The organism is Weissella viridescens (assembly GCF_003862435.1).
GTDB classification, from domain to species: domain Bacteria; phylum Bacillota; class Bacilli; order Lactobacillales; family Lactobacillaceae; genus Weissella; species Weissella viridescens_A.
In genome coordinates, this window is record NZ_RHGY01000001.1 from 172,669 (window position 1) to 403,354 (window position 230,686).

Annotated in this window: 239 protein-coding genes, 3 tRNA genes, 1 other RNA gene and 4 other annotated features (2 of these 247 running past the window's edge); of the genes, 202 read left to right on the top strand and 41 right to left on the bottom strand. The window is 41.2% G+C overall.

Going from position 1 to position 230,686, the window contains the following annotated elements; translation table 11 throughout:
* The 7 genes from rpoC to D3P96_RS08295 all read left to right on the top strand — a co-directional run.
* Nucleotides 1–1,188, top strand: partial view of a DNA-directed RNA polymerase subunit beta' gene (rpoC, locus tag D3P96_RS00855; protein WP_185696040.1) — the 3' end only. It extends 2,484 nt beyond the left edge of the window; 1,188 of the gene's 3,672 nt are visible here — the last part of the coding sequence; the start codon falls outside the window, past its left edge; it ends in the stop codon at nt 1,186–1,188.
* 120 nt (nt 1,189–1,308) lie between these two features.
* Nucleotides 1,309–2,499, top strand: a complete 1,191-nt coding sequence (locus D3P96_RS00860; RefSeq protein WP_124942541.1) for an iron-containing alcohol dehydrogenase — start codon at nt 1,309–1,311, stop codon at nt 2,497–2,499.
* 101 nt (nt 2,500–2,600) lie between these two features.
* Nucleotides 2,601–3,455 (top strand): methyltransferase domain-containing protein, encoded by an 855-nt coding sequence (locus D3P96_RS00865; protein ID WP_124942542.1) that lies wholly within the window; start codon nt 2,601–2,603, stop codon nt 3,453–3,455.
* A gap of 108 nt (nt 3,456–3,563) precedes the next feature.
* On the top strand, nt 3,564–3,965 hold the full coding sequence (locus D3P96_RS00870) for a helix-turn-helix domain-containing protein (protein ID WP_124942543.1): 402 nt from the start codon (nt 3,564–3,566) through the stop codon (nt 3,963–3,965).
* A gap of 11 nt (nt 3,966–3,976) precedes the next feature.
* Nucleotides 3,977–4,807, top strand: coding sequence for an SAM-dependent methyltransferase (locus D3P96_RS00875; RefSeq protein WP_124942544.1), 831 nt, complete (start codon nt 3,977–3,979; stop codon nt 4,805–4,807).
* Nucleotides 4,808–5,118: 311 nt separating this feature from the next.
* Complete coding sequence (locus tag D3P96_RS00880; RefSeq protein WP_124942545.1) at nt 5,119–5,835, top strand: hypothetical protein; 717 nt, start codon at nt 5,119–5,121, stop codon at nt 5,833–5,835.
* A 140-nt stretch (nt 5,836–5,975) separates the two neighbouring features.
* On the top strand, nt 5,976–6,140 hold the full coding sequence (locus D3P96_RS08295; protein WP_185696041.1) for a hypothetical protein: 165 nt from the start codon (nt 5,976–5,978) through the stop codon (nt 6,138–6,140).
* 54 nt (nt 6,141–6,194) lie between these two features.
* Here the strand turns inward: D3P96_RS08295 and D3P96_RS00885 are convergent, their stop codons facing one another.
* Entirely contained in the window at nt 6,195–6,707 is a 513-nt protein-coding gene (locus D3P96_RS00885) for a MarR family winged helix-turn-helix transcriptional regulator (protein WP_124942546.1), read from the bottom strand.
* 177 nt (nt 6,708–6,884) lie between these two features.
* Here D3P96_RS00885 and D3P96_RS00890 point away from each other — a divergent pair, with 177 nt between their 5' ends.
* Nucleotides 6,885–7,820 (top strand): ATP-binding cassette domain-containing protein, encoded by a 936-nt coding sequence (locus D3P96_RS00890; protein WP_124942547.1) that lies wholly within the window; start codon nt 6,885–6,887, stop codon nt 7,818–7,820.
* 16 nt (nt 7,821–7,836) lie between these two features.
* Nucleotides 7,837–8,613 carry an ABC transporter permease gene (locus tag D3P96_RS00895; protein ID WP_124942548.1) on the top strand — a complete coding sequence of 259 codons (777 nt, stop codon included), beginning with the start codon at nt 7,837–7,839 and terminating at the stop codon, nt 8,611–8,613.
* A gap of 40 nt (nt 8,614–8,653) precedes the next feature.
* Here D3P96_RS00895 and D3P96_RS00900 read toward each other — a convergent pair whose 3' ends face one another.
* Nucleotides 8,654–10,462, bottom strand: coding sequence for a M3 family oligoendopeptidase (locus tag D3P96_RS00900; protein WP_124942549.1), 1,809 nt, complete (start codon nt 10,460–10,462; stop codon nt 8,654–8,656).
* A 203-nt stretch (nt 10,463–10,665) separates the two neighbouring features.
* On the opposite strand from D3P96_RS00900, the gene D3P96_RS00905 reads away from it, so the two are divergent.
* From D3P96_RS00905 to D3P96_RS00995, 19 genes are all read left to right on the top strand, one after another.
* Entirely contained in the window at nt 10,666–11,601 is a 936-nt protein-coding gene (locus tag D3P96_RS00905; RefSeq protein WP_124942550.1) for an alpha/beta hydrolase, read from the top strand.
* Between the two features lie 98 nt (nt 11,602–11,699).
* Nucleotides 11,700–12,308 carry a class I SAM-dependent methyltransferase gene (locus D3P96_RS00910; RefSeq protein WP_124942551.1) on the top strand — a complete coding sequence of 203 codons (609 nt, stop codon included), beginning with the start codon at nt 11,700–11,702 and terminating at the stop codon, nt 12,306–12,308.
* Nucleotides 12,298–12,822 (top strand): tRNA adenosine(34) deaminase TadA, encoded by a 525-nt coding sequence (gene tadA / locus D3P96_RS00915; RefSeq protein ID WP_124942552.1) that lies wholly within the window; start codon nt 12,298–12,300, stop codon nt 12,820–12,822. Before D3P96_RS00910 ends, tadA begins: the two co-directional genes overlap by 11 nt.
* Before the next feature lie 23 nt (nt 12,823–12,845).
* Nucleotides 12,846–12,931: signal recognition particle sRNA small type (gene ffs, locus D3P96_RS00920), an RNA gene on the top strand.
* Between the two features lie 103 nt (nt 12,932–13,034).
* Nucleotides 13,035–14,849 (top strand): DNA polymerase III subunit gamma/tau, encoded by a 1,815-nt coding sequence (gene dnaX / locus D3P96_RS00925; RefSeq protein WP_124942553.1) that lies wholly within the window; start codon nt 13,035–13,037, stop codon nt 14,847–14,849.
* Nucleotides 14,850–14,872: 23 nt separating this feature from the next.
* Entirely contained in the window at nt 14,873–15,187 is a 315-nt protein-coding gene (locus tag D3P96_RS00930) for a YbaB/EbfC family nucleoid-associated protein (protein WP_124942554.1), read from the top strand.
* A 24-nt stretch (nt 15,188–15,211) separates the two neighbouring features.
* Complete coding sequence (gene recR / locus D3P96_RS00935; RefSeq protein WP_124942555.1) at nt 15,212–15,811, top strand: recombination mediator RecR; 600 nt, start codon at nt 15,212–15,214, stop codon at nt 15,809–15,811.
* Nucleotides 15,812–15,813: 2 nt separating this feature from the next.
* Complete coding sequence (locus D3P96_RS00940; RefSeq protein WP_124942556.1) at nt 15,814–16,074, top strand: YaaL family protein; 261 nt, start codon at nt 15,814–15,816, stop codon at nt 16,072–16,074.
* A 92-nt stretch (nt 16,075–16,166) separates the two neighbouring features.
* A complete protein-coding gene (tmk, locus tag D3P96_RS00945) occupies nt 16,167–16,817 on the top strand; it encodes a dTMP kinase (protein WP_124942557.1) in 651 nt (216 codons plus the stop codon).
* Between the two features lie 16 nt (nt 16,818–16,833).
* The gene (locus D3P96_RS00950) at nt 16,834–17,160 is read left to right on the top strand and encodes a cyclic-di-AMP receptor (protein WP_124942558.1); all 327 of its coding nucleotides are present in this window, start codon (nt 16,834–16,836) and stop codon (nt 17,158–17,160) included.
* A gap of 18 nt (nt 17,161–17,178) precedes the next feature.
* Complete coding sequence (holB, locus tag D3P96_RS00955) at nt 17,179–18,195, top strand: DNA polymerase III subunit delta' (protein WP_124942559.1); 1,017 nt, start codon at nt 17,179–17,181, stop codon at nt 18,193–18,195.
* 2 nt (nt 18,196–18,197) lie between these two features.
* The gene (rsmI, locus tag D3P96_RS00960; protein ID WP_124942560.1) at nt 18,198–19,076 is read left to right on the top strand and encodes a 16S rRNA (cytidine(1402)-2'-O)-methyltransferase; all 879 of its coding nucleotides are present in this window, start codon (nt 18,198–18,200) and stop codon (nt 19,074–19,076) included.
* Nucleotides 19,076–19,819, top strand: a complete 744-nt coding sequence (locus tag D3P96_RS00965) for an acyl-[acyl-carrier-protein] thioesterase (protein WP_124942561.1) — start codon at nt 19,076–19,078, stop codon at nt 19,817–19,819. Before rsmI ends, D3P96_RS00965 begins: the two co-directional genes overlap by 1 nt.
* A gap of 27 nt (nt 19,820–19,846) precedes the next feature.
* The gene (gene galE, locus D3P96_RS00970) at nt 19,847–20,839 is read left to right on the top strand and encodes a UDP-glucose 4-epimerase GalE (RefSeq protein WP_124942562.1); all 993 of its coding nucleotides are present in this window, start codon (nt 19,847–19,849) and stop codon (nt 20,837–20,839) included.
* A gap of 109 nt (nt 20,840–20,948) precedes the next feature.
* Nucleotides 20,949–21,674 carry a tRNA (adenosine(37)-N6)-threonylcarbamoyltransferase complex dimerization subunit type 1 TsaB gene (gene tsaB / locus D3P96_RS00975; RefSeq protein WP_124942563.1) on the top strand — a complete coding sequence of 242 codons (726 nt, stop codon included), beginning with the start codon at nt 20,949–20,951 and terminating at the stop codon, nt 21,672–21,674.
* Entirely contained in the window at nt 21,658–22,221 is a 564-nt protein-coding gene (gene rimI, locus D3P96_RS00980) for a ribosomal protein S18-alanine N-acetyltransferase (RefSeq protein WP_124942564.1), read from the top strand. Before tsaB ends, rimI (D3P96_RS00980) begins: the two co-directional genes overlap by 17 nt.
* An 11-nt stretch (nt 22,222–22,232) precedes the next feature.
* Complete coding sequence (rimI, locus tag D3P96_RS00985) at nt 22,233–22,667, top strand: ribosomal protein S18-alanine N-acetyltransferase (protein ID WP_124942565.1); 435 nt, start codon at nt 22,233–22,235, stop codon at nt 22,665–22,667.
* 12 nt (nt 22,668–22,679) lie between these two features.
* Nucleotides 22,680–23,705, top strand: coding sequence for a tRNA (adenosine(37)-N6)-threonylcarbamoyltransferase complex transferase subunit TsaD (tsaD, locus tag D3P96_RS00990; protein ID WP_124942566.1), 1,026 nt, complete (start codon nt 22,680–22,682; stop codon nt 23,703–23,705).
* Between the two features lie 31 nt (nt 23,706–23,736).
* Nucleotides 23,737–25,560 carry a DUF2207 domain-containing protein gene (locus D3P96_RS00995; protein ID WP_124942567.1) on the top strand — a complete coding sequence of 608 codons (1,824 nt, stop codon included), beginning with the start codon at nt 23,737–23,739 and terminating at the stop codon, nt 25,558–25,560.
* Between the two features lie 48 nt (nt 25,561–25,608).
* On the opposite strand, the gene D3P96_RS01000 is transcribed toward D3P96_RS00995, so the two are convergent.
* Nucleotides 25,609–26,604, bottom strand: coding sequence for a polyprenyl synthetase family protein (locus tag D3P96_RS01000; protein ID WP_124942568.1), 996 nt, complete (start codon nt 26,602–26,604; stop codon nt 25,609–25,611).
* Between the two features lie 442 nt (nt 26,605–27,046).
* Here D3P96_RS01000 and rpsJ point away from each other — a divergent pair, with 442 nt between their 5' ends.
* The 28 genes from rpsJ (at nt 27,047) to rplQ (ending at nt 40,690) form a co-directional block, all read left to right on the top strand.
* A complete protein-coding gene (gene rpsJ / locus D3P96_RS01005) occupies nt 27,047–27,355 on the top strand; it encodes a 30S ribosomal protein S10 (RefSeq protein WP_057745157.1) in 309 nt (102 codons plus the stop codon).
* Between the two features lie 82 nt (nt 27,356–27,437).
* Nucleotides 27,438–28,064: a 50S ribosomal protein L3 gene (gene rplC / locus D3P96_RS01010; protein WP_057745159.1), complete on the top strand. Its 627-nt coding sequence runs from the start codon at nt 27,438–27,440 to the stop codon at nt 28,062–28,064.
* 24 nt (nt 28,065–28,088) lie between these two features.
* The gene (rplD, locus tag D3P96_RS01015; RefSeq protein WP_124942569.1) at nt 28,089–28,712 is read left to right on the top strand and encodes a 50S ribosomal protein L4; all 624 of its coding nucleotides are present in this window, start codon (nt 28,089–28,091) and stop codon (nt 28,710–28,712) included.
* The gene (gene rplW / locus D3P96_RS01020) at nt 28,712–28,999 is read left to right on the top strand and encodes a 50S ribosomal protein L23 (protein WP_124942570.1); all 288 of its coding nucleotides are present in this window, start codon (nt 28,712–28,714) and stop codon (nt 28,997–28,999) included. Before rplD ends, rplW begins: the two co-directional genes overlap by 1 nt.
* A gap of 16 nt (nt 29,000–29,015) precedes the next feature.
* Nucleotides 29,016–29,849 (top strand): 50S ribosomal protein L2, encoded by an 834-nt coding sequence (gene rplB / locus D3P96_RS01025; protein WP_057745169.1) that lies wholly within the window; start codon nt 29,016–29,018, stop codon nt 29,847–29,849.
* Between the two features lie 56 nt (nt 29,850–29,905).
* Complete coding sequence (gene rpsS, locus D3P96_RS01030; protein ID WP_057745172.1) at nt 29,906–30,187, top strand: 30S ribosomal protein S19; 282 nt, start codon at nt 29,906–29,908, stop codon at nt 30,185–30,187.
* A 16-nt stretch (nt 30,188–30,203) separates the two neighbouring features.
* Nucleotides 30,204–30,551 carry a 50S ribosomal protein L22 gene (gene rplV / locus D3P96_RS01035; RefSeq protein ID WP_057745174.1) on the top strand — a complete coding sequence of 116 codons (348 nt, stop codon included), beginning with the start codon at nt 30,204–30,206 and terminating at the stop codon, nt 30,549–30,551.
* A 13-nt stretch (nt 30,552–30,564) separates the two neighbouring features.
* Complete coding sequence (gene rpsC, locus D3P96_RS01040; RefSeq protein ID WP_057745176.1) at nt 30,565–31,230, top strand: 30S ribosomal protein S3; 666 nt, start codon at nt 30,565–30,567, stop codon at nt 31,228–31,230.
* Nucleotides 31,231–31,233: 3 nt separating this feature from the next.
* The gene (rplP, locus tag D3P96_RS01045; RefSeq protein WP_057745179.1) at nt 31,234–31,653 is read left to right on the top strand and encodes a 50S ribosomal protein L16; all 420 of its coding nucleotides are present in this window, start codon (nt 31,234–31,236) and stop codon (nt 31,651–31,653) included.
* Nucleotides 31,653–31,859 (top strand): 50S ribosomal protein L29, encoded by a 207-nt coding sequence (gene rpmC, locus D3P96_RS01050; protein WP_057745181.1) that lies wholly within the window; start codon nt 31,653–31,655, stop codon nt 31,857–31,859. Before rplP ends, rpmC begins: the two co-directional genes overlap by 1 nt.
* A gap of 19 nt (nt 31,860–31,878) precedes the next feature.
* Nucleotides 31,879–32,145 carry a 30S ribosomal protein S17 gene (gene rpsQ / locus D3P96_RS01055; RefSeq protein ID WP_057745184.1) on the top strand — a complete coding sequence of 89 codons (267 nt, stop codon included), beginning with the start codon at nt 31,879–31,881 and terminating at the stop codon, nt 32,143–32,145.
* A gap of 44 nt (nt 32,146–32,189) precedes the next feature.
* Nucleotides 32,190–32,558: a 50S ribosomal protein L14 gene (rplN, locus tag D3P96_RS01060; protein WP_057745187.1), complete on the top strand. Its 369-nt coding sequence runs from the start codon at nt 32,190–32,192 to the stop codon at nt 32,556–32,558.
* 32 nt (nt 32,559–32,590) lie between these two features.
* Nucleotides 32,591–32,899, top strand: a complete 309-nt coding sequence (gene rplX / locus D3P96_RS01065) for a 50S ribosomal protein L24 (RefSeq protein ID WP_057745190.1) — start codon at nt 32,591–32,593, stop codon at nt 32,897–32,899.
* 27 nt (nt 32,900–32,926) lie between these two features.
* A complete protein-coding gene (rplE, locus tag D3P96_RS01070) occupies nt 32,927–33,469 on the top strand; it encodes a 50S ribosomal protein L5 (protein ID WP_057745193.1) in 543 nt (180 codons plus the stop codon).
* Between the two features lie 43 nt (nt 33,470–33,512).
* The gene (gene rpsH / locus D3P96_RS01075) at nt 33,513–33,911 is read left to right on the top strand and encodes a 30S ribosomal protein S8 (protein ID WP_057745195.1); all 399 of its coding nucleotides are present in this window, start codon (nt 33,513–33,515) and stop codon (nt 33,909–33,911) included.
* A 31-nt stretch (nt 33,912–33,942) separates the two neighbouring features.
* Complete coding sequence (gene rplF / locus D3P96_RS01080; RefSeq protein WP_124942571.1) at nt 33,943–34,479, top strand: 50S ribosomal protein L6; 537 nt, start codon at nt 33,943–33,945, stop codon at nt 34,477–34,479.
* A gap of 90 nt (nt 34,480–34,569) precedes the next feature.
* Nucleotides 34,570–34,926, top strand: a complete 357-nt coding sequence (gene rplR, locus D3P96_RS01085; RefSeq protein ID WP_057745201.1) for a 50S ribosomal protein L18 — start codon at nt 34,570–34,572, stop codon at nt 34,924–34,926.
* A gap of 17 nt (nt 34,927–34,943) precedes the next feature.
* Nucleotides 34,944–35,447, top strand: coding sequence for a 30S ribosomal protein S5 (gene rpsE, locus D3P96_RS01090; protein ID WP_057745204.1), 504 nt, complete (start codon nt 34,944–34,946; stop codon nt 35,445–35,447).
* 11 nt (nt 35,448–35,458) lie between these two features.
* On the top strand, nt 35,459–35,644 hold the full coding sequence (gene rpmD / locus D3P96_RS01095; RefSeq protein ID WP_022791519.1) for a 50S ribosomal protein L30: 186 nt from the start codon (nt 35,459–35,461) through the stop codon (nt 35,642–35,644).
* A 33-nt stretch (nt 35,645–35,677) separates the two neighbouring features.
* Nucleotides 35,678–36,112: a 50S ribosomal protein L15 gene (rplO, locus tag D3P96_RS01100; protein WP_057745208.1), complete on the top strand. Its 435-nt coding sequence runs from the start codon at nt 35,678–35,680 to the stop codon at nt 36,110–36,112.
* Complete coding sequence (gene secY, locus D3P96_RS01105) at nt 36,112–37,419, top strand: preprotein translocase subunit SecY (protein ID WP_124942572.1); 1,308 nt, start codon at nt 36,112–36,114, stop codon at nt 37,417–37,419. The genes rplO and secY overlap by 1 nt, the downstream gene beginning before the upstream one ends.
* Nucleotides 37,416–37,979: an adenylate kinase gene (locus D3P96_RS01110; RefSeq protein WP_124942573.1), complete on the top strand. Its 564-nt coding sequence runs from the start codon at nt 37,416–37,418 to the stop codon at nt 37,977–37,979. The genes secY and D3P96_RS01110 overlap by 4 nt, the downstream gene beginning before the upstream one ends.
* 89 nt (nt 37,980–38,068) lie before the next feature.
* The gene (infA, locus tag D3P96_RS01115) at nt 38,069–38,287 is read left to right on the top strand and encodes a translation initiation factor IF-1 (RefSeq protein WP_057745217.1); all 219 of its coding nucleotides are present in this window, start codon (nt 38,069–38,071) and stop codon (nt 38,285–38,287) included.
* Between the two features lie 35 nt (nt 38,288–38,322).
* Nucleotides 38,323–38,442, top strand: coding sequence for a 50S ribosomal protein L36 (rpmJ, locus tag D3P96_RS01120; RefSeq protein WP_057745219.1), 120 nt, complete (start codon nt 38,323–38,325; stop codon nt 38,440–38,442).
* Nucleotides 38,443–38,483: 41 nt separating this feature from the next.
* Nucleotides 38,484–38,849, top strand: a complete 366-nt coding sequence (rpsM, locus tag D3P96_RS01125) for a 30S ribosomal protein S13 (RefSeq protein WP_057745223.1) — start codon at nt 38,484–38,486, stop codon at nt 38,847–38,849.
* A 31-nt stretch (nt 38,850–38,880) separates the two neighbouring features.
* Nucleotides 38,881–39,267, top strand: coding sequence for a 30S ribosomal protein S11 (gene rpsK, locus D3P96_RS01130; protein WP_057745226.1), 387 nt, complete (start codon nt 38,881–38,883; stop codon nt 39,265–39,267).
* 52 nt (nt 39,268–39,319) lie between these two features.
* Nucleotides 39,320–40,264 (top strand): DNA-directed RNA polymerase subunit alpha, encoded by a 945-nt coding sequence (locus tag D3P96_RS01135; protein ID WP_124942574.1) that lies wholly within the window; start codon nt 39,320–39,322, stop codon nt 40,262–40,264.
* Between the two features lie 39 nt (nt 40,265–40,303).
* Nucleotides 40,304–40,690 carry a 50S ribosomal protein L17 gene (rplQ, locus tag D3P96_RS01140; RefSeq protein ID WP_057745232.1) on the top strand — a complete coding sequence of 129 codons (387 nt, stop codon included), beginning with the start codon at nt 40,304–40,306 and terminating at the stop codon, nt 40,688–40,690.
* Nucleotides 40,691–41,034: 344 nt separating this feature from the next.
* Here rplQ and D3P96_RS01145 read toward each other — a convergent pair whose 3' ends face one another.
* The 3 genes from D3P96_RS01145 to D3P96_RS01155 form a co-directional block, all read right to left on the bottom strand.
* Nucleotides 41,035–41,730 carry a methionine ABC transporter permease gene (locus D3P96_RS01145; protein WP_057745235.1) on the bottom strand — a complete coding sequence of 232 codons (696 nt, stop codon included), beginning with the start codon at nt 41,728–41,730 and terminating at the stop codon, nt 41,035–41,037.
* A 1-nt stretch (nt 41,731) separates the two neighbouring features.
* Nucleotides 41,732–42,784: a methionine ABC transporter ATP-binding protein gene (locus D3P96_RS01150; protein ID WP_124942575.1), complete on the bottom strand. Its 1,053-nt coding sequence runs from the start codon at nt 42,782–42,784 to the stop codon at nt 41,732–41,734.
* A gap of 69 nt (nt 42,785–42,853) precedes the next feature.
* The gene (locus D3P96_RS01155) at nt 42,854–43,699 is read right to left on the bottom strand and encodes a MetQ/NlpA family ABC transporter substrate-binding protein (protein WP_124942576.1); all 846 of its coding nucleotides are present in this window, start codon (nt 43,697–43,699) and stop codon (nt 42,854–42,856) included.
* A 125-nt stretch (nt 43,700–43,824) separates the two neighbouring features.
* Nucleotides 43,825–44,095 (bottom strand) — a binding site (T-box leader).
* 169 nt (nt 44,096–44,264) lie between these two features.
* Between D3P96_RS01155 and D3P96_RS01160 the strand changes: the two genes are divergently transcribed.
* From D3P96_RS01160 to D3P96_RS01250, 19 genes are all read left to right on the top strand, one after another.
* Nucleotides 44,265–45,758, top strand: coding sequence for a nicotinate phosphoribosyltransferase (locus D3P96_RS01160; RefSeq protein WP_124942577.1), 1,494 nt, complete (start codon nt 44,265–44,267; stop codon nt 45,756–45,758).
* Nucleotides 45,759–45,775: 17 nt separating this feature from the next.
* Entirely contained in the window at nt 45,776–46,600 is an 825-nt protein-coding gene (gene nadE / locus D3P96_RS01165; RefSeq protein ID WP_124942578.1) for an ammonia-dependent NAD(+) synthetase, read from the top strand.
* Between the two features lie 77 nt (nt 46,601–46,677).
* A complete protein-coding gene (locus tag D3P96_RS01170) occupies nt 46,678–49,107 on the top strand; it encodes a tetratricopeptide repeat protein (RefSeq protein ID WP_124942579.1) in 2,430 nt (809 codons plus the stop codon).
* Between the two features lie 164 nt (nt 49,108–49,271).
* The gene (locus D3P96_RS01175; RefSeq protein WP_124942580.1) at nt 49,272–51,038 is read left to right on the top strand and encodes a hypothetical protein; all 1,767 of its coding nucleotides are present in this window, start codon (nt 49,272–49,274) and stop codon (nt 51,036–51,038) included.
* 83 nt (nt 51,039–51,121) lie between these two features.
* Entirely contained in the window at nt 51,122–52,537 is a 1,416-nt protein-coding gene (cysS, locus tag D3P96_RS01180; protein WP_124942581.1) for a cysteine--tRNA ligase, read from the top strand.
* Nucleotides 52,538–52,558: 21 nt separating this feature from the next.
* Entirely contained in the window at nt 52,559–52,990 is a 432-nt protein-coding gene (locus D3P96_RS01185) for a Mini-ribonuclease 3 (RefSeq protein ID WP_057745257.1), read from the top strand.
* Entirely contained in the window at nt 52,971–53,831 is an 861-nt protein-coding gene (gene rlmB, locus D3P96_RS01190) for a 23S rRNA (guanosine(2251)-2'-O)-methyltransferase RlmB (RefSeq protein ID WP_124942582.1), read from the top strand. The genes D3P96_RS01185 and rlmB overlap by 20 nt, the downstream gene beginning before the upstream one ends.
* Before the next feature lie 260 nt (nt 53,832–54,091).
* A complete protein-coding gene (locus tag D3P96_RS01195; protein WP_124942583.1) occupies nt 54,092–54,655 on the top strand; it encodes a hypothetical protein in 564 nt (187 codons plus the stop codon).
* Between the two features lie 81 nt (nt 54,656–54,736).
* Nucleotides 54,737–54,886 (top strand): 50S ribosomal protein L33, encoded by a 150-nt coding sequence (gene rpmG / locus D3P96_RS01200; protein ID WP_124942584.1) that lies wholly within the window; start codon nt 54,737–54,739, stop codon nt 54,884–54,886.
* Nucleotides 54,887–54,908: 22 nt separating this feature from the next.
* Nucleotides 54,909–55,079 (top strand): preprotein translocase subunit SecE, encoded by a 171-nt coding sequence (gene secE, locus D3P96_RS01205; RefSeq protein WP_124942585.1) that lies wholly within the window; start codon nt 54,909–54,911, stop codon nt 55,077–55,079.
* Between the two features lie 93 nt (nt 55,080–55,172).
* Nucleotides 55,173–55,730 carry a transcription termination/antitermination protein NusG gene (gene nusG / locus D3P96_RS01210; protein WP_072152316.1) on the top strand — a complete coding sequence of 186 codons (558 nt, stop codon included), beginning with the start codon at nt 55,173–55,175 and terminating at the stop codon, nt 55,728–55,730.
* A 137-nt stretch (nt 55,731–55,867) separates the two neighbouring features.
* On the top strand, nt 55,868–56,293 hold the full coding sequence (rplK, locus tag D3P96_RS01215) for a 50S ribosomal protein L11 (protein ID WP_057745270.1): 426 nt from the start codon (nt 55,868–55,870) through the stop codon (nt 56,291–56,293).
* Nucleotides 56,294–56,392: 99 nt separating this feature from the next.
* Entirely contained in the window at nt 56,393–57,085 is a 693-nt protein-coding gene (rplA, locus tag D3P96_RS01220; protein WP_057745273.1) for a 50S ribosomal protein L1, read from the top strand.
* Nucleotides 57,086–57,157: 72 nt separating this feature from the next.
* Nucleotides 57,158–57,285, top strand: a sequence feature (ribosomal protein L10 leader region).
* A gap of 24 nt (nt 57,286–57,309) precedes the next feature.
* Nucleotides 57,310–57,816, top strand: a complete 507-nt coding sequence (gene rplJ, locus D3P96_RS01225; protein WP_124942586.1) for a 50S ribosomal protein L10 — start codon at nt 57,310–57,312, stop codon at nt 57,814–57,816.
* A 94-nt stretch (nt 57,817–57,910) separates the two neighbouring features.
* Entirely contained in the window at nt 57,911–58,279 is a 369-nt protein-coding gene (rplL, locus tag D3P96_RS01230; RefSeq protein ID WP_124942587.1) for a 50S ribosomal protein L7/L12, read from the top strand.
* 244 nt (nt 58,280–58,523) lie between these two features.
* Nucleotides 58,524–59,261 (top strand): metal ABC transporter ATP-binding protein, encoded by a 738-nt coding sequence (locus D3P96_RS01235; RefSeq protein ID WP_124942588.1) that lies wholly within the window; start codon nt 58,524–58,526, stop codon nt 59,259–59,261.
* A 1-nt stretch (nt 59,262) separates the two neighbouring features.
* A complete protein-coding gene (locus tag D3P96_RS01240; RefSeq protein WP_124942589.1) occupies nt 59,263–60,117 on the top strand; it encodes a metal ABC transporter permease in 855 nt (284 codons plus the stop codon).
* Nucleotides 60,110–61,069 carry a metal ABC transporter solute-binding protein, Zn/Mn family gene (locus tag D3P96_RS01245; RefSeq protein ID WP_124942590.1) on the top strand — a complete coding sequence of 320 codons (960 nt, stop codon included), beginning with the start codon at nt 60,110–60,112 and terminating at the stop codon, nt 61,067–61,069. Before D3P96_RS01240 ends, D3P96_RS01245 begins: the two co-directional genes overlap by 8 nt.
* 239 nt (nt 61,070–61,308) lie before the next feature.
* Entirely contained in the window at nt 61,309–62,997 is a 1,689-nt protein-coding gene (locus D3P96_RS01250; protein WP_124942591.1) for an NAD(P)/FAD-dependent oxidoreductase, read from the top strand.
* Between the two features lie 134 nt (nt 62,998–63,131).
* Here the strand turns inward: D3P96_RS01250 and D3P96_RS01255 are convergent, their stop codons facing one another.
* Complete coding sequence (locus tag D3P96_RS01255) at nt 63,132–63,734, bottom strand: TrmH family RNA methyltransferase (protein WP_057745294.1); 603 nt, start codon at nt 63,732–63,734, stop codon at nt 63,132–63,134.
* A 249-nt stretch (nt 63,735–63,983) separates the two neighbouring features.
* Between D3P96_RS01255 and D3P96_RS01260 the strand changes: the two genes are divergently transcribed.
* The 16 genes from D3P96_RS01260 to D3P96_RS01335 all read left to right on the top strand — a co-directional run bounded on the left by D3P96_RS01260 (nt 63,984) and on the right by D3P96_RS01335 (nt 80,490).
* Nucleotides 63,984–64,826 carry an energy-coupling factor ABC transporter ATP-binding protein gene (locus tag D3P96_RS01260; RefSeq protein WP_124942592.1) on the top strand — a complete coding sequence of 281 codons (843 nt, stop codon included), beginning with the start codon at nt 63,984–63,986 and terminating at the stop codon, nt 64,824–64,826.
* Complete coding sequence (locus D3P96_RS01265) at nt 64,802–65,665, top strand: energy-coupling factor transporter ATPase (RefSeq protein WP_124942593.1); 864 nt, start codon at nt 64,802–64,804, stop codon at nt 65,663–65,665. Before D3P96_RS01260 ends, D3P96_RS01265 begins: the two co-directional genes overlap by 25 nt.
* Nucleotides 65,658–66,455, top strand: coding sequence for an energy-coupling factor transporter transmembrane component T family protein (locus D3P96_RS01270; protein WP_348542174.1), 798 nt, complete (start codon nt 65,658–65,660; stop codon nt 66,453–66,455). The genes D3P96_RS01265 and D3P96_RS01270 overlap by 8 nt, the downstream gene beginning before the upstream one ends.
* A 26-nt stretch (nt 66,456–66,481) precedes the next feature.
* Nucleotides 66,482–67,231, top strand: a complete 750-nt coding sequence (truA, locus tag D3P96_RS01275) for a tRNA pseudouridine(38-40) synthase TruA (RefSeq protein ID WP_057745305.1) — start codon at nt 66,482–66,484, stop codon at nt 67,229–67,231.
* A 166-nt stretch (nt 67,232–67,397) separates the two neighbouring features.
* Entirely contained in the window at nt 67,398–67,841 is a 444-nt protein-coding gene (gene rplM / locus D3P96_RS01280) for a 50S ribosomal protein L13 (RefSeq protein WP_057745308.1), read from the top strand.
* A gap of 24 nt (nt 67,842–67,865) precedes the next feature.
* Nucleotides 67,866–68,258 carry a 30S ribosomal protein S9 gene (gene rpsI, locus D3P96_RS01285; protein ID WP_057745311.1) on the top strand — a complete coding sequence of 131 codons (393 nt, stop codon included), beginning with the start codon at nt 67,866–67,868 and terminating at the stop codon, nt 68,256–68,258.
* A gap of 151 nt (nt 68,259–68,409) precedes the next feature.
* Nucleotides 68,410–70,503 (top strand): PHP domain-containing protein, encoded by a 2,094-nt coding sequence (locus D3P96_RS01290; RefSeq protein ID WP_124942594.1) that lies wholly within the window; start codon nt 68,410–68,412, stop codon nt 70,501–70,503.
* On the top strand, nt 70,475–70,801 hold the full coding sequence (locus D3P96_RS01295; protein ID WP_124942595.1) for a hypothetical protein: 327 nt from the start codon (nt 70,475–70,477) through the stop codon (nt 70,799–70,801). The genes D3P96_RS01290 and D3P96_RS01295 overlap by 29 nt, the downstream gene beginning before the upstream one ends.
* Nucleotides 70,776–72,041, top strand: a complete 1,266-nt coding sequence (locus D3P96_RS01300) for a S41 family peptidase (RefSeq protein WP_124942596.1) — start codon at nt 70,776–70,778, stop codon at nt 72,039–72,041. Before D3P96_RS01295 ends, D3P96_RS01300 begins: the two co-directional genes overlap by 26 nt.
* A 105-nt stretch (nt 72,042–72,146) precedes the next feature.
* Nucleotides 72,147–73,580, top strand: a complete 1,434-nt coding sequence (locus tag D3P96_RS01305) for a PTS transporter subunit EIIC (protein ID WP_124942597.1) — start codon at nt 72,147–72,149, stop codon at nt 73,578–73,580.
* 133 nt (nt 73,581–73,713) lie between these two features.
* Nucleotides 73,714–75,459: a DNA/RNA helicase domain-containing protein gene (locus tag D3P96_RS01310; RefSeq protein ID WP_124942598.1), complete on the top strand. Its 1,746-nt coding sequence runs from the start codon at nt 73,714–73,716 to the stop codon at nt 75,457–75,459.
* 67 nt (nt 75,460–75,526) lie between these two features.
* The gene (locus tag D3P96_RS01315; protein WP_124942599.1) at nt 75,527–76,438 is read left to right on the top strand and encodes an aldo/keto reductase; all 912 of its coding nucleotides are present in this window, start codon (nt 75,527–75,529) and stop codon (nt 76,436–76,438) included.
* A gap of 110 nt (nt 76,439–76,548) precedes the next feature.
* Complete coding sequence (locus D3P96_RS01320; RefSeq protein ID WP_124942600.1) at nt 76,549–77,547, top strand: DUF3883 domain-containing protein; 999 nt, start codon at nt 76,549–76,551, stop codon at nt 77,545–77,547.
* Between the two features lie 263 nt (nt 77,548–77,810).
* Nucleotides 77,811–77,999, top strand: a complete 189-nt coding sequence (locus D3P96_RS01325) for a KxYKxGKxW signal peptide domain-containing protein (RefSeq protein WP_124942601.1) — start codon at nt 77,811–77,813, stop codon at nt 77,997–77,999.
* A gap of 53 nt (nt 78,000–78,052) precedes the next feature.
* Nucleotides 78,053–78,265, top strand: coding sequence for a hypothetical protein (locus D3P96_RS01330; RefSeq protein WP_124942602.1), 213 nt, complete (start codon nt 78,053–78,055; stop codon nt 78,263–78,265).
* 251 nt (nt 78,266–78,516) lie between these two features.
* The gene (locus tag D3P96_RS01335; RefSeq protein WP_124942603.1) at nt 78,517–80,490 is read left to right on the top strand and encodes a hypothetical protein; all 1,974 of its coding nucleotides are present in this window, start codon (nt 78,517–78,519) and stop codon (nt 80,488–80,490) included.
* Nucleotides 80,491–80,543: 53 nt separating this feature from the next.
* Here the strand turns inward: D3P96_RS01335 and D3P96_RS01340 are convergent, their stop codons facing one another.
* Nucleotides 80,544–81,935: an MFS transporter gene (locus D3P96_RS01340; RefSeq protein ID WP_244919044.1), complete on the bottom strand. Its 1,392-nt coding sequence runs from the start codon at nt 81,933–81,935 to the stop codon at nt 80,544–80,546.
* A gap of 181 nt (nt 81,936–82,116) precedes the next feature.
* Here D3P96_RS01340 and D3P96_RS01345 point away from each other — a divergent pair, with 181 nt between their 5' ends.
* Both D3P96_RS01345 and D3P96_RS01350 read left to right on the top strand, forming a co-directional pair.
* Nucleotides 82,117–82,830, top strand: coding sequence for an ABC transporter ATP-binding protein (locus D3P96_RS01345; RefSeq protein WP_124942604.1), 714 nt, complete (start codon nt 82,117–82,119; stop codon nt 82,828–82,830).
* Between the two features lie 3 nt (nt 82,831–82,833).
* Nucleotides 82,834–85,434: an ABC transporter permease gene (locus D3P96_RS01350; protein WP_124942605.1), complete on the top strand. Its 2,601-nt coding sequence runs from the start codon at nt 82,834–82,836 to the stop codon at nt 85,432–85,434.
* 255 nt (nt 85,435–85,689) lie between these two features.
* Here the strand turns inward: D3P96_RS01350 and D3P96_RS01355 are convergent, their stop codons facing one another.
* Nucleotides 85,690–86,511, bottom strand: coding sequence for a LysR family transcriptional regulator (locus D3P96_RS01355; RefSeq protein WP_185696043.1), 822 nt, complete (start codon nt 86,509–86,511; stop codon nt 85,690–85,692).
* A 134-nt stretch (nt 86,512–86,645) separates the two neighbouring features.
* On the opposite strand from D3P96_RS01355, the gene D3P96_RS01360 reads away from it, so the two are divergent.
* Nucleotides 86,646–87,647, top strand: coding sequence for a YeiH family protein (locus D3P96_RS01360; RefSeq protein WP_124942607.1), 1,002 nt, complete (start codon nt 86,646–86,648; stop codon nt 87,645–87,647).
* 718 nt (nt 87,648–88,365) lie between these two features.
* On the opposite strand, the gene D3P96_RS01370 is transcribed toward D3P96_RS01360, so the two are convergent.
* The 4 genes from D3P96_RS01370 to D3P96_RS01385 all read right to left on the bottom strand — a co-directional run bounded on the left by D3P96_RS01370 (nt 88,366) and on the right by D3P96_RS01385 (nt 95,428).
* Nucleotides 88,366–89,745: a gluconate:H+ symporter gene (locus D3P96_RS01370; protein WP_124942608.1), complete on the bottom strand. Its 1,380-nt coding sequence runs from the start codon at nt 89,743–89,745 to the stop codon at nt 88,366–88,368.
* Between the two features lie 139 nt (nt 89,746–89,884).
* A complete protein-coding gene (locus D3P96_RS01375; RefSeq protein ID WP_124942609.1) occupies nt 89,885–92,260 on the bottom strand; it encodes a peptidoglycan amidohydrolase family protein in 2,376 nt (791 codons plus the stop codon).
* 155 nt (nt 92,261–92,415) lie between these two features.
* The gene (locus D3P96_RS01380) at nt 92,416–94,872 is read right to left on the bottom strand and encodes a CHAP domain-containing protein (protein WP_124942610.1); all 2,457 of its coding nucleotides are present in this window, start codon (nt 94,870–94,872) and stop codon (nt 92,416–92,418) included.
* Nucleotides 94,873–95,131: 259 nt separating this feature from the next.
* Nucleotides 95,132–95,428: a hypothetical protein gene (locus D3P96_RS01385; protein ID WP_124942611.1), complete on the bottom strand. Its 297-nt coding sequence runs from the start codon at nt 95,426–95,428 to the stop codon at nt 95,132–95,134.
* A 186-nt stretch (nt 95,429–95,614) separates the two neighbouring features.
* Here D3P96_RS01385 and uvrA point away from each other — a divergent pair, with 186 nt between their 5' ends.
* The 16 genes from uvrA (at nt 95,615) to D3P96_RS01455 (ending at nt 110,647) form a co-directional block, all read left to right on the top strand.
* Nucleotides 95,615–98,470, top strand: a complete 2,856-nt coding sequence (uvrA, locus tag D3P96_RS01390) for an excinuclease ABC subunit UvrA (RefSeq protein ID WP_124942612.1) — start codon at nt 95,615–95,617, stop codon at nt 98,468–98,470.
* Between the two features lie 41 nt (nt 98,471–98,511).
* Nucleotides 98,512–98,631: a putative metal homeostasis protein gene (locus tag D3P96_RS08300; RefSeq protein WP_158002686.1), complete on the top strand. Its 120-nt coding sequence runs from the start codon at nt 98,512–98,514 to the stop codon at nt 98,629–98,631.
* 116 nt (nt 98,632–98,747) lie between these two features.
* Nucleotides 98,748–99,638, top strand: coding sequence for an RNase adapter RapZ (gene rapZ / locus D3P96_RS01395; protein ID WP_124942613.1), 891 nt, complete (start codon nt 98,748–98,750; stop codon nt 99,636–99,638).
* On the top strand, nt 99,635–100,642 hold the full coding sequence (locus D3P96_RS01400; protein WP_124942614.1) for a gluconeogenesis factor YvcK family protein: 1,008 nt from the start codon (nt 99,635–99,637) through the stop codon (nt 100,640–100,642). Before rapZ ends, D3P96_RS01400 begins: the two co-directional genes overlap by 4 nt.
* 18 nt (nt 100,643–100,660) lie before the next feature.
* Nucleotides 100,661–101,623, top strand: coding sequence for a DNA-binding protein WhiA (whiA, locus tag D3P96_RS01405; RefSeq protein WP_124942615.1), 963 nt, complete (start codon nt 100,661–100,663; stop codon nt 101,621–101,623).
* A gap of 73 nt (nt 101,624–101,696) precedes the next feature.
* Entirely contained in the window at nt 101,697–102,302 is a 606-nt protein-coding gene (locus tag D3P96_RS01410; protein ID WP_124942616.1) for an ATP-dependent Clp protease proteolytic subunit, read from the top strand.
* 383 nt (nt 102,303–102,685) lie between these two features.
* Entirely contained in the window at nt 102,686–102,868 is a 183-nt protein-coding gene (locus D3P96_RS01415; protein ID WP_124942617.1) for a hypothetical protein, read from the top strand.
* Nucleotides 102,868–103,071 (top strand): hypothetical protein, encoded by a 204-nt coding sequence (locus tag D3P96_RS01420; protein ID WP_124942618.1) that lies wholly within the window; start codon nt 102,868–102,870, stop codon nt 103,069–103,071. Before D3P96_RS01415 ends, D3P96_RS01420 begins: the two co-directional genes overlap by 1 nt.
* On the top strand, nt 103,044–103,211 hold the full coding sequence (locus tag D3P96_RS08305) for a hypothetical protein (protein ID WP_185696044.1): 168 nt from the start codon (nt 103,044–103,046) through the stop codon (nt 103,209–103,211). Before D3P96_RS01420 ends, D3P96_RS08305 begins: the two co-directional genes overlap by 28 nt.
* A 54-nt stretch (nt 103,212–103,265) precedes the next feature.
* Complete coding sequence (locus D3P96_RS01425) at nt 103,266–104,717, top strand: glycosyltransferase (RefSeq protein ID WP_124942619.1); 1,452 nt, start codon at nt 103,266–103,268, stop codon at nt 104,715–104,717.
* Nucleotides 104,707–105,558 carry a hypothetical protein gene (locus D3P96_RS01430; RefSeq protein WP_124942620.1) on the top strand — a complete coding sequence of 284 codons (852 nt, stop codon included), beginning with the start codon at nt 104,707–104,709 and terminating at the stop codon, nt 105,556–105,558. Before D3P96_RS01425 ends, D3P96_RS01430 begins: the two co-directional genes overlap by 11 nt.
* A gap of 347 nt (nt 105,559–105,905) precedes the next feature.
* Nucleotides 105,906–106,238, top strand: coding sequence for a GA module-containing protein (locus tag D3P96_RS01435; RefSeq protein WP_185696045.1), 333 nt, complete (start codon nt 105,906–105,908; stop codon nt 106,236–106,238).
* 318 nt (nt 106,239–106,556) lie between these two features.
* The gene (locus tag D3P96_RS01440) at nt 106,557–107,552 is read left to right on the top strand and encodes a D-2-hydroxyacid dehydrogenase (protein WP_124942622.1); all 996 of its coding nucleotides are present in this window, start codon (nt 106,557–106,559) and stop codon (nt 107,550–107,552) included.
* A 25-nt stretch (nt 107,553–107,577) separates the two neighbouring features.
* Nucleotides 107,578–108,726, top strand: a complete 1,149-nt coding sequence (locus D3P96_RS01445) for a PTS sugar transporter subunit IIC (RefSeq protein WP_124942623.1) — start codon at nt 107,578–107,580, stop codon at nt 108,724–108,726.
* 180 nt (nt 108,727–108,906) lie between these two features.
* On the top strand, nt 108,907–110,055 hold the full coding sequence (locus D3P96_RS01450) for a PTS sugar transporter subunit IIC (RefSeq protein ID WP_124942624.1): 1,149 nt from the start codon (nt 108,907–108,909) through the stop codon (nt 110,053–110,055).
* Between the two features lie 76 nt (nt 110,056–110,131).
* Entirely contained in the window at nt 110,132–110,647 is a 516-nt protein-coding gene (locus tag D3P96_RS01455) for a YbhB/YbcL family Raf kinase inhibitor-like protein (protein ID WP_124942826.1), read from the top strand.
* Nucleotides 110,648–110,701: 54 nt separating this feature from the next.
* Here the strand turns inward: D3P96_RS01455 and rpmF are convergent, their stop codons facing one another.
* Entirely contained in the window at nt 110,702–110,872 is a 171-nt protein-coding gene (gene rpmF, locus D3P96_RS01460; RefSeq protein WP_057745386.1) for a 50S ribosomal protein L32, read from the bottom strand.
* 214 nt (nt 110,873–111,086) lie between these two features.
* On the opposite strand from rpmF, the gene D3P96_RS01465 reads away from it, so the two are divergent.
* From D3P96_RS01465 to D3P96_RS01480, 4 genes are all read left to right on the top strand, one after another.
* Nucleotides 111,087–111,524 (top strand): universal stress protein, encoded by a 438-nt coding sequence (locus D3P96_RS01465; protein ID WP_124942625.1) that lies wholly within the window; start codon nt 111,087–111,089, stop codon nt 111,522–111,524.
* 64 nt (nt 111,525–111,588) lie between these two features.
* Nucleotides 111,589–112,053, top strand: a complete 465-nt coding sequence (locus D3P96_RS01470) for a MarR family winged helix-turn-helix transcriptional regulator (RefSeq protein ID WP_124942626.1) — start codon at nt 111,589–111,591, stop codon at nt 112,051–112,053.
* A gap of 32 nt (nt 112,054–112,085) precedes the next feature.
* Nucleotides 112,086–112,157, top strand: a tRNA-Gln gene (locus D3P96_RS01475).
* Between the two features lie 121 nt (nt 112,158–112,278).
* Nucleotides 112,279–113,232 carry an L-lactate dehydrogenase gene (locus D3P96_RS01480; protein WP_124942627.1) on the top strand — a complete coding sequence of 318 codons (954 nt, stop codon included), beginning with the start codon at nt 112,279–112,281 and terminating at the stop codon, nt 113,230–113,232.
* Nucleotides 113,233–113,278: 46 nt separating this feature from the next.
* On the opposite strand, the gene budA is transcribed toward D3P96_RS01480, so the two are convergent.
* Together budA and alsS are read right to left on the bottom strand one after the other, a co-directional pair.
* Nucleotides 113,279–113,992 (bottom strand): acetolactate decarboxylase, encoded by a 714-nt coding sequence (gene budA / locus D3P96_RS01485; protein WP_124942628.1) that lies wholly within the window; start codon nt 113,990–113,992, stop codon nt 113,279–113,281.
* Nucleotides 113,993–114,036: 44 nt separating this feature from the next.
* Nucleotides 114,037–115,722, bottom strand: a complete 1,686-nt coding sequence (alsS, locus tag D3P96_RS01490) for an acetolactate synthase AlsS (RefSeq protein ID WP_124942629.1) — start codon at nt 115,720–115,722, stop codon at nt 114,037–114,039.
* A 358-nt stretch (nt 115,723–116,080) separates the two neighbouring features.
* On the opposite strand from alsS, the gene D3P96_RS01495 reads away from it, so the two are divergent.
* The 10 genes from D3P96_RS01495 (at nt 116,081) to prfB (ending at nt 128,536) form a co-directional block, all read left to right on the top strand.
* Nucleotides 116,081–118,225 carry an ATP-dependent Clp protease ATP-binding subunit gene (locus tag D3P96_RS01495; protein ID WP_124942630.1) on the top strand — a complete coding sequence of 715 codons (2,145 nt, stop codon included), beginning with the start codon at nt 116,081–116,083 and terminating at the stop codon, nt 118,223–118,225.
* Nucleotides 118,226–118,512: 287 nt separating this feature from the next.
* Nucleotides 118,513–119,157 (top strand): COG3942 and LysM peptidoglycan-binding domain-containing protein, encoded by a 645-nt coding sequence (locus D3P96_RS08465; RefSeq protein ID WP_124942631.1) that lies wholly within the window; start codon nt 118,513–118,515, stop codon nt 119,155–119,157.
* Nucleotides 119,158–119,230: 73 nt separating this feature from the next.
* A complete protein-coding gene (locus D3P96_RS01505; protein WP_124942632.1) occupies nt 119,231–119,773 on the top strand; it encodes a C40 family peptidase in 543 nt (180 codons plus the stop codon).
* A gap of 10 nt (nt 119,774–119,783) precedes the next feature.
* Nucleotides 119,784–120,077: a GNAT family N-acetyltransferase gene (locus D3P96_RS01510; protein ID WP_124942633.1), complete on the top strand. Its 294-nt coding sequence runs from the start codon at nt 119,784–119,786 to the stop codon at nt 120,075–120,077.
* Nucleotides 120,078–120,142: 65 nt separating this feature from the next.
* Nucleotides 120,143–120,685, top strand: a complete 543-nt coding sequence (locus D3P96_RS01515; RefSeq protein ID WP_124942634.1) for a dUTP diphosphatase — start codon at nt 120,143–120,145, stop codon at nt 120,683–120,685.
* Between the two features lie 9 nt (nt 120,686–120,694).
* Nucleotides 120,695–122,071, top strand: a complete 1,377-nt coding sequence (radA, locus tag D3P96_RS01520) for a DNA repair protein RadA (protein WP_124942635.1) — start codon at nt 120,695–120,697, stop codon at nt 122,069–122,071.
* A 16-nt stretch (nt 122,072–122,087) separates the two neighbouring features.
* Complete coding sequence (locus tag D3P96_RS01525; protein ID WP_124942827.1) at nt 122,088–123,188, top strand: PIN/TRAM domain-containing protein; 1,101 nt, start codon at nt 122,088–122,090, stop codon at nt 123,186–123,188.
* Nucleotides 123,189–123,262: 74 nt separating this feature from the next.
* Complete coding sequence (gene gltX / locus D3P96_RS01530) at nt 123,263–124,759, top strand: glutamate--tRNA ligase (RefSeq protein WP_124942636.1); 1,497 nt, start codon at nt 123,263–123,265, stop codon at nt 124,757–124,759.
* Between the two features lie 228 nt (nt 124,760–124,987).
* Nucleotides 124,988–127,360 (top strand): preprotein translocase subunit SecA, encoded by a 2,373-nt coding sequence (secA, locus tag D3P96_RS01535; RefSeq protein ID WP_124942637.1) that lies wholly within the window; start codon nt 124,988–124,990, stop codon nt 127,358–127,360.
* Nucleotides 127,361–127,417: 57 nt separating this feature from the next.
* Complete coding sequence (gene prfB, locus D3P96_RS01540) at nt 127,418–128,536, top strand: peptide chain release factor 2 (protein WP_124942638.1); 1,119 nt, start codon at nt 127,418–127,420, stop codon at nt 128,534–128,536.
* Nucleotides 128,537–128,588: 52 nt separating this feature from the next.
* Here the strand turns inward: prfB and D3P96_RS01545 are convergent, their stop codons facing one another.
* Nucleotides 128,589–128,807 (bottom strand): hypothetical protein, encoded by a 219-nt coding sequence (locus tag D3P96_RS01545; RefSeq protein ID WP_124942639.1) that lies wholly within the window; start codon nt 128,805–128,807, stop codon nt 128,589–128,591.
* Nucleotides 128,808–128,943: 136 nt separating this feature from the next.
* Here D3P96_RS01545 and D3P96_RS01550 point away from each other — a divergent pair.
* A tRNA-Lys gene (locus D3P96_RS01550) sits at nt 128,944–129,016 on the top strand.
* Between the two features lie 89 nt (nt 129,017–129,105).
* Here the strand turns inward: D3P96_RS01550 and D3P96_RS01555 are convergent.
* From D3P96_RS01555 to D3P96_RS01565, 3 genes are all read right to left on the bottom strand, one after another.
* A complete protein-coding gene (locus tag D3P96_RS01555) occupies nt 129,106–129,864 on the bottom strand; it encodes a glycerophosphodiester phosphodiesterase family protein (RefSeq protein ID WP_124942640.1) in 759 nt (252 codons plus the stop codon).
* 243 nt (nt 129,865–130,107) lie between these two features.
* Nucleotides 130,108–130,599 (bottom strand): HD domain-containing protein, encoded by a 492-nt coding sequence (locus tag D3P96_RS01560; protein ID WP_124942641.1) that lies wholly within the window; start codon nt 130,597–130,599, stop codon nt 130,108–130,110.
* A gap of 42 nt (nt 130,600–130,641) precedes the next feature.
* Nucleotides 130,642–131,412 (bottom strand): TrmH family RNA methyltransferase, encoded by a 771-nt coding sequence (locus tag D3P96_RS01565; RefSeq protein WP_124942642.1) that lies wholly within the window; start codon nt 131,410–131,412, stop codon nt 130,642–130,644.
* Between the two features lie 87 nt (nt 131,413–131,499).
* On the opposite strand from D3P96_RS01565, the gene femX reads away from it, so the two are divergent.
* The 6 genes from femX (at nt 131,500) to mltG (ending at nt 139,078) form a co-directional block, all read left to right on the top strand.
* Entirely contained in the window at nt 131,500–132,510 is a 1,011-nt protein-coding gene (femX, locus tag D3P96_RS01570; protein ID WP_124942643.1) for a UDP-N-acetylmuramoylpentapeptide-lysine N(6)-alanyltransferase, read from the top strand.
* 64 nt (nt 132,511–132,574) lie between these two features.
* Nucleotides 132,575–133,546: an amidohydrolase family protein gene (locus D3P96_RS01575; protein ID WP_124942644.1), complete on the top strand. Its 972-nt coding sequence runs from the start codon at nt 132,575–132,577 to the stop codon at nt 133,544–133,546.
* A 133-nt stretch (nt 133,547–133,679) separates the two neighbouring features.
* Nucleotides 133,680–134,042, top strand: coding sequence for a winged helix-turn-helix transcriptional regulator (locus D3P96_RS01580; RefSeq protein WP_124942645.1), 363 nt, complete (start codon nt 133,680–133,682; stop codon nt 134,040–134,042).
* Between the two features lie 37 nt (nt 134,043–134,079).
* Nucleotides 134,080–134,283: a binding site (T-box leader), on the top strand.
* A gap of 54 nt (nt 134,284–134,337) precedes the next feature.
* Entirely contained in the window at nt 134,338–135,378 is a 1,041-nt protein-coding gene (pheS, locus tag D3P96_RS01585) for a phenylalanine--tRNA ligase subunit alpha (RefSeq protein ID WP_124942646.1), read from the top strand.
* 6 nt (nt 135,379–135,384) lie between these two features.
* Complete coding sequence (gene pheT / locus D3P96_RS01590) at nt 135,385–137,808, top strand: phenylalanine--tRNA ligase subunit beta (protein ID WP_124942647.1); 2,424 nt, start codon at nt 135,385–135,387, stop codon at nt 137,806–137,808.
* Between the two features lie 88 nt (nt 137,809–137,896).
* Nucleotides 137,897–139,078: an endolytic transglycosylase MltG gene (gene mltG / locus D3P96_RS01595; protein WP_124942648.1), complete on the top strand. Its 1,182-nt coding sequence runs from the start codon at nt 137,897–137,899 to the stop codon at nt 139,076–139,078.
* A 101-nt stretch (nt 139,079–139,179) separates the two neighbouring features.
* Here mltG and greA read toward each other — a convergent pair whose 3' ends face one another.
* Both greA and D3P96_RS01605 read right to left on the bottom strand, forming a co-directional pair.
* Nucleotides 139,180–139,671 carry a transcription elongation factor GreA gene (gene greA, locus D3P96_RS01600; RefSeq protein WP_124942649.1) on the bottom strand — a complete coding sequence of 164 codons (492 nt, stop codon included), beginning with the start codon at nt 139,669–139,671 and terminating at the stop codon, nt 139,180–139,182.
* A gap of 108 nt (nt 139,672–139,779) precedes the next feature.
* Nucleotides 139,780–142,437, bottom strand: coding sequence for a YfhO family protein (locus tag D3P96_RS01605; protein WP_124942650.1), 2,658 nt, complete (start codon nt 142,435–142,437; stop codon nt 139,780–139,782).
* Nucleotides 142,438–142,564: 127 nt separating this feature from the next.
* Between D3P96_RS01605 and D3P96_RS01610 the strand changes: the two genes are divergently transcribed.
* From D3P96_RS01610 to D3P96_RS01635, 6 genes are all read left to right on the top strand, one after another.
* Nucleotides 142,565–144,622 carry a peptidoglycan D,D-transpeptidase FtsI family protein gene (locus D3P96_RS01610; RefSeq protein WP_124942651.1) on the top strand — a complete coding sequence of 686 codons (2,058 nt, stop codon included), beginning with the start codon at nt 142,565–142,567 and terminating at the stop codon, nt 144,620–144,622.
* 56 nt (nt 144,623–144,678) lie between these two features.
* Complete coding sequence (locus D3P96_RS01615) at nt 144,679–145,239, top strand: 5-formyltetrahydrofolate cyclo-ligase (RefSeq protein ID WP_124942652.1); 561 nt, start codon at nt 144,679–144,681, stop codon at nt 145,237–145,239.
* Entirely contained in the window at nt 145,229–145,939 is a 711-nt protein-coding gene (locus D3P96_RS01620; protein WP_185696046.1) for a rhomboid family intramembrane serine protease, read from the top strand. Before D3P96_RS01615 ends, D3P96_RS01620 begins: the two co-directional genes overlap by 11 nt.
* 1 nt (nt 145,940) lies before the next feature.
* The gene (locus tag D3P96_RS01625; RefSeq protein ID WP_124942654.1) at nt 145,941–146,159 is read left to right on the top strand and encodes a YqgQ family protein; all 219 of its coding nucleotides are present in this window, start codon (nt 145,941–145,943) and stop codon (nt 146,157–146,159) included.
* Nucleotides 146,160–146,290: 131 nt separating this feature from the next.
* Nucleotides 146,291–147,268, top strand: a complete 978-nt coding sequence (locus tag D3P96_RS01630; protein WP_124942655.1) for an ROK family glucokinase — start codon at nt 146,291–146,293, stop codon at nt 147,266–147,268.
* Nucleotides 147,269–147,417: 149 nt separating this feature from the next.
* Nucleotides 147,418–147,822 (top strand): rhodanese-like domain-containing protein, encoded by a 405-nt coding sequence (locus D3P96_RS01635; RefSeq protein WP_124942656.1) that lies wholly within the window; start codon nt 147,418–147,420, stop codon nt 147,820–147,822.
* Between the two features lie 56 nt (nt 147,823–147,878).
* On the opposite strand, the gene D3P96_RS01640 is transcribed toward D3P96_RS01635, so the two are convergent.
* Nucleotides 147,879–148,061 (bottom strand): DUF3042 family protein, encoded by a 183-nt coding sequence (locus D3P96_RS01640; protein ID WP_057745480.1) that lies wholly within the window; start codon nt 148,059–148,061, stop codon nt 147,879–147,881.
* Nucleotides 148,062–148,146: 85 nt separating this feature from the next.
* Here D3P96_RS01640 and miaA point away from each other — a divergent pair, with 85 nt between their 5' ends.
* The 9 genes from miaA to D3P96_RS01685 all read left to right on the top strand — a co-directional run bounded on the left by miaA (nt 148,147) and on the right by D3P96_RS01685 (nt 155,569).
* Nucleotides 148,147–149,070, top strand: coding sequence for a tRNA (adenosine(37)-N6)-dimethylallyltransferase MiaA (gene miaA, locus D3P96_RS01645; RefSeq protein WP_124942657.1), 924 nt, complete (start codon nt 148,147–148,149; stop codon nt 149,068–149,070).
* Nucleotides 149,071–149,133: 63 nt separating this feature from the next.
* Nucleotides 149,134–149,475 (top strand): MerR family transcriptional regulator, encoded by a 342-nt coding sequence (locus D3P96_RS01650; RefSeq protein WP_124942658.1) that lies wholly within the window; start codon nt 149,134–149,136, stop codon nt 149,473–149,475.
* 24 nt (nt 149,476–149,499) lie between these two features.
* Nucleotides 149,500–150,843: a type I glutamate--ammonia ligase gene (gene glnA / locus D3P96_RS01655; protein WP_124942659.1), complete on the top strand. Its 1,344-nt coding sequence runs from the start codon at nt 149,500–149,502 to the stop codon at nt 150,841–150,843.
* Between the two features lie 136 nt (nt 150,844–150,979).
* On the top strand, nt 150,980–151,861 hold the full coding sequence (locus D3P96_RS01660) for a hypothetical protein (RefSeq protein ID WP_124942660.1): 882 nt from the start codon (nt 150,980–150,982) through the stop codon (nt 151,859–151,861).
* On the top strand, nt 151,854–153,233 hold the full coding sequence (locus D3P96_RS01665) for a hypothetical protein (protein WP_124942661.1): 1,380 nt from the start codon (nt 151,854–151,856) through the stop codon (nt 153,231–153,233). The genes D3P96_RS01660 and D3P96_RS01665 overlap by 8 nt, the downstream gene beginning before the upstream one ends.
* A gap of 6 nt (nt 153,234–153,239) precedes the next feature.
* Entirely contained in the window at nt 153,240–153,749 is a 510-nt protein-coding gene (locus D3P96_RS01670; RefSeq protein WP_124942662.1) for a dUTPase, read from the top strand.
* 64 nt (nt 153,750–153,813) lie between these two features.
* Nucleotides 153,814–153,887 (top strand) — tRNA-Arg (locus tag D3P96_RS01675).
* A gap of 562 nt (nt 153,888–154,449) precedes the next feature.
* Nucleotides 154,450–154,881, top strand: coding sequence for a hypothetical protein (locus D3P96_RS01680; RefSeq protein ID WP_124942663.1), 432 nt, complete (start codon nt 154,450–154,452; stop codon nt 154,879–154,881).
* Between the two features lie 103 nt (nt 154,882–154,984).
* Nucleotides 154,985–155,569 carry a hypothetical protein gene (locus D3P96_RS01685; protein WP_124942664.1) on the top strand — a complete coding sequence of 195 codons (585 nt, stop codon included), beginning with the start codon at nt 154,985–154,987 and terminating at the stop codon, nt 155,567–155,569.
* Between the two features lie 572 nt (nt 155,570–156,141).
* Here D3P96_RS01685 and D3P96_RS01695 read toward each other — a convergent pair.
* Entirely contained in the window at nt 156,142–156,675 is a 534-nt protein-coding gene (locus D3P96_RS01695) for a TM2 domain-containing protein (protein ID WP_124942666.1), read from the bottom strand.
* 131 nt (nt 156,676–156,806) lie between these two features.
* On the opposite strand from D3P96_RS01695, the gene D3P96_RS01700 reads away from it, so the two are divergent.
* The 7 genes from D3P96_RS01700 to D3P96_RS01725 all read left to right on the top strand — a co-directional run bounded on the left by D3P96_RS01700 (nt 156,807) and on the right by D3P96_RS01725 (nt 162,375).
* Complete coding sequence (locus D3P96_RS01700; protein WP_185696047.1) at nt 156,807–157,433, top strand: GyrI-like domain-containing protein; 627 nt, start codon at nt 156,807–156,809, stop codon at nt 157,431–157,433.
* 1 nt (nt 157,434) lies between these two features.
* Entirely contained in the window at nt 157,435–157,596 is a 162-nt protein-coding gene (locus tag D3P96_RS08310) for a hypothetical protein (protein WP_185696048.1), read from the top strand.
* Between the two features lie 11 nt (nt 157,597–157,607).
* A complete protein-coding gene (locus D3P96_RS01705) occupies nt 157,608–158,075 on the top strand; it encodes an NUDIX hydrolase (RefSeq protein WP_348542176.1) in 468 nt (155 codons plus the stop codon).
* A 20-nt stretch (nt 158,076–158,095) separates the two neighbouring features.
* Nucleotides 158,096–158,506, top strand: coding sequence for a DUF1761 domain-containing protein (locus tag D3P96_RS01710; RefSeq protein WP_124942668.1), 411 nt, complete (start codon nt 158,096–158,098; stop codon nt 158,504–158,506).
* 14 nt (nt 158,507–158,520) lie between these two features.
* The gene (locus D3P96_RS01715; protein WP_348542177.1) at nt 158,521–158,880 is read left to right on the top strand and encodes a glyoxalase; all 360 of its coding nucleotides are present in this window, start codon (nt 158,521–158,523) and stop codon (nt 158,878–158,880) included.
* Between the two features lie 219 nt (nt 158,881–159,099).
* The gene (locus D3P96_RS01720) at nt 159,100–160,077 is read left to right on the top strand and encodes an alpha/beta hydrolase (RefSeq protein ID WP_124942669.1); all 978 of its coding nucleotides are present in this window, start codon (nt 159,100–159,102) and stop codon (nt 160,075–160,077) included.
* Nucleotides 160,078–160,131: 54 nt separating this feature from the next.
* Complete coding sequence (locus D3P96_RS01725) at nt 160,132–162,375, top strand: ATP-binding cassette domain-containing protein (protein WP_124942670.1); 2,244 nt, start codon at nt 160,132–160,134, stop codon at nt 162,373–162,375.
* A gap of 48 nt (nt 162,376–162,423) precedes the next feature.
* Here D3P96_RS01725 and D3P96_RS01730 read toward each other — a convergent pair whose 3' ends face one another.
* Both D3P96_RS01730 and D3P96_RS01735 read right to left on the bottom strand, forming a co-directional pair.
* Nucleotides 162,424–163,365, bottom strand: coding sequence for a hypothetical protein (locus tag D3P96_RS01730; RefSeq protein ID WP_124942671.1), 942 nt, complete (start codon nt 163,363–163,365; stop codon nt 162,424–162,426).
* Nucleotides 163,366–163,394: 29 nt separating this feature from the next.
* Nucleotides 163,395–165,368 carry a CDP-glycerol glycerophosphotransferase family protein gene (locus tag D3P96_RS01735; protein WP_124942672.1) on the bottom strand — a complete coding sequence of 658 codons (1,974 nt, stop codon included), beginning with the start codon at nt 165,366–165,368 and terminating at the stop codon, nt 163,395–163,397.
* Nucleotides 165,369–165,566: 198 nt separating this feature from the next.
* On the opposite strand from D3P96_RS01735, the gene D3P96_RS01740 reads away from it, so the two are divergent.
* From D3P96_RS01740 to D3P96_RS01755, 4 genes are all read left to right on the top strand, one after another.
* Nucleotides 165,567–165,773 carry a hypothetical protein gene (locus tag D3P96_RS01740; protein WP_124942673.1) on the top strand — a complete coding sequence of 69 codons (207 nt, stop codon included), beginning with the start codon at nt 165,567–165,569 and terminating at the stop codon, nt 165,771–165,773.
* A 97-nt stretch (nt 165,774–165,870) separates the two neighbouring features.
* Nucleotides 165,871–165,941, top strand: a sequence feature (ribosomal protein L21 leader region).
* 39 nt (nt 165,942–165,980) lie between these two features.
* Complete coding sequence (gene rplU / locus D3P96_RS01745) at nt 165,981–166,283, top strand: 50S ribosomal protein L21 (RefSeq protein WP_124942674.1); 303 nt, start codon at nt 165,981–165,983, stop codon at nt 166,281–166,283.
* A 27-nt stretch (nt 166,284–166,310) separates the two neighbouring features.
* Nucleotides 166,311–166,622 carry a 50S ribosomal protein L27 gene (gene rpmA / locus D3P96_RS01750; RefSeq protein WP_057745530.1) on the top strand — a complete coding sequence of 104 codons (312 nt, stop codon included), beginning with the start codon at nt 166,311–166,313 and terminating at the stop codon, nt 166,620–166,622.
* A 205-nt stretch (nt 166,623–166,827) separates the two neighbouring features.
* Nucleotides 166,828–167,619 (top strand): DUF2971 domain-containing protein, encoded by a 792-nt coding sequence (locus D3P96_RS01755; protein WP_124942675.1) that lies wholly within the window; start codon nt 166,828–166,830, stop codon nt 167,617–167,619.
* Nucleotides 167,620–167,759: 140 nt separating this feature from the next.
* Here the strand turns inward: D3P96_RS01755 and D3P96_RS01760 are convergent, their stop codons facing one another.
* On the bottom strand, nt 167,760–168,710 hold the full coding sequence (locus tag D3P96_RS01760) for a LacI family DNA-binding transcriptional regulator (RefSeq protein ID WP_185696050.1): 951 nt from the start codon (nt 168,708–168,710) through the stop codon (nt 167,760–167,762).
* 161 nt (nt 168,711–168,871) lie between these two features.
* Here D3P96_RS01760 and D3P96_RS01765 point away from each other — a divergent pair, with 161 nt between their 5' ends.
* The 7 genes from D3P96_RS01765 (at nt 168,872) to D3P96_RS01795 (ending at nt 177,874) form a co-directional block, all read left to right on the top strand.
* Nucleotides 168,872–170,197 carry an SLC45 family MFS transporter gene (locus D3P96_RS01765; protein WP_124942677.1) on the top strand — a complete coding sequence of 442 codons (1,326 nt, stop codon included), beginning with the start codon at nt 168,872–168,874 and terminating at the stop codon, nt 170,195–170,197.
* Between the two features lie 26 nt (nt 170,198–170,223).
* Nucleotides 170,224–171,909 (top strand): alpha-glucosidase, encoded by a 1,686-nt coding sequence (locus tag D3P96_RS01770; protein ID WP_124942678.1) that lies wholly within the window; start codon nt 170,224–170,226, stop codon nt 171,907–171,909.
* Nucleotides 171,910–172,141: 232 nt separating this feature from the next.
* A complete protein-coding gene (locus tag D3P96_RS01775) occupies nt 172,142–173,338 on the top strand; it encodes an MFS transporter (protein ID WP_124942679.1) in 1,197 nt (398 codons plus the stop codon).
* A gap of 194 nt (nt 173,339–173,532) precedes the next feature.
* Complete coding sequence (locus tag D3P96_RS01780; protein WP_124942680.1) at nt 173,533–174,366, top strand: helix-turn-helix domain-containing protein; 834 nt, start codon at nt 173,533–173,535, stop codon at nt 174,364–174,366.
* Between the two features lie 328 nt (nt 174,367–174,694).
* Nucleotides 174,695–175,564, top strand: a complete 870-nt coding sequence (locus D3P96_RS01785; protein ID WP_124942681.1) for a glycosyltransferase family 8 protein — start codon at nt 174,695–174,697, stop codon at nt 175,562–175,564.
* Nucleotides 175,565–176,121: 557 nt separating this feature from the next.
* On the top strand, nt 176,122–176,535 hold the full coding sequence (locus tag D3P96_RS01790) for a hypothetical protein (protein ID WP_148091214.1): 414 nt from the start codon (nt 176,122–176,124) through the stop codon (nt 176,533–176,535).
* 331 nt (nt 176,536–176,866) lie between these two features.
* The gene (locus D3P96_RS01795; RefSeq protein WP_185696062.1) at nt 176,867–177,874 is read left to right on the top strand and encodes a D-2-hydroxyacid dehydrogenase; all 1,008 of its coding nucleotides are present in this window, start codon (nt 176,867–176,869) and stop codon (nt 177,872–177,874) included.
* 55 nt (nt 177,875–177,929) lie between these two features.
* On the opposite strand, the gene D3P96_RS01800 is transcribed toward D3P96_RS01795, so the two are convergent.
* Nucleotides 177,930–178,766, bottom strand: coding sequence for a metallophosphoesterase family protein (locus D3P96_RS01800; RefSeq protein ID WP_124942684.1), 837 nt, complete (start codon nt 178,764–178,766; stop codon nt 177,930–177,932).
* A 173-nt stretch (nt 178,767–178,939) separates the two neighbouring features.
* Between D3P96_RS01800 and D3P96_RS01805 the strand changes: the two genes are divergently transcribed.
* The 8 genes from D3P96_RS01805 (at nt 178,940) to D3P96_RS01840 (ending at nt 187,691) form a co-directional block, all read left to right on the top strand.
* Complete coding sequence (locus D3P96_RS01805) at nt 178,940–179,245, top strand: hypothetical protein (RefSeq protein WP_124942685.1); 306 nt, start codon at nt 178,940–178,942, stop codon at nt 179,243–179,245.
* A 61-nt stretch (nt 179,246–179,306) separates the two neighbouring features.
* The gene (locus tag D3P96_RS01810; RefSeq protein ID WP_124942686.1) at nt 179,307–180,089 is read left to right on the top strand and encodes an ATP-binding cassette domain-containing protein; all 783 of its coding nucleotides are present in this window, start codon (nt 179,307–179,309) and stop codon (nt 180,087–180,089) included.
* Nucleotides 180,079–180,894, top strand: coding sequence for an ABC transporter permease (locus D3P96_RS01815; protein ID WP_124942687.1), 816 nt, complete (start codon nt 180,079–180,081; stop codon nt 180,892–180,894). Before D3P96_RS01810 ends, D3P96_RS01815 begins: the two co-directional genes overlap by 11 nt.
* A gap of 443 nt (nt 180,895–181,337) precedes the next feature.
* Nucleotides 181,338–182,060: a class I SAM-dependent methyltransferase gene (locus tag D3P96_RS01820; RefSeq protein WP_124942688.1), complete on the top strand. Its 723-nt coding sequence runs from the start codon at nt 181,338–181,340 to the stop codon at nt 182,058–182,060.
* A gap of 774 nt (nt 182,061–182,834) precedes the next feature.
* On the top strand, nt 182,835–184,211 hold the full coding sequence (locus tag D3P96_RS01825; RefSeq protein WP_124942689.1) for an FAD-dependent oxidoreductase: 1,377 nt from the start codon (nt 182,835–182,837) through the stop codon (nt 184,209–184,211).
* A gap of 239 nt (nt 184,212–184,450) precedes the next feature.
* On the top strand, nt 184,451–185,308 hold the full coding sequence (locus D3P96_RS01830) for a glycosyltransferase family 8 protein (protein ID WP_124942690.1): 858 nt from the start codon (nt 184,451–184,453) through the stop codon (nt 185,306–185,308).
* Between the two features lie 119 nt (nt 185,309–185,427).
* Nucleotides 185,428–186,804 carry an MFS transporter gene (locus tag D3P96_RS01835; RefSeq protein WP_185696051.1) on the top strand — a complete coding sequence of 459 codons (1,377 nt, stop codon included), beginning with the start codon at nt 185,428–185,430 and terminating at the stop codon, nt 186,802–186,804.
* Between the two features lie 290 nt (nt 186,805–187,094).
* A complete protein-coding gene (locus tag D3P96_RS01840) occupies nt 187,095–187,691 on the top strand; it encodes an NAD(P)H-dependent oxidoreductase (protein ID WP_124942691.1) in 597 nt (198 codons plus the stop codon).
* Nucleotides 187,692–187,737: 46 nt separating this feature from the next.
* On the opposite strand, the gene D3P96_RS01845 is transcribed toward D3P96_RS01840, so the two are convergent.
* Complete coding sequence (locus tag D3P96_RS01845; RefSeq protein ID WP_124942692.1) at nt 187,738–188,178, bottom strand: hypothetical protein; 441 nt, start codon at nt 188,176–188,178, stop codon at nt 187,738–187,740.
* 183 nt (nt 188,179–188,361) lie between these two features.
* Between D3P96_RS01845 and D3P96_RS01850 the strand changes: the two genes are divergently transcribed.
* Nucleotides 188,362–188,784, top strand: a complete 423-nt coding sequence (locus tag D3P96_RS01850) for a MarR family winged helix-turn-helix transcriptional regulator (protein WP_124942693.1) — start codon at nt 188,362–188,364, stop codon at nt 188,782–188,784.
* 45 nt (nt 188,785–188,829) lie between these two features.
* Here the strand turns inward: D3P96_RS01850 and pnuC are convergent, their stop codons facing one another.
* Nucleotides 188,830–189,591: a nicotinamide riboside transporter PnuC gene (gene pnuC, locus D3P96_RS01855; RefSeq protein ID WP_124942694.1), complete on the bottom strand. Its 762-nt coding sequence runs from the start codon at nt 189,589–189,591 to the stop codon at nt 188,830–188,832.
* A 219-nt stretch (nt 189,592–189,810) separates the two neighbouring features.
* On the bottom strand, nt 189,811–190,278 hold the full coding sequence (locus tag D3P96_RS01860) for a hypothetical protein (protein ID WP_124942695.1): 468 nt from the start codon (nt 190,276–190,278) through the stop codon (nt 189,811–189,813).
* Between the two features lie 629 nt (nt 190,279–190,907).
* On the opposite strand from D3P96_RS01860, the gene D3P96_RS01865 reads away from it, so the two are divergent.
* The 7 genes from D3P96_RS01865 (at nt 190,908) to pgmB (ending at nt 199,180) form a co-directional block, all read left to right on the top strand.
* Nucleotides 190,908–191,567, top strand: coding sequence for a VTT domain-containing protein (locus D3P96_RS01865; RefSeq protein WP_124942696.1), 660 nt, complete (start codon nt 190,908–190,910; stop codon nt 191,565–191,567).
* 303 nt (nt 191,568–191,870) lie between these two features.
* Nucleotides 191,871–193,208 (top strand): FAD-dependent oxidoreductase, encoded by a 1,338-nt coding sequence (locus tag D3P96_RS01870; protein WP_124942697.1) that lies wholly within the window; start codon nt 191,871–191,873, stop codon nt 193,206–193,208.
* A gap of 198 nt (nt 193,209–193,406) precedes the next feature.
* Nucleotides 193,407–194,102, top strand: coding sequence for a trehalose operon repressor (gene treR / locus D3P96_RS01875; protein WP_124942698.1), 696 nt, complete (start codon nt 193,407–193,409; stop codon nt 194,100–194,102).
* A 19-nt stretch (nt 194,103–194,121) separates the two neighbouring features.
* A complete protein-coding gene (locus D3P96_RS01880; RefSeq protein ID WP_124942699.1) occupies nt 194,122–194,613 on the top strand; it encodes a PTS sugar transporter subunit IIA in 492 nt (163 codons plus the stop codon).
* Nucleotides 194,614–194,635: 22 nt separating this feature from the next.
* On the top strand, nt 194,636–196,141 hold the full coding sequence (locus D3P96_RS01885; protein WP_124942700.1) for a PTS transporter subunit EIIC: 1,506 nt from the start codon (nt 194,636–194,638) through the stop codon (nt 196,139–196,141).
* 11 nt (nt 196,142–196,152) lie between these two features.
* Nucleotides 196,153–198,513, top strand: a complete 2,361-nt coding sequence (locus tag D3P96_RS01890; RefSeq protein ID WP_124942701.1) for a glycoside hydrolase family 65 protein — start codon at nt 196,153–196,155, stop codon at nt 198,511–198,513.
* 1 nt (nt 198,514) lies between these two features.
* A complete protein-coding gene (gene pgmB, locus D3P96_RS01895; protein ID WP_124942702.1) occupies nt 198,515–199,180 on the top strand; it encodes a beta-phosphoglucomutase in 666 nt (221 codons plus the stop codon).
* A 72-nt stretch (nt 199,181–199,252) separates the two neighbouring features.
* Here pgmB and D3P96_RS01900 read toward each other — a convergent pair whose 3' ends face one another.
* A complete protein-coding gene (locus D3P96_RS01900; protein ID WP_185696052.1) occupies nt 199,253–200,362 on the bottom strand; it encodes a GGDEF domain-containing protein in 1,110 nt (369 codons plus the stop codon).
* A gap of 282 nt (nt 200,363–200,644) precedes the next feature.
* Here D3P96_RS01900 and D3P96_RS01905 point away from each other — a divergent pair, with 282 nt between their 5' ends.
* From D3P96_RS01905 to D3P96_RS01920, 4 genes are all read left to right on the top strand, one after another.
* The gene (locus D3P96_RS01905) at nt 200,645–201,709 is read left to right on the top strand and encodes a bifunctional glycosyltransferase family 2/GtrA family protein (RefSeq protein WP_124942704.1); all 1,065 of its coding nucleotides are present in this window, start codon (nt 200,645–200,647) and stop codon (nt 201,707–201,709) included.
* Nucleotides 201,706–203,709 carry a glycosyltransferase gene (locus D3P96_RS01910; protein WP_244919045.1) on the top strand — a complete coding sequence of 668 codons (2,004 nt, stop codon included), beginning with the start codon at nt 201,706–201,708 and terminating at the stop codon, nt 203,707–203,709. The genes D3P96_RS01905 and D3P96_RS01910 overlap by 4 nt, the downstream gene beginning before the upstream one ends.
* Nucleotides 203,706–205,580, top strand: coding sequence for an ABC transporter permease (locus D3P96_RS01915; protein ID WP_124942705.1), 1,875 nt, complete (start codon nt 203,706–203,708; stop codon nt 205,578–205,580). The genes D3P96_RS01910 and D3P96_RS01915 overlap by 4 nt, the downstream gene beginning before the upstream one ends.
* 122 nt (nt 205,581–205,702) lie before the next feature.
* On the top strand, nt 205,703–206,566 hold the full coding sequence (locus D3P96_RS01920; RefSeq protein ID WP_124942706.1) for an NAD(P)H-binding protein: 864 nt from the start codon (nt 205,703–205,705) through the stop codon (nt 206,564–206,566).
* 49 nt (nt 206,567–206,615) lie between these two features.
* On the opposite strand, the gene D3P96_RS01925 is transcribed toward D3P96_RS01920, so the two are convergent.
* The gene (locus D3P96_RS01925) at nt 206,616–207,137 is read right to left on the bottom strand and encodes a helix-turn-helix domain-containing protein (RefSeq protein ID WP_124942707.1); all 522 of its coding nucleotides are present in this window, start codon (nt 207,135–207,137) and stop codon (nt 206,616–206,618) included.
* A gap of 339 nt (nt 207,138–207,476) precedes the next feature.
* Between D3P96_RS01925 and D3P96_RS01930 the strand changes: the two genes are divergently transcribed.
* On the top strand, nt 207,477–207,677 hold the full coding sequence (locus D3P96_RS01930) for a hypothetical protein (RefSeq protein WP_148091215.1): 201 nt from the start codon (nt 207,477–207,479) through the stop codon (nt 207,675–207,677).
* Nucleotides 207,677–207,823: a hypothetical protein gene (locus tag D3P96_RS08315; RefSeq protein WP_185696053.1), complete on the top strand. Its 147-nt coding sequence runs from the start codon at nt 207,677–207,679 to the stop codon at nt 207,821–207,823. The genes D3P96_RS01930 and D3P96_RS08315 overlap by 1 nt, the downstream gene beginning before the upstream one ends.
* Nucleotides 207,824–207,928: 105 nt before the next feature.
* Here D3P96_RS08315 and D3P96_RS01935 read toward each other — a convergent pair whose 3' ends face one another.
* On the bottom strand, nt 207,929–209,245 hold the full coding sequence (locus tag D3P96_RS01935) for a DUF1254 domain-containing protein (RefSeq protein WP_185696054.1): 1,317 nt from the start codon (nt 209,243–209,245) through the stop codon (nt 207,929–207,931).
* 311 nt (nt 209,246–209,556) lie between these two features.
* Between D3P96_RS01935 and D3P96_RS01940 the strand changes: the two genes are divergently transcribed.
* The 6 genes from D3P96_RS01940 (at nt 209,557) to D3P96_RS01965 (ending at nt 213,315) form a co-directional block, all read left to right on the top strand.
* A complete protein-coding gene (locus D3P96_RS01940; protein WP_124942710.1) occupies nt 209,557–209,832 on the top strand; it encodes a hypothetical protein in 276 nt (91 codons plus the stop codon).
* Between the two features lie 43 nt (nt 209,833–209,875).
* Entirely contained in the window at nt 209,876–210,763 is an 888-nt protein-coding gene (locus tag D3P96_RS01945) for a 3-hydroxyacyl-CoA dehydrogenase (protein WP_221621566.1), read from the top strand.
* A gap of 307 nt (nt 210,764–211,070) precedes the next feature.
* Nucleotides 211,071–211,583 (top strand): phosphatase PAP2 family protein, encoded by a 513-nt coding sequence (locus D3P96_RS01950; protein ID WP_185696055.1) that lies wholly within the window; start codon nt 211,071–211,073, stop codon nt 211,581–211,583.
* Nucleotides 211,584–211,623: 40 nt separating this feature from the next.
* Nucleotides 211,624–212,286, top strand: a complete 663-nt coding sequence (locus D3P96_RS01955) for a VTT domain-containing protein (RefSeq protein ID WP_124942712.1) — start codon at nt 211,624–211,626, stop codon at nt 212,284–212,286.
* Between the two features lie 169 nt (nt 212,287–212,455).
* Nucleotides 212,456–212,911, top strand: a complete 456-nt coding sequence (locus D3P96_RS01960) for a GNAT family N-acetyltransferase (RefSeq protein ID WP_124942713.1) — start codon at nt 212,456–212,458, stop codon at nt 212,909–212,911.
* 2 nt (nt 212,912–212,913) lie between these two features.
* On the top strand, nt 212,914–213,315 hold the full coding sequence (locus tag D3P96_RS01965) for a VOC family protein (protein WP_124942714.1): 402 nt from the start codon (nt 212,914–212,916) through the stop codon (nt 213,313–213,315).
* A 42-nt stretch (nt 213,316–213,357) separates the two neighbouring features.
* On the opposite strand, the gene trhA is transcribed toward D3P96_RS01965, so the two are convergent.
* Nucleotides 213,358–214,011, bottom strand: coding sequence for a PAQR family membrane homeostasis protein TrhA (trhA, locus tag D3P96_RS01970; protein WP_124942715.1), 654 nt, complete (start codon nt 214,009–214,011; stop codon nt 213,358–213,360).
* 176 nt (nt 214,012–214,187) lie between these two features.
* Between trhA and D3P96_RS01975 the strand changes: the two genes are divergently transcribed.
* The gene (locus D3P96_RS01975; RefSeq protein WP_124942716.1) at nt 214,188–215,090 is read left to right on the top strand and encodes a quinone oxidoreductase family protein; all 903 of its coding nucleotides are present in this window, start codon (nt 214,188–214,190) and stop codon (nt 215,088–215,090) included.
* A gap of 21 nt (nt 215,091–215,111) precedes the next feature.
* Complete coding sequence (locus tag D3P96_RS01980) at nt 215,112–215,723, top strand: TetR/AcrR family transcriptional regulator (protein ID WP_124942717.1); 612 nt, start codon at nt 215,112–215,114, stop codon at nt 215,721–215,723.
* A gap of 31 nt (nt 215,724–215,754) precedes the next feature.
* On the opposite strand, the gene D3P96_RS01985 is transcribed toward D3P96_RS01980, so the two are convergent.
* The 3 genes from D3P96_RS01985 to D3P96_RS01995 form a co-directional block, all read right to left on the bottom strand.
* Entirely contained in the window at nt 215,755–216,573 is an 819-nt protein-coding gene (locus D3P96_RS01985; protein ID WP_124942718.1) for a TraX family protein, read from the bottom strand.
* A 110-nt stretch (nt 216,574–216,683) separates the two neighbouring features.
* Nucleotides 216,684–218,009 (bottom strand): hypothetical protein, encoded by a 1,326-nt coding sequence (locus D3P96_RS01990; protein WP_124942719.1) that lies wholly within the window; start codon nt 218,007–218,009, stop codon nt 216,684–216,686.
* A gap of 139 nt (nt 218,010–218,148) precedes the next feature.
* Nucleotides 218,149–219,459, bottom strand: coding sequence for a DUF1254 domain-containing protein (locus D3P96_RS01995; RefSeq protein ID WP_124942720.1), 1,311 nt, complete (start codon nt 219,457–219,459; stop codon nt 218,149–218,151).
* Nucleotides 219,460–219,765: 306 nt separating this feature from the next.
* On the opposite strand from D3P96_RS01995, the gene D3P96_RS02000 reads away from it, so the two are divergent.
* From D3P96_RS02000 to D3P96_RS02015, 4 genes are all read left to right on the top strand, one after another.
* Nucleotides 219,766–220,104: a hypothetical protein gene (locus tag D3P96_RS02000; RefSeq protein ID WP_124942721.1), complete on the top strand. Its 339-nt coding sequence runs from the start codon at nt 219,766–219,768 to the stop codon at nt 220,102–220,104.
* Between the two features lie 24 nt (nt 220,105–220,128).
* Nucleotides 220,129–220,914 (top strand): glucose 1-dehydrogenase, encoded by a 786-nt coding sequence (locus D3P96_RS02005; protein WP_124942722.1) that lies wholly within the window; start codon nt 220,129–220,131, stop codon nt 220,912–220,914.
* Between the two features lie 259 nt (nt 220,915–221,173).
* Nucleotides 221,174–221,758, top strand: a complete 585-nt coding sequence (locus D3P96_RS02010) for a hypothetical protein (RefSeq protein WP_124942723.1) — start codon at nt 221,174–221,176, stop codon at nt 221,756–221,758.
* Between the two features lie 35 nt (nt 221,759–221,793).
* Nucleotides 221,794–222,336, top strand: a complete 543-nt coding sequence (locus D3P96_RS02015) for an SA1002 family membrane protein (protein WP_124942724.1) — start codon at nt 221,794–221,796, stop codon at nt 222,334–222,336.
* A 46-nt stretch (nt 222,337–222,382) separates the two neighbouring features.
* Here D3P96_RS02015 and D3P96_RS02020 read toward each other — a convergent pair whose 3' ends face one another.
* Nucleotides 222,383–222,964: a YczE/YyaS/YitT family protein gene (locus tag D3P96_RS02020; protein ID WP_185696056.1), complete on the bottom strand. Its 582-nt coding sequence runs from the start codon at nt 222,962–222,964 to the stop codon at nt 222,383–222,385.
* 245 nt (nt 222,965–223,209) lie between these two features.
* On the opposite strand from D3P96_RS02020, the gene D3P96_RS02025 reads away from it, so the two are divergent.
* A complete protein-coding gene (locus D3P96_RS02025; RefSeq protein ID WP_124942726.1) occupies nt 223,210–223,554 on the top strand; it encodes a YisL family protein in 345 nt (114 codons plus the stop codon).
* Nucleotides 223,555–223,608: 54 nt separating this feature from the next.
* Here D3P96_RS02025 and D3P96_RS02030 read toward each other — a convergent pair whose 3' ends face one another.
* Together D3P96_RS02030 and D3P96_RS02035 are read right to left on the bottom strand one after the other, a co-directional pair.
* Nucleotides 223,609–224,394: a sulfite exporter TauE/SafE family protein gene (locus D3P96_RS02030; RefSeq protein ID WP_124942727.1), complete on the bottom strand. Its 786-nt coding sequence runs from the start codon at nt 224,392–224,394 to the stop codon at nt 223,609–223,611.
* A 73-nt stretch (nt 224,395–224,467) separates the two neighbouring features.
* Nucleotides 224,468–225,721 carry a peptidoglycan bridge formation glycyltransferase FemA/FemB family protein gene (locus D3P96_RS02035; protein ID WP_124942728.1) on the bottom strand — a complete coding sequence of 418 codons (1,254 nt, stop codon included), beginning with the start codon at nt 225,719–225,721 and terminating at the stop codon, nt 224,468–224,470.
* Between the two features lie 314 nt (nt 225,722–226,035).
* On the opposite strand from D3P96_RS02035, the gene D3P96_RS02040 reads away from it, so the two are divergent.
* From D3P96_RS02040 to D3P96_RS02050, 3 genes are all read left to right on the top strand, one after another.
* A complete protein-coding gene (locus D3P96_RS02040; RefSeq protein WP_124942729.1) occupies nt 226,036–227,286 on the top strand; it encodes a peptidoglycan bridge formation glycyltransferase FemA/FemB family protein in 1,251 nt (416 codons plus the stop codon).
* Between the two features lie 250 nt (nt 227,287–227,536).
* Nucleotides 227,537–228,736, top strand: coding sequence for a cation:proton antiporter (locus D3P96_RS02045; RefSeq protein WP_124942730.1), 1,200 nt, complete (start codon nt 227,537–227,539; stop codon nt 228,734–228,736).
* Nucleotides 228,737–229,103: 367 nt separating this feature from the next.
* Nucleotides 229,104–230,686 carry the 5' portion of a phage tail tip lysozyme gene (locus D3P96_RS02050; RefSeq protein WP_124942731.1) on the top strand. Its footprint extends 1,096 nt past the window's final position, so 1,583 of the gene's 2,679 nt are visible here — the first part of the coding sequence; it begins with the start codon at nt 229,104–229,106; the stop codon falls past the right edge of the window.

Consider the following 230,686-nt stretch of genomic DNA (forward strand, 5'->3'; position numbering starts at 1 on the left):
GGATTGGATGTTTCAGCTATCATGAACGGTAACGAAGTGGTTGAACCACTTTATGATCGTATCTTGGGTCGTTTCGCACAAAAGTCTGTTATTGATCCAGAGACTGGTGAAACAATCGTTGCGCACAACGAAATGATTGATGAAGCGAAGGCACAACAAATTCTAAATGCTGGTATCACAACTGTTAATATCCGTTCAGCCTTTACTTGTAATACTGAACACGGAGTCTGTGTTAAGGACTACGGTCGTAACATGGCTACCGGTGATATTGTCGAAGTTGGTGAAGCCGCTGGAACTGTTGCCGCTCAATCAATCGGTGAACCTGGTACACAATTGACAATGCGTACATTCCACACCGGTGGTGTTGCCGGAAACGATATTACGCAAGGACTTCCTCGTGTGCAAGAAATCTTTGAAGCACGTAACCCTAAGGGTCGTGCCGTGATTTCTGAAGTGACTGGAGAAATCAAGTCAATCGAAGAAAATCCTGCCGATCGTACAAAGGAAATTACCGTTGAAGGTGATACTGATACGCGTACGTACACATTGCCAATGGCAGCCCGCATGCGTGTTGCCGAAGGTGATCACATTCACCGTGGTCAAACATTGAACGAAGGATCTGCGGATCCTAAGGAAATGATTGAAGTGCGTGATACACTTGCTACAGAAAACTACCTTGTGGACGAAGTTCAAAAGGTTTACCGTATGCAAGGTGTTGAAATCGGCGATAAGCACGTCGAAGTAATGGCTCGTCAAATGCTCCGTAAGGTGCGTGTCATGGATCCAGGTGATACAGAACTATTGCCTGGAACATTGATGGACATTGCTGAATTCCGTGAAGCTAACACAAAGCCTTTGTTCGAAGGTAAGTTGCCAGCAACTGGTCGTCCAGTATTGCTTGGTATTACTAAGGCTTCATTGGAAACAAACTCATTCTTGTCTGCCGCATCATTCCAAGAAACTACTCGTGTCTTGACCGATGCTGCGATCCGCGGTAAGAATGATCCATTGATTGGGTTGAAGGAAAACGTTATTATCGGAAAGTTGATTCCAGCTGGTACTGGTATGAAGGAATATCAAGCTGTACAACCTGAAGTAATTGGCGAACCTGTTGTATCTAATGATGATGGTTCAAATATTCCATCAACCTCAGACATTGCAAACGCAATGGGTGAGACTGTGGAATAATGCTGAAAAGTCACTGACAATTTGTCAGTGACTTTTTTGTTTGCTCTTTTAATTTGTAAGAAAGTGTGACATAATTGTACTTACAAATTGTTAATGAATATCAATGCTTGGAGGCACAATATGCAAGATTTTACTTATGTGAATAAAACAGAAATCCATTTTGGCCATGATCGAATTCAGTCAGAATTACGACCAACGTTGGAACGCTTTGGTAAGCGCGTTCTTTTGACTTATGGTGGTGGCTCAATTAAGAAAAACGGTCTTTATGATCAAGTGAAAGACTTGCTTGGTGGATTTGATATCTTCGAATTAAGTGGCATTGCGCCAAATCCAAAGATTGATTCAGTTCGCGAAGGACAAAAGATCGCCAAGGCTGAAAACGTCGATGTTATTTTGGCTGTTGGTGGTGGTTCAGTGATTGATGCCAGCAAGGTCATTGGGTCAGCTAAATTCTACGAAGGTGATCCTTGGGATCTCGTGCTTAACCCAAGTCTTCGTCAAAATATTGACCAAGTCCCTGTTGTGGACATCCTAACCTTGGCCGCAACTGGAACAGAAATGAATTACGGTTCTGTTATTTCAAACCCTGAAACGAACCAAAAGTTGGGAACGTACGGTCCTAAGTCACCGGCTGTGTCATTTGAAGATCCTGAGTTAACTTACTCAGTGTCAAAGTGGCAAACTGCGGCTGGTGCTATTGACATCATGTCCCACTTGTTTGAGCAATACTTTGATAATGCAGCTAACAAGGATGTTCAAGATGGTTTGAAGGAAGGGATTATGCGTGCCGACATTAAGTGGGCAAGCGCGGCCTTGGCTGAACCTGAAAACTATGATGCCCGTGCTAACTTGATGTGGGCCTCAACGATGGCTTTGAATGGCATCGTTGGACTTGGTAATGAAAATGGTTGGACAGTGCATCCAATTGAGCACGAAGTTTCAGCTTACTATGACATTACCCACGGGGTTGGTCTTGGTATTTTGACACCACGTTGGATGCAATATGTCTTAAGTGCCGATACTGCACCAAAGTTCGCCCAATATGGTCGTAATGTATGGCACCTAACTGGCGATGATGATATGGCTGTGGCTAAGGAAGCAATCCAAAAGACATACGATTGGATTAAGAGCTTAGATGTACCAATGACTTTGCCAGAAGTTGGTGTAGATTCAGACGAACACTTCCAAGCTATGGCTGAATCAGCCGTTAAGGTTGGTCAATTAGATAAGCATGCTTATGTTGATTTGCAACCAAGCGACGTCGTAAAGATTTTCGAAGCATCAATGACGACTGATGGCTTTGAAGCCTAAATCCTTTAAAAGCATCCAGTTGACTGGGTGCTTTTTTTTGCGTGCTTCTAAAAATGCGGTATACTTAACACTATTAAATTGAATGATAGGGATTAAAATAAATGAAAAAAATAGATTTGGGAACTGCATTTGTGCGGGAACATGCCCAACTGTTTCAGTGCCCAACTTGTAGCCAACCATATGCACGGGTTGAAGGGCACACCATGATTTGTCCGAATGGGCATACCATTGATGTCAATAAGAAGGGCAGTCTAAACTTCCTCAACCATGCTGTGGATACAGAATATGATGATGCTATGTTGGAAGCACGCCGCCGTGTGCTCTCTGCTGGGCTCTTTGACGGCATTATTCAAGCTGTCGCGGATCAACTCCCCACTGAACCACAAACGCTCTTAGACGTCGGTACAGGAGAGGGAACTCCCTTAGCAAAGTTAATGGACTTACGTGACAATCAAGATGTCGGGATTGGATTCGATATTTCAAAGGCTGGAGTAAATCTAGCGACCCAATTAGATTCACCCGCTTTCTTTATGGTGGCGGATTTAGCTCACTTGCCATTCAATAACCAAAGCTTGGATGCCATCGTCGAATTCTTTTCACCGAGTGCCTATGAAGAGTTCAATCGGGTCTTGAAACCTGGTGGTCGTTTGGTTAAAGTCATCCCTAATTCAGGGTATTTGCATGAATTACGAGAAATGCTTTATCCTGCAGATTCAAATAACCATACGTATAGTAATGAAAAGGTACTAACCCGGTTCATGGAACGCTATCCGCAAGCAAGCCAACAGACTGTTACATATGTTTGGGATATTCCATCTGATCGCTATGTTGATCTGTTACACATGACGCCATTACATTGGGGCGCCCGCCCTGAAGCCCAAGCTCTTGCCGAAAGCAAACCCTTACAGCGTGTGACAGTTGATGTAACGGTCTTAACCGTACCCCAAGTTGATTAAAATGCCTGACTTTTTCCACAGAAAACTGTGGAAAAATAGCGGAGAGTTAGGTAAAATGGTCCTAGTTATGATTACTAAATTTAAGTAAAGGGAAATCGAGGGCACATCATGTTTCCAGATCGTTTGCGTGAATTACGAAAAGGCCGTGGTATCACATTGGAAAATTTAGCTGATGCCATGAACCAACAGCTAGATCCAGGTCAAAAACCAAATACGGCAGCGCAAATCGGTAACTGGGAACGTGGTGATCGATCTCCTTCGTATTTGGAAGTCTGCAAATTGGCTGATTTTTTTGAAGTATCATTAGACTTCTTAGTCGGCCGTACCATGGCCGAAAAAACAGATCTTTCACTGCTGTTTTTATCAGGTAAGGAAATTGACTTTAACGGGAAGCCGCTAACGGATCAACAACGTTTTGATATTTTCCAGTATGTGAATGCCTACTTAAATCCAGCCGTAGATATGAGTGATGGTGATGTTATGATCAACCATCAAGAAAACCTCTTTTAGGAGCCAAAGCGATGTCAGAACAAACATTATCCTTTGGTGCGGGACGTCAGTTAGAGTACATCGATTATCTCGATGCTCTAGCTGATTTTTTATTAATCTTTCAAAAAGTCCCCACCGTTAAACAAAAAATTACTTTAGCGCAACACAGTGTTGAAGCGATTAACAAAGGGCAGTATCCACAAACGCTCCATGATATGGAAATCAGTGCGAACGATATCTTAGCTGTTCAACAAACAATTTTGAACCAATTTCCCGACCAACCTGAACGTGGGAATAAAATCTGGGCGGAACAGCGTGAAGCCTTGGAGCAAGTCGATTATTGTTTACGCAATATTCGTGATGAATTTATTGAAGACTTCAATATGTATGCCTATCTCACACCTGACTTTTTAACGGACTTGAGTCAGCATTTAAATGGTCGGCCGACTTTAGAAGTGATGGCGGGGCAAGGATATTTGAGTGCCGGACTACAAGCCCTGCAACCAGAGCAAACCATCCACGTCACGGATAACCGGGATTGGGTGAATCAGCCAGTAACGGCTGTAGCACCAGTTGTGCCGGTGGTCGCAATGGATGCATGCCAAGCCATTAAGCAGTATGGAACAGACGTAGAAGTAGTGTTAATGAGTTGGGCGCCTGACACGAGCGAAATCGATTGGGAAGTTTTGCAATTGCTACGCGCAAATTATCCCGATGTTGAGTTCTTAGTGATTGGTGAAAAAGATGGTGCAACTGATTCGGCCATCTTCTGGCAGAACGCACATCTGACCGATTTAACGCAAATCAATGCAACCCGACCACAATTCGACTTGATTGATGAGAAAATTTATCGGGTCCGATAATTAGTTAATACACGTTACAAATCAAAGCGTTTGAAATCATTGAAGATGATTTTGAACGCGTTTTTTTTATGTAGGGGGTAAACGAAAAAAGACACCTGAAATAGTAGGTTACCAGTACGCAACCTTAGCCATGCAAAAGCAACGTGACTGTTATGGTGTCGTGGTCCAGAATTAGATAATTTATTTAAGTCAAATTGTACAAAAAACAAGTGCAAGTGCGTCTATATTGTGTCACCAAAAAGGTGGTAATTTAAAAAAAGGAGGGGGAATCACAACTGCAGGGCACAGACACAATCTAGGGGGGAACGACTATGCAATTGATGCGACAAATGACACTCACAACTGCAGCAACCGTTTTGTTAGCGGCAACCGTACCAAGTTTGGTACCACCGACGGATATTGGTGCGGCTGTATTGACCCAGAAGACAACCGCCATCGCACCGTCAGAACCACAACCTGATTTAAATATCGCGGGGAAGCTGGATGTTCAAATGATGACAGCAGATGAATTGGCAAAGTTTGATGCCGGTCTACAAAGTCGCATTAAGCAACTGCACTTGCCAAGTTCAAGTGATGAAACTGCGGCATTGAAGATTATGCGCGGATTGTTTGATTCAAAACAGGCTTACTATGGGGATGTTGAGCAGGCAACAAGTTTATTGATTCAAGCAATTAATGCAAACCACCAAGGCTTAGTATCTGGTGAACAGGTACTTGCTGCGCGCCACGGTCGCGTCTCGACACGTGTACTCGGCATTGCCTTGGATGTTGTCATTGCCGCGAGTGTTGGTGGTGGTGTTGGCGCAGCGGCAGCTTTGGTGCGACGTAAGGGCAAAGCTGCAGCAAAACGGTTTATTCAACAGCGCGTGAGTCGTAAACTTAAAGCAATGGGGCTTGGGCGTGCAGCCGGGTATGCCAACTTAGCAACGGACTTTGCCCTGGCGTATAGCGCACCTGGTTCGGCTTTGGCACGGTTGATTGACTCACGTGATCGACAACGGAACAATGGATGGATTGAATTATGGTAATTTCACGTTATTTAAATTGGATATATTTATTTTTAGGGCTTAGTTTGGTCTTCAGTCTGATGCTCTGGCAAGACACGACACACTTTTATCGTTTTGAATGCGCTTGTTTCACCGGAACCTGCTTGTTTGCATCGAAAGAGATGACACCGCGTGGGTGGCATATTGCTGCTGCTAGCGTTGCGGTTGTGAATCTTGTGTATGCTGTACAGCTGGGTTATCCGGTTGGGCCAGCAGAAGTGCATACTATGATTGCTGGAGTGTGTTTCCTCTTGGTGGGACTCATTTCAATCAAACTTGTAAAGTAGCCAAACAAAAAAGCCGACCTTGTTCGTTAAAACAGGGTCGGCTTTTATTGTCACTTAGGCTTTAGTATCATCAGATGGTTCAGTTTTACGATCCAGATGGTTGAGCATAACTCGCGTTCCAAGGTTTTGGATGCCATCCAAATTTAGGTGTTCACGAATGCCAGCGTTCATTTTATCAAGGAGATGTGCTAACTGTTCACGTTCATCGGCATCAAGGTAGTTAATATATTCAGGAATGTAAAAAATACTTTTTTCAGCTTCACGACGTCCTTTATCAGTCAGCTGAATGAGTTGTACTCGGCCATCTTTTGGCGAAGGGTTTTTAACCACAAGACCTTTCTTAACGAGCTTCGTAATAAATTCAGCTGTTGACTGCGTACTCATGTTGAGTCGTTCAGCTAGTTCTTTTTGCGAAATATTATCTGACTCACTTAAAGCAACGAGAATTTTATTTTGTCCTCGAAAAACAGGTGAATGACGTTCATCTTGTTCATCGGATAGATCTTGCAATGAGGTGAACTCAAATAACTTTGCTGCCAGTTGATGCTTTTCAATCAAATCGTCCATAAATAAAATCCTCTTTTTAAAATGCGGTTAATACTAGTATAACAGGATTTATGTTGGGATGATGTTCAATTTAATCAGCGTCCCTGACTAAAAAGGTTGACATTATAATCGGGGGCCCTTACAATAAATTAAGTCAGGGAACCTGATTAAATTTATCGTGATAAGGAGCCCAGTAAAATGAGTGAAATGAATGCAGTTGAAATAAATGATGTAACAAAAGTTTTTGGAAAGCAAGCAGCGGTGAATGATGTTTCATTCACGATTAAATCTGGAGAAATCTTTGGGTTGTTGGGACCGAATGGTGCAGGGAAAACGACACTTTTACGCATGATGACAACATTGTTAAAACCGACGAATGGGAGCATTTTAATTTTCGGGCATGATGTGACAAAAGAGCCTCAAGTTGTGCGGTCTCTGTTTGGCCTAACGGGTCAGTATGCTTCAGTTGATGAGGACTTAACCGCACGCGAAAACTTAATGATCTTTGCACGGTTAAATGATTTGTCACGCTCTGACGCCAAAAAGCGATCGGCAGAACTTTTACAAGAGTTTTCATTAACGGATTCAGCTGATAAACCAATCGCTGATTTTTCCGGTGGTATGCGACGGCGTCTAGATTTGGCGGTGAGTTTAATTACACGGCCACGACTCATTTTTTTGGATGAACCGACGACTGGTTTAGATCCAAGAACCCGCGAACAAATGTGGACGACCATTCGCCAATTAGTGGCAGATGGGTCGACGATTGTCTTAACAACACAATATTTAGAGGAAGCTGATGCATTAGCCGATCGAATTGCTTTAATTGATCATGGCAAGATGGTTAGTCTAGGGACCCCCAGCGAGTTGAAAGAACAAGTTGGTGGAGATGCCTTACATTTGGATTTTGCAAATGCAACACAAGCTCAATTAGCAGTACCCATTGTAGAAAAGCAGCTAAAGGTTACAGTTAAACAATCTGGCTCAAGTCTGGAAGCTGCTCTTAGTGATACGGCATTGGTCGCACCAGTTTTAGATGCACTTCAATTAGCGCAATTGAAAGTCGTAACGATGTCCGTTGCACAACCAACACTGGATGACGTGTTTTTTGCGATGACAGTTGGGAAGAATTAGAAAGGAAGTTTTAACAATGGAAATGCGTACACATCAATCACATTTAATCATGAATACAGGGACGATGGCTTATCGTAATCTACTTAAGACGATGCATAATCCAGATAAAGTTCTGGATGTAGTGGTACAGCCAATTCTCTTTATGCTGATGTTTAGTTTCTTGTTCGGAAGTGCTATCGCGGGAAACGTACATGCTTATTTGCCAATTATTGTCCCGGGAATTTTGATGCAATCATTGCTTTCGGCGGCGTCTGGATCTGGCTCGCAAATTAATGAAGATTTGCATTCAGGTATCTATGACCGTTTTAAATCATTGCCGATTGCGCATATTGCGCCATTAGCTGGTCAGCTCTTTGCTGATATTCTACGTTTGTTCATTGCCGCAGTCGCATCGCTTGGAACCGGATTTTTGTTGGGATGGCGCCCTGCTGGAGGATTTGGCTGGGTTGTTGCTGTAGTGCTTTTAGATGTTTTCTTAGGTTGGGCAATGAGTTGGATTTTTGCATTCTATGGTATCTTGGCGAAAAGCGCGACAATGGTTGAAAGTGTTTCTTTGATGACAATGCTAGTGCTTTCGTTCCTTTCAACGGCATTTGTACCGATGAATCAGTTGCCACAGGCCATGCAAGTGATTGTTCATTTGAATCCAGTGACTTATGTGATTCAAGCATCTCGCATGATGTTGAATCATGGTGTGTGGACTAATCAAGCATGGATTGTATTGGGGGCAGGGATCGTTGTTGTATTCATTTTTGCACCATTGACGGTCTGGGCATACAATCGCAAAAGCTAAATAAAAAGGCCATCACTGCAGTGATGGCTTTTTTATTAGTTTATTTAACAAATTGGTCAGATAGACTGATGAATTCATCAATATCTTGCTTGATTAAGTCAGCACCGGCTTGCCAGAAGTCTGGTTCAGTCAAATCAACACCAAGGTGCTTCTTTGCCAGCTCTTCAGAAGACATATTAGCGGTGTCACGAAGTAAGCTAATGTATGCGGCTTCAAAGTCAGTTTGGCTTTGGGCCCAGGCGTAGATACCTGAACTAAAGAGGTAACCGAATGTGTAAGGGAAGTTATAGAATGGAATGTCATCGATGTAGAAGTGCAACTTAGATGACCAGAAGTGGGGATGACGCTTATCCAAGATATCATCAAACGCTTCGGCTTGAGCTTCGTCCATGATTTCATTCAAACGTTCCGCAGGGACATAACCATTTTCACGTTCTTGATAGAACTTGTTCTCAAACAAGAAACGCGCCCGAATGTTCATAAACATGGCGACGGGGTTCGTCATCTTGGCATCAAGCAAGACAACCTTTTCAGCATCTGACTGTGCCTGTTGTACATTGGCGTCGGCAATCAACATTTCAGCGAAAGTTGAAGCAGTTTCAGCTACGTTCATGGCATAGTCATCACGCCAAACTGGTAAATCAGTTAAGAGACTTGAGTGGAAGGCGTGGCCTAATTCGTGCGCAATCGTTGCAGCATCATTAACAGAACCCGTAAAGGTTAAGAAAATCCGTGATTCATGAATATCAGGTAAGGTATCCATCCAGCCACCAGGTTGCTTACCGGGACGATCTTCCGCTTCAATCCAATGGTTATCGAAAGCAGATTGTGCAAAGTCAGCCATTTTCTTTGAGTACTGCCCAAAGTTCTTCACGATGAAGTTAGCGGCATCATCATAACTCAATGAATGGGGGTGATAGTCACCGACATGAGTTAAAGGCGCCACTTGATCTTGCCAACCAATACCATCTAAGCCAAGTAGCTCAGCTTTGCGGGCAAAGTAGGCTTTAAACATGTCCTTATTGGCATCAACGACTTGCCACATGGCATCAAGTGTTTCATGAGACATCCGGTTTAATTCAAGGGGTTGCTCGAGATAATTATCATAGTGGTGCGCTTTTTGTTCCGTTAAACGGGCCCCAGCTAGGTGGTTCAGCGTGTCAGCGGTGATGGTTTGCGCATCGCCCCACATCTTTTCATAACCATCCATCAAACCAGCACGGGCTTTATTATCAGGGTAACCATCTAACATGTTAAGCGCTTGACCAGCAGAAATAGTCTTAGTCTCACCATGTTCATCAGTGAATGGCATGCTTAACGTTGAGGCAACCACGTCATAATGACTTGACCACGCTTTAATCCCGTCCAAACGGAGTTGGTCGAGCAAAGCTTCAGTCGCTGCATCGCCGAGGCGTTGGGCACCATGACGCATTTCATTCAACGTAAAGGCAACATCAGTCAAAGCAGGGTCAGCCAAAACCTTAGCAAATGTTGCATCATCAAACTCAGCCAATAAAGCTTTATAGGCATTTAAGGGTTGGTTGTAAGCGGCTGCTAATGCTTGAACTTTGTTATCATAAGGGCGATAAGTTGGATTTGTATAGTCGGCTGAGATGAGACCGTTAATATAAGTATTAACGGTTTTAAGACCACTCTCAAGGGTTTGTACCAAAGACGTTAGTTTAATGAGTGCCTTAAAGTCACTGTCTTGCGCTGGCTGATAAGTGGCAACGGTATGCGTCAAATCCTCAATTTGAGATTGAATAGTTGCTAATTTAGTTTGGAATGCCTCTCCAGTTACCCCACCAGGGTAAATCTCTTCAAGATTCCAATTTTCAGAATATGCCATGAAACACCTCTCATTTTTTTCTAATATTGTATCATAGTTATCAAGTTAAACGCGACATAAATTAAAAGACGCGAATTAGTTAACGCCCTATACATTTTATTTTGATGATGAATTGGTTATAATGGGTTGTTATTGCAATAATTAAATTTTTTTCGCAGATTGGAGGATAATCAGTTCAACGTGATTGAGCTGATTAAGAATGAATGGGGAAAACAGTTAAGATTCTAGGCATGGCGGTATTAGGAGTCGTCGTCTTGATAATGGTTGCTGCAGCTGGCTTCTTTTACGTAGCGGAGGTGCGCGCTGATAAGAGTTTTGTGACTGAAAAGCAAACACCAAAATCTGATCCGCTTTCTAAACAAAAGCAACAGTGGGCCAAAGTACCTAATAAGCAAGATGTTTCAATGCAAACCAAAGACGGGTTGACCTTGAAAGGGCAATATATCCCAGCTGCCCGCAAAACAAATAAAACGGCCATTGTGATTCACGGCTTTTCCGTTGATCATCATGAAGTGATTCCATATGCCAATTTGATGCATAATCAAGGGTATAATGTTTTGCTAACCGATAATCGTGCTGCTGGTGCATCACAAGGAAGCTTTATTGGCTACGGCTATCTTGAAGCTAAGGACTATATGAAGTGGATTGATCGCATCGTTGCGAAGAACCCCAAGAGTGAGATTGTGGTCTATGGTACTTCACTAGGTGGAGCCACGACGATGATTCTCTCAGGGATGAACCCACCTAATCAGGTAAAGGCCTTTATTGAAGATTGTGGTTATACAAGTGTCCGTGATGAACTTGTATATGAAGCCAACTCGCTTTATCACATTCCAAAATGGATTGCGCAACCGATTATTAGTGTCATGTCTCTTTATTCAAGAATTATTGCCGGATACTGGTACAATCAAGCCGATGCCGTGAAAGCGGTCGAACGTAATAAACGCCCCATGCTCTTTATTCATGGTGCTAAAGATGATTTTGTCCCATCAAAGATGTTAGACCAAGTTTACAACGCTGCAAACGGACCCAAAGAAAAGCTTGTGGTACCAAATGCAGATCATATGGAGGCATACCGTAAGGATGTCCCTCAATATGAACAGACTGTTGATGGTTTCTTGAATAAGTACGTCCATTAAAAATAAACGGATGCTTGCCTGCGGGCAATCATCCTTTTTTTGTGGGGTGGTTAAATGAAGCATGCTACAATAGAGAAGACAAAAACGAGGTAAACAAAATGACAGATCATTATTATACAGCTGAGCCAACCACGGCTCATGATGAACATACATTCGACTTTAATCTTTTAGACCATGATTTACGTTTCACAACAGATGCCGGTGTTTTTTCTAAAAGTACCGTTGATTATGGGACCCGTACGATGCTTGAAGCCTTTGATTCTGAGGATATTCCAGATGGGAAGATTTTAGATTTGGGAGCTGGGTATGGACCCGTTGCGATTAGTTTGGCTAAGGCATTACCAAACCGCCAATTTGTCGCCGCTGAAATTAATCATCGCGCCGCTGACTTAATTCAACGTAACGCACAAGCCAACCATGTGGCTGATCAAATTGAGGTTGTGCAATCTGACCGCTATGAAAATGTGCCTGACCGTTTTGCAGCCATCTTAGTGAATCCACCCGTTCGTGCTGGAAAAGACATTGTACAGACGATGATTTCACAAGCCAAGGCGCATCTTTTGCCAGAAGGGACGTTGACCGTTGTCCTACAAAAGAAGCAAGGAGCACCGTCAGCTAAGAAGTTGATGGAAGAAACGTTTGGCAATGCGCAAACGATTGCCAAGGATAAGGGCTATTACATTATGGAGAGCGTCAATGTCGACTAAGCTAACGCCAACCCAGATTGAATACTTCATGGGACAGGCCATTTATGAAGCTAAAAAAGCGGGGGCATTAGGTGAGGTGCCAATTGGTGCTGTATTAGTTATTGACGGTCAAATAGTTAGCCGTGGCTTCAACTTACGTGAACGGATGCAAGATGCAACCCAACATGCTGAATTGATTGCGATTAGTGAAGCGAATCGATTTGAGCGTTCTTGGCGGTTACCGGAAGCGCAACTCTTTGTCACCTTGGAGCCTTGTTTAATGTGTGCCGGATTGATTCAACAAACACGGATTACCGATGTGTACTATGGCGCAGCTGATCCAAAGGGAGGCGCGGTCGATTTACTCTACCACGTCCTCGAAGATGATCGCTTAAACCACCAAGTAAATGTTGTGGCAGGCGTCCGTGAAGCTGAATGTAGTGCACTTTTAAAAACTTTCTTTAAAGCCGTTCGTCAAAAGCGTAAAGCTGAGAAGCGGGCGCGAAAAGAAGCTGAAAATAAACTGGTCAAATAATTCTGTGCATGTTATAATTATTTTCGGTGAGGCAAGTATGCACTTCGAACCGTGTCAGGGTCGGAAGGCAGCAGCACTAAGGAGACCGTGTATTGTGCTTCACTTCCTTTAGTAAATAAAGTCGCTAGCTGATAATTTTATCGGCTGGCGTTTTTTTATCGGATTTTCTGGTAAAATAGAATGAATAGATTTCAAATAGGAGGACGTTGAAAATGGCATATCAAGCGTTATATCGGACCTGGCGTCCACAAAAGTTTAGCGACATGATTGGTCAAGAAGTTGTGACTCGAACACTTCGAAATACAATTATCAGTAACCAAATCACCCATGCCTATCTTTTCAGCGGTCCTCGCGGAACTGGGAAAACGTCAGCAGCTAAAATCTTTGCCAAAGCAGTGAACTGTTTACACCCAGTTGATGGGGAACCAGATGATACCTGTGAGATTTGTTTGGCAATTAATGATGGCTCTTTTGCAGATGTGATTGAAATGGATGCCGCGTCAAACAATGGGGTCGATGAAATTCGGCAAATTCGTGAAGATGTTAATTATGCGCCAACCCAAGGGAAATATAAGGTGTACATCATTGATGAGGTGCATATGCTTTCAACGGGAGCTTTTAATGCCCTCTTGAAGACTTTGGAAGAACCACCAGCCAATGTGATTTTTATTTTAGCGACGACGGAACCACAAAAAATCCCGGCAACGATTATTTCACGTACGCAACGCTTTGACTTTAAGCGAATCAGTGCACAAGATGCCATGAATCGCATGGCGTATATCTTAGATCAAGTTGGCGATAGCTATGATGAAGATGCATTACGGGTGATTGCTAATGCGGCTGATGGTGGGATGCGGGATGCGCTAAGCATTCTGGATCAAGTCTTATCATTTGGTGATGATACGGTGACCCTAGAAAATGCGCTTCTCGTGACTGGTTCTGTGACGCAGAGTCTGTTAGGGAAGTACGTACAAGCCGTGCAAGCGCAAGATACAAAATTAGCCCTAGCGAAGGTCGAAGAAATCCTTGATGCCGGAAAAGATGTGAATCGTTTCGTTGAGGATTTGATTAGCTATGCGCGTGATTTACTCTTGTATACAGAAGCACCAGATTTGATTACGTTAGTGCCTGATGACAATTTTAAACAGTTAGCCCAAAATACGCCGGCGCAAACGTGGTATCGTATGATTGATATCCTAAGCGATACGCAACAACAATTACGCTACACGAACCGGCCAAGTGTTTATTTAGAAGTATTGACGGTTAAATTGAGTGCTGATGCGGGTGCAAGTATCAGCGCCGCACCGGTACAAGCTACGCCAGCCCCTGCGCCAGCACAAACGACGCCAACTGCTGCAGCACCTAAGTCACAGACGGAGGTACCAACGCAACCAACGTCAGAATCAGTAACGCCTGCTAGTGTGACAGCGACAGCTGCAACGCCTGATACGCCAGCACAACAACCAGCAAAAAAGCCGGTTGAAAAACCTGCTGAAACAAAAATCACGGTTTTGGATGAGCAGTCAGCGGTCTTTAACGTTTTGCGTGAAGCCACACGGGGTGATTTGAGTCGGGTGCAAACAGTTTGGTCTGATTTGGTCAACAGTTTGCCAGTACCACAACAAGCGATGCTGAATGTGGCACGTCCCATTGCAGCATCACCGGATGGTCTCGTGATTGCGTTTGATTTTGATATTATCCGAATCAATGCCAGTCGTAATAATGATTTGTTAACGACGATGACTAAGCAACTTCGGGTCCTAACAGAATCAAATAAAGATCGCCAATTGGTCTTTATTACCAATGAACAGTGGCCTGAGATGCGAGCAGCGTTTGTGCAGGAAACACGTGGTGAACAAGCAACGCCACAAGCGCAGACAAGTCCGCAACCGGTTGCCGATGATCCGGGGATGCAAGGCTTGATGGATGAAGTTGAACAGGCGGATCAGGCAGAGCCTGATAATCCAGCAGTCAATGAAGCCCAAGCCATTTTTGGACAAGATTTCGTTGAAACACAAGATGATTAATTAAAAGAAAAGAGGAAGATAAGATGTTTGGTGGACAAAATATGCAAGGTATGATGAAGCAAATGAAGAAGATGCAATCACAAGTACAATCAGAACAAGCAGCGATTGCTGAAACTGAGTACGTTGGGAAAGCACCTGAAGATATGGTTGTTGTAACATTTAACGGTGACCGTCAAATGTTGGATATGCAAGTAAAACCTGAAGTGATTGATCCTGAAGATCCAGAAGGACTATCAGATATGGTTTTGGTTGCCGTAAATGATGCCCTAAAACAAATTGAAGATGACACTGAGAAGCGTTTGGGACAATTTGCCCCTAAGGGAATGGGCGGATTCTAATTAGATAGAAAGCAGGTAAGCGTTGTGCAATATCCAGAACCAGTAGCAAAATTAATTGATAGTTTTACCAAACTACCTGGTATTGGGGTCAAGACGGCAACTCGATTAGCTTTTTATGTGATTGATATGCCTGAAGAAGATGTGACCAGTTTTGCCCAAGCGCTTATTTCGGCCAAGCGTGATTTAACCTTCTGTAGTATTTGTGGGAATTTAACTGAAACTGACCCATGTAGTATTTGTACAGATCCAACCCGTGATCAAACGACAGTGTTGGTAGTTGAAGAAGTTAAAGACTTAATGGCGATTGAAAATGCTGGTGAATATCATGGACTCTATCATGTGTTGCATGGGGTGTTGTCACCCTTGGCAGGTAAAGGACCAGATGACATTAACATTGATTCGCTGGTAACACGTCTACAAAAGAACGATGCTATTCAAGAGGTCATTGTTGCTACCAATGCAAATGCTGAAGGAGAAGCCACGGCGATGTATTTGTCACGACTATTGAAACCAGCCGGCATCAAAGTCTCGCGTTTAGCGACTGGGTTATCTGTTGGTAGTGATATTGACTACGCGGACGAAATTACCTTAATTAAGGCAGTTGAAGGAAGGACAGAACTTTAACCATGTTTGGGATTAACAAGAAAAAACGTTTGGATCCAGCCGTGTTTGATAATTATCTAACGGATGGAATCGCAAATGCCAAGTATAACTTTGAAAAAGCCAAGCTATCGGAAGCAGCGATGTTTGAAAGTGATGCAGATCCACGAATGATCAAAGCACAAACAGCGATTGAAAAGCAAAAATACTTCTTTTTGTTACGGGCTGCCCGTAAGCGCAATATCACTGCAAGTTGGCATACTGCGTTTATTCATCCAGAAATGTAATAATACGCTAAAAAGGACGAGCCTGAGCTTTAGGTTAAGTCCTTTTTTTGCTATGGTATAATAGAAAGTAATAAAGGATGAGGGTGTAGAATATGACGGGAAAATTCATTTCATTTGAAGGACCTGATGGAGCTGGGAAAACATCAGTGTTGCACGCGATTTTAGATCGGCTCACGCCGGTACTGGGAGAGCAATTAGTGATTACGCGTGAACCAGGTGGGCGCGACAATCAAGTTGCGGAGGCCATTCGTGATTTGGTATTAAGCCCAGATTATCCTGCAATGGATCCGTGGACCGAGGCAATGTTGTATGCGGCAGCACGCCGGCAACACGTTGTTGAAACCATTCGTCCAGCATTAGCCGATGACAAGGTTATTATTTCAGACCGTTATCTGGATAGCTCAATTGCGTACCAAGGTGGCGGACGTGAATTAGGCGCCAAAAAAGTAGCAGATTTAAATCAATATGCAACCAACGGACTACAACCACAAGCAACCATTTATCTGGATTTAGCACCAGAAGTTGGTTTAGCCCGCATTCAAGCGACCCGTCAAGACGAGATTAATCGTTTGGATGTTGAAGCGCTGGCTTTTCATCAACGCGTGAATGCGGCATACCACGATTTAATTGCAGCGGATCCAGACCGGTTCTGGGTGATTGATGCCAGTCAACCGTTAGAACAAGTGGTGGCAGATGCTTGGGATGCAATGCAACACATTTTGACACTACCAACTGAAGCATAACGAGAGGGGCATGACCATGAAGATGATTACAGCAGTCGTACAAGATCAAGATGCAGCGAAATTAGGGAAGGCGTTAGTGCAAGCTGATATTCGCGCAACCCGTTTAGCTTCAACCGGCGGGTTTCTAAAGGCTGGAAGCACAACATTTATGATTGGAATTGATGATGATCGGGTCGATGAAGCATTGGCCATTATTAAAGATTCAGCGCAAAAGCGGGATCGTTTGATGACACCAGCATACAGCATGGACACAGTTGAATCAGCTGTAGTCACACCAATGGAAGTTGAAATTGGTGGTGCAACCGTCTTCGTTCAAGATGTCGCGCAGTTTCATCAATTTTAAAGAAGGCGAGGAAGCAACATGCCAGAGGCAACGCAGGCCGCAACAGTGATTGCAACAGCACACCATGATCAACCGCAAATAATTGCGAATTTTGAAAGTGCAATTGCTCAAAATCAGTTGGGGCACGCCTTTATGTTTGTCGGCCCGAATGGACGTGGTCAAGCTGAGGTAGCGGATTGGTTAGCGATGCGGTTGCTATGCTTACACCCAACTGAAACGGGTGACCCCGACGGTACCTGTAATCAGTGCGTGCGAATTGCACAACACGAACATCCAGACGTTGTCGAAGTCGCACCTGAAGGAAACAGCCTTAAGGTCGATCAAATTCGTTTTTTGCAGGGAGAATTATCAAAAACGGCGGTTGAAGGTCAACGCAAAGTTTTAATTATTCACGCAGCGGAAACGATGACTTCAAGTGCAGCGAACGGATTGTTGAAGTCCATGGAAGAACCACAAGGGCAACAAACGATCATTCTGATTGCTAAGAGTCGTCAACAAATGTTACCCACCATCATTTCACGTTCACAAGTAATTGAATTTAACGCCCTGCCCGCGGAACAAGTTCAAGCACAATTACAGAACATGGGCTACTCGCCAGCCAATGCGCAGTTAGCGCAACATCTGACAGATGATATGACGCAGGCACAAGAATGGCTGGTTGATGATTGGTTTGATCGGGCACGCCAAGGTGTTGAACACTTTATGACCGCTCTATTATGTAAGGACCTCCAAACGTTTACTTTAGTACAAACGGAACTCATGCCCTTGGCTAAAGAACAATCCATTAAAGTGTTAGTAGATATGATCATTCAAGCAACTCGCGATACACTTTTGGCCCGACAAGGTCGAACAGTGGTGTCAGGCTTTACGGCGTTGCCACAATGGCAACAAGTTGCCCAAACCCTAACGGATGCACAATGGCTCCAAATTGTTGACTTAGCCTTAATGATGCCCCGTGCCCTAGACATGAATTTAAACCCCCAAACGACCCTAGAGAGTTTTGTCTTAAAGAGTCAGAAAGCAATGGCAAGTTAGAGATGCAGCAACAAAGAAGTTTTACCAAAGAAACTACCGGAAGTCTGTACTTGGTCCCAACCCCAATTGGGAATTTAGAGGATATGACTTACCGGGCAGTGAATACCTTGAAAGCAGTTGATTTAATTGCAGCCGAAGATACGCGTCATACGCAACAGTTGCTCAATCAATTTGAAATTGAGACAAAACAAATTTCCTTTCATGAACATAATAAAGAAAATCGTATCCCCGAATTAGTGGAGCGTCTACAGGCCGGAACAAATATTGCACAAGTATCGGATGCTGGAATGCCATCTATTTCAGACCCAGGACATGAGTTAGTGTTGGCAGCCTTGGCAGCTGACATTCAAGTAGTGCCGTTACCTGGCGCTAGTGCTGGAATTACTGCATTGGTGGCTTCAGGATTGAGCCCACAACCATTCACGTTTTATGGATTCTTGCCCCGTAAACAATCAGAACAAGTGAAGACGTTGACTGACCTGGCACAAAAGCCGGAAACCATTTTGTTCTATGAAGCGCCCCACCGTTTAGCAAAGACGTTGGCGAATATTCAAACGGTGTATGGGGATGACCGAAAAGTGAGTCTAGCACGCGAATTGACGAAGAAGTATGAAGAGTTCATTCGTGGAACGGCAGCTGAAGTGGCCGCGTGGGCACAACAAAATGAAGTCCGTGGTGAGTTTGTCGTGATGGTTGCTGGGAATGAGCATCCCGTAGAATCAGCTGAAGCAGCGGATCCATTAGCGGAGCTCAGTCCAGTTGATGCCATTAAAGCATTGGTTGCATCTGGTGTGAAGACAACTGCTGCCGTCAAGCAGGTCTCAAAGTTACGCCAACTCGACCGGCAAGCGCTATATCAAACATATGAGGAGCAGAAATAATGAGTCAAGTTTACGATACAACCCACGTCATTAAATATTATGAATGTGATATGACGACGAAATTGAGCATTCCGATGATTTTAAATCTCGCTATCTTAGCTTCAAACCGGCATGCAGATTCATTGTCAATTGGTGATGATTTTGTCCATGGACATGGTCTTGGCTGGATTGTTCTCCAGTATGATATTCAGATTATGCGTCGTCCTGTGGTTGGTGAAGAGGTTAAGATTCAAACCATCGCCAAGGAATTTACTTCATACTTTGCTAATCGTGATTTTATCTTTTACGATGAGCAGGGTGAAAAGTTGATTGAAATTCATTCATTGTTTGCCATGATGGATATGACGAAACGTAAGATGATTCGCATTCCCGATGAAATGGCTTCGGGATATGAACCTGATGTCGTTAAGCGTATTAAGCGTGGACCTGGTCCAGAAAGTATTGATACAGATGACGAGATTCTACATGACCAAATGTATGCAGTGCGTTATACTGATATTGACTTTAACCATCACGTTAATAATTCACGTTATTTTGAATGGATGATTGATGGTTTAGGGGCCGACTTCTTAAATGCCCATGAGGCAACGCATATTCAAATTCGCTTTGAAAAGGAAGTTGGTCAAGATGATATTGTGACATCACAAATTGTCTTGGATTCAGAGAATTTGCAGACCAAGCATCGCATTATGGTTGATGATCAATTGTCAGCTGAAGCGACAATCGATTGGGTTGATGCTTAAGTTCAAGAGATAATAGAGGAGAAAACTATGGCTACATTAGTATTGGGTGGTGCTGGTTATATCGGTTCCCACATGGTTGATCGGTTGCTTGCGGATGATCGTGACGTTGTTGTCGTTGATAACTTGCTTACGGGACACCGTAAGGCAGTTCCTGAAAATGTCCCATTTTATGAAGTAGATATTCGCGACAAGGATGCCTTAGATAAGGTATTTGAAGCTGAGGATATTGACCAAGTCGTGCACTTTGCAGCATCATCAATTGTGCCAGAATCAATGGAAAATCCATTGAAGTATTTTGATAATAATACTGGTGGTATGATTGCTTTGCTTGAAGTGATGCTTAAGCACCAAGTGAAGAACATTGTCTTCTCATCAACGGCAGCTACTTATGGTGAGCCAGAAGAGAACCCAATTACTGAGACAGCGCCACAACGTCCAATTAATCCGTATGGTGAATCAAAGCTCCAAATGGAACACATTATGCGTTGGGCCGATGAAGCTTACGGTTTGAAGTGGGTTGCGTTGCGTTATTTCAATGTTGCTGGGGCTAAAGCCGATGGTTCAATCGGAGAAGATCACCCAACAGAGACGCACCTTGTGCCAATTATTTTACAAGTTGCCTTGGGTCAACGTGAAAAGATTATGATGTTTGGTGATGATTACAACACTCCAGATGGCTTCAATGTTCGTGATTATGTGCATGTGATGGATTTGGCGGATGCCCACATCCTAGCGTTGGATTATTTGGCTGAAGGAAACCCTTCAAACCAATTCAATCTTGGATCTGCTACAGGTTACTCAGTTAAGCAAATGGTTGAAGCAGCCCGTAACGCAACTGGTAAGGAAATTCCAGCTGAAGTTGGCCCTCGTCGTGCCGGCGATCCAGATTCACTTGTGGCTTCATCTGATAAAGCCCGCAAGGTGTTGAACTGGAATCCACAATATGATGATGTGGAAACTATCATTAAGACGGCCTGGACTTGGGAGCAAAAGCACCCCCATGGCTATGAAGATCGTTAAAAATAAATGAAACCGGCTTGTTTTGACAGATAAAGTGGCAAGCTGGTTTTTTTTTATGCAGAACTGCATTAAAATAGTTATTAAATAGACTTACTGGGAGGTGAGGATTGTGGGAAAAACACTTGCATTTGATACAAGTAATCAGGCTTTAAGTGTCGCCATTTTTGAAGATGGGGCTTTGTTGGCTCAGCGTGAGGCAAATGTCGCACGCAATCACTCTGGGCAACTCTTGCCATTTATTGATGAACTCACCAAAGCGGCCGGTTGGCAACCAGCCGATCTTGACCGAGTGGTGGTCAGCCAGGGGCCAGGTTCATACACTGGCTTACGAATTGGGGTGACCACAGCGAAGACGCTTGCGTTTACTTTGAATTTGGAATTGGCAGGGATCTCAAGTTTAGCTTTATTGGCCGCAAATGTGACCGATCCTAAAAAGGTTATCGTGCCAATCATGGATGCCCGCAACCAAAATCTATATGCGGGGGCTTACCAATGGCAAAATGGGGAACTTGTACCCATTATTACCGATGAACATAGTAATCTGGATGTCTTAACAGAACAACTGGCACAGCTCCATGAGAACTTGACCTTTACTGGAGAATACGCAAATTTTCAAGATGAATTGGAATTTGATTTCCCAACGGCTGAGTTTGCCGAAGATGTTTTGCCACATGCGAGCCATCTCCCTGAACTCGTTCAAGCAGCTGATGTTTTGACAGATATGGACGACATCCATCGCTTTGTCCCTAAATATCATCGTTTGTCACAAGCGGAAGCTGATTGGGCCCGCGCACATCCTGATGCAGGGGATGCTGATTATGTGGAAAAACTTTAGTGCCTGGCTCTATTGGCACACGCACCCAATTCCTAAGGAGCTCAAAGCATTTCGTCAATCGGTAGCGGTTAACGGGACTGACTTTATGATGACCCGTGCAACGATGGCTGACCTCGATGATATGTTAGCAGCGGAGCGTGAAGCCTATGGCGGCATTGATCCTTGGCCACGCCGAATCTTTGAGCAAGAATTGAACCGAACCCGGGAACGACTTTATGTGGTGTTACGTAACCCGGAAACACATTCGTTAGTAGGGTTTATGGGGGCTTCATTCCGACCTGGAATTCGTGAAGTTCACCTAACAAACATAACAGTCACGCCACATTGGCAAGGTCGTGAAGTTGGGACGTTTTTCATGAGTTATTTGATGACACTCGCTAAACAAAGTCGCTTTAGTCGGGTGTCACTTGAAGTCGCCGTGTCAAATGAACGCGCCATTCAATTTTACGAACGTTTTGGTTTTCAAATTATTCGGGAACGCCGCAACTACTACGGCAAGCAGCAACACGCCTACGATATGGCGTTGATCTTGAAGAACAACAAATAGGAAGTAACCGCATGTCAAACTTAAACTTTCGCCCAGCAACCGGGGCCGATGAATTATTTGCGATTGCACAAGATGCCTATGGTGGTTCGCCTTGGACAAGCGCAGCGTTTGAAAGAGACCTAAATAGTCGCTTAACGCATTACTTGGTGCTGACCCGCGATGATGAACCGATTGGTTTTGTTGGGGGCACGTTGGTGATTGACGAACTCTCAGTTAGCAATGTTGCCATTAAAACGGCCTTCCAAAAGCAAGGCCTTGGGCAAAAGTTGTTGCTCGAATGGTTTACTCGGTTTGACCCTAAGACACGCGTACTCCTCGAAGTGCGAGCGTCGAATGGGGCCGCGAAACATGTTTATGAAAAGTTAGGCTTTAATGTCTATCATGAACGTAAAGATTATTATCAAAATCCACGAGAAGATGCTTTTTTGATGGATTATTACATATAAAAGGAGGTTAGCATGGCAGAAGATCGTTTAATAATGGCATTTGAATCAAGTGCAGATGAGACGAGTGTTGCGATTGTGCGCAATGGATCAGAAATCGTTAGTCTTGAAACAGCCACACAAATTAAATCCCACCAACGTTTCGGTGGAATCGTACCAGAAGTGGCCAGTCGACATCATATTGAACAAGTGACGATTTTGGCACAAGCAGCGTTAGAAGATGCGCATGTGACCTATGATGATTTGGACGCAGTGGCTGTGACGCAAGGGCCTGGTTTGGTTGGGGCACTTTTGATTGGGGTAACCGCAGCGAAGACGATTGCTTGGGCACATGATTTACCAATCGTGCCTGTCATTCACTTAGCGGGACATATTAGTGCCGCAAATTTTGTCGAGCCAATTCAATATCCAGCCTTAGCTTTAATGGTCTCTGGTGGACACACTGAACTTGTTTTAATGCGTGAAGAATATGATTACTTGGTCATTGGTGATACGCGGGATGATGCTGCCGGAGAGGCCTACGATAAAGTGGGTCGAACAATGGGGTTGAAGTATCCTTCAGGGAAAATCATTGATGAAATGGCGCATCAAGGTCAGGACACATATAACTTACCGCGAGCAATGTTGAATGAAGATAATTTTGATTTCTCTTTCTCTGGTATCAAGAGTGCGGTGATTAATCTCATGCATAATGCTGAACAGCGTGGTGAAACAGTTGATTTGGATAACTTAGCAACGTCATTCCAAGCAGCTGTTGTTGAAATTCTTGTGGGTAAGGCTGAGCGAGCTTTGGAAGCTTATCCAGTGAAGTCCTTTATTGTAGCTGGTGGGGTCGCCGCGAACCGTGGTTTGCGGGACGGCCTTGCCCAGATGATGCAACGTTTCCCAGACACAGAATATATTCCCGTGCCAATTGCCCTAGCTGGTGATAATGCCGCGATGATTGGGGCTGCTGGTGATATTGCATACCGTCATGGTGCTCGTGCTGGCTTAGATTTGAATGCGAATTCGGCATTGGAATTTGACTACTTAGAAGACTAGTCATTGCCACTGCGTCAATAAGGAGGACGGCATGAAGAATAAGCTACGAATGTGGCTGGGTGTATTAGTGGCATTTGTGATGTTTGGCGTAGGTGGGGCAACTGCTTTTGCCGATAGCGCTGATCAATATGACATCACCAAGTATGACGAGCACGTCCAATTTCAAAAAGATGGGACGGCCCATGTTACCGTCAAGATGACCTATGCTTTTAATAAATCCATGCATGGGGTATATTTCCAACAAGGATTAGGCGAGCATGTGAAACAAGTCGGTCCTGTTCAAGCATCGGTGAATGGGGTGGCGGCGCAACCATATAATGGTGGCGATACTGGGTTAGAACTGCAATCCTATCAAGCGTCTAGTGACCAAGAAAAAGGCGTACGATTTAAGTTGTATCATCCAGTAGCTGCGGGTGATACCATTCAGGTGACATGGCAATATACGTTGAGCAATTTAATTAATTCCTATAATGATGTTGATGAATTGAATTGGCGCATCATTGGAAATAACTGGGATGTCCCCTTTGATCAGATGCAACTCACCGTGGCCTTTCCCCAGCAACCATTAAACGATACGCGAACATGGCAACATGGTAAGACTGCAACCAAAGGGAAGTGGGATGGCACGCATAGTCGTTGGACGTTTAGTCAAAAAGATTATCCAAGCCAAAGTCCGCTTGAATTGCACATGATGTTGCCAAAGACTACTTTTAATCCGAATGCGCAAGTGCATCGCGTGAATGACGAAGGGCGTCAAAAGATTTTGAAACAAGAGGCGCAACTCCAACGGCAAGCAGCCCAGCGGAAACGAACAGTCCAAATCATTGAATGGGTGCTCATTGCGGGAACAGCGGTCTGCTTACTAAGTGCAGTGTGGTTCTGGAAACGTACCCGCCCATTTGTGGCGTTTGTGCGTAATGATCGTCGGCTATACGATGTTCCGGATGACCACCTCGCACCTGCGGTTGTTGGTGAACGTTTATCCGAGGAGTGGATGCCCACTGAGCGGAGCTTGTCGGCAACATACATGGATATGATTGCGCGCCACTATGTGGCAGTAGAAGAGGACCCTCAGGGAAGACGCAAAGATAAGCGATTTAAGTTGGTAAAGGATCCAAGTGATTTAGCGCTCTTTGAACAACAGGCCCTGCAAATTCTGTTCCGTGAAGAATTGGTGGTGGGGGCGACCCGACGCAGTCGAAAGTTGAAGTTATCGGAGCAAGAATCAAGAACATACCGGAAGCAAGTTCGGACGTATCGCAAACAGGTCCAGCAGGCTAGTCAAACAACTTGGCTAAATCTAAAAGAAATTTCGGCTTTAAAAAAAGGCATCAAGTTTGGTTGGTACCTCTTAATTGCGATTTTCCTCGGACAGATTGTTTTGCTTGCGATTGATGAAAGTGTGTTAACGCCGACGCAAGTGTACGGTACATTGATTGGTGTAGTCCTCGCTGCGGTGATTGTTTTTTGGCGACAACGCTATCTCGAATACGATTACACCGGTGTTGGGCTACCACACGCCTTGGCATGGCATCAATATGCCAACATGTTGGGGCAGATTGGGCGTATGCCAGAACGTGAAATCGAAGAAGTCGTGTTATGGGACCGCCTCATGGCATATGCCGTTATCTTAGATGAAGGCAAGACGGTTGCCAAAGAATTAAAGAAGTTAGATCTACAGGCAGTTGAAGCAGCGCCGCTGAATGATTTGCTCATTGCGTTTGCGTTGATTGGACCATATCAAATTCGGACGAATACCGCTGTGGCTACGCCTAGCTCGGGCTCAGGCTTGAGCTTTGGGGCCGGTGGAACTTCCGGTGGATTTGGTGGATCTAGCGGTGGTGGTGCATTTTAGTTTAAAAAAATCCCGATTAGCAAAGTGCTAATCGGGATTTTGTTTATATTAAAACATACGATGAAGTAATTGATCACTTAAATCAATCAACATATCCTTTGAATCACTATCTGGTAATGTATCCAAAGCATCAAGCGCGCGGTCGGTATACGTCAATGCGAGTTCAGAGGCCTGGTCAAAGGCACCAGAGCTATGAACAAGGTCAGCAATTTCGACACTTTGGGCATCGGTGATGGCGTCGCCGGTCCTGAGTAATTCGCGGACCTGGTCACTTTGTTGAATGGCGAAGATTAGCGGCGCGGAATAGACACCTTCACGCATATCATTCAAAGTTGGCTTACCAAGGGTAGCACTATCGTTTTGATAGTCGAGCAAGTCATCCAGAATTTGGAAAGCCATCCCGAGGTTATAAGTGAATGTATAAAGGTTAGCCTTGGTTTCATCATCAACTGGTTCAGTTGCGGCAGAAAGTCCAAGTTCAGTCGCCATTTCAAAGAGGGCGGCAGTCTTACCCGCGATTTGTTCAAGATACTCGTCAATGGTCATATCCAATTTATAGTAATGTGATCGTTGCATGAGTTCGCCGTTTAGAATTGCTTCTAAGAATGACGTCGCCTTACGCGCCACTGACATTTCATGGGTATGGTTGGCGAGAATGTGAAAGGTTGTTGCAAAAAGATAGTCCCCAGCATAAACTGCGACATCCTGGCCTAGTTGGGCTTGTATAGAAGCGTGGTGGCGGCGGGTTGAAGAACTATCAATAATATCATCGTGGATTAGGGTAGCTGAGTGCAGCATTTCAACTGACGCAGCTAAGTGAATGAGATCGTCGTGGTTATTGGGTGCCATTTGACCAATAAGAATGGTTAATGCGGGGCGCAAAAGCTTACCCCCAGTTGTCATCATTTCGAGTAACGCAGCTTGAACATCGGCATTCTTAGCTTGAAGGTCGGTTTGAATCACCGTAATGACTTCAGCTAGGTCAGATTGAATAGATGGGAAATCATTCCAAATGGCGTTTAATTGAATAGAATTATCTTGCATTGATAATCGAACTCCTTTGGTTCTTAAATAGTTGTTTGCTTATTCGCCATGAGTACTAGTTTAATCCATTACCTATAAAAAGTCAGGTCAATTTTAGAAATGTTTCGATATTTGATTGTTTTCTTCCTATATAATATAAATTAAAGACATTAGCAAAAAGTGGAATATTACAGAATTAAAACGTTTCAGAGAAATCCAGAATTAATTTGCGAAAATGCTTGTTATTTCCAGGAATATTGTGTATTATATTCAAGTACGCTAATTGAGAGAGGGTATTACCCACTCCAATAGTGTCTAAACACACACAGCGATGATGTGGGAGGTTGCGACACACCCGGCAGCATTGCCACGAGATCCATGCCATGGAGTCTTGCGTGGTGGGTCGGTAGTTTCCACGGAGTTAGTTTCATATTCCAATATGGACGAAGGGAGAATTTATATCATGGCAAGTAAGAAGATTCGTATCCGTTTGAAGGCATACGAGCACGAAATCTTGGATGCATCTGCAGAAAAGATTGTTGAGACGGCAAACCGCACAGGTGCTGAAATTTCAGGACCTATTCCATTGCCTACAGAACGCACACTTTACACGGTGCTACGTTCACCTCACAAGAACAAGGATTCACGTGAACAATTCGAAATGCGCACACACAAGCGTTTGATCGATATCATGAATCCAACCGCTAAGACAGTTGATGCTTTATCAAAGCTTGAATTGCCAAGTGGTGTTGACATCGAAATTAAGTTGTAATTTTTAATTACAACATTAACTTGCCTAGTCAAGCATCTAACTGACTGAAAATAAAGATATTACATTTATAAAGGAGATAGTCATGACTACTAAGGGTATCTTAGGCCGCAAAGTCGGCATGACTCAGGTATTCACTGAGAATGGTGAGCTTATCCCAGTTACTGTGGTTGAAGCAACGCCAAACGTCGTACTCCAAGTTAAGACTTTGGAAAATGATGGTTACAGCGCAATTCAACTTGGTTTGGGTGACAAGCGTGCCGTTTTGAGTAACAAACCTGAGCAAGGTCACGCCGAAAAGGCAAACACGACCCCTAAGCGCTACATTCGTGAAATCCGCGACGCTGAGGGTGAATACAATGTTGGGGATGAAGTTAAGGTTGACGTTTTCGCCGAAGGTGAAGTTGTTGACGTAACTGGAATCACAAAGGGTCATGGTTACCAAGGTAACATCAAGAAGGACGGACAATCTCGTGGACCTATGGCTCACGGATCTCGTTACCACCGTCGCCCAGGTTCAATGGGTGCTGTTATCAATCGTGTGTTCAAGGGTAAGAAGTTGCCTGGACGCATGGGTAACCGTAAGCGTACCGTACAAAACTTGAAGATCGTTCGTGTTGACGTTGAAAACAACGTTATCTTGATCAAGGGTAATGTACCAGGTGCCAACAAGTCACTTGTTACTGTTAAGAATTCAATCAAGGCAAAGTAATAAGGACGAAAGGAGGAATATAATATGACTAAGATTGCTTTACTTAAGCAAGACGGTTCAAACGCCGGAGAAGTTGAATTGAATGATTCAATCTTTGCCATTGAGCCAAACAACAATGTCATCACTGACGCTGTTTTGATGCAACGCGCATCGATGCGTCAAGGTACTCACGCTGTTAAGAATCGCTCAGCCGTTTCTGGTGGTGGTAAGAAGCCTTGGCGTCAAAAGGGTACTGGACGTGCCCGTCAAGGATCAATCCGTTCACCACAATGGCGTGGTGGTGGAATTGTCTTCGGACCTACTCCACGTTCATATGCTTACAAGATGCCTAAGAAGGCATACCGTTTGGCATTGAAGTCAGTGTTGTCACAAAAGGTTTTGGATTCTTCATTGGTAGTTGTTGATGCATTGACATTCGACGCACCAAAGACTAAGGAATTCAAGAGCGTTTTGGATAACTTGAATGTAGATGGTAAGACGTTGGTAGTCTTGGACGATGACAACACAAACGCAACATTGGCAGCACGTAACCTACAAAACGTGACTGTTATGACTGCTAAGGGTGTTAACGTTCTTGACGTAATCAACAATGATAAGTTGGTTGTTGTACAATCAGCTTTGGCACAAGTTGAGGAGGTTTTGGCATAATGGACGCACGCGATATCATTTTGCGCCCGGTCATCACTGAACAAACTATGAGCGTTTTGGATGAAAAACGTTACAGTTTCGATGTTGATGTTCGCGCCACAAAGCCACAAATCAAGCGCGCTATTGAAGAAATTTTCGACGTAAAGGTTGAAAAGATCAATACAGCTAACGTACGTGGTAAGCTTAAGCGTCAAGGACGCTATACTGGTTACACTAAGAAGCGTAAGAAGGCAACTGTTAAGTTGTCAGCAGCTTCTAAGGACATTCAATTGTTCAACGAAAACTAATTAGGAGGAACTTAGCGTGGCTATTAAGAAGTATAAGCCAACCTCTAATGGTCGTCGTAATATGACTTCTTCTGATTTTTCAGAAATCACAAAGACGACGCCAGAAAAGAGCTTGTTGGAATCAAAGTCAAACACAGGTGCCCGTAATTCTTATGGACACATGACTGTTCGCCATCGTGGTGGTGGACACAAGCGCCAATACCGTGTTGTGGACTTCAAGCGTACAAAGGATGAAGTACCTGCTAAGGTTGTTGCGATCGAATACGATCCAAACCGTACAGCTAACATTGCTTTGTTGCAATACACAGACGGTGTTAAGTCATATATCTTGGCACCAAAGGGTCTAGAAGTGGGCATGACTGTTCAATCTGGTCCTGATGCTGATTTTAAGGTCGGAAATGCATTGCCTTTGTCAATCATTCCTGATGGAACACAAATCCACAATATTGAAATGAAGCCTGGTAAGGGTGGACAACTTGTCCGTTCTGCTGGAACTTCTGCTCAAGTTTTGGGTCGTGAAGGAAAGTACGTTCTTGTTCGCCTACAATCAGGTGAAGTTCGTATGATCTTGGCTACTAACCGTGCCACAATTGGTGTTGTCGGAAACGAACAACACTCATTGATTAATTGGGGTAAGGCTGGTCGTCGTCGTTGGAAGGGTCAACGTCCACACGTTCGTGGATCTGTAATGAACCCTAACGATCACCCACACGGTGGTGGTGAAGGAAAGGCCCCAGTTGGTCGTCCTTCTCCATTGTCACCATGGGGTAAGAAGACTGCTGGTAAGAAGACTCGTAACAAGAACGCTCAATCATCTAAGTTCATTGTTCGTGGTCGTAAGAGCAAGTAGTCTAATTTCCTGAGTATTTCAAAACTTATTATAAGCAAACGAGAGGAGGACTCAGAATGGGTCGTAGCCTGAAAAAAGGACCATTTGCTGATGCCAGTTTGTTGAAGAAGGTTGAACAAGCCAATGCTTCAGATAAGCAAACAGTCATCAAGACATGGTCACGTCGTTCAACAATTTTCCCTAGCTTTATCGGATTGACTTTCGCCGTTTATGACGGACGAAAGCACGTACCAGTTTTGGTTCAAGAAGATATGGTCGGTCACAAGTTAGGTGAATTCGTCCCAACGCGTACGTTCCGCGGACACGCTGCAGACGACAAAAAGACGCAACGTAAGTAATTAGGAGGACAGTACAATGGCTGAACAAATTACGTCAGCACGCGCCACAGCGAATATCGTTCGTGTGGCTCCACGTAAGGTCCGCTTAGTGCTTGACCAAGTGCGTGGGAAGTCAGTCGCAGAAGCTTTTGCAATCTTAGAATTTTTGCCAAATCATTCTGCAACTGATGTTTACAAAGTATTGAACTCAGCAGTAGCAAACGCTGAGAACAATTTCTCACTAGATCGTGAAGATTTGGTTGTCTCAGAAGCCTTCGCCAACGAAGGACCAACGCTTAAGCGTTTCCGTCCACGTGCCAAGGGTTCTGCTTCACCAATCAATAAGCGAACAAGCCACATCACGATTGTGGTAACAGAAAAGTAAGGAGGATTGAGTCATGGGTCAAAAGATTAACCCAACCGGTTTCCGTGTCGGCGTCATTCGCGACTGGGATGCTAAATGGTACGCAGATAAGAAAGACTATGCAAACAACTTGCATGAAGACTTAGCTTTGCGTAATTATATCGAGACTAAGTTGGCAGATGCATCAGTTTCTCGTATCGAAATCGAACGTACTGCTAACCGTGTTAATATCTCAATCCACACTGCTAAGCCAGGTATGGTTATTGGTAAAGGTGGATCAGAAGTTGATGCATTGCGTAACGAATTGTCAAAGATTGTGGCAAAGGGTGAACGCGTACACATCAACATCATTGAGATTAAGAAGCCAGATTTGGATGCTCACTTGGTAGGATCACAAATTGCAGCTGACTTGGAACGCCGTGTGGCTTTCCGTCGCTCAATGCGTGGAGCTATCCAACGTGCAATGCGTTCTGGTGCCAAGGGAATCAAGGTACAAGTTTCTGGACGTTTGAACGGTGCAGATATTGCTCGTGTCGAACAATATACTGAGGGTACAGTGCCTTTGCACACATTGCGTGCAGACATTGATTACTCATGGGATGAAGCAACAACAACATACGGTCAACTAGGTGTTAAGACTTGGATTTACCGTGGTGATGTTTTGCCAGAGAAGAAGTCAAAGAAGCAAGGAGGCGAGTAACAAATGCTAGTTCCAAAGCGTGTTAAGTATCGTCGTCCACATCGTGGCCACATGCGTGGTGAAGCTAAGGGTGGTAAGACAGTAACATTTGGTGAGTTTGGACTACAAGCCCTTGACTCACATTGGATTACAAATCGTCAAATCGAGGCGGCTCGTATTGCTATGACACGTTACATGAAGCGTGGTGGTAAGGTTTGGATTAAGATTTATCCACACTTGTCATACACTTCTAAGGGTGTCGGTGTTCGTATGGGTAACGGAAAGGGTACTCCCGAAGGTTGGGTTGCCCCAGTAAAGCGCGGCACAGTTATGTTTGAAGTTGGCGGCGTGTCTGAGGAAGTTGCCCGCGAAGCCTTGCGTCTCGCATCTAACAAGTTGCCTGTCAGAACTAAGATTTTGACTCGCCAAACGGAGGGTGAATAATGAAGATCAAGGACTTACAAGAAGAAATCAAGGGTCTCAGCCAAGCAGAGTTGGTTGCCAAGGAAAAGAGCTACAAGGAAGAGTTGTTTAACTTGCGTTTCCAATTAGCTACTGGTCAACTTGAGAACACGGCTCGATTGTCTGAAGTACGTAAGCAAATTGCACGTATCAAGACTGCGATTCGTCAAGAAGAATTAAACAAGTAGACTAAGAGAGGAGACCGGTATGACTGAAGATCGTAACGCACGTAAAGTTTATCAAGGACGCGTGGTTTCAGATAAGATGGATAAGACAATTACTGTTGCCATTGAAACCTACAAGAACCACCCCGTTTATGGTAAGCGTGTTAAGTACACGAAGAAGTTTAAGGCTCACGATGAGAACAACGAAGCTAAAGAAGGTGACATCGTACGCATCATGGAGACGCGTCCAACGTCAGCTACAAAGCGCTTCCGTTTGGTAGAAATCGTCGAGAAGGCCGTTATTATCTAATCGTTAATCTCGAATCTAACCAATAACGGAAGGAGGATATAATCGTGATTCAACAAGAGAGTCGTTTGAAGGTTGCTGATAATTCTGGGGCACGCGAAATTTTGACAATCAAAGTTTTGGGTGGTTCAGGTCGTAAGTTCGCCGGTGTCGGTGACATGATCGTCGCAACTGTTAAGCAAGCAATTCCTGGTGGTACTGTAAAGAAGGGTGACGTCGTTAAGGCCGTTATCGTTCGTACTGTATCAGGAATTCACCGTACTGATGGTTCATACATCAAGTTTGATGAGAACGCTGCTGTTATCGTAAAGGATGACAAGAGCCCTGTCGGTACACGTATTTTTGGCCCCGTTGCGCGTGAATTGCGTGACAATGATTACATGCGTATTGTGTCATTGGCACCTGAAGTATTGTAATTACCATCATTAAATCAAGGAGGAAGCCTCGCATGTTTGTAAAGACTGGTGACAAGGTTAAGGTTATCGCCGGCAAGGACAAGGGCAAGGAAGGTTCAGTTGTTAAGACTATTACCGGACAAGACCGTGTTGTTGTTGAAGGTGTAAACATGGTTAAGAAGCATCAAAAGCCAAATAACCAATATCCACAAGGTGGAATTATTGAGCAAGAAGCTCCTATCCACGTTTCAAACGTACAATTGCTTGACCCTTCTACTAACGAACCAACAAAAATTGGTTACAAGGTTGAAGATGGTAAGAAGGTACGTTTTGCTAAGAAGTCTGGAAAGACTTTAGCTTAATTTAGGTGAAAGGAGGAAATCATAATCATGGCAAATCGTTTAAAAGAAAAGTACACCAGTGAAGTTACACCTTCATTGATGGAAAAGTTTGATTACTCATCAATCATGCAAACTCCAAAGATCGAAAAGATCGTTTTGAATATGGGTGTTGGTGACGCTGTCTCAAACTCAAAGAACTTAGATGAAGCTGTTGCTGAATTAGAATTGATTGCTGGTCAAAAGCCAGTTATCACTCGCGCCAAGAAGTCAATCGCTGGCTTCCGTTTGCGTGAGGGTATGGCAATCGGTACTAAGGTTACTTTGCGTGGTGAGCGTATGTATGACTTTTTGGATAAGTTAATCAACGTTTCATTGCCACGTGTTCGTGACTTCCGTGGAGTTTCACCAAAGGCCTTTGATGGTCGAGGAAACTACACGTTGGGAATTCGTGAACAACTTATTTTCCCAGAAATTGATTACGATGCTGTTAACCGCGTCCGTGGTTTGGATATTGTTGTTGTTACAACTGCCAACACTGACGAAGAAGCGCGTGAATTGCTTACTCAATTGGGTATGCCTTTCTCAAAGTAATCTTTAACTGATTTACAGAAATATATAATAGGAGGCAACATCAATGTCAATGACTGACCCAATTGCAGACTTTTTGACTCGCATTCGTAATGCGAACATGGTTCGTCACGATTCAGTAGAAGTACCTGCATCTAAGATCAAGATGGACATCGCCGAGATTTTGAAGAACGAAGGCTTTGTTCGTGACGTTGAATACATTGAAGATGACAAGCAAGGTGTCATTCGTGTCTTCCTTAAGTATGGACCTGACAAGACTCGCGTAATTTCTGGTTTGAAGCGTATTTCAAAGCCAGGGCTACGTTCATATGTTAAGTCAGATGATGTACCTAAGGTATTGAACGGATTAGGTATCGCTATCATCTCAACTTCTGAAGGTGTCATCACCGATAAGGAAGCTCGCGCCAAGGGTATTGGTGGAGAAGTATTAGCTTACGTCTGGTAATAAATAAAATCTAACAAGGAGGTGTCTACTCATGAGTCGTATTGGTAATAAACCAGTTACTTTGCCAGCAGGTGTTGAAATTACACGTGATGGTAACGTTGTAACTGTTAAGGGACCAAAGGGTGAGCTTTCACGCGAAATCGCTCCCGAAATCCAATTCACAGTAGAAGGTGACGTTGTTACTTTCACTCGTCCTTCAGATGAAGGTCGAATCAAGGCCCTTCACGGAACAACTCGCGCCAATGTTGCTAACATGGTCGAGGGTGTAACAGATGGTTTCAAGAAAACTTTGAAGCTTGTCGGTGTTGGATACCGTGCCGCAAAGCAAGGAAACAACCTTGTATTGAACGTCGGTTATTCACACCCTGTTGAATTTGCAGATCGTGAAGAGTTACAAGTTGAAGTACCAGATACTTTGACAATTATTATTAGTGGAATCGACAAGCAACGCGTTGGAGATTTTGCTGCTGAAATTCGTGCCGTACGTTCACCTGAACCTTATAAGGGTAAGGGTATTCGCTACGAAAACGAACACGTTGCACGTAAGGAAGGTAAGACTGGTAAGTAATCTAAACATTCTGTTTAGCCGGATCCGCAACGTTTCCGGATTTACTTATTGGTATATCTTCTAAAATTTTGAAAAAAGAGGTTACGAACAATGATTACGAAGTCAGACAAGAACAAAGTGCGTCAACACCGACACACACGTGTTCGTGGAAAGATTTCTGGTACTGCTGAGCGCCCACGCTTGAACGTTTACCGTTCTAACAAGAACATCTACGCGCAATTAATTGATGACGTAGCGGGTGTGACGCTTGCTAGTGCCTCAACTTTGGACAGTGCTGTTGAAACTGCACCAAAGACAGAGCAAGCTGCTAAGGTAGGAGCTTTGATCGCAGAACGCGCTAAGGCTGCTAACATTGAAGACGTTGTATTTGATCGTGGTGGTTACTTGTACCATGGTCGTGTGCAAGCGTTGGCAGAAGCAGCTCGTGAAGCTGGTTTGAAGTTCTAAGGGAAGGAGGAAATAAAATGGCTTATATCGATCCAAAAACGCTCGGAGAGCTTGAAGAAAATGTTGTAGCCATCAACCGTGTTACAAAGGTTGTTAAGGGTGGACGTCGTCTACGCTTCGCAGCACTTGTAGTCGTTGGTGATCACAACGGACATGTTGGTTTCGGAACTGGTAAGGCACAAGAAGTGCCAGAAGCTATCCGTAAGGCTGTTGAAGATGCAAAGCGTAATATCGTTGCTATCCCAATGGTTGGTACGACCCTTCCTCACTCTACTTTGGGTGTCTACAGTGGTGGCCGTGTTTTGCTTAAGCCCGCTGCTGAAGGTTCTGGAGTAGCTGCCGGTGGAGCTTCTCGTGCTATTATGGATTTGGGTGGCGTAGCCGACGTGACTGCAAAGTCTCTAGGTTCTGCTACACCAATTAACGTTGTTCGCGCAACTTTTGAAGCAATCAAGTCTTTGAAGAACGCTGAAGAAGTTGCTGAAATGCGTCAGGTCTCACTTGAGCACTTGGCAGATTAAGGAGGCAGAAAATGACCGATCAAGTAAAGGTTACACTTGTTAAGAGTGCTGCTCACCGTAAGCCAAATCAGCGCGCGATTGTTAAGTCACTTGGTTTGAACAAGGTGAACTCTTCAGTCGTATTGCCTGACAACGCAGCAACGCGTGGTGCACTATTTAAGATTGCTCACTTAATTACTGTTGAAGTAGTTAAGTAGTTATTAGATTGCTTTGAAGGAGGTACAACCCTAATGAAGCTTAATGAACTCCAAACAGCCGAGGGTTCACGCTCAGTCCGCAACCGTGTTGGACGTGGTGAATCATCAGGTAATGGAAAGACCGCTGGACGTGGTCAAAAAGGTCAAAAGGCTCGTAGTAAGGTACGCATGGGCTTCGAAGGTGGACAAATGCCTTTGTTCCGTCGTAAGCCAAAGCGTGGATTTACGAACATCAACCGCAAGGATTACGCAGTCGTAAACCTTGATGCGTTGAACAAGTTTGACAATGGTACTGAAGTTACACCAGCATTGTTGGTAGAATCAGGTATCGTTAAGAACGAACTTAGTGGCATTAAGATCTTAGCAAACGGTCAATTGGAAAAGTCATTGACTGTTAAAGCTAATAAGTTCTCAGCTTCAGCCGTTTCAGCAATTGAAGCAGCTGGTGGTAAGACTGAGGTGATTTAATGCTAAAAACCGTGTTCCAATCTCTAAAAGTTAAAGACATTCGTAATAAATTGTTCTTCACTTTAGCGATTTTGGTTGTATACAGAATCGGTGCTCAAATTACCATTCCTGGTATTAATCCATTGGCACTACAGGACGTTGCATCTTCTGGACTCGGCAGCATTTTGAATATGTTTAGCGGTGGTGGTCTTACAAATTATTCATTGTTCGCAATGGGAGTTTCACCATACGTTACTGCACAAATCGTGGTACAGCTCCTTCAAATGGATATTGTGCCACGATTTGTTGAATGGTCAAAACAAGGTGAAGTTGGTCGACGTAAGTTAAACCAAGTGACCCGCTATTTGACTATTTTCCTAGCGTTCGTCCAATCTATTGGAATTACTGCTGGGTTTAATCAACTAAGCCAAGTGAACTTGGTTAGCACGCCTAATGCGCAAACATACATTCTGATCGGGTTTATTTTAACCGCCGGAACTATGTTTGCTGTTTGGCTTGGAGACATGATTACAAGTCATGGTCTTGGCCAAGGTGTCTCAATGTTGATTTTCGCAGGAATTATTGCACGAGTTCCTTCGTCTGTATACAAGTTGTTCAGAGAACATGTCATTGTTAGTGCCGACCAAGCGCGAGGTTGGGCTTTCATGGTTGGAATCTTAATCATCTTTTTGATTGTTGTCGGATTCATCACTTGGTTCAACCAAGCAATCCGTAAGATTCCAATGCAATATACACGACAAGCAAAGGGGTCAGGAAGTACGTCTTACTTACCTTTGAAGGTCAATGTTGCTGGTGTGATCCCTGTTATCTTCGCGTCATCAATTATGGTGACGCCTCAAACGATTTTGCAATTATTTGCAACTAAGTTTGGAGATGCTCCTTGGTACACGACAATCATGCAATACCTAAACATGCAAACTGTACAAGGTGGTATTTTATATACCTCATTAATTGTCTTGTTTACGTTCTTCTATGCCTTTGTCCAGGTTAATCCTGAAAAGGTTGCTGAGAATTTGCAAAAGCAAGGTAGTTACATCGTGGGCGTTCGACCTGGACGCGCAACAGAAAACTGGTTATCTGGTCTTTTGATGCGTTTGTCAGTTGTCGGAGCATTCTTCCTAGGATTTGTTGCATTGACACCGGTCCTAGCTACCCACGCCTTTGGCTTAGATGGTCAATTGGCAATGTCTGGTACATCAATTTTGATCGTTATCGGTGTTGCACTTGACTTAATTCGCCAACTGGAAGGATTGTTAATGAAGCGTCAGTATGTTGGTTTTATTCAAGAAGGAGTCAAAGCAAAATGAGCAAGAATATCGTATTGCTAGGTTTACCTGGCGTAGGAAAGGGTACTCAAGCTGCAAAGATTGTTGAAACTTACAACTTGCCACATATTAGTACCGGTGATATGTTCCGTGAGGCTATGGCTAACGAAACTGAACTTGGTTTGAAAGCAAAGTCTTATATGGATGCCGGTAACCTTGTCCCTGACGAAGTTACTAACGGTATCGTAGAAGAACGGTTAGCTCAAGATGATACAAAAAATGGATTCATCCTTGATGGTTATCCACGTAACATTGAACAAGCTGAAGCTTTAGAACAAATGTTAGCAAAGCAAGGCCGCGATATTAACGCTGTGCTTTACTTTACTGCTGATAATGATGTTCTAGTTCAACGAATGATGGCTCGTGGTCGAGCTGATGACACTCCTGAAGTCATTCAAAATCGTTTGAACGTCAATGGTGAGTTGACAGAACCTATTGCTAAGTTTTATGCGGATAAGGGTGTCCTACACAAAATTGATGGTGCAAAAGACCTAGATGATGTGTTCACTGATGTTGAAACAGTATTGGATAACTTGGGGTAGTAATTCGTAAATATCATATTGGATATTCAAATTCAGTATGGTATAATTACGTGTTACGTTCTCCAATGTCACACTAAGGAGGCAGCAACGTGGCCAAAGATGTTATTGAAATTTCAGGCATTGTGAAAGAAACTATGCCTAATGCCATGTTTACCGTTGAATTGGAAAACGGGGCGACTATCTTAGCTCACGTTTCAGGTAAGATTCGTAAGAACTTTATTCGTATCTTACCAGGAGATCGTGTGACGGTAGAAATGTCGCCATATGATTTGACTAAGGGTCGTATTACGTATCGTTATATTAAGTAATTTAACGGTCAAAAATCCAAGGGGAGGTAAATATTATGAAGGTTCGTCCATCTGTAAAGCCTATGTGCGATCACTGTAAAGTGGTTAAGCGTAACGGTCGTGTTATGGTGATTTGCTCTGCAAACCCTAAGCACAAGCAACGTCAAGGTGCTTAATTGCATTCTTGAAACAATAAAAAATATAGGAGGTAATCGTAATGGCTCGTATTGCTGGTGTTGATTTGCCTCGCGATAAGCGTATCGTGATTGCATTGACATATGTATACGGAATCGGTAACACAACTGCAGAAAAGATTCTTTCTGAAGCTGGTGTTTCTGAAGACGTTCGTGTTCGTGACCTAACTCCCGACCAAGAAGACGCCATCCGTGCCATCGTTGATGGTATTAAGGTGGAAGGTGACTTGCGTCGCGAAGTATCAATGAACATTAAGAACTTGAAGGAAATGGGATCATACCGTGGTCTACGTCATCGTCGTAATTTGCCCGTTCGTGGTCAAAACACGAAGAACAATGCACGTACACGTAAAGGCCCAGCTGTTTCTATTGCAGGTAAGAAGAAGTAATTAATTTTTAAAGGAAGGAGATTACTTGATTATGGCAGGTCGTACAAATCGTAAGCGTCGTGTTAAAAAGAACGTTGAAAGTGGTGTAGCTCACATTCACGCAACGTTCAACAACACGATTGTCATGATTACTGACGTTCAAGGTAACGCAGTATCATGGTCATCAGCTGGTGCTCTTGGTTTCAAGGGTAGCCGTAAGTCTACACCATTCGCTGCACAAATGGCTGCTGAAGCAGCTGCAAAGTCAGCAATGGAAAACGGCATGAAGACTGTTGAAGTAACTGTCAAGGGTCCTGGTTCAGGACGTGAGTCAGCTATTCGTGCGTTAGCCGCTGCAGGTCTTGAAGTAACAGCCATTAAGGATGTTACTCCAGTACCTCACAACGGTTCACGTCCACCAAAGCGTCGTCGTGTCTAATTGTTGATGCAACTAGTTAGCACACAATGCTTTGAAAGGGGTAACAAACAGTATGCTTGAATTCGAAAACCCAAAGATTACACTGGTTGAAGAGGATAGTAATTACGGTAAGTTTGTGGTTGAGCCGCTTGAACGTGGTTACGGAACTACTTTGGGTAACTCCCTACGCCGTGTATTGTTGTCTTCATTGCCCGGTGCGGCAATCAACTCAGTACAAATTGATGGCGTTTTGCATGAATTTTCAACGGTCGAAGGAGTTGTTGAAGATGTCACGCAAATCATCTTAAACCTTAAAAAGGTCTCAATGCGTATCGATAGTGATGATGAGAAGACGCTCGAAGTAAATGTTAATGGACCCGCAACAGTAACTGCCGGCGATTTCGTTGGTGATGCTGATGTTGAGGTCTTGAATAAGGATCAATACATTGCAACTGTTGCTGCTGGTGCTACTTTGCATATGACGGTGACTGCTGTTCGCGGTCGCGGTTATGTTTCAGGTGACCAGAATAAGGATTTGCATGAAGATACGCCTATTGGTGTTCTAGCAATTGATTCAATCTTTACCCCAATCGAACGCGTAAATTATCAAGTTGAAGAAACTCGTGTTGGTCAACGTAACGATTATGATAAGTTGACGATGGATATCTGGACCGACGGTTCATTAACAGCTACTGAAGCTATTTCTTTGGCTGCGCGTGTTCTATCAGATCACTTGAAGCCATTCATTGAATTATCAGAACGCGCTGCTGAGACACAAGTTATGGTAGACAAGGAAGAAACGACAACAAGCAAACATGCTGAAGTTCCGATTGAAGAATTGGATCTTTCTGTCCGCTCATATAATTGTCTAAAGCGTGCTGGAATCAACACAATTCAAGAGCTTACTGATCGTTCAGAAGCTCAGATGATGACTGTTCGTAATCTAGGCCGCAAGTCACTTGACGAAATCCAGGATAAGCTGGCTCAGCATGATTTAGGGTTCCGCAAGGAAGATTAAATTAAATAAATAGAATTCCAAGAAAAGGAGGATACACTCATGGGATACCGTAAGTTGGGACGTACTAGCTCACAACGTAAGGCTATGTTGCGTGATTTAACAACTTCATTGTTGATTAACGGTCGTATCGAAACGACTGAAGCTCGCGCGAAGGAAGTTCGTCGTACTGCAGATAAGATGATTACACTTGGTAAGCGTGGTGATTTGGCTTCACGCCGTAAGGCCGCTGCTTTCATGCGTAATGTCGTTGCAGACGTACAAACGACCGAAGATGATAACATCAAGATTCAAAATGCAGTGCAATTCTTGTTTGACAATGTTGCACCACGTTTTGAAGGACGTGCGGGTGGTTACACTCGTATCTTGAAGTTGGATGCACGTCGTGGAGACGCTGCTCCAATGGTTATCTTGGAATTGGTTGACTAATTTATTAGTTGATTAATAACAAAAAATTAACAATGGAATCTCTCATATCTTTGAGTATAAACCGTTACGATGATGGCTGTCGCCAAGTCTAGGTTGAATGGTGATCTTTGATCATCGCGCTCGCTGATGTGCGAGGTTTTTTTGTATACATAGGTATTTTTGAATATCATCTATTTCAGAGTGCTGACATGTCAATTAAGGTAGACTGTATCGTATAAAACCGGTCTTTACATGCTGAATAACAGCTTGCCAGGCTCGGGTATGTGATGAATAGACATTATGCTTGCTGGCAATAGAAAAAGGACGTCTAACAGTTAAGTTAGACGTCCTTTTATTTATATTGATTAATGATGACTGTAGTGACGTGCAATTAAGTCTCCAACGAATTGAATTAAGACGATGAAGAGCAAAATTAAGATGGTTGCAGTCCACATAACGTCGTTTTGGAATCGTTGGTAACCAGTTACGATGGCTGTTGTTCCAAGTCCACCAGCACCAATGGCACCAGCCATGGCAGTTAGTCCGACCAAGCTAATCATTGTGACAGTTGAAACACGCACAAGTTCTGAACGCCCTTCGCGAAGATAAACATCGTGGATGATATCCCAGTTACTTGCCCCAAATGAACGGGCAGCTTCGACCTTACCATCTGAAACCCCGAGTAAGGCAACTTGTACCTGACGGGCGTAGAATGGGAAGACCCCTAGTGAAAGGGGAACCAATGCGGCTGTTGTTCCAATAGTCGTTCCAGTGATTAATTGTGTCAAAGGTGAGAAGACAACCACCATGATAATGAATGGGATTGCTCGTCCAATTGAGACAACCTTGTCGAGAATTTCGAAAACAGTACGATTGGCACGAATACCGTGCTCATCAGTAATGACAAGCCCGATTCCAAAAGCTAAACCAAGTAGTCCACCGAATACGGCAGCACCTAGAGTCATGTAAAGTGTTTGTGCAATTGAAGTTCCCCAACCAGAGTCACCACCCCAACCAAGGGAATAAACACCAGGGAGATTTGTTTGAATCCATTCTAGCATATTAAGCATCCTCCTTTTCTGCATCAAGTGGTGTGACATGCACACCGTGATCAACTAGGCTTGAAACCGCAGTCCGAATATTCTCATCGGTTCCCTTAAGGACAACGATGGCAAGACCAACGGGTGTCTTAGTAAGAATTTCCATATTTGAATACAGAATGTTCGTTGTAACTTGGTAATCAGCATAGATTGTTGAAAGGAGTGGTTGCGCCGTGTCATTACCAACATAATTGATTTGGTAAAGTTGTTCATCATCTGCCAATGGCTTTTCACTCAAAAGTTCACGGACATTGAGCAAAGCTTCGTCACGGTTTGTGGCCGTGTTAATGAAGTCCTTTGTCAACTTTTGTTGTGGGTTCGTGAAGATTTCAAGTAAGCTACCACGTTCGATGATGGTTCCATCTTCCATAACGGCAACCTTGTTGGCAATTTCCTTGATGGCTTGCATTTCGTGTGTAATTAAAACGATGGTTAGACCAAGTTCTTCGTTAAGGCGCTTTAGAATCCCAAGGATTTGATTAGTCGTCTTAGGATCAAGCGCAGAAGTCGCTTCATCCGAAATCAAAATTTCAGGGTCATTCGCCAAGGCACGGGCAATGGCAACACGTTGCTTTTGCCCACCTGAAAGTTGAGAAGGGTAGTTACTACTACGGTCAGACAAACCAACCAATTCAAGGAGGTGATCAATCTTAGCCTTCTTCTCCGTCTTTGAAAGTTTACTGTGCTTCAATGGTTGCGCGACATTACCGTATACGGTCAATTCATCCATTAAATTGAAGTGTTGGAAAATCATGCCGATATTCTTACGTTCATCGCGCAACGCGTTTGCTGAAAGATCAGTCATCTCAGTTCCGTTTACTTTAACTGAACCAGAAGTAGGACGTTGTAATAAATTAATTGTGCGGACCAACGTTGACTTACCAGCCCCTGAGTAACCGACGATACCGTAGATATCACCTTTTTCAACGGTTAGGCTTTCGTCTTGGACAGCGACGATGGTTTGTTTCTTTTGTTTAAATGTGACATTAATATCTTTTAGTTCAATAACAGCCATATGCGTTCCCCTTTATAAAATATGTATCGGCGCACATATTGCTACATGCGCCGAATCGATTTATGCGAATTAGAACTTCTTGTTCCAAGCAGGAATTTCGGCATCACCGTGTTCCTTCTTCATGGCCTTTTCAGTTGCCTTAGTTTGGTATGCCTTAACGACATCCTTGTAAGCCGTCTTATCAGCCTTGCTCTTCTTAGCGGCAATCACGTTAACCCATTGCTTTGAATCCTTGTTAACTGGTTCAACGTAAATCGCTGACTTCAAGTTAATCTTAGCTTCTTGCGCATAGTTAGTGTTGATCACAGCGCCTTGAACGCTCTTTGACTTGAAGGCACCAGCAACTTGATCAGCTGAAAGTTCCTTAATCTTGATGTCCTTCTTGTTTTGCTTAATATCCTTAGTTGTTGGCAACTTTGTATCCTTAAGCTTAATCAAACCTGCACTTTCAAGAACCTTCAATGAACGACCTTCGTTTGTTGGGTCATTCGGAACCGCAATGGTATCCCCCTTCTTAAAGCTTGAAGCCTTCTTGGCATCATTTGAGTACAAACGGATTGGCGTGATGAACGTATCACCAATGGCCTTAACCTTGTTACCATTGTGGTCATTCCAATCATCCAAGAAGTAGTGGTGTTGGAATGCGTTCAAATCGATTGAACCATCGGCAACCGCCTTGTTAGGTTGGTTGTAATCAGTGAACGTCTTTGTCTTAATCTTGATGTTGTACTTATCCTTGGCAGTCTTAGCAACTTCCTTCCAGATATCAGTTTCATCAGATCCAACTAGACCAACGGTGACAGTCGTAGGCTTGCTGTCCGCATGAACTGGTGTACCAGACACAAGTGGGGCAGCTGCAGAAGCAGCGATAAGGGTAGTTGCGGCGATAGTTCCAAACTTAATAAACTTTGACATAGATATAACTCCTTTTCCTATAAAAATATCTAAATAAATGCGACTTAAGAGACATGAGGCGAATTGCAGGAAAAGTGGGTAAAAAAAAGACCCGTTCCTACACGTACTTTGATTAACAAAATACATATAGAAACGGATCTTCCGTGTTACCATTCTACTTTACCTAGAAAATTGCTCTTCTAGACCTCGGCAACGAGCGGGCAGTGAGCGATATGATGCTATGCCGATTCGTGTGTCTTGTAACGTAGACCAATACGTCGTTAACTTACAGTCTTGCTGCTCATCAACGCCAATCACAGGCCATTTTCAATTCAAACATCATGTAACAACTCCCACCTAACGTTGTTTTCTCTGAGACATGTGTTTTAAATTTACTTTCCTGCTCAACTTGTTTCTCTTAATTTCCTTGATTTGTATACTAGATGATAATGCAAGTAATGTCAAATACTTTTTTTAATTTAATGATAGTTGGCTCATGTTATACTTTTCACAAGCGAATGTGGTAAAATATATTACAAGATTTATTTATATGGAATTCAATCAAATTTATCAATGGAGACTTATCATGACAAATCAATATCCCGACGATAGTTTAGCGTTGCATACAGACGCCTATCAACTTTCAATGATGCAAACTTATTTTCTAGAAGGCATCCATGAACGTCAGGCCGTCTTTGAAATGTATTTCCGTAAGATGCCTTTTGAAAATGGTTATGCTATTTTTGCCGGGCTCGAACGTGTGCTCGACTACTTGAACGGACTACACTTCTCAGCAACTGATATTGCTTATCTACGGGAATGTGGCGAATTTGACTCAAGCTTTATCGATTATTTGGAAAACTGGCAATTCAAAGGAACTGTCCGCGCACCTATGGAAGGTGAGCCAGTCTTCAATAATGAACCCATTCTGCAAGTTGAAGGAAATGTTTTCGATGCCCAATTGATCGAAACGCCTTTGTTAAATATTGTAAATTACCAGACACTGATTGCAACTAAGGCTGCGCGTATTCGCACGGTCGTCGGCAATCAAGGTCTATTAGAGTTCGGTACGCGTCGTGCCCAAGAGATGGATGCAGCATTGTGGGGAACCCGTGCGGCCTATATCGGTGGGTTTGACGCAACGTCAAATGTCCGCGCTGGAAAGTTATTTAACATTCCTATCTCAGGAACACATGCGCACAGTTTGGTGCAAACTTACCGCAGTGATTATGAAGCTTTCAAGGCTTACGCGGAAACACACCGTGATGTGGTCTTCTTAGTCGACACATATGACACATTGCATTCTGGTGTCCCAGCAGCAATCCGTGTTGCCAAGGAATTTGGTGATAAGATTAACTTCCAAGGCGTCCGCATTGACTCAGGTGATATGGCGTACCTTTCAAAGGGTGTCCGTCACATGTTGGATGATGCTGGCTTCCCAGATGCTAAGATTTACGCATCAAACGACTTAGATGAAGAAACCATCACAAGTTTGAAGCGCCAAGACGCCAAGATTGATGTTTGGGGAATTGGAACGAAGTTGATTACTGCTTATGACCAACCTGCTTTGGGTGGCGTCTATAAGGTTGTATCAATTGAAAATGATAAGGGTGAGATGGTTGATACCATTAAGATTTCTGGATCAGCCGAAAAGATTTCAACACCAGGTAAGAAGCAAGTATGGCGCATTACCTCTAATAAAGATGGTAAGTCACAAGGTGACTACATTGCCTTGAGTGATGAAGACCCACGTGATTTGCCAGAAGGGCTTTACATGTTCCACCCTAACTATCCATATTTGAATAAGACCGTTAAGGATTACACGGCTCGCCCAATTTTGCATGACGTTGTGGTTGACGGTGAAGTCGTTTATGAATCACCAGCGGTTAAGGATATTCGTCAATACTCACATGAAGCCTTGCATGCACTATGGCCAGAGTACCGTCGTGATTTGAATCCACAAGAATACCCAGTTGATTTGTCTAAGAAGGCTTGGGATAATAAGATGGCATTGATTGATGATATCCGTGCCTATGTTAAAGAACTTTCAAGTGAAAATGAAAACTTGGAGAAATACTAAAAAAGGAAGCAAATGCTATGCGTGAAAAGCAACAAGAAATTATTAATGCATTAGGGGTACAACCAGAAATCGATCCAGCCAAGGAATTCCGCCGCTCAGTTGATCTATTGAAGGGTTACCTCCAATCAACGCATTTGAAGACGTATGTACTTGGTATTTCCGGTGGGCAAGATTCTACCCTAGCAGGTAAGATGGCGCAAACTGCCATTGCTGAATTGCGTGAAGAAACGGGTGACGCTGAATATCAATTCATCGCCATGCGTTTGCCATACAACGAACAAGCTGATGAGCAAGATGCCTTAGACGCGATTGCTTGGCAAAATGCCGATAAGACCATCCGTGTGAACATTCAAGCCGTTACTGAAGACACCGTAAAGGAAGTTGAAGCGAACACGGTTGAAGTTTCTGACTTTAACAAAGGAAACATCAAAGCCCGTCAACGTATGATTTTCCAATACGCTGTTGCTGGTCAATATGGTGGCCTTGTTGTGGGAACGGATCACGCTGCCGAAGCGGTGACTGGTTTCTACACGAAGTTTGGGGATGGTGCCGCTGACATCACGCCTTTGTATCGTTTGGACAAGCGCCAAGGTCGCCAAATTCTTGAATATTTGGATGCCCCAAAGCATTTGTATGAAAAGACACCAACGGCCGATCTTGAAGAAGACCGTCCTGCTTTGCCAGATGAAGTGGCATTGGGTGTAACTTACACAAACATTGATGACTATCTTGAAGGTCGGGAAGTGCCTGAAGATGTTGCAGAAAAGATTGAAAATTGGTATGCCAAGACGGAGCACAAGCGTCAAGGCCCTGTCACTGTGTTTGATACGTGGTGGAAGTAAAATAGATTAAAAAATAACGACCTAGCAGATGCTGGCCGTTATTTTTGTATAGATATGTGAACAATGGGAGATGAATTATGAGTGAAGAAAAGCAAAATGAAGAACCACAGAAAGATGCGGAATATTACTTTAAGTTAGGTAATGACCAATTTGACAAAGGCGACTATGATGGCGCAATAGAGTCATATAATAAGGCAATAGAGTTGGATGGCAATGATCCGGATTACTTCAATAACAAAGGGATTGCTCAAAACAATAAAGGTGATTATGATGGCGCGATAGAGTCATATAATAAGGTCATAAAGTTGGATGACAGTAATCCGTTCTATTATAATAACAGAGGGAATGCACAGAAGAATAAAGGTAATTATGATGATGCAATAGCGTCATATAATAAGGCAATAGAGTTGGATGGCAGTAATCCGGATTACTTCAATAACAAAGGGGTTTCTCAAAACAATAAAGGTGATTATGATGGCGCGATAGAGTCAAATAATAAGGCTATTGAGTTGGATGACAGTGATCCATTCTATTATAGCAACAGAGGGAATGCACAGAAGAATAAAGGTAATTATGATGATGCAATAGCGTCATATAATAAGGCAATAGAGTTAGATGGCAATGATCCGGATTACTTCAATAACAAAGGAAATGCTCAGCAGGGAAAAGGTGATTATGATGATGCAATAGCGTCATATAATAAGGCAATAGAGTTGGATGGCAGTGATCCGGATTACTTCAATAACAAAGGGATTGCTCAGCGGGTACAAGGTGATTATGATGATGCAATCACGTCATTAAATGAGGCAATTAAACTGTATAATAGTAATCCAAATTACGGTAATCCGGATTACTTCTTTAGAATTGGGAATGCGCAGAGTAATAAAGGATATGCTCAGAGAGCTAAGGGAGATGCTAATGAGGCTAAAAAAGATTATGATGACGCAATAGCGTCATATATTGAGGCGATTAAGTTGGATGATGAGAATCCCGAATACTATAACAATAAAGGTAATGCACATTATTATAATAAAGATTATGATGACGCAATAGCGTCATATAGTGATGCAATTACGCGGAATGATAATGAGGCAATTTACTATAATAATAGAGGTAATGCATACTCTAACATTGAAGAAAAAGGGGCACTGGCGGCAGTTTCAGATTGGTATAGATCATTCGAATTAGAGGAAAGAAGAGATGTTAAGGATGAAAAGGCCGAAAAAATTTATAAATATATTGTAAAAAATAATATTTCCAATGCATATGGTGAATCATTGGAAATGTTAGGTTATATGTTAAGTAGTGCAAGTTTTTTTGATGTTGATTTTAAAAATTCTGAAATAAACAAACAGATTGACAACTTAGATGTCGATGAAATCACTGAAAAAATAAAAAAATCCAGCTTGGATACTTATAATAAGCATTTAATACCGCTACTTTCTGATTTAAAGAACTTTGAAAATGAAAAGGAGTATATCAAAACTATATTTTACTTTTTAACGTTAGTTAAGGGATTTAAAAAAAATAGACATCGGGCCGCAGTGAAAAGAGTAAAACCCAATAAGCACAAAGAAAATCATTCGTTTTTCCAGTATACCTCTGTTGATGTCTTGAAAATATTTTTAGGATTAAATGGGGAGGATAATTCTAAAAATGATATTACCTTGAGATTAAATAACACAAATTATATGAACGACCCGACTGAAGGAAATTATTTTTTAAGAGATGTTCTGAAAGCCAAAAAGGGAGTCAACAAGAAAAGCATAAATCAATTGATTAAGGAGTTGATTAAACAAGACGATAGTCATGCTTTTATAGCATCTTTAACTTTCACCAAAAAAGATGATATTCCAATGTGGAATATGTATGGTCGGAATGGTAAAGGAGTTGCAATAGGACTGGAATTACCAGATAGTATTTTTGAACAGACTACGGGTCAAAATGAAACTATGTCAAATACTAGTGTTGAAGATCAGTCAACCCAGACGCAAAATAGTTTTTCAAAAGTAAGTGGCAGTGAGAAGGAACATGTGGATGAAAAGTCATTGCTTTATAAAATTTACTATTATGGAGAAAAGGGTGGCACTTCCAAAAATAAAAAAGAAGCAGACAAATTGCTTAAAAAAATTAAATGTGTATTTAATGACTTAATAGATGTGTATGATAGCTTAAAATCTCTACCACAGCCTAAAAATGAAAAAAAGAATGTAGAAAATGTTATTGAGTTTATTCAATGGGAGTTTGATCGGATTAAATTTTTGATTAAGGATAAACAATATCAGTATGAAGATGAGTATCGAATTTTAAGATTGACAAAGGATTATAAAGAAGCTGAACATGATCAAAATGACCCACGATTGTTTACAAAAGTTAAAGGTGTAAAAATGCGTGAAGTTATTTTTGGTGCTGAATCGGACAGTGCATCATATTGGACACCAGTAATTTATCAAATTCTAGGTGATGATGTAGAAGTCAGAGATTCTGACACAAGCATCAAATTCTAAACCGACATAAGTAAAACAAAACAGGCAATTCACAGGGCCAAATCTATAATTAACCTAAAAGTGTTTTAAGACTTTTAATAATCATAGTGACGGTTGTTGAATTACCTGTTTTTTCGTGCGAATATGAATTGACGGATAAAACTATACTCAAAGGTTAAAAAATAATGCATAAAATTCAGCTACACAAAAATATTAAAGCAGTCATCGTGATTTTGCTAATTTCAGCGGTGTTATTGTTACCAATGATACTAAATCACACTGCAATTATGGGCGTGGACAGTTACTTCCAAAATAACCGAATTTATGAAGCGGCGATGCAAATCAAGCATGGAAACTTCAGCTTCATGAATCTCTACTCATTTCAGCAGTCTGGACGGATTGTTAATGAAGTATATAGCCCGTTATTAGGCTATGTATTTGGGGCGCTTCTCCTAGTGACCGGAACATGGTTTAAATTTGAAGTTCTGGTAAACGGCATTTTGTTCTTTGCTGCCGGGACAACGACTTATTTTGCAGCACGTAAATTGCGCGTCCCTTTTAAAATGTCGATTGCGACGGCTGTCGTTTTCATGACATCGATTTCTATTTATGGATACATTTTTGGTGGCACTTGGCGTGCTTTTGCACTCGCATTGGTACCGCTACTAGTGATACCAATGGTAAATTTCTATAACCGAGATTGGTCAATACGCGCAATGTTGAGTTTAAGCGTGATTGTGGCAGCAATTTTCCAAGCCCAATTGCTCACGATGATGTTAGCACTACCATTCTTAGTGGTACCATTTATCGTGGGATGGTTGAAGACAAGCCGTAAGATCCAGGCGCTAGTGCGTTGTATCATGGCGGCTTTAATTGCTTTGGTACTAAGCTTGAATGTCATTTTGCCATACTTAGAATTGGTTAAGCAAAATACCCTTGTGCCACCAGTTTCAATGAACTTACAGAATGGGACGATGGACTTAATCATCCCAAATTCTGATCGACTTGATCGCACATTGATTAGTTTTATTTTGTATCTTGCCGTAGCCGGTATGATTATGTTTTGGCATAAGATTCAACCGATTGAAAAAATCATTACCATTATGGCCATCATCTATATCGTATTAGGATCATCTTTGGTGCCATGGCAAACCATCAATGAACAGTTCCCAGCATTACGTAATTTCCTACAAATGCCATCACGTCTTTCAATTATTGGCGTGCCGCTTTTGATGATTGGAACGGCAGCAATCTATACCAATATTTACCGTGCTAATCGTAGTGAAGTATTGAAGCAAGTTGTGTCATTTGTGACGATTGTGATGAGTATTATGGCTGTGATGAGCTTGCTCGTAACGTTTAACAAACGCGTGCTGGATTATCGCAATCCTGAGGTTTCAATTGCTAAGGGACTTGAAACAACGGATAACGTCTTGGTTGTCCGAGATGATAATGGTAAAAAACTAAATGCAATTACAGGCTTACAGCCAGCTTTGCACTCACATGATTTAAGTAAACTGATTACAGTCATTGATCGTGTAACACCGGACTATTTGCCAGTGAAGGTAGCCGACTATAGTAAGGTTAACTTTTACCAAGCATATCGGAAAGAAATTGCTGAGCAACGTACTGACTATCACCATGTTGTAAAACCAAATGGGGTATTAGAATTACGTTGGCAAGCTGAGAAATCAGGGATCCAAAACGTGCCTGCTGTGGCGTACTATCGCACTAAGGTTAAGCTCAATAACCATGTGATTAAGTCAAGCCAACGGAAAATCTCAGATGTTGGTAGCTTACAAGTTGACCAAAAGCAAGGGGAAAACGTCCTAAGTTTGCAGTATGTTCCTGCAAAATCAACGCTGATTGGTGTCTTAGTTGCGACCTGCGGTTGGGTAGTGGCGCTAATTGCTGTCGCGATTCTATCAATTCGCAAGCGCAGTGAATATTAATAACTTCAGATAAAACGACCAAAGCTTTTTGGTCGTTTTTTGTGTTAAACTAGAAATATTCTATAAGAAAAGGAACGGAGCTTATCATGAAAGTATTTAATACATTGAGCCTCACCAAAGAAGAGTTTATCCCCATGCATGAAAATGAGATTAATATGTATGTCTGTGGCCCTACTGTATATAACTACATTCATATTGGTAATGCACGTTCAGCGATTGCTTTTGATACGATTCGTCGTTATTTTGAATACAAAGGCTACAAGGTTAACTATGTTTCTAACTTCACGGACATTGATGACAAAATGATTACCACAGCTCGTGAACAAGGAACGACAGTGCCAGAACTTGCTGATAAATTTATTGCAGCTTATTTTGAAGATACAAAGCCTTTAAATATCAAGCCTGCAACCACCCAACCACGCGCAACGGATAACATTCCAGAGATTATTGAATTCGTCCAAGACTTAATCGATAATGGCTATGCCTATGAGTCAGAAGGGGACGTTTATTATCGTGCCCGTAAGTTTGATCACTACGGTGAATTAGCGCATCAAAATATTGATGACATGGAACACAATGCGGCGGGGCGTCTTGATGATGCCGAAATGGCACGTAAAGAAGATCCAATGGACTTCGCTGTTTGGAAAGCGGCTAAGCGTGATGATGAAATTGCGTGGGAGTCACCATGGGGCCAAGGCCGTCCTGGCTGGCACATTGAATGCTCGGTCATGTCAACGAAGTACCTTGGAAATCATTTTGATATTCACGGTGGTGGGATTGATTTAGCCTTTCCACATCACACGAATGAAATTGCCCAGTCTGAAGCTAAGACGGGTGAAACGTTTGTGAACAAGTGGTTGCATAACGGATTTGTTACTGTTGGGGATGCCGAAGAAAAGATGTCAAAGTCTTTGGGGAACTTCACAACAGTGCATGATTTGTTGCAACAAATCGATGATCCGATGGTATTGCGTTTCTTCATGGCAACAACCCAATACCGTCGTCCGATTGCGTTTTCTGAGCGGAATATGCAACAAGCTGAACGCAATTTGGAACGGATTCGGACAGGATACCGTAACGTGGCTTTCCGTGAAGGCGATGCTGTTGCTGGAACCGATGCGGATGTTATGGCTGAAATTGCTGAGTTGGTCGCTAAGTACGATGCAGCAATGGATGATGATTTCAATGTGCAAAATGCTTTGGCGGTCGTCTACGAATTAGTGGAACTTGCCAATAAGTATGCTGAACGCACAACTGTACACGTAGACACAGTGACAGAAATTATGCACCAAATTGAAACCTTGATGGGTGTCTTTGGGGTTGATGGCTTTAGCGCAGCACCAGATGCCGATGCAGAGATTCAAGCCTTAATTGATGAACGTGATGCAGCCCGCGCTAATCGCGACTTTAACCGTTCTGATGAAATCCGGGATACGCTCACGCAACAAGGCATTATTTTGGAAGACACACCACAAGGCACACGTTGGCATAAAGCCTAATGACCATAGAAAGAATGTAATATGAATTCAGATGAACTAGATTATCAACAAATGAATGGGCTTGATTTAGCCTATCTAGGTGACGCGGTATATGAAATTTATGTCCGCCAACACCTTTTGGCAATGGGATTAACCAAGCCACAACAATTGCAACGTCAATCAAAGCAATACGTTTCAGCTAAGGCGCATGCGGCCTTATTTGCATTAATGGAAGCCGAAGATTATTTGACTCCTGAAGAAATGACCTATTTCAAGCGGGGACGTAATGCAAATTCACATACAAAAGCTAAAAACACTGACGTGGTCAGTTACCGAATTTCAACTGGTTTTGAAGCCCTTGTTGGTTATCTTTATGCCAGTCATCAAATTGAACGCCTCGAGGAACTCGTAACCTGGGTATTCAAGCAAGTCGAAGATGGGAAGACAAAAGCAAATGGTACAACCAAAAAATAATAAGCAAAAAGGACGCCAAGACCGTCCTAAAAATCAGGATCGTCCAAAGCAAGCCAAGCGCGCACAAGCGCCTAAAGCGGTGACACCTGAAACTAATGCAACGGATGATGCTGAATTTATTTTCGGGATTCATGCAGCAACGGAAGCCTTAAATGGTGAGACGCAAATCAATAAGGTGTGGCTCCAATCTGGGTTGCAAGACAAGACCCGTAACGAACTAACCACTTTGGCGAAAAAGCGAGGCTTGATTATCCAAGATGCCCCTAAGGCTAAGTTGGATGAATTAACAAATGGCCAAAATCATCAAGGGGTCGTGCTTTCAATTGCGGCTTATGCTTACGCAAGTATTGATGATATGTTTGCCTTGGCAACTGAACGTGATGAAGCACCATTCATTTTGATTCTGGATTCAATTGAAGATCCACACAATCTGGGATCAATCTTGCGTACTGCTGATGCAGCTGGTGTGCACGGGATTATTATTCCTAAGCGTCGCGCTGTGCAATTGACGGCTACGGTCGCCAAGACGTCAACGGGGGCAATTGAGCACGTTCCGGTGGCCCGCGTCACTAACCTTGTGCAAACCGTCGAGAAATTGAAGGAACAAGGCCTTTGGGTCTTTGGGACGGATATGGACGGGGCCGATTATCGTCGTTGGAATGCCCAAGGCCCAACTGCTTTAATTATTGGTAACGAAGGGAAGGGCATTTCCCCCTTGCTGAAAAAGGCTGTGGATGAGACCCTTTCAATTCCAATGATTGGGCATGTCCAAAGTTTGAATGCGTCAGTTGCCGCGAGTCTTTTGATTTATCAAGGCTTTAACTCACGCCATCCTTTATAAGATAAACGAAACGCCTGATATGCATCAGGCGTTTTCTTTTTGCAAGTGGGGCAGCCACCGCGACATATTGGTCCTGAATTTTGGTGTGGATTTCTGACGGTTGGTATGAAAAAAGACATCAACCACTGACTGATAAGGCCGTTTTAGCCCCGGCGGCATGAGAAAAAGCATATCGAAAAACATAATGTACCAACTGACGAACATAGGCTTGCATTGACTTTTGGAACCTCACATAATAAATCCTCCAAAGGGGGATGCCAATGTTAACAAAGCAAGAGAAACAAGAAATGTTAGTCGCGGCCATTGCTGGGGATGAGCAAGCGTTGGAGCAAGTCATACATGAATTTGATGGTTGGATCTGGCGTCAATATACCCAACAGCGGGTTCGCCCTAAACCAGATGATTGGTACCATGAATGTCGATTAGTCATGTATCGCTGTTTAGCAAAGCTTCCCAAACAGCATTGGGGTGTGTTGACGAGTTACTTTCAACGGGCAGTTTATCACCATGTGACAACCATTTGGCGTAAAGAATTTCAGGTGAAGTTTGAGACCGTCTTGTCAGATGAGTGTTTGGCATATTTACCGGAGGTGACTCAGCAAAGCTTGCCCGCCAGTGCCCAAGTTGAGTGGATTGATTTAAAAGGGCGGATTCAAGCAGAGTTGAAACCAGCACAACGTCAATTACTGCAGATGCGTTTGCAAGGGTATCCGTTAAAAGAGTGCGCCGCGCAGCTACAGTGTTCAGTTTCATGGTGTTGCCAACAGTGGCGGGTCATTCAAAAGTATTTCGATTGTTTGAAACAACACTGCTTTTATCGATGAATGTGTCGATTTAGACTGTTGTTTCTGCTAAAACATGGTACACTATACGATATGAAATAAAAAAGTAAGGCGGGATTTAACATGGCCCAGAAGAAAGTTGCATTGGCGTGCAGTGAATGTGGTTCACGAAACTACACAATTGCCAAAAAGCCAGACCGCTCAACTCGGTTAGAAGTCAAAAAGTATTGCAAGTATTGCGAGAAACATACCATTCATCGCGAAACCATGTAAAACAATGTAAAGGAGAGTAGGCATGAAATTTATTAAAAGCGTTTTTGCAGAAATGAAGAAAGTGACGTGGCCAACATTCAACCAGAATATTCATGATACAACGGTTGTTATCTTGACTAGCCTCTTCTTTGCATTGTTCTTGGGAAGTGCAGATTGGATTTTCGAACAAGGGATTACGTTCTTGTCGAAATAACCGGACTGAGTTATAATAAAATCAATAACGAGCAAACAATAAACTAACCTCCAATCGTGGGGGTTTTTATTTAGCATAAATTTAGGAGGCAACATGGCAGACGAATCTTTTGACAACCAATGGTATGTGATCCACACGTATTCAGGATACGAAAACAGTGTGAAGACTAACCTTGAATCTCGAATCGAAACAATGGGGATGACGGATTATATTTTCCGCGTTGTGGTTCCAGAACGTGAAGTAACAGTAAACGAAAACGGTGAAACTAAGGTTGTTAAGGAAAACGACTTCCCTGGTTACGTTTTGGTTGAAATGGTGATGACAGACGAAGCTTGGTATGTCGTTCGTAACACCCCAGGTGTTACTGGATTCTTAGGTTCTCACGGTGGTGGTTCAAAGCCAACGTCATTGTTGCCTGAAGAAGTTGACGAAATGTTGGCCCGCGTTGAAGATACACAACGTGATGTAGTTGACCATATCGATGCTGAAGTTGGAGATGTGGTAAACATCACGAGCGGATCATTTGAAGGTATGGAAGGAACAATCACGGATATCGATAACGATAAGCAAGAAGTCACTGTATTGGTTAACTTCTTGGGTCGTGAGACACCAACAGAAATTTCATTCGCTGACGTTAAGCCAGTCGTTTAAAAAAACATTTCCCCTCGGGCTTGCAAAAGTTCGAGGGGTTTATTATAATACATTAGGTATGCGTGGTGACACGTATATGTGGGAGGCGGAAATCGAAACTCGCCATTTATACCACAAACACGAAGGAGGAAACAATCGTGGCTAAGAAAGTTTCAAGTATTGTTAAGTTGCAGATTCCAGCCGGTAAGGCTACACCTGCACCACCAGTTGGACCTGCATTGGGTCAAGCCGGTGTTAACATCATGGGATTCGCAAAGGAATTTAACGCACGTACTGCTGATCAAGACGGTATGCTAATTCCAGTAGTTATTACTGTATATGAGGATCGTTCATTCGAGTTCGTCACTAAGACGCCACCTGCAGCTGTATTGCTAAAGAAGGCCGCTGGTGTTGAAAAGGGTTCTGGAGAACCTAACACGAAGAAGGTCGCTACAGTTACTGCTGCTCAAGTTCGTGAGATTGCGGAAACTAAGATGCAAGATCTAAACGCGGCTGATGTGGAAGCAGCAGCTCGCATGATCGAAGGTACTGCACGTTCAATGGGCTTCACTGTTGAAGGCTAATCTAGCGTTTTAGTACGGATCGCATAGGAAACTAAGCATGATCAAGCGGGAGGTCTTGGACGACCATTTGACCGCATTTGCAAGGAGGAATAGCTACCCATGGCTAAGAAGTATGGTAAAAAGTATATCGCAGCTGCAGAAAAGGTTGATAGTGACAAGTTGTACTCTATCGACGAAGCAGCCGCTTTGGTAAAAGATATTGATTTTGCTAAGTTTGATGCAACTGTTGAAATTGCATTTAACTTAAACGTTGATACGCGTCAAGCTGATCAACAATTACGTGGTGCCGTTGTTTTGCCTAACGGTACTGGTAAGGACCAAACTGTTGTGGTCTTTGCTCAAGGAGATAAGGCTAAAGAAGCTGAAGCAGCTGGTGCCGACGTTGTTGGTGCTGCTGATTTGGTACAACGCATTTCTGACGGTTGGTTGGACTTTGACGTTGCCATTGCTACACCTGACATGATGGCGCAAGTTGGTCGTGTTGGACGTACATTGGGACCTAAGGGCTTGATGCCTAACCCTAAGACTGGAACTGTTACATTTGACGTGGCTAAGGCCGTTTCTGACGCTAAGTCAGGTCAAGTAACATACCGTACAGACCGTGACGGAAACGTTGCAGTTCCTGCCGGTAAGGTTTCATTCGATGCTGATAAGTTAGCTGGAAACCTTAAGGCTTTGGGAGACCTAATCCTTAAGGCACGTCCTTCATCAGTTAAGGGAACATACGTACAACACGTATCAATTTCTTCAACATTTGGACCTGCTATCAACATCGACCCAACTTCATTGTAATTTATTAGTTACTAATAAATTTTAAGTTGGATGTTTGTTGACGCTTCCTCGGATAACTGATATAGTAATCTGAGTAATAAATAGATTCTACCTAAGACGCAGGTGTCGTAAGACTTAATATCCAGCCGAGGAAGTGCAAAAAACGCGAAAGCGACTTTTGACCCTCGGTACAATCGTGCCGAGGGTTTTAGTTAGGATCAAATCTAAATAGGAGGAATGATACCATGAGTGAAGCAACTATTGCTTTAAAAGCACAACAAGTTGAAGAAGCTGCTGACAAGTTCAAGCAAGCCGCTTCAGCCATTGTTGTTGACGTACGTGGATTGACTGTTGCTGAGTCAACTGATCTACGTTCAGCTTTGCGCCAAGAAGGTGTACAACTACAAGTTATCAAGAACAAGGTTTTGACTCGTGCAGCTGATGCTGCCGGTCTTTCTGACTTGAATGATTTGTTTGCTGGACCTTCAGCTGTCGCATTCTCAAACGAAGACCCTATTGCCCCTGCTCGTATTTTGAAGAAGTATTCTGATTCAATCGAAGCATTGGAAATCAAGGGTGGTGTGGTTGACGGACATGTTGTTTCTGTTGAAGAAATCAACAAGTACGCTTCATTGCCAGACCGCGATGGTTTGCTATCAATGTTGTTGTCAACATTGCAAGCACCTGTCCGTAACGTCGCTTACGCTATTAACGCTGTTAAGGACGCTAAGGAAGAAACAGAAGAAGCTTAATTCGTTAAGTTTTGCCTGTTAATCCGTGAGTTTACTCACACACAACATAAACTAAAACATACCGCAAGGTACAATATAATTGGAGGATTTTATCATGGCTTTTGATAAGGATTCAATCATTGCTCAATTGAAGGAAGCAACGATTATGGACTTGGCTGACTTGGTTTCAGCTATCGAAGAAGAATTTGGTGTTTCAGCTGCTGCCCCTGTAGCCGCTGCTGGTGCTGCTGGTGGAGACGCCGCTGCTGCTAAGACTGAATTTGATGTTGAATTGACTTCAGCTGGTTCAGCTAAGATCAAGGTTATCAAGGCAGTTCGTGAAGCAACTGGCTTGGGCTTGAAGGAAGCTAAGGACTTGGTTGATGGTGCACCATCAATCGTTAAGGAAGGTTTGTCAGAAGATGACGCCAACGCCTTGAAGTCACAAATCGAAGAAGCTGGTGGTTCAGCAGAATTGAAGTAATTCTGTTACCATTAACTTTAAAAAACAGTACTCTCCGGAGTGCTGTTTTTTTTATGCCAAAATTGCATAATACCAGTACGTAAAACGGTTTAAAAATCGCTGATTTGATACATGATTGAAACATCATTACATTTATTTTTCAATCAGTGAAAAACGATTGTTCTCTGCGACTAAATTTGTTAAATTATTCAAGTAGCAAAATAAAAAAGTTTTATCACCGATAAAACTATTTTTGGAGGATATAATGTTAGAAGTCAAAAATTTGACCGTCGGCTATACAGCAACGCCGGTTTTTGAAGATTTATCAGTTAAGTTTGAACCTGGTAAAATTACTGGAATTATCGGGCCAAACGGTGCTGGTAAGTCTACCTTGATTAAGTCAATTCTAGGGTTAATCAAGAAACAATCAGGTGACGTTAAGCTAGATGGACAAGAAGTGAGCAAAGTTCGTCAAAAGACGGCCTACGTTGAACAACGTGCCAATTTAGATATGAGCTTTCCTATCAACGTTTTTGACGTGGTTTTAACAGGGACCTATGGTCGGTTAGGATTATTCAAAAGCCCTGGTGCGAAAGAAAAGGCCGCTGCAAGCGATGCCTTAGAACAATTGAAGCTTTCTGAATTTAAGAAGCGTCAAATTGGAGAATTGTCTGGTGGACAACTTCAACGTGTCTTCGTTGCGCGTGCCGTCGTGCAAGAAGCAGAAGTGGTTATCTTAGATGAACCATTCGTTGGAATAGATATGAAGTCTGAAGCTGATATCATGCGCATTCTAAAGCTATGGCGTGATCAAGGTAAGACAATCATCGTTATTCACCACGATTTGAACAAGGTGACGGAATACTTTGATGACCTTGTCATCATGAACCACGGTATTGTAGCTGCTGGTCCCGTTGCTGACGTGTATACACGTGAAAATATTGGGCATGCCTTCTCTGCTGATCTTGGAAATGTCCTATTTGAAGACAAGGGGGAAGCCTAATATGTTTGCTAGTATTACAGAATTCGTCTCAGCCTTAGGGCAATATAACTTCTTGCAAAGTGCTTTGATGGCCTCAATTATGGTCGGAATTATGTCAGGACTCATTGGAAGTTTCATTATTTTGCGTGGCATGTCATTGATGGGTGATGCCATTTCTCACTCAGTGTTACCTGGTGTGGCAGTGGCCTACATGCTCGGAATTAACCTAATGCTTGGTGCAACAGCCTTTGGGGTCTTAGCTGCACTTTTGATTGGTTATGTTTCACAACATAGTAAGTTGAAGAACGATACATCAATTGGAATTGTCTTCTCAGCATTCTTTGCATTGGGATTCATTTTGATTTCAATGGCAGGATCATCAACTAACTTGCACCACATTCTTTTCGGTAATGTCTTGGCCGTTTCAGACTCAGACTTGTTGACAACAGTGATTATTCTTGCAATTGTTGTGATTTTCGTTGTCTTTGCCTATAAGGAACTGTTGGTGACATCATTTGATGAAACATTCGCTAAGTCATACGGATTGAACACTACTGTGATGCAATACGCATTGATGATTGTTTTGACGTTGGTAACGGTATCAGCACTACAAACAGTTGGTCTGATTTTGATTGTGGCAATGTTGATTACACCTGCAGCAACAGCCTTTCTTTGGACAAACCGTCTGTCAATCATGTTGGTTTTGGCGTCAATCTTTGGGGTGATTGCGTCAACGATTGGTCTTTATCTTTCATACACATTTGACTGGGCATCAGGTCCAGCCATCGTCTTGGTTGCTGCGGCAATCTTTATGGTTTCGTTTCTTATTGCACCAAAGCAAGGCTTTTTTCAAAAACTAGGGGGAAAACATGTTTAAGAAATTATTGGTAACGTTTGCTGCGTTGGCAGTCGTTGTTGGGGGTGTCTTTTGGTTTGTGAACGGTCGTGAGGCCCAAACATCAAAGACAAACGATAAGTTGAAAGTTGTGACAACAAACTCAATCTTAGAAGATATGGTTGAACAAGTTGGTGGTGACGATGTTGAAGTTTACAGTATCGTAAGCCGTGGAACAGATCCACACGAATACGATCCCACAACTAAGGATATTCAAGCGACGACTGATGCGGATGTTATTTTCCATAATGGGTTGAATCTTGAAACTGGTGGAAGTGGTTGGTTTACAAAGTTGACGAAGACAGCGAACAAGAAGGACAACGAACAAGTCTTTGCTGCTTCTCAACACGTTAAGCCACTGCACTTAACAACAAACAAGAACGAAGAAGATCCACACGCTTGGTTAGACCTACAAAACGGAATCAAGTATGTTGAAGAGATTACTGAAGTTTTGAAGGATAAGTCTTCAGACGATGCAGCAAAGCGCATTCAACAACGTGCGGATCAATATATTGATGAACTTGATGCCTTGGATACTGAAGCCAAAACTAAGTTCAAGGATGTACCTGAGAACCAACGCTTGTTGGTAACCTCAGAAGGTGCCTTCAAGTACTTCTCAAAGGCTTATGGCATCACACCAGCGTACATCTGGGAAATCAATACTGAATCACAAGGAACACCTGAACAAATGAAGCAAGTGTTAGCTAAGGTTAACAAGTCAGATGTTAAGTCATTGTTTGTGGAAAGTTCAGTATCACCTAAGTCAATGGAAAAGGTTTCTAAGGAAACTGGATTACCAATTTATTCAAAAATCTATACAGATTCATTAGCCAAGAAGGGTACTGATGGAGATACGTATTATGACATGGTAAGATGGAACATTGACCATATTCATGCTGGTATGAAGGGCGATAAGAAGGAAGCAACTGAATAAAGAATTGCTAAAAACGGATTGTGAAAACAATTCGTTTTTTGTTTTAAAATCGAACAATATACACGGTTGAATATATTTATTTATCGTTGGAATTTTGTAGAAAACCAGTGGTAATCAAAGGTCTAAATAGTTATACTTCACCTTAAAGCATCCATAATCGTCCTGTACAAATTGTGAAATTTAGTCTAAAATGGTACTTGATTATAAAAATATGCACTTAATATTAAGGAGATTTTCATATGGCAACTAAAAATGTCGTAGTTGTAGGAGCCGGTTTTGCTGGTATCACTGCAACGCGAAAGTTGGCAAAGCAATTAAAAGGGACTGATTACCAAATTGTTTTGATCGATAAGCATTCATTCATGACTTACATGACTGAATTACACGAAGTCGCTACTGGACGTGTCCATCCTGAACACGTTCGTAAGGATTTGGGAACTTTGTTCCACAAAGACAAGAACGTTAAGTTGGTTACGGCTGAAGTAAATGACATCGATAAGGATCAAAAGATTGTTAAGACTTCAGTTGGCGATGTTCCTTATGAAAAGCTTGTTTTGGCAACTGGTGGAACGACAAATACTTTCGGTACTCCTGGTGTCGAAGAATTTGGTTACACGCTTTGGTCATATGAAGAAGCGCTTCGTTTGCGCGAACACATTGAAGATGTTATCCGCCGTGGAGCCGTTGAATTGGATCCTGAAAAGCGCGCAGCAATGTTGCACATTGTTGTGGTTGGATCTGGATTTACTGGTGCTGAATTAGCTGGTGAATTGATGGACCAACGTCACAGCTTAGCCCTTTCAAATGGTCTTGACGAAGATGAAATCAAGATTGATATCATCGAAGCTGCACCAACAATCTTGAACATGTTGACTAAGCGTAACTTGGCCGATAAGGCTGAGAAGCACTTCGAAGCGCACAATGTGCACATCCACAAGTCAACTTCAGTTGTTGAAGTGAAGGAAAATGCGGCTGTCCTAAAGGACGGTTCAGAAATCCCTACACAAACTTTGATCTGGACTGCCGGTGTTAAGGCTAAAGATCAAGGCGCACAATGGGGTCTTGACCTTGGACCTGGTGCTCGTTTCATGGCTGATGAATATTCTCGTGCCGTTGGTTACGAAGATATTTATGTTTCTGGTGATGCGGCTGCATACCAAGATCCAAAGCTTGCTGATCCAAACAACAAGCGTGCCGGATGGACACCACAAACAGTTGAAGGAGCAGAATCTGCTTCTAACACGATTGTGCCTAACATTGTCTACGATTTGACACAAAAGGGTCAACGTAAGCAATTCAAGGGTCGTTACCAAGGTTATGCCGTTTCAATTGGTTCACGTTACGCCGTTGGTGTTTTGGATCAAATCGGAAACGTTAAGATTGGTAAGTCTGGAATTGGTCTTTCAGGATTCTTCGCCAACATGTTCAAGCACGTGATTAACATTTACTTCTACTTGCAAATTCACAGCTTCTACTACTTGGGTCACTACCTACGTGATGAATTCTTTAACGCACCAGATGGTCGTGAACCATTCTTCGGTTGGGCTTCACGTCACGCCAATGTCTTGTTCACACTTCCATTGCGTATCATCTTGGGTATCACTTGGATTACCTTCGGTTCAGCGTCAGTCTTTGCTGGTAGCTGGATTGGTATCGTCTTGGCATTGATTGGTTGGTTCATGACCTTTGGTTTGTTCACATCAATCGCCGGATTTGTTGGTATCGTGATGACATTTGTCCTTATGGTAATGACACGCTCAGACATTACTTTGTTCTTGTTCGCCCCAGCTTCATTGGCTGTGATGAACGGATCAGGTCGTGTACTTGGTTTGGATTACTGGGTAATGCCTTGGTTGGAACGTAAGTTGAACATTTCATTCCACGGTAAGCAAAAGTCAATCTACAACGAATACAAAGAAAAGAAATAAGCATTCATAACCGTTTCGGTCGGCCAAGTAGGGTCCCCGAAGCGGTTTTTTTTTGCTGTCGGGCCAGATGAAAATTTTCATCCGCCCCACGATAAGTGCACAAAAAAACACGGCGCAGTTGGCCGTGTTTTTGTTTATTCTTGTGGCATATGTTGGCTGGCATAAAAGGCAGCGATAATCCCGTTGGCAACGCTGACGTTGACTGAACGAACGCTCCCGTATTGGGGGATGTAGACCATGGCGTCGGCAGCTTCGATCAAGTCATCTGCCAAACCGAGTTGCTCTTCACCAAAGAGGAAGGCTGACTTTTCAGGGAACTCCGTCTTATAAAGTGATTGGGGGTTGTAGCCTGGCGTATTGTCAACGGCGTAAATTGTATAGCCTTCGTCATGCAATTGGTCGAACACTTCTTGATAGTCGGTCACACGGTGGTGCTCGATTGACTCGTAGTTTTGCGTACCAAGCGCTCCGCGACGATCCCACTTCTTGGCACCTTCAGGGTCGTCCATGTGCGTGCGGTTTTCAGGGTTCAAGAAAATGAGCTTACGCATCCCAAACGCATTACTGTTGCGGACGGCAGAAGCCTTGTTAAAGTCATGGCTTAGATTTTGCATAATTGCCACCATCTTACCGCGGCGTGAGTTCAATGTATCGCGGATGTACTCGTCTGATTGCCCCTTAAAATAATCGGTCACGTTTCGGTAGTCGTTTGAACGACTTAAATCAATATCACTCATAGTCTCGTTTTCCTTTGGTTTTAGTTTAATGAAAGCAGTTTGTGGTGGATGGGCCTTGGTGGTCGGCCACTTTTGATGCGTTGAACCGATATGGTGTGGTCTAACGCCGTGCTTTTTTTGTCATTTACTAGTATAGGGCATTCTATTGCCCAAATAAACACTCTTTTTATTAGGGAAATCACGCCATTTGAATAAATATTTGGTATTATAATCTAATAGCACATTATTCTGAAATGGAGGAACACCAGTATGCAACCGATTATCGAATTTAAAGATGTGTCATTCACATATCCTAATGCGGACGCACCAGCTTTAAATCATTTGAATTTAACCATTAATGCCGGCGATTGGGTCGCAATTATTGGGCATAACGGTTCAGGTAAATCGACGTTTGCCAAGCTGATCAATTATCTGCTCGTACCTAGCGCTGGAAGCATTACGGTTGATGGCGTTCCCGTTGACGAAGAACACATGTACACCATTCGTGATTTAGTGGGGATGGTGTTCCAAAACCCTGATAACCAGTTCGTTGGGGCGACGGTCGCTGATGATGTGGCGTTTGGTTTGGAAAATCGCCAAGTCCCACGTGAAGAGATGCTGAAGATTGTACCGGAAGCTTTAAAGCGGGTGCAGATGGATCAGTTTTCTGATCGTGAACCGGCCCGTCTATCGGGTGGGCAAAAGCAACGTGTGGCGATGGCCTCAGTTTTGGCGATCGAACCTAAGATTTTGATTTTAGATGAAGCAACGTCAATGCTAGATCCTAAGGGGCGTCGTGAAATGATTAAACTCGTTCGTGAGTTGAAACAGGAAATGGGTGATACCTTAACCGTGCTGTCGATTACCCATGATATCGACGAAGCTGCTAGTGCGGACCAAGTCGTGATTCTGAACGATGGTGAAATTAATGATGTTGATACACCAGAAGTGATTTTCTCAAATGCAGATCGCTTAAAGGAGCTGGGACTGGCCGTACCATTCGCTGAACAACTGAAAGAAAAATTGATTGCGCGTGGTGTGAACGTGCCTGAAACCTATCAAACAACAGAAGGGATGGTCGATTGGATATGGCAATTACATTCAAAGATGTAGCATTTACCTACCAAGCTGGCACTCCCTTTGCGACACCAGCCCTACATGATGTGAACTTTACGATTCCTGAGCACAGCTTTACCGCTGTGATTGGGCATACCGGTTCGGGTAAGTCGACGATGGTGCAACAATTGGATGGACTGGCATTACCAACCTCAGGATCAATTCAAATTGGCGACACGACGATGGACGCGGAAACGGACAAGAAGACCTTGAACCAGATTCGCCGTCATATTGGGATGGTTTTCCAATTCCCAGAAGCCCAATTGTTTGAGCAAAGTGTCATCGCGGACGTCATGTTCGGACCGATGAACTATGGCATGAGCAAGGCTGATGCAGAAGTCGCTGCTAAGAAAGCATTGCAACTGGTGGGGATGCCTGAAAATAGTTATGAGAAATCACCATTCGACTTGTCAGGTGGGCAAATGCGCCGAGTTGCGATTGCGGGTGTGATTGCGATGGAGCCTGAGATTCTGGTGTTGGATGAACCAACGGCCGGACTTGATCCGGAAGGACAACAGGAGTTGATGACACTGTTCGCCACCTTACAAAAGGAACACAATCTAACGGTAATTTTGATTACGCACCAAATGGAATTTGTTGGTGAATATGCCGATAACGTATTGGTCTTTGATGGCGGAACCGTTGTGAAGTCTGGAACACCGGAAACGGTCTTCGCAGATAGCAACTGGCTCCGCGAACGTCAGCTTGATGTGCCAGCAGCCACGCAATTTGCGGATATGTTGCAAGCCAAGGGGATGCCAATCGAGCACGTCCTTGATTTGGACCAATTGGCAGATCAAGTGGTCAACCTGATTGGAGGGCCAACTGATGAATAAACTGATTTTAGGGCGTTACTTACCCGGTGATTCTTGGATGCATCGCTTGGATGCACGAACGAAGTTCATCTTAAGTATGGTTTTCATTTTCGTGATTTTCTTAGCGAACAACGTTTACGGTTATCTCTTTGCGGCCGCGTTCGTCGGCTTGAGTATTTACATGACTGGTTTAGGCATTAAAGTTTTCTTCGATGGCTTGAAACCACTGGCAATGTTGATGTTCATCACAACGCTACTGCAGTTATTCTTTATGAATACTGGAACGGTGCTGTTCCATTGGTGGATCTTCACGATTACCACCGACGGGGTCATCAATAGTGTGGTTGTGTTCGTGCGGTTCATGTTAATTATCATGTTCACGACGATTTTGACGCTAACCACACCACCACTAGAAGTTGCCGATGCGATGGAGTCCTTGATGAAACCATTGCGTAAGATTGGCGTACCAGTGTCTGAATTAGCCCTTATGGTGTCAATTGCGCTCCGTTTCGTACCAACCTTGATGGATGAAGCGGAATCAATTATGAACGCACAGCGCGCCCGTGGGGTCGCTTTCAACGAGGGTGGCTTAATCAAACGCGCCAAATCATATATTCCACTGCTCATTCCACTCTTTGTGAACGCGATTAAACGCGCCATTGAGTTGGGCGATGCCATGGAAGCCCGCGGTTATCGTGATGGGGAGCACCGGACCAAGTTCCGCGTTCTGCAATTCACCAAAATTGACGGGGTCGCGTTTGTGGCTTTCTTGATTTTTGCCATCGGCTTATATGCCACACGCTTTATTTAAAACTACAAAAGAAGGAGGGCAATCGGATGCCACGTTACAAAGCAACCATTGCCTATGACGGAACGGAGTTCTTCGGCTGGCAAGTACAGCCGGGAAAGCGGACCGTGCAATTAGAGCTTGAAAAGGCCGTCAACACGATGGCGAAGAATCCGGCGGAACCAATTCGCGTGCAGGGGTCTGGCCGAACAGATGCCCGCGTGCATGCGCAGGGGCAGGTCGCTAACTTTGACCTACCGTTCGATATTCCCGCGGATAATGTCCGTAAAGGACTTTCAACGATTTTGCCTTACGACATTGGCATAAAAAAGGTCGAAATTGTGGATGATGATTTTCATGCGCAATTCAATGCCCACGATAAAACGTATCGCTATCGTTTGTCGACAACGCAATATGTTGACCCGTTCAAACGGAACTACACTGGGCATTGGGGCCGCAAATTGGATCCAAGTTTGATGCAACAAGCCATTGGCGATTATGTCGGTGAGCATGACTGGTTAAGTTTCGTTGCCTCAGGTTTTCAACAAAAGACTACCGTTCGGACGGTATACTCTGCTACAATGATTGAGAAACCGGAAGACGACGAGATTTGGTTTGAATTCACCGGAAATGGCTTCTTATACAATCAAATTCGAATTATGGTGGGCGTATTGTTGGAGATTGGGAATGGTTCCCGGCCCGTGGATGACATTCCACGTTTGCTTGAAGCAAAGGATCGACAACAGGCGCGTTTCACTGCTCCGGCACAAGGCTTGTACTTGATGTCAGTGGAGTATTAAGAATTCATGAATTCAGGACAAATTGTGGCTTTTACATTGACTACTTACGCAAATAAGGGTAATATGTAAAACGGTATTGTTTACCAACCACAATTGGGAATGTCCTGGTACGACGATTTTAATTATTTGGTAAAGTAAACAAACAGAATATTGGAGGAAATTTTCCATGCGTACAACTTATATGGCAAAGCCTAATGAGATCGATCGCAAGTGGTACATCTTAGACGCAACTGATGTACCTTTGGGTCGTTTGTCAACCGTAGCAGCATCAATCTTGCGCGGTAAGAACAAGCCAACTTACACACCTAACGTAGACACTGGTGACAACGTAATTATCATTAATGCTGGTAAGGTTGCCCTTACTGGTAAGAAAGCTACTGACAAGATCTACTACCACCACACGAACCATCCTGGTGGATTGAAGGAACGTCAAGCTGGAGATTTGCGTGAAAAGAACCCACAACGTTTGATTGAACTTTCAGTTCAAGGAATGTTGCCAAAGAACACTTTGGGACGCGCACAAGGTTTGAAGTTGCACGTGTTTGCTGGTGAAGAACACACACACGCTGCACAACAACCTGAATTGTTGAACATCAACGATCTTATCTAATTAACGAAAGGAGAATAGTTTATTATGGCTAACGTACAATATTACGGAACTGGTCGTCGTAAGAACTCTGTAGCCCGTGTACGCCTTGTACCTGGTAACGGAACAATTACTGTTAACGATCGTCCTGCTGAAGAATACATTCCTTTCGCTAACTTGCGTGAGGTTATGGTTCAACCATTCAACGCTACTGAAACATTGGGACAATACGATGTTAAGGTTAACGTTAACGGTGGTGGTTTCTCTGGTCAAGCCGGTGCAATCCGTCACGGTATCGCCCGTGCCCTATTGACTGTTGACCCTGACTTCCGTCCTGCATTGAAGTCAGCTGGTTTGCTTACACGTGACCCTCGTATGAAGGAACGTAAGAAGCCAGGTTTGAAGAAGGCCCGTAAGGCTTCACAATTCTCAAAGCGTTAATATTTATTTATTTTCGTTGCCAGAATTGGCACAACCTATTCAAATCAAAAACGACATGACTCGCATGAGTCGTGTCGTTTTTTTGTGGATATAAAGAAAAAAATATGGTGTAATGTATGTTATAAATACGATAAAAATGGAGTTTAATGATATGAATCAGAATATATATCAAGTAGATTTTCATCTACACACCTTACCGAGTGAAGAATTAGATAGAGATTTTTCATTTAGCATGAATTGGCTAAAAAAATATGTCGAGACATTGAATTTAGATGGAATCGCGATTACAAATCATGATTTTTTAGATCTCGAAAATTATAATGAAATTGTTGAAGAATTGGGAAGTGGTATTAAAGTTTTTCCTGGTGCAGAGGTGAAATTAAAAGGTGGTCATTTATTAGTTATTGCTGACCCGGAAGATGCAGAATATTTGTCAGAAGGATTAGTTAAACTTAAACAAATAAAAAATTTAAAAGGCGGATTACCAGCAGAGGAAGATTTTATTGAAGCGATACCAAGATGGAAGGAGTTTATTTTAATTCCTGATTCGGCAAAATCAAAAAAATATACTTCAGATAGTGAAAATAGTCCACTTCAAGAAAAGTTCATTGCTGGTGATATGGGAAGTGCTAAAGCATTTAATAAGCAAAAAAAATTAAGTGAAGGATTAACACCTGTTCTCTTTGGAGATCTTCATGCAACGGATTATAATGATAAAAATGATTATTCATTAGTTAAGACAACATATATAAAAAGTAGTTCACTTGAAATTCCTATCTTGAAATTGGCGTTACTTAATAAAAAGAATGTTTCTATAGTGAAAAATCCAAGTAACCGAATAAATGAAGCACAATTTATGGTGCACGGGAAGGTTATTTCTGGATCAGACAGTGAAAATTTAATTATTGGGAAACGGGGTTCAGGAAAAACCCACTTTATAAATGATTTAAAGAAAAGCAATTCTAATAAGATTTTATATATAAAGCAAGGTGAACTTGTTAAAGATAGTACTGAGAAAGAGTTTTATGACGGTTTGAAAAATAGTAATCAGAAGATCACTGAAGAGTTCATGGATAAATACAAACCTGTTTTTAGTGAAGCGTTCAAATTGTTAGCAGACAAAAGTACACCAGGTCAATCAATAAATTATTTACAGTCAATTAAAGAATTTGCGCTGCAAAGTAATGAGACTGATGAAGCTTCGAAAGTTCCTTTATTTTCATCTCCAGAAATTTCTCATAAGATTCCTGTTGGATTGAAGGGGATAGTGGATTCACTTAATCAGCTGCTAAAAGTAAAAAATGAAACGTATAAAAATATAATTTCTAACTACATAGATGAAACTGATTTAGAAGAGTTGACTAATGTATTTAGAGCTGAGAGGAGAATGCATACTAAACAAAGAGAAATTTCTAAAATAGCTGATGATATCAGACGCTCCGTAAGAAACGAACTAGATAAAGTTTCATCCCAAACGATACCTGATCCTGATAACTTTAATTTGTTAGGTTGGTTTGGACATTCTAAGAGAATAGCATTACTGGATGAATATTTGAAAAATGAGGTTGTGAGACCCCATGAAATTTATAAAGTTAAAGTTGGAAACTATTTCACGTTGAAAATTTCGGCAAGACCATTTGAAAGTGCAAGTGAATTTTTAGAGCAAATGGGCAGAAATGAGTCTGTGCAAGAAGAATTTACAAATTATTATCTTAATAAAAAATATTGGGACTTTTTAGAAGCAATCAGCAATAAAAATTTCTTTTCTAAGGCAAAGATTTGGCAGTATTTTCTCAAAGTAGAGTATGAATTGTTAAATCAAAATAAGCAGATGGCATCTGGAGGCGAAAGAGCGGAATATGCACTTTTGAATAGGTTGGAGGATGCACACAACTATGAACTCGTTTTAATTGATGAACCTGAGGCGTCTTTTGATAATCCTTTCCTTACCAATCAATTGCTGCCAATGATTAATCAAATATCTCAACATGCAACTGTTTTTGTAATAACACACAGTAGCTCGGTAGGTGCATTAATGCACCCGAACTATATCTACATTACTAAGCTTTTAAATAAAGAATATAATATATTCAGTGGATGGTTTGAAACTGGGGAAGTGATGAATATTAATACGGGTGTTACAGAGAGCCTATATGATAATTTAATTGAACTAATGGAGTCCGGAAATGAGCACTGGGACGAGAAGGGAATACTATATGAAAATCTTAAAAAAATCAGAAGATAATAATAAGGGATTATTTTTAAATTCAGAAAATGAATATCAAGATATACTTCAAATAGATAATAACGAATTGCTTAATTTAGCCAATCGTTTATATGAGAATGTAAAAGATCTTCCAAGTGAGGATGAATTATTAATTGAAGAGATTAGGAATCCAATTAGTAAAATTGTAATGCGCCAAATATATGCAAAACTATTAGATTTTAAGGATAATGTAGCTAGATTTAATGCGGAACTTGATAATATTTATTCTGCCCGGAGAACTAATTTAGAAGATGAATCAAGTGATTTCTCAGGGTGAATCATTGATGAACAAACAACAAACATTTAAAGACATCATTGATTTGATGACGCATGATTATGCGGGTTATCAGGATATTCAGGTGGATGCTGATCCATATCTATCAAAGGTTGATGAGGATATGAGCAGTATTGATTTTCATAACTTAGTTGAAGATTATTTACGTGATTTCAATGATGGACACGTTTCTTCAACGTCCGATGATGCGTTGAACCATTCACTTGGGTTTTCAGCACGTCGTGATGGGGATAGTCTGTACGTTGCAGATATTGTAGATGAAACCCGCTTGCAATTAGGTGATGAAATCACGCATCTTGATGATGAAACAGTCGCTGAAGTTGGGGCCAAATATGCCGAACAGTTAGACAATGTAACGTACCGTCAGCATTGGGATTGGTTATTAAAGCGGGCAACTACCATTACGTTAGCAAATGAGCAGAAAATTGAGCTGAAGCGATACAATCGTAGCTACATTCCAGAACACTCATTCAAGAAGATTTCCGATAACACAGGTTATATAAAGTTGACTGACTTCTATAATCCAAAGGATATGAATAAATTACTCAATGAACAGAATGAAGCATTGAGTAATCTGGATTATCTTATTGTCGATGTCCGTAAAAACCTGGGTGGTGAACGTCTATCTTATTGGAACTTACTAAATTATTTTGTTGATAAGACTGAGCCGTTGATTGACCATTATCCAAAAGATTTTGGGTATAAGATTCGCTGGACGCAACGGAACAAAATTAATCGTTTGAGTGAGCTAGAGCGTTCAAAAAATAGTCGACATAGTGTTATTTTAAATCAGGTTTATCAAGAAGCTTTATATCAATGGCAAGATGAAAAACATGCGAGTCAATATGAAGGCATGGATTCGGCGGAAATTAAGCACCAACTTCAACCAGAGGGACATTTAAAGCATATCTATGTACTCAGTGATTCAAGAACTGGATCAGCTGGAGAAGACTTTGTCATCGTTGCTAAGTCTTTTGAAAAAGTGACCGTTGTTGGACGGAATACGCGTGGGACAATTGATTATGAGCACATGGCACCACAACACTATGATGACTTTAGAGTTTGGTATCCAACTACTCGTTCAAAGTTGATTGATTCAGGGATGCGATTAGACGGAGTTGGTACAGAACCTGATGTTAAAATTCGATGGAAACATGAATTTTTGGATAATGATGGTGACCTAGTCTGGATTAAAAACAATATTGAAAAGCAGAATAAATAACCAGAAAAGGCGTAACTTACATACAAGTCACGCCTTTTTATTATGGTAATGGTATTAGATAAATGGTAACATTTGATAAAATAAAAAATTACCGTAGGGGGAAGTATGAGATATCAAAACACAGCCCAACAAATTGCGGCTGCGATTCAGCCGGCGCAAGTGGTTGCGCTGACGCTTGTTCAACAAGAATTAAGAATTGTCGTAAAAGACGCCCAACAAGTTAATGTACAAACGGTGGATCAAATCCCTGGCGTTGTAAATGCAGATATGACAGATGAATATTTGCATATCATTCTTGAAAATAAAAATTGTACACAGGTGGTTAATGAACTCGTTGAATTAACGGGGACTAGATCAGTAACGCCTGCAGAATTAGAAGATATCACAACAGAGATGCACCAAAAGAATCCAATTATGAAATTGGTAAATGTGCTCTCTGATATTTTCGTACCATTGGTTCCGGCGCTTGTTGCTGGTGGATTGTTAATGGCGCTGGACAACATTTTAACGCAAGCCGGAATCTTCGGACCACAACCATTAGTTGAAATGTTCCCGCAAATCAAGGGGATTTCAGAAATGATTGCGTTGATGTCAGCGGCACCGTTTATGTTCTTGCCAATCCTAATTGGGTTTACGGCAACGAAGCGATTTGGTGGAAATGAAATTCTGGGGGCTGTCGCAGGAGCGATTCTCGTCATGCCTCAGCTCGTTCCAGGTGATAAGGTAGCCGAAGTAGTATCTTCGGGACATATGCCAACCTGGGACATCCTAGGCGTTCAGGTGGCACAATCAGGTTATCAAGGTCAGGTACTGCCAATTATCGGTGTGGCATTCATTCTCGCAACGTTGGAGAAATTCTTCCACAAGCATTTGAAGGGCGCGCTTGATGCAACGTTCACGCCAATGCTTGCCCTAGTCCTTACAGGATTTGTTACCTTTATGATTGTTGGACCAGTCTTGCGTGTTGCCTCAAATGGCTTCACGGATGCATTGGTATGGTTGGTTACAACGACTGGCGCAGTTGGGTACGGAATCTTTGGGGCCTTGTATGCACCAATTGTCATCACGGGACTTCACCAAACCTTCCCTGCAATAGAGACGCAGTTACTGACAAATATTGCAAAAACTGGTGGAGATTTCATTTTCCCAATCGCAGCTGTTTCTAATTTGGCACAAGCTGGATCAGCCTTTGGTGTTTTCTTATTAAGTAAAGGAAACAAGGATTTGCGGGCTGTTTCATCATCTGCTGGTACGTCAGCGCTACTAGGTATCACTGAGCCCGCTATGTTTGGGGTGAATTTGAAGTACAAGTTCCCATTTTTTATAGCCTTAGGCGCTGCCGGAGTTGGTGGTGTTGTCATGGGAATCTTCCATATGATGTCCATCTCAATGGGACCCATGAGTATTCTTGGATTCGTCGCCATTGCCCCAAGCAAGTGGTTGGACTACTTCGTTGGTATTGGTGTTGCATTCTTCATTGCGTTGATTGTGACAGTTATTTATGGAAAGACGCGTGTTCGTCGATTTAATGAAAAATAAATAATGAAAACAACAGGGCTATAGAGATATAGCTCTGTTGTTTTGAGAAGAAAAAATCAAACATTTGTTGATGAAAGTATGAAAAATCAATGTGGTAAAATATAGGTGACTGTGAAAATTAAAGGAGACGTGGATGGACTACAAAGTTTACGACTTAAGTATAATTAATGGCCAACTTCAAACTACAGAAAAGCAAGAAGAGGTTCTAAAAAGGGTTAATTCAGTTTACGTTTATCATAGTTCCATAACTGGAAAAATGTATGTTGGGCAAACTAGTGATTTCATAAATAGAAATAAACAGCATTTCAGTGGCTCTGAGAAAAGATTTGTTGTATCGAACTATGACGATGTCCTTGTTTTAGTTCCTAAAGGAGCTGATTTATCTATGATTTTAGATATTGAGTCGAAATTAATCACATACTTAAAAGCAGATATTGAGAACTCCAAAGCTGAGAAAGTCAATTTCTCAGAGCATACTATTGAAAATGCCAATTCGGGAGTTACTGTAAATAGCTATAAGAATCGAATCGATACTGATGGCAAAATAATTGTCCCATTTTGGAAAGAGGAACTTTTCAAACGTGGATGGGTTGATAACGACAGTATTGATATCCTCAAAGAGAATGCGTTAGTAACGTACAGTCCCTATAAAATTTTAACGCAACAACAATCAGACATAATGAATGAAATTTTGCATAATGTAAACCAGAATTATGTTGTAAATGGTGATGCTGGAACTGGTAAAACAGTCCTGTTGACACACCTGGTTGCTGCGCTGTTAGAGAATGATAGAGATATAAGAGTGGCAGTAGTTGTTCAGCCAAATTGGGAGCAGACTGCAAAGAATATTTTTAGAATTTACGGAATAGCTGAAGATAATTTAGTAATCACAACATCAACAAAGTTGATTACAGATTATGAAGAAAATCATAAAAAATTCGATGTAATTATTGTCGATGAGGCGCATAAAACATCAAGACGTTTTGGAAAGCAACATCCATCATTTAATTCTGTTTATAAGGGGGAGTTCGAAAATAAAAATAATCATCTAGAAATTTTAGAAAATATAGGGGGTCAGAAGATATTTTTCTATGATGTATTACAGGCCATACGTCCTGCTAATATTGAAAGAGTTTCGTTTTTAAACCTCACAAGTGGATATAAACATTTCTATTTAAAAACTCAATTGAGAATTAGCATAGGGGATAACGGAAATTATTCCTCCGATGACTATGTTAATGGAATTAAGTTTCTTTTATATAAAGATACGGGGCTTTTAAAATATACTAGTTTTAATAGAGATTTTGATCGAGGGGTCTTCCATGGTTCGAGTCAGGATGATTATTTTGGAGTTGTTGGAAATAAGCCATTACATGAGTTGTTCGATTGGATTGATGAAGACATGATTGAAAATCCAAATCATATTGATCGTGTACTGGGGGGGCTTGTTGAGCCATGGAAACAGAAAGATGGCAAAGATCCTAAAAAGATGCATTGGTTTGAAGATGAGATACAACGCAGATGGAATTCAACACAAGTAAATTGGATTAATTCGAAAGAAGAAGATGCAGATGCGCAAATAGGATCAGTTTTTGCTGTGCAGGGTATTGATCTTAATTGTGTAGGGGTATTGATGGGAGAGGATCTTTCGATAACAGATGAGGGAAAGTTGAAGGCTGATCCAGATCATTTTTATAATGTTAATGGCACTTTTAAACAAGAAGAAATGAAGGAAGTCGAAAAGCAGGATGAGTTTACTCTGTTTGTCTTGAACATTTATTATGTTTTACTTACACGTGGTGTGGATGGTGTAAGAATTGGTTTTTGGCATAATGAAAAACTAAGACAATATGTGATGGATACATTGGATATTAAATAAATGATTGATAACCTGAAAAAGGTGTAAAATTAATGAGGGTAGACAATAATTTTTAGGAGGAAAAAACATGTCAGAACAAAATCTAGCAACAACAGAGCATTTAAACAACGGTGTCGAAATGCCGCGTTTAGGACTTGGTGTTTGGAAAACAGATAACGCCAGTGCTAAGCAATCAGTTAGTGAAGCCATCCAACATGGTTACCGTATGATTGATACGGCGAAGCAGTATGGAAATGAGACTGGTGTTGGTGAAGGTATTCGTGAAGGACTTGAAAAGTCAGGCTTGAATCGTAAGGATTTGTTTGTAACGACGAAAGTTTTTAACGGTGATCAAGGTTATCAAAGCACTTTAGATGCCATTAATGGTAGCTTGAAGCGTCTACAATTGACATACATTGACCTCTTATTAATTCGCTGGCCAGTTGATGGAAAGTACATCGATACTTGGAAAGCAATGGAGCAACTTTATCGCCAAGGTAAGGTTCGCGCCATTGGTATTTCAAACTTTGATGTTGAGCATATGCAAAATCTCTTAGACCATGCCGACATTACGCCAGTAGTTAACCAAATGGAGTTCCATCCTTTGCAACAACAAAAGGATGTTTTGAAGTTTGCACAACACGCAGGTATCCAAATTGAAGCTTGGTCGCCTTTGGGTGGTGGTGAAGTGTTAGATAATCCGACACTTCAAAAGATTGCGGACGCACATAACAAGAGTGTGGCGCAAGTCATCATTCGTTGGGACTTGCAACGCAACATCATTACGATTCCAAAATCATCACATCTTGAACGTATTCAACAGAACGCCGATGTCTTTGATTTTGAATTGACTGATGCAGAAGTTGAGACAGTCAATAATTTAGATGAAGGTAAGTCTAGCTTGTGGTATGACGACTTTGCTTGGCATAATATGCAAGGTGAAGGTATCCCGGATACAGTTGATACTTGGTATGACTCACCAGAAGATTATGATAAATAACATAAAAGGGCATTGATGTGTTATGCATCGATACCCTTTTTTTATAATGATAGTGTATGGTATCCTTTGTTTATTATGAAAAAAAGCATAATTAATGAGGTGGGAAGTTTATGAATAAATACATTGTTTCTCAAAATAAAAGTTATAAGAAAGAATTGGAGATGAGTGGATTGTGGTCTCCAAAACTACAAAAAGATGGTAAAACCAATTATTCATATGATTTAATGACGGAATTAAATCCTGGCGATATCGTATATCATGTAGTTAATGGAAGAATTATGGCTAAAAGTCTCGTCGAGACGCCAGCTCTAAGTCGAAATAAACCAATTGATCTGGATGGTAACCAAGAACTTTGGAATCAGGAGGGATGGTTTGTTAAGTTGATCACTCAAGCCTTGAGTGTACCAATCAACGTGAAAGATATTTGGAATGAGTTATTACCAGATCGGCCAGAAAAGTATTCAGCTTTCAAAGCTGATGGAAGTGGGGTTCAAAGATACTTGTCACCATGTCCAGATAAATGGGGCGAAATAATTGATGCCAACATCGCTGAAAATGATAGGCTGAATGAAGTGGTAAATGAAAGTGTGGTTGAAATAGAAACAGATATTTCACTAAATGTTACCGGAATATCTGAAGAGCAACGTTTAATGAGTGATGAATCAAATAAAAAAACTGGAGATGCTGCAGAAGAATTAGTTGTAAATCACTATAAAGACCAATTACCTGACAAACAAGCTGAACTAGTTGAAAGAGTCTCATTGGGATCTGGTAAAAATGCTGGGCATGGCATTGGTTACGATGTGAGAGCATATGAAAAGATGGAAAATGGGAGTTATGAACCAGTATATGTCGAGGTAAAGGGATCCAATAGTGATCGCACAGATTTCTATATAACAAAAAATGAATTAAAAAGGGCAGGGGAAATTGGGGAACAATATCGGATTGCGCGAGTAACAAACGTTGGCTCTGAAGATGATGTTCAAATTGAAATTATTGGTGGATTTCAAAAAAATGACTCAATTAAAGAAATACTAGACACGCATTTTTCTAAATATGAGCCTACAAATTATAATGTAACGTTATCGGATTATGGTACGTTGAATTGATACTTGGTATGACTCACCAGAAGACTATGATAAATAACATAACCTACAATGAATTAATTCATAAGCATTAGTTCATTTGGGCCTATTTGTTAGAGCAATCTAGCGAATGGGGCTTTTCTTTTGCCCATTTAATCAACTTTCCTGGACAACTAAGACTTAAATAATGATGACTTAATACTTAATTAAGGACTAACTTATTTGTGATTAATGACTCCGCCTGAAGATAAGACTTGTTAATCAGATAGCGATAGGAGGTATAAATCATGGAAACAGTTAAAAACTTTAGAATGTACAAATCAGGTAAGGCATGGGTCAACAGTTCAATTTTGGTAGCATCAGTTGGATTAGGTGTAAACATCGCTTCAAACGATGCCCATGCGGATGTTGTTGCAGCACCTACTGCCGCACAAAACGTTAAAGTAAAACATATAGCTTGGATTGTACTGCTCTAGCGACAAGCGCTACAACAAGTATTACAACAGCGATCACATCCATAAATTCAGAGATGACAAACGACGTTTCAGCAAGTACAAGTCAAACTATTGCACCTGCAAGTGTTGTAGCAACACAATCCACACAAGCTTTGACCTCAACGGCAAAACCAGTAGCAACGCAAATCAATGTACCCCAAAACATTCAATTAAAGATTACTGTACCAGCATCGCGTAATTATGATAGAAGTGTTCTTGAAATTGGTCTCTGTATTGTTAAAGAATAGTGACTCAGTCTCAATTAAAAAGGAAGTCACAATCGGTAGTCGGTTTACCATACGTATTCCAAGTCAAAAGTTATAAAAATGACTGAAACCAGTAAAATTTACAGTTTCAGTCATTTTTTGTTTTTTTAGTATGAGTCTAGCTAGGATTAAACTCGATACAAGTATGGTTAAAACTAATGACGTGTGGTTTAATTAGCTTTAGGTTAATTTTTTCAATGGAGTTGTTAGTTTTAAAGTTGGGTGGTTAATTAATGGAAAGATATCAATTTCGTGCTACGGATGATGAAAAGCTTTTTGAAAGTAGTTCAAGAATACAAGAAATTATAAATAATTTAGACAATCAAGAAAACAACTTCAATTTTTTAGATGCAATAGAAGCAAATAATATATTAGAATTACTTGAGAACATCGATTCAAATAACCAAAAATATGGTCAAATTGTAAAAAAAATTAAGACAAAGATTACAGGATTATTGAGATCTATAACGAATAACGATATACAGAATGCAATGATTTATTTTTTTAAAAATGAATCAGAGATAGGGCAAAAATTTGCCCAAAATTATGAAAATAAGCAGATTGATAGATATACATCCACAGAGTTTAGTACCGCTTTTCTACAATTATTTTCTCAATATCATCTTGAAAGAAAGTTTTCTGGATCAGACTTTGAGAAAATGGTGATAGAAAATGAAATGAAGTTATATTCTTTTCTAAAGGTGGAACGTTTTATTAAAATTTATCGTGAAGAACTAAGGAGATTATTTCTGCGTGATTTTAAGAATGTCGAGCTAGCTTTTGCTAATGAAGTGAATGGTAAGGAAATTTATTTACTTCGGTTAATTGTTGCACGTGAAGACTTATCAGAAATGATAGATGAGTATTTGTTATCAGAAAAACCAAATATTAATTATTTATCAATTATTGAGGATGGTATTAATGATTCTAATCTTAGAATTAATGCTAATCAACGGAGAAAAGCTACAACTAGAAAGAGTGAACTAGAGGAAGAATTTATAGAAAATGGGAACGGGACTGTAATTACACATGAGTTGGAAATTGGCATTTCATTGAAATCGACTCCACAAAAGGAAAACGAAAATTTATGGTTAATTGATACTTCTTACGTTGCTGATCATCATACTAAAAAGGATTTATTTAATTTTATATTAGGTATAAACAAGCTTTATACAGCAAACTGGATAATCGCATTGTGCAGCTTTCCAAAGAAAGAAATAGGCATTTTAGAAAACCTAGTGGGTAATAGAGAAATTAATAATTATCAAGATGGGATGGAATTTATAGTAAAGAACAGACAAATGAATTTAATATTTAAATTATTAGATGAATTTTTCTCAAGTAAGAAATTTTCGAATTTTGAGGAAATAATTACTTATTTTTTTGAGGAATATGCAGAAGAAAATTTTGGGATAGATTGGTTACATCTATTTTTAGGGAATGAAAGCATACCGGTAAATGCAAGGACGTATGCTCTTTCAAATGCGGAGGAAAAAATCCGAAGAGAATGGAATCATTATGTTGAAAATAAAGAGGTGGACCAAGAGCTATTTGGTTACACTCAAACACCAGAATATCCGAAACTAAAAAGCTTATTGAGTGATAAATATATTTATTGTGAAGAAAAGGGAACGAAAATTGTCAATCTTCTTTTCGGCTCTGCTTGGTTAGGAATGGTTAATATTGATGACGGGAATCTAATTAATGAAGACAATTTTGAACGTTTAATCAATCAAAATAATAATATTAAATTGGAAATGTTTTATCCACAAGTACGGGATGAAATAGAATTTCTATTAGAAAATGAAGTTATTTCAGAAGATAGTGAGGGATACTTATATTTTTCGGGAAAGCAACTTAGGAAAATGCTTATTTTTAAGTTACTATATGAACAGGAAGTTATAAATTATCATGCTGGTATACAAAGAATGGAAATGCATACGTGGGAGAATCAATTTAAACCATTGATTAAAGAATTGATGACCGAAGATATAGTTTTTAGTGAATCTACGTTGTTATCAAAACCCGAAAGTGACTATTTGAAGTATATGATGACAGATTATTTTAAAAACTCGAGAGGACTAAGAAATATTTATTCTCATGGTGGTGATATAGGAGAGAGCATAGAAGATTACTACACATATGTAATTGTCATTATGATACTAATAATCAAAATTAATGAAGAATTAATCGCAGCATCAAATTAAGTCAAAACAAAAACCCCCTCCAGATAATTCTGCAGGGGCTTTTTCTATATCATTTACAAAGTATTTGCACCAATATTCTTTGGCAAGCGGGCCGTTTCAATAATCGGATAGATCATCAATAAGCCCAAGGCAATAAAGGCATAGCCGTAAGCTGCTTGTTCCGCCATGAAACTCTGCAGAATCCGCACCAGAATTGAAATCAGTGAAACGCCCAATCCTTGCGCAAGGCTTTGCGTCACGGCAGTGAGCGTGTTCGCGCTATTCCGATCAACCGGTGCAACGTCCGCAAAGCTCAAGCCGTTGTATGACGTGAGGGCAAGAGAACGGCCAACCCCAGCAATTAAGGCCAATGCCATAATCACGATACCAACAGTTTGTTCTGTCACGAAAGCTAGGGCCACTGCACTTAGTAGTACCATGACGAACGCACTTTCCAGAGCTCCCTTATACCCAATTGCTTTAATAATCGGGGTCGTGAAAGGCTTAATGGCAATGTTACCAATGAAAATAAACATGATGTAACTTCCTGCTTTAACGGCACTCCAATCAAAAACAGTTTGCAGATACAACGTTAAGAGGTAAGGCATCGCCCCAACTGATAGCCATAGGATAAATCCACCGGTTTGGCTAATGCGATAAGACGGGAACTTTAAGGCTTTGATTGAAAAAAGTGGGTTAGGCACATTGCGAATGTGCTGGATGAACATCCCCAAAACAATTAAGCCAAGGACAATCAACAAAGTCCCGAAACGCAAAGCACCCGGGCGCGTGCGACAAGCGATTTCGGCCCCAGTGAGCAGAAAACCACTACTAAGCGCAATTTCGAGGAATCCTAGCCAATCAAAACGGGTCACCCATTCAATAGTATCCGTGGGAATCAAGTAAATTCCGATGAAAAAAATAATCACCCCAATCGGTAAGTTAATCAAGAAGATCCAGTGCCAACTTAGGTACGAAATCAACACACCACCAATCAAGGGCGCGATGGCTGGCGCCAACAAGGCTGGCCAAACCAGATAGGATGTCATTTTTAATAATAATTTGGAAGGTGTTTTTTCCAACACAATTAAGCGGGCGGTGGGGGTCATTAAGGCTCCGGAGATTCCCTGCACCATGCGCATCCCCAGCAAGAAAACGAAACTAGGGGCGATGGCACATGCCAATGAACTGAGGGTGAACCCAGCCACGGCAATCAACCAAATGCGTTTTTTTCCGAAACGTTGCGCCATCCACCCACTAACGGGTATGAAGATGGCGACGGTAATTAAGTATGTACTGACTAAAAGCGCAGCCGAAGTACTATTAACCGAAAAATCGACGGCCATCTGCGGGAGGGCGGTGGTGACAATCGTACCGTCAAGAATTTCCATAAATAAACTGGCTGCCATGAGCAATGCAATTTGTATTTCTTTTTTCATGAGTTCAATTAAAATGCTTTCTATCATTTTTTAAAAATCCATTGACCAGTATGCCTAATCTGATGATGGATTGCAAGATTTTTACTTCATTTTACCTAGGGAAAGTTAACGAAATGCGAATTTTAATTGTTCCAAGCCGTGCGACCCGGTATAATCAAGATGAGCATACAAAAAAAGCATCGCATTGCGACGAGGAGGTCTGCTTTACATGAAAGATGAAAAGTATATTGAAGTACAACATAGTTCAAAGATTTATAACGAGGGTCAGGACAATGAAGTCCGTGCCAACGATGATATCAGCTTTGACATTAACAAAGGTGAATTGACGATTATCGTGGGGGCATCTGGTGCTGGTAAGTCAACATTGTTGAACATTCTTGGGGGAATGGATTCCAACACCCACGGTAAGGTTATCGTGGATGGCACTGATATCTCCGACTACAATGAACGCCAACGCACAACGTTCCGTCGTAAGGAAATTGGGTTTGTGTTCCAATTCTATAACTTGATTGAAAATCTAACGGCGCAAGAAAACGTTGAAATGGCATCGCAATTGGTGGATAACCCCTTAGATGCAACGGAAGCGCTCCGCCAAGTCGGTTTGGACAAGCGTAAGGATAACTTCCCAGCGCAAATGTCTGGTGGAGAACAACAACGTGTGTCAATTGCACGTGCCATGGCGAAGAACCCTGGGCTATTGTTGGCCGATGAACCAACAGGAGCTTTGGACTACCACACGGGTAAGCAAGTGTTGCAAGTCTTCCAAGATTACGTACGCAAGTCAGGTAAGAACGCCATCATCGTGACACACAATGGAATGATCAAGCCAATGGCGGATCACGTCATTGAAATCTTTGACGGTAAGGTCAAGTCTGATACACGCAATGCGAACCCAACCCCAATTGAAGAATTGGAGTGGTAAGCCATGAAAAATATCTTAAATCTAAATATCTGGCGTGAGATTAAAGACTCAAAGGGACGTTTCTTTTCTATTATGGGATTGATTGCCTTGGCGGTTTTCGTCTTCGTCGGATTGAAAGCAACGAGTCCCGACATGCGGAATGCTGTACGGAAGGACTATGTGCAACAGAATCTAGCGGATGCAAAAATTAATACACCTGGGACGCAAGGGTTCACCAAGCATGAACAGGATGTGATTAAGCAACAGAAGTATGTGGATCGGACTGAATACGGTTACCAAGCTGATGCTAAAATTCATGGCAAGCAAATGGCGATGCAAGTCATTTCCAAGCCAGACCAATTGAGCAAGATGGAAGTGAGGTCAGGTCATCTACCTAAGCACGCCAACGAAATTGCCTTGGGTGAACAGCTCAAGGCTCAATACAAGATTGGTGATACGATTACGCTGACTGACAATCACGATAAGCAACTCAGCACGTTGCAAGGTAAGTCGTTCAAGGTGACTGGCTTTGTCCGTTCAGCCCAATACATGAAGAAACAAAACATGGGTTCAACCGTGATGGCTGATGGTAAAATTAACGCGTTTGGGGTTCTGCCGGATCAAGCCTTCACTGGGCAACCGAATGTGGTGCAAGTGAGTTATAACAATGTCTCTGGCCCAGCCTATTCAGATAAGTATGAGAATCAGGCACGTCAAGACACAGACAAACTCCAAAAGCAGTTAAATACCTTATCAGCAAATCGTCGCGCTGATATGCAAAAAAACATCGACCAACAACTTAGCTTAGCGCAAGCGAAGCAACAAGAAGCGCAACAAGCTGTGCAGGCGGCGCAAGGCACACCAATGGCTACGCAGGCACAAGCTGCTTTAACTGAAGTCGATGCAAAAATGAATGAAGCTAAGCAAGCCAAGGCGAATGTCCAACAACTCAAGTACACGGCGCAAACGCGACAAGGCTTTAGTGGTGGATACAGCGAATTCGGTAGTGATGCGGATCGTGTGGCAGAGCTATCAAACACGTTCCCAATCTTCTTCTTTGCTGTGGCGTTGATGGTGAGTTTCGTGACAATGCAACGCATGGCGGACGTGAAGCGGACTGAAGTTGGAGCGCTCCGTGCGTTAGGCTACACGCACATGCAAGCGATGCGTGAATTCATCGTTTACAGCATTTTGGTCGCAACGGCCGGAACGATTGTGGGAACATTGGTTGGACTCACAGTCTTGCCTGACCGTATCTTCCAGGCCTTTGGCTCGACGTTCTACACGAACGGTGTGTCATACGGGATTACCTGGTGGCCAATTATTGTGTCATACGGATTAGCATTATTGAGTACTGTTTTCCCAGCCGTTTACACAACGTATGCGGATATGCGTGAACAAGCAGCGGAACAAATGTTGCCTAAGCCTCCGGCTAATGGAAAGCGAATCCTGCTCGAACGCTGGACTTGGTTATGGTCAAAGTTGTCATTCTTCAACAAGGTGACCTTACGTAACTTGTTCCGTTATAAGATGCGGATGTGGATGACCATTCTTGGAGTGGCGGGAAGTATCGCCCTCTTGATTACAGGATTTGGAATTCGCGATTCGTTGAATAAGATTGTACCGTTGCAATATAACCAATTGGTTCATTATGATGTCACTGGCGTTTACAATCCTGATGCAAGTGCTACGGATCGGAACACTTATCAAAAGACAATTGATGATGATCGGAACGTGAAGGGTGAAACCCAAGTCCACATGGACAATGCTGAGGTGAACGTAAAGGGCTTGCAAGACAAGCAACAAGTGCAAGTGTTGGTACCGCAAGATACCAAGCAATTTAAGTCATACCTCACATTGCGTGATTATAAGACAAAGAAAGCTTTGCATTTGAACGATAACGAAGCGGTCGTGACTGAGAAGCTAGCTAAGATTAAGGGCTTGAAGGTCGGCGATACGATTCGTCTTGATGACGCAACTGGTCAAGGCCATCGCGTGAAGATTGGTGCGATTGCTGAGATGTATGCTGGACACACGATTGTGATGAACAAGGCGTACTATCAAAAGATATACGATACTAAGCCAACAGCGAATGCGACGTTGATCCGTTTGAAGGATTCATCAACAAAGGCGATGCAAGATATGGCAGTGAAGTTGAATCGTGAGAACGCAGCGGTAACGTCAATTCAATCTGGTTCAATCCGTAATGATATTAATACGGTCTTGAACAGTTTGAACCAAGTCGTCTTAGTGATTATTATCGCCGCGGCATTGCTAGCCTTTACGGTGCTTTACACCTTGACCAACATTAATGTGTCGGAGCGAATCAAAGAACTTTCAACGTTGAAGGTACTTGGATTCTATCCAAAGGAAGTTCTTGAGTACATTTATCGTGAAACAGCCGCACTAACGCTAGCCGGAATTGTGCTAGGGTACGCCTTCGGGTATGCCGTGCACGCTTACTTGATGGCGGTGGTCATGCCGGAGAACACGATGAGTGCACCGGGTGTTACAATACTCAATCTAGCAATTTCAACGTTAATGATTGTGATTTTTGCCTTAATCGTTCTATGGTTAATGGCGCGTAAGATTAATCGTGTGGATATGTTAGAAGCGCTTAAATAAAAATGCATACAAAAAAGCCTGGCGGGAAGAAGTGCCAGGCTTTTTCGTATTCAAAATATGTGAACAATTTGTTGGGAAACAAATTTTTTCGTAGGAGACATAGATGAGTAGGCTCTTATCTAGGTCTATTATATTAACCCGTCGCATGATTTGAAACCATGCTACTTTTTTTGCGATTTTTAAAAGACTCGCAAAAAAATGGGTGAGCTATTGTGAGAATAACAATTGGCTTTCACAAACTTTTTTGAAAATCTCTTAATCAAAAGCTTGCACGTGTTGCTTAATCCGATTAATCAAAGCTAAGACGAGCGGATCACGCTCAGCTCCATGATTCAAAACGTAAAAATTGCGGTTAAATTCTGGTCCAAGTAGTTCATAGGGGAGACCGTCATCAATGAAACGCGATGAAATAATCGATTGTCCTAGTCCGGCTTTGAGTTGGGCGACAATCATTTCATTATTATCCATCTCCAAAACATTCTGGGGATGCACGTGCATAAGTTCCAAATATTCATGGGTGAAGTGATTGATCCCTGAACCGGCCTCGCGCATTAACCACACCGGACTGTTGAAGTCGCCCGCGTGTACCAGATGATCATCGGCCAGTTGGAAACTCGCAATGCGTTGATCACTTAACGGCTTCTCGATGATACCGATTTGGATGTGATGCAGCAGTAGGTTTTCAAAAACCTGCTCAGAGTTCATCATCCGCACACTTAAATCGACCTGGTCTAAGTAGTCAGCCAGTTCGTTAATCACTTGTGGCAGGAGCGTGGTGGCCGCTGAGTGCGATGCACCGATGACAATTTGCGTCCGCTGTTGGGCAACATGACTCAGACTTTGCTTTGTGGTCCGCCACTCCGCCAGCATCTGTTGTGCTTGCGGATAAAATTGGTCTGCCACCATCGTAGGTATCACGCGTTTATTTTCACGCACAAATAATTCAGCTTGTAGTTCATGTTCCAGTTTCTGAATGTGCGTCGTCACGGTTGGCTGCGAAATGAACAGTTGATTCGCCGCTTGCGTGAAATTCCGTGTTTCATAAACGGTGATGAAGGTTTGCAGTAAGTTAAACATGGGCACCATGCCTCGTTTCATAGAAGTTCAGTATCTATTATAAAACATAATGGGTTCGATTAAATCTATCAATTTAACTTATCGATGTTTTTGCCGTACAATAAAGCATGTAGAAAACGAGAGGAGTTTTGGGGATGTTTAAAATAAGTCGAGACATGTGGCGCGGGATTATATTAACCTTTGGCGTGGCCATTATTGCGAAACTGTTAGCGCCGTTCCTGCCCGCCTTGGGTGGTGAGACGTTAGCAATGTTTATTGGCCTACTATTGGGAAACACGGTCTTTAGCAATGATCGCTGGAGCAGTGGAGTCAAGTGGTCAGAGAAGTATCCAATTGAAGTTGGTATCGCGCTCTTAGGGGTGACACTAACATTGGGTACAATTGCATCATTGAAGTTGCAAGGGTTGCTCTTTATCATTGCCATTATGATTTTAACCATCACCTTTGTGATGTGGATTGGTCAAAAGGTCTTCAAAGTTGATCAACAATCTTCAATGTTAATGGCTGCCGGAAACGCGGTGTGTGGCTCAAGCGCGATTGCGTCTGTGGCGCCAGCGATTCATGCCGATGATGATAAGCGGCGTACGGCAGTCGCCACCGTATCTTTGTCCGGGACTGCTTTACTGCTTATTTTACCTTTAATTGCACCGAGCCTAATGCACCACAATGACATGTTGATGGGGGCGTTGATTGGTGGAACGGTTCAGTCTGTGGGGCAAGTGGTTGGAACAGCGGCGTTGATTAACCAGGATGTCGTGACGTATGCGACCTTATTTAAGATGTTGCGGGTTATTCTGCTATCCGTCGTTGTCATTTACATGACGCACGTTGTGGCGCGTTCTGAAGGAGCTGATGCCAGCGTGACAAAGGCTAAGCCAAAGTTTAAGTTACCTTGGTTTGTGACGGTGTTCTTGTTGGCAGTTGTGATTAATACTGTTTTCCCATTCCCAACGATGATTAACCATTTCGGCCATGAGGCATCAAGCTTCTTGGGTGTGGTTAACTTGGCTGGAATCGGGTTGAACTTAAAGTGGCAAACGATTCGTAAGTCAGGGGTCCGTTATTTGGGCTACGGTTTGGTGACGATTATCTTCCAAATCGTTGTCGCAACCGCCTTAATCTATTTAATTTGGTAATGAAAAAGCACGCTATGATTAATTTCATAACGTGCTTTTCTGTTCTAATTTGGATTATGCAAAATCGTAAAGTGTTCAATAATTTCTTCATCAAGGACAGGGTTGTACATATGATGAATCGTGCGTTCGTAGCGGAAACCTTGCTTTGCTTGAGCGCGCTTTGATTGTTCGTTACCATCTTTATAGCCACACCAGATATCGGTGAGGTGAAGTAGTTTTCGATGTAGAAGCGGGATTCAGACTCGCGTTGATGAACGGGCCAACCAGCGATTGGTCCAATCTTTGGATTACTGGCATAGTGGTAGACGCTCGAAGCGTCAGATGATTTGAAGTTACGTAGCGTTAAGCGATCTGTGTTTAAAGTTGGCATGGTTAAGTATATATGTGTGACAATCAACAATGAAAAGGACTAACCAAGAAAGTGGTGCAAAAAAGAGCATGTACATGTCGACATGCTCTTTCTTTATCGCTTTGATAGGCAGAAAGAACGTGGAACCATTTAAATAACGTACACGAAACACGCGTTGTGTTTAAAATGCTTTCTAGATTAATCTAAAAAAAGACGCTACTTAAAATAAAGGTCCACCTTTCTGCTAATTTGGGTTTTCTACTTAGGGTTGTATATTAACATGGCTATGTTTCATCTTCAAATAAAAAGCCCCACGCACAAGGCGTAGGGCTTTTTTGAATGTTAGTTTGAACAAATGTAATGTGGTACTTAGATAAGTAGCATTGTCATTGCAATAACAACAAGCAAACCAGTGATTGAGATCACAGTTTCAAGCACAGTCCAAATTTGGAATGTTTGCTTGATTGAGATATCAAAGAATTCTTGGAAAATCCAGAATCCAGCATCGTTCACGTGAGAAGCAACCAATGAACCTGAACCGATTGCCAAGGCAACCAATACGGCCATCATTGGGTTGCTTTGTGAAGCAACGATTGAAACCATGATACCAGCGGCAGTCATACCGGCAACAGTGGCAGAACCAACTGAAACACGAAGTACGGCTGTAACGGCCCATGCGAATAGGATAATCATAATTGGAGACATTGATCCGTTAGCTGAGAACATCTTAGCAACGTGATCAGAGAATCCAGAAGTAACAAGGACACCACGAAGGGCGCCACCACCACCAACAATCAATAGAATACCAGCAACGGCGTTTGTGGCTTCTGCCATAGACACGTTAACTTGCTTCATTGAACGCTTTTGCCAAATTCCCATTGAGAAGATCGCAAAGACAAGTGAGATTGTCATCGCAACAGCAGGGTTTGCCATAAAGTCAATGACTGAATCCAACATCGTTGGGTTCTTTGGTGTCACACCACCAGTCATGACCATCTTATAAACTGTCGCAATAATCATAAAGATTAGTGGGAAGATTGATGTCAAAACTGACAAACCGAATGAAGGTGTATCCTTCAAATCGTATTCCTTAACTTCACCAACAGCAGGCAAACTGTCCTTCTTTTGGAAGGCATCAGGCGCATACTTTTGGGCCAACTTTGTGAACAAAGGTCCACCAACGATGGCAGTAATAACGGCAACAATCAAACCAAGAATCAACATCATCCCAATGTTTGCACCCAAAGCTGTGGCAACAGCAGTAGGAGCAGGCTGTGGTGGCAAGAATCCTTGCGCAGATGAAAGGGCGGCAGTCATTGGGATTCCAAGATAAAGTAGTGGCACGTCTGCTTCTTTAGCGACGGCAAAAACAATTGGAATCAACAAGATCATTCCAACACCGAAAATCATTGAGATTCCGATGATGAATGATGCAATCAAGACTGCCCATTGTAGGCGCTTAACACCGAACCAATCGATCAAAGTGCTTGCGATACGGTATGAACCACCAGCATCAGCAACCAAACGACCAATCATTCCACCAAAGATGAAGATAACTGAGTTAGTTCCCAAGATGTTTCCCACACCTTGATCACCAAGCACAGCATTGGGGATGTCCATTGGGTTCATTCCAAGCAAAAGTGCTAGAACAAACGCCGTAATAATAAGTGCAACGAATGTATTAAGTTTGAACTTAACAATCAACACTAGCAAAAGCAAAATTGCCAGTGCTAACATAAGAAATTCCATGTTTTCTCCTCCAAATTTAAACTAACATCCTTTATTTTACACTCTTCTCTCGTGTCGAACTTCACAAGTAAGTAACATTTAAACTGTTTTTAAGAAAAAAAGACTAACTGCAGCGCAGTTAGTCTTTGATTTCACGCAATTAGAGACGTGGCGCACGATAAATCGTTGCATAGTACAGTCCAGAATTGGCAAATGTCTTGTTGTAGTTTGTTTCAGAGATACCATTGTCGGCATAGTTACAGTGGATAATCTTATCACTACTTGTAAAGATACCAGTGTGACCACCAGCACCAAGCGTTGTACCACGCTTACCCCAGATGAAGATATCACCACGTTGTGGCTTAGTTCCTGCAGGGAGGGCAGTCCAACCTTGTGCTTCAAGATCAACGAAGAGGGTCTCAGTGTTACCAATCATAGTGTAGCTAGGCATCAAACCAGCTTGCTTCAAAGCTAGGTAAACGGCACTAGAACAGTCGTATGAGTTAGGGCCAAGGCGTTGGTACATTGAGTAATCAACTTTCCCCTTACGTGCTTGGAACCAGCTAATGGCAACTTCTAGGAGTTGCGCATTTGTGTTGGTAGCCAATCCGTTTGAACCGAAGTAAATGTTCTTACCATTGATGCGGACGTATTGGTTACGGACTTGTTTGAAGTCGTTACCATAGTATTCTAAACCAAGTGCACCGTTTGAACGGGTGAACCAACGTTGTCCCTTAACTGCTTTACCATTGCTACCAAGATAGTAAGCTGAGGTGTTGTTATCAATCATGTAGTAAGCGTTACGCATTTGCTTCATGGTTTGATTGTTATAAGCTTCAACTTGCTTTTTACCATTGGCATCAGTGAATTGGCGGATACCGCGGACAGCATTACCATTGCTACCGAGGTAGTAGGCAGAAGTATTACCATCAATCATGTAGTAAGCGTTGCGCATTTGCTTCATGGTTTGATTGTTGTAAGCTTCAATTTGCTTCTTACCCTTGGCATCAGTAAATTGGCGGATACCACGAACTGCCTTACCGTCATTACCAAGATAGTAAGCTGAAGTGTTGTTATCAATCATGTAGTACGCATTACGCATTTGCTTCATGGTTTGATTGTTGTAAGCTTCAACTTGCTTTTTACCTTTGGCGTCAGTGAATTGGCGGATACCACGAATGGCCTTACCGTCGTTACCAAGATAGTAGGCAGAAGTATTACCATCAATCATGTAGTACGCATTACGCATTTGGGCCATGTTTTGGTTATTGTAAGCTTCAATTTGCTTTTTACCATTGGCGTCAGTAAATTGGCGAATACCACGAACGGCCTTACCATCATTTCCAAAGAAATAAGCAGTCTTGCCACCATCAATCATGTAATAGTCGTTACGAACTTGCTTAAAAGTATCTTCATTATAGTACTCAATTTGCTTCTTACCGTTAGCATCGATATATCCACGGAGTCCCTTAACGGCAAAACCATTAGCATTTAGATAATAAGCTGAATCACCATTATCAGTAGGAACATAGGTGCTGCGAAGTTTCGTCATCGTATCATCATCATAAACTTCGATTAAGCGTTCATTGTTTTGATTTGTGAATTCACGGACACCACGAACGGCGAAACCATCATTATTGAAATAGTATGTGGTAGTAGGATCGACACGGTGGTATGTATTACGAACTTTGTTAAAACTAGGGTCATAATATTCAACACGCTTGATACCATTTGCGGTATAGAAAGTGCGAAGACCAGTTACGGCATTACCGATTTCATTGAAGTAATACACCCGATTATTATCGAAACGTACGTAATCGTTACGTACTTGACTAAAGTCGCGGTTGTAGTATTGCTTGTTCGTACCGTCGTTATAAACACCAGTTACAGCATAACCGTTGTTATCAAAGTGATAGTACTTGTCGCCAATTTGGTGGAAACCAGTTAGGGCAGTACCATCTTTGTAGTACTTGTTACCATCCCAGCCATTTTTAACTTGGGCACTGGCAACCTTCTTGCTAACCGTAACAGTACGTGTGTTTGTCTTTTGACTAGCACTTGTCGTCGTTGTTTGGCTAGTAGCCGCACTCGTTTGAGACTTAGACGTTGCGCTTTGTGAGGCAGCTTCACTTGTTGCAGTACTTTGTGATGAGGCTGATTGGCTTGTCACTTGAGAAGTGGCACTTTGTGAAGTAGCTGAGTGGTCAGCTTGGCTATCAACATGGGCGCTTTGACTATCAGCTTGTGAGGCTTGGCTTGAAACGCTTTGTGAGGTAACTTCGCTTGTTGCAGCTTCGCTTGTCGCTGCGGCTGAAGTGTTTGATGGTACATCTTGTGATGTTGTCGCACTTAAAGTAACTTGATTATCTGAGGTTGTTGCTTCCGCATGTGCGGTAATTGTTTGATTGTTTTCAGGGGTTTGGGAAACCGTATCGGCACTGACTTGTACACCAGTGACTAACGCGGCCGCACCAACTAAGGCGCTAACCCACATTTTTCCGCTTTTATACAGTTTAAAATGTTCTTTTGTTTGCATTATACCTTCTCCTTGTTGTATAGCATAATTGTATAGAATAAATAATACATCTGAATAACAGTAGATTTAATTTTAGACCACAATTTGCAATCTTTTGTCATAACCTGTAATAAAAAAAAGACCCGAAAAATTCGGATCTTTTTTATTCATGGAGCTTAAAAATGGATGATTCCGTTAACTCCAGGAGTGCGCATTGAAATTGTACGTTCATTGTAAGCACGACCTGAGTAGTTACCTTCGGCAATAACGAAAGTACCATTGGCGTTAACCTTTTTAATGTAGGCAACGTGACCATATCCACCACCAAAGCCAACGATAGCACCAACCTTAGGTGTACGATCAACCTTGACACCACGAGCACGAGCATTTCCAGCCCATTGTGCACCATTACCCAAGAACTTGAATTGTGATGAATTAACACCTTGATCAGCTAGGATATGAGAAACGAAAGCCGTACATTGACCAGCAGGGTATGAGTAACCACCGTTGTAGAAACCACGTACACCACTAGCGTAAACATTTGAAATGTTAGCAGCATAACCAAAGCGGTCTGTCTTAGCTAAACCATTTCCTTGGAAACGATATGCAGTGTTCCCGTTAATTGAAACAACCTTATTACGAACTTGCTTAAAGTTGTTATCGTAATATTCGTATGTCTTACCAACCTTACGAAGACCTGTTACGGCCTTACCATTGCTACCCAAGAAGTAAGCAGAACGGTTACCATCAATGTTGTAGTGAGTGTTACGCATTTGCTTCATGGTTTGGTTGTTGTAAGCTTCGATTTGCTTACGACCCTTAGCGTCGGTAAATTGACGAATACCACGAACCGCCTTACCGTTGTTGCCTAAGAAGTAGGCAGAGCGGTTGTTATCAACGTTATAATAAGCATTACGCATTTGCTTCATCGTTGAGTTGTTGTAAGCCTCAACTTGTTTACGACCTTTAGCGTCAGTAAATTGACGAAGACCGCGGATGGCCTTACCATCTTTACCCAAGAAGTAAGCAGAACGATTACGATCAATGTTGTAATAGGCGTTACGCATTTGCTTCATGGTTTGGTTGTTGTAGGCTTCAATTTGCTTCTTGCCCTTGGCATCAGTAAATTGACGAATACCACGAACCGCCTTACCGTCTTTACCCAAGAAGTAAGCAGAACGGTTGTTATCAATGTTGTAATAAGCATTGCGCATTTGCTTCATGGTTTGGTTGTTGTAGGCTTCAATTTGCTTCTTGCCCTTGGCATCAGTAAATTGACGAATACCACGAACCGCCTTACCGTCGTTACCTAAGAAGTAGGCAGAACGGTTACCATCAATGTTGTAATAAGCATTACGCATTTGGCTCATGTTTTGGTTGTTGTAGGCTTCAATTTGCTTCTTACCATTAGCATCGGTAAATTCGCGAATCCCACGAATAGCCTTACCATCATTACCAAAGTAATAAACAGCAGCGCCCGTATCGTAGTAATTATTACGAATTTGCTTGAATGTATCAGTATCGTAGTATTCGATTTGCTTCTTACCTTGTGCATCAGTGTAACCACGAAGTCCCTTAATGGCAAAACCGTTGCTGTTTAGGTAATAAGCAGTTGTACCGTTATCAATCGCAACAGAAGTGTTACGTTGCTTGGTCATGGTATTCTCATCATAAACTTCGACTAATTGTTGACCGTCTTTGTTTGTGAATTGACGGACACCACGAACGGCAAAGCCATCGCCGTTGAAGTAATAAGTTGTTGTTGGGTTTTCATGAATGTAGCTATTACGAACCTTGTTGAAAGTTTGATCGTAATATTCAATACGCTTAACACCATTTTGTGTATAAAATGTTCGAAGACCAGTAATGGCGTTACCTTGTGCATCAAAGTAGTAGACACGGTTATTGTCAAAACGCACATAGTCGTTACGAACTTGGCTAAAGTCGTTACCAAAATACTGCTTGTTCTTACCATCATTATAAATACCACGAACGACAAAACCGGCGTCATCAAAACGATAATACTTGCCATCGATTTCTTGTAGACCAGTTAGCGCCTTACCATCCATAAAGTACTTGTTACCGTCCCAACCATTCTTAAGTTGGACAGGCTTAACTGACTTACTGATTTGGGTTGTCTTTGAAGGGGATGTTGTTTCTTTTGGTGTTTGCTTGTTTTGTGAAGCAGCCTCAGAAGTAGCAGTGCTTTGAGATTGTGAAACAGGTGTTTCAGTTTGCTTTGATTGCGTACTTTGTGAGGTTGCTTGTTCAGAAGTTGCAACAGAGCTTGATTCAGAAGTTGCCGTACTTTGGGCACTAACTGATTGACTCGTTACTGATTGACTAGTACTAGTTGCACTTGTTTGATCTGAACTGGTTTGTGATGATGTTACATTTGAAGTGTTATTTGTTGTTTGTGATGAAACCAAACTTGAAGCGGCAGCAGATGTTTCCTGCACGCCAGTCGTCTCAGTAGCGACTTGAACAGTTTGGATTTGGTTGTTTTGGGGTGCGTTAGATGCAACAGTGTCGGCACTTGCCTGAACGCCTGTTACTAATGCGGCAGCACCAACAAGGGCGCTAACCCACATTTTACCGCTTTTATACAATTTAATGTGATTTTTAGTTTGCATCTGTTATCTCCTTAATCAATATCATCATATTAATGGGAAAATAATACATCTGGTTAACAGTGAGCTTAATGTTAGAACACATTTTGAAATAAAGTGTAATAAAAAAAGTCCGAAGATTCGGACTTTTTGGGGCTGAAAATGTGTCTTGGGCGCTTTTTAAAGTAATTTTATGTGAAAAGCACACGCATTAAGCTGTAACATTTCTGCCATATATTTAATTAAACATGCATAAAGTATCGTTTATTGAGGAGGATTTACGTTAAATTTGGGTATCTTTGGGTTCAGCGGTAAAGGTGTCAAGGAGTGACCAGAATGCGACCACTACGAAAATAATGACAAAATGCCAAAGAACAGTTTGTAAGGCATTATTATACACATTTGTATATGTATTGATGAAATGATGTGTAAAAATGATTGCCAACAATTCTTCAATCCCAATAATAAGTGCTGTTAAAGCTGAAGCAGCAGCTAAAACAGTGACAACGAGTAGAATCGCTGAGGCAATGTGTTCTAGAATCCAAGCAATGCTCCAAGGTTTAGAATCAACAAGTTTCATGTTGGATCTCCTTTTGCGTTATATAAATATCATTATAAAGGGCTTTACTGTAAAATGGCACATAAATATGTCAGCTAAAGATAAATTTATAGAATTACTTCATAAAATTAGGTTATAACTAACATTTATGATTAAATAACTGTATAATAGTAAGATAATATTAAGCGTTAGAAAGTGAGATCCACTATGGCACATGATTGGATAACTATCCGGGGCGCTCGCGCCCATAATTTAAAGAATGTTGATGTCGATATTCCTCGTGACAAATTTGTGGTTATTACAGGATTATCCGGCTCTGGAAAAAGTTCGTTGGCGTTTGATACGCTCTACGCCGAAGGACAACGCCGTTATGTTGAAAGTTTGTCAGCGTACGCGCGTCAATTCTTAGGTCAAATGGATAAACCTGATGTTGATTCAATTGATGGGCTAAGTCCAGCGATTTCAATTGACCAAAAGACCACCTCAAAAAATCCCCGTTCAACCGTGGGAACTGTAACTGAAATTAATGATTATTATCGTTTGTTATATGCCCGCGTTGGCCAACCTGATCCTGATAAAGATGGCATTATTGTTGAAACGTCTATCGATCAAATGCTCAACGATTTAGAACAACGCCTAGAACCTGGGAGCCGTTTGCAAATTTTAGCACCGATCGTGCAACATAAACGTGGCTCACACGCGACGGCCATTGAGCGTATTAAGCGTGAAGGGTTCGTCCGGATGATGGTTGATGGTGAAATGCATGAAGTAACTGATGATATTCAATTAGATAAGAACAAATATCATGATGTTGCGATTGTTGTTGACCGTGTTATTTTGAAACCTGAATCACATGCACGTTTGTATGAAGCCTTTGAATCAGCCCTCCGTATGGCAGATGGTTTGGTAACGGTCGATGTCATCAAGGGTGAGCAATACACTTACTCTGACCACTATACGGGTGCCCTTAAAAAGTATGCCGTTGGTAAGCTTGAGCCACAGTTGTTTTCATTTAACGCCCCCGATGGCGCCTGTGAAGTCTGTGGCGGTCTGGGGATTACTTTGGAAGTGGACCCTGATTTAGTCGTTCCGGACCCCAGTCTAACTTTGGCAGAAGGGGCAATTGCTGCATGGAACCCCATTTCATCTAAGTATTATCCTGAATTATTACGTCAATTCGCGGAACAAAATAACATCCCCATGGATGTGCCTTTTGAAAAGATGAAGGAGTCTGACAAGCAACAAATCTTGTATGGTTCAGATAAGCCATTCCATTTCCATTATGAAAATGATTTTGGTGGGGTGCGTGATGTGGATACGGACTTTGAAGGGGTGATTACAAACATCAGCCGTCGTTATAAGGAATCATCATCTGACTTTACACGTGAACAAATGCGTAGTTACATGAATGAATTAACTTGTACAACATGTCATGGGTACCGATTAAATCAAGCTGCGCTATCCGTGAAGATCAATGGACATCACATCGGTGAAGTATCAGATTGGCCGGTTGATGAAGAATTAGCCTTCTTTAAGGATGTCAGCTTTGATGAACAAGACGAACAAATTGCTCGCCCAATTATCAAGGAAATCACCGATCGATTAAGTTTCTTGACGAACGTCGGACTAGATTACTTAACCCTTTCGCGGGCCGCACGGACGTTATCTGGTGGGGAAGCCCAGCGAATCCGATTGGCCACACAAATTGGATCAAATTTGTCAGGAGTCATGTATGTTCTTGATGAACCTTCGATTGGATTGCACCAACGAGACAATGACCGTTTAATTACATCATTGAAAGCGATGCGTGACTTGGGGAATACCTTGATTGTCGTTGAACACGACGAAGACACGATGCTTGCGGCGGATTATATCGTTGACGTGGGACCAGGCGCTGGGGCGCACGGCGGTGAAATCATGGCGGTGGGAACGCCGGCAGAAATTGAAGCTAATCCCAAGTCGTTAACTGGTCAGTATTTAGCGGGAAAGAAATTTATCCCAGTGCCAAAGACGCGCCGTAAGGGTAACGGCGAAAAGATTACCATTAAGGGTGCTAAAGAAAATAACTTGAAGAACGTGAAAGCAGACTTCCCTTTGGGTAAGTTTGTTGCCGTCACGGGAGTTTCAGGTTCGGGTAAGTCAACTTTGGTGAACACGGTCTTAAAACGTGCGTTGAAGGCGGAGTTGAATAACAATTCTGAAAAGCCAGGTAAGTTTAAGTCGATTGAGGGTGTTGACCAAATTGACAAGATTGTTGATATTGATCAGAGTCCAATTGGACGTACGCCACGTTCTAACCCAGCAACTTATACGGGTGTCTTTGATGATATCCGTGATTTGTTTGCACAAACAAATGAAGCAAAGCTCCGTGGCTATGCCAAGGGTCGTTTCTCATTCAATACCAAGGGTGGGCGTTGTGAAGCATGTAAGGGTGACGGGGTCATCAAGATTGAAATGAACTTTTTGCCTGATGTCTACGTGACCTGTGAAGTGTGTCATGGTACGCGTTATAACTCAGAAACCTTGGAAGTGAAATACCGTGATTTAACGATTGCGGATGTCTTGGATTTGACGGCAGAACAAGCCGTTGAATTTTTTGCACCAATTCCAAAGATTCGTCGTAAACTTCAAACCATCGTTGATGTAGGGCTTGGCTACGTAAAGTTGGGTCAATCCGCAACAACACTATCTGGTGGAGAAGCGCAACGTATGAAGTTGGCCTCAGAATTACAACGTCGTTCAACGGGTAAGACGTTCTACATTTTAGATGAGCCGACTACTGGATTACACACAGATGATATTGCACGTTTGTTGGAAGTGCTTAACCGTTTGGTTGATGGTGGCAACACTGTCTTGGTCATCGAACACAACTTAGATGTGGTGAAGACGGCTGACTGGGTCATCGACATGGGACCTGAAGGTGGTGCTGGTGGTGGACAAATTGTTGCGACAGGCACACCAGAAAAAATTGCGAAGGTTGCTGAATCATACACGGGTCAATATTTGGCGCCAATTATGTTGCGAGATAAAGAACGTGAACGCTTGGCAAACGAAGCAAAATAGCGTATACTTACTTTTAGTTAATAAAAAAGGAGGACAGAACTATGGCTGAACGTTTAGATCAAGCTTCTGCACGTCGTAAGATGAAGAGTCCGAATATTAAAACACGCAAGCGGGCTTTGAAGGCATTACACGATGCTGCCGCACAATCTGCAAAGAAGTAAATTTAAGATGAAAGCAATCTACTTGGGTAGGTTGCTTTTTTAATAAAGTTGGACCGAATTGGTCTATATTAATTGTTTCAATGGTATAATGCCAGTAGAGTTGAAAGGAGTTTGTTATGGCTAAAAAAGAATTAGTAATTGTAACCGGGATGAGTGGTGCCGGTAAAACAGTTGCGATGAAAGCTTTTGAAGATTTAGGTTATTTCACAGCCCAGAATCTACCAGCTAACTTGTTACCACAAGTCTGGCAAATGATTTCCAATGAACCAAACATTGAACGCGCAGCGATTATGATTGATACCCGTTCGCGCCAGTTCTTTGAGGATTTGGACGAAGAACTATTTGAAATGAGTCAAGATAACCATGACGACTATAATTTGCGCGTGTTGTTTCTGGATGCCGATGATAAAGAATTAGTTGCCCGTTATAAGGAAACCCGCCGTCAGCATCCGCTAGCTGGTGACAAAGGAACCTTAGCAGGCTTGGAAGTAGAACGTGAATTGATGGCTGACGTACGCAATATTGCGACTGACGTCATCGACACTAGCCAATTAGATGCAAAAGGCTTGCGTCAAACCATTGTGTCAAAGTTTGGCTCAGAACATGATCGTCAAACCGCCTTTAGTGTGCAGGTGATGAGCTTTGGCTTTAAATACGGGTTACCAGCTGATGCAGATATTGTTGAAGATGTCCGTTTCTTGACCAACCCATACTATCAACCAGAGTTACGGGAACAAACTGGTTTAGACAAGCCAGTTTGGGACTACGTTTGGAACGATCCGGATGCTGAAAAAATGTATCAGATGGATTATGAACGATTCAAGTGGCTTTTGCCACGCTACAAAGCCGAAGGTAAGTCATCATTGACGATTGCGTATGGATGTACCGGCGGTCAACATCGTTCGGTTGCCTTTGCCCATCGGCTAGCCCAAGATCTTTCCAAGGACTGGGTGGTCAATGAAAATCATCGTGATAAGGACCGACGGAAGGCAGGCTACGCACAATGACATCAGAATTTACAGTAGAAACAAAGCCAAAGATTGTTGTCATTGGTGGCGGTTCTGGGCAACCCATTATCCTTAAAGGCTTGAAGCAGTATGATGCAGAATTAACAGCCGTTATTACTGTTGCCGATGATGGTGGTTCTTCTGGAACCCTACGCGACTATCTTGATATTATTCCCCCTGGCGATGTCCGCAATGTGATGGCGGTCATGTCGAATGTGTCACCAGAATTTATTGATGTGTTCCAATATCGTTTCAAAAAGGAAGACGAAATGCTGGCTGGCCACGCACTAGGGAATCTTGTGATTGCGGCGATGGCTGAAAAAGAAAATGATATTTTCCGTGGTGTGCAGATTCTATCGCATTTGATGAACGTTGACGGACATATTTACCCTGTGGCAAACGAGCCTTTGGTTTTGCATGCCCAATTTAAGGACGGAACTGAATTATCAGGGGAAGCTGAAATTACAGCGGCCCACAAGGTGATTGACCATATTTGGGTCACACCTCAAGACAATCAAGATGGCCGAGTTGCGCAAGCGCCAAGCGAAGTGATAAACGCCATTTTGAATGCGGATGAAATTGTTTTGGGGCCAGGAAGTCTATATACCAGTGTTTTGCCAAATCTTGTTGTCGAGAATGTACGGGAAGCCTTAAAGCTAACGCCAGCTAAAATTGTCTATATTGCCAATATTATGACACAAAAGGGTGAAACCGATGGTTATAGTGAAGCGGACCATGTGCGTGCCATCAATGATCATATCGGTAGTCAGGTTGTTGATGCTGTAATCATGAATACGGGTGAAGTGCCAGATAACTATATTGATTGGCAAAAATGGAATGAGGTTTCAACGCAAGTGGCCTCAAATCCTGAGGAAGTTCGTAAAGAAGGGGCTGTGCCAATCACCGGAGACCTGTTAGAATTACGTGATGATGGCGCGTTCCATGATGGTGATGCTGTGGCAAAGCTAATCATGCAAATCGCAACAGGTCCGGATGAAAAGTAAAATAAGGAGGATACCAAAGTGTCCTTTGCAAGTGATGTTAAAAAAGAGCTAACGATGCTCGAAGTGAACAATCCGGATAACGCAAAAGCTGAATTAGCAGCGCTGCTTCGGATGAACGGGTCCTTGGGGCTTAGTAATATGCACTTTACGTTGAATGTGCAAACGGAAAATGCGGCGATTGCCCGACGGATTCTGAGTTTGCTTCAAAAGTTTTACCATTTGCCCGCAGAAATTTCGGTGCGGCGTCAAATGAAATTGAATAAGAATAATTTATACGTTGTTCGTATCGTGCAGGGCGTGGATGAATTACTGGAGGACTTACATATTCTCGATAATTTTGAAATGCGGCCAACTCCTCCGGATGATTGGTTGGAACCAGAGGGAATGGCCCGTTCCTATTTGCGGGGGGCCTTTCTGGCAGCGGGGTCAGTTAATAACCCCGAAACGAGTCGCTATCATTTAGAGATTTACTCACTCTATGAGGAGCAAGCTCAGCAGTTGTGCGACTTAATGAATCGTTTCGATTTAAACGCTAAGGTGGTCGATCGCCGATCTGGTTTCATTGTTTATCAAAAAGAAGCCGAGAAAATTGCGGATATGTTGAATATCATGGGCGCGACGAATGCGATGCTGAAGATGGAAGATGTGCGTATTTTACGCGATATGCGAAATTCAGTGAATCGTTTAGTTAACGCTGAAAATGCGAATTTAGACAAGACCGTGAATGCCAGTCAAAAGCAAATCGACGACATTGAATTTTTAGATCAAGAAATTGGGTTACATCGATTGCCTGACAAGTTGCGTGAAATGGCGCAAGTTCGTTTAGAACATCGTGAGGAACCGATGTCAGCTTTAGGGAATTACATGCCCTCAGGCCCAATTTCAAAATCAGGTGTGAACCACCGTTTACGAAAACTAACGAAAATTGCCGATGATTTACGGGAAACCGGAAAATTGCCGAAAGATATTCGTCAAAACTAAAAACAATTTGACCTTTGTTGACCAAGTGTTAAAATGGTTAGATAAGTTTCAATATATGATTGGAGGAATGAACATGTTACCAGTTCCATACGTTATTGAACAATCATCACAAGGTGAGCGTTCATATGATATCTTTTCACGTTTGTTGAAAGACCGTATTATCATGGTTACGGGTGAAATTAACTCGCAGATGTCTACAACTATTATTGCGCAATTGCTATTCTTGGATGCGCAAGATCCTGACAAAGATGTTTATATGTACATCAACTCACCAGGTGGGGAAGTTAATGCCGGGATGGCCATCTACGATACGATGAACTTCATCCATCCAGAAGTGCAAACAATTGTCGTTGGTTTGGCCGCTTCAATGGCGTCAGTTCTTGCTTCTTCAGGAGCCAAGGGCAAGCGCTTCATGTTGCCAAATTCACAGTTCATGATTCACCAACCATCTGGTGGTGCTCAAGGACAACAAACTGAAATTGAAATTGCCGCTAAGGAAATTTTGAAGACGCGTTCAAAGCTTAACCACATTTTGGCTGACAATACTGGTCAACCATTTGAACAAGTTGAGAATGATACGGAACGTGATCACTGGTTGGATGCTGAAGAATCATTGGCATACGGCTTAGTTGATAGCGTTATCGCTTCAAATGATGAAAAGAACGACAAAGTAAAGTAATTAAAAAAGGAGTTGCCCAGGTGCAACTCCTTTTTTGCTATTTTTACATTAATAGTATTGGGAAAGTATGGAATTACTCGAGTGTTTCGGACGGTTTTTGAAAATAGAAAGCGACTAAACGTGCGCAGAGGCACATAATTGGCGCTTACAGTAAGGATAGATGAATGTTTACATATTATATTATGCGATTTATGGTAAAATAAGTCGGTTACAATAATAAAATTTTGGCCAAATCTGGTCGTCAGTGGAGGTGAGCGGAGATGCAACTAGTTTGTATTTTAAAATGGAATCAACTCTCAGCACATGCGTTCACTTATGGGGCGGATATTTCATATCCAAATTTGACGACTGTGGCATATGCCAATAGTCTGTAGCCATCGGGAATGCCGATTGTTACATGGGAGAATCTATCGGCAAAACAGGCAGCTGATGCGGAAATTCGACAAAGTGTGGTGATCCACATTCTTGAACAAGACTATACCTATTACGTTCAAGCCAATATGGCGACAACGCCGGCTGATTCAGTCGGAAGCAGTCTTGTTTTTTCAACCGGCAAGATCGGGTGATGGATCGAATCGTGCAAACAGAACAAAATTTTGATTTTGTTTTTTCGTATGATGCGGTAGACTATCGCATCAATATTGTTAAATTTAATAATGAGGCCTTAGAGATTGGCTCAATTCTATTAGCTGAGACGGACCTCTTTGAAACGATGACTTTTGAAACGGGCAAACCCGATATGTGGTTGTTGCAACCAAGTGTGACTTAAACCTAGCTGCGCAAAATGCAACGGTATTGATTAAAAAGGCCAACTATCCGGTGGATACGATGTATATCGATACTGACCATGATGAAGTGATGTATTTAGGTCTTGCGACAATAACATTGGCTGATAGCACACGGTTATAAAGTTATTTGGCAATGCAAAAACACCAAGAGTGAGAAAAGAAAGTAGGAGAGAATATGAATTTCTTTATTAATCAAGCCATGGGCATCGGAAATTCCGGTGTAGAACATGCGCAATTTTATCGAGCTGAACGCTTTGATCAAGCTGGATTGCCTTATCGGTATATCTTTTTGAACTTTGTGCCAGAATTACATAAGGCCATTGATCACTGGAACCTACGTGATGATCAAGTGATCAATCTATGGGAATACTTAGTTTTGGGTGCGGATTACCTGAAGACTGGTTTGCAAGAACGTCAAGAATCAGTCAATGGGGATACGGTTGTTGACCGCACTAACACCCATCGTAAGCGTGAAGGTGTGACTGATTCGGGTATTCGCTATGTGCAACACATGGTAAAGGGACCAGATAAGCACGATCCTGACAATGAAATTTTGCAAGTGTCGAACTATCGTGTGGAGCTTTTTAATGAAGCAACTGGTGAACGTCGCGTGATGTACGAAATCATTGATGACCCACACCGTAAAGCAGTTATTTCAAATATTCACCTATTTAACGAGGGCGGGGAACACCTTTTCTTCCGTAACCTAAATGGGCTACACCGTATGTTTTTTGAAAAATTGGATGCGGCCTTTAATGGTCACAGTACGTTTATCATTGATCGTGGTGAATTTGCAGATGATGTGTTAATGGAAAAGCGCATTCCAAACTCAAAGATCGTCTACATTGTGCACGCCGATCAACTAGCCAATCGTGATGACCCTAAGTACCCACTTTGGAATGATCACTATGAATATATGCTTGAACATGTCGATGCAGTTGATGCGATTGTGACAGCAACAAAGATTCAACGTGACGATATCCTCGTTGACTTCCCAGATGCGTCAGATAAGGTCGTGGCGATTCCGGTTGGTGGTGTACGTGATAACGCACCTGAGATTGGGGATGCCAAGATGCATACACCAATCCGCTTTATTACGGCTTCACGTCTTGCCGCTGAAAAGCATGTTGATATTGCGGTCAAGGCCGTTGCTAAGCTACATGATAAGCTTGGCGTTGATGTGATTTTCGATATTTACGGGCAAGGTGAGAAGAAAGAGACAATTGAACAAGCAATCAAAGATAGTCATGCTGAGGATTACATCACAATGAAGGGTCTTTCAAATGATCTTGTTAACATTTATCCAAAGTACGATGCCTTTATTTCAACATCATTCTCTGAAGGATTTGGTTTGACTTATATTGAAGCGTTGAATGCAGCTTTGCCAGTTGTGACCTTTGATGCCCGTTTTGGGGCACAAGAATTGGTCCAAGATGGTGTGAACGGATTCTTGATGCCGTTTAAAACTGATGATGAAGTTTATGATGCAGACCAAATTGAATTAGGCTTGGAAAAGCTATTGGATGCAGACTATGCAACTCTTAAGCAAAACACCCTAAAGTCAGTGGAACCTTTCCAAGATCATGAAACCGCTGCTAAGTGGAAGGAGCTAATCGATGAACTATGAGCTAGTAAATAACATCACCCCAGGAAGTGATGTTTGGGAAAAAGTGAAAGAAAATGTCGCTAAAGATGATGCAACTGTAATTACATTAACGGCTGCACCACGCTTCTATGGTCTTTTGCAAGATGAAGGGGTTAAGGGTATTAACGTCTTGGACCACGTCACAAAGCGAACTTACGTGCCAGATCAGTACCGTTTCTTTAATGATGTTCCTGTGCCAACATGGGCCAAAATTGATATGACCCAAGATGGTAGTATTTTGGTTACTGATCAGGGAGATGTTATTGCACGCGAGTACCTTTTCGGCAATACGCGTCGGGCAGTGCAAGATGTGCGTTATAACAATCCAGATGGGACATTAGATTATATTGAAGAATATGCGTTTGACGGAACTGTGTTTAGCAATCTGTTCTACTCGGATAACCAACTTCAAGAAATTGTATTCTATAACTCTGATGTGCAACCAGTTGTTCGCTATTACTTCTACGAAAGTGTCATTAACTTTATAACAATTGAAGATCCGAAGACCCACGCCGTCCTTAAAGACTATGCAAACTTGGAAGATTTCTTAGTGGATCAAGTCGCACAATTGGTGACGAAAGACGATACAGTTGTCTTCCATTACATGGGTGTCGAAATGAATTCACTCCGTGAGGCAAAGTCTCATAATGTCTTAGAGATGGCCGAATCCGTATTAGACGAAAATGGCAATGTTCGTGGTAACTTAGCGATGATTTTGCAAGGTCAATTAGATTATATTGATGAGGTTCGAGTAGATTCACAAGGATATGAAGATTTGAAGCAATCCGGTGTTCCAATGGACCGAGTTGTTGAATTAAAATAGATTTCACATATTCATGAATTACATATGTGATGTCAGCACTTATTAACTAAGATTTAGTATGTAGATTAAATAAAAAAGTAAAACCCTTAACCCGTTTGAATTGCTTGGTTTATGAGCGTTTAATTGAATTAACATTTCAAAAATCAGAAAATAAGTGAAAAGCATTTGAAATATAGTGATAATGTTGTTAAATGAGGACCTAGGCATACAGATGCGTCTGTTTGGCTGGGTTCTTATTTCATTGAGATACTTGAAAAATTAGTATTAATCCATTATTGATAGGTCTCAAATTCAACTGACCCAAAGGCTATCCAATCCGATGATCAGTGGTAGCTTGGATGGTACAGATGCGATTAACTAAGGTAAAGAATGCACAAAACTTGCAGGATGCCAAAGATGATGCAAAGCAACAGGTTGATCAGTTACCAAACTTGACACCAGATCAAAAGCGGGTCTTTAAAGACCACATCGGAGGCGCGACATTAATGACGGCAGTTCAAGCAATTGTTGGTGAAGCGCCGCAATTAAATGATGGTCACGCAAAATCCAACCAACAAGCCCAATTGCCAAATGCGGCTGTGAATGCTCAGTCTGATATGGGGGTACTTGGTGGAGCAATGTTAGGACTATTAACATTGTTTGGATTAGGTAAGCGCCGTAAGCGTGAAGAAGAAAAGTAATTAAAAAAAGATTTTCTTCACATTTGAAAAGACCTTTTGTTAAGTCAAAAGGTCTTTTTTGTGTGGGCAGGTAGATATCAATGCGTTAAGAATGGGGTTGTACGGAAATATGATTGAATTCACAATGTAAAAAGATGCTGGCCTTTTAGAAAGTCGTGAAAATAAATATGCTATAATTAACTTTGTGAAGATGAAACCGATTACAAACGAAAGGTAAACGTTTTAATTGTTGACTACTTCACAAGGGTAAGCGTATAATTAATGACGGTTAAAAAACTTATGTATCTGTTTTGAATGGATATTATGGAGGAAAATATAATGAAGATTTTTGCTTATGGAATTCGTGAAGATGAACAACCAGCATTGAAGGAATGGGAAGCTAACAACCCTGAAGTCGATGTCGAGTTTACAGATCAATTACTTACACCTGAAACAGCTGCTTTAGCTAAGGGTGCCGATGCAGTCAATGTTTACCAACAATTAGACTACACACGCGAAACGTTGTCAGCTTTGCACGACTTGGGAATTAACAAGATGTCATTGCGTAACGTTGGAATTGATAACATCGATTTGCCAGCTGCTCGTGAATTTGACTTCAGCATTTCAAACGTGCCAGTTTACTCACCAAATGCGATTGCTGAACACTCAATGATTCAACTTTCACGTTTGCTACGTCGTGCCAAGGCTTTGGATAAGAAGATTGCTAACCATGACTTGCGTTGGGCACCAACAATTGGACGTGAAATGCGCATGCAAACGGTTGGTATCATTGGTACTGGTCACATCGGTCGTGTTGCCATCAAGATTTTGCAAGGTTTCGGTGCAAACGTAATTGCTTACGATAAGTTCCAAAATGATGATATCAAGGCACAAGGTTTGTATGTTGATACATTGGATGAACTTTACGCACAAGCAGATGCAATTTCATTGTACGTTCCTGGTGTTGCTGAAAACCACCACATGATCGATGCTGAAGCTATCTCAAAGATGAAGGACGGCGTTGTTTTGGTTAACGTTGCTCGTGGAAACTTGATGGATATCGATGCTGTGATCGATGGTTTGAACTCAGGTAAGATTTCTGACTTCGCAATGGACGTTTACGAAGAAGAAGTTGGATTGTTCAACGAAGACTGGTCTGGTAAGGAATTCCCTGATCCAAAGATTGCTGATTTGATTGATCGTGAAAACGTATTGGTAACACCTCACACTGCCTTCTACACAACTAAGGCCGTTTACGAGATGGTAACACAATCAATGGACGCTTCATTGGCCTTCATTAAGGGTGAAACTCCAGCCATTGCGGTTGAATACTAATAATTATTTGAGAGTAGGGAAAAATATGAATAATCAAGTTTTTGACGGTAGCTATAAGTTTACCGCTAAAGATTTCTTTTTTAAGGTGCTGAATGGGTCAGCACAAGGTATCTTGATTGGTGTATTGCCATCAGCCGTTCTAAAGTATGTCCTATTGCCATTCATCAAGAGTGGTCAAAGCTGGGCAATGGACTTTAATGCCATCTTGGTATTGTTCAGTTCATTCATTCCAATTTTGATTGGTGTTGCGATTGCTTTGCAATTCAAAATGAAGCCACTCGATGTTGGTGTTATGGCGATTGCAACTGGGGCTGCTTCTGGCTCAATTAAATGGGCGACTGCACCAGCTGGGTTCGTGAACCCGGTAACTGGTGTGAAGGCAGTTGCACCTGGAACAGTGTATATTGCACAAGGTGCCGGTGATGTGATTAACGCCATGATTGTTGCGGCAATCGGTGTTGTGGTCATTTGGTTGGTTGCTAAGTATCTTAATGGGTTTGGTGCTGTTGCAATCATCTTGAGTCCACTTCTTATTGGTGGTGGTGTTGCCATGCTTGGCCACATCATTGCGCCATACGTGGGGGCGATTACAACGGCTATCGGTAATGGGGTTGAATTGTTCACTTCACTTCAACCATTGCCAATGGCCATCTTGATTGCGATGGCCTTCGCTTGCTTAATTGTTACGCCAGTATCAACTGTTGGTATTGCGCTAGCAATCACATTGTCAGGTGTTGGTGCCGGTGCTGCTGGTGTCGGAGTTGTTGCAACAACGGTGGTGTTGTTGATCAACTCATTGAAGGTAAACAAGCCTGGAACAACAGTTGCCATCTTCTTGGGAGCGATGAAGGGGATGATGCCTTCAGTCTTCAAGAAGCCAATCATGTTCTTGTCATTCTTGGCAACAGCCGCTGTAAGTGCTTTGCCAGTTGCTTTGTTCAACGTTCAAGGAACACCAACTTCAGCCGGATTCGGTTGGATTGGAATGGTTTCACCTATCCAATCAATGTTGGCTGATGGTCCTGATAAGGTCTTCATTAACCACGTTGTTAGTGTTGTCCCTGGAATTGTAACTTGGTTTATCGTACCAATCATTGCTGGATTTGTTATGGACTTCCTTTTCTCAAAGGTTTTGCATTTCTATTCTCCAGAAGATTTCAAGCAAGATATGTAATGAAATAAAGATCGTGAATGTCTAACATTCACGATCTTTTTTATTTCCCCTAACATTAGCACGACTATGTGAAACGTTGCACTTGTAATCGTTTCTGGATATGGTAAAATACAATACTGTTGTGCAATATATGAATTTATTGCGTACATTGTATATAAATAAAAAAATTGGAGTAAACAAATGACTAGTCAAACCTTTGATGGCTCTTATAAGTTAACTTTTAAGGACTTCTTTTTCAAAGTATTAAACGGCTCTGCGCAAGGGATTATCATTGCGGTCTGTCCATCAGCCATTGTTAAATATATTCTTTTACCTTTCGTCAACAGTGGGCAAGCATGGGCGATGGATTTGAACGCAATTTTGGTTCTATTCTGCTCGTTCTTACCAATCATTATTGGGGTGCTCACGGCTTTGCAATTCAACATGCGTCCATTGGACGTCGGAGTGATGGCAATCGCTGTAGGGGCCTCAACAGGCTCATTTAAATGGGGAACAGCTCCAGCGGGGTTCGTTAATCCAGTAACGCATGTCACACAAGTTCAACCGGGAACCTTATTTATTGCTTCTGGAGCTGGAGATGTAATTAATGCGATGATTGTTTCAGCCATTGGGGTGCTTGCCATTTGGCTGGTATCACGTTACCTAAATGGTTTCGGAGCAGTTGCCATTATCCTAAGTCCACTTGTGATTGGTGGAGGCGTGGCCTTCATCGGTAATATGATTGCGCCATACGTTGGTGCTGTTACCGCAGCCATCGGAGAATTCGTTGAAATGTTTACAGAACTACAACCATTCCCAATGGCAATCTTGATTGCAATGGCCTACTCATGTATCATCGTGACGCCAATTTCAACAGTGGGAATTGCTTTGGCAATTTCATTATCTGGTCTTGGTGCCGGTGCTGCTGGGATTGGGGTTGTCTCAACGACAGTGGTTTTGTTGATTAACTCACTTCAAGTGAACAGTAAAGGAACTTCAGCTGCCATCTTCTTGGGAGCGATGAAGGGAATGATGCCAAGTATCTTCAAGAAGCCGCGGATGTTCTTGGCGTTCATCACAACTGCAGCGATTAGTGCGATTCCGGTTGTACTATTCAATGTTCAAGGTACGCCAACTTCAGCTGGTTTCGGTTGGATTGGGATGGTTTCGCCAATTCAATCAATGGTTGTTCACGGTGCGGACAAGACGTTCATGTCACATGCCGTTGCCGTCGTACCTGGATTGATTACTTGGTTTGTGGTCCCTGTGTTGGCCGGATTACTTGTTAACTATGTGTTAACGAAGTTCGCCCACTTATACTCAGCTAAAGATTTAAAACAAGAAATGTAAACGAAAAGGTCACAGCGCTGCTGTGACCTTTTTCTGTATCGGTGTATAATGTGAGGCATTAGAGGAGGTATGAATGATGCAAATCAAGATCGAATTAGATGCAGACGGGGATTTACCTGATTTATATGCAAAGGCTGCCCCTGAGACGGCTACGGTGAATGGAACACCAGTGATTTCATTTCCGTTTGAAGTGCTTAACATACCAAAATCGGCCAACTATTTGGCTTGGACTTTGATTGATGCCGATGCGATTCCAGTAACTGGATTTGCGTGGATTCATTGGACGATGGCAGATGTACCCGTAACTGGACGCAATCTGGTGATTCCGGCTGACTTCTCTCGCGAGACATCAGCTGGGGTTCAAGGGCTGAATAGTCAGGCGTCTAAGTTTGTCGGAGAGACTGACCCAGCGTTAACGATGCGCTATACCGGACCAATGCCACCTGATCAGCCACATGCGTATCGCTTGGAAGTCTTTGCAATGCCAGAGCTACTAGGGCTTGTCTCGGGGTATTTTCTCAATGAACAATACCGCGCACTGACGGGAAATGTTTTGGAAAAGACCCATTTAGATATTTGGGCTAAAAATTAAGAAGAGACGAAAAAAAGCACATCGGAGAGTATCCGATGTGCTTTTTAAAGTTAATTACTTTGAGATAACTTGCTTACCCTTGTATGAACCATCAGCTGAAACGTGATGGTTACGTACGTAAACGCCGTTTTCGTCCAAGTGGATTGCAGGTGTCTTAATGCCACCGCGTCCGCCACGACGCATGCGCTTCTTCATCTTTGATGTCTTACGTGCAGGAACTGCCATAGATAAATCCTCCTTACACCGCCGTGTTTAAAAGAAGGCAGTGTTATTTATAATCGATATTATTTTCAACTGTTCTAAATTACCTGATTTTCGACCTTTTGTCAAGTTTTTGGTTAATTTCATTGATTTTTCGACCTTTTATTTACAAACGGTCAAAAAAGGGAGATAATTTAGGTAGAACAAAAAAATAATCGTCATAAGAGGAGAATTTATTATGGTTGAACCAAAGCGTTTTAAGAATGTATTAGTTGCGGTTGATGATTCAGAATTGGGTCAATTAGCATTGGTGAATGCCATTCACCAAGCTGAAGAAGATGGGGCTAAGTTGACCATTGTATCATTTTTTGAGCCAAGTGAACTCAATACTTTTGATGCATTAGACAAAGATAAAATCCAAGCGGCAGAATCAAAAGTCGAAGATGATTTGAAGAAGTTTCAAAAGCAGGCATTGGATGCCGGTGTTGCGGATGTTCAACCTATTTACGGTGTTGGTGAGCCGGGGGAACAATTGGTTAAGCATGTGATTAGTGAGGCGCATGCTGACTTAGTTGTGATGGGGGCACACTCGAAGCCAGGTGTACGCACGTATTTCGGATCACAATCAAACTACGTGGCCACACACGCTGAAGTGACAGTGATGATTGTCCGTTAAGTTGTCGTGAAGCGAAGGGCGCGCGGGCGTCCTTTTTTTATGGGGAATTTGGGGAGTGTATGAGATGGACCTATTAAATGAATATATCGATGCCTATTTGTCGACGTTGAAGTATTTGGATGAAGTAATATCTGAGCCGGCGGATGAATATGAGTTATCATTTGAACAATACTTAATTTTGCATAATATAGCCCAACAAGATGGGCTAACATTAAGTGATATTGTTGAGAATCGGAGTGTAACTCGGGCGGCAGTGTCGCGACAAATCAAGATGTTGTTAAAGCGTGAGTATGTATATCAAGAACCCGATGATCATGATCGGCGCCGAATGCTTTTACATTTAACCGAAGCGGGGGTCGAGGTTGAAAAAATTGTCACCAAGCGTGTGGAGACACGTTTTCAAGGCTGGGTCGAAGTTTTTGGTCAAACGACAGCGCAAAACATTTTAGAGTTTATCCGCACGTTTGACGACAAAGTGGTTTCAAAGACAAAGGCGCGCGCCCGCAATAAAAACGACTTGTCAAGTTAAAATGAGTGTTGTATAATAAACAAGTTGATTTTTGGGCATTAGCCAAGCGGTAAGGCAATGGTTTCTGGTATCATTATTCGCTGGTTCGAATCCAGCATGCCCAGCTATTGAGAGCAATTCATTTATGGATTGCTCTTTTTTGTACCATTTAAACCCCTGTTTTGAATTCCTTTGTGAAAAATGGTACAATGGACTTGTTAAAAACATTTTACTGGAGGGTTTATCATGGCACAACATCATCAAAAGGTTGTCCTAATTGGGGACGGCGCAGTTGGTTCATCATACGCATTCGCATTGATGCACCAAGGAATTGCTGAAGAATTAGTTATCGTTGACGTTGCGAAGGAACAAACAGTTGGGGATGCATTGGATTTGGAAGATGCAACTGCTTGGACCTACAACAAGAGCGTTCGCTCAGGTGACTATGAAGATGCGAAGGATGCTGACTTAGCTGTCATCACTGCCGGAGCACCACAAAAGCCAGGTGAAACACGCTTGGATTTGGTTGATAAGAACTTGAAGATTATGCAATCAATCATCACGCCACTTATGGCCTCAGGTTTTGATGGTATTATTTTAGTTGCTGCTAACCCGGTTGATATTTTGACAATGGCAGCCCAACGTTTCTCAGGTTTGCCAACAAACCGTGTCTTTGGTTCAGGAACTTCATTGGACACAGCACGTTTGCGCGTTAACTTGGGTAAGGAATTTGGGGTTGCCCCAGAAAGTGTTGATGCCTACATTTTGGCTGAACATGGTGATTCAGAATTTGCTAACTTTGCTGAAGCAACAATCGGTGGACGTCCATTGTTGGATTGGGCAGCTGAAAAGGGGCTCACTGAAGAAGATCTAGAACAAATTCTTTATAACACGGCTCACAAGGCGTATGAAATCATTAACCGTAAGGGTGCGACATTCTACGGTATCGGAACATCTTTGGCACGTATTACACGCGCTATCTTCCGTGACGAACGTGCCGTATTGCCTGTTGGGGCATACTTGGACGGTCAATATGGTTTGAATGATATCTACATCGGTACACCTGCCATTATCGGTGCCAACGGTGTTGAAAGTGTTATTGAAACAAAATTAACTGACTCTGAATTGGAACGTTTCCACGATTCAGCAAAGACTTTGAAAGAAGTCGCTGAAGGTGGTTTCGCCAAATTAGGTGACTAAAATTAAAAAAGCTGAACACATAACTGTGTTCAGCTTTTTTTGTGGATTAATGACCACCTTCGGCCGCTTGGATACCTTCCTTTAAACCATCAGCCATTGGCGTATGATCTCGGAATGCTTCGTTTTCAATGGGCAGGTGGAGTTGGAAATCACTCATGAGTTCAAGCGTCCCTTGTAGTTGTTCGGTGTGGGTTTCAAGTAAATGACCACCAAATGTGTGGTCATCACTTAGGAAGTGGAGATGCCAACCGGCAGCAACCGTACCTTGATATAATTCTGGGGCGAAATAGCCGACAATCGTACCGCTGATATTTTCAGCGGTAAAGGTTGGCTGTTTTTGGGCAACTTCCAATAGACTTGGATATGGTGCCGTAGACTTAGGCGCTGCTCGAACCAAAACATCTTTAAAGTTACCATGTAACTCTAAGGCAGCAAAATTGTTTGTGAAATGATATTGATGTTGCAAGTCAGCTAGGCTGGCAAAATCAGTGGGGGCTAAATCAAGCGCAATTGCATCATCAGAAGCGAAGTGGACAGTCGCGAAAGGAAGGGTTGTCCCCATGTCGGTAATGTGGTTGACGTGACCGTATTCGTCGGCTTGATGTACATCGCCATTTAAGATGATGACTTCGCCATCGACACCATCGAGCGTTCCAATTCCGGTATCACCGTGGGTAAGTAGATCACCAATCGTTGTGGTGCCTTGCATTTGTTTAGCCATTAAAGCGGCTAGGGTGCTATGTTGATAAATTTTTGACATTTCAATTCCTCCAAAAAAAGCCGCCAAGGGCAGCTTGTCTATTTTTAACCTTCTGATTCAACTAATTCAGCTAATTCAAAATTATGTGAGTAATCAACAGGAATGTCGACAACGACAGGACCTTCGGTAGCAAAGGCTTCATCAAGGACAGCATCAAGTTGATCGGGATTTTCGACACGAAGTCCCTTAGCGCCATTTGCTTCGGCGAACTTAACGATATCAATGTTGGCGAATTTAACACCAGCAGATTGACCGTCGTACTTCTTTTCTTCTTGGAACTTAACCATGTCGTAGTTGGCATTGTCATTCCAAACCAAGCTAACGGTGTTTAAACCAAGTGCAACGGCTGTTGAAAGTTCTTGTCCAGAGAAGAAGAAACCACCGTCTCCTGAAACGGAAACAGACTTCGCGTTTGGACGAACCATGGCAGCGGCCATTGCCCATGGCAACCCAACCCCAAGGGTTTGCATACCGTTTGAAATCAAGAAGTGACGTGGTACGTATGACTTGAAATGACGTGCCATCCAGATATAGTGTGATCCGATATCAGTTGAAACAGTCATGTCATCAGTCACATGTGCTTGCAATGACTTAATCACATTAAGTGGGTGGTTAAGGTTTGCGGCAGCTGGCGTGTATGTCGCTTCATCTGCTTCACGTAGTTCTTGCTTAAAGCTAGCCAATTGCTCAAGTGATGCATTAGGCATCTCATAACCGACAATTCGTGATTGTAAGTCATGCAATGTGTCAGCGATATTACCGATCAATTGACGTTCTGGTGCAAAGTGATTATCAATTTGTGCGGCAGTTGTATCTAATGAAACAATGCGCAAATTCTTTTCAGCATTCCAGTTACGAGGTTCGTATTCGATGGCATCATAACCGACAGTAATCACCAAGTCAGACTTAGCTAAGAGTTGGTCACCAACTTGGTTACGGAACAAACCGATACGACCGAAGAAGGTTGCAGGTTCAAGGTCACGTGAAATGACCCCAGCCCCTTGGAAAGTTTCGACAACTGGCAATGTTGTTTGCGTGAGCAAATCATGCAAAGCGTCAGTTGTGGCATCGTCAGATCCGCGTTGACCAACCAAGATAACTGGTAACTTAGCACTTTTAATTTGGTCGGCTAACCAATCGATATCAGTGATTGAAGCGGCACCCATGCGTGGAGCTTGAACTTCAGGAATCGCTTTTGTTGAGACAACTGCATCATCAACGTCTTGAGGTAATGAGACGAATGCTGCGCCGGGCTTAGGACCATTGGCGGCAACGATTGCGTTTGAAACGATTTCAGAAATGTTTTCTGGGTCTTGAATTTCAGCTGAATAATTGGTGATTGGCGCGAAAATTGCAGTTGCAGGTGTACTTTGGTGTGTTAAACGATAAAGGTCTTTACGAGGAACTTGACCACCGATGGCAAGTAATGGATCACCTTCGGCGCTGGCAGTCATTAAGCCTGTGGCCAAGTTACCAACTCCAGGTCCTGAAGTCGCGATGACAACACCAGGCTTACCCGTGATGCGGGCAAACCCCTGGGCCATGAAGATGGCGTTTTGTTCGTGGCGTGTGACAACAAGCTTTGGTGACTTTTCACCAGCAGCTGGGTGGTCCAAACGTTCAAAAAGACGGTCGATCTTGGCACCAGGGATACCGAAGACGAGGTCAATATCGTTGTTATTTAAAGTGTTAACGAGTAAATCTGCACCATATTCTTGCTTTTCTGTCATGTTAGAAAAAATTCCCCTCTATATATATGTAAATAATAAAACGTTGGTTTCATTGTACAACAAAACTTTGCGAAAAGAGAGTAAAGTTTAAAAGTTTTAAAATAAAGCTGTTTTTTAGTTCAATTTAAAGTTTCAGTGTATAACAAATGTCATTAACGACATTAATGTGACATTTATTTCAAATTTATGAAAAAAATGTCAAAAAAGACTTGCACTCTTTGAACAAGAGTGCTAATATAGTATTTGTAAGTTAGGAATGGCTAAGAAGTAAAAGTTAGCCCGAATCGCTAAAACGATTACGCCTGACGAATGTTAACTACAGATACAAACATTGTACAGAAATTAGGAGGCCGCAACTATGGCACAAGATACATTTGGATTTTCAGACTTTGATGATATTTTTCGGATGATGAATAACGATGCGTCACGCATGAACCGGTCACAACAAGATCAAATGAGAAATCAACAAATGCGTGGACAACGCGCACCACAACAACCTAAAGAAGAAAAGGGTATGTTAGACCAATATGGTGTTAACATGACTGAACTTGCCCGTCGTGGAAAGTTCGACCCAGTCATCGGACGTGATGATGAAATCGATCGCGTCATTGAAATTTTGAACCGTCGTTCAAAGAACAACCCAGTTTTGATTGGAGAACCTGGAGTTGGTAAGACAGCTGTTGTTGAAGGATTGGCACAAGCAATTGTAAACGCCAAGGTTCCAGCAAAGTTGCAAGATAAGGAAGTCATTCGTTTGGATGTTGTTTCACTTGTTCAAGGAACTGGTGTACGAGGTGAATTTGAAGAGCGTATGCAACAATTAATGGATGAAGTTTCAAAGCGTAAGGATGTTATCCTATTCATCGACGAAATTCATGAAATCATGGGTGCCGGTGGAACTGGAGAAGGTTCAATGGACGCTGGAAACATTTTGAAGCCAGCTTTGGCTCGTGGAGATTTCCAATTAGTTGGTGCAACAACTTTGAATGAGTACCGTGATATTGAAAAAGACGGAGCGATTGCACGTCGTTTGCAAACCGTTATGGTCGACGAACCTTCAACTGATGAAGCTGTTCAAATCTTGAAGGGTATCCAACCTAAGTATGAGGATTACCACAAGGTAAAGTACTCAGAAGGTGCTATCCAAGCTGCTGTTGATTTGTCAAACCGTTACATTCAAGAGCGTTTCTTGCCTGACAAGGCGATTGATTTGATGGATGAAGCTGGATCAAAGAAGAACCTTTCATTGAAGGTTGGGGATCCAAAGGAAATCCAAAAGAAGATTGATGCAGCTGAGGCTAACAAGAAGCAAGCAGCTGATGATGAAGACTTCGAAAAGGCTGGTTACTGGCGTGACCAAATCAACCAATTGACTTTGCAACTAGAATCAATTGAAAGTCAAAAGCCTCAAGACGATTCAACTAAGACAGTTACAAAGCGTGACATCGAAAAGATCGTTGAAGAGAAGACTGGTATTCCAGTCGGTGAATTGGCTGAATCAGAACAAACACAACTCAAGAACTTGGATAAGAACCTTTCAGACCACGTGATTGGACAAGAAAAGGCAACTGAACAAGTTGCACAATCAATCCGTCGTAACCGTGTCGGCTTTAACAAGTCAGGTCGTCCAATTGGTAGCTTCTTGTTCGTTGGACCAACTGGTGTTGGTAAGACAGAAACTGCAAAGCAATTGGCAAAGGAATTGTTCGGTACTGAAGACAACATGATTCGTTTCGATATGTCAGAATACATGGAGAAGCAATCAGTTTCTAAGTTAATCGGAGCACCTGCTGGATATGTTGGATACGAAGAGTCTGGTCAATTGACTGAAGCTGTTCGTCGCCACCCATACTCAATCGTGCTTTTGGATGAGGTTGAAAAGGCTCACCCAGACGTCATGAACATGTTCCTACAAATTCTTGATGATGGACGTTTGACAGATGCACAAGGACACGTTGTATCATTTAAGGATACAATCGTCATCATGACATCTAACGCCGGACAAGATGCACCAGAAGATACACCATTGATGGATCGTTTGGCACCATACTTCAAGCCAGAATTCTTGAACCGTTTCGATGCGATTGTTGAATTTGATGCTTTGAGCAAGGATAACCTACACAAGATTGTTAACTTGATGCTAGATGACATGAACAAGACAATCTCAGCAAAGGGATTGCATGTACATGTGACTGATGCAGCTAAGGATATGTTAGTTGATGAAGGTTACGACCCTAAGATGGGTGCTCGTCCACTACGTCGTGTCATTCAAAATCAACTTGAAAACAAGATTGCTGACTTCTACCTTGATAACCCTGAAGTGAAGGATTTGCGTGCCGAAGTACATCACGATACAATCGCGATTGTTGCTGAGACTGATCCTGATCAAGAAGTGGTTGATGAAAAGGAAGAAAAGGCTGATGCAAAGGCTGAAGCTGTGACTGAAGCTGAAGATAAGGCTTTTGAAGCTAATGATGAATTAGAAGCAGACCCAGAAGTATAATCTGTTTGCGAAAATAAAAAGACTGTCAGAGATGGCGGTCTTTTTTTTATTGATTTACGCCTATTAGTTTAAGAAAGAGTAAAGGTGTGTTAGAATAGTAATTGTGAATTTATTAACGACGCAATGCTTTTAATTAGTGAATTGAGATACTGAAATGTAATAAAAGTAATTGAAACGCAAATGCTAGCAAATTAAAACGCAACAGCGAAGTAGTATACTCATTAAGTAATAGTTAGTACTTAAAAGACGAAATTAAAAAGTAGATAGCATTTTTGGAGGATGGGAATATGAATACAACAGTAAAGAATACCTTATTGGCGACCGTTGGTGCCGCTGCTGCCTTTGGTGGTGCAACAGCCGTTGCTTCTGCCGACTCAGTAACCGTTAAATCTGGTGATACGCTTTATTCAATTGCTAAGGCAAATGGCGTTTCAGTTGATGAATTAGCTTCAATTAATAATGTGACAAACCCGAACTTGATTTTCGTTGGTCAAAGCCTTGAATTATCAAAGAACGCATCTGCCCCTAAGCAAACAACAGTAAAGCCTGCAGCAACACAACAACAAGTAGCTGCAAAGCCTGTTGCGAGTGCATCACATGCAGTGATGGATGCATCTAACACATACCCAGCTGGTCAATGTACTTGGTTTGTTAAGAATGCTGCACCTTGGGTTGGTAACAATTGGGGTAACGCTACAAACTGGTCTGCTAGTGCAGCTGCTGCTGGATTCTCAGTGAGCGGAACACCAAAGGTTGGTTCAGTTGCTGTATTCGGTGCGGGTGTTGGTGGTGCAGATCCTGTCTACGGTCACGTTGCTATGGTCGATGCAGTTAACCCTGATGGAACAATTACGATTTCTGAAGGGAACTACGCTGGAATGGCCTACCACACACGTACAATTTCAACTGCTGGCCTCCAATTCATTAACTAATTTTGAAAAATGTTAGCTAGCGAGCTCGTTTATGCGGGCTCGTTTTTTGTATCATTAAGAAAAAGGTGACAAAATGGCTTATAAGATGGAACCAGGACGAGTGGTCCACTTAAATGATTTAGATGAAGTTGACAGTGAAATTGTCTTTAAGGCGCCGCAGGGAGAACAAGCGTTTGAAATTATCTCGGCCTATTTTACACCTGGGACGCAGACCCAACGCATTCAAAATAAAATGATGCAGATGGTCATGGATAGTATGCGTGCCAATTTGTGGGATGTGGTGCATCGAGTCTTAGGGAAACCATATCAACTACGAGGCAATCGACCAGATGCAGGATTCGATCTAGGTGGGCTTATTCAATATATATACAATAATATTTACGGGGTAAGCTTCCCAAATGACGTTAAAAAGCAATTGGCTAGTGTGCAACACTTACCACTGAATGAAGCAATGCCAGGTGATTTACTGTTTTGGGGTAATCCGAACCTTATTTCAAATGCTGGTGTTTACTTGGGCGGAGGACGCTATCTGACTGTTGATTTAATTGGTGGAATCGTTGAAATTCAAACGGTCTCGAAGACGTGGATGCCTGACTTTGTCGGTAGTTTACGATAGGAGGATATGTATGACTTATAAATTTTTACACGAACCAGGTCGCTTCTATTTAGAAGATGATGCAGGTGCAACCATAGCCGAAATTGACTATGCGGAAAGTGATACACCAAAGGTTTGGACCATTGATCATACCTTTGTCGCACCTGCATTACGGGGTGCGGGAATGGCGGGTCAATTGTTGGATCGATTAGCGGAAGAAGCCCGCGCACAACACGTTAAGTTGAAGCCGGTTTGTGCTTATGCCAAAGCGGCTTTTACACGCGATGCTAAGTATGATGATGTGAGTGCTGAATCAAGCGAATGACTTTAGTAATCATTTGAATTTAGTTATAATAGAATGTATGAATTTATATGAAATGAGAAAATAAAATGGCGCGGAAATTTGAAATTGTTGAAAAGTATCGAGATGCAGACCTAGAACTACCTAAGCGGGCAACCCGTCAAGCGGCTGGTTATGATTTTCAAGCAGCAACTGATTTTACGTTGCCATCAATCTGGCGTGTGCCGTTTTTACGCGTTTTGAAAAAGTTGCGCATTGGCGAAGCTTTGACGACTGATGAAATGAAGCAGGCAAAAGCTGACGTTAAACCGCTTTTAGTACCAACGGGTATTAAAGTGTATATGGGAGAAAATGAATACTTAATGATTGCGAATCGTTCATCAAATCCGCTAAAGCGTGGATTTGTATTGCCTAATGGTGTCGGAATCATTGATGCGGATTATGTGGATAATGAACAAAACGAAGGTGAAATTTTTGTTCAAATGATTAACTGGGGATTGACGGATCGCACGATTAAAAAGGGTGAACGCATTGCCCAAGGGATCTTTATGCCATTCCTAGTAATAGATGATGATGCACAAGATACTAAAGCAGACCGTACGGGTGGATTTGGTAGTTCTGGCGTCAAGTAAGGAGTAACAATGGCAAAAACAAAAACGCAGTTTGTTTGTTCAAACTGTGGAAACGTTTCTCAACGCTACATGGGACGTTGTCCATCATGTGGTGCCTGGGGAACTTTGGTTGAAGAAGTACAACAACCAGAAAAAGCAGACCGCAAATCACGCGTCAACTTAGCTGGGCAGACGGCTAAAGTTGAACGTCTTGATCAGGTCGATATCGAAGAGACGCCACGCATCTTGACACAATCAGAAGAATTTAATCGCGTCTTAGGTGGGGGGATTGTACCAGGATCATTAGTTTTGATTGGTGGTGACCCTGGAATTGGAAAATCAACATTGTTGCTCCAAATTTCAGGAGACTTATCAAGTCACGGGCAACGCGTGCTGTATGTTTCGGGTGAAGAAAGTGCATCACAAATTAAGTTGCGGGCCGAACGGTTGGGTGTCCAAGGGGATGCAGAGTTTTATTTGTATCCTGAAACAGACATGTCCGCCATTCGTAAGGCAATTGATGAATCAAAACCTGATTTTGTGGTCATTGATTCCATCCAAACGATGCAACAGCCGGATATTAGTTCGGCGATTGGCTCAGTGGCGCAAATTCGTGAGACGACGGCTGAACTTTTGCAGATTGCCAAAACAAATGGGATTACCATTTTTATCGTGGGTCACGTGACAAAAGAAGGGGCTATCGCTGGTCCGAAGATTTTGGAGCACATGGTCGATACGGTTTTGTATTTTGAAGGGGATAATCAACGGAGCTATCGCTTACTACGGGCAGCTAAAAACCGCTTTGGTTCGACGAACGAATTAGGTGTGTTTGAAATGGTGCATGAAGGATTAAGTGAAGTTAAAAACCCTTCTGAAATGTTCCTAGAAGAACGTTTGGAGCATGCGAGCGGCTCAGCCGTTGTGGTTGCTTTGGAAGGAACACGACCCGTGTTAGTTGAAGTGCAGGCCTTGGTGACTCCGACAGTCTTTGGGAATGCACAACGAACAGCTTCGGGAATTGATCGCAATCGTGTGTCAGTGTTGATGGCCGTATTAGAAAAGCGAGCCAACTTGTTGATGCAAAATGAAGATGCCTATGTACGTGCAGCCGGTGGTGTGAAACTTGAAGAGCCAGGGATTGATCTAGCGTTAGCTGTCGCGATTGCGTCAAGTTATCGTGATAAGGAAACTCGTGTGGGAGATGCCTTTGTGGGTGAAATCGGGTTGACAGGTGAAATTCGCCGTGTGCCAAGAATGCTTGACCGCATTTTGGAAGCACAAAAATTGGGCTTCAAGCGTGTCTTTGTACCACAAAAAGCGCTTGAAGGTAAGCAAGATGAGATTAAAGATATCGAAGTCGTCAGTGTTAAAACGCTCGCCGATGCGTTACAGCGGGCGCTAGATTAGGAGGAGTTAGTTGATGATGCGCAAACGAATCATTCAATTGGCCTACATCATTTTAGGTGGAGCATTAACCATTAATGCTTTACCGCTATTATGGCGGGTGATTGGGGTCCAGAATGACTTATGGTTAAACAATGTCGTTGTAAATTTCTTGATCGGTGGGCTGATTAGTTTTATTATCAGTATTCCAACTTGGCGTTATGTTGATAACGGTATTCGAGAAATTGAAAATTTCCTCAATCGTCAATCACCTTTGATGCTCTTAGTTGGTTCATTGGGAACGTTGATTGGGTTAGCGTTAGCAGTTTTTATCACAACACCGCTCCAACGCATGGATAGTGTCCTTATGAGTTCGGTAATCCCCGTTTTGATTATGCTATTATTCGGTTATTTGGGATTTCGACTCGGGACTACCCGCATTGACGAGTGGCGCAATCTAATTCCTTCGCTCAATAATATGTCGCGTCTGACGAAAATTCGCGGACATAAGAAGGATGATGATTCAGTTGAGCAAAACGAAGAAAATTATCACCATTATAAGATTCTGGATACGAACATTTTGATTGATGGGCGTATTTTAGATATCGTGAAGACCGGGTTTATCGAAGGAACATTATTGGTCCCTAATTTCGTCTTGTATGAGCTGCAGTATCTTGCTGACAAAGGTGAGGAAATTAAGCGCGTCCGTGGCCGTCGAGGCTTGGATGTCTTAAACGAATTGCGTGAGCAAACTGCCGTTCCGTTGGAAATGTGGGAAGGTGACTACAAGAACATCAAAGAAGTTGATGAAAAACTCATCCAATTAGCGAAAGATCTTGATGGTGCCTTGGTTACCAATGACTTTAACCTAAATAAGGTGACCCAGTTCCAGAGTGTTCAAGTGTTGAACTTGAACGCTTTGGCTGGCGCTTTACGTCCAAGTATTAAAGTCGGTGACCATTTGACAGTCACCCTTGTTAAAAATGGAACAGAACGTCAACAAGCGGTGGCCTATCTTGATGATGGGACCATGGTTGTTGTTGAAGATGGACGTGATAAACTCCAAAAGAAGGTTACCGTCGAAGTGACCTCTGCCTTGCAGACGGATGCTGGACGAATGATTTTCGCAAAGCTCGTTTAAGGCGTTGAAACAAACCGCATTCGGCGGTATATTAGAAGATGACAAAACAAGAAAAAATAAAGGAGTCGGTAACAATGACTGAAACGACTGAAAAAAAGGTACGTGTGCGTTATGCACCATCACCAACTGGACATTTGCACATTGGGAATGCCCGTACCGCCCTCTTTAATTGGCTATATGCCCGCCATTATAATGGTGAATTTGTAATCCGAATTGAAGATACAGACCAAACGCGTAATATCGCTGATGGGGAACATTCACAATTAGATAACTTAGCTTGGCTAGGTTTAGATTGGGATGAATCACCAGCTAATCCTGGTGAATATGGTCCTTATCGTCAATCAGAACGTTTGGAAATCTATAAGCCATTAATTCAAGATTTGTTGGATCGTGGATTGGCATATAAGTCATACAAGACTGCTGATGAATTGCAGGCTGAACGTGAAGCACAACAAGCGGCTAAGCAAGCACCTCACTATGTTTATGAGTATGCCGATATGACTGACGAAGAAATTGCCGCTGCACAAGCTGAGGCCGAAGCAAAAGGCTTGCCTGCTGTTGTTCGTTTACATGTCCCAGAAAACAAAGTTTATGCTTGGGATGATATGGTTAAGGGACATGTTGAAATTAACTCAGATACTGTGGGTGGCGATTGGGTCATTCAAAAGGCTGATGGTATGCCAACTTATAACTTTGCCGTTGTTGTGGATGATCACATGATGGAAATTTCTCACGTTTTGCGTGGGGATGATCACGTGTCAAACACACCAAAGCAATTGATGATTTATGAAGCCTTTGGTTGGGAAGCACCAGTCTTTGGGCACATGTCATTAATTATCAATGCGGAAACGGGTAAGAAGCTTTCTAAGCGTGATGAAACGATTCTGCAATTCATTGAACAATATCGTGAATTAGGTTACTTGCCTGAAGCAATGTTGAACTTCATTGCCTTGTTAGGTTGGTCACCAGTTGGTGAAAAGGAAATCTTCACCAAGAAGCAATTGGTTAAGCAATTTGATGAAAAGCGTTTGTCAAAGTCTCCAGCTAAGTTTGATAACAAGAAGCTCGAATGGATTAACAATGAGTGGATTAAGACCGGTGATCAAGACATGGTCTTTGATAAGATGATGCAACAATTGGTGAAGTCAGAATTGGTTGATCCTGCTGAATTGACACCTGAAAAGATGCAGTGGTTACGTTCTGTTATGAATGTGTATATGGACGGTGTTTCCTACACAGCTCAAATCGTTGATCTCATTAAGCCAGTCTTCTTCGCAATGCCTGGACCAACTGCTATTCCTGAGTCACAAAAGGAGTGGATGCTTGGTGAAAATGTGCCTTTGCTCTTAGCTGAGTTCAGCGAGAAGCTAAGCGCACTCCCAATTTTTGATGCCTACAATATCTTGAATGCAGTACGTGAAATTCAATCTGAAACGGGTATTCGTGGTCGTGATCTTTGGAACCCATTGCGCATTGCCACAACACGTCAAGAACAAGGGCCTAATTTGGGATCATTACTTGAATTACTTGGCCGTGAACAATCATTGGCAAACATCAAAGAATTCTATTAAGCGGATTAAACACAGCCCAGCTTTCTGGGGTGTGTTTTTTTGCAGATAGCTATGATAATTAGGCAAACAATGTTAAAATATAAAGGTTACGGTACACGATAATCAGGAGCTTAAACGATTGAGCTGAAACTAAATTACCGTGTACCCCTGCAAGCAATAGCTTGCGTTAAAAATAATCAAAACAATCAAAAGACAAAGAAAAAATCTTTAAAAAAAGGAAGATTGAGCATGGCGAATCCATTACGAAAAATTATTGAAAGTGATCGCGGTACATTAAAGCGATTATCTCGTACAGCTGATGAAGTGATGGCGTACGAAGACGAAATAGCAGCATTGTCTGACGCAGAACTTCAAGCCAAGACACCATACTTCCGTGATTTACTTGAAAATCAAGGTAAGACCCTTGATGATATCTTGCCCGAAGCGTTTGCGGTTGTCCGTGAAGCTGCTAAGCGAGTATTAGGATTATTTCCATTTAAGGTACAAGTCATGGGATCATTGGTCTTACATGGCGGAAATATCGCTGAAATGCGTACCGGTGAAGGTAAAACGTTGACGGCGACGATGGCTGTTTATTTGAATGCCTTACCTGGTAAGGGTGTACACGTTGTTACGGTTAACGAATACCTTTCTGAACGAGACGGTGAAGAAATGGGTGAGCTTTATAACTGGCTTGGCTTAACTGTCGGTATTAACGTGTCAGATATGTCTTCTGAAGAAAAACGTGAAGCCTACGAAGCAGACATCACGTACTCAACTAACTCTGAAATTGGATTTGATTTCTTGCGTGATAACATGGTTGCGCGTAAAGAAGATCGTGTTCAACGTCCATTGAACTTTGCTTTGGTCGATGAAGTTGACTCAATCCTGATTGATGAGGCTCGAACACCATTGATTATTTCTGGAGCACCTGCTCAAGAAAATACACAACTTTACATTCGAACTGACCGCTTCGTAAAGACTTTGGAAGAAGAAACTGACTATACTGTTGATTTGGAAACGAAAACAGTTAACTTGACTGACGAAGGAATTAAGAAGGGTGAAAAATACTTCAACCTACCAAACCTTTATGCCGAAGGTAATTCAGCTTTGACCCACCATTTGGACCAAGCTTTGCGTGCCAACTATACAATGTTGAACAACAAAGACTATGTCGTGCGTGATGGTGAAGTGGTCTTGGTCGATGCGTTCTCGGGTCGTATTCAAGAAGGTCGTCGTTTCTCTGATGGACTCCACCAAGCGTTGGAAGCCAAAGAAAAGGTTGATATTCAAGAAGATAACCGAGCCATGGCATCAATTACGTACCAAAACTTGTTCCGTCGTTACAACAAGTTGTCTGGTATGACTGGAACTGCACAAACTGAAGCGGAAGAATTCCGCGAAATTTATAACATGGAAGTCACAACAATTCCAACCAACCGACCAATTCAACGTGTCGATGAGCCGGACTTGTTGTACCCTAACTTGCATTCAAAGTTTAATGCCGTGGTAAAGCTTGTTGAGCAATTACACAGTAAGGGACAACCCATCTTGATTGGTACGGTTGCCGTTGAAACATCAGAATACTTATCTAATCTTTTGGACCAACGTAACATTCCACACAATGTGTTGAATGCCAAGAACCACGCGCGTGAAGCTGAAATTATTGCTAATGCCGGTCAACAAGGTGCCGTTACAATCGCCACCAACATGGCTGGTCGTGGAACTGACATCAAGCTTGGCCCTGGGGTCAAGGAAGTTGGTGGTTTGGCTGTTATCGGTACTGAACGTCATGAATCACGACGTATTGATAATCAGTTGCGTGGACGTGCCGGACGTCAAGGTGACCCTGGTTACTCACAATTCTTCTTGTCACTTGAAGATGATTTGATGCTTCGTTTCGGTGGAGATCGTTTGAAGAACATGATGGAGCAAATGAATCTTCAAGATGAAGATGCTGTTATCAAGAATCGTTTGATTACCCGTTCCGTTGAATCTGCGCAACGTCGTGTTGAAGGAAACAACTATGATTCTCGTAAGAACGTTTTGCAATACGATGATGTTATGTCACAACAACGTGAAGCATTTTACAAGAACCGTAACGAAGTCATTGATGAAGAACATTCATTGAAGGATGTCATCTTGCCAATGGTTGAACGTACGATTAACCGTGTCGTTGACAACAACACCATCGGTAAAGAAAACGAGTGGGATTTGGTCGCGTTGAATGATTTCGCGCGTTCAGTCTTAGTACCAGAAAATGAAATCAATGTGTCAGATTTGCGAAACAAGGATCGTGATGCTTTGAAGGATTACTTGTATAGCCGTGCCAAGGAAGTTTACAACCAAAAGGCCGAACAACTGCAAGATGATGAGCAATTTTTGCAATTCACGCGTGTGGTGATTCTCCGAGTGGTTGATAACTACTGGACTGAACACATGGAAAACATGAACCAATTACGTGATTCAATCCAATTGCGTGGTTATGGTCAATTAAATCCATTGATTGAGTATCAAGAAGAAGGATTCCGCATGTTTGAAGAGATGATTGCTTCAATCGAATATGACTCAACCCGTCTATTCATGAAGTCTGAAATTCGTCAAAATCTACGTGCTGAATAAACAAAAAAAGCCGGGATTACATCCCGACTTTTTTCTTTAGGTGAAAGAGAGGTTGCTATGGAATTAGCTGAAGCGCGGCGCCAATTAAATGAGATGACTGAAGAAGTGAATAACTTTGGGAAGTCATTAGACCTAGGGGCTATGAATGATGAAATCGCCGCTAACGAAGATGAGATGAGTCATCCAGATTTTTGGAATGATCATGAAGCGGCACAAAAAGTCATTGATCAAAATAATGATTTGAAAAATCGTCGTGATAACTATCTGAAGTTGCAAGATGAAGTTGAAGAAGCAACGGCTGGCTTGGAATTGTTGACTGAGGATCCTGAAGATCCTGATATGCAAGCGGAGATGGATGAGAGTCTGACAAAGCTAGCTCAAGACTTAGAATCATATCGTCTGGAACAATTACTAAATGAACCCTATGATAAGAACAACGCCATTCTTGAAATCCATCCTGGATCTGGTGGAACAGAATCAGCCGATTGGGGTGCAAACATGCAACGGATGTATACCCGTTGGGCTGAACAACATGGTTTCAAGGTCGAAGTATTGGATTACCATGCTGGGGATGTTGCTGGAATTGATTCTGCCACATTGAAGATTGTAGGCCGCAATGCTTACGGTTATCTACGTTCAGAACGTGGTGTGCACCGATTTGTGCGTATCTCACCATTTGATTCGGCTGGTCGTCGCCATACGTCATTCGTTTCGATTGATGTCATGCCTGAATTGGACGATTCAGTTGAAGTGGACATTAATCCTGCTGACGTTAAAATGGACGTGTACCGTGCCTCTGGGGCTGGTGGACAGCACATTAACAAAACATCTTCGGCGGTACGTTTGACTCACGAACCAACTGGAATTGTTGTGGCTTCCCAACAAGAACGTTCGCAATTTCAAAATAAGGATTTAGCTTACAATATGTTGCGAGCTAAGTTATACCAGTTGGAAATGGATAAAAAAGAAGCTGAACGGGCTAAGATTGCCGGAAGCCAAATGGAGAATGGCTGGGGTTCACAGATTCGTTCTTACGTCTTCCAACCATATCGGATGGTTAAGGATCACCGAACGAATTATGAATCAAGTAATCCTCAAGCAGTGATGGATGGCGCCTTAGACCCATTTATCGATGCTTACTTACGTTGGAAACTTGCCTCTGAGAATCCTGAATAAAAGAAAAACGCATCAGACGATTTGGCCTGGTGCGTTTTTATATGCGTTTTGTTTATAGAAAGGCGTATGCAGCAGCGGCCAAGAGCCCAAGGAAAATAATGAGGACCATGCCAATGACAATGACCTTCACCCAAGTTGGATAAGGCTTGACTGGTTCTGTATCCGTTGCTTCTTCAAGCAAGTGGGCTTCATACTTATCGATTTGATCCTCGGTAGGGGCGATTTCATCTTGCTTTTTTTCATTAGGCACATTGATTTTTTGCTTGCTCATCGGGTTTCTCCATTCGTTGTTTACATGTATAGCTAAAGCATAAAGAAAAAGTCCGCAAATTGCAAATAAATGCCTTGAAATTTTTGTTTCAGTCGGTATAATGGTTTAAGTAAGCTAATTTGTTAGCGAGCGGTATGTCTCCATAGCTCAGTTGGTAGAGCAAGGGACTTTTAATCCTTGGGTCCACGGTTCGAGTCCGTGTGGGGACATCCTGAAAGAGCACATGACATTGTCATGTGCTTTTTTATTGTCCAAAATACATAAAAAAGAAGCTATCCGGGAAAGGATAGCTTCTTTTTTAAACGGCAATCGCAGCACTGACTTTAGGTGCCACAATTTCATTTGCAACGTCGGTGAAGATACCATCGACACCATAGTCACTTAATGTTTCGACCGTTTCAAGGTTGTTAACTGTGTAAACATTAACTTCGAAGCCACGGTCTTGAATCTTGGCAATGTTTTCTGGTGTTGCATCAGCTTTGTCGATGTGAATGTAACGTGCGTTACATGCGTCGGCGATGAGTTGCCAGTCGTCCAAGAATTGACCTTCATCATACAAAACCGCGTAGTCAAGTTCAGGCGCTGCGGCATGCATCTTCATTAACATGACTGGGTTGAAACTTGAAATAATCAAGTTAACTTGATCATTGATTTCACGAAGGTAGGGCACTAATTGCGCGATTAGCTGATCAGCCAAAGCACTGCAGTTTGGTCCGGTAACACCCTTCAATTCCAAGTTTAAGTTCATTCCTGAGTCATCAACGAAGCTAAGTAAATCATCCATTGTTAACAATTGGGTTTTGGCGAACTCTGGGCCAAACCAGCTACCAGCATCAGCATCCATGACTTCATCATAAGTCATCGCTGTAATTTCACCAGCATGGTCCGTTGTCCGGTCAAGTTTATCGTCATGCAAGAGGATAAGTTGTCCGTCGGCTGTAATTGAAACATCAGTTTCAAACCAGTCTAAGTTGTAATCTAACATCGGTTCAAAGCTACGTAATGTGTTTTCAGGTGCGATGGCTGAAAGTCCACGATGCGCAATAATCTTTGTCATATTTTCTTAACTCTTCTTTTCTGTAAATCTAGAAAATGGCTGTTTTTATTTTTTTGTATGTTAATTATATTAAAGGTTTTTTGTAAAAATGGAACACACAATTTGCTTAATTAAGTAAAGATTTCTTTACAGAGATATGGCGAAATGTTTATTAAGAAATAGAACAGTGAGAGGTATCTAATGATGCTTTTCATATAACTTTGCGCAAAGGGGATGAGACAGTAAAAAAGACCAATTAAAGAATTAATTGGCCTTTGTTTTACGATGGGTTAACTTTTTAAAACGTTCTGTGGCAGGGGTGAAGAATTCTTGCACCGCAGCCCAATTATCAACCATATCTATTAAGATACTTTCACGATAATGTGGTAAGGCAGATGTGCTCCCCCACATATGTTTAAGAATAATATCTTTTTCCTTAGGTGATAGGTCGGTAATTTTTTCAGCATTTCGTAGCGAAACCCGAGGGTGGATGTAAGCATGGGTACCCAATTCGAATTTAGTGGTTCGCCAATCATAGAAGAACATATCATGTAGCAAACCAGCACGTGCAACTGCACGTGCATCGAGATGCCAGCGTTTAGCTAAGCGATAACTCTGGTATGACACATTAATTGAATGGGTCAAACGATCTGAGTGATGATGTTGTACATAGTCGCCTAATTTTTGAACCTCTGGGGTCCGTAATAAATCAGAAACGATGTCAACATACGCTTCATCTTCACGCCAATCTTTCATAGATGACTCACCTCCATTTCTATTAAGTTTAGTCCCGTTAGCTTAACGTTGCTTTAAAGCAAACATTGCGATACCAGCGGCAACCGCAACATTTAATGATTCAGCCTCACCTGAAAGTGGGATGAATAAGTTTTGTGAAGTTGCTGCCGCAAGTTCAGGACGCATCCCTTGACCTTCGTTACCCATAACAAGGGCGAAAGTATCTTGGGGTTGTACTGAGAATAAATCAGCAGCAGTTGGATCTAATTGGGTTCCGTAAACATTAATTTCATTGTCACGGAAAGTGTTTGTCCACTTTAACAAGTCACCATCAGTGATTGTTAAGTGGAATTGGCTACCTTGCATGGCACGGACTGCCTTAGGTGAATAGGGGTCAACTGATCCTTCACCGAACACAACGCCAGCGAATCCGGCGGCATCAGCAGTACGGACCATAGTTCCCACGTTACCTGGATCTTGGATACCATCCAAGAATAACCAAGCCCCTTGGTGCACATATTGTGGTTCGCGCTTTGCGGTAGGTAATGAAACTTCTGCAAAGATCCCTTGAGGTGTCACTAAATCAGATAACTTCTTGGCAATGTCAGTTGTGATTTCAAAAACAGGTACCCCAAGTGGTAATTCTTCTTGGTGTTCTGCTAGTTGAGCTGACGTACCCATGATGGCATGTAAGTGACCATCGTGGTGAATGGCTTCTTGTACAAGATGCCATCCGTCCAATAGATAGGTCTGATTTGCTTGACGACCTTTTTTCGTTTGCAACTTTTGCCATGCTTTGACACGGCTGTTCTGGTTTGATGTTATATTTTCCATAAAGATTATTATACGCTGATTCGCGTGATTTTGCTTATGTTATAATAAATTCAATATAAATGAAGTGCAAGAGAGGGGAATTTACACATGCCAGTGTTAAATTTGAATGACCCACAAGCGGTCGAACGATATGAAGAATTTGTGCGTCAATCACCTTATGGTCAAGTGACGCAAGACCTTGGCTGGGCTGAGGTTAAGAATAACTGGGAACCCGTTGACGTTTACCTAGAAAATGATAATGGCGAAATTATCGCCGCAATGTCAATGCTATTGGGTGACACACCAACTGATAAGAAGTTTGCCTATGCATCAAAGGGACCAGTAGTTGACGTTACTGACGTGGACTTGCTAGATCGCTTAGTGGATGAAGCTGTGCAAGCCTTGGACGGACGTGCCTATGTGTTGCGCTTTGACCCAGAAGTGGCATACAGCGATGAATTTAACACAACATTGCAAGAACATGGTTACGTGACGCGTAATCGTAATGTGGCTGATGCCGGAATGCATGCGACGATACAACCCCGTTTGAACATGGTTTTGGATTTGACTAAGTTCCCAGATGCTAAGACAACCCTTGATTTGTATCCTTCAAAGACAAAGAGTAAGATTAAGCGTCCTTTCCGTGATGGCGTTGAAGTCCATTCTGGGAATACGGAAACAGAATTGGATGAATTCTTCACAACTTATACAACAATGGCTGACCGTCATGGCATCACACACCGTCCAATTGACTACTTCCAACGGATGCAAGCCGCTTTTGATGCAGATACAATGCGTATTTTCGTTGCTGAGCGTGAAGGTGAATTGCTTTCAACTGGAATCGCCGTTAAGTACGGACGCAAGATTTGGTACATGTATGCTGGTTCAATGGATGGCAACACGTATTACGCCCCTTATGCTGTCCAATCTGAAATGATTCAATGGGCTTTGGATACGCATACTGATTTGTATGACTTGGGTGGTATCGAATCTGAATCAACAGATGATAGCTTGTACGTCTTCAAGCATGTCTTTGTGAAGGACGCACCACGCGAGTATATTGGTGAAATTGATAAGGTCTTAGATCCTGAGGTCTATGCCGAATTAGTTAAGGATTAATGTTTTAAATAAACAAAGTCATGACCTGCGTCATGGCTTTTTTAGCAAAGGTGGAGGGACGCTAATGAAACGGATTGATGGACACTTACACTTGGTGCAAAATATTGCTGGCTTTAATGGGAAGGGCCGGCTGAATATGCTAGGAAATGGGCAAGCTATCTGGGATGACGGAACGTTAATTCAGTTATTGCCGACGGCTTATGGTGAAACGGATTTTAATGCCGAAAATGTTTTGCGTCTAATGGACGATGAAAAAATTGATAAAGCGATGATCTTGCAAGGCAGTTTAAATGGTTATCAAAACTACTATACTTGGCAAACCATGCGAAACTATCCAGATCGCTTTATGGGTGCTTTTTCGGCCGATCCTTTTGCGAGTGAATTTATGACAATTGTCCGACGTCATGTCCAAGATTTAGGTTTCCGGTCGATGAAATTGGAAATTAGTGCTGGTGGTGGGATGCATGGCTATCACACCACGACCCCGTTTCGATTGGATACAGATCCAAGCATTGGCAAATTGATGCACTTTCTTGCGAATTATCCTGGCTTCAACGTGATTGTTGATTATGGATCAGCGGATCAAGTGAGTCATCAACCTGGGGCAATCACGAATTTAGCAGCCCGCTACCCACATCTACGTTTTGTTGTCTGTCATTTATCATTTGGTCAGCTAGATGAGTTAGGTTTATATCAAAATACATTAGATCAATGGGCGCCACATCAGAATATTTATACGGATTTGGCAGCAATTCAGGATATCAATGGCGAAACACAACAACCCTACACAGCTTCTATTGAATTAACTCGTCGTGCGCTAGCAACGCTGGGAGATGAACGTTTGATTTGGGGGACGGATTCGCCGTGGTCAGCGACGTTTAATGCTTATCATGATTTAGCGCATTGGCTGGAAGAAAGTGATCTGATGGGGCCAACAGCATTAGCTAATATTTACTATAATAATGCAAACCGCATTTATTTTAATGCAGACGCACAAGCAGCGATTGCGCAAGCTGTTGACCCAGTTCGACCATAACTAGTGGGTTTCAGGCCGAAATATTAGAAAATATTGGTTGTGAATATTGTATTTGTCACTCTGAGGGTCTAGAATGAAGTTAGGCAAAAACTATTTACTAAAAATAACCAAAATATGTATGGGGGTAAGCAAGATGGCAGAATCAACGGCAACAGCAAATGATAATGTTAAAATTTGCGACAAATTTATCGCAACGTTTGAATTTTTAGGACGTAAGTGGAATGGTTTAATTATTGAGTCATTGTTAAATAATGGCACAATGCGTTTTAAGGATCTCTCACAAACCGTTCAACGTTGTTCCGACCGTGTGTTGGTGGAACGTTTAAAGGAATTGGAAGCTAATGGCATTGTCGAACGTCGGACGTATGATGATTCAGCTTTGATTGAGTATGCATTGACCGAAAAGGGTGAATCAATGCGTACCATGATGCAAGTTGTTCATGACTGGTCGGATGAGTGGAGTGATGCACAAGATTGTGAATCACAAGACGCCTAAACCCTTGCGGTTAACGCGTTAAATTTGTACAATGGTAATAACAACGATGAATGGTCAGAAGGTTAAATAGGTTTGTCCAGCGAATTGAGGATAGTGTAAGCTCAATCAAACTGTTAACTCAAATTCAACCAGGAGTTGGAGGGCTGATAAGGCTCTTTCGCTTTGTTCCCGTTATCGAACACAATGAGGATATATTTGTATATCAAATCAGGGTGGTACCACGTTAATCAACGTCCCTTTGGCAACGACTGTTTGCCAAAGGGGCTTTTTTTATGAACAAATAAAGGAGTTACGGATGAGTTTAAAAGAAGATTTAACACAATTACGTGAACAAGCCTTAGTTCGCATCGATGCAGCCACTTCATTAAAGGAACTCAATGAAGCGCGTGTGAAGGAACTAGGGAAAAAGGGGGCGTTAACTGAAGTTTTGCGTGGTATGAAAGATTTACCAGCAGACGAACGTCCAGAAATTGGGGCTTTGGCTAATGATGTCCGCAATGAATTGACGGATGAAATTAACAAGCGCCAAACTGAACTTGAAGATGCCGTTATGGATGCACAATTGCAAGCAGAAACATTGGATGTGACATTGCCTGGACAGCCAGCAATTCAAGGACAACCACATGTTTTGCAACAAATCATCGAGAGTTTGGAAGACCAATTTATGGGCATGGGTTACCAAATTATTGAAGGACCTGAAGTTGAACAAGACAAGTACAACTTTGAAATGATGAATTTGCCAAAGGATCACCCCGCACGTGATATGCAAGATACGTTCTACATCTCACCTGAACTGTTGATGCGGACACAAACATCACCAGTGCAAGCGCGTACCTTGGAACAACATGATTTTTCAAAGGGACCTTTGAAGATGATTTCTCCCGGACGTGTGTACCGTCGTGATACTGATGATGCCACGCACTCTCACCAATTCCATCAAGTTGAAGGATTGGTTGTAGATAAGCACATTACCATGGGTGATTTAAAGGGAACATTGTTGGCGGTTGCCCACCAATTGTTTGGTGAAGACCACGATATTCGTTTACGTCCGTCATACTTCCCATTTACGGAACCTTCTGTTGAAGTTGACGTGTCATGGAATGCCGTAACACCTGACACAAAGCCGGAAGATATCGAATGGATTGAAGTACTTGGGGCTGGAATGGTTCACCCAAATGTTTTGGAAATGGCCGGGGTTGACTCAAGTGTCTATGGTGGATTTGCCTTTGGATTAGGACCTGATCGTTTTGCCATGTTGAAGTACGGGGTTGAAGATATCCGTAACTTCTACTTGAATGATGTTCGTTTCCTAAAGCAATTTGACCAGAAAGGATAAGCAAAGATGAAAGTATCAGTTAATTGGCTTCGTGAGTATATGCCAATTGCTTTGCCAGCCAATGAGCTTGCAGAGAAAATCTCACGTACTGCAGTTGAAGTCGAAGGACAATACCGTCCACAAGGGAACATGAAGAATGTTGTCATCGCTAAGGTCTTGTCAGTTGTGCCACATCCTGATTCTGATCACTTGGTCATTACACAATTGGATGCCGGTGAAGACGAGCCGATCCAAGTTGTGACCGGTGCGCCGAACGTAGCGGAAGGTCAAACCGTGATTTTGGCGAAGCACGGTTCAGTGATTGGTGACGGACAAAAGATTCGTCGTGGCAAGTTGCGTGGTGAAAAGTCAAACGGGATGTTGTCAGCCTTGCAAGAATTGGGAATGGATAATAGCGTTGCCCCTAAGGACTTTGAAGAAGGTATTTGGGTCTTTAATGATGCAGATGCAGCTGATTTGAAACCTGGAGATGATGCCTTGGATGTCCTTGGTTTCGGTGATGATATTCTTGAATTAGGGATTACGCCTAACCGTGCTGACATGCTTTCAATGAATGGAACAGCTTATGAAGTTGCTGCCATTTTGAATGAACGTCCAGCTTTGCCTACGTTTGATTTAAAGGAAAGCAATGAAGCGACCGCTGACTTAATCCAGGCTGACGCGCCGGATGATTTGGCGCCTAAGTATGGGGTTCGCGTGGTTAAGGATGTGCATGTGCAAGATTCACCATTGTGGTTACAACGTCGCTTATGGAATATGGGGATTCGTCCGATTTCAAACGTGGTCGATGTTACCAATTTGATGCTTTTGACTTACGGACAACCTTTGCACGCCTTTGATTTGGATCGCTTACCAGCACCAAAGCTACAAGTACGTACAGCGAAAGCTGGCGAAGTGATTAAGACTTTGGATGGTGTTGAACGTAAGGCTGCTGAAGGTGATATCGTCATTGATTCTGATGGACAAGCATTGATGTTTGCCGGAGTGATGGGTGGCGAATCAACTGAAGTGACAGCTGATACTCAAAATATTGTGCTGGAAGCAGCTATCTTTGAACCAAAAGCCATTCGTCATGCTGCGCGTGACCAAAACCTCCATTCTGAAGCCTCACAACGTTTCGAACGTGGCGTTGATGTTGAATCAACCTTTAAGGCGTTAGACCACGCCGCGGCGATGATTGCTGAATTAGGTGGTGGAACTGTCACAAACGGGCGCGTCATTGCACAAGACTTCGATTATGAAGCGCCAACAGTTGATGTGACGACGGACAAGATTAACGATGTTTTGGGAACTAATATTTCAACTGCTGAAATTGCCTCAATTTTCGAACGTCTTGGCTTCACCCAAATGGAACAAGATGGTCGCTTTAGTGTGACGATTCCTTCACACCGTTGGGATATCTCAATTCCAGCAGATTTGATTGAAGAAGTGGCGCGTTTGTACGGTTATGATAACCTACCTGCTACTTTGCCAACTGGTGAAACAACACCAGGTAAGTTAACGAAGAAGCAACAATTGATTCGTGACTCACGTCATTCGCTTGAGGGGCTTGGGTTGAACCAAGCTATTTCATATGTTTTGACGACCCCTGAAAAAGCCACACAATTTGCAATGGATGCGCAAGCAACACCAGTGGAAGTGGATTATCCAATGTCACAAGATCGACGTGTGACACGTGGAAGCTTGTTGACATCATTGTTGGATGATGTTGCCTACAACGTTGCCCGTAAGCAAGAAGATGTTTCATTGTATGAACAAGGACGTGTGTTTGCCTCAAACGGCATGACTGACATGCCAGATGAAATTGAACATTTGGCAGGGGTTGTGACAGGAGATGTCCGCGAACGTGATTGGGACCAAGCTGCGCAACCAGCTGACTTCTTCTACTTGAAGGGAATTGTTGAACAACTTTTGGCCGACTATGGTTTTGTTGACAGTGTTCGTTTTGTGGCAAACGCAAATCGTGCTGATATGCATCCCGGTCAAACAGCTGACATTTACGTTGGTGATCAATTTGTTGGATTTATCGGACAAGTGCACCCACGTGTTGCAAAGTTCTACAAGGTTGGACAAGTGTTCGGCTTTGAATTGAATTTGTCAGAAATCTTGAACTTACCACGCGTTAAGTCAACGTACGAACCAATTTCAAAATTCCCTTCAATTAAGCGTGACTTAGCTATTTTGGTGGATCGTGCCATTCAATCAGCAGACTTGGTTGAGACGATTAAGCAAAATGGTGGGGCAGACTTACATGATGTAACGGTGTTTGACGTTTATACAGGCGACAACGTGGCCGATGATAAGAAGTCAGTCGCTTACTCATTGACGTTTGTGAACCATGATCACACGCTACAAGATGATGCCATTAATGCCGCGACTGATCGAATTACAAAAGCCTTGCAAGACCAATTTGCAGCAGAAATTCGTTAAGCGCCAAAGACTTGCCAGATGCTAATTAACACTGCTATACTGGAGTTTAGTTTAAAATAAAGTCGCTCATAATGAAGGAGTAAGATTCATGTCTGAAAATGAATATACGTCCCGTCAAGATCAGCAAGCTGCAGCGCCAAAGCACTGGTACCAACGTTTATCGTTTGTCCAATGGTTATTGATTTTGGTGTTAGCCTTGATTTTGTTTGGGGTCGGACATCACATCTATGTGCAACATGATGAAAAGAACTATGCTGCCTTAGATGTTAAGAACAAAAAGACCAAAGAAGTACGTATTAAAGATGGTTCATCAACACAAATGATGGCACAAACCTTGAAAAAGGATGGCGTTTTGCGCTCAAAGCGTGCTTTTAATCATTATGTGACAAGCCACAATTATTCAGATTTGAAGGCTGGTTACTATGAACTCAGTCCGAACATGACCGTCCAACAAATCGTAACAGCACTCCGCATGGGTGGTTCTGCTGTTCCTACGGATAGTAAAAACGTGGTGGTGGTGCGTGAAGGTGAAACGGTTGATAATATCGCTAAAGAAGTCGGTGAGAAAACAACTTTTAGTGCGGCTTCGTTCCGTAAAGCAGCTAATGATCCAAAGCTCTTTAAGACTCTGCAAGAACAGTATCCAGGGTTGTTTGATTCAGCTGCTAAAGCTAAGCACGTGCGCTATCACTTAGAAGGTTATCTATATCCAGCCACTTACACATGGCGTGATGCCAAAACTGTTGATGATTTGGTTGAAATGATGGTGCAACAAGAATACATTGCCTTGCAACCTCGTTTCCAAACCATCAAGAAGTCTGGCATGACCATTCAACAAGTTTTGACGTTAGCATCACTTGTTGAGCGTGAAGGAATTGATAATGACAGTCGTCGTACGATTGCGGGTGTTTTCTTGAATCGAATTGATGCTAAGATGCCATTGCAATCTGATATTGCGACGAAATATGCCTTGAAGACTAACCGTACGAACTTGACAAATAAGGATGTTCAATCAGATAATCCATACAACTTGTACAAGTTCTCAGGTTATGGTCCGGGACCATTCAATAATCCAAGTGTTGAGTCAATCGACGCTGTGTTACATCCAAAGGATCGTGACAAGGGTTACATGTACTTTGTGGCTAACTTGAAGACTGGTAAGGTCTACTATTCACAAAGCTACGATGATCACTTAGGTAAGTCGGGTGATTTGGAAGCAACCAACGAATCTGTTGGAAATGCGGCCGATAGTGCCAATAACGCGCATTAAAAAAAAGCTATGCTCCGTGGGAGCATAGCTTTTTTTATCGTTTATTTAAGTCAAAGTAAAAAGGCTCCAGTCGTTTTGACTGGGGCCTTTCTATTGTTTGACTAGTCTTCCAATGGCTTAACTGAAAGGATCTTAACTTCCATTGTGGCATTGTTTGGAAGAGGTACTTCCACGATGTCATCAACATGATGTCCAATCAAGGCTTGCGCAATTGGTGAATCATTTGAAATCTTACCAGCAAATGGGTCTGATTCAGCACCACCAACGATTGAGTAAGTTTCAGGTTCTTCATCTGGCAATTCTTGGAATGTAAGAGTCTTACCAGGGGCAACCTCATCATCAGAAACATCTGATGAATCAATGATTACAGCGTTATCAAGCATGTTACGCACTGTATTAATACGACCTTCAGTAAAGGCTTGTTCGTCCTTAGCTGATTGGTATTCAGAGTTTTCAGATAGATCACCAAAACCACGAGCTGTTTGGATACGTTGCGTAATTTCAGCACGTGTTTCAGTCACAAGGGTGTTAAGTTCTTCTTCGAGCTTACGCTTTCCCTCTTCGGTCATTGGATATTGCTTTTCTTCAGCCATTAGTGGCCTCCTCTAGTGAAATTAATATTATTTAGTTTAATCCTTGTAAAAGGTTTCAAGAGATACATTACCATGCGGTTTAAAGCTTGTAAAGTTTGTGAAATCGAATTATTTTGATTTCGCGGCATTTAAACGATGTTGACGTTTGGAATTTTCAGACCAGGCGATTCCCAACATAAAGAGTAACGTTCCAAGTGAAATTGTGATAGCCGTCTTTAAGAGTGGTGTCACAAATTTAAAGGTGACATGGTGTTTTCCAGCATTTAGTGGAATGCCCATGAAGAATTTATTGACCGTCTGTGGTGATACCGATTGACCATCGACTGTGACTTGCCAACCTGGTGTATTTGGAATGCTCGTCATTAACACCGTCTTATCCTTAGGTAACGTAATGTCACCGCTGAGCTGGGTGGCGGTATTTTGTTTAAGGTGAATGCTATTTTGTTTCAAATCAGCAGCTTGATCAGCGAAGCGGGTGCTGTTTGCTTGATACAAGGAGACGTTTTGCAACCAAAGATTGTTCTTTTTGAAGACCAAGGTGATGGTTTGCGTTTCCCCCTTATTTCCCTGTGGCATCGGTAGGATAATCGTGTGACGGTGAGATGGAATGGCTTTAACCGGTTCGTGGTTGATTTGCACTTCAACATCATCTTGACTAATATCACCGCCAAGCGTGAGGTAGTAAGGGCCGTTGCCGTTTGATACGTAACTCAAATCAATACTAGCATTTCCTGGCTTGGTCTTTGTTAGATAAGCACCAGTGATTGTTTCAGGCGCTTGGGTATTGTAAGCATGAACATTTGAAAAGTTCGCTACGTTAAAGACGGGCTGTGCTTGGTAACCATTCATGCTTTGCCACATGATATTTTGATTTTGCACAGGGTCATCATCCTTAAACTGTGCGTTTAACGCATTGGTACTTGCACCAAAAGCAACGGGTAAAACATATGGATTTTCAGAAAGCATCGTTAGCGGATTGGTCCGTTTGATGGGATAGATGCCGTTGGTATCACCACGTTTGAATTCAGTCGTATTCGCTGGGGTACCAGGACGGTCAGATTGTTGATTGTTACTTTGTAGTAAGTACTTCATCCCCAACATGCTGTCAGAGACTAGCGTCCCACCAGTATAACTGACGTAATTATCACCCTCGGGTTGACCAATTAACGCCATAAAGCGACTTTGTTGATACTCCAGTGCTGAACTAAAGGTTGATCCACCATTGTAATTCCCTTGGAAAGGATCACCCTTAGTGCGTTGGAACGATTGCGTGACCCGGAAGAAATCATGCTGTTTTTCACGTTCAAGGGGCTTGGTCATATCATTGAGGTTTTTAATGTAGGTCTGATACTCTGTGTTTGATAAATAACTAAAGTTATTCAATGTGAGCAACGCGCCACAAGTGACTTCGGCTAGGACCAGTAATCCGACAAAGCTGAGCCAATAATAGTCGTGCTTGCGCATCGTCATTAATAACAATAGGAGCAGGAAGAAAGCGACACCAATCATCAATTGTTCTTTGTTTAGGAAGTTTAGCTTAGGCAAACGGAAGTACAGGTAACCGATAACGCCTGAGAAAATCACTAAGAGGCTAGCAGATTGTAACCAGCTTAGGTGGAGCTTTGGTTGCCAAATAGAGGCACCCAGCCAGAGAATCCAAAAACAAAAGACAAATGAGAAACGATAAGGGTACCAAACTGGGAATTGAAAACCATGCCAGAAGAGGTTGAGAGGGCCATACATCATTGAAACCACTAAGAAAGCAGTAATGAGGATGGTCATGACGCGAACTTGCCAGCGGATTGTCCGTGAGGTAATGAAGAACCAGAACAAAATTAACGGTAAACTTCCAACGAAAATGTTGGGTAAACCAGTAGGCATTTGATCAAAGTTAAACGTGCCGACAAAGAATTTCCCTAAAATGTCAGGGGGGAAATAGTCAAAACGCCATTTGAGATTATCAAGCATGTATTGGCTTTTACTATTCATCAAGGTATAGGCAGTTGGTAGCCAAGTGACACATGATAACCCAATACTGATAATGACCCCAAAGGCAAATTTACCGAGCATGTTGAAACGTTCGTGCCATGGATAAGGTTCCCAAAAGAGGCGCCAAAGAATATAAAGGACTAGGAAGACCCCAATCATGTAAGCCATGTAATAGTTAATCATCATGATGGCGGTCAGTGGCAGAATAAATAACCAAATGCTACGACCATCTAGGATCTTTTCTAGGCCAAGGATGATTAATGGGAGCAAAATGGCTGCATCGAGCCACAGCAAATTTAATTGATTGGCGACTAGCCAGCCCATAAAAGTATAACTTGTTCCAAAGACGGGCAGGCTATAGCCTTTTTGCCAGTTCATTTTGTGAATGGCAAAAGCGAATGACCAACTGGCTAAACCATATTTTAAGACGGTAAGTAATAAAATACCGGCAGGTAGGTGGACATTATCAAAAAATAGCAGAATAAAGTTTAAAGGGCTAAAAAGGTAATAGGCCCAATCACCGAATGTTTCACCACCAAGCCCTTTTGAAAAACTATAAAAGAGCTGACTTGGATCATGCGTGAGAATCGTTTTAAAGGCGGCAAAAAAATCGATATATTGTTGACCGAGATCGACAGTTAATAGCGTGCTGCTACCAAACGGTGCCATGTGCCGGCTGGCAAAATAGACCGTCATAATTAGCACCGGCAACAAAAAGGCACCCCAAAGGGCGCGCGTATTTTTTTGCCATTTTAAGGGATTGAAAATGTTTGACATGCGTAAACTCCAATTTAATTATGTTACTTCTATTAAAACACATTTATAATTATCGTACCTAAACTTATTTTTAGCACGAGGTATGCTACAATGGTAAAAGTTATTCGATTAAAAAAGGGGTCAAATTATGCAAGCACCAAAACGACGTGGTGGACGTGGTAAGTCATCATCAATGTCACGCATCCCTGCCCGTCTAAATGTACTGCTCGGTATTGTAATTCTTATGCTCGGTGCCTTAGGTTGGCGACTAGGAACATTACAAATCGCGCAAGGTAAACAATTTAAGGCAGAAGTAAATAGTTCTGACTCAAGCATTGAGCAAGTCAATGTCCAGCGTGGAATTATCTATGATAGTACTGGAAAAGCGTTGGTAACCAATTCTGGTTCACAAGCCATTACCTACACGAAGCCAAAGAATGTCACAGAAGGTGATATGTATAAGGTTTCTAACGAAGTCGGTAAATATGTCAATGTGGATACAAAACAACTATCTGACACGAATATTATCAAATATTATATTCAAGATCCAAAACGTGCAGCCGATTTAGCCAAGCTAGCACATATCGACAGTGCACCAGGCACTGATGCTTATGTCTCACAATTAACAAAGTATGCTAAGCAAAACCAAAATCAAATTCAATTAAGTGCAGAACAAAAAAATGCTGCAATGATTTTTCAAAAAATGGAAAATGCCTATGCACTTTCAACGGTTTATTTGAAGGATAAGGGTGTCACGCAAGGTGAAATTGCGGATATCGGTGAACGTCAATCAAAGATGCCAGGTGTGGCTGTTGGTATTTACTATCAACGTGAAGGTTCAAAGAACGCCGATGATTCACTAGCTAGTTTGGTGGGTGGCGTTTCAAAGTCTGGTTTGCCAGAAGATCAAGTGAACTCATTGCTCCAAGAAGGTTATTCACGTGATGATACGGTTGGAATCTCTGGTCTTGAAAAGCAATATGAAGATACACTAAAGGGAACCAAGCGCCGCGTTGAAATCAACGTTAACCAACAAGGGGATACAACGCAAAAGGTTTTGTATGGCGGTAAAGCTGGTTCTGATTTGCGTTTAACGGTGAATGCAAAATTCCAAAAAGATGTGCAAGAAATCCTAAAGAGTCAAATTCCAGGTGGGTTGACGCAAGGTGCTTATGCGGTGGTTATGAATCCAAAGACCGGTGGTGTCTATGCCATGGGTGGGGTTAACCGTATGAATGACGGAAAGCTCCAGGATGATGCCCTTTCAACGATTAACCGTGCGGAAGTTGTCGGATCTGTTGTTAAGCCCGCGATGATTACAAACGGTTTGTTGCATGGAACGATTACGCCAGAAAACAATACGATTGTCGATCAACCAATTCGTGTGGCTGGAACCTCAGTTAAGGCGTCATACTTCAATCCAACTGGTGCGCAGTCAATTCCTTTGACGGCTTCAGATGCGCTTGAAGTTTCATCTAACTCGTACGTGATGCAGTTGATGTTGAAGATGGCGGGTCAACCATACCATGCTGGTATGTCATTGAACGGTGTTAACACCAATATCTTCCAAACGATGCGTGAAGGATTTAATCGTTTTGGTCTGGGTGTTAAAACTGGGATTGATTTGCCTGGTGAAACGGCAGGGTTGCGTGGAGATACTGACCGTAGTCACATTGGTAATGCTTTGGATGAAACATTCGGACAGTATGATACGTACACAACGATGCAATTAGCTCAATACGTATCGACAATTGCCAACGGCGGCTATCGTATGAAACCACATGTTGTGCAATCAATTAATGAACGTGGTGATAAGTCGAAGGTCATGCAAACTGAAACAACGATTTCACCAAAGTCGCTTGGTTCAGTTGGCTGGACACCAGCCCAACGTCAAGTGATTTGGGATGGAATGGATAAGGTGGTTAATGGTACAAGTCCATTCGTTACTGGTAAGAAATTGCAAGATTTGAAGCCAGGTGTTTATGCGAAGACTGGTACTGCTGAAACCTTTACCAATGGTCAATCAACCGTGACATCTTCATTGATTGCGTTTGCACCAAATGCAGATGTTGCCATGGCGATTGTTGTGCCAGGTGTTTCTCAAAGTGCTGAATTAGTCAATATTCCAATTGCAAAAGAAATTTACAAAGCATACTGGAAAGATGTTGAAAGTCCAAAGAACTTCCAAAATAATACCGCAAATTAATATGTGTTAAACTGAGTCATGTACATGACTCAGTTTTTTTATTAAGGAAAATAAAGATGGTAGATAAGTCGAAATATAGAGCAAAAGCATTAATCAAGTTGGCATCGCTATCGGACCAAGCACGGGCCTGGTATTTACAAAAAATGGTACAACAGGTAACGGTGCTACCTGAATGGCGCAATGCACAGGTGGTGGCATTGACCTTAGCTCAAGCAGATGAGTTGCCAACCGAATTATTGATTCAAACCGCGCTCTTGCAAGGCAAAACGGTATTGTTACCAAAGGTGCAACTCAATTACCAGATGGACTTTATTCCGGTTGATATAGAAACAAAGTATGCTCGCCATAAATTTGGCATGTTAGAACCCATTGGTCAGCCTTTTACTGAGCTAGATAAAATTGATTTTGTGCTCGTGCCAGGCTTAGCGTTCTCCGAAGACGGGCAAAGACTTGGGTTTGGTGGCGGTTACTATGATCGCTGGTTGCCAAAGGTAACGGCCCCAAAAGTTGCAGTGACGTTAGCTGAAAATTATTACCCACAAGCCCAATGGCCGGTTGAATCAACCGATTATCGATTAGATCAAATTATTGTATTGGATGGTTATCATGAAAAATAAAGAAGGCTGGCGGGCACGGATTCAAGCACGCCCAATGACCTGGTTCTTAACGCTCTTAATGATTGTTATTTTTTTAATTGAAATGTTGCTCTCGAAAAGTATTCAAATAAAGTCACTCGTGCTTTATCAAATGGGGGCAACCTATCCCCCCAGTATTATCGATGGACAATGGTGGCGTTTGATCACCGCAGGCTTTTTACATGGGTCACCGTTGCATCTCATTGGAAACATGGTTGTCTTTGTCTGGTTAGGGGAAGTGATTGAAGGTGTGCTGGGCAGTTTGGCTGTTGGCGTCCTATTCTTGAATAGTGTGATTGCGGGGAACTTGCTCTCGCTCTGGGTTGATCCTTGGCAAACATTAAGTGTTGGCGCCTCTGGGGGAATCTTTGGGTTCTTTGCTGCGTTTATTGTCTTTTGGCTCTTAGCGCGACAACCTGATCAATGGCAGGAGCAAGCTAAAAGTATGGCCGTCATGTTTGTGCTGATGATTATTTTAAGCCTGATGACGCCCTCTGTGAGTGTTTCAGGGCATGTTGGTGGATTTATCGGTGGCTTACTCTTGACGGCCGGAGTGATGTGGCGACGCCCCTTACAGCGTATCTTTAAGATAAAGCTTTGGGGCATTTGCTTAAGTTGGTTAATCACAATCAGTATTTACGGTACGGTCGTGATGTTGAGTTTACAACGATGGGGAGGCTGAAATGCATAACTTTTTAGATGTTTTAAATCTACTCAAGAAATACGATATTTATATTCACGTTGGTAAGCGTCTCTGGGATATTGAATTAGCTGCAATTGAAATTGATAATCTATATCGAGCTAAGTTAATTACGCCGAAAGAATATGCGCAAATTAAGTTAGTTTTGACGCACGAACATGAAGCCGAAGCCCGTCGTGAGCAGGAACAAGAAAATAACTAAAAAAAATAAAAATAGGTGTTTTTTTTGCCGGACGAATACGATATAATAATATTTGAAAGAAAAAGAAAACGTTTACAAAAATGTTTTCTTAGTAAAATAACTAAACAAAAAATATATTGGAGACGACAATAATGGCTAAAGATAAGTTAATCGGTGTTGATTTAGGTGGAACAACAATTAAGTTTGCAATTTTGACCAGTGAAGGTGAAATTCAACAAAAATGGTCAATTCGTACAAATATCTTAGATGAAGGGTCACACATTGTACCTGACATTATTGATTCAATTAACCATCACTTGGATCTTTTCCAACTTTCACGCGAACGTGTGATTGGAATTGGAATGGGAACTCCAGGAACGATTGATTTTGAAAATGGAACAGTTCGTTCAGCTTACAACTTGAACTGGAATGGTGAACAAGATGTTCGCGCCCAACTTGAAGTTGGTACTGGTTTCCCAGTGACATTGGATAACGATGCGAACTGTGCTGCCCTTGGTGAACAATGGCGTGGTGCCGGAGATAACGAACCAAACGTTGACTTCATCACACTAGGAACTGGTGTTGGTGGAGGATTGGTGCTTGACGGTAAGCTTGTTCATGGTGCTGCTGGTTCAGCCGGTGAAATCGGACACGTGATCGTTGAACCTGATGGTTACCAATGTACTTGTGGAAACAAGGGATGTTTGGAACAATATGCCTCAGCAACCGGTGTTGTGCACCTAGCACAAGACTTGGCTGAAGCTTATGTTGGAAGCGCCCGTTTGAAGGAAATGATCGACAATGGTGATGAAGTAACGTCAAAGATTGTCTTTGACCTTGCTAAGGAAGGTGACTTCCTTGCCAACGAAGTTGTTGATAAGGTTGGACACTACCTTGGATTGGCATGTGCTAACTTGGCTAACACATTGAACCCAACAAAGATTATCATCGGTGGTGGTGTTTCAGCCGCTGGTTCATTCTTGTTGGACCGTATCGATGCGAACTTCCAAAAGTTTGCCTTCAAGCCAACGCGTGATGTAACTGAATTGCGCTTAGCTGAATTAGGTAACGATGCTGGTGCTTACGGTGCAGCTTCAATTGCATTGCAAAGTAACCGGACAATTGCCTAAATTAAAAAGCCGGGAACGGCTTTTTTTTATGGTTGAAAACTAAATTTTTTTAAAAAATGGCGCAAAAAGCCGTTGTGACAAGCAAAAACTGGTAAAATTAAGTATTAAATCAAACGATATTTATACAAATGGAAAGGGGGAGCCAGCCCATGAATTTAATTTGGACAGTGTTGTTGACGATTTTGATTATCTGGGTCGCTTGGACAGCTGGAATGTGGCTTTGGACACGTTATGGTGCAAAATCTAGTGCGAAAGTATTAGACTCTAAGGATTTTGATGAGCAAAGTCGCGGTCACCAAATTTTTGATTTGCGTGATGCCGATTCATTTAAGGCCAAGCACGTACTTGGTGCGCGTAATGTGCCATATGCCATGTTGAAAGATAATCATGCTGCGATTCGTAAGGATCAACCGGTTTTCTTATATGACACAAATATGCAATACGCATCACGATTGGCACGAATCTTGAAGAAGGAAGGATATCATAATATTTATATCCTTAAGAATGGATTTGCGACTTATCACGGTCGTACCAAGTCAAATAATGTGAACTAAAAAAGAGATGCGATGATTTTAATCATCGCATCTCTTTATTTTTAACATTTTAATGATTAATAACGTGAACCGTGTGAGTGAGCAGCCTTACGAGCTGACTTCAATTCTGTGTTGTCAAACTTTGCTTGTTCTTCTTCCAAAGGTTCAATTTCAATCTTGTGGTAAGTGAATCCAGCAGCGGCAGCAGCAGCAATTGTTCCGGCGATTCCAGTAAGTAAACCAAATCCGAACTTCTTCATAATGGTTAATCCTCCTATTTATTGTTATTATTATTTTACCATACTTATACAGAAAATGAATTGTTCAAGATGATAGGAAGAGATTATGCAAAAATTAATTGTCATAGTGGGACCAACTGCTGTCGGTAAGACGGCTCTCTCCATTGCACTTGCTCAAGCAATTGATGGTGAAATTGTTTCCGGTGATTCCATGCAAGTTTACCAACAACTAAATATTGGGACCGCCAAGGCAACACCGGACGAACAAGCTGCTGTCCCACACCACATGCTTGATTTAGTCGCACCAACGGAACCTTATTCGGTGGCGCAATTCGTAGAACAGGCACGCCAGGAAATTGATGCCATAACACAAAAGGGGCATGTGCCAATTTTAGTCGGTGGTACAGGATTCTATGTGCAAGCCCTATTAGGTGATCGGCCTTTGGCGACGATTGATGAACAACCAGATCCTGAATTTGAGGCCAAATGGGATGCTGATGTCGCCCAAAATGGTGAGGAAAATTTACGAGCAGCGTTAAAGGCTGTTGATCCAATCAGCGCAGAACGTATTTTACCAGGTCAAATTCGACGGATGAAACGTGCGTTATTGATTAGTTTGCAGAGTGGGCAACCGTTCTCGAGTCTGCAACCTGAACCGGAACGAATTTATGATGCTAAGCTGATTGGTCTAAATACTGAACGTTCGGTTTTATATGATAGAATCAATCAACGTGTCGATATGATGGTACAAACGGGTCTTTTGGATGAAGCTGAGTTGGTCGCACAACTACCAGATTCGGCAACCGCAAAAAAAGCCATTGGCTATAAAGAGTTATTCCCATATTTAGCAGGTTACGTTGACTTAGAAGCGGCAACAGAAGCCTTAAAACAGGCTTCACGACGCTATGCCAAACGTCAATTAACGTGGTTTAATAATCAAATGCCAGACATTGAATGGCATGATTTAGTCCAAAATTCTGATGAAATCAAGACGGTTATCTCAGAAACACAAGACTTCGTGTCAGGTTAGCTGACATTTCATTTTAAATCTCTTTGCTAAAGTGGTATAGTAATGGCATAGGAGGTTTGATAGATGTCTGAGCGAGAATTAAAACGTGATTTGGCTATATTGCCAATCAGTGTAGTTCGTGAGTTAACAGGTCTGTCAGACCGCCAGATTCGTTATTATGATCAGCAAGATTTGATTGCACCGCAACGTGGAGCAGGTAAGCAGCGACGCTATTCGTTAAATGATATTGATCGTTTGATTGAAATAGCAGACTATATGGATGCCGGTTATACTGTAGCCGATATTCATGAAATGGATGCTAAAAAGCATCGTCAATCTGAAGAAAATCCCGATGCGCAAATGCGAAAAGTCTTTGCGGATGAACTTTTGCGAATTGGTCGTTTTGATAACAGTCGTCACTTTTAGAATTTCATAGAGGAGAATCTATTCATGCGTAAGCACTATACAAAAGAAACTATCCGACAACTAATTCAAGATGAAAATGTAGAATTTTTACGTCTACAATTTTCTGACGTTTTTGGAACCATCAAGAATGTTGAAGTGCCAATTTCTCAATTAGATAAGGTACTTGATAACAAGGTGATGTTTGACGGGTCATCAATTGAAGGCTTTGTACGAATTGAAGAATCAGATATGTACCTATATCCTGATTTGGATACATTTATGATTTTCCCATGGGCGACTGATTCACATGGTGGAAAGGTAGCACGTTTAATTTGTGATATTTACAATGTGGATCGCGAACCATTTATTGGTGACCCACGTAGTAACTTGAAGCGTGTCCTTAAAGACATGGAAAGCATGGGCTATTCTAATTTCAATCTTGGAACAGAACCAGAATTCTTCTTGTTCAAGATGGATGAAAATGGTAACCCAACAACAAAGTTGAACGATAAGGGTGGTTACTTTGACCTTGCCCCACTCGACATGGGTGAAAACACACGTCGTGAAATCGTTTTGGAAATGGAAAAGATGGGCTTTGAAGTTGAAGCAGCCCACCACGAAGTTGCACCAGGACAACACGAAGTTGACTTTAAGTATGCCGATGCTCTTGAAGCAGCTGACAACATTCAAACATTCAAGTTGATTGTTAAGACAATTGCCCGCAAGCACAACTTGTATGCAACATTCATGCCAAAGCCTGTTTCAGGAATTAATGGAAATGGTATGCACGTTAACATGTCACTGTTTAAGGATGGCCAAAACGTCTTCTTCGATGAAAATGGTGAAGAACAACTTTCAGATACTGCTTACCACTTCCTTGGTGGAATCTTGAAGCACGCCCAAAACTTTACTGCGGTTACAAACCCAACAGTCAACTCATACAAGCGTTTGACACCAGGATTTGAAGCACCAGTTTACATTGCTTGGTCAGGTTCAAACCGTTCACCAATGGTCCGCGTCCCCGCTTCACGTGGACAAAGCACACGTCTTGAATTACGTTCAGTTGACCCAACTGCAAACCCATACCTAGCCTTTGCAACGATTCTTGAATCTGGTTTGGACGGTATCGAACACAAGATGACACCAAATGACTCTGTTGACCAAAACATCTACCTTATGGATGAAACAGAACGTCGTAAGGCTGGAATCCGTGACTTGCCTGATACACTATTGGCAGCCGTTAATGATTTGGAAGGTGACGATGTTGTTAAGAAGGCGATGGGATCATACATGGCCCGTACCTTCATCGATGCAAAGCGTCTTGAATACGGATCATACCGTCAAGAAGTTTCACAATGGGAGTTGGATAACTACCTCGAACAATATTAAACATAAAAGTTTTCTAAATGTTTTAAAAAAAGCCCTTTATCTGCGTACAGATACGGGCTTTTTTTTTGTAACGCGGTATAGTAAAGGAGTAGTAGTATCCTAAACACACACTAAGAAAATTTGGAGGGACAAAAACATGGAAAATATGCCCTACATTCAGACGGAAATTCCGGATAATGAAAACGTATTAAATAACAAACTAAGCGCAAAGGTGAAGTATGTTGAAGATGTCACCACTGCCCTAAACGAACATGATGATCGTCGCGTCTATGAATTAATTAATAGCAAAAAGTATAATGAATTGATTCGCGGGGTCGAACATGCTGATGATAATCGCTCATTGGCAAGTTTGGTAGCTGACTTACAACCTGACTTGAGTCATCATTTGGCAGAGCGATTGATTCAATATCTTGCCGAAGCGTTCCCATTCTTTTACTACCAAGAAAGTGCCTTGGGTGTATTTGAATTATACTTTGGTAACTGGTGGGACCGTGCTTATTTTGGACGTTTAGATCCAATTAATGTCCAATTCAAGTTCAAGCAAGAAGAATACCAAAAGTTGGTTGAATCAGTGCGCCTAGCAGCTAAGGGGCAACGTTACCATTCAGCTGCAATTGATGAATTGACGAAGACGAATGAAGAATTACAACAACTTGTTGAAAAACAAGGTGAACGTAATACACAACGTCAAAGTCTTGAAAATCAATTGGATCACTTGGATGAAAAGGGGGGGTTCTTCAATCGCCCTTCAACCGAAGAACGCGACGAATTAAAGGCACAATTGGCAATGTTGGATGATGAAGATGAGCAAGCCGAAACAGTGCCAGACCAAATCGAAAAGAATAATGCAACGATTTTAGCTTATTCAAAAGAAGATACCATTTTGATTTATGAGCAACGTGCGATTAATGAAAAATTTGGTTCGTTTGATCAATTTGAAGTTGCAGCAAAGGCGCTTTACGTGGATTACGTTAAGCAACTAGCTGCTGCTGCGGAGGGAGGTCAAGCTGATGCCTAATCAATTACAAAATCGAGTTAAAAATTATGTTGGATTGCTAGATCAAAATATTCAAGCAATTCAAAATGAACTCAATCAAACGCAACAATTAGTTGAAAGTACTGAACCCGGAACAGTGCATTTGATGGCTGAATCATTGACACAAGCAAACTTAGATACGGCTTGGGTCCAAGTACCCCGTCAATATAGCCATGCGGACTATTTCTTAATTGCGATGGATCGTTTCATGCAATTAGATGGTGTCACTGGTTATAGCATTTTATTGCCTGTTGAAAAGGAAACGGTCACTTTGGTGATGACCGACTTGAACGTACCAGCCGCATTTGCCTTTGAAGAAAACAAAGATCAAAATGGTGGAGCCTATTTTGTTGAGTTAGCAACGGGTGAGCGCTTGTTCTACTGGTCACTTGAACGTAAGCAAATTCAATTCAATGCACGTGGCATTATTGATTTGTTAGTTGGTAACTTTGCCAAGCAACATGTGACCGTGGAACAAAACCAAATTATCGCAACGATGTTGACGGAATTTGGTCGCTACATGGAACGGGTTTTCAACTACAGTGTTGATTTCAATCTGTTGGAAACACGTGATGATTACGTTTACCAATTAATTCAACATGCTGAACCACAAGGAATGTTGGATAAGCTCTTCGTTTTGTCAGCCGACACTAACTATTTCCTACAAGGTATTCCAAATGGTGCAGGAGTCATGTTGGATGATAATACTGAAGTGCGTATTTTCTTCGTAAATGATGCAAATGCGCTGGGTGCACAACGTTGGCATTTCCAAGTAATTGACGGACGTGACCAATATTCTTGGTTAGATGTTTTGTTGAAGTACGATTTCATTGCGAACTGGTACCTTTCAGAAACGAATACACTTGAAGTTAGCTATGATCAATTGGTCTTTGCGGTTCAAAAGACGCAACCAGTTGATATTCAATCAATCTTTACAGCAGAGCAAGGCACAACACCTATGCTAGATGAAGAGGTTGTTGCTGCTAAGCAAGCCGCCGAAGCACAAGCTAAGGAGGCCGCTGAAAAGGCTGAACGTGAAGCCCAGGCAGCAGCAGAAAAAGCTGAACAAGAAGCGCAAGCCGCAGCTGAACAAGCCGCAGCTGAACAAGCTGAAGCTGAGGCAAAGGCAGCTGCTGAACAAGTTGAAACAACAGATCCTGAGGTGCCGGTGGTCGAGCCTGTGGACGACACTTTAGAACCAACTGAAGTCACGTCTGAAACGACTACGACTGAAGCGGCTGTGGAGAGCTCTGTAGCGCCTGTTGCTGAATCAAGTGCTTCAACGAGTGGTAAGACATTTGAAGAAGAAATTGGAGAAGCACTTAACTCTTCAAATAATACACCGGAAGGATAGGCGGCAATGTTACTAGATTTTGCGAGTTACTTACGTGATACGAAAGCCATGTTTGGCGAGGTTAGCGGTAATTGGGAGCGTCCCATTAAACGGGATGATATGTTACTAAATGATTATCTTAATTTGGATATGTCATTGAGTAATTTAATCGCAGCAACCCATACAACAAATGCCAATGTCCCTGAGCCAGTCCCTGGGGTTCCAGCGACTGAAACAGTGGATTTGTATGCGCAAGCGCTAGTTCAATTCCTGTGTGTCAGTTTGAAGCAAGATTTGACGCATTTGATGGTTTTAGAAGATGAGGATTTGGATGCGTTTAAACGTTTCCCACAGCGTTATCTTTTACATCAATTTGCGGGCATTAAAACGATGTTATCAAACAGTTACCACCAAAAGCGTCAAGACGATTTCTCACATGCTTGGCGTTCTTTCTTAAAGCTAGGGTTGAATGAATTATCCCTAGAACCAGCCGCAATTGATGCGGCTGTGCACAAAATTGTGACGCCTGAGAATTAGCTTGCACCAAGCTAATTTTAGCCTTACAATAGTTAGATAGTTGCTTTATGCAAGCTATCTTGCTGGATCTATAGCATAACTGGATAATGCACTCGGTTTCTACCCGAGCGACTGTGGGTTCGAGTCCCACTGGATCCATACTATAAAGCCGTCATCTCATTCGGATGACGGCTTTATTTATTGCAGTGATCCTAATGGCAAAAAGAAAAACGACCATTCAATAGAATAGTCGTTAAACACATTAATACTCAACACTTACGGTGCTAGGTAGTTGCAGCTACCTAACGGTTTTTATGTGTCTAATTTTCTGACGTATAATGGTTTTTTGCCAACCATAGCACACAATTGGAATTGGTTAGGCTTAACGAAAATGACAAAACAAACCACGATAAACTTAAGGAATGGCAACAATTTCAACGTCTTGATTGTTGTAAAGGTGGTAAGACTATTCATAGTGATGATCACAAGTCGTTTGAGGGATACTTAGTTGTGTCTCGTGAATCCATAATTTAAAGCAATGATTAAGCTGTTCGTTATATATATATAGATAAAACATATAAGAATAATAAGTTAACATTCCGTTGCAGATGATTGGGATTTTTTAAGAATGAAAGCAAAAGATATTTGTATATCTCTGCAATGCATCAAATGCTGGAAAGAGATTTCGGGTTCATCGTGATTGGGTGAAAGGGGGGACTTAATGAAAAAAACCAGAACAGGTAAAAAAAATAATCAACCCATTCTGGGTGGTGTTTTAGCCTTGTTGGCGCTTTTTATTGGTGTCCCTTTCATCATATTGATGACGCTGGCGATGATGTTTGGATTAGCAATTCATTTTGAATCTGTCAAGACACCTTATTCCTATGTTCAAATCAACGAACCTGGTACTAGAGTATTTAAAGAGGATGATCCAATGTATAAAGTTGTTTCATATGATAAGATGGGCAAAGAGGTTGGCCTAGCAGAATTTACAGAAAAAAAGGATATTCCGCTAGGCACATGGCTGAAAATGAAGAATATGGGAGATCCCTTTCCACCTTACGACATGAGCGTGATACCCGAGTCAGAAGTTCCTGATCAGGCAAAAATAGCTAATAAACGGCGTCAAAAGGAAATTGAATCAGACGAATAATCTATTGTGGCGTATCCCCGCAATATGGGTGAGGAAACTGTATTCTGTTTAATCATGACTCAAATAAACAGAATGGACGAAGGATATCGTAAGAGGATGACACATGCAAAAAAAGAAAGTTGGGAAAAAGGTAACGCGGAAAAAAACGACTCACATGGTGAATTTAAGAAACCGCATTAGTCGTTTAAAAATGGGGAGGCTGAAAAATCCAAAACATGCAAAAAAAGAGCATGCAAAGAATAATGAGACCGCTGTAAATCGGATGCATCACCCAAGTCTCATTTTTCGAAAAATCTGGAAAGGAGTATTGCTTCTGATGATAGCCATTGGTGTTTTAACGGCACCGCTTATGATGCTGGTACCAGTAGTGTTAATCATCAACCAAATTGAAATGAGTTATACACCGTATTCATATGTTCAAATTAGTAGTAAGGGATTTGATGAAGTTTCTCACGTATATACACTTAATACGTTTGATAAAAATGGTGCTCCGGCTGCAGTTGGAGAATATGGGTCAGACGAAGCAATTCCTATTGGAACATGGCTGAAAGTGAAAGTGACCGGTTATCATGCAACGCCGGCATATTTAAAAGAAATTCCTGAGTCGGAGGTTCCTAAACCTGCTATTGCAGCTAATAAACAGCGACAAAAAGAGACCAAAGAAAATGGGGGAGTGGACTACGATTAAGGTGCGCGTACAAAGGCAATGAAAATGTTTAAGTCGACTGATATCCGACAAGCAAGGCTAGATAGAGTCTATCCGCCATTTGAACAGAATTTAAATTGGACAGCAATACCCGCCCAACGTTGACAGATGCAATATTATCAAGAAATTTTGGCCTGAAATTTGATTGATTAGCTTCACAAGGGTAGATAGTTTACGGTTTTAAACACCAAATTTGGAAATTTGCGCTAATTTAAAATAAGGGTTAAACCTGCTGAACTGGGCTTTAGTCTATAGAAAAATTCACGTATAACTAGAGACGTCTCAAAATTGGCAAAACATAGGTGAAGCCAGTTCCCATGACGCAGGACTATGAATGGGAGGTCGTCGACTATGCAGAAACAAATAATTTTCGGTATTACAGTGTAACATCGATTATTGAGTCAGATTTTGGGCTGACTTTTTGGTTGTTCCAAGCGCTGATGTTGCCAAAACTCATACGAGAAATGACCAATGCATATGTTGCCATTAAACGGGTGAACTTTGAGACAAAAGAAAAACGCCACTGTGAGTCACAGTAGCGTTTTTTATTTAGCTTAGAGTTCGTCGTGTGCATCATCTAATGAAGCACTAATTGATGCAGAAATTGAGGCGCTCGTTGATGCGAAGTCGGTACTTGTTGCAGCAACTTCAGAGGTAACGGCTGACGCGATGACGTCATCTGGCTGAACAAGTATTGTTGCTGGGTCAACCGAATAGGCGGCAGCACCGTATGTTGTGTCATCTTGTTGGAAAGTTGTCGCTTCAGTACGACGATGATCAAGCAGATGTTGTGCAGTTGTGCGCTCGACTTCGGCTTCATCATCTCGTTGCCAACCGGGAATCAAACACAGGTCAACGAACATCCAAATATACGTGACGAAAATACCCAATCCAAAAGTTAAAAATGGGATTAATGTCATAGCTACGGCAGTTCCAGTTTTACCGCGATAATAGCGGTGGGCACCAAAACAGCCAAAGGTAACGGCAAGAATGTAAGTTGCAGCTTCGCTTTTTGTCCGGCGAGCAACTTCAGCATCAACAAGGGTTTGTTCAGGGACAGTTAGTTGGCGTAATAATTCGTTATTCATAGTAGCTCCTAATATGAGTGAGTTTAAAAAGATTATTTACTAAAATTATATCATGTTAATGATAAAAATATTAGAAATCAGCAACTTATCCGAATGGGTTTGGTATAATGAAAAGAACAAAGGAAGTAAACATGAAATTTGATATTAAAAAAACGATTGGCTATCATGCCACGAAGAAACCACAAATATTTGAACGTCCCGGGTACCGCTGTCTTTGCATTGATGGTGCGGGCGATCCCAATGGTTCTGACTTTTCTATTAATATTCAGGCAATGTATGCGTGTGCTTATGGTTTAAAAATGGGGTACAAAAAATCGGGGATAAACGCACAAGCCTATGATGACTATGTTGTGCCACCATTGCAGGGGTATTGGACCATTAGTGAAGCTGCCCAACAGAGGGGGACTTGGACGAAAGCAGACTTAGTGTATCGGTTAGAAATTGTGATTCCGGATTTTGTGCCTGATGCATTTATTCATGAGACTTTGGAAGCAACGCAATCAGCAAAAGCGGACATTGCACGTATTAACCAAGTTTATCTTGGCGCAATTGCACCGGCAAATGTTTGCCATATCTTGCATGTCGGACCATACGATGAAGAACAGGCTAGTTTTGATCAGATGCAGGCTTACCTTGACGCCCAGGGGGCGATGCGAACAAGTCAAAATCATCGAGAGATATATTTGAGTGATGCCCGCCGAACTGCACCGGAAAAGTTGAAGACAATTTTGGAAGTGACGATAACGGAGGAGTCCTAATATGGATATTGGCATTTTGTTGATTTTAATCATCGTGGGCGTGATTTGTGTCATGTATGGTGTACAAGGTCATAGTTCGATGCGCAATCGGACCATTCTCACCGTGATTGGGCTAGCATGTTTGGCTGGATCAGCTTTGTACTGTGCGTTAAACATAAGTTAGGGGGAGTGTGAATGATGCATGATGATTATATTCATTGCCTCCGCGAGCACGTTGGGCAGCAACCGATTATCCTAAATTTTGCAGGTGGCATTCTAACGAATCCACAAGGAGAGGTCCTGTTGCAACATCGCACTGATTTTGATGCCTGGGGATTACCTGGTGGGGCATTAGAGCTTGGCGAAAGTCAGGTAGAAGCTTGTCAGCGTGAATTTAAAGAAGAAACTGGCTTGGATGTGCAAGTGACGCAACTATTAGGTAGCTTATCAAAAGCGATGCAACGTTATCCGAATGGGGATGCGGCACAGTGTATCGTGACTTTTTTCAAGGTTGAAGAGATAAGTGGTGCGCTTCAAGCAGGTAATGCTGAAACGAGCGAGTTAGCTTATTTTTCCTTGGAGGAGCTCCCTGAAATTTTTAGCCCGCAGCATCAAGCTGTCTTGGATTACTATCGGCAGGGGCAATTCCCTTTTTATGATTAAGGAAGGCGAGTACGGATATAATGACATTACAAGGATTAAATTTTTGGGCGATTTTGGCCGTTTGGGTGATTGAAATGGTCATTGGGTCAATTTGGAATTCACCGCTTGGGTTTCAAAAATTCTGGTTGCGCCAAACGGGAATTGATATTACGAAATTACCCACGGCGCAATCAAATCGCGCCATGCTGGGAGTCACAATCGGAACGTTGATTCAAGTTTTGGTCTTGGCGGTTCTGTTAAATGCCATGGGCGTAACCAGCGTGATGACCGCAATCGGAGTGGCTTGCTTACTTTGGATTGGCTTTGCCGCCAGTTCATCGATTGGACCAACGTTATTTGCAAAACAGTCATGGACATTTTTAGCAGTAAATACAGGATTATATCTAATCTTATACATTGTGGGGGCAATTATCCTCACAGTGTGGCACTAATAAAGGAGCAATAAATGATGTTTAGTTCAATGCGTGTGATGTTATATGTGGATGATGTAGTCGCTATTAGTGATTTTTGGCAGCAGTACGCCAAGGCTGAAGTTGTTGAAACGAACAGCTTGCCCGATGGATTCCAAAATATTGTGCTCCAAGTTGGGAAGCAAACGCAATTGAGCTTGTTTGATAAGAAGTTTATTGAAAAGTATTCACCTGAGGTTTTGGGAAACACACCATCATTGATGCTGTTTAGTGAAGACTTTGAAACTTTGCACGAAGCAATTCCCGGTGCCCTTGATGTGATGGAAAATAACGGACAACAAACATTCGCCTTTCCTGACCCAGAAGGCAACTATTTCGTCATTGCCAAAGCATAATTTTGGGAATACCTTTGATGAAATTTTGCATCAACAACAGATACAACAATTAAAAAGAAAATGAGGTAGGCAACGTATGATTCCTTGGAAACCAAGTAAAACGGATTATTTAGCGGACTTAGATTACTTACGTGAACAAGCATTATTTAAAAAAAGGGTAGCCTTAAGTTCAAAGCAAAGGCAGGTCTTGATGCTAAGCCAGGTTACAACGATCCAATTATGGCGAAGTGGAAGACTGATAATTCTGGGCCGTTCACACCTGCTTCGGAACGAACAGACGAATTTAAGCTCGAAGACCCAACAGACTATGACAAAATCGGGCTACACATGCGTTCAACCATGGGTAGCGAATCAGTCGATATTTCAGAGGGTATCAACACACAACGTGTTGTGACAGATGCGGGAACGATTTTGTACGTCTATACGCCTGAAACGTTAGACGCGAACCTAACACCAATCGTCTTTTACCACGGTGGTGGCTGGGTTGGTGGTGCGCCCCTTGTGCCCCAGAATTTTCTTAAGCACCTAGCTCAAATCAGCCAGCGAACGGTTATCAATGTTGACTATGCTTTGGCGCCTGAGAAAAAGGGAAAATGGGCAGTGGAAGAGTGCTACGCCGTGCTAGCGTGGTTGACGACTGATGCAGCCGACTTTGTTTCAAGTAAGCAATTCATCATTGGTGGTGACAGTGCGGGAGCTAACTTAGTTGGTGCCGTGAGTTATTTGAATGCCAAAAATAATACCCACTATGTTGAAAAGCAATTCATGTTCTACCCAGTTTTGACGATGGATGTCGATCAAACAAAGGACATTACCTGGGATATCGATCGTTTTGGGGTCGAGGATGCTGACATTAAGGCCAGCCTCAGCCAACAAATCACAGAGATTCCACAAGGTTTGCCAGTGATGCAACACATTTACGCAGGCGGAGAAGACGTCCAAAATCCTATCTTCTCACCATTGATGATGGATGATGCCATGACGGCGAAAATGCCTAAGACGTTGGTGGTAACGGATCAATTTGATTTACTACGGCCACAAGGTGAGTATTATGCGGACAAGTTGGCGCAGGTTGGCGTTGATGCCACATTGATTACTTACTTGGGTCAAGAGCATGCCTTTTTGGATAAGTATGGCTTATTACCACAAGGTGAAGATGCCACGCACGAAGTGAACGAATGGTTACTATCAAAATAAATAACGAACAAGATAGCGCAGATGCTATCTTTTTTAATCTGATCGGAGTAAAGGATGCCAGAAACAATTCAACTGATTAATGCACACGAAAATAATTTAAAAAATATTTCTCTTGAAATCCCTAAAAATAAAATCACCATTTTTACAGGTGTTTCTGGGTCCGGAAAATCATCGATCGTCTTTGATACGATCGCGCAAGAATCGGGCCGCCAAATGAATGAAACGTATTCGGGGATTGTACGGACTTTTTTACCAAAGTATAAGCGTCCAGCGATTGATGACATTAAGGGACTTTCACCGGTGATTATCGTTAACCAAAAGCCAATGGGGGGAAATGCGCGCTCAACTCTGGGAACAACGACTGACATCAATTCCCTTTTCCGAATTTTGTTTTCGCGGTTCGCGACCCCGCATTTAGGGGATTACGCTAACCTGTTTTCATTTAACGACCCGCAGGGGATGTGTCCAACATGTGAGGGACTCGGCCGTATTATTACGCTGAACATTGATGCAGCATTTGATCGGACGAAGTCTTTGAATGAGGGACCTTTCATTTATCCTGGTTACAAAGTGGATAGTATGCAGTGGCGGACATATGCGGAGTCTGGTTTCTTTGATAACGACAAGCCTTTGCAGGATTACACTGATGCGGAATGGCATCAATTCTTGTATGGTGAGCCAACGAAGGTTGAAATCACATACAAGAAGTCAAAATTAGAAGTGACATATGAAGGTTTCGTGAACCATTTTATCCGCACACAAGTGAAGACGGACAAGGAACAAACCAAGACATCCGCCAAGATTATGGATGAGTTTAGTATTGCTGAAACGTGTCCTGATTGTGGTGGTAAGCGTTACAATAACCAAGTCCTTGAGGCAAAAATTGATGGCTATTCCATCTTTGATTTAACGGATATGGAATTGGACCAATTAACGATGGTTTTGGCTGATTTAAAGGTGCCAGAAGGTGCTGCCGGTTTAATTGATGGGATTAAAGAACGTGTCGACAATTTGATTGATATTGGCTTGGGCTATATGGCATTGACGCGTGAAACGAGTACCCTATCTGGTGGTGAGTCTCAACGCGTGAAGATGATCAAAAATCTTTCAAGCAGTTTAACCGATATGATTTATGTCTTCGATGAACCAAGTACCGGATTGCATCCAAAAGACGTGCATCGTATGAATGATTTATTGGCTGAAATTCGTGACATCGGGAACACTGTTTTGGTTGTGGAACATGATCCAGACGTGATTAAGATTGCAGATTATATCGTTGATGTTGGGCCACATGCCGGAGTGAACGGTGGGCAAGTCATGTATACCGGAAGTTATGCTGGTCTTTTGGAATCTGATACCTTAACGGGACGTTCATTGAAGTTGGCGTTACCATTTAAGGAGACCCCACGTCCAGCGGAAACCTTTATTCAAACGCAAAAGAGTTCGTTGCATAATTTGAAGGATGTGGCGTTAAGCGTGCCGGAAAAGACGCTGACGGTTTTGACAGGTGTGGCCGGGTCAGGGAAGAGTTCCTTGATTAAGGGGGTGTTCTTACCCGAGCATCCTGATGCGATTTATATTGATCAAAAGCCAATTCACACCAATAGTCGTTCAAATCCAGCGACCTATATGGATTTGATGACCCCATTGCGGAAGTTGTTCGCAACAGCGAATGATGTCGATTCAGGGTTGTTTAGTTATAACTCAAAGGGTGCTTGTACCGAATGTAATGGGACGGGAAAGTTGCAATTGAACCTGTCTTACATGGATCAAAATGATATTACGTGTCCACACTGTCATGGGAATCGTTTTGAGCCTGATGTGTTGCAATATACGTATAAAGATAAGAATATTGTGGACGTTATGGAGATGCCATTCGATGAGGCGTTGGATTACTTTGAAGCCAAGCCAATCTTGAAAAAGTGTCAGCAATTGGTTGATGTCGGATTAGGTTACTTAAGCTTGGGACAGAGACTAGATACCTTGTCTGGTGGTGAAGTGCAACGTCTGAAGTTGGCTAAGGAATTAGCTGGTAAGAACGGTATTTATGTTTTGGACGAACCTACGACTGGATTGCACATGTCTGATATTTCATTAATTTTGGATATTTTGAATCGCTTGGTGGATAACGGTAATACCGTTGTCGTGATTGAACACAATGTTGATGTGATTCGTCAAGCTGATTGGATGATTGATATGGGACCGGCTGGTGGAAATGCGGGTGGAGAAATTCTCTATACTGGAACACCAGAAGGTTCAGTTTCAGATGCAAAGTCAGTGACAGGACAATATTTATAAACAAAATAAAATGGTCGGAGACGTTGCTGTCTCCGACCATTTTTGTAATTATTTAGCTGATTTTTTCAAATCATTGAAAGCCTTATTGGCCGCTGCTGGGTCACTAGCAGCTTGACCGTTGGTCAATTCGTTCTTGATATCGTTTTCGATACCGTCGCTAAGCTTCTTCATTTGCTCAGCTTTTTTATCATCATCGATATCGCTACCCTCGATGTTCGTGAGCTTTTCATCGTAAGCTTCTTGTCGATCAGCAACCGTGTCGCGATCAAGCCGACCATCAGCTACGCCTTGCTTATCCATTGCCAATAGTTCCTCAACACGTGAGTATTGTGAAACCAAAGCTTCAGAGTTAGTTACAAAGGTGTCGCTGTCATCATTTGCGTCAGCATCATCTTCGTCTTCAAGTGAGTTGAAGTATTGGGCGACGCGTCCATCAGCCTTAACGGTAGTCTCTGGCACAAGTGACAAGTCCTTACCGTCAAGCATCTTTTCAATTGAATCATCGATTGACTTGTCGTAATTAGCAGCTGCGACGATCTTGACCTTGAATTTTTGATCAGTCTTGATTTTATCAGCATTTACAGCTAAATCAACGATTGAAACTGATGCTTTAAATTTACCGTTCTCAACAGTTGCGTAGCCATCATTCTTAGTGTTTAGGGCTGCGTTTGAGTTCGTTTCCAAACTTGCCTTATCTGTTGGGGCAACTAAGACAACGGAATCATCAGGGGCGTTAGTTTTTCCCTTAATGATGATGTCGCCCTGGTTATTTGAATCTGTCTTAATATCAGTAGCTTCGTACATTGTGTAGGTGTCTTTATCAACTTTCGCCGAACTTGGACGTTGGATTTGACCAGCCGTCATGTTCTTTGAGGCCGTCGAAATGGCCCAGAAAGCCAAGCCAAAAATGACAATGACACTGACAATTATAATGGCGATTGGGACGTAAATGGGTTGTTGCTTCTTAGGGGTAGGGTTGGGGGTGCTCATAATGGGCGCTCTCTTTCTATTAATAACAATTATTGCTCAAATCTTTTTTGAATCGCTTTCGTCAAACGCTTACGTGCGTGCGTGTCCATCTGCATGTAGACGTTTTCCGGCAGCTGTGACCTTTGGGCACTCGTCAAGTGTTCTTGACGTAGCGCATTTTTCAGCGCGAATAACACATCATCTTGGTTATCAACGACCGGACCAACGATATCGTGTGGATCAATCTCAAAATGACGATTTTCAACAAGTTCATCAAATTGGTAATAAATGACTGGCCGGTTTTGCAAGGCAAAGTCAAAGCTGACACTTGAGTAGTCAGTAATCATCACCTGGTTACCACGGAGTAACTCTTGCACGTTATTGTGTGCTTTATCAATAATCTTAACGAAATCAGAACTGAATAAGTGCGCATATTGTTGCATGGCCGGGTGCAAAACAAATGAAATATGAAGATGCTTCCTGCGGGCCATCTGCTTTAGTTCAGGGCTGTTGATTAAAGCCATATATGTTTTAAAGAATAAGCTATCTTCAAATTCTTCATCAGTCGCGTCAATTAACTTGCGTCGACGGGTTGGCATAATCAAAACATGTTTACGAGCTTTGAAACTAGACCACATTTTATTCCGAAGTAATGCATCAAAACGTGGGAGTCCGGTCAGTAAGATTTGAGGTTCAGTATACCCAAATTCTTCCTCAACGAAATCAACTTCACGTTTTGAACTCACGACAATTTGTTCGTTGGCGTCAGGCTTTTGCGTAATACGTTGCGCCTTTAGTCCGGCAATCCCGTGTTGCAAATCAATCTTCTTCGTCATCGTAATCTTTTCCAGCAAATAATCAGATTTGAACGGTGCCAAATTAGCTGAGTTATGCGTGTGCAAGAAGAGATCTGTCTCCAAGAAGATTTCCAGATGACGTGGGCTTTGGAAATCAAGAATCTGATCCGGATAGTTGGCGATGTTCTCCTTTTCAGAAGAATCAGCGCGGATCACATAATAGGTATCAAATTCTTTGGCGTGGTACTTATTCAAGTAATTGAACATCACACTTCCATTATCATGAGCTTGACCAATGACTTCACCGATTAAAATAATCGGGCGCGGGTTAGCGTTGTCGATAGGCACAGTTGGAAACTTTGATTGGTAGGCCTTCAATTGCAGATATAAGTTCTCAGGAATATAACTCGCCGCATAACTCAATTGTGTGTTTTGAAGCAGGTTAGGTTGAATTAACAAAGTCGTTGATTGATTGCACTTAAGATATAATTCATCAGAAGTGACATCCGTCTCAACCAAAAGGCGTTGTGGAACAGGTTGAATGTCCTGCTTATCTTGTTCGATTTCAAGCCAGAAGGCATAATCAGTGGTTTGGGCATCAACTTGGTTTGATGGCGTGAAGTTAAATGTTTGGGCCAAATCAATTGGTGAGAATTCTGCGACGACACGGCTCTTGAAGAGGCTTTGCCCCATATCAAATGTGCTCGTCATGACACTTTGAATCCGTTCAACCTGTTGTGTATCATCTTGACCAACTAAAATATTGATATCAGATGGTTCAACTGAGGTTGAGTACACATCAAGCGTGACTTCAATCTTGTTATCCTTTTGAACAAAATTAACGAGGTTAGTATTGCGGTAAAGAGGTAAACCAGATGGTTGGTTATTAATGGTGAAACACATCTGTCCTTGCACATCCATAAAGAGGTACACCTTCTCACGACCAACGGTCGCAGTGAGGCGATTCTCAGGGATGAAATAGTTCTCGACACTAAAATCTATCGGCTCCGGTTGTGCAGGTGACCCATAGATTAAGCGTGCTTGTGCCAAATTTTCTGACTTCAAAAAATTAAGCACTTGTTCATCGGTGATGGTGTAGGTGTGCGCACCTTCATCAGAAAAATAAGTGTCAGAATTTACGCCTTCAATCCGCAAACTGGGTAAGACCATTTCGCTGGAGATGATAAATTTTCCTTCGGCATAGTGGGCTTTAATAAATGTGGCCATGTATGTGCACGTCCTTCCGTATAGATTTGTATGTTTACATTTATTGTACAATTTAAGTTTCAAATTATAAATAAAATGACAGCAGGCTTAAGGGTTCATTAATTTATTCATGAGGGAACATATGAAATCAGTATGGTTTTATTTCCAAAGATCAGCTGGAACGATTATAATGATAGAAAACGAATGGTGGGCAGGGGCATGATGAAAAAATTATTAGTTTGGGTGGCCGGTGTCTGTTGGCTAGGGCTTATTTCCTACATTGGTTGGGCAATCTATAATCACGATTTAGCCAGTCAATTACCAATCTTCGCGTATAATCAACCCCAAGGCATGATCGGTTGGGGGCTCGTGACCACGGTGATTATAACGTTGATTGCCTGGGTGTGGCCAAAGCCGCGGGTTTAATTGAAAGAATCCCCGTATAGAAACGGCATTAATTCCACTTCGCTATTGTAATTAACAGCTCGTTTAGGTATAATATTTATGTTGTGTTTGTGTGACCCACAAACTGCAACCATTCGTCGTCTGTACTAAGTGGTCTGACCCGCGGGCACGGTGAGTCTAAGTTGTCGCTAGAAATAGCATTATATATTATAGGAGGTCTGCAGACTCATGGCAGCATATGCAATTATTGAGACTGGTGGTAAGCAATACAAGGTTGCCGCTGGTGATACAATTTACGTTGAAAAGCTTGACGCCGAAGCCGGTGAAAAGGTAACTTTTGACAAGATCGTCTTCTCTGACGGTAAGTTCGGAACACCTTACGTTGAAGGTGCATCTGTAACAGGAACAGTTGAGAAGCAAGGTAAGGAAAAGAAGGTTGTTACTTTCAAGTACAAGCCAAAGAAGCACTCACACTCAAAGCAAGGTCATCGCCAACCATATACCAAGGTTGTCATTGACGCTATTGCCTAAGACATCGGAAAGAGGAGGATTTAAATCATGCAATTGAATTTGAACAACTTGACGATGCTTTCTCACCACAAAGGTGGAGGGTCATCAGCCAATGGTCGTGACTCAGCAGGACGTCGTCTAGGAACGAAGCGTGCTGATGGTCAATCTATCAAGGCTGGATCAATCATTTACCGCCAACGTGGAACTCACATCTACCCAGGTGTAAACGTTGGTCGTGGAGGCGACGATACTTTGTTCGCCTTGACTGATGGCGTTGTAAAGTTCGGTCGTATGGGCCGTGATAAGCGTCAAGTTTCTGTTGTTTCTCGTGAAGAATACAACGAAATCATCGCTAAGTAATTAAACTTAAATAGAGACTTACCAATTAACTTTGGTAGGTCTCTTTTTTGTTGGTCTAATGCGGGTTTTGGGGCGTTTGCTAAATGGGAATGGTTCGAGAAGCTATGAGGGTGTGTTGAATTTATCTAAATGAATATTGTTTTGGATATAAATGGATATAGTGTATGATATAAGTAGTATTTTTAATGAGAAAAGAGGATAAAAAATGGAGAAATATTATAAATATAAGTCAATACCTAACTATACTGTGGGTAAGGTGAATGGTGAAGCAGAAAGAATGTTAGTTGATACAATTTTAAAACAACAAATATACGCTGCGGGATTTGAGGAATTAAATGATCCTCTAGAAGGCGTGTATCTTGGGGAGGAAACATCAAACTCAAATTATTTATATTTACAAAAACGGAACGCTAAAATTATTTCAGCGACTAGATCTCACATAAATCAGCTGATGTGGGCCCATTATGCGAACCAATCAAAAGGTATTTGCATTGGCTTTGAAGTAAAGAGCCATCAGCCCCAAAAGGTAAATTATAGTAATGTTCCAGTTTATTCCAATGATCCTGAAGAAATTTTGACGCATAAAACAAGTGCTTGGAAATACGAAAATGAATGGCGATTTTTGGTGTCTGAAGGAGAAGAGGGCGTAACTGTAATTGAAACTGAAACTGATGAGGGTAAAAAGAAAAATTTTTTCTTGGATGTGAATATTACCGACATCTATTTTGTTTTATTTCCCAATTATAAAAGCTCTGGTATATCAAATGTAATGTCTTATGAAAATGAAGTAGAAAGTAGAAAGAAATTTAAAGAAGGCTTTTTCAAAATGCTATATAGGGAAATACAGAACCAACCTGACCAGAAAAAATTAAAAGAAAATCTCAAAAAAATTAATGTCCATCAACAAATTCTACGCGAAAATGGGAGATACACAGAGGAAGCTAGAGTTGAGAACCTATTGTCGTTTATCGAGGATAATGATTTACTTACTAAATAAAAAAGTTAAGAAAGAATACAACGAAATCATCGCTAAATAATTAAACTTAAAAAGAGACTTACCAATTTTTGGTAGGTCTCTTTTTGTTAGTCTTATATAGGTATTTGTGGGATGAAAATAGGACCAAACTTTTTTTGTAGCTAATCTGCTAATTGGGTTGTTGTTTCTCCTTGGAGTAAAGTTGGTGGTATTACAGATGGATTCAAGGTTTGATGATTTGAATTAATAGCAGTAAGTAATGTTTGAACCATAGTCTGTGCGATCTGCTGTAGCGGCTGGGCAATCGTTGTTAGATTTAATGGGCTGAGATGGTTGATGAAGATACCATCGAAACCAACAATGCCAACATCATTAGGAACGATAAGCCCTTTATCATAACAGCTATAGAGAGTACCAAGAGCAAGGCGATCGCTCGCCGTCACAACGCCAGTTAATGGTGGAACCGTGAGTGAGTTGAAGAAGTCGCGTGCCTCTTTATCGCTATTAGGTAACTGATAAATTGTCTCGGTCACATGTTCGGAAGTATCAATAGCTTTGAAACCGTTTAAACGTTCAAGTGCGAATTGTTCATCTAAATCAATGCCTAAATAAATCAAATGTTGGTATCCAGACGCAATGAGATGTTCTTTTGCCAACATCGTACCAAGTTTATTATCAACATCTACACTCGCAATTTCTGGCTGATTTCCATATGCCACAAGTGGAAAAGGTAGGGCATTTAGCTTTGCTTGATCCTTTGCACGAGCGCCACTTACGAGAATGCCATCAATGTCATAGAAATGATCATTCAGGCTACGGTGTAATTCTAAATTATAGCCTTCTTGATAAAGATAATCAGAGACATAAGTAATGAGTTGACCAAAATAAGGATCAACATTAGAAACTTCATCGAGCATGACGAATGCAACTGTATAAGTACGACTTGTTGCAAGTGCTCGACCAGCACGTTGTTGTACATAGCCCAATTCATTGATCGCGCGTTGTACGACATCTGATATTTCTGGTGAGACTTGCTCGGGATGATTTAAAACGCGCGAAACAGTCATCTTAGAGACGTGCGATTTTTTTGCAACATCAGCGATAGAAACCATAATGACCTCCAATCTATTCATGTAAACCCTTACATGCTCTATTCTATCATGTTTGATTCTGTTACCGGTAACACGCTCAAAAACGTTGTAAGCGTTTTCATTTCTATGTATATTAAAGGTACAGCTAGCTGAGCAAATGAATGGAACATAGGAGCAGGAAAATGGTTGAAGTGCATAAAAAGAATTTACCGGAATTAGCAAAGAAAACAATCATGTTAATGACTTTTGGAAACCTGGGTGTTTCCATGGCCTTTTCACTACAGAGTTCGAGTATGGGTAGAATCTTTCAAACCATCGGGGCTGACCCAACAAAGTTAGGATTCTTCTTTATTCTACCGCCACTGGTTGGGATGTTTATTCAACCATTAGTGGGCTATTTTTCAGATAAAACTTGGTTACCAAAATTGGGTGGCCGTCGAATGCCATATCTTTTAATTGGGGCATTAGTTTCGGTGCTTATGATGATTTTATTACCAAATTCAGGATCATTTGGATTTGGTTTTGGTTCAACAGCTGCATTAGCTTTTGGAGCCTTTGCGATTTTATTTATGGACTTATCATCAAATATGGCCATGCAACCATTTAAAATGATTATTGGAGACATGGTACCTGATGATCAAAAGAATTATGCTTGGTCATATCAAACAATTTGGGGAAATATCGGAAGCATCTTGGCAACCTTGTTACCCTTTATTCTAACGATCATCGGTGTTTCGAACGTTGCAGCCAAAGGTTCATTACCAAATTCAGTTATTTGGGCTTTCTACATTGGTGCGTTTATTTTGGTTGTCAGTGCTTTATTTTCCGTTACTTCAGTAAAGGAATATAATCCAGAAGATTATGCAAAGTATCATCAAGTGGAAGAAAAAAAGAACAGTCAAAAAACGGGCATGTTCACGTTAATTAAACATGCTCCCAAGGTATTTTGGACATTGGCAGTTGTACAATTCTTTGCTTGGGCTGCTTTTCAATATCTATGGACGTATGGATCAGGGGCTATCGCCCAAAATGTTTGGCATACAACGGATCCCTCATCAGCTGCCTATCAAGCAGCCGGTAATTGGTTTGGAATTCTATCAGCAGTACAAGCAGTTGCTTCAGTTGTCTGGGGTTTTGCCTTGTCAAAAACAACAATTAGTCAGCGGTCAATTGCTTATGCTGGTGGATTAATCATTGGGGGAGTTGGATTCATGTCAGTGTTCTTCATCCATACACAATTTGCTTTGATTGCTGCGTTTATTATGATTGGAATTGGTTGGGTAAGTATGAATGCCATTCCATTTATGTATTTGACAAGTGAACTAGATGGTGAAAATGATGGTACCTATCTTGGATTATTTAATAGTACAATTTGCTTACCTCAAATTGTAGCCTCGGTGGCTTCATTTGCCGTTTTCCCACTTGTCGGACAAAGCATGCCTGCTATGTTACTAATTGCCGGAGTATTGATGGTTTTGGGTGCAATTGCAACACGCTGGGTTAAATAAAAAACAGAAAGTTGAGGGATTTAATAATGGGACACACACGTTGGTGGAAAGATGAAGTGATTTATCAGGTGTATCCACGTTCATTTCAGGATACGAATGATGATGGGATTGGAGATTTACCGGGAGTTATTCAGCATCTAGATTACTTAAAAAATTTAGGGATCACGATGATTTGGCTGTCACCAATATATAAATCGCCGATGGTCGATATGGGATATGATATTGCAGATTACCAAGCCATTGACCCACAGTTTGGTACTATGGATGATTTTGATGATTTGTTGGACGCAGCTAAGCAAAGAAACATGAAAATAGTCATGGATTTAGTTGTTAATCACACCTCTGATCAACATGAATGGTTTCAAAAAGCATTAGCGGATAAAAATAGTCCATATCGTGATTACTATATTTTTAAAAAGACGGTGGATGGGAATGTCCCAAACAATTGGCGAGCCATCTTTGGTGGCTCAACTTGGACTGAAGTGCCAGGTGAACCAGGTACTTATTATTTCCATACCTTTGCACCTCAACAACCTGAGTTAAATTGGGAGAATCCAAAATTACGTCAAGAGATTTATCAAATGATTAATTGGTGGATGGAGAAGGGTGTTGCCGGTTGGCGCGTGGATGCAATAACGCATTTAAAAAAGGATTTGGATTGGGCAAGTATTCCAGCTGATGCTGATGATGGTCTTGTATCCGTTGTTAAAAAGGGACAGAACCGTCCAGGAATTGATGCGTTTTTGGACGAGTTAAAGTGTGAGACGTTTGACAAGTACGATGCCATTACGATTGGTGAGGCATATGGGGTACCTGAATCCGACTTGCCAAATTATATTGGACCTGATGGATATTTTTCGATGATTTTTGATTTTTCATATATGAATATTGAAGTTGCCGATGTGAATGAATGGTATTTGGGACCATCCAGTTGGACAACCAAGGATTTAAAGGCCATTCTGTTTAAAAGCCAAGCTGATATAAGCGCTGTTGATGGACGGAGTGGGAATGTTCTAGAAAACCATGATCAGCCGCGCGCTTTATCAAAGTTAGTACCAAATGCAAAGTATCAAACTGGTACGGCAGCAAAGGCGCTAGCAACCATGTACTACTTCCTACCTGGAGTGCCGTTTATTTATCAAGGTCAAGAAATTGGGATGAAGAACTTTGAACGCCATACCATTCAAGAATTTAATGATGTCTCATCAATTAATAACTATGAAATGGCGTTAAAGAAGGGCTATTCTGAGAAAGAGGCGTTAAAGACGGTTAATGCCAAATCTCGAGACAATGCCCGGACGCCGATGCAATGGGATTCGACAAAGTATGCTGGTTTTTCAAAACATGAGCCATGGCTTGAAATGGGCAATGATCGATCATGCATAAACGTTGTTGATGAGTTACCAGATTCTCACTCTGTGGTGAACTTTTACAAACAAATGGCTGAGATGAGAAGTGATGATCGTTATCATGACATTTTGATTGATGGCGCATTAGTTGAACTTCAAAACGTACCAGATGATGTGATTGCTTACCAACGAAAACTAGGTAATCAAATTATAACTGTTCTTATAAACCTTGGAACACACGAGGAAAATGTAACACTACCTGAGATGGCAAGACGAGTTATTTTAAATAATAATGTACCTATGAATCTAACTGATTCGAACTTAGTGTTACCACCGTACACATCGATTGTTTTGGTTTCATAAGACCAACGCTAAGTATCCATGACAAAATATGAATCTGTATCGTAAGATGAACACATGTGATAATGTGTTCATCTTTTTTGTGAAATATATTTATCAGTAATGCTAATTTTTAGTAGGTAGAGTACCTCTTTAAAAGTGAAAATAGTTAACATTATGAGTGGTCGTAGTAATGTATGATAGTATAAAAATCATCAAGTTTGGCTGGATTAATGAGCACATGTTGGAGGAGAATATGGTACTAAAATTATTCAGAAATAGACCGTTTTCTCTATTAACGGTTAGTTTTTTAAGCTCTTCAATAGCTAATTGGATTTATAAGTTAGCGTTACCGATTATTATTTTAGATAAGACAGGTTCCGCTTTTCATGCTGCTGGAATATTCGGATTTTCTTTTATACCATGGGTCCTATTTTCGATATTCGGTGGGGTTGTAGCTGATACATACACGAAAAGCCGGGTTTTATTCTTGGGTAACATAGTCAGTGCGATTGGTGCAATTCTACTAATCGTTGGTACGCAAATGCAACCTATTAATATATATGTGATTTACGGAATTGTGTTTTTAATATCATCCGCAGATCCATTAATTCATCCCAGTTTTCAAAGTCTAATTCCAGAAATCATTAATAAGAGGGAACTTGTTGCTGCAAATTCAATTATACAAACGATTGAAAATACATTATCGGTAGTTGGTCCACTGGTTGGTGGTGGGGTCGTAACAATTCTTGGCGGATATAATACCTTGTGGTTTTCTGGTATTTTTTTTCTGATTGCTGGCTTTATGACCTTGATGATTCATTCTCATCATGAAAAGAAAGTATTTAGTTTTAAAAAAATTTGGCAAGATACGGTAGTTGGCTTGAAGTATGTATTCAATCAAAAGGTTATCCTTAGTGGAGCAATGATGTTTTTCTTTGCGAATCTTGGAACAAATATGTTTGAAGCAAATTATATGTATTTTATGACCAAAGATCTAAAATTCAGTGTTGTGGATACCACGATTACAATGGCGATGAGTGGCGTTGGCGCACTTTTAGGTGGTCCCGTAGGTAGTAAAATAATTCCAAATTTTAAATCCGGGAAAATATTAAGCTTTAGCACTGTGGGGGCAGGGTTGCTTATTCTGTTATTGAATACAACGACGAATTTTATTTTATTAGGTTTAATTCTAGGCTGTATCAGTTTTTTTGGTACGATTAATGTCGTCACGTACTTTACGTTGCGACAACAAACTGTACCAATTAGCTTGCTTGGACGTGTTGTGGCAGTGACTCGGATGATGTCTTTTGCTTCAATTCCAATTGGTGCGTTCATTGGCGGTAAGATGTTAGCAGCGGGATTAGGAATGGCTACTGTCATTCTTGCAGCCGGGATCATACGGACATTAACCGGAATATTCGCTGCTTTTTCACAGTTAGGAAAAGAATAGTTTGTAAATCAAAAATCTTATAGTACATAAAGATAAGCAGTATTTTTGATTTTATTTACTATGAAGACGCTGAGCTATATTATTGCGTTTGAAACAAACTTTTATAATTAGGCTTAAGCGGATGATAGATATACGGTTATTGATCTGCTATCGTATATTTAAAATAAGATGTACATTATTGAGGGGATAATGGTATGGAAATTGGGAAAATGATAAGAAAGGCTCGACAGAGTCGTAATATGACTCAGGCAGCTTTAGCGGAAGGGATTGTTTCTAGAACCTCAATAGTAAAAATTGAAATGGGTGCCCAAAATCCCTCCTATGAAACAGTCGAAAAAATCCTTGAGAAACTAGGGTTATCAATCGTTGAACTGTATGAATTTGAAAATGACAGTATTGAATATCAATACAATCGCGTATTGTCGTCATTTAAACAACTTTTTAATTCGACACAACTTTCAGAAATCGAAGAACTTATCCGTGCAATCGATCGATTAAATGCAGATATGAATAACCAGGTACTCGACCACGTGCAAACTGTTCTAGAAGCATTTAGAAAAATAGATTCAGAGGATATCAATAAGTTAAAAGCGGAAGTCATGCCGGTATGGTCTTATTTAGAAAAAATTGATAATTGGTCAGAAGTAGATTTATATCTAATTAACTTTATTCTCTATTATTTTGATGCTATTACTGCTGAAAACATTGTCAAACATGCCGTGCAAAGAATTGACAATAATTATCCGAACTTAACATCGTTAAAGAATGCGCTGCTTGTCAATCTCACGTCATTGTTCATAAATCAAGGAATCTGGGATGCTGCTGAAAATTATCTCAAAGAAAGTATTGGGCTATCCAAAAAGTTAAAGCGTGTGGATTTAGTTTACATAAATCAAATCAGATTGGCATTAATTAATCGTGATACCTCAAAACTACATGATGTTCTGGAAAAATTAAATGAGTTAGGGGATGAACAATTGTATCTGGCAATGCTAGAAGAAATTCAAAAATATAATGAAAATTTGTGAGGAGGCTAGTGCGGCTGTTGCTTTGGCCGTCATATGAATGGTCCTTTATCGCAGACGAATGTGTACAATTTAGTATTGAAACATCCGCGAACCCGGAAGGATACATCGAAATTATCGTTAATCATTTAAGCATAAAAAGAGACCTGCCAATTTACTTTGGTAGGTCTCTTTTATGTGCATTCGGTTAGTGTTTTATGAAGGTGTTATAAGGAAGTTGTAGGGTAACCAAGAGAACTGGATTAACCCGAATGATGTATTAGTCGAATATAAAAAATATGCTTGTCAGTTCCATATGGTTATCTGTTGTAAAACCTGAGGAGGCTTTGTCATGTTAATGAGTATCGCGTCAACAACCGATGATAATAATACAGTTCCACTTTCGGTATTGTATACATCAATTTTAGAGAACAACTCTGATGTAGATTTCGATTTTTATATCGTTAATGATCATTTGTCCGCTAAGAATCAAAATTTATTGAAGGCATTTCCTAAAGTCTTTAAAAATTGTCAATCAGTTTCATTTTTGGATGAGACATCTGGATATTATGCGAAAGCCAATGCATCGTCGCCAGACAGTGCCATAAAAAAGAACACCTACTACCGAATCGAAATTCCGGAACAAGTTGATGTGCCGAGATTGCTTTACCTTGACTGTGACATGGTATGTCTTGGTGATTTAAAGACGCTGTGGGAAACAGATCTACATGGACAAGTGGTGGGAGCAGTGGAGGACCAGGGATACGTGAAGCGCCTTCAGGAGATGGGAATTGATGCAAGACCTGGTCGGTACTTTAATGCGGGATTATTATTAATTGATGTCGTACGTTGGCGTGCTGAAAATATTACTGAAAAGACCCGGAAGCTATGTAATGAACACCCAGAGAAATTACGTTATCAAGATCAAGACGCATTAAATGCAATCTTTGAGGGTGATTGGGTATATATTAATCCAAAATACAATTTACAGAGTCATTTGGCCAAAGGTGAAGGTGGTAAAAATCCCTTAGTTGAACGACAAGCAATTGAACAAGTTGCGCTTGATGCACCGATTATTGTGCATTATACGAATTTTGATAAACCATGGCTAGTTAAAGAGAATCATCTACATCCATTGCTACAGTATTATTATGATTATCTTGATTGTTTAATTCATGCGTTTGGTGACTTTATCACGACAGAAATACCAATTAATGAATGAAGATAGTTTCTCGAAAATAAGGTGGTACTTCATTGAAAATGTAACTAAGAGAGATTTAAAATCAGTGTTATAGTAGTAGCTGTGAAAGAGGCGTTTCCAATTTTGTGAGAAGCCTCTTTTTAATTTGATTGGGTTGCTCATCTCTTTTGCATATTAATAAGTTTAGTTTGTTTTAAAACCACAGATTGTTAAGTAATGCTAAGCGGAGAGATCAGCGGCTATGAAATAAATCTCAGATAAGGTTACATGTGAGAATATTTCAGCTAATAGTTATTACACTGAATTAGAGTTGTAAATGACGGGAAGCGAATCGTTATTAAACAACATTTATGATGGTTTAACTTAAATAAGTTAGATATAATAAAATATAAATTATATTAATTCGGAGAACTTAAATGGCTGGCAACGAAACTCGAAGTGCACGGAATCAATCTAAAAAGCAATTTTCTTGGGTTGTGGTTACGATACTTGCTATGGTTATTATTGGTATAGGTATAACTATTGGCGTTGTGCTGGGAAGTCAAAATAGCGGTCATGAAACTAAACATGACATGACAATGTCATCAAAAACATCAGACGTTTCAGATGATAGTAGTGGAATTGATTCGGAATCAAACACTGTGGATGAGAACACCTCAAGTACTGTTGTTTCGGAATCGAGTCAAACAGTTGATCCTAGTGAAAATGATGGAACGGCTTCTGAAGGTGACGATGAAATGATTAGTACGCTACCTTCAGATGTGAGTCCAGATGGCGCCGGAAATTATGTATCTGCAGATGGTATGACAGCATATATACCACAAGGCAACGGCAAGTATATCACTTTACCAACTAGTTCTACACCTTACACAGGTAGGGGCTATTTGAAGCAATTGCAACTGGCAGAATATAAGCGTGAAAACCTGGAAAAAGGGATAAATCAACTAAGCGATACACAAAAGCAAAACTTAGAAAAAATCGGGAAAAATTAATTCTTCGTCAATTATAAGTATTACTTAGAGTAGAAAAGAGAGGCTTACCAAGTGTTTGGTAAGTCTCTTTTTAGTGGCATGTTAAGTATTTTTTTAAGGCATTAAAATAGTCAAGTTCCTGGTTAATATGAATTAATAGGGCAGTGTGACTAACACGTGAATTACCGGTTTCAATGGACTCTTGATAAAGAGCCGAATAGGGAAGTTTGGTAATATTTGCTCTTCTGAATTGCAATAAGTTTAACTAGATGATAAAGTTCTAATAATGTAATTAATTTATCATTTTTAATTAAACGATGCGAAAAACTTTGAATAGTCGATTGGAGTGATTATTATGAAAATAAAGATGTTTAGTGTTCGACATGATGAACAACCAGCAATTCAACAGTGGGCAAAGGAACACAACGCGCACATTGAAACAACGTCTGATGATTTTAAAACAGATACGATTAATCAAGCCAATGGATTTGAGGTCGTTGTTATTGCACAACATGGTCCATTTGGAGGTCCATTTGGAGGCCCAGAAGTGTACCAGCAATTGGCGGATATGGGTATTCATCATATTGCTTTGCGTATGACTGGTTATGATATCGTAGATTTTAAGGCCGCGGATGAAAATGGGATTGTTGTAACGAATGTACCAGGTTACTCGCCACGATCAGTTGCTGAAGAAGCGTTAGCGCATACAATGATTCACGTGCGCCATATTGAAGAAGCGGAATCGCGTATGCGGGAACATAATTATTCGTGGGATGGATTGGAATCGTATGAAATTCACAATTTAACAGTGGGTATTTTAGGCGCGGGGAAAATCGGGAGTACCGTTGCGCGGATTTTTAAGGCACTAGGTGCAAGAGTCATTGCCAACGATATCGTTCAACGTCCAGAATTGGCTGACACACTTGACTATGTTTCATTTGATGAACTTTTAGATCAGAGCGATGTATTAACAGTTCATACAAATTTAGACAGTACGACGCATCATATTATCAATGAAGCGACCTTCAAAAAAATGAAAGATTCAGCCATTTTCATTAATTGCGCGCGGGGACCAATTGTTGATACAAAGGCTTTACTTGATGCAATTGAATCAGGTGAAATTGCAGCCGCAGGATTAGATACACTTGAAGGTGAGGAGAAGGTCATTGAGAACGATTTACGTGGAACGAATCAAGATGTTTCTCTTTTTGATCGTGTGATGGCATTACCAAATGTCTCGTTGACGCCGCATATAGGTTTTTATACTGATGCAGCTGTTCAAAACATGGTGACGATTGCTTTGAATGACATTGATTTAATTTATCATGGACAACCAAGTCCACATATTGTGCATGATTAGAATAGCCTCGTTTAGTGATGATCACTACACGAGGCTATTTTGTTTAAACATAGGATTAATTTGCCAAGAATTTTTTTAAGCCATTAACATAGTCATGTTCTTGTTTGAGCTGAGTTAGTAGTGCAGCATCACGGACACGGGAATTACCGGTTTCAATGGACTCTTGATAGAGGTCCGAATAGGGAAGATTGGCGCTTTTTGCTCTTTTGACTTCTTTAGGAATGTCGTATGAAATTTTTTTGAAATTAATTTCCGCAATTCCAGCATCATCAATCGTTAAAATGGCGTACTGTGCACGGCGGTCTTTCCCAAGCTTTTCGTGTGAAAAGTATGGCTCACCAACTGATCCAGGATTTACGACCATTTGATCGGCTGCACTATATCGTAATACTTGATGATGGATGTGACCGTAAATGGCGATATCGGTCTGTTGATTTTCAAAAAGAGCTTCAAAAGCAGGTGTATCGGCACCCGCAATCAATTCAGGACCATAATTAATATTGGGAAGATTGTGCGTCAATTGAATACTTAATCCATTTACCTCTTTGGTTGTTGATATCGGGGCGGTTTTTAAGCGATTAACATTTTTCTTTGATAAGTGATCATGAACATATTGAACTAGTGTTCCGACGTACACATCGCTGGGGTCATTAAAATCTAACGCCCCATCCATAACTTCGAAATAGCAATCATCCCAATTACCACGCAAAAAAACAGTCGTATTTACTTCATCAAGTAAGTCGAACAGATCATCTCCGCCTGGACCTGGCATTATTAAATCCCCTAAGAACCAAGTTTCGTCTATGTTTGATTGCTCAATGTCTCTAATGATAGATGATAGGGCAGTGTAGTTACCATGAATGTCTGAAAGAATTGCGATAGTTGTATTCATTTTTCTCATCCACTTTCTTAAAAAATTGTCGTTAAATAATTATATCATTTTTATCAATATTATAAACGCTGTTTTAAATGCGTTTTAAGGTGTAATATAAAATTAATTTCATTTAAAATTAATCAAATGTGATAAAATAGCAATACGATAAAACTTATTAAGGGAGCGCTGGGATGATATATTTAAAATTAATTATTGGAATATATGCGGTATTTACGTTAGTGGCTTCATTTCAAATGTATAAAGAAAATGGCGAACGTGTGAATATACTGACGGGTATTGTTAGTTTCATTATGGTTATTACAGCCATTTTTGCAGGATCAAAAACATTTTCAGTAGTGGGAATAGGCGGATTGCTCTATTATCAGGTAGCCGCTATTTGGCAAGGTATGAGTCATCATAATTTTCATTGGCAACATCATGCCGTAAGATTGGTGCTGACTTGTATCTTGATTGCTTTTTTAATTTATTTTAGATAAATGGTTCTCAATGAACGGGAAATTCAGCTAATTTAATAACAATAATTGTGAGGCGAACACGATGGAACTAATATTAGATGATGTGACATACAAGAATATCCTTCAGAATATATCACTTTCAATTAACGACGGAGATGTCATTGCCCTAATTGGTGCAAATGGAGCGGGAAAAACAACATTATTAAATATAATGATGGGATTACAACGACCTTCGAATGGGATCGTGAATTTAACAGAAGGTAAAATAGCAGCGGTTTTCCAAAATAATATTTTAGATGATGAACTCACTGTACAACAAAATCTTAAGTGTCGCATTGACGATAAAGTAGCCTGTGCAGATGCGCTAACAAGAACAAAAGATTATGAAATCAATCCGAAATACAGCTATGCACACATTTCTGGAGGACAAAAGAGAATCGTCAACTATCTTCGGGCAATGGCAGAGCGCCCAAGTTTATTGATTCTAGATGAACTAACCGCTGGCATTGATGCTGGCATGCGTAAAAAAATTTGGGATGAGCTTAATGAATATGTGAATCGTACGAAATGTGGCATAATCTTCACAACACATTTACTTGATGAAGTGGAAAATGCAAATAAAGTATTGTTTTTAGAAAATGGCAGCATAAAGTACTTTGGTGACATTAATGTATTTCTGCAACGTATGCCCAAAGTAAAGCTGGTGTTAGCAGAGACAAAAGAAGTGAGATACTTTGATAGCCCAGGGCACGCAGTGCATTTTCTGGAAAACAATCATTTAGAAAATACGGATTTTGAAATTCTCAAGACATCCTACACTGATTTGTTCCAGACTATGGAGGAGGTGAACACCTATGTACGCTAAATTAATTAAACGTAACCTCCTTATTTACACCCATGACAAAATGGGGATCTTTTTTTCATTTTTGGGAATGTTTATTAGTCTACTGATCTATATATTTTTCCTAAGAAATAATTTAATTGCATCGCTTTCACGCGTTGAACACGTCGGGAAGTTTGTTGACACATGGATGGTAGCAGGATTGATTAGTATTGTTGCATTAACAACGACATTAAATGCATTTGGACAAGAAATGGAAGATCGTAGAAACAATAAATTAGATGATTTTAGTGTGAATAGTGGACTGCGACTAAGCGCCATTAAGTGGATATATACGTTAACGGCAATTATCGAAGGGTTGGTATCTACCATTATTTTTGCTGTGATTTGTTTTGGATATTTAAGTATTAGGTATAGTGAAAATGCGTTTAATGGGCATTTCTGGATGAGCATTTTATTTAATAGTTTGTTGGTTGTTTTCTCGGCAAATTTTTTCACATTGATTTCAAGTTGCTTATCCACCATGGCAAGTTTTTCTGCACTCTCCGCAATTGTTGGCACCCTAGCTGGTTTTCTATCAGGAACCTATATTGTTTATGACGCTCTACCAAAGTTTATGCAAACAGTGCTAAATTATTGGCCCGGATACGAAATTGCTGCAATTACAAGAAATGAAATGATGCACGGAATTAGTTCTGGTGTACCAAATCGCGTATTAGATGCATTAGGCGTTAGTTCAAATATTGGAAGGGCAATGGCTATCGTAACAATAGGAACAATCATATGTCTGGTTATTAATTATATTTTGAGCCGAACGGAGAAGAAATAAATTAAAAAAAGTAGCTGTACAATGACTAAATTTCAAGTCACTAAGCTGTTTGTAGATTATACCTTTATGAACTGTGAATGGAATTCATCTTACCCCCGTTTACAAAAAATTCGATGAAACCGTGGATTTAAGAAAGGGAAGGTTGCCAACGCGTTTTATAAGCTTCGCACATCTGGGGGATTGAGCCGGGAGTTTTTACTTATCAACAATCCAACGTTGCGTCCAGGACGAGCCAAGGTTTGGCAAAAATTTTATTTTTAATTGATTATATAGAGAGTGCCCTTAAAGCACTCTTTTTTAGTATGGATTGAAAAAACAGAGCAAGATGGTTTCTCTGAGACAGGTGAATTGTACATTTTAAATGTTTCGACAAAAATATTTAAATGTTCTATTATTGATGGTAGTTGGTATGAAGTAGCTAGATACCGGTATGGGAGAACGGAATGAAAAATAGACTAAAAAATGGTCTTGATGCGCCATACATGACGATTGGATATTTGATAAGTGGCGTGATAGTGTTGACGTTTATTGCTTTTTTTCATAATTTCCGAGGAGTCGGATGGGCATTGCTATGGGGATTAATGTTAATCGCTGCAGGGTTAATTTCCTTACATACGTCATTGTATGGAAAAGCAGAGATATGGGATTGGATTATCGCAGATTTAAACATTAAGTCGGATAGTCAGGTCTTAGATTTGGGAACTGGTCATGGACTAACATTAATCAAATTTGCAGATCAGTTAGGGAGTAACGGGGGTGCAACTGGAATTGATTTATGGAATAGTCACGATCAACTAGATAACGGTAACAAACAGACTGAGGCCAATGTGAAAAATGCTAATTTAAAATGCTTTACTAATATTCTAACTGGAGATATTCGAAGTTTACCTTTTGAGGACAATTCGTTTGATTTTGTAACAAGTAGCTTTGTTATCCACAATATCAAATCAAAAGAAGAACGTTACAAAGCAATTTCAGAAGCATATCGTGTGTTAAAGCAAGGTGGTACGTTGGTAATTGTCGATACTGAAAATAAGCAAACGGAATATGCAGAAGTGCTCAATGATTTAGGTGCACAAGTAGTAGTAAAAAAATTGGGATTTAATGGTTGGTGGTCTGGTCCGTGGATGCCGTCGTATGAAATCAGGGTGAAAAAGAGTGCATGATGGCACTCGTTTTATTCTGATTGAACGGGGAAAGGGCTAACAGGGCAAAGAGGGCATGTAATTTTATTTGGACCAGAAACAGTGTAAATGTCACAAAAGTATTATTGAGCCCATCAGTCAGGCTTCACACAGAGATTGATTATGTATCGTTGTGTTTTACTTAATGCTTCAATTTGATGATCTTATATATGTATAAAATTGTCCAAATCTGACTTCAAAACGGGCGCTCGGTGGCACCTTAAAATGGTCACTTGTCGCTCGAATATCGCGTGTACCTGGCTCTCTCATTGATCTATAAAGGAGTTCGGAGACACTCGTGAAGAATACAACGAAATCATCGCTAAGTAATTAAACTTAAAAAGAGACTTACCAATTCATGTTGGTAAGTCTCTTTTTTTTGTTGGTCAAAACCATCGCAGAAATAATTGAATTTCTATTAACTAATTTGCTATTTTATGTTCAATTACAGTCAGTGCGAATAACTAAATGAAAAAAATTATGCCGATTTAACACTGATAAAAAAATAAATTTGATAAATTTTTGTCGATGAATTATGTATATCAAACTAATATGATGACTTGGGTGAATGATGAACAAAAAGCCTAAAGTGTTCATTATTGTATATATATGCTTTTAAATATTTAAAATAATCACCTGAAACGAAATTTGTTTTTAATGTTTTTTAAACATTCAGCAATCATACTACTGGAAAGTAAAGAGCAACGGCTTAACAGAAAATATGTAGGCCAAGGCATTATAGCATGGAGGCGAATCATGAAATATCTTATTGTTGGTGCATCGCATGGTGGACACGAGGCTGCATTAGAACTATTACACAAAGAACCAGAAGCCGAGGTGACTATCTTGGAGCAGGGTGACTTCATTTCGTTTATGTCTTGCGGAATGGAATTATACTTGACGAATAAGGTCATTGACGATACATCTGTGCGTAATTTTAAGCCAAGTGATTTAGAAGATTTAGGCGGAGTTGTCAAGAATAATAGTCAAGTGGTCGCAATTAATGCGGACGATAAAACTGTGCACGTTAAAAATACGGTTACAGGAATTGAAACTGATGAAACCTATGACAAATTAATTTTGAGTACTGGGGTCAATCCTGTTCAATTACCGGTTCCAGGAAATGACTTGAAGAATATTTTCTTAATGCGTGGTCATGACTGGGCGTTGAAAATTAAAGCCAAGTTAGCGGATCCCGCAGTACAAAATGTTGTGATTGTTGGGGCTGGATATATTGGGATTGAAGCCACGGAAGCTTTTGTTGGTGCGGGAAAGCACGTTACGTTGATTGATACACTTCCGAATGTATTGGGTGCATACCTTAATGAAGAAATGTCGGATAAGATTAAGCAACGACTTCAAACAAATGGCGTGGATGTGCGGATGCATGAATTTGTTCAAGCCTACATTGGTGATGCGGGCGTTCTTAGTGAAGTGGAAACTGACTCAGGAAGTTATCCAGCAGACCTTGTAATTGAAGCAGTTGGGGTTCAACCAAATACAGATTGGCTTCAGGGAACAGTTCTACTTGATCAAAAGGGTTGGATTAAAACAGATTCATTCCTCCAAACGAACCTACCAGATGTTTATGCAATTGGGGATGCGATTGTACCATTCTCAATTCCAGCAAATAAACCAATGCCAATTGCTTTGGCAACGACTGCGCGCCGTGAAGCGCAATATGTCGTCCAAAACATTACATCTGATAACGTAAATGCGAAACCATTCAAGGGTGTGGTTGGGACGTCAGCCCTTGATGTCCTTGGGTATTCATTTGCAACAGCTGGATTAAATCGGACGACAGCTGATCGTGCGAGCGTCGCGATGGAAACAGTTCATTACGAAGACAAGCGTTTGCCTTACTTCGTATCATCGCAATCGGGTAATGGGGATATTGCAGTTGACCTTAGCTATAACCCAGATACCCACCAAATCTTAGGAGGGGCAGTGTTAGCTGACGGGTATGATGTCACGGCACATGGTAATACATTAGCTCTAGCCATTTCACAAAAGCTGACGCTAGAAGATATTGCAGAAGCTGATTTCTTCTTTCAACCAGGCTTTGACCGCCAGTGGAGTGTGTTAAACCTAGCAGCACAACATGCACTAGGTTATGGAGAATTTACACGATAATTGATTATGGAAACCATTTTATTTTAAAAATGCAAATTAACCAACAAAAAAGAACCATTACCAGTTTTGGAATGGTTCTTTTTATGTGTATTCGGTTAGTTTTTTATGAAAGTGTTATAATGTACTTGTAGGGTAACCAAACGAACTGGAGTGACCCGAATTCTGTCTGAGTTAAATATGAGTAATATGCTTGTCAGTTCCATATGGTTATCTGTTTAAAAACCTGAGGAGGCTTAGTCATGTTAATGAGTATTGCGTCAACGACCGATGATAATAATGCAATTCCGCTTGCGGTATTGTATACATCGATTTTAGAGAATAATGCTACAGTGGATTTTGATTTTTATATCGTCAATGATCATTTGTCGACAGAAAGTCAAAATCTATTGCATGCAATTCCAACCGTTTTTAAGAATTGTCAGTCTGTCACATTTTTGGATGAGACTTCAGATAAATATGCACAAGCGAATGCCTCATCCCCAGACAGCGCCATCAAGAAAAACACCTACTATCGGATTGAAATTCCGGAACAAGTCGATGTGCCTAGGTTACTATACCTTGACTGCGACATGGTGTGCCTCGGTGATTTAACGCCATTATGGGAAACCGATCTGCACGGAAAAGTCGTTGGAGCTGTTGAAGATCAAGGTTACGTAAAGCGACTTCACGAAATGGGTGTTGATGACCGACCAGGACAATATTTTAATGCAGGATTGTTATTAATTGATGTTGAGCGTTGGCGTACTGAGCACATTACCGAAAAGACACGTAAGTTATGCAATGAGCATCCGGAAAGTTTGCGTTATCAAGATCAGGATGCCCTAAATGCCATTTTCGATGGAGATTGGGTTTATATTGATCCAAAGTATAACCTACAAAGCCACTTAGCTAAGGGTGAAGATGGAGAGAATCCAATAGTTGAGCGACAAGCCATTGAACAGGCAGCGCTTGAGGCACCAGTGATTGTCCACTATACGAATTTTGACAAGCCTTGGCTAATCAAAGAAAATCACCTGCATCCACTCCGCCAATATTATTATGATTACCTAGATCGTTTAATTCATGAACTGGGTAATTACATTACACTAAATCATTAAATTAACTAAAGACTTATCAATTTAATTTGGTAAGTCTTTTTTATATCTAAACTAAATTAGATTCAATCTAAATTGAGTGGTAAAATAGACATGTAGCAAAAAGGAGTCGGAGGCCTATTATGGAACAATCAATGACTAAACTCGAGCGACGCATGTTTATTGCAACGCTCTTGACTGGAACCTTTTCGATGTCGATTTCACAATCGGCATTGAGCACGGCATATCCAGCCTTTATGAATACATTTGGAATTAATTCAGCCACAGTATCATGGCTCACGACCGGCTTTATGCTCGTCATGACGCTAATGATACCAGTCAGCCCATGGCTATTGCATAACGTCCCATTCAAACGGTTGTTTCAAATCATTGAAGCCACTTTCGCAATCGGTACGTTAATCTGTGTGTGGGCGCCATCATTTAGTATGTTAATGATTGGACGGTTAATGGAAGCAATGGCGGTCGGTATTATCTTTCCCAGTTATCAGGCCGTGATGTTATCTATTACGCCTAAAGATGACCGTGGTTCGGCAATGGGAATTGCGGGATTAGTGATGGATTCGGCATTAGCCGTCGGACCGATCATTTCAGGAATCATTTTAACGTGGTCTTCATGGCAAAGTTTATTTATCTTTTTCTTCATTGTTTCAGTTTTAGTCTTACTTGTCTCAATTCGCACGATTAAGTCAGTCATGCCGATTGAACCCACACGTCTTGATTGGCAGTCAGTTATGCTTTCAGCTAGTTTTCCAATCATGTTGTATGCATTGACACTATTCACAAAGACAGATGTGACGCACGTTGTTGCCTGGGGGATGTTGTTCCTTGGCATGCTAATGGCAGCGTTTTTTGTTAAGCGAGAATTGCGCTTACCAAAGCCTATGTTGCAACTTCGGGTTTTCAAATATAAAAATTTCACCAAGTCAGTATTTATGACGGGGTTCTCGTATGTTGGATTAATTGTTACTACAATTTTAATGCCGTTATATTTCCAAGAATATTTACATGTATCACCATTGATTTCAGGGCTAGCATTAGTTCCAGCGGCGGTATTGCTCAGTTTTTTAAATCCATTGAGTGGTAAGATGCTTGATCGTTATGGTGCACGTGTTGTGTCATCGATCGGGATGAGCCTGATTGCAGTTGGATTTACTTGTATGGCAATTTTCGCGGGACATATGCAATTAATCATCGCGATGTTACTAGCGATGATGACCGAAGCGGGGAATGCTTTCGTGATGATGCCTTCAGTCACCGCTGGTGCAAATGCGATTCCGGAGGATTGGGTGTCAGATGGTACGGCTGTCACAACAACTGCTCGACAACTCTTTGGATCTGCCGGCGTCATGCTAGCGACAACTGTTTTGGCACAAAGCCAAAATGTAACGCATAGTCTGGGGTCTAGTTTTCAAGTGACCTATGGACTATTTGCACTTATCGGGATAATCGGATTGGGATTAGCGTTAACCTTACCAAATATCAAAAGAAAGCAAGCCTAAAAAATGACGTTTAAATCATTGATTTGAACGTCATTTTCCGTATTTTTTTTGAAGTAATTTCATCGAATTTCAAAAATATTTAAATTTGTATATTGCATATCAAATCAATCTATCAATATGGTTAATTTCACTGTTTCATCTATCAATAACGTGTCTAACAGTAAAATAAAACGATTATTTTAATGGTGCTCAGGCGCGTTTTACTATGATGTTTTTACTAGAGAAATGATTTTTTTCGATGATATGATATGTATGAAAAGTTATTTGTAAAAGACATGAGGTAAATGAAAATGAAAACAGTAGTTGTATATAACCATCCATATAAGAAAAGTTTCAATCACGCAATTCTAGAAAGAATTGTTTCAACAGTAAAGTCGACTGGTAACGAAGTTGATGTCATCGACTTGGATGAAGATAAATTTAACCCAGTGATGTCGACTGAAGATTTAGCAGCATTTGTGAACCAAAAACCAGTTGATGAAGTATCGATTGGATATATTAAACGCTTAAAAGAGGCGGATCATTTGGTGTTTGTTTTCCCAATTTGGTGGGAACTGATGCCGGCCATGATGAAGGGGTTTATTGATAAGGTGATATTCCCAGGTGGAACATATGAATATGCTAAGAATGGTATAACGATGCATAGTAAGCTCTCTAATCTACAATCAGCGACTATTGTGACGACGATGAATACACCGAAGCCGTTTTACAAGTTGATGTATAGTAATGCGATTCAGCGGGCAATGGTGCGAGGAACACTCAAATTATCAGGTATGAAAAATGTAAAATGGATTAGTATGAATATGGTGAAGATGTCATCTGACAAGAAGCGGAGTAAATGGTTGGATAAACTATCAACATTTTTTTTGAAAAAAATGGAGAATTAATAGCGCAATAAAAGAAGTCAGTTAGCATGCTAACTGACTTCTTTTATTAAATCGCTTTTACTTTTTCATTCGTCAAAACACGTGACAAGATAAATGCCAAACCCAAACCAGTCAAAATGACAATGACTAGGATAAATACCCTAGTATTTACGTGATGACTGAAGTGTTCCATGACTTCATACGTTGAGCTACAAGCTTTGATGTATCCAGCTAACGCGACGAAGAACCAGGCAACAGCTTTATTACGAAGCGAGTTAAAAGCTTTCAGCGCCGCTTTTTGTTCATCGGTTAGGAGGGTTTTAAGTTGATTTAGATCTCGTAAATGAATCTTTCGATTATCGAAATCGTGGTTACGGATTTCATTAAAATCAATACTTGATAATAAGAGATCCCGTTGTTCATCAAGTTCTAGATATGCTTGATAGAGTGGGAAGACGAATAGCAACCATTCAGCGATGCAGACCATCGTGGTACCAAAAACACCCATTTGTAATTACCCCTAGTTTACTAAGATTAGATGTAAATCTTATTCCTTTTAAATATTATTGTCAATTTAAGGCTTTTTTTTATTTTAAATAAGAGAGGTGGTTTTAAGTGTGATGCATGGGTTTGTTGATACCAATTGTTTGCAAAACGAATGATTGGTAAAATGAATCCAGAGGAATAAGCAATGATTGAACCAACAAACGGACAAATGATTGATGGATTAATTCATCAAATCGTATTTCAAGAACAGGCTAACATGGATGATGTGTTGATGCATGCGAATGTGAATGTGAATGCCCACCAAATGATGATACTAACTTATATTGAAGAAAATCCTGGGGTCATTCAAAAAGACATTGTGACGATGTTGAATCGTACCCCAGCAACAGTGTCAGCTGTTTTGACGAAGCTTGAAAAAGCGGGATTGCTGGAACGAAAGACGCCGGCTGATAATTCTCGCAATAAGCAGTTGTTTGTAGCACCTGAAGCGCGAAACTTAATCACTGACTTTAGGGTGACGCGAAATGAACTCGCATCAACGATGGTGAGTGAGTTAAACGAAACTGAACAAGCAACATTAATTCAACTTTTGCAAAAGTTGGTGTAAATAAAAAAGCGGCTCAATCACAGGATTGAGCCGCTTTTGATAGCATTAGTTTTCTTTCATCCATTGATAAGCGCCATAGAATGAATTAAGTAGCATAATGATGTTCGTCGTTAACATCGTGGTTGCACCGGCTTGACCTTGTTGGAGAAGGTAAATGTAAATGACAACATTTAAAACGTTAATGGTAATCCAAAATAGCCATTGGGAACGTTGACCGAATGACATCAAAATTTGTCCGACGATCCCAAGCGGAAGGAGCGCAGCTTCAAAGAGTGGTAGCACGCCATGGTTGGCAGCGATGTTTTGGTTCAAAACAAAATAAAGAATGACGGCAGCTACAAGAACGAGTACAAATTGGATACGGGTTAAGCGTTTTGCGTGGACCCGATCACTGTGCGTTGTGTTCAAGTCCTTTTGCCAGAAGTACATCCCAACGAATTGCATAATAATATAAAAGTATTGGGTGTAAGTTGAACCAATTTGGTGATTCATCATAGCGATAATGAGCCAGGCGATGGCTGAAATCAATCCCCAAGCATAATTTGCAAGAAGTCCTTTGTTAACGAAAATGAGTGAGACAACCATTGTCAATCCAGCAACAAGTGAAATAATTGCACCAGTTGAATAGTCATGTGCTGAAAAGAAGATCGCAATTTGTGCGACAAGCATGATGACGAGTAATAACCAGTCAATTTTCGTGAATTGTTTCACTTCACGTGCTTCATACTTGGGACTGAAGGCATGGATCAAGCCTTCAAAAGTTGTTTCAAAAACGGATTTCGTCTTAGTTAAAATTGAGTTAGACATTGGGTTTCCTTCCTGTTCAATGAGAATAAATAAAGGGTTTTGGGTGTCTTGACACCCACTTACTTATTTATAATACCAATTTGAACGTGGAAAAGGAATACTAAAAACGTCCCTTTTTAATGTTTTGTGATGTTTTTAACATGTAAGTGGGGTTTACGGGTGTGGTTGTGTTCTATATATAAAAAAAGATGCCATCAATCATGTGATAGCACCTACAGATTATTTAATAATGGTGTGTTTAGGATCATTAACCGTAAAACTTCCGTCTGGATTTGGATTAGCGGTTAACAGACTGGTGTGGGCGTTGTCAGATCCAACTAACGTATACGAGTTACCAGCATTACGACGTACTTCCAACGTTGGCGCGTTCGTACCAGCTAGACCATTTTCGCGTGCAAGGGCTCGTAAGCGTTCAGTCAGTTGTGGAACCGTCACGGTGTATTTGGCTTTTGTTTCAGATGATTTAACCGAGCTACTTTTAGCAGCAGGGTTCGATGAACTCGATGAGACTGATTGTGACTTGGACTTCGCGGTAGTGCTATTCTTTGATGTTTGCACCTTTGCTGGTTTGACTTGTTTTGATTCATTTGTTTTTGAATGGCCAATGTAACCACCAAGACAGAAACTCGCGATGACTAATAGTACCAATACGATAATAGCAGTGAAGCCTTTTGCATTTTTTGACATGTTCTAATTCCTTATCATGAAATAATTTTCTCTCTCCAGTATATCATTGATTTTTAAAATATCATGCATGTACGAAGAGGCGAATGGCGTAAAATATTGATGGGATATAAATTAATATATTTTGGTATAAATATATTTAATTTGAATACTATTAACTAGACGTCAATGAGATTGGAGGTTAGCTGATGAAGCAGAACCTAAAAGCGTTGAACCAAAACTGATGAAGTGTTTAATGGGCGTTTTATTTCGCTGTTTTGTTGTCGTGTACATATGCAATGACAATGAAAGTCAGTTTATGCAGATGTTTCAGTTGCCACTGATGCAAGCAGGTTTGTCTAACTCGTCTAAAAATAAAAAAGTGGTTGAAATATTTAGGGTGGTTTAAGGCTCATTAGCTATAAATACAGGAAAGCCAAAATGGGAAAATTATCAAATGAATTTGAAAGGCTCACTGATTGTTTTGTAAAACAACTTTCGATGTGGTGGGGCTTTCTTTTTTAATGGTTAGTCATAATTGTTACCAAATCGTTGGTGATTTCTCAAATGGATGATACATAAGTGTGGCGCAATATGATAAAGTAGTTTTTTATGGTATTTGTAATAATAAAACAGAGTGAGGAATATTTTAAATGAATGCAATTTCTACCGTTATCAACGTGTTTTTACACCTTGATAAGTACTTAGATCAATGGGTTAATGTGTTAGGGCCGTGGACATACGTCTTGATTTTCGCGGTTATCTTTATTGAAACGGGATCAGTTATCTTCCCATTCTTACCTGGAGATTCATTGTTGTTCGCCGCTGGGGCGGTTGCAGCTTTGCCTAAGAACGTCTTGAACCCAGTTCTACTGATTGTGATTGTCTGGATTGCTGTTATCTTGGGTGATTCTTTGAACTTCTACATCGGGCGCAAAGTTGGGTTGCCATTAATTCAAAGTAAATTTGTGGGACGATTTGTGTCACAAAAGAATTTGGATGATACCAACAAGTTCTTTGAGAAGTATGGGATGTTTGCGGTTATCTTGGCGCGTTTCATGCCAATCATTCGTACCCTTTCACCATTCGCGGCCGCACTTGCCAACTATCCATATAAGAAGTTTATGATGTTGGATATGATTGCTGCCACATTGTGGACGTTGATCTGTATTCCAGCTGGATACTTCTTCGGACGTATCCCATTTATCCAAGATCATTTCTCACTTGTGATTTTCGGAATTTTGTTTATCTCAGTGATTCCAGCAATCGTAACTGGACTAAAGTCTTACCTTACGAAAAAGAAGAATGCTTAATTTAAAAAGGCCTACCAAATGTGGTAGGTCTTTTTTGCAAAGTTATCTGACCAGATATCACCGTATGCAGCGGTGTGTTAGTCTAGTTAATAAAATTTAATTTTCAAAACTTTTAAAAAGGTGGACTAAATTGAACACATTTAACTATGTGTTCAATTTTTAATCTAAATGAAACTTGGTAGTAACACCTACCAATAGTAACTGTGTATATAATGTTGTTAATGAATTCACAAAGAAATGGATTTGTAAGAACTATTTTGTGAATGTTGATGTTATTGCACGGTTAAAAATTGGAGGCCAATTATGAAAGTTGCAGTTATTGGAAGTACCCATGCTGGTGTTTTTTCAGCAAAACAAATTAAAGCTGAAGTCCCAGATGCCGAAGTTCACGTGTTTGAAAAAAACCAAACAGTTTCGTTCCTTTCTTGCGGAATTGCACTATGGATTGGGGATAATGTTTCTTCACCAGATCGTATGTTTTATGAGTCACCCGAATCACTAGAATCACAGGGGATTCACATGCATATGCAAACGGAGGTGACCCAAGCTCAATTAGCTGAAAAAAAGCTTTCAATTAAAGATTTGGCTAACAATGAGATGCACGAAGAAAAGTTTGACAAGATTATTATTACGTCTGGATCTAAGGCAATTATCCCACCGATTCCGGGGATTAATAGTGATAAAATTTACATGAGTAAGAGCTGGGATGATGCGAACCGCTTAAAGGCGCAAACTGAAGGCTTGAAGCGCGTAATTGTTATCGGTGCAGGATATATTGGGGCAGAACTGGCAGAACAACTATCGTTAGCAGGTAAGGAAATTACTTTAATTGATGCACTTGACCGTGTGTTAGCTAAAAACGTTTCACCAAAACTTTCTGAAATTATCGCAAATAAGTACGAAGATCATGGTGTGACGTTAGCTATGAATGAAAAAGTTGTCGCGTTTGAAGATACAGCAGCTGGTATTTTGGTAAAAACAGACCAAGCGGAGTATGAAGCCGATATTGCGATCCTTGGGATTGGCTTTGCGCCAAATACTGACTTAGTTGCAGATCAATTAGATACTTTACCAAATGGAGCAATTAAGACGGATAAGTATATGCAAACATCAATGCCAGATGTCTATGCAGCAGGTGATGCTAGTGCAGTATTTTATAATCCCACGCAAACGTATGATTATATTCCATTAGCAACTAATGCGGTTCGACAAGGAACGTTGGTGGGGCTGAATATTGTTAAACCAACTGTGGCTTACCCAGGAACCCAAGCTACTTCTGCTGTAGAGTTATATGAAACAGCTATTGGTACAACTGGCTTAACAAGTGTGGCAAATGCTGAGGCAAAGGGGATTATAGCTGACGCCGTTACAATTGAAGAGGATTATCGTCCTGACTTTATGTTATCAACCGAACGCGTGGTTGCTTCGCTCGTTTGGGAGAAAGCAACACGTCGGATAATTGGGGCGGAATTCTTGTCAGCCCATGATGTTACACAAGCTGCTAATGTTGTTTCTTTGGCAATTGAAAATAAAATGACCATTGATCAGTTAGCACTGTCAGACTTTTTCTTCCAACCTAATTTTAGTCAACCAATTAATTATATTTCATCAGTTGCGATGGCTGCGGCTGCAAAAGCATAGTCATTTTAGAAGAGGGCACAAGTGTGCCTTCTTTTTTTTGTGCAAAATTTTTAGAACGAAAAAAAGTTGTCTGCATCGCTAAAACCAGTCCGGTAGGCACTCTAGCAAACATGCCTAGTCAAGCAAGACGGTACCGATAACAGCGTCATTGTAAACGCTTACAAAACTTGTTAAATTAAGAGTGTAAGGAGAACAGATATGGAAAAATATCGGGAGATTTATCAAGATATCCAAGCGCGATTACTAGATCGGGAATTTGAACAAGGTAGGTTATTACCGAGTGACCATAAGTTAATGCAAACTTATGGTGTGGCACGCGAGACAGTGCGGAAGGCGATGAAACAACTGGCTGAGGACGGTTATGTCCAGAGACTACGTGGAAAAGGGACGATTGCGATTGATCAACGTCAATTTCATTTTCCACTATCTGAGATTACGAGTTACACAGAGTTAGTGCAAAGTGAGAGCTTGCGTTCACAGAATCAATTAGTTGGTTTTGAACCAGGCTGGTTGCCAAAACTATTTGGCGCTGAAGAACCGACGAAAGTGACTCGAGTGGTACGACTGAGAAAAGTAGATGGGGAAATCGATATTATCGATTATGACTATGTTTTGCATTCGGTAGCACCAGACTTAACGGCGGAGGCAGCGCAACGGTCACTGTTTGATTATTTTGAGAACGGATTAGGGCTAGAAATTGATTATGCCATTAAGACACTGACGGTGGAACAGGCTGATGCAGATGATCGACGGTATATGCAAATTCCGGCGCATACACCTGTCGTGGTTGTTCGAAGTAAAACATATTTGAAGGACAGTTCAGTTGTCTCATATACGGAGTCGCGGCATCGTGCTGATCGATTTTCAAGTGTGGTATTTGCCAAACGGCATTAATGAAAGAGGGGAAAGCAAAATGTTTGGATTTAAAAAGAAGCGTGAACTAATTGATGATCAACGGATTTTTGCGGTAGCGAGTGGGGAGTTAATTCCACTACGGGCAGTTGATGATCCTGTTTTTTCACAAGGGATGATGGGACGTGGTTATGGCTTAAATCCAGTTGAAAACGCGGTTGTCCAAGCACCTGTGTTTGCGAAAGTCACATTGGTTCAGGGACATGCCATTGGACTAGAACGAGCCGATAATCTGCAATACTTAATTCACATTGGGATTGATACCGTGAACCTTAGTGGTAAGCCTTTTAAACCACTTGTTGCGGAAGGAGACATCGTTGAGGTTGGCGATGAGTTGGTGAAAGTTGATTGGAATGAAATTACCAATCATGATTTAGCGAAAACGGTCATGGTTGTCATGCCGAATGAACAGAAATTAGGCGCAACAGTTCAAATTGATGATCAAGTACGTAACGTTACCACTGGGGAAGAAGTCGGTTTCGCGACGCGATAGAAAGAAAATGGGGAGTAAAACAATGGGACAAGCCTATAAGGATTTAGCCAGTGCCATCATTACAGGCGTTGGGGGACCGGATAATATTAATTCGGTGATTCACTGTATTACACGACTTCGGTTTTATTTGAAAGACGAAAGCAAGGCTGATAAAGCGAGCTTGGAAGCCCTTGATGGGGTTGCCGGAGCAGTTTATAACAAGCAATTAGGACAATACCAAGTTGTCATCGGACCGGCCGTAGAAGATGTCTACGATGAAGTCATTAAGCAATTGGGACCCAAGTATGCTGGTGGGGAAGATGAAGCTGATCCGGAAATCGATGAAGTCGCCACTGGGCAACAACGACCAACCACTTTACTGGGGTGGGTGAAGTATGCGTTTCAGCTTTTAATTGGAACGATTACTGGCTCAATGATTCCGGTCATTGGCCTATTGGCAGCATCTGGAATTTTAAAAGGGTTTTTGACACTCTTTACGCAAAATTTGCACTGGATTAATCCAGCATCATCAACTTATATTATTTTAAATGCCATGGGTGACTCAGCCTTCTACTTCTTACCAATATTGGTTGGATTCTGCGCTGCGCGCCAGTTGAAGTCTGATCCAATTGTCGTTGCGACCATTGCGGGTGTACTAGTTCATCCATCGATTGCAGCCATTTGGGCTGAACCAACGAAGGGAATGCCGACATTACTAGGTGTGCCACTTAATGCGAACTTCTTTGGCATTCCAATCCACATTCCACAGTATGCCTACTCAATCTTTCCAATTATCTTTGCAGCGTGGATGGCGCGACCGGTTGGCAATTGGCTTAAGAAACATACACCTATGGCTTTACGTTCAATTTTCGTGCCATTGTTCACGGTCTTTATCGTGACGACGACTGTACTTGTTGTTATGGGGCCAGCTATCTCACTACTCTCAGCTGGATTAGCAGCCGCTATTAATTGGTTGGTAACGTTAAATGAAGCGGTAGCTGGTTTTATTATTGGTGGCTTTTATCAATGCTTGGTTATTTTTGGATTGCATTGGATGGTTATCCCCATTATTTCCAATGATATAGCCTCAACTGGACATTCAGTTTTAAATGGATTGATTAATTTCACAATGATTGCACAAGGTGCCGGTGCTTTGGCCGTTTGGGCCAAGACTAAGAACGAAAATCTAAAGGGGATTTCGTTGGCAGGGGCATTATCAGCGTTTGCCGGCGTGACGGAACCAGCGATGTATGGGGTGAATTTGAAGTATGGTCGTGTCTTTTGGATGGCCAACATTGGTGGTGCCATCGGAGGTTTCTTAGCCGGATTAATGAAAATTGATATGTTTGGCTTTACAGGTTCGCTGATTGGATTCCCATCATTCTTTTCACCGCACAATCCATTTAACATCTGGGCCTTTGTAATTGCTGCCACTGTCACATTAGTCATTTCATTTATCTGTGTCTACTTCTGGGGATTTTCAGATGCAGATATACAAAAAGCAAAGTCAGCCGAAAAGAAAAACGTCTTTAAAGACGTCGTCGAATAAGGGGAAACATTATGAATCACGCGAATTGGGAATTAGCCTATCATGATATTTCAAAAGCAGCTAAATCATATGGTGAAGAAGCTTTATTGGCTTTAGGCAATGGTTATCTTGGATGGCGCGGTGCGCCGGTATGGTCAACTTTTAGTGATAATCATTATCCAGCACTCTATGTAGCAGGGGTATTCAATCAAACCCAGACACCGGTGGCTGACCGAATGGTTGTTAATGAAGATTTAGTCAATTTGCCAAATCCACAGCTTACGCAGATTTGGATCAATGGACAATTGCTATCTGAAAATAACTTGGAAACACGAGCGAGTCATCTCCGTTTTGATAGAGGTGAGTTGACTGAAACCTTTACATTTGGATTGGCCGAAGGTACGGTCACACTCACGACGACCAAAATGGTTGATCCAATTGCGTGGCATCACATGGGGATGCAGCTTGAGTTAAGCACAGACTTTGAAGCGCAATTAAAACTAGCTAGTATTATTGACGCGAGTGTCACAAACCAAAATGTGGTCCGTTATCGGGATTTTGATGCAACAGAATTTAACGTCAAAAAGATTGATTCAGCTAAACATCAAGTCTATGTGCAAACAAGGCAATCAGGAATTGATATTGCAATTGGGGCAACGACCAAGGTATGGCAACAGGATCAAGTTGTTATAGGAACAACAAAAGCAACCGCTGATCAACTTATTGAGAGTTACACAACAACCCTTTTACCGAATGTGCCAGTTATCTTGAATAAGACAATTTCAGTGGCGACGTCGCAAGAAACGTCTACACCATTGGATGAGGCGTTGGCAGCGTTGATGACTGAAGTTAATTTAAATTTTGTTCGAAATCATAGTTTAGAATATTGGCGTGATGTATGGCATGATGCAGATATTGAAGTCGAGTCAGATGACAAACGTCTACAACAATTAATCCGGTTGAACATCTTTCATTTACATCAAGCAGCACAAAGTAATGCCAATCCACATTTAGATGCTTCGGTTGGTTCGCGTGGTTTGACGGGTGAAGGATACCGAGGCCATATTTTCTGGGACGAACTTTTCTTGGTACCTTACTATGCGGCTAATGATCCAAAAGCAGCGCGAGCATTAATTCAATATCGTATCCAACGATTAGCAGGGGCGCAAGCAAATGCCCAAAGAGAATCAGAAGCTGGTGCTATGTACCCATGGCAATCAGGATTATACGGTGACGAGCAGGCACAGGTCATTCACTTGAACACCGTTGACCAATCATGGATTCCAGATAATTCGAGATTACAACGGCACGTGAGTTTGGCGATTGCTTATGACTTATGGGTCTACACCCGAATAACCAAGGATGTCAGTTTATTACAAAATGGCGGATTAACAATGTTACTTGAAATTGCCAAATTTTGGTTGCATAAAGTGCAGTTAGCTGATGATGGTCGATTTGATCTAGCAGATGTGATGGGACCGGATGAATTCCATGAGGCCTATCCTGACGCCAAAACGGCAGGTATTAAAAATAATGCTTATACCAATGTTATGTTGACGTGGTTGCTGAATTGGATTTTGGAACTTCAAACAGACTTCAGTGCATTCGATGCCATTGCGGCTAGTGATAATTTTGATGCAACATTGCTGGAACGTGCAAAAGCAGTTGCGCATGGTTTGAGACTAGAACGAAATGAAGCTGGTGTCTTCGCACAGTATGAAGGTTATTTTGCATTAAAAGAACTAGATTTTGCTGCCTATGCTGAAAAATATGGAGATATTCATCGGATTGATCGCTTATTGAAAGCAGAAGGGAAGTCACCTGATGATTATCAAGTTGCTAAGCAAGCTGATTTACTCATGCTCTTATATAATTTTGATGATGGTTTAGTTGCCAAATTACTTGAGCAACTCGGGTACCCACTAAAATCCGATTGGTTGGCGGTTAATAAGAATTACTACTTAGAGCGAACTGTTCATGGATCAACCACCTCTCGACCAGTATTTGCGGGAATTGATGTGACGTTAGGTCAACTTGACGAGGCGGAGCAATTACTAGCACATGCCATTCGTTCTGACGTTGATGATATTCAAGGCGGGACCACGGCCGAAGGTATCCACACTGGTGTGATGGGGGAAACATTAGCAGTCGTTCAAAATAAATTTGCGGGAGTCCATTTGCTTGCAGGTATGCCTGAAATTAAGCCAAACTTACCAGAGACATGGGCGTCAATTCACTTTAAGCAACAGTATCAAGGGATATGGCTAGATATTGTGGAAACCCACACATATATTTCTTTGACAGCTGATGCAACCATTCAAGTGAAAATCAATGATGAAGAGTATTTGGTAACTAATGGGGAGCCATTGGTCGTGACTTTGGGGGTTGAATAATATGACATTTACGCAGATTAAGGGCGTGGCGTTCGATTTAGATGGTGTTTTAGCAGATACAGCAAAATTCCACACCATAGCATGGCGACAATTAGCTGAAAGTTTGGGGGTAACGTGGACACCAGAATTACAAGAAGCCTTAAAAGGCATTGACCGAATGGGGTCACTTGATTTGATTTTACAGGCAGGAAACCTGGCGCACCAATATTCGCAGCAAGAATTGCAAAAGTTGGCGAATCAAAAGAATGAAGCGTATAAAAAGTTGATTGCAACTTTAACGCCGAATGATATTTTGCCGGGTATGCAAAGCTTTTTGGAGGAATTGAGGGCGCAGGGTTATAAATTAAGTGTCGCTTCAGCCTCAAAAAATGCACCAGCTATTTTGGGACGTTTAGAGATTGCACACTATTTTGATGGTGTAGTAGATCCTGCAACGTTACACGCAGGTAAACCTGATCCAGAAATTTTTAGACGTGCAGCAGAAATCCTGGATTTGAAACCAGATCAAGTGATGGGTTTGGAAGATGCCGAAGCGGGGATTCAATCCATTCGCGGTGCTCATGAAGTCGCCATTGGAATTGGTGTGCCAGGGGATGTGACATTTACGAATACGAACGAGGTTTCTTTACAGAATATACGGGAACAGTTTGAAAAGAAGTTCAATTAAATAGACACGAATCGCACAATAATTTTCACAAAAAAAGCACTTTCAGTTTTGAAGTTAACTGAAGGTGCTTTTTTAGGATTGTGGCTCATCAAATGAAAATAGATTACGTCCATTAAATTTAGATTGGTAGAGAAACAAATCTGCTTTTTCAAATGCGCGTAAAGTATGATAATTGTGAAAAACTGTATGGCTAACGCCAGCTGAGTAAGTAATTGGTGTTGGTAAAGAAATGCTACTTTGTTCATACAAGTTTTTTTGGAAATGTTTTAAGACAGAAGCAATCACGTCTTGGTCAGCAGATAAATCATCCGTTTCAGAAGAAATTAAAAGGACAAATTCTTCACCTCCGTAGCGATAAATGCGATAAGACCGATTTGGGATATCCTTTGCGATGGTTGTCTTTAACACATTGGCAAATAATTTTAATGCTAGATTGCCATGTTGGTGACCGTAGGTATCATTGATACTTTTAAATTTATCGATATCCATAATGATAATCCATGCATCACGGTTTGCGATGGGTGCTTTCTGAAATAAATCGGTCGTCAGCTGATGATAATTATAAACATGCGTTAGGGCATCATGAGATTTATCGTAGAACAATTCATTTCTGAGACGTTCACAAACTTTATTGATGTAAGTGATTAACCAAGCGAAAAAGAGGTAGGCTAACAAGATACAAACAAATGCAATCAGTGATTTTGGCGTGAGAATATCTTTAAATTGATAGCTTTGCCAATACTCTAAACAGGCGAAGAAAACGGCCAGAATAGGGGCTAATATTTTTTTGTTTTGAATTGTCATGGTCAAAGCGGCCAAGACGAGCATCAAAATAATCTCGCTAACAAATAAAATTTTGGCATCATGATGTGGAATAGAGATATAACGGCCGATGTAGAGCGCCATAAGCCAAGGATGAATTGAGGCGCAGAAGATAACCTTCCAAAGTGCTGTATCCAAGCTAATGAACAAAAGTGGTACGAAATATAAAATCAATCGGTTCACCAGATTGGCATCCAAAATAAGGATGAGATAGGTAAAGACGATATATAAAATAATCGTAATGACTTTTGGGAATAGCTGATTGCTATAAATGAGCGTGTTTTGGTAAACATAAACTAAGGCGACTAAAATGCTTGTAATAAAGAACAAAACAATTAGAAAGCCCGCGAAAGTGTGCATGTAAAAGTCTCCTCTTCGGATCAAAACGGGCATACCACTGACTAAGCAAATAGTATGAACAACACAATGTCAACTAGTATATAGCTATTGCTGTGAGATTTCAATATACCTGTACCAATAGAATTGTAATCATATTGACTTTTTGCCCCTGTACATGTCCTAAAATGAGAGATTTAGTTTACCATAAAAATTTTATATGTTAATGTACATTCTTAGACGAAATTGTTTCTAAATCTTTTTTGGGGAATTGATTTAGAAAAACACATCAGGGGGAGTCATTTTATGGGGGAATTTGGTGTGCTTATTCCAGCACTAAATCCAGACGAGAAGTTGGTACGGTTAGTCGATGAATTAATCATGGAGCCAATTTTAAAACACAATATCATTATCGTAGATGATGGATCTTTACCAGAATATCAACGATTTTTTAATGAGATTTTAGCGCAGTATCCAGATGAAGTTGTCGTGCTCCGACATGAATCTAATCAAGGTAAAGGTGCTGCGTTAAAACATGGTCTCAGTTACTTTAGTGAATGGTGCCCCAATATTGAAGGGGTTGTAACCATGGATGCTGATGGACAGCATGCGGTTACGGATGTACTAAAACTTACACGGGCATTTAATGGCAAAGATTTGGTCATTGGTAGTCGTCAATTTAGTCAGGATATTCCATTCCGAAGCCGATTTGGGAATGTGTTAACGAATAAACTCACGCATTTCTTTACCGGACTGGATATTTCAAATACACAAACTGGTTTAAGAATTGTACCAAGCATATATGTACCAATGCTACAAACCTTTCCAGAAAATCATTTTGAATTTGAATTTAAGATGTTGCTAAATGCGAAAGCAAATGACATTCAGATTCGAGAAGTGCCCATCCAAACCATCTATATCGATGAAAATGCTTCATCGCATTTCCGTGTGGTTGCCGATTCGCTTTCTATCTATGCCCAATTCATGAAATTTATTTTTTCGGGGCTAGTTTCATTTTTACTCGACATTACATTATTCGCCGTTTTCTTGAAGTTAATGGGGACTGAAAATTTAAGCAGTGTCATGTGGGCTACGGTTGGGGCACGACTTATTTCAGGCGCTGTCAATTATGGATTAAATCGTCAAGTTGTTTTTGATAAGCAAGGTGACAAGACGCTCATAAAGTATTGTATTTTAATGGCAGTACAGATGCTGTGCTCTGGTGCTTTAACATATTTGATTGCACATACAATTAGTCAATCAGGAAATGTGGGGCTCGCAACAGGCGCGAAGTTAATTGGGGATGGATTATTATGCTTGTTGAGCTTTCAAATCCAAAAGCACATTGTCTTTAAACGGAGGTCGGCATGATTTCTAAGAAAAAAAGAATGATGTATTTGTTCTCTTGTTTATTGACAGTCTTTTATTTGGTCTGGCGTGTTTTCTTCACACTGCCATGGCATGCTTCATACTGGCTCATCGCTTTTGCAATCATCTTAGTCGTGTGTGAGATTATGTCTAATTGCACAGCATATCTGACCATTTTCTTACGTCTGAGAGTATCTAAACATGACCTAACGCAACATTTGGATGAACTGGATTATCCTGAGGGAGCAGACTTACCAAATGTTGATATTGTGATTGTGACACATGACGAATCAGTCGAATTATTGCGTAAAACGGTGAATGCTGCCGTTAAACAACAGTATGGCAATCAAGCGGGAATTACAGTTTGTATCGCTGATGATGGTAATCGTCCGGAAGTTGCTGAATTAGCTGCGAGCTATGGCGCAAAATATGTTGGTTTTGCAGAAAATACTGAAGCAAAATCTGGAAATATTAATCATGCCTTGGCGCAATTATCAGCACCATTAGTCGCTATTTTCGATGCAGATATGATTCCATATTCTACTTTCTTGAATGCCAGCGTGCCACCATTTTTGGAGAATTGGCATCAAAGAGAACTTGATCAAAACGAAAAGCCACTGGGTTTTCTACAAACACCCCAGAGCTTTTATAATGCAGATATTTTTCAATATAATTTATTCTCAGAAAACATTGTGCCAAATGAACAGGATTATTTTTCACGAGATATTAACGTCTTAAATAGTGCGAATGGTGCAGCTATTTTTACAGGATCGAACGCGTTATTTTTGCGTGAAGCGATTGATGCAGCGGGTGGATTTCCAACTGATACATTGACAGAAGATTTTGAATTAGGTGCACGTATTAATTTAGAAGGGTATATGAGTTACTCTACGCAAGAGCCACAAGCGAGTGGGCTCTCACCCAGTGATTTAAAAGGTGTTATTACACAGCGGAAGCGTTGGGCGCGTGGTGTTATCCAATCATGTCGTAATCTGCATATCTTTACGAATCGACATTTTTCAATCGTGAATCGATTGATTTTGATTAACAGTTACTTGTATTGGTGGTCTTTTTTTAGAAGACTGATTTTTATCATGGCACCCATTCTATTTGCCTTATTTAATCAGCCGGTCGTGATGGCTAATTTCTGGTTATTGATGTGTTTTTGGGCGCCTGGGCATTTCTTACAACATTGGGTCTTGGGTGATACCTCTGGTCCAATTCGAAATGAACGATGGGGTGAGGTACAAGAAACCTTTTTTGCGCCCTTCCTTGTTTTACCCGTACTCTTTGAGAGCTTAGGTTTGAAAGAAAAAAAGTTTATTGTGACCGATAAGTCCTCTAAAACAACTTGGCAAGACCGTTTATATATTTTGCCGTACTTGATTTTATGGGTATTGATTCTTATGTCGTTGATTCAGTTTAATTACGGAAAATTTGGTTCTGAAATTTTGTATGGTAGTGTCATTACTTTTTGGCTTTTGACGCATTTTATCAATCTAACGTTTTGTTTGTTTATTGCGAGTGGCCGGCCACTTTTTAGATCAAATGAACGCTTTTCAAGAAGCTTTGATGGTACCATGCAACTTGGCCGATTAACGATTGATCTACAAACTGTGGATCTTTCTGATACGGCAATCAAATTTAAATTACGACACGTGCAAACGTCGCTAATTAAGCCAGGCGAAATGCATACAATTACGCTTTATGATAATGATGACGAAGCATTGCCTCTACAGGGGCGTATCTTACGTGTGTTTGACCTGGATGGTGTACAACATGGGGTTATTCAAATTCTTGAAGCAGATCAATTACCAGAGCATTTAAATGCCTATTTACGAATTGTATATGATGGATCAAATGCTAATTTAACGGACGAACAAGATAAATGGATTACACCGCTTGATGAACTTTGGTTAAATTTGATGAATCGATTTGAAAACTGGCGTAAACGTATGAATCGTCACCTAACAGGTAAGACAAAGCGAGGTAAGCAAATATGAATCTATTTGGAATCCTGCTCTTAGTTGGTTCCTTATTAGGATACGAACGATTTTTACGGGTTAATGGCATTTCACCTTATTTGGCTTGGATCACGGCATTTTGGATGCAAACGTTGATGCTATATGTCTTTGCGATGCTTGATTATTTGAATCCGGGTATCTATGTCGTGAATGGCTTAGGTTGGATATTATTGTTGTACTATGTCTTCCGAATATTTTGGCAAAAGCAGGCGGCATTGCCGATTGATATTCATGCCTTCGATATTTGGATGGTGGTCATGGGTGGCTTACTTGCTCTGGGCATTTACCATAGCATTATGATTCACTATGATAATTTCTCACATTGGGCGACAATTGTTAAGTTCATGCATTTTACCGGGCATCTCCCAACAAATGCTAGCATGGATGGGATCATTTCGTTTACATCATATCCACCAGCAATGGGTCTAGCCATTACGTATGTCGTCCATTTTCTTGGTTTTAGTGAATCCAATATGTTACTCGCACAATTTGGTTATATCTGGGCTGCTGTCTATAGTGTCTTCGGTTTTATGCGTGATAAGACGCGTATGATGCTATCTGGACTACTAGTACTAGCAATTGCGGTTACCATGATTTTTAATGTTCAAATTCGATTTAATAATCTTTTGGTTGATTATGTCTTGGCTGCCGTAACGTTGGCTGGATTGGTGGGTGTTTATGTTTATCAAGAGCATCAAAAACGCCAGTTTGGGCATGTTGTCTTAGCAGTTGCCAATTTACTATTGATTAAAAATTCTGGCGCATTTTTTGCGGGTATTATTTTTATCTATTATGGCTATATGTTACTTCAAAATAATCCAATTTTGTTGAAACAATGCCAAACTAGGGTGATGGCCTACAAGAATAGATTGATGAATTTAGGATTATGGATGTTGGCAATCGTCTTGAGTATTATGCCATTTTATTGGTGGCAGTATCATGTGAAACATCTTTTCCCAGAGTCAAAACATCAAATTGATACGGCCTCATATGGGGCGCAGTTATCAGGAGAGCATACGTCCTATTTAATTGAGATTGCTAAAAAAATGTTGCATGCAAATAGCGAGTTGAGCTCACTTTCTACGCAAGGATTAATTTTGATTAATGGCGTACTCCTGTTAACCTGGTTAGGCTTGAAACTATTGGGGCAACGGAATCGTTTGTTAAAGATGGCCATTTTATTTGATGTTATGTTTTTACTTTATTACATCAGTATTTATGGTATGTATATCGTTTCGATGCCAGAGGCTGAAGCAGTTGTACTAGCCGGATTTGAGCGATATTTATCAACGATGATTATTTTGCTGATTTTCTTGAGTGCTGCCACACTGGTGATTACATTGGATGAGCATTTTAAGGAACAAGATTTTAAATTGCGGAATTTAAGATCATTTAGTTCGTTAACAGCTAAGAAATGTTACCAATATGCGGGGATGATTTTTTTCACATTCTCAATTATTGGCATCAATTCAGAAATCGGGGGTATGCATTTTACTGATCGATTGAATCGAAATGCTTTGCCAGAACTATTGAAACGAACAACACAAGAAACAAAACAATTGAACGATCGCAGAATTCTATTAGTTGATGCCGATGCCGATGATGTTAATTCTTATTATGCTGATTTTGTAGCACGTTATTATTTCTTTACTGAGAATGCTGATGCAAAGGAAGCCTTTGACGATACACCAGATCAATTTAAAGATTTTAATAGCCAATATGAGTATATGGTTTTGCCAAAGAAACATCAGACTTATCAAGCGTTAGCTAAAAATGTTTATCACGAAAAGATTGTTCCAGGAACATATCAAATTACAGATAATGGCTTAAAACCAAAGGCATTACCTTAAATAAAAGACGTTAAGTGGAATTGACTTAACGTCTTTTATTTTGAACAGGTGACATTCATATCCTATTTGAAATGTTAGCGTTATAATGTCTGTAGTAGGAAAAATGAAAAGAGGTAGAAGTGATGAAAATTGCAGTTACTGGAGCAACTGGACGATTTGGTAGTCAAGCAGTTCAATTGTTGCAAAGTGAGCTTTCTGAACAAGATCAAGTGATTGCGCTAGCACGCAATATTGACAAGGCTAAGACGATGTTTGATGACGCAATCGAAGTTCGTCCGGGTGCGTATGATTCGGTTGAGACATTAGCAGAATCAATGCATGGCGTAGATAAATTATTATTTATTTCATCGCAACCAAATCCGGATTTTCCACGAATGACGCAACATCAAAATATTATTGAGGCTGCCAAGAAAGCTGATGTCCAATTTATTGTCTATACCAGTTTCCCCCATGCGGATAAGGTAGATAACCCACTTTCGGGGGATCACAAGCAGACTGAAGCGCTTATCCAAGCGTCAGGCATTGCGCATGCTTTTGCACGTAATAACTGGTATCTAGAAAATGATCTCCCATTTATGAATAAAATCGTAAGTGATGGCGTAGCCGTATATTCTGCTGGGTCAGGAAAAGTTGGTTGGGCGCTTGAAGTTGAGTATGTTCGGGCAGCCGTTAAACTGCTACAAATGGAAAATCCAAAAGAAATCTATGAATTTTCTGGTCGGGCCCACACATATGAAGAGTTGGCTGAAACAGTGGCGCGAGTATCGACAAAGCCGCTTAAAATTGAACAAGTGTCAGATTCTGAATATAAGCAAAGTTTGTTAGATTCTGGATTCGATGCTGGAACGGCAGATCTGTTTGTTGTCTTTCAGCAGTTAATCCGAAACGGTGACTTGGCTGACGTACAAAATGATTTATATACTGTTTTAGATGATGATGTTCCTAATTTTGAAGAAAGTGTCAAAACTGTTTTAGACATTGATTAATATGGCTAAAGATGAAAAATCACGCTAATGGTTGGATTAGCGTGGTTTTTTATTTGATTAGAAAATTTAAAGCGAAAATAATGAGTAAGATGGCCAAAAATTCGAGAATGAAAATAACCCTTGCTCTCTTTGCAGAATAAGGTTGGCCAATTTCTTGTTTGAGGTTTCCAAGATGTCGTCCCAGTTGTGCAATAACAAATAGATTCGAAAAAGTTGCCAATGTGATGAGCCAACCCACAATGCTTGGGAGTTGACCAACAAAAGGTTGAATAAATAGGATGATAATAAAGAAAAAATTCGTAATACTGGCGAATAGTAGAAACCTTTTTGTTTCCCGAATACTTTCTTGCGCTTTGATATTTTCTTGCATCTGTTTGTCCTCCAAAAGTAATGTATCCAATGAAAGATCCAGCACCTGTGCTAGTCGAACGACACTATCTAAATCAGGTAGGGTCTTCCCAGTCTCCCAATTTGAAATTGTCTTGGATGAGACAAAGACTTGATCTGCCAATTCAGTTTGCGTTAATGATTGTTGCATGCGTTCAGTTTTCAGTAGTTTTGAAAATTCCATTTGGATTACCTCTAATCTAAGACACTCTGACGAATTGATATACCCAAGATATTGCAAATGCTGTATTTAGGCAATAGAAAGATGTTTCTATTGCCGATTGATGCATCTTTTTGGCAATAGTTTTTCAATTTATTGGGTGAGTGAGCATAGACAAGTTCTTGTTGAAGTTGTCCATAAATCGAATTAAGTGAAACGATTTGTTAAAATTTATAACTTTACTATATTTTTTGATATAAAAAACAACGTTCCTCAGCAACTTTATTTTACAAAACATTACAGTTGCGTTAAAATAACATTAACAACCAAATGGTTGGAACTATAATTTTGGAGGAACTTATGATGGCAACGATGCGTGATGGATTAAAAGAAAATCGTGAAGCAGCTCAAGATGCTACGGATAAGAAGATTGATGAAGCTTTAGAAGATGCAACAAAGTCTAAGGCAACTGATGCAGACGAAAAGTATTATAAGCACGAAGAAGAACATTATAGTAAAGAAGACTGGGTTAACGAAAAGAAAGATGAAGAAGGTGAGCGATAATGGAGAAGAAACACGAATTTGAAGCTGCCGACGCACGTGAAGTAGAAGATGCAAAGCGTAAAGAAGAGCGCCTAGAGAAGCAAGCGCAATTTACAGAATCTGCACATGAAACACGTGAAGCTGAATCTGGTGAAAAGAAAATTTAATGTAATAAGCTCGATTGAGATGACAGTGTCATCCAGTCGAGCTTTTTTTGTATATTTTGGAAAAAAAAGACAACTAGTCATAACTAGTTGTCTTAGTAATAATGATTACTTAACTTTCTTGATTGCTGGGAAGTGGTAATCACCATTAATCACAGATTCGTCAGGCAGGTAAACACGCAAGATTGGTCGGAAATCACCCTTAGGTGATGGCAACCAGTTTGAAGCAAGTTCACTTGGTTCTTCGTTAGAAATCTTAATTGTGATGCCACCATCAGCATCCTTTTGCAAGCCCTTAGTACGATCACCGATTGAATAACGGTTGATTGGATTTTCAATCAAGGTAAATCCTTCAGTTTGGTACATAGTGATTGACCAAAAGGCATTGTTTGGTGGTGTCTGTTCGAAATGAATTTCGTAGTTATTCGCACCATTCAATTGCTTTTTATCGCCATCAAGGTAATTAAGCAAGTAAACGGCTTCATAACTTTGGTTACCCCATAGACCACCAATAGCAGCAGCGGCACGAACGAAATTAGCATCAACTAATTCCTTTTCAGTGCTGTGTGGCATTTCCCACTCGTCAGACTCGATACTACCAAGTTCGAAGTAGTCAAAGTTGTAATCGAAGACGTGGAAATCTTTTTGCCAACCATTTTCGATAGGGAATGGCACATTTTCAAGGAAGTGCTTAATTTGCGCAGGTCCTTGTGTCAAAGCTTCTTTTAGCACATCCAAATGGTCTTGTGGAAGTTCATCTTCAAAAATACCAAGTTGACGATACTTTTCAATCAATGGCTTGTAACGATCGGCAGGAGCACTAAGGTCGTAGTAAGCCTTAAATTTCTTCCAGAAGGCAAGTGGATCACTGTTATCGATTGTTGGGATACCAGATACCTTATTTTCAGGCGTTGCTTGCGTCAAAGTAAGTTGCTTTTGGATTGCTTTAACCTTATCCATATCGGCATCATCAGTGACAGCAATACGTCCAACAATTTCACCAAAACGGCTAGGACTCTTGATTTGAGTATATCCCTCAGTCACTTTACCAGTGAAGTCAGGTGGTGTAATCATGAATTTCCCACCATTGCCACCAATTGAGCGTTGACCAATGTATGCATAATTATCAGTCCAAGCATCGACAAAGAGGAAAACGTAATAACGATCACCCATTGCTGGAATTTCAAGATAAAGTGGACCAGCACTTAAATCTAATTGAGCGTTGTTATAAACCGTATCATTATTAACACTGACGAATTTGTCGCTAGCATCTGATAATGATTGGGCATAACTGAATTCATTATATGGAACGGCTGGGTTTGTTCCAAAACCTTCTTCAACTGACTTTTTAATTTGATCCAAATTATAAACTAGGGGTAGGCCATAAACGTAGGCCTCGTTTGCCAAGTCTTGTAGATTATCCATGCGAAATTCCTCCATTGGGTGTGTAACATATTTGTAAAGATTATAACATCATTATGAAATGATGTAAATTCTATGAGCTAGAACGCTGTTTTAGAGCGATTTTGGGAAGGGATTTATCATGAGAATATGTAGACTATGCACGATTTTTGGGGACTTGTTGACGGCATTTAATCAATATATAGCAAAATAGTATGGATTAAAAGTTTGTAATGTATGAAATGATTGTGATATATTTAACATAGTCAGTTGGTAACCTGTGCTAGCTGATGAACCGTATTGGTGGCTAACCGAGTGAAAAGGAGTGTGATTTTATGGATGATTATACTGAAAAAGAACAAAAAGTAATTGCAAACATTGCAGATACTTTGTCAAAGTTGGATGATAATTTGAATAAGCTTGATGTATTGGAAAGTGGGGTTAAGTCACATTCGATTAAAGAATGGGCTGAAGAGCACAAAGCAATTCATGAAATTAAACATATCTTGAGCGAAATTGGTAAGTACGGTAAGTATGATGAAAAAGAAGCCCTTGCCGATGAGAAGGAACTGGAAGCAGTGATTCGGCATTTGGATAAGTATGAAAACTAACGGATAGACAGGTAAATTGGATTACAAAAGGGGGAGTATAGTCATGGAGAATATCGTAGTAGCTGGTGGTGGAACTTTAGGAAGTCAGATTGCCTACCAAAGTGCCTATTTTGGTAAGAACGTAACAGTTTATGATATTAGCGACGCTGCAATTGCAGCAGCTAAGGAAAAAATTAATGGTTGGGATGCAAATTATCGTACAGATATGCATGCCACAGATGCCCAAATTAAAGCAGCACATGATCATTTGTCATTTTCTTCGGACCTTGCTGAAGCAGTTAAAGGCAAAGAACTTGTGATTGAAGCCGTTCCAGAAAGTTTAAGCATTAAAGAAAGTTTCTATAAGCAATTGTCTTCAGTGGCTGATCCTGCGACCATCTTTGCATCGAATTCATCAACAATGACAACGTCAGAATTGAGTGGGTATACAGATCGTCCAGATAAGTTTTTGAATCTACATTTTGCTAATCATATTTGGATTCAGAATACCGCTGAGATTATGGTGTCAGATAAAACGAGTCATGCAACTGAACAAGCAGTGGAGCAATTCGCACGGGAAATTGGTATGGTGCCAATTGTGATGAAGAAAGAGCAACATGGTTATGTCTTAAATGCGATGTTGGTGCCATTCTTGAGTTCAGCTTTGGCCTTGTGGGGGAATGATGTTGCCGAACCTCAAACAATCGATAAGACATGGATGATTGCAACAGGAGCACCACGTGGCCCATTTGCGATTATGGATGAAGTTGGGATTCCAAGTCTTTATACGATTCTTTCAACCTCACGAACGGGTAATGAACCAAACGGATTTGATGCCGGGTTGGATAAACTTAAAGCATTGGGTGATCAAGGATATGCCGGACAAGAAAGCGGTAAAGGCTTTTATAACTATCCAAATCCTGCCTATGCTGACAAGGATTTCTTAAAGTAATTCGAAAAATGAGTTAAAATAGTTCGCTTCTGTTAATTCAGGAACGGACTTTTTTTGAGCTTTTTTAAAAACATAAAGGTAGTTTAATTATTTAGGGTACTTTAAAGAAAGTGAGCCTATAACTAATGTAAATTGAAAGAAATCAGGAAATTTTATGCGAAATGAAATTCAGTCCAAATCTCCGCGCGCGTTGTACAATGTGGCGGGATTATTTTTTGCCCTTTTTATTATTTTAGGTGGCATGGTCATCGCACAGGTGCCTCTTGTTCATGAGTTTGATCAGGCTATTTTTAATTTTCTCAAACCAATGGATTCGAGTGCTACCATTAGTTTTATGACCCATCTGTCAGCCATCGGTAGTCCTAGCTTTAATACGGTGTTAGTCGTTCTCATTGTTGCTGGTTTATTCATTTTCCGGTACTTTCGTGAAGGTGTTTTTATCTTTATCACCTTTTTTGGTGGCAGTGCGTTCGCACTTATGATTAAATTGTTGGTAAAGCGACCCAGACCATCTGGAAAATTAGTTGTAGATACAGGTTACAGCTTTCCAAGTGGTCACGTGTTTACCACAGCCATGATTGCATTTGCGTTTGCGTTCTTAATTTATCGTAAAACGAATTCAGTTCTCGCACATGATATTACGTTTGTGCTGGCCGTCATCTGGGTATTAGCAATTGGAACCGCGCGTGTATTTTTACGTGACCACTATCCTTCAGATGTATTAGGTAGTATATTATTAGCAGGTGCAGTGCTTTGCTTAGCAGTTGGCTTGTTGCGTCAAGTTAGTGCCAAGTACCAGTTAACAGCTTCAAGGCACTAAGCTAATTTAATAGGGGTTAGGAAATGAGGAATAATTTGAAATGAATACAGTTTCTACAGTTATAGATGTTTTTTTACATCTTGATAAACATTTGGATCACTGGGTGAATATTTTAGGACCCTGGTCTTATGCCTTGATTTTTGCAGTTATCTTTTTTGAGACCGGTTCGGTTATTTTCCCGTTCTTACCAGGTGACTCTTTGCTATTTGCCGCTGGTGCAGTTGCGGCTTTGCCCAAAAACGTCTTAAATCCTTTTATTTTAATTATCATTGTGTGGATTGCCGTTATTCTAGGGGATACTTTGAACTTCTTTATTGGGCGTAACATTGGATTGCCTTTAGTGCATAGTAAGGTTCTTGGTCACTTTATTTCTCAGAAAAATTTGGACGATGCAAATCACTTTTTTGAAAAATATGGTGCTTTTGCGATTATCTTAGCACGCTTCATGCCGATTATTCGAACCCTTTCGCCCTTTACCGCCGCACTTGCAAATTATCCCTATAAGAAATTTATCATGCTGGATATGATTGCGGCAGCTCTTTGGACGTTAGTATGTATTCCTGCTGGATACTTTTTCGGTCGTATTCCATTCATTCAACAACACTTCTCGCTTGTCATCTTTGGTATTCTGTTTATTTCAGTTTTGCCGGCAGTGATTACGGGAATTAAGTCGTATTTAACAAATAAAAAAAGCGCGGCGTAGTACAAACTGTCAACTAAGAAATGATTAATTGAACCCGATGTGTTGGTGTAGACTAACACATCGGGTTTTTCTGATGAATCAAGTTAATCCATAATCAGTTGTGGGTTCAATTGACAGTGAACAAGATGCGCGTAAAATGACATTACTAACACTAACGCGAGGGTAGAGTATGAATGAATTAGAAATTAAAAGGCAAAACGGTTTAGGGAAAATTGCGGAGGACGCTTTAAAGATTCGAGATGCCGTCTTTATTGGTGAACAGGGTGTTTCTGTACAACGTGAACATGATGGTGCTGATCAGCAACGCATGCATTATGTTGGATACTTAGATGGTAAGCCCGCAACCACCGCGCGCGTATTGATAAATGGTGCGAACTGGCATATTGAACGTGTTGCAACACTTAAAACAGCACGAGGGAGTGGTCATGCACAACGGTTAATGCGTCAAATCATGGATGATGCTAGTCAAAGTGGGATTTATACGATTGATTTAAATGCCCAAATGACTGCAATGCCATTTTACGAAAAACTTGGATTTGTACGGCAGGGAGAAGTGTTTGTTGATGCAGGGATGGATCATGTTGAGATGCAACGAACTCTATCACTGAAAGAAGAGGATAAGTAACTATGGAAATGACGATGTTTTTATCGATGCCGGAAAATGCAGAGGCTGCGATGAATTTTTATCAAGCCGTTTTCACGGATGCATCAATTAAACAGCTTGTGCGTTATCCTGAAAATATGCCTAAGAGTCCTGCTAAAATGACGGGAAAAGTTCTAAACGGTGAACTTGAAGTTCAGGGACAAAAATTGTTTTTTATGGATATGGATCAAGATATGGTACCAGCCTTAAATTGGGTATTTTCAATTTATACTGAGTTTGACACAGAGATAGAATTTCAGGCGGTCTTTGACCAATTAAGTGCGCATGGTACCGTTATGATGGGACCAGCTCCGATTGAAGGGTTAAAGTTAGTTGCTTGGGTTACAGATAAGTTTGGCTTAACTTGGCAAATGGTTCTAGCATAAATAAAAGAAACACCGTGAGTGACGTTACACTCACGGTGTTTTTTAGAACAACATATCATAGATTGAAATATACATTAGGGTTGCTGCGATGAGGACAAAAATATGCCAGTATACATGTGCATAGGGCATCTTTGGGAGCAGATAAAAGATAGCCCCAATCGTATAAACGATCCCGCCAGCAAGGAGCAACGTAAATGAAACGGGTGAGAGGGCAGCATAAACCATTGGAAAGACGAGAATGACTAACCACCCCATACACACATAAATAATGACGGAGACCCATGGCCAACGTCCGACGAAGAATAAATCGTAGATGAGACCTAAAACGGTACAACCTGCGATAGTAAACCAGATCGGCCAACCAACATTTGGTGGAAGAAAAAGCCAGGTGTAAGGTGTATAGCTACCTAAAATAATAAAATAAATACCAGAATGATCAAAAAATTGGAAAATTTTGCCGGCTCTGGTGAAGACGAGGGCATGGAATAAGGTTGAGGCTAACAAAAACCCAATCATTGATACGGCATAAATCGTTAATGCAGTGAGGGTGAGGGTAGAAAAATGATGTTGCCAAGATTTTACGAGTAGTAAGGTGGCACCAACAATTGCAGCAATGGCGCCAAGGGCATGGGTAACTGTGTTGAGAACTTCATATTTAATGAGATAGTGTCGATTTGATGTTGTTAATGTAGGCATGACGTACCTCTCTTTTCATTAATTGTTGATAAGATTATATTAACCCCATTATCTAGTTTTGTAAACTAGGTAAACCAGACTTTGTTAACGTTGATAAATATAGTTGTTTGACACCACCTGTTTAGATGACTATACTTTCATTATAGATACACGTGTATCTATAAAAAGGAGAATAAATGAAAGTCATTAAACAAGTAAATTTTGATGGGATTGATGGCCTTAAGCTCGAACAAATTCCGGTTCCAGAACTAACACCAGATTCAGTAATGGTTAAAATGGCTGTTTTGCCAGTCGTACCAACTGATTGGAAGCGTGAAAGTTCGGCACATGCAACGCGCGAAGCGATGGCGAACCTACCTAAAGTAATTGGTACTGGTGGCGTTGGGACTGTGACTCAAGTTGGCGCTAATCGTGATCAAGCCTTATTAGGAAAACGTGTTTTGGTGATGCAACCAGCTGGGGCATATGCCGAGTATGTGCGCAATGAGAAGCCGGAATGGCTCTTTTGTTTACCAGATTCAGTTGCGTCAACTGACGCCGCGACATTAATTGCTGGTGCTGGAACGGCTCTGCGAGTTGCTCGAGAAATTGAAGCTGATACGCGCCAAAATGTCATTTTGACAGGGGCTAATTCCGTGATTGGCCTCTATCTCATCCAATTACTCCAAATGGATAATTACCAAGGTATCTTATATCCGATTGTTTCCACACAGAGCCAGGCATACTTTGATAAAGAATTACCAAGTCAGACTTGTTATACCGTGGAACAGTTACCGCAACAACAAGATGCAATTTTAGTGGATATTGCTGGAAGTGAGCAGTTGTTGGAACGAATTATTGCGACCAACAATGTCACGCGCATTGTTTCAATTGCTATTATGGAAAGTGAACGTGTTTCAGATATAGAGTTTATACATGAATCCTTTGCGGTTAAAGACTACAACGATTTAATTGAAGCGTTAGCGGATAAGACATTAAAAGCACCGGTGGGGCGGATTTTTAAATTTGAAGACACGATTGCAGCACAACACTTTGCCAAAGAAAACCATAGCCGTGGGCGCGTGTTAGTCGAATTTTAGTCAGCAGAATGAGGGAAATAAATGACTGAACCAAAACAGACTGAGCGCCGAACCAAAACCGCATTGCTGAACGATGTTTATCAAGCAGCGTTAGTGCTTGGGAATGAGTTAGGTTATAATCGGATCACATTTAGTGAGATTTCTAAACGAGCTAATGTGACCCGAGCAACTCTTTATCGACATTGGCAAAGTCCATTTGGGCTACTTTATGCAGCTGTGCAATATTATTCTGAGTCTCACCCTAATCAGGTCCAACCTAGTGATTTTGAACAGCAGAGTTTGCGCCAAAATTTAATTACAGCATTGATGCGTTTTGAAAGTTCATTTCGTTCGGTACCTAATCCAGATAGTTTTATGGCTTACTTTGTGAGCGAAATTGTTAAAGATGTTCCTGAAAATCGTGAAATTCTAGCCGAATTGAAAACGACAAACCGCTATTATATGAATTTAATTATTGATGTCGCCTTGGCGAAACAAGAATTACAACAACGCCCATCAGATTTTCTATTGAACTTACCAATGGAGACATTAATTTACCAAATGGGGGTCAATCACCAACGGATAAGTGAAAAATTGGTCACAATGATTGTTGATCAAATGCTGATACCAACTTTTGAAAGCCAAGCAAAATAAAAGCCGTCACGTGAGTGTGACGGCTTTTATTTTAGAAGACATGAATGAAATCATAGATAATATAAATGATCGCTAAGTGAGCGGGGTAGAAGTAATAGAAGAAATTCTTATCCCACTTTGATCCGTTACCACCGCGTTGACCATTGTAAAGTCCAATTAAGGGGACAGCCAAAATCATCATGAATTCAGATGAGAATGTGAGATAGCTATAAAGACTCTCGTTAGGTAACTGCATTTGATAATAAGTGAAGATTGACTTTCCCAGCAGTAGGAGTGAGAAAAGTAAGATGAATGACATCACCCATTTTTTTTGATTATGTGAAAAGTAGCAGACCAATACAATTGGAAGAAGATAGACGCCACCTTCAACCATTAGGGTTAGGACCATCAGTGCACCAATTGGCAACAATAATGTTAATTTAATCAGAAGATGTTCTTGTTGCCGTAAAATGTCAATGAGCCAGATGACTGAGAACATTAAGGCTAGGGTGATGAAAATATTGTGACCACTTAAAAATAGTAAAAAGAAGCTAAATTTATGGGTAAATGTGTCAAAGGCTGCGCCAGTAAGAACATTTTGAAGGGTATTCATGATAACCATCACGCTGGCACCTAGCGTTAAACGCGTTAAATATTTACGACGACTGTGTGTATAAAAGAAACCTTCAACGAGCAAGAAAGTAAAGAGGGGTGCGACGAAGCGTCCTAAAAAGCTAAACCAATCGGGTGTCACTTCAGGAAAGTAACTATGTATATGGTCAATTAACATAAAAAAAGCGGCGATAAATTTTAATTGTGTTCCCGTTAAAGAAAAACGTGAGGTTGGCGTTAGGGGTGTTTGAGTATGCATTTTATTATTCCTTGTCAGTTATTATATTCAAAATAGTATTATAGATAATCTCATGAATGAGGTCAAGTACAAAATAAAAAAAGGACTACGATTTCGCGTAGTCCTTTTGATTAAGCTTGGCTAACTGCTTCTAAGATAGCAATGGCAGTATCAATTTGTTCAGACATTAAGTCCATATTTGGTTGTGTGAATGGAAGTGGTTCGAGGAATAACCATTCAGGCATAGTGATGGTCGCCATGTTTGGAATTCCGCGCTTGAAAATTGGCATACCTTCACCAAAGTACGCTACATGGGTTGGATCAACAAAACTAATGTCATCCTTGCCATCAAATGCTTGCAACTTGTCCGTTAAGATTTGCTTAATCGTGTCATCGGTATGGACATAAACGTAGTCTTCTTGAACATTCGTGGTCTTAACAAAATGATGATTCTCATCATCATAAAGGTGCAAACAACCTAGATGTTCCAAAGTTAAGGCGAATTTTGCCTTTAGGTGATGGTCTTTTCCGTCCCACAATTCAGGGAATTGGTCTAGCCAACGACCGGTGGCTTTGGCGTCATTCGGTCCCATTTGTCGTTGTTGAAAATGACCGCTTACAAAAGCCACAATTAACGTTTGTGGGAAAGTTGTTTGTGAGTCTTTTAAGTACTTCAATACCGTTAACAACGCAACTGGACCATTTTCTTCAACTGCGTTTGGCCCATCGGTGTGGGTGGTTAGCAAGAGCGACTCATTGTTAGAGGCATCGGTTCCAGGAATTTTCACAAAAAAGCTTTCAGTTGCTTTATGCTCAACATAGTTTCCAGTTAGCGTAAGTGTCACTGGTGTTGCAGCGTCAGCGAGAGCTTGCAACGCTGGGATTTGGTCTTCATTGGTCCAGACTGCAGGGATATCCATAAATTCATTTTGGAAGGGGAGAATTTCTTTACCAGCCAATTCAGGACTAAGGTTTTTCCAGATAAATAGTCCGCCAACTGCCCCCTTAGCTTTGGCAGTTTCCAAGGCCTTGATTGCGATGCCAGAAATGTTCATGGGATGCATAATCTGTTCTGAATTGAATGGCACCACCCCCTCAGCAATAACATCTAAGATAAAGATGGGAATCTTACCAGAAACATCTTGGGAAACAGTTGTATCGGCAAACACAAGGGGCGCAGTAACACCTGTATCAGGTGTAAGACCTGAATATGGGAAATATGATGAGAGAGGAAGCTCTTGATCGACGGTTCTTAAATGATAGTCATTTGCTTCCCAAAAATTTAGGTAATGAATATCAGATGTCACTTGATAATCTAACTTTTGGATTTCATCTTTTAACCAATTAATTGATGCAATGTGCGTATCATTCGCAGTTAAGCGAGGTCCATAGGTATTTAAATGGTTTTGCCATTGGTTAAGTTGTTCTTTTAAAGCGGGGGTATTTTCAATCGTCATTTTTCTACCTAACTTTGTATTGTTTTGTTTTGATTATAGCAAATGCATCGTAAATATACGACTTTCTGATTAAGTTATAWTTGTAAAATATGGCATATAAAAAAACGTCCCAACTGAAAGGGACGTTTTTTAGTAGTAATTAGATTTTCTTGATAGCTGGGAAGTGATAATTACCATTAATCACATCTTCAGTTGGCAAGTAGACACGTAGAACTGGACGGAAGTCAGCATCTGGTGAAGGTAACCAGTTTGAATCATCCTTTGGTTCTTCATGTGAAATACGAATCGTAAGGCCGCCATCAGCATCATACTTGATTCCCTTGGTGCGATCACCGATTGAATAACGATCGATAGGGTTAGCAACAAGTGTGAAACCGGTTGTGTTGTACATGGTTACTGACCAGAAAGCGTTAGTTGGTGGTGTTTGTTCGAAATGAACTTCGTAATCGTTACTTCCGTTCAATTGGTTATTGTCTGAATCAAGGTAGATTGGTAGATAAACAGCTTCAAATCCTTGATTTCCCCATAGACCACCAAGGGCTGCAGCAGCACGAATTAAGTTTGCCTCGACAAGCTCCTTTTCATTACTGTGTGGCAACTTCCATTCGTCTGTATCCAATGAACCAAGTTCAAAGTAATCGAAGTTATAATCGAAGACGTGGAAGTCTTTTTGCCAACCATTTTCGATTGGGAATGGCACGTTTTCAAGGAGGTGCTTAATTTGACCTTGCCCCGTCTTTGGTGCATCTAGCAAAGCTTGTTTTGCTTCCTCTGAAATCTTACCGTCGAAAATACCAAGCTTGCTGTACTTGTCTACTAATGGCTGGTAACGCTCAGCGTATGGGCTTTCATCAAAGTAAGCTTTGAACTTATTCCAAAAGGCCAAATCAGATGAAGTATCAACTGATGGGATACCAGACACTTTGGCGTCTTTGTCCATTTGAGAGAGGTGCAAATTAGCTTGTAAGGCCTTAACGTTTTGAAGGTCAGCTTCATCCGTCACGGCAATACGACCAACAATTTCCATGAAACGTGTTGGTGAAGTGATTTGTGTGTAACCTTCAGGTAAGTCACCCTTATAGTCAGCAGGTGTAATAACGAACTTTCCACCATTACCACCGATTGAACGCTGTCCAATGTAGGCAAAATTGTTTGTCCATGCATCCACAAATTGGAAAACATAGTAACGGTCGCCCATTTCAGGAATTTCCAATAGCAGTGGACCAGCACTTAAATCAATTTGGGCATTGTTATAAACAGTATCATTGTTAGTTGTAACGAACTTATCACTGGCATCTGTTAGCTTTTGACCATAGCTGAATTGGTTATAAGGAACGGCTGGCAAAACACCAAACCCTTCTTCAACAGACTTTTTAATCTGATCAAGGTTATAAACCAAAGGAACAGCGAAAACGTACGCTTCTGCTGCTAAATCTTGTAAGTCACTCATATTAATATACCTCCGAGGGGTTGGATTCACTTGAGTTGTTGAGATTATAACACTTAAACTTTTAATGAACAAAAAAATATTATAAAAAATGGCAATTTTCTGTGAATTTTGCTAAAATGAGGGCGTAAGGTATCATTGATAGAGTGACCTTTTCAAGGTGTTTAACTCGTTTTATTATTTATTTTTGTTTTCTTCTCAGAAAGTAATATGTTTGCAATATTAGAAACGTTTATGTTATATTAGTTTCAAGCAAGTACGTAAGGTATTTGCAGGGAAGCAGAAATTTGAATTCGGAGGGTACTATTCATGAAACCTTTACTATTAGTTGGTAAGGAAAATGCAACGACTTTGTTGACGAAGTACTACGGCGAAGCAAAGCCTGAAAAGTCTGAGCATCGTGGGCGCGCTCGTAAAGCATTCGAAGCGCTTGAAAAGGTTCCAGATTATTCAATCGTTTTGATCTACGAAGATGAAGATGGTAAGATGCAAGCCTTGGTCAAGAATATCACTGAAAAGTTTGATAAGTTGATTAAGACATCATTCTCAAGTAACTCAAATGAGTTCATCAACAATTTGCTGAATGTTGGTAAGTTGATTGATCCAGATAATGAAGACATCTACGAAGCTTTTAAAGTTGAAGCCTAAATTATAAAAATAGGAGAGTATTGTATGTATACTGATTTACAAGGAAAGACAGCCGTCGTAACTGGCGGAACAACTGGTTTGGGACTTGCGATTGTTACACGTTACCTTGAAGAAGGTATGAACGTTGTGGCTGATTACGTTGGTGAACTACGTGTTACCGATGAAATTAAGGCATTGCAAGACAAGTATGATAAGAAGTTTGTAACGTTCCAAGCGGACGTTTCTAACGAAGAACAAGTTGCTGCTTTAGCTAAGGCCGCAACTGACAACTTCTCATCAATCGATGTTTGGGTTAACAATGCTGGAATCGAAAAGGCATTCGCAACTGCAGACATGCCATACGAAGAATGGCAAAAGGTTATTGATGTTAACTTGGGTGGAGTATTCTTGGGAACGCGTGAAGCACTTCGCGACTTCGAGAAGAACTTCAAGAAGGGTAGCATCATCAACATGTCATCTGTTCACCAACAAATTCCTTGGCCAACATTTGCACACTATGCTGCCTCAAAGGGTGGAACAAAGATGTTCACAGAAACTGTTGCCTTGGAATACGCTGAAAAGGGTATCCGTGTAAACAACATCTGTCCTGGTGCCATTGATACACCAATCAATGCTGCTAAGTTTGCTGATCCTGTTCAAAAGATGCAAACACAAAGCATGGTTCCAATGGGTGAAATTGGTAAGCCTGAATATGTTGCCGATGCAGCTGCTTTCTTGGCTTCAGAACAAGCTCACTACATTACTGGTACTTCATTGGCTGTCGACGGTGGTATGGAATTGTACCCTGCCTTCCAACACGGTGCTGGCTAAAATTAAATTTAACCAAAAAGGCTCAACTTCGGTTGGGCCTTTTTTTTATTATACGAAATGCATTCTAGTGGAGTGAGTACTCACTTAGCACTCACTGATTAACTATGCGAAAACACTTCAAAAAAGTAATGGAATAGTGTATAATAAGTTTCCATATATTATTAATACGTTATTGTTACACCTTTAATTTGGCGGAATTTGACAATATTATATTTTTATATAAGTGTGTTGTATGAAGTCGAAACTTAAAGAGGTATCTATGAATTTTATTGTATTATTAAATCTCATTATCGCATTACTTTCTGCAAGTGTTATTTTTATTACGCGAGCAATTGTGTGGCGCCGTGTGTTGGAAGTTAATCGTAATCAAATTCGTGAAATGACCTTGGTGGCGTTTCTAAAAAAGTATCATTTTAATCCAAAAGAAAGCATTGATCGAGAGATGTTGAATCAGCTCATTAATGAGATAAATGACAATGACTTTGGTCATGTTTTGGATGATTTGACGCAACAAGCAAAGGTTGTACTAGATACTCAAGTAAGCCAGGCTGAGCAACAAAAAAGATATCAAAAAATGGTAGCAACTTTTAACATCATAAAGAAGCGCTTTAAAAAATCAATGACGCGTGGGGAGTTATTTATTTTTGATCTAAGACGTGTTGCCAGTTTAACACTTGCATTTGCCCTCTTGATGCTATTGTCGAATTATATTTGGATTCAACAATCGGGGATCATTTTTAATTATCGTGGTGTTTTCTTAGGTGCCTGTGGTTGTATTTTGATAGGCTTAATGATGGTAATAGTGTTCTTTTTGATTGAAATGGTGAAGAACTTAATCTACTAGGACTGTCATCATCTGAAAAGTGATAGGAGTTAGTTATGTCAGGAAATCTTATTGTGAATATCATCATCATTTCAGTTTTATTTTTGCTGATTGGATTCTTATGCGCTCGTTATCGTGATCGATTTTTGTTTGTAAAGGCGGGTTTTGCGTTTATTGCGATGTTATTGAGTTCAACGGTGGCTGTATTTATGGCAGGCTTCTTAGCACATGCAGGTATTGTTAAGCTTCTACACTATAATATGGATATTTTTGTTTTCGGAATCGTCACGTTATTAATTGGTGGTAGTCTTAACTTTCTGTTTATCTTGAAAGTTAAGTTATTTACGCAACGTAGTCAAACTATGTTGATGTTAACGGAGTATTATATCCAATGGGTTACTTTATTTTTTACCTTGTATCAATTTTTCACTGGGTCACATCGCACAATGATGGCCATTAAGGAAATTGATTTAAGTTCAAAAGTGATTAATGTTGATATCTTGAATATTGCTGTTTTGCCAGTTTTGCTAGTTGCATGGATTTCAATTGCCATGATGAAAGTTTACATTACTGAACATAACGATCGTATCCATAACTAAACAAAAAACAGGTTAACTCATAAGAGTTAACCTGTTTTTTGGTGTTTTAATGTGTGCGTGGTGCGATGTGGTGCTTATACATTGGTGTCTTTTTAAGTAATCGACGCCAATTGGAGATGAAAATCCCGTTACAAGTAGCACAGACAAGCGTTCCGATTCCAATGGGTCCATGGAAGTAGAAGGCTAGCACTGCCACAATGATGTCTTGAGTTAAACGGACATAACGATAACGAATATGTCGATTGTCTGAAATGATTGGAGCCACACTATCATAGGGGGACTTACCTAAATCAGATAACATTTCAAAGCTTGTCCCAAGCGAGAACAATGCCACACCGATAGTCAGTGCCAAAATCATTGTCCAAACATTTTGTGAAAGATGGAGCGGCTTTAGCAATGGTGAAATATACTGGATCAAAAATCCTGTTGAGACCATACCTAGTAGGGTACCGATTCCAATATCTGACTTACGCTTCCAAAAGACAAAGAGCAGGAAGAAGCCGTTGACAAAGATGTGAATGATTCCTAATTGTACGTTGAACGTTGTTGAGAGCCCAAGCGTAAAGGAAGTGAATGGATCAACCCCTAAATGGGCTTCACGCAAAATTGATGAACCAGTCGCGTGCACAGTCAGACCAATGAAAAGGCATAAGAGCCGGTAAAATAGTCGTGAATTAATTCTCATAAATAAGCGATACCTTTCATTGAAAACGCCACTTACTAATTACGCAATAACAGACGTTACATAAAATATATATGAGATTTATTATAAACTATCTTTTATGAATAATAAATACTCATTAAATTTATTGGTTAAATAGGATACAATGAGTTGAGACATTAAAAATGTACGTTAAAGGAGAATGGATTAAGATGGTTTTTTTATGGATTCATTTAATCACATGGTTGGTATTGTTGGTTGTTGTTAGCGCGGCCTTATTCACATCAAATCAAAAATTAAGCAAGATTAATATGATGATTGCACGAGTGGGCTACTTGTTCGCCATTGGGAGTGGGGCGATGTTGGTACCTTATGCCTATGATGAACATCCTATTTTAACGATTGTTAAAGTGATTCTGGCAGTCGCTTTGATTGGCCTGATTGAAATGGCGTTTGCACGTAAGCGACGCCAAACATTAAATACACGGGTTGCACTCATTATTATCCTGCTCATTTTAATTGTTGGATTATTTGGGATTTACCTGGTTAAGCTTTAAGTAAATAAAAGCAGCGTTCGACATTTGGTTTCCGAACGCTGCTTTTTATTTGTTTTATATTAATTGTGACAAGTTGTAGATGTTAAGTAAGATGATACCAGAAACCATCACAATAAATAATTTTTGAATCAAGCGATTAGGTAATTTCTTAGCTAGGGCGGATCCAAGTAAGCCACCAATAATGGCGGCAGGGATAATGTAAATTAATAAATCAGTTTTATACCCATGGAACCCGTGGGTTTTTAGACCAAGCGTCAATAAATTGGTTGCCTGGGAGAAAAAAATGATAACCAATGAGTATAAGTTTGCTGATTTAATCGGCGTGCTAAACAAAAAGACGAGTAAAGCGGTATTCATCGGACCACCACCAATGCTTAAACCACTTGAAATGGTTCCTAAGAAGAGACCAGAAAAGAAATAGTAGTATGGTTTCTTAATAGAAAGGTTTTTATGAGGCCAGAGGCTATTGATTAGAATAATCAATAGCACAGCAATCGTAATGACGGTTTGACCAATGGACACTTCTTTTGATGATGAAGAATATTTAATGAAGGCTTGTAAGATTTCAGAGCCAAGTAGGCCACCTAAGATTGAACCAGCAGCTAAAACGAGACTCGTCTTTTTATTAATCTTAATGCCAGCGTGACTTTGACGATAGATAGACACAATCGACATGGTCAAAACCGCCACGGTTGAGAAGAAGTTAATATTATTTAAACTGTCATGATTAATAAAATCCATGGCAGGTTTGATAATAATGCCACCACCCATACCAGAGACAGCCCCAAGCGTATTCGCAAAAATGATGATTAAAATGTAAATAATAGTTGTTGATGACATAAGGCACCTCTTGCATCAGAACTAGGCATCAAGGCCAACGGGTTGATGCCTAATAAGGGAGGGTGGGTGTTCTTTAGTCAGATCCCTTAAGATTCTTAGCTAAGCGATATAACTTGTACTTAAGTCCTTGAACTGGACGATCGAAGGTCCCAACCTTTTGCTCGACATGACCACTGAATTTAGTTTTGAAATTCATGACCCCATCTGATCCGTCAAAACGACCATCAATCCCGAGGAAATTGTAACGATTGATGCCCAAGTCATGGGTCATTTGAATCATATAATCTTGAATTTGGTGTGGTCCATAGAATTCACCATATTCCTCATAAGATCCAGAGAAGAGATAGTCGACTTCTTGAGGCGTAATCATGAATTGAGCCCCCGCTAATACAAGAACATCACCTTGCTTTTCTGCTTGAAGCGCAGTGATTTCAGTACGACGTTTCGTTTGATTATCACGTTGCTTATTCAAATCAGGCAATTGCTTGTTGATACGACCGGCATTACCACCATTAGCTAACTTTTCTTCCAATTCAGCAATCTTACGGTTTAATTCAGCTAATTTTTCATCGATAGCAGCGATGTATTCAGAGAAGTGGAGTTCGGCCACCACAAATTTGACGCGTTCACCAAAATCATCATAGGTGGTTTGGAAATAATCTAAATCTTTAGTGTGGAAGTTCCGGCGAATACTAGTGTCATCCAAAATTTGTTTAAAGAGTGGCAATTCATCGCGTGATAATTCACGAACATGCACACCATTTGCTTGCTTCTTAAGTGCTTGCTTAACGATTTTATGATAAGACTTATGAATATCTTCAGTACTCATGCCCGTTAGGTCTTTTACATATTGCCAAGGAACCGCTTGCGTATCGGTCATACCATAGCGGAATGGTTCGTGGGTATACCCTAGAGTAGCCATCTTATTCATGACGGTTTCATCTGGATCCGTGATGGGAGTTCCATCATCCGTGAATGTTTGATAAACAGTATTGGGTGAAACTGTAATGAACATAATATTGTGTTGCTTGGCATAATTTTGTAGTTCAGTAAAGAAAGTATCAATCAAGGTGTCATTATGCCAGTCATTAACAACCGGACCATATTCCAAGTTATACTTATTTCCCAATTTAACATGTTGGAGCGTTAGTAATGAGCCAATTAAAATGTTGTTGTCATCATCAACTAAACCTAAAATCATCGGGTTGTGGGTGCGGTGCTTTAACAATTCATATTGTTGCTCACTTTGCGTAAAACTAGCTTCGACATTTTGGTCAACAAAGGCATTCCAATCATCCAAACGTGTGGATAAATCAACAAATTTCATAAGTTTGTCTCCTTATAATTCTGGTTCGTATTTTGAGTTATTTTATTTTTAAAGATAATAATGAAATATATCATATTTTACTATAGTATAATTGTGTATTTTTCACAAAGCCTTTTGTCCGATTATAAATGAAATTTAAATGAATAATTGCGTCATAGGCAGGAATCATGGGGCTTCATTGGCTATAAAAATATGTTAAAATGATTGACGACGCATACATGTTGGAATAATGATAGGGAAAGCCTGTCGCGTTAAGCATGGTGAATGCCAGCATGTCGCTACCAATATCAAATTGATAAGGATACGCATATAATATGAAGAAATTAGAATTTGTGGAACTACCTCCCGCGGAGTGGGCGCTGTTTGAACATGAACAGGCGAATGGTGGAATGTTACAATCAGTTGAACAATTTGCGCTATTGCAGGACCGTGGCGCGAACGTTAAGATCTTAGGCCTAAAGCGCAATGGTGAGTTGGTTGCTGGTGCCGTAGTCACTTTAAACCAAATTCGCGGTGGTAAGGAAATTTTGATCAATCATGGACCAGTGCTTGATTATGAAGATAATGGGCTCTTACATACGTATTTGGAACATTTGAAAGAATATGCTAAGCCTTTGGGTGGTTTGTATATTAAATTCTCACCCAACGAAGCATATCAAATTTTTGATAACGAGGGGAATGGTGTAGGTTTACCAGATGAAGACCTGCTTAACCATATTGAAAAGATAGGCGCTATTCACTTACCTTTTGATAAAGGGATGACAGCCACAAATGTGCCAAGTTGGATTTACGAAAAAGACTTGCAAACATTAACTGAAGACACATTAACAGCCAGCTATGCGCCTGACGTGAAATACTATTTGAAGAAAACCCAGCAATTCGGTGTGAAGTTACGTGAATTGGGTCGCGATGAATTGCCTGAATTTAAAGCTTTAACGGAAGATACGGCGAAGCGCGTGGGGTTTGCGGATAAGCCATTAGAATTCTATCAATTCTTTTATGACAACTATGGCGATCGTGCACATTATGTCGTGGCTGAAATCAATTTTGTGGATTACATCAATAATGAAAATGATGTGATTGCGAAGTTAGATGAAAAGCTAACGACACTACAAGAGCGTTTAGCTGTTAAAGAAACTAAGAAAAACCGCGGTCAATTTAATGAATTTACCGATCAAAAACAACAACACAAGAAGCGTATTCAAAAGATTGTGGACATGTTTGGTGATCAGGTGCCAACCACTGATGTGATTGTTGCAGGTGCGTTGTTCGTCGAACAACCACAAGAAATGTCATATCTCTATTCAGGGATGTATGAGCAATATAAAGAATTCTTTGGACCTTATCTGATTCAAGATACAATGATGCGTAAAGCTATTGCGGCAGGTTTGCCAAAGTATAATTTCTTAGGAATTTCAGGTGACTTTGATGGGACAGATGGTGTCTTTAAATTCAAAAAGGAATTTAATGGTCAACCAGTTCAAATGTTAGGTGAATTTGAATATCCAATTCGACACCTTAAACATAAAATGTACAAGTCGCTCAAGCGCGTCTTGAATCGTTAATAAAAAGGCTTCGACCGATATGTCGAGGTCTTTTTTCAATGAAGAAAATAGGTCAGTTACACCACCGATTGACTTACTTAAAGTTAAAAAAACTGAATAATATTAGCTTTTAGCATTACTTAGTAAGTAAATACATGTTAATATAGTATTAGAGAAATATTATTTGTAATTTAAATTTTACGATGTGAAGTTGTAAGTTTATTAAAAGTGAACAGTTAAGTTTTGATCTACATAAATAGGAGGTAGTTATATGAGTGAAATGGGCATGATTGCCATTATGTTATTAACAGCGTTACTTTCAGGAACGTTGTTTAGAAAAATGGGGTTACCATCGGTTGTTGGACAGTTGGTAGCAGGTGTGATTGTTGGTCCAGCCGTGTTGAATTGGGTTAAGCCAACGAATCACATTGAATTTTTAGCTGAAATTGGGGTAATGACCCTGATGTTTATCGCAGGTTTGGAAAGTGATCTGCGTTTGCTAAAACGTTATTTAATTCCAGCCGTATCAGTGGCTTTCTTCGGAGCATTATTGCCGGTGGGGGCCTTCTACTGGTTTGGAACAACGATTTTACATGAATCAGTTACCATGTCGATTTTCTTTGGTATTGTCTTTGCAGCGATGTCAACGTCAATAACAGTCGATGTGTTAAAAGAATATAAGCGATTAAAGACTAAGAATGGACAAACAATCTTAGGAGCTGCCATTTTTGATGATGTGTTTGCGATTAGTTTGCTGTCAGTTTTCCTTGTTTTTGCCACAAAGGGAGCGACAACGGGTGGCCACGGTGGCTCATCCCACGGTATCGCCGTTACCTTATTGCTTCAAGTTGCCTTCTTTATCCTCGCCTTCTCAATTATCCGTTGGGTTGCTACGCCGGTAATGCACTGGTTTGAAAAACTTGATTTCCCTTACAGCGAAATATTAGGTGCGTTCATCATGCTGTTTAGTTTGGCAAGTTTAGCTGAACTCTTTGGCCTTTCAGCAATTATTGGTACTTTCTTTTCAGGGGTGGCCATTGCTGAAACTAAGGTGGCACATAAAGTTGAAAATGCCGCCAATGTCGTATCATATACCTTCTTTATCCCAATTTTCCTGGTGTCAGTTGGCTTGAACGTGAAATTTGACAGTATTATGGATTATCTCCCAATGATTATCTTCGGAACGGTGATTGCCATCCTTTCAAAGGTTATCGGAAGTGGCTTTGGTGCCAAGTTAACGGGGTATAGTTGGCTTGACTCAGCGATTATTGGTACCGGAACCGTCCCACGTGGTGAGTTCTCAATTGTTATTGCGCAAATGGGACTCGCCGCAGGCGTGATTGATGATGAAGCACAAGGGATGTTGTTAATCATTATCATCTTGGCAACCATCATTGGTCCATTGATGTTACGTTATTTGTTTAAGTTTGATCATTCAAATGAAAAACATCCAAGCAAATCTAAAGCTTAAAAGTAATCAATTTAAAGAGCTATTTTTGGTCGACGACCAAGAATAGCTTTTTTTATCCAAATACTAAAAATAGATATTTCTTCACACTTTTTGATGTTTTTTGTGCGTTATTTATTGATTAATTAAATTTTTAGCTTGCCTAATGGGGTACAAATAACGGAAAATGATTTTCATAAAGTTCTAATATAGTCGTGATAAGCCTAAAGCTAAGCGCGATTTTGTTACTAATCTTAAATGATTGACGTTGTGAAATTTATACGGTAAAATTAAGAATGTTAAGAAAAGTTTATGAAATTAAAGAAATGTAAAGAATTTAAAAAATAACCCAAAACAGTTATGTTAAACAAGATTATCAGAGGATTGATTTATGACACGTATGAAAATGTATAAGAGTGGAAAGTTCTGGGTCAGCTCAGCGGTTACTGCATTAGGTGCAACCGGTGCCCTCCTTGGTGGAACAAGTACGCAGGCACACGCTGATGCTGCGACTGATAGCCAAGTTACACAAGCTTCTGATCAGCAAAAGACGGTTAAGGCACCATCAGCTGCGGATGTACAAGCGCAAATTTCTGCAGCAATGAACACGAATCCAACAAATGTACAAATGGATACGGATACAACGGCACCAGTTAGTGAGGCTGAAAAGACAGCAATTGCGGATGAGAAGCAAACAGTGGCTGAAGTAGCAACGCCAACAAACCAGCAATCCGAAGTCACACAAAATGAAACTACCGCTGCACCTGACCAAGTGGTGGAAACCCCTGAAGTGAATGGAAGCGATGCACAGGATAAGACGCCGCAAGTGCCAGTTGACCAAGAGCATCATGATGATGTAACAATCACGACACCTAAGACTGATCAAGTGACGCCAGAAGTAGCACCTAAAGCAGAAGTTACAGCACCAAAGACCGACGTAACCCCTGATCAAAAAGATGGCACAAACAAGTCAACGAGTGATGCACCTACTCAAGATTCAAAGGATACATCAAATAAAACAACGAATGATCAATCTGATCAAAACAAAAAGACGGTGCCAACTGAAAAATCAGTTTCAGACAAACAAATGGCCCCTAAAGTGGTAGCGCCAAAGGTGGGTAACAAAGCAGTTGCCACGCCAAAGCAGGCAGTCAAACCAACCACTGTTTTGACTGCCAAGGCTAAGCCAGTTAAAGCAGCACAAAACTACAATTATTCAGCAACGCAAAAGGCAAACGCGGAATTCTTGTACCGTTATTTCTCAGCCCGCGGATGGACACGTAGTGCCATTGCTGGAATGCTTGGAAATATGACAGTTGAAAGTTATTTGTTACCTGATATCACTGAAATTGGAGGAGGGGGTGGCTATGGCTTAGTACAATGGACGCCAGCAAGTAAGTTAATTAATTGGTGTAATGCCAATGGATTAAACTACCGTACATTGACTGGTCAAGCCGCACGTATTCAATATGAAATGACAAATGGCATTCAATTCTATCCATCATATACAAGCAGTATGACGGCAGCACAATATATGAAGAGTAACGCCTCGGCGTACACGCTGGCAATCGTTTTCTTGGCTAACTATGAACGCCCGTATGATAGTAACCAACCTGAGCGTGGTAATATTGCGATGTACTGGTATAACTATCTTGGTACCATTAATTTGTCTGGCAACAACAATCAGCCAACGCCAAAGCCTACCCCAAATCCACAAGCCAAGAATGGTTATGTATGGGAGGGGTCAAACCTCTACTATTACAATAATGGGACTAAGGTCAGTGGATTGCGCTCTTATGGTCAAAATGGTCTTGAGTACTACAACCCAACCACAAAGGCTCAAGTTCGTAATCAACAGGTTCGTATCGGAACCGCCGTTTATTATTTCAACGGTGAGGGAGATGCCATCACTGGTTTCCGTAAGTTTGGTAAAAATTCAGTAGAGTACTATGCCCAAAATCATAAGCGTGTTGC

Bases quoted from the DNA above. Each gene is read 5' to 3' on its own strand.
- rplF (WP_124942571.1), top strand. From the start codon at position 33,943: ATGAGTCGTATTGGTAATAAACCAGTTACTTTGCCAGCAGGTGTTGAA.
- rimI (WP_124942565.1), top strand. From the start codon at position 22,233: ATGTCAAACTTAAACTTTCGCCCAGCAACCGGGGCCGATGAATTATTT.
- rplP (WP_057745179.1), top strand. From the start codon at position 31,234: ATGCTAGTTCCAAAGCGTGTTAAGTATCGTCGTCCACATCGTGGCCAC.
- secE (WP_124942585.1), top strand. From the start codon at position 54,909: ATGAAATTTATTAAAAGCGTTTTTGCAGAAATGAAGAAAGTGACGTGG.
- D3P96_RS01890 (WP_124942701.1), top strand. From the start codon at position 196,153: ATGAATCACGCGAATTGGGAATTAGCCTATCATGATATTTCAAAAGCA.
- rpsC (WP_057745176.1), top strand. From the start codon at position 30,565: ATGGGTCAAAAGATTAACCCAACCGGTTTCCGTGTCGGCGTCATTCGC.
- D3P96_RS01145 (WP_057745235.1), bottom strand. From the start codon at position 41,730: ATGCTAGAATGGATTCAAACAAATCTCCCTGGTGTTTATTCCCTTGGT.
- uvrA (WP_124942612.1), top strand. From the start codon at position 95,615: ATGGCACATGATTGGATAACTATCCGGGGCGCTCGCGCCCATAATTTA.
- D3P96_RS01625 (WP_124942654.1), top strand. From the start codon at position 145,941: ATGCATAACTTTTTAGATGTTTTAAATCTACTCAAGAAATACGATATT.
- D3P96_RS01450 (WP_124942624.1), top strand. From the start codon at position 108,907: ATGACTAGTCAAACCTTTGATGGCTCTTATAAGTTAACTTTTAAGGAC.
- D3P96_RS01525 (WP_124942827.1), top strand. From the start codon at position 122,088: ATGCGCAAACGAATCATTCAATTGGCCTACATCATTTTAGGTGGAGCA.
- D3P96_RS00950 (WP_124942558.1), top strand. From the start codon at position 16,834: ATGAAGATGATTACAGCAGTCGTACAAGATCAAGATGCAGCGAAATTA.
- D3P96_RS00880 (WP_124942545.1), top strand. From the start codon at position 5,119: ATGCAATTGATGCGACAAATGACACTCACAACTGCAGCAACCGTTTTG.
- D3P96_RS01955 (WP_124942712.1), top strand. From the start codon at position 211,624: ATGAATACAGTTTCTACAGTTATAGATGTTTTTTTACATCTTGATAAA.
- D3P96_RS01630 (WP_124942655.1), top strand. From the start codon at position 146,291: ATGGCTAAAGATAAGTTAATCGGTGTTGATTTAGGTGGAACAACAATT.
- D3P96_RS02030 (WP_124942727.1), bottom strand. From the start codon at position 224,394: ATGTCATCAACAACTATTATTTACATTTTAATCATCATTTTTGCGAAT.
- D3P96_RS01565 (WP_124942642.1), bottom strand. From the start codon at position 131,412: ATGGAAAATATAACATCAAACCAGAACAGCCGTGTCAAAGCATGGCAA.
- rplU (WP_124942674.1), top strand. From the start codon at position 165,981: ATGGCAGCATATGCAATTATTGAGACTGGTGGTAAGCAATACAAGGTT.
- D3P96_RS01860 (WP_124942695.1), bottom strand. From the start codon at position 190,278: ATGTCAAAAAATGCAAAAGGCTTCACTGCTATTATCGTATTGGTACTA.
- D3P96_RS01840 (WP_124942691.1), top strand. From the start codon at position 187,095: ATGAAAACAGTAGTTGTATATAACCATCCATATAAGAAAAGTTTCAAT.
- D3P96_RS00905 (WP_124942550.1), top strand. From the start codon at position 10,666: ATGGGGAAAACAGTTAAGATTCTAGGCATGGCGGTATTAGGAGTCGTC.
- D3P96_RS01170 (WP_124942579.1), top strand. From the start codon at position 46,678: ATGAGTGAAGAAAAGCAAAATGAAGAACCACAGAAAGATGCGGAATAT.
- rplD (WP_124942569.1), top strand. From the start codon at position 28,089: ATGACTAAGATTGCTTTACTTAAGCAAGACGGTTCAAACGCCGGAGAA.
- D3P96_RS01375 (WP_124942609.1), bottom strand. From the start codon at position 92,260: ATGCAAACAAAAGAACATTTTAAACTGTATAAAAGCGGAAAAATGTGG.
- D3P96_RS01985 (WP_124942718.1), bottom strand. From the start codon at position 216,573: ATGCATACTCAAACACCCCTAACGCCAACCTCACGTTTTTCTTTAACG.
- tmk (WP_124942557.1), top strand. From the start codon at position 16,167: ATGACGGGAAAATTCATTTCATTTGAAGGACCTGATGGAGCTGGGAAA.
- D3P96_RS01790 (WP_148091214.1), top strand. From the start codon at position 176,122: ATGTCATCAAAAACATCAGACGTTTCAGATGATAGTAGTGGAATTGAT.
- D3P96_RS01820 (WP_124942688.1), top strand. From the start codon at position 181,338: ATGAAAAATAGACTAAAAAATGGTCTTGATGCGCCATACATGACGATT.
- D3P96_RS01635 (WP_124942656.1), top strand. From the start codon at position 147,418: ATGAATTTAATTTGGACAGTGTTGTTGACGATTTTGATTATCTGGGTC.
- rplO (WP_057745208.1), top strand. From the start codon at position 35,678: ATGAAGCTTAATGAACTCCAAACAGCCGAGGGTTCACGCTCAGTCCGC.
- D3P96_RS01835 (WP_185696051.1), top strand. From the start codon at position 185,428: ATGGAACAATCAATGACTAAACTCGAGCGACGCATGTTTATTGCAACG.
- rpsH (WP_057745195.1), top strand. From the start codon at position 33,513: ATGTCAATGACTGACCCAATTGCAGACTTTTTGACTCGCATTCGTAAT.
- D3P96_RS01340 (WP_244919044.1), bottom strand. From the start codon at position 81,935: ATGATAGAAAGCATTTTAATTGAACTCATGAAAAAAGAAATACAAATT.
- D3P96_RS01680 (WP_124942663.1), top strand. From the start codon at position 154,450: ATGAAAAAAACCAGAACAGGTAAAAAAAATAATCAACCCATTCTGGGT.
- D3P96_RS01805 (WP_124942685.1), top strand. From the start codon at position 178,940: ATGATATATTTAAAATTAATTATTGGAATATATGCGGTATTTACGTTA.
- D3P96_RS01385 (WP_124942611.1), bottom strand. From the start codon at position 95,428: ATGAAACTTGTTGATTCTAAACCTTGGAGCATTGCTTGGATTCTAGAA.
- D3P96_RS01195 (WP_124942583.1), top strand. From the start codon at position 54,092: ATGTTAACAAAGCAAGAGAAACAAGAAATGTTAGTCGCGGCCATTGCT.
- rlmB (WP_124942582.1), top strand. From the start codon at position 52,971: ATGGTACAACCAAAAAATAATAAGCAAAAAGGACGCCAAGACCGTCCT.
- D3P96_RS01410 (WP_124942616.1), top strand. From the start codon at position 101,697: ATGTTACCAGTTCCATACGTTATTGAACAATCATCACAAGGTGAGCGT.
- D3P96_RS01730 (WP_124942671.1), bottom strand. From the start codon at position 163,365: ATGAGCACCCCCAACCCTACCCCTAAGAAGCAACAACCCATTTACGTC.
- D3P96_RS01415 (WP_124942617.1), top strand. From the start codon at position 102,686: ATGCCGATTGTTACATGGGAGAATCTATCGGCAAAACAGGCAGCTGAT.
- D3P96_RS01560 (WP_124942641.1), bottom strand. From the start codon at position 130,599: ATGAAAGATTGGCGTGAAGATGAAGCGTATGTTGACATCGTTTCTGAT.
- pgmB (WP_124942702.1), top strand. From the start codon at position 198,515: ATGACATTTACGCAGATTAAGGGCGTGGCGTTCGATTTAGATGGTGTT.
- D3P96_RS01965 (WP_124942714.1), top strand. From the start codon at position 212,914: ATGGAAATGACGATGTTTTTATCGATGCCGGAAAATGCAGAGGCTGCG.
- D3P96_RS01845 (WP_124942692.1), bottom strand. From the start codon at position 188,178: ATGGGTGTTTTTGGTACCACGATGGTCTGCATCGCTGAATGGTTGCTA.
- D3P96_RS01325 (WP_124942601.1), top strand. From the start codon at position 77,811: ATGGAAACAGTTAAAAACTTTAGAATGTACAAATCAGGTAAGGCATGG.
- D3P96_RS01620 (WP_185696046.1), top strand. From the start codon at position 145,229: ATGAAAAATAAAGAAGGCTGGCGGGCACGGATTCAAGCACGCCCAATG.
- D3P96_RS01695 (WP_124942666.1), bottom strand. From the start codon at position 156,675: ATGAATAACGAATTATTACGCCAACTAACTGTCCCTGAACAAACCCTT.
- D3P96_RS01445 (WP_124942623.1), top strand. From the start codon at position 107,578: ATGAATAATCAAGTTTTTGACGGTAGCTATAAGTTTACCGCTAAAGAT.
- D3P96_RS01665 (WP_124942661.1), top strand. From the start codon at position 151,854: ATGCCTAATCAATTACAAAATCGAGTTAAAAATTATGTTGGATTGCTA.
- rpsE (WP_057745204.1), top strand. From the start codon at position 34,944: ATGGCTTATATCGATCCAAAAACGCTCGGAGAGCTTGAAGAAAATGTT.
- D3P96_RS00860 (WP_124942541.1), top strand. From the start codon at position 1,309: ATGCAAGATTTTACTTATGTGAATAAAACAGAAATCCATTTTGGCCAT.
- rpmC (WP_057745181.1), top strand. From the start codon at position 31,653: ATGAAGATCAAGGACTTACAAGAAGAAATCAAGGGTCTCAGCCAAGCA.
- D3P96_RS01305 (WP_124942597.1), top strand. From the start codon at position 72,147: ATGAGATATCAAAACACAGCCCAACAAATTGCGGCTGCGATTCAGCCG.
- D3P96_RS01615 (WP_124942652.1), top strand. From the start codon at position 144,679: ATGGTAGATAAGTCGAAATATAGAGCAAAAGCATTAATCAAGTTGGCA.
- D3P96_RS00870 (WP_124942543.1), top strand. From the start codon at position 3,564: ATGTTTCCAGATCGTTTGCGTGAATTACGAAAAGGCCGTGGTATCACA.
- D3P96_RS01650 (WP_124942658.1), top strand. From the start codon at position 149,134: ATGTCTGAGCGAGAATTAAAACGTGATTTGGCTATATTGCCAATCAGT.
- D3P96_RS01505 (WP_124942632.1), top strand. From the start codon at position 119,231: ATGGCTTATAAGATGGAACCAGGACGAGTGGTCCACTTAAATGATTTA.
- rplV (WP_057745174.1), top strand. From the start codon at position 30,204: ATGGCTGAACAAATTACGTCAGCACGCGCCACAGCGAATATCGTTCGT.
- pheS (WP_124942646.1), top strand. From the start codon at position 134,338: ATGAGTTTAAAAGAAGATTTAACACAATTACGTGAACAAGCCTTAGTT.
- D3P96_RS01380 (WP_124942610.1), bottom strand. From the start codon at position 94,872: ATGCAAACTAAAAATCACATTAAATTGTATAAAAGCGGTAAAATGTGG.
- D3P96_RS02035 (WP_124942728.1), bottom strand. From the start codon at position 225,721: ATGAAATTTGTTGATTTATCCACACGTTTGGATGATTGGAATGCCTTT.
- D3P96_RS01240 (WP_124942589.1), top strand. From the start codon at position 59,263: ATGTTTGCTAGTATTACAGAATTCGTCTCAGCCTTAGGGCAATATAAC.
- secA (WP_124942637.1), top strand. From the start codon at position 124,988: ATGGCGAATCCATTACGAAAAATTATTGAAAGTGATCGCGGTACATTA.
- D3P96_RS00890 (WP_124942547.1), top strand. From the start codon at position 6,885: ATGAGTGAAATGAATGCAGTTGAAATAAATGATGTAACAAAAGTTTTT.
- D3P96_RS01920 (WP_124942706.1), top strand. From the start codon at position 205,703: ATGAAAATTGCAGTTACTGGAGCAACTGGACGATTTGGTAGTCAAGCA.
- rplL (WP_124942587.1), top strand. From the start codon at position 57,911: ATGGCTTTTGATAAGGATTCAATCATTGCTCAATTGAAGGAAGCAACG.
- D3P96_RS00885 (WP_124942546.1), bottom strand. From the start codon at position 6,707: ATGGACGATTTGATTGAAAAGCATCAACTGGCAGCAAAGTTATTTGAG.
- rpsK (WP_057745226.1), top strand. From the start codon at position 38,881: ATGGCAGGTCGTACAAATCGTAAGCGTCGTGTTAAAAAGAACGTTGAA.
- mltG (WP_124942648.1), top strand. From the start codon at position 137,897: ATGTCTGAAAATGAATATACGTCCCGTCAAGATCAGCAAGCTGCAGCG.
- D3P96_RS01315 (WP_124942599.1), top strand. From the start codon at position 75,527: ATGTCAGAACAAAATCTAGCAACAACAGAGCATTTAAACAACGGTGTC.
- D3P96_RS01555 (WP_124942640.1), bottom strand. From the start codon at position 129,864: ATGACAAAGATTATTGCGCATCGTGGACTTTCAGCCATCGCACCTGAA.
- secY (WP_124942572.1), top strand. From the start codon at position 36,112: ATGCTAAAAACCGTGTTCCAATCTCTAAAAGTTAAAGACATTCGTAAT.
- tadA (WP_124942552.1), top strand. From the start codon at position 12,298: ATGTCGACTAAGCTAACGCCAACCCAGATTGAATACTTCATGGGACAG.
- greA (WP_124942649.1), bottom strand. From the start codon at position 139,671: ATGGCTGAAGAAAAGCAATATCCAATGACCGAAGAGGGAAAGCGTAAG.
- D3P96_RS01760 (WP_185696050.1), bottom strand. From the start codon at position 168,710: ATGGTTTCTATCGCTGATGTTGCAAAAAAATCGCACGTCTCTAAGATG.
- rimI (WP_124942564.1), top strand. From the start codon at position 21,658: ATGTGGAAAAACTTTAGTGCCTGGCTCTATTGGCACACGCACCCAATT.
- D3P96_RS01720 (WP_124942669.1), top strand. From the start codon at position 159,100: ATGGCGAAGTGGAAGACTGATAATTCTGGGCCGTTCACACCTGCTTCG.
- rplC (WP_057745159.1), top strand. From the start codon at position 27,438: ATGACTACTAAGGGTATCTTAGGCCGCAAAGTCGGCATGACTCAGGTA.
- D3P96_RS01740 (WP_124942673.1), top strand. From the start codon at position 165,567: ATGATGAAAAAATTATTAGTTTGGGTGGCCGGTGTCTGTTGGCTAGGG.
- D3P96_RS08315 (WP_185696053.1), top strand. From the start codon at position 207,677: ATGGAGAAGAAACACGAATTTGAAGCTGCCGACGCACGTGAAGTAGAA.
- D3P96_RS01885 (WP_124942700.1), top strand. From the start codon at position 194,636: ATGGGACAAGCCTATAAGGATTTAGCCAGTGCCATCATTACAGGCGTT.
- trhA (WP_124942715.1), bottom strand. From the start codon at position 214,011: ATGCCTACATTAACAACATCAAATCGACACTATCTCATTAAATATGAA.
- D3P96_RS01915 (WP_124942705.1), top strand. From the start codon at position 203,706: ATGAATCTATTTGGAATCCTGCTCTTAGTTGGTTCCTTATTAGGATAC.
- D3P96_RS01700 (WP_185696047.1), top strand. From the start codon at position 156,807: ATGAAATTTGATATTAAAAAAACGATTGGCTATCATGCCACGAAGAAA.
- D3P96_RS01260 (WP_124942592.1), top strand. From the start codon at position 63,984: ATGCAACCGATTATCGAATTTAAAGATGTGTCATTCACATATCCTAAT.
- D3P96_RS02015 (WP_124942724.1), top strand. From the start codon at position 221,794: ATGTCAGGAAATCTTATTGTGAATATCATCATCATTTCAGTTTTATTT.
- D3P96_RS01430 (WP_124942620.1), top strand. From the start codon at position 104,707: ATGAACTATGAGCTAGTAAATAACATCACCCCAGGAAGTGATGTTTGG.
- D3P96_RS01470 (WP_124942626.1), top strand. From the start codon at position 111,589: ATGGACCTATTAAATGAATATATCGATGCCTATTTGTCGACGTTGAAG.
- D3P96_RS01960 (WP_124942713.1), top strand. From the start codon at position 212,456: ATGAATGAATTAGAAATTAAAAGGCAAAACGGTTTAGGGAAAATTGCG.
- D3P96_RS01930 (WP_148091215.1), top strand. From the start codon at position 207,477: ATGGCAACGATGCGTGATGGATTAAAAGAAAATCGTGAAGCAGCTCAA.
- alsS (WP_124942629.1), bottom strand. From the start codon at position 115,722: ATGACAGAAAAGCAAGAATATGGTGCAGATTTACTCGTTAACACTTTA.
- D3P96_RS08295 (WP_185696041.1), top strand. From the start codon at position 5,976: ATGACACCGCGTGGGTGGCATATTGCTGCTGCTAGCGTTGCGGTTGTG.
- femX (WP_124942643.1), top strand. From the start codon at position 131,500: ATGCCAGTGTTAAATTTGAATGACCCACAAGCGGTCGAACGATATGAA.
- D3P96_RS01870 (WP_124942697.1), top strand. From the start codon at position 191,871: ATGAAAGTTGCAGTTATTGGAAGTACCCATGCTGGTGTTTTTTCAGCA.
- D3P96_RS01735 (WP_124942672.1), bottom strand. From the start codon at position 165,368: ATGGCCACATTTATTAAAGCCCACTATGCCGAAGGAAAATTTATCATC.
- radA (WP_124942635.1), top strand. From the start codon at position 120,695: ATGGCAAAAACAAAAACGCAGTTTGTTTGTTCAAACTGTGGAAACGTT.
- D3P96_RS01290 (WP_124942594.1), top strand. From the start codon at position 68,410: ATGAATCAGAATATATATCAAGTAGATTTTCATCTACACACCTTACCG.
- D3P96_RS01455 (WP_124942826.1), top strand. From the start codon at position 110,132: ATGCAAATCAAGATCGAATTAGATGCAGACGGGGATTTACCTGATTTA.
- rplM (WP_057745308.1), top strand. From the start codon at position 67,398: ATGCGTACAACTTATATGGCAAAGCCTAATGAGATCGATCGCAAGTGG.
- D3P96_RS01710 (WP_124942668.1), top strand. From the start codon at position 158,096: ATGACATTACAAGGATTAAATTTTTGGGCGATTTTGGCCGTTTGGGTG.
- D3P96_RS01660 (WP_124942660.1), top strand. From the start codon at position 150,980: ATGGAAAATATGCCCTACATTCAGACGGAAATTCCGGATAATGAAAAC.
- rplX (WP_057745190.1), top strand. From the start codon at position 32,591: ATGTTTGTAAAGACTGGTGACAAGGTTAAGGTTATCGCCGGCAAGGAC.
- rplQ (WP_057745232.1), top strand. From the start codon at position 40,304: ATGGGATACCGTAAGTTGGGACGTACTAGCTCACAACGTAAGGCTATG.
- D3P96_RS01605 (WP_124942650.1), bottom strand. From the start codon at position 142,437: ATGTCAAACATTTTCAATCCCTTAAAATGGCAAAAAAATACGCGCGCC.
- D3P96_RS01310 (WP_124942598.1), top strand. From the start codon at position 73,714: ATGGACTACAAAGTTTACGACTTAAGTATAATTAATGGCCAACTTCAA.
- D3P96_RS01575 (WP_124942644.1), top strand. From the start codon at position 132,575: ATGAAACGGATTGATGGACACTTACACTTGGTGCAAAATATTGCTGGC.
- D3P96_RS01815 (WP_124942687.1), top strand. From the start codon at position 180,079: ATGTACGCTAAATTAATTAAACGTAACCTCCTTATTTACACCCATGAC.
- D3P96_RS01350 (WP_124942605.1), top strand. From the start codon at position 82,834: ATGAAAAATATCTTAAATCTAAATATCTGGCGTGAGATTAAAGACTCA.
- D3P96_RS01435 (WP_185696045.1), top strand. From the start codon at position 105,906: ATGCGATTAACTAAGGTAAAGAATGCACAAAACTTGCAGGATGCCAAA.
- rpmA (WP_057745530.1), top strand. From the start codon at position 166,311: ATGCAATTGAATTTGAACAACTTGACGATGCTTTCTCACCACAAAGGT.
- D3P96_RS01480 (WP_124942627.1), top strand. From the start codon at position 112,279: ATGGCACAACATCATCAAAAGGTTGTCCTAATTGGGGACGGCGCAGTT.
- D3P96_RS01330 (WP_124942602.1), top strand. From the start codon at position 78,053: ATGACAAACGACGTTTCAGCAAGTACAAGTCAAACTATTGCACCTGCA.
- D3P96_RS01900 (WP_185696052.1), bottom strand. From the start codon at position 200,362: ATGCACACTTTCGCGGGCTTTCTAATTGTTTTGTTCTTTATTACAAGC.
- D3P96_RS01160 (WP_124942577.1), top strand. From the start codon at position 44,265: ATGACAAATCAATATCCCGACGATAGTTTAGCGTTGCATACAGACGCC.
- D3P96_RS01980 (WP_124942717.1), top strand. From the start codon at position 215,112: ATGACTGAACCAAAACAGACTGAGCGCCGAACCAAAACCGCATTGCTG.
- holB (WP_124942559.1), top strand. From the start codon at position 17,179: ATGCCAGAGGCAACGCAGGCCGCAACAGTGATTGCAACAGCACACCAT.
- rpsS (WP_057745172.1), top strand. From the start codon at position 29,906: ATGGGTCGTAGCCTGAAAAAAGGACCATTTGCTGATGCCAGTTTGTTG.
- D3P96_RS01360 (WP_124942607.1), top strand. From the start codon at position 86,646: ATGTTTAAAATAAGTCGAGACATGTGGCGCGGGATTATATTAACCTTT.
- pheT (WP_124942647.1), top strand. From the start codon at position 135,385: ATGAAAGTATCAGTTAATTGGCTTCGTGAGTATATGCCAATTGCTTTG.
- nusG (WP_072152316.1), top strand. From the start codon at position 55,173: ATGGCAGACGAATCTTTTGACAACCAATGGTATGTGATCCACACGTAT.
- D3P96_RS01245 (WP_124942590.1), top strand. From the start codon at position 60,110: ATGTTTAAGAAATTATTGGTAACGTTTGCTGCGTTGGCAGTCGTTGTT.
- D3P96_RS00910 (WP_124942551.1), top strand. From the start codon at position 11,700: ATGACAGATCATTATTATACAGCTGAGCCAACCACGGCTCATGATGAA.
- D3P96_RS02040 (WP_124942729.1), top strand. From the start codon at position 226,036: ATGAAGAAATTAGAATTTGTGGAACTACCTCCCGCGGAGTGGGCGCTG.
- rpsM (WP_057745223.1), top strand. From the start codon at position 38,484: ATGGCTCGTATTGCTGGTGTTGATTTGCCTCGCGATAAGCGTATCGTG.
- rplE (WP_057745193.1), top strand. From the start codon at position 32,927: ATGGCAAATCGTTTAAAAGAAAAGTACACCAGTGAAGTTACACCTTCA.
- D3P96_RS01880 (WP_124942699.1), top strand. From the start codon at position 194,122: ATGTTTGGATTTAAAAAGAAGCGTGAACTAATTGATGATCAACGGATT.
- D3P96_RS01545 (WP_124942639.1), bottom strand. From the start codon at position 128,807: ATGAGCAAGCAAAAAATCAATGTGCCTAATGAAAAAAAGCAAGATGAA.
- D3P96_RS00875 (WP_124942544.1), top strand. From the start codon at position 3,977: ATGTCAGAACAAACATTATCCTTTGGTGCGGGACGTCAGTTAGAGTAC.
- D3P96_RS02005 (WP_124942722.1), top strand. From the start codon at position 220,129: ATGTATACTGATTTACAAGGAAAGACAGCCGTCGTAACTGGCGGAACA.
- D3P96_RS01865 (WP_124942696.1), top strand. From the start codon at position 190,908: ATGAATGCAATTTCTACCGTTATCAACGTGTTTTTACACCTTGATAAG.
- D3P96_RS02010 (WP_124942723.1), top strand. From the start codon at position 221,174: ATGAATTTTATTGTATTATTAAATCTCATTATCGCATTACTTTCTGCA.
- rpsI (WP_057745311.1), top strand. From the start codon at position 67,866: ATGGCTAACGTACAATATTACGGAACTGGTCGTCGTAAGAACTCTGTA.
- D3P96_RS00930 (WP_124942554.1), top strand. From the start codon at position 14,873: ATGTTTGGTGGACAAAATATGCAAGGTATGATGAAGCAAATGAAGAAG.
- rplJ (WP_124942586.1), top strand. From the start codon at position 57,310: ATGAGTGAAGCAACTATTGCTTTAAAAGCACAACAAGTTGAAGAAGCT.
- D3P96_RS08465 (WP_124942631.1), top strand. From the start codon at position 118,513: ATGAATACAACAGTAAAGAATACCTTATTGGCGACCGTTGGTGCCGCT.
- D3P96_RS01810 (WP_124942686.1), top strand. From the start codon at position 179,307: ATGGAACTAATATTAGATGATGTGACATACAAGAATATCCTTCAGAAT.
- rpsQ (WP_057745184.1), top strand. From the start codon at position 31,879: ATGACTGAAGATCGTAACGCACGTAAAGTTTATCAAGGACGCGTGGTT.
- D3P96_RS02045 (WP_124942730.1), top strand. From the start codon at position 227,537: ATGAGTGAAATGGGCATGATTGCCATTATGTTATTAACAGCGTTACTT.
- D3P96_RS01175 (WP_124942580.1), top strand. From the start codon at position 49,272: ATGCATAAAATTCAGCTACACAAAAATATTAAAGCAGTCATCGTGATT.
- rapZ (WP_124942613.1), top strand. From the start codon at position 98,748: ATGGCTAAAAAAGAATTAGTAATTGTAACCGGGATGAGTGGTGCCGGT.
- D3P96_RS00900 (WP_124942549.1), bottom strand. From the start codon at position 10,462: ATGGCATATTCTGAAAATTGGAATCTTGAAGAGATTTACCCTGGTGGG.
- D3P96_RS01940 (WP_124942710.1), top strand. From the start codon at position 209,557: ATGGATGATTATACTGAAAAAGAACAAAAAGTAATTGCAAACATTGCA.
- pnuC (WP_124942694.1), bottom strand. From the start codon at position 189,591: ATGTCTAACTCAATTTTAACTAAGACGAAATCCGTTTTTGAAACAACT.
- D3P96_RS01425 (WP_124942619.1), top strand. From the start codon at position 103,266: ATGAATTTCTTTATTAATCAAGCCATGGGCATCGGAAATTCCGGTGTA.
- D3P96_RS08310 (WP_185696048.1), top strand. From the start codon at position 157,435: ATGGATATTGGCATTTTGTTGATTTTAATCATCGTGGGCGTGATTTGT.
- D3P96_RS00865 (WP_124942542.1), top strand. From the start codon at position 2,601: ATGAAAAAAATAGATTTGGGAACTGCATTTGTGCGGGAACATGCCCAA.
- D3P96_RS01185 (WP_057745257.1), top strand. From the start codon at position 52,559: ATGAATTCAGATGAACTAGATTATCAACAAATGAATGGGCTTGATTTA.
- D3P96_RS01950 (WP_185696055.1), top strand. From the start codon at position 211,071: ATGGATTCGAGTGCTACCATTAGTTTTATGACCCATCTGTCAGCCATC.
- D3P96_RS01770 (WP_124942678.1), top strand. From the start codon at position 170,224: ATGGGACACACACGTTGGTGGAAAGATGAAGTGATTTATCAGGTGTAT.
- rpmF (WP_057745386.1), bottom strand. From the start codon at position 110,872: ATGGCAGTTCCTGCACGTAAGACATCAAAGATGAAGAAGCGCATGCGT.
- D3P96_RS02025 (WP_124942726.1), top strand. From the start codon at position 223,210: ATGGTTTTTTTATGGATTCATTTAATCACATGGTTGGTATTGTTGGTT.
- glnA (WP_124942659.1), top strand. From the start codon at position 149,500: ATGCGTAAGCACTATACAAAAGAAACTATCCGACAACTAATTCAAGAT.
- D3P96_RS01725 (WP_124942670.1), top strand. From the start codon at position 160,132: ATGCCAGAAACAATTCAACTGATTAATGCACACGAAAATAATTTAAAA.
- D3P96_RS01355 (WP_185696043.1), bottom strand. From the start codon at position 86,511: ATGTTTAACTTACTGCAAACCTTCATCACCGTTTATGAAACACGGAAT.
- D3P96_RS01990 (WP_124942719.1), bottom strand. From the start codon at position 218,009: ATGACGATTGAAAATACCCCCGCTTTAAAAGAACAACTTAACCAATGG.
- D3P96_RS01300 (WP_124942596.1), top strand. From the start codon at position 70,776: ATGAATCAAGTGATTTCTCAGGGTGAATCATTGATGAACAAACAACAA.
- D3P96_RS01250 (WP_124942591.1), top strand. From the start codon at position 61,309: ATGGCAACTAAAAATGTCGTAGTTGTAGGAGCCGGTTTTGCTGGTATC.
- D3P96_RS01775 (WP_124942679.1), top strand. From the start codon at position 172,142: ATGGTACTAAAATTATTCAGAAATAGACCGTTTTCTCTATTAACGGTT.
- D3P96_RS01370 (WP_124942608.1), bottom strand. From the start codon at position 89,745: ATGGAATTTCTTATGTTAGCACTGGCAATTTTGCTTTTGCTAGTGTTG.
- D3P96_RS01155 (WP_124942576.1), bottom strand. From the start codon at position 43,699: ATGTCAAAGTTTATTAAGTTTGGAACTATCGCCGCAACTACCCTTATC.
- D3P96_RS01265 (WP_124942593.1), top strand. From the start codon at position 64,802: ATGGCAATTACATTCAAAGATGTAGCATTTACCTACCAAGCTGGCACT.
- D3P96_RS01670 (WP_124942662.1), top strand. From the start codon at position 153,240: ATGTTACTAGATTTTGCGAGTTACTTACGTGATACGAAAGCCATGTTT.
- D3P96_RS01780 (WP_124942680.1), top strand. From the start codon at position 173,533: ATGGAAATTGGGAAAATGATAAGAAAGGCTCGACAGAGTCGTAATATG.
- D3P96_RS01465 (WP_124942625.1), top strand. From the start codon at position 111,087: ATGGTTGAACCAAAGCGTTTTAAGAATGTATTAGTTGCGGTTGATGAT.
- rplA (WP_057745273.1), top strand. From the start codon at position 56,393: ATGGCTAAGAAGTATGGTAAAAAGTATATCGCAGCTGCAGAAAAGGTT.
- tsaD (WP_124942566.1), top strand. From the start codon at position 22,680: ATGGCAGAAGATCGTTTAATAATGGCATTTGAATCAAGTGCAGATGAG.
- D3P96_RS01515 (WP_124942634.1), top strand. From the start codon at position 120,143: ATGGCGCGGAAATTTGAAATTGTTGAAAAGTATCGAGATGCAGACCTA.
- D3P96_RS01925 (WP_124942707.1), bottom strand. From the start codon at position 207,137: ATGGAATTTTCAAAACTACTGAAAACTGAACGCATGCAACAATCATTA.
- D3P96_RS01580 (WP_124942645.1), top strand. From the start codon at position 133,680: ATGGCAGAATCAACGGCAACAGCAAATGATAATGTTAAAATTTGCGAC.
- D3P96_RS01295 (WP_124942595.1), top strand. From the start codon at position 70,475: ATGAAAATCTTAAAAAAATCAGAAGATAATAATAAGGGATTATTTTTA.
- D3P96_RS01910 (WP_244919045.1), top strand. From the start codon at position 201,706: ATGATTTCTAAGAAAAAAAGAATGATGTATTTGTTCTCTTGTTTATTG.
- rsmI (WP_124942560.1), top strand. From the start codon at position 18,198: ATGCAGCAACAAAGAAGTTTTACCAAAGAAACTACCGGAAGTCTGTAC.
- D3P96_RS01945 (WP_221621566.1), top strand. From the start codon at position 209,876: ATGGAGAATATCGTAGTAGCTGGTGGTGGAACTTTAGGAAGTCAGATT.
- D3P96_RS01800 (WP_124942684.1), bottom strand. From the start codon at position 178,766: ATGAATACAACTATCGCAATTCTTTCAGACATTCATGGTAACTACACT.
- gltX (WP_124942636.1), top strand. From the start codon at position 123,263: ATGACTGAAACGACTGAAAAAAAGGTACGTGTGCGTTATGCACCATCA.
- D3P96_RS01785 (WP_124942681.1), top strand. From the start codon at position 174,695: ATGTTAATGAGTATCGCGTCAACAACCGATGATAATAATACAGTTCCA.
- D3P96_RS01495 (WP_124942630.1), top strand. From the start codon at position 116,081: ATGGCACAAGATACATTTGGATTTTCAGACTTTGATGATATTTTTCGG.
- rpmG (WP_124942584.1), top strand. From the start codon at position 54,737: ATGGCCCAGAAGAAAGTTGCATTGGCGTGCAGTGAATGTGGTTCACGA.
- D3P96_RS01510 (WP_124942633.1), top strand. From the start codon at position 119,784: ATGACTTATAAATTTTTACACGAACCAGGTCGCTTCTATTTAGAAGAT.
- D3P96_RS08300 (WP_158002686.1), top strand. From the start codon at position 98,512: ATGGCTGAACGTTTAGATCAAGCTTCTGCACGTCGTAAGATGAAGAGT.
- D3P96_RS01975 (WP_124942716.1), top strand. From the start codon at position 214,188: ATGAAAGTCATTAAACAAGTAAATTTTGATGGGATTGATGGCCTTAAG.
- D3P96_RS01255 (WP_057745294.1), bottom strand. From the start codon at position 63,734: ATGAGTGATATTGATTTAAGTCGTTCAAACGACTACCGAAACGTGACC.
- D3P96_RS01150 (WP_124942575.1), bottom strand. From the start codon at position 42,784: ATGGCTGTTATTGAACTAAAAGATATTAATGTCACATTTAAACAAAAG.
- D3P96_RS00965 (WP_124942561.1), top strand. From the start codon at position 19,076: ATGAGTCAAGTTTACGATACAACCCACGTCATTAAATATTATGAATGT.
- D3P96_RS01400 (WP_124942614.1), top strand. From the start codon at position 99,635: ATGACATCAGAATTTACAGTAGAAACAAAGCCAAAGATTGTTGTCATT.
- D3P96_RS01850 (WP_124942693.1), top strand. From the start codon at position 188,362: ATGATTGAACCAACAAACGGACAAATGATTGATGGATTAATTCATCAA.
- D3P96_RS01235 (WP_124942588.1), top strand. From the start codon at position 58,524: ATGTTAGAAGTCAAAAATTTGACCGTCGGCTATACAGCAACGCCGGTT.
- D3P96_RS01830 (WP_124942690.1), top strand. From the start codon at position 184,451: ATGTTAATGAGTATTGCGTCAACGACCGATGATAATAATGCAATTCCG.
- D3P96_RS01345 (WP_124942604.1), top strand. From the start codon at position 82,117: ATGAAAGATGAAAAGTATATTGAAGTACAACATAGTTCAAAGATTTAT.
- D3P96_RS01935 (WP_185696054.1), bottom strand. From the start codon at position 209,245: ATGGATAATCTACAAGACTTGGCAAACGAGGCCTACGTTTATGGCCTA.
- D3P96_RS01320 (WP_124942600.1), top strand. From the start codon at position 76,549: ATGAATAAATACATTGTTTCTCAAAATAAAAGTTATAAGAAAGAATTG.
- nadE (WP_124942578.1), top strand. From the start codon at position 45,776: ATGCGTGAAAAGCAACAAGAAATTATTAATGCATTAGGGGTACAACCA.
- galE (WP_124942562.1), top strand. From the start codon at position 19,847: ATGGCTACATTAGTATTGGGTGGTGCTGGTTATATCGGTTCCCACATG.
- rplW (WP_124942570.1), top strand. From the start codon at position 28,712: ATGGACGCACGCGATATCATTTTGCGCCCGGTCATCACTGAACAAACT.
- D3P96_RS01440 (WP_124942622.1), top strand. From the start codon at position 106,557: ATGAAGATTTTTGCTTATGGAATTCGTGAAGATGAACAACCAGCATTG.
- rpmD (WP_022791519.1), top strand. From the start codon at position 35,459: ATGACCGATCAAGTAAAGGTTACACTTGTTAAGAGTGCTGCTCACCGT.
- D3P96_RS02000 (WP_124942721.1), top strand. From the start codon at position 219,766: ATGAAACCTTTACTATTAGTTGGTAAGGAAAATGCAACGACTTTGTTG.
- D3P96_RS01905 (WP_124942704.1), top strand. From the start codon at position 200,645: ATGGGGGAATTTGGTGTGCTTATTCCAGCACTAAATCCAGACGAGAAG.
- D3P96_RS01270 (WP_348542174.1), top strand. From the start codon at position 65,658: ATGAATAAACTGATTTTAGGGCGTTACTTACCCGGTGATTCTTGGATG.
- dnaX (WP_124942553.1), top strand. From the start codon at position 13,035: ATGGCATATCAAGCGTTATATCGGACCTGGCGTCCACAAAAGTTTAGC.
- D3P96_RS01705 (WP_348542176.1), top strand. From the start codon at position 157,608: ATGATGCATGATGATTATATTCATTGCCTCCGCGAGCACGTTGGGCAG.
- D3P96_RS01640 (WP_057745480.1), bottom strand. From the start codon at position 148,061: ATGAAGAAGTTCGGATTTGGTTTACTTACTGGAATCGCCGGAACAATT.
- rplR (WP_057745201.1), top strand. From the start codon at position 34,570: ATGATTACGAAGTCAGACAAGAACAAAGTGCGTCAACACCGACACACA.
- D3P96_RS01610 (WP_124942651.1), top strand. From the start codon at position 142,565: ATGCAAGCACCAAAACGACGTGGTGGACGTGGTAAGTCATCATCAATG.
- rpsJ (WP_057745157.1), top strand. From the start codon at position 27,047: ATGGCAAGTAAGAAGATTCGTATCCGTTTGAAGGCATACGAGCACGAA.
- rpmJ (WP_057745219.1), top strand. From the start codon at position 38,323: ATGAAGGTTCGTCCATCTGTAAAGCCTATGTGCGATCACTGTAAAGTG.
- D3P96_RS01765 (WP_124942677.1), top strand. From the start codon at position 168,872: ATGGTTGAAGTGCATAAAAAGAATTTACCGGAATTAGCAAAGAAAACA.
- D3P96_RS01135 (WP_124942574.1), top strand. From the start codon at position 39,320: ATGCTTGAATTCGAAAACCCAAAGATTACACTGGTTGAAGAGGATAGT.
- D3P96_RS01995 (WP_124942720.1), bottom strand. From the start codon at position 219,459: ATGAGTGACTTACAAGATTTAGCAGCAGAAGCGTACGTTTTCGCTGTT.
- D3P96_RS00940 (WP_124942556.1), top strand. From the start codon at position 15,814: ATGTTTGGGATTAACAAGAAAAAACGTTTGGATCCAGCCGTGTTTGAT.
- D3P96_RS01685 (WP_124942664.1), top strand. From the start codon at position 154,985: ATGCAAAAAAAGAAAGTTGGGAAAAAGGTAACGCGGAAAAAAACGACT.
- D3P96_RS01755 (WP_124942675.1), top strand. From the start codon at position 166,828: ATGGAGAAATATTATAAATATAAGTCAATACCTAACTATACTGTGGGT.
- D3P96_RS01110 (WP_124942573.1), top strand. From the start codon at position 37,416: ATGAGCAAGAATATCGTATTGCTAGGTTTACCTGGCGTAGGAAAGGGT.
- treR (WP_124942698.1), top strand. From the start codon at position 193,407: ATGGAAAAATATCGGGAGATTTATCAAGATATCCAAGCGCGATTACTA.
- budA (WP_124942628.1), bottom strand. From the start codon at position 113,992: ATGTCAAAAATTTATCAACATAGCACCCTAGCCGCTTTAATGGCTAAA.
- D3P96_RS00895 (WP_124942548.1), top strand. From the start codon at position 7,837: ATGGAAATGCGTACACATCAATCACATTTAATCATGAATACAGGGACG.
- miaA (WP_124942657.1), top strand. From the start codon at position 148,147: ATGCAAAAATTAATTGTCATAGTGGGACCAACTGCTGTCGGTAAGACG.
- D3P96_RS01825 (WP_124942689.1), top strand. From the start codon at position 182,835: ATGAAATATCTTATTGTTGGTGCATCGCATGGTGGACACGAGGCTGCA.
- D3P96_RS01715 (WP_348542177.1), top strand. From the start codon at position 158,521: ATGATGTTTAGTTCAATGCGTGTGATGTTATATGTGGATGATGTAGTC.
- D3P96_RS01420 (WP_124942618.1), top strand. From the start codon at position 102,868: ATGGATCGAATCGTGCAAACAGAACAAAATTTTGATTTTGTTTTTTCG.
- truA (WP_057745305.1), top strand. From the start codon at position 66,482: ATGCCACGTTACAAAGCAACCATTGCCTATGACGGAACGGAGTTCTTC.
- D3P96_RS01335 (WP_124942603.1), top strand. From the start codon at position 78,517: ATGGAAAGATATCAATTTCGTGCTACGGATGATGAAAAGCTTTTTGAA.
- prfB (WP_124942638.1), top strand. From the start codon at position 127,418: ATGGAATTAGCTGAAGCGCGGCGCCAATTAAATGAGATGACTGAAGAA.
- D3P96_RS01000 (WP_124942568.1), bottom strand. From the start codon at position 26,604: ATGCAAGATAATTCTATTCAATTAAACGCCATTTGGAATGATTTCCCA.
- D3P96_RS00995 (WP_124942567.1), top strand. From the start codon at position 23,737: ATGAAGAATAAGCTACGAATGTGGCTGGGTGTATTAGTGGCATTTGTG.